At 75.0% G+C, this 226,471-nt stretch carries 196 protein-coding genes and 4 pseudogenes (2 of these 200 only partly in view); 98 read left to right on the forward strand and 102 right to left on the reverse strand.

Annotated features, from left to right (window positions below):
• Positions 1-904: the 5' portion of a dihydroxyacetone kinase subunit DhaK gene (dhaK, locus tag ACIQKA_RS04695; protein WP_402539966.1), read on the reverse strand. It extends 89 nt beyond the left edge of the window; 904 of the gene's 993 nt are visible here — the first part of the coding sequence; the start codon lies at positions 902-904; its stop codon lies off the left edge, out of view.
• Positions 905-1,329: 425 nt separating this feature from the next.
• Between dhaK and ACIQKA_RS04700 the strand changes: the two genes are divergently transcribed.
• Entirely contained in the window at positions 1,330-1,881 is a 552-nt protein-coding gene (locus ACIQKA_RS04700; RefSeq protein ID WP_383429170.1) for a LysM peptidoglycan-binding domain-containing protein, read from the forward strand.
• A gap of 256 nt (positions 1,882-2,137) precedes the next feature.
• Here ACIQKA_RS04700 and ACIQKA_RS04705 read toward each other — a convergent pair whose 3' ends face one another.
• Positions 2,138-2,356, reverse strand: coding sequence for a hypothetical protein (locus tag ACIQKA_RS04705; RefSeq protein ID WP_383154249.1), 219 nt, complete (start codon positions 2,354-2,356; stop codon positions 2,138-2,140).
• A gap of 767 nt (positions 2,357-3,123) precedes the next feature.
• Between ACIQKA_RS04705 and ACIQKA_RS04710 the strand changes: the two genes are divergently transcribed.
• The 4 genes and pseudogenes from ACIQKA_RS04710 to ACIQKA_RS04725 form a co-directional block, all read left to right on the forward strand.
• Positions 3,124-4,443 carry a hemolysin family protein gene (locus ACIQKA_RS04710; RefSeq protein ID WP_383442361.1) on the forward strand — a complete coding sequence of 440 codons (1,320 nt, stop codon included), beginning with the start codon at positions 3,124-3,126 and terminating at the stop codon, positions 4,441-4,443.
• On the forward strand, positions 4,440-5,459 hold the full coding sequence (locus ACIQKA_RS04715) for a hemolysin family protein (protein ID WP_390106620.1): 1,020 nt from the start codon (positions 4,440-4,442) through the stop codon (positions 5,457-5,459). Before ACIQKA_RS04710 ends, ACIQKA_RS04715 begins: the two co-directional genes overlap by 4 nt.
• Positions 5,460-5,721: 262 nt before the next feature.
• Positions 5,722-5,931 (forward strand): DUF2945 domain-containing protein, encoded by a 210-nt coding sequence (locus ACIQKA_RS04720; RefSeq protein WP_383152531.1) that lies wholly within the window; start codon positions 5,722-5,724, stop codon positions 5,929-5,931.
• Positions 5,932-6,217: 286 nt separating this feature from the next.
• A pseudogene (locus tag ACIQKA_RS04725) lies at positions 6,218-6,604 on the forward strand (helix-turn-helix domain-containing protein); the annotation flags it as partial.
• Between the two features lie 163 nt (positions 6,605-6,767).
• Here ACIQKA_RS04725 and ACIQKA_RS04730 read toward each other — a convergent pair.
• Positions 6,768-8,012: an NADH:flavin oxidoreductase/NADH oxidase family protein gene (locus tag ACIQKA_RS04730; protein WP_383152530.1), complete on the reverse strand. Its 1,245-nt coding sequence runs from the start codon at positions 8,010-8,012 to the stop codon at positions 6,768-6,770.
• Positions 8,013-8,315: 303 nt separating this feature from the next.
• Between ACIQKA_RS04730 and ACIQKA_RS04735 the strand changes: the two genes are divergently transcribed.
• Both ACIQKA_RS04735 and ACIQKA_RS04740 read left to right on the forward strand, forming a co-directional pair.
• The gene (locus ACIQKA_RS04735) at positions 8,316-9,383 is read left to right on the forward strand and encodes a DUF3533 domain-containing protein (protein WP_383152529.1); all 1,068 of its coding nucleotides are present in this window, start codon (positions 8,316-8,318) and stop codon (positions 9,381-9,383) included.
• An 11-nt stretch (positions 9,384-9,394) separates the two neighbouring features.
• A pseudogene (locus tag ACIQKA_RS04740) lies at positions 9,395-9,856 on the forward strand (type 1 glutamine amidotransferase domain-containing protein); the annotation flags it as partial.
• Positions 9,857-10,008: 152 nt separating this feature from the next.
• Here ACIQKA_RS04740 and ACIQKA_RS04745 read toward each other — a convergent pair.
• A complete protein-coding gene (locus tag ACIQKA_RS04745; protein WP_402539967.1) occupies positions 10,009-11,157 on the reverse strand; it encodes a PucR family transcriptional regulator in 1,149 nt (382 codons plus the stop codon).
• A gap of 160 nt (positions 11,158-11,317) precedes the next feature.
• Here ACIQKA_RS04745 and ACIQKA_RS04750 point away from each other — a divergent pair, with 160 nt between their 5' ends.
• The 4 genes from ACIQKA_RS04750 (at position 11,318) to ACIQKA_RS04765 (ending at position 17,141) form a co-directional block, all read left to right on the forward strand.
• Entirely contained in the window at positions 11,318-12,805 is a 1,488-nt protein-coding gene (locus tag ACIQKA_RS04750; RefSeq protein ID WP_402539968.1) for a long-chain fatty acid--CoA ligase, read from the forward strand.
• Positions 12,806-12,966: 161 nt separating this feature from the next.
• Positions 12,967-13,941, forward strand: coding sequence for an alpha/beta hydrolase (locus tag ACIQKA_RS04755; RefSeq protein ID WP_402539969.1), 975 nt, complete (start codon positions 12,967-12,969; stop codon positions 13,939-13,941).
• Positions 13,942-14,777: 836 nt separating this feature from the next.
• Positions 14,778-15,497, forward strand: coding sequence for a hypothetical protein (locus ACIQKA_RS04760; RefSeq protein WP_402539971.1), 720 nt, complete (start codon positions 14,778-14,780; stop codon positions 15,495-15,497).
• A gap of 339 nt (positions 15,498-15,836) precedes the next feature.
• Complete coding sequence (locus ACIQKA_RS04765) at positions 15,837-17,141, forward strand: hypothetical protein (RefSeq protein WP_402539973.1); 1,305 nt, start codon at positions 15,837-15,839, stop codon at positions 17,139-17,141.
• Between the two features lie 985 nt (positions 17,142-18,126).
• Here the strand turns inward: ACIQKA_RS04765 and ACIQKA_RS04770 are convergent.
• Positions 18,127-21,393, reverse strand: coding sequence for a LuxR C-terminal-related transcriptional regulator (locus tag ACIQKA_RS04770; RefSeq protein ID WP_402539975.1), 3,267 nt, complete (start codon positions 21,391-21,393; stop codon positions 18,127-18,129).
• Between the two features lie 563 nt (positions 21,394-21,956).
• Between ACIQKA_RS04770 and ACIQKA_RS04775 the strand changes: the two genes are divergently transcribed.
• On the forward strand, positions 21,957-23,564 hold the full coding sequence (locus tag ACIQKA_RS04775) for a S8 family serine peptidase (RefSeq protein ID WP_391093619.1): 1,608 nt from the start codon (positions 21,957-21,959) through the stop codon (positions 23,562-23,564).
• Between the two features lie 140 nt (positions 23,565-23,704).
• Positions 23,705-24,052, forward strand: a complete 348-nt coding sequence (locus ACIQKA_RS04780; RefSeq protein ID WP_383152520.1) for an STAS domain-containing protein — start codon at positions 23,705-23,707, stop codon at positions 24,050-24,052.
• A gap of 270 nt (positions 24,053-24,322) precedes the next feature.
• On the opposite strand, the gene ACIQKA_RS04785 is transcribed toward ACIQKA_RS04780, so the two are convergent.
• The 9 genes from ACIQKA_RS04785 to ACIQKA_RS04825 all read right to left on the reverse strand — a co-directional run bounded on the left by ACIQKA_RS04785 (position 24,323) and on the right by ACIQKA_RS04825 (position 33,690).
• Complete coding sequence (locus ACIQKA_RS04785; protein WP_402539977.1) at positions 24,323-24,679, reverse strand: STAS domain-containing protein; 357 nt, start codon at positions 24,677-24,679, stop codon at positions 24,323-24,325.
• The gene (locus ACIQKA_RS04790; RefSeq protein WP_390106601.1) at positions 24,676-25,761 is read right to left on the reverse strand and encodes a B12-binding domain-containing protein; all 1,086 of its coding nucleotides are present in this window, start codon (positions 25,759-25,761) and stop codon (positions 24,676-24,678) included. Before ACIQKA_RS04790 ends, ACIQKA_RS04785 begins: the two co-directional genes overlap by 4 nt.
• Entirely contained in the window at positions 25,758-27,422 is a 1,665-nt protein-coding gene (locus tag ACIQKA_RS04795; protein ID WP_402539978.1) for a PP2C family protein-serine/threonine phosphatase, read from the reverse strand. Before ACIQKA_RS04795 ends, ACIQKA_RS04790 begins: the two co-directional genes overlap by 4 nt.
• Before the next feature lie 123 nt (positions 27,423-27,545).
• Positions 27,546-29,183, reverse strand: coding sequence for a SpoIIE family protein phosphatase (locus tag ACIQKA_RS04800; protein ID WP_402540250.1), 1,638 nt, complete (start codon positions 29,181-29,183; stop codon positions 27,546-27,548).
• Positions 29,183-31,003 (reverse strand): ATP-binding protein, encoded by a 1,821-nt coding sequence (locus ACIQKA_RS04805; RefSeq protein WP_402539979.1) that lies wholly within the window; start codon positions 31,001-31,003, stop codon positions 29,183-29,185. The genes ACIQKA_RS04800 and ACIQKA_RS04805 overlap by 1 nt, the downstream gene beginning before the upstream one ends.
• Entirely contained in the window at positions 31,000-32,055 is a 1,056-nt protein-coding gene (locus ACIQKA_RS04810; RefSeq protein WP_391093957.1) for an ATP-binding protein, read from the reverse strand. The genes ACIQKA_RS04805 and ACIQKA_RS04810 overlap by 4 nt, the downstream gene beginning before the upstream one ends.
• Entirely contained in the window at positions 32,052-32,474 is a 423-nt protein-coding gene (locus ACIQKA_RS04815; protein ID WP_383152515.1) for an anti-sigma regulatory factor, read from the reverse strand. The genes ACIQKA_RS04810 and ACIQKA_RS04815 overlap by 4 nt, the downstream gene beginning before the upstream one ends.
• Entirely contained in the window at positions 32,471-32,848 is a 378-nt protein-coding gene (locus ACIQKA_RS04820; protein ID WP_383152514.1) for an STAS domain-containing protein, read from the reverse strand. The genes ACIQKA_RS04815 and ACIQKA_RS04820 overlap by 4 nt, the downstream gene beginning before the upstream one ends.
• Positions 32,845-33,690 (reverse strand): STAS domain-containing protein, encoded by an 846-nt coding sequence (locus tag ACIQKA_RS04825; RefSeq protein WP_402539981.1) that lies wholly within the window; start codon positions 33,688-33,690, stop codon positions 32,845-32,847. Before ACIQKA_RS04825 ends, ACIQKA_RS04820 begins: the two co-directional genes overlap by 4 nt.
• Positions 33,691-33,963: 273 nt before the next feature.
• On the opposite strand from ACIQKA_RS04825, the gene ACIQKA_RS04830 reads away from it, so the two are divergent.
• From ACIQKA_RS04830 to ACIQKA_RS04845, 4 genes are all read left to right on the forward strand, one after another.
• Positions 33,964-34,851, forward strand: a complete 888-nt coding sequence (locus ACIQKA_RS04830; RefSeq protein WP_383152512.1) for an SDR family oxidoreductase — start codon at positions 33,964-33,966, stop codon at positions 34,849-34,851.
• Between the two features lie 85 nt (positions 34,852-34,936).
• A complete protein-coding gene (locus tag ACIQKA_RS04835; RefSeq protein WP_383152511.1) occupies positions 34,937-35,383 on the forward strand; it encodes a hypothetical protein in 447 nt (148 codons plus the stop codon).
• Positions 35,384-35,488: 105 nt separating this feature from the next.
• Positions 35,489-35,830 (forward strand): VOC family protein, encoded by a 342-nt coding sequence (locus ACIQKA_RS04840; RefSeq protein WP_383152510.1) that lies wholly within the window; start codon positions 35,489-35,491, stop codon positions 35,828-35,830.
• A gap of 143 nt (positions 35,831-35,973) precedes the next feature.
• Positions 35,974-36,180: a hypothetical protein gene (locus ACIQKA_RS04845; protein ID WP_383152509.1), complete on the forward strand. Its 207-nt coding sequence runs from the start codon at positions 35,974-35,976 to the stop codon at positions 36,178-36,180.
• A gap of 75 nt (positions 36,181-36,255) precedes the next feature.
• On the opposite strand, the gene ACIQKA_RS04850 is transcribed toward ACIQKA_RS04845, so the two are convergent.
• From ACIQKA_RS04850 to ACIQKA_RS04870, 5 genes and pseudogenes are all read right to left on the reverse strand, one after another.
• Positions 36,256-36,690, reverse strand: a complete 435-nt coding sequence (locus ACIQKA_RS04850) for an ATP-binding protein (protein ID WP_402539982.1) — start codon at positions 36,688-36,690, stop codon at positions 36,256-36,258.
• A 147-nt stretch (positions 36,691-36,837) separates the two neighbouring features.
• Positions 36,838-39,027 carry a catalase/peroxidase HPI gene (gene katG / locus ACIQKA_RS04855; RefSeq protein ID WP_383152507.1) on the reverse strand — a complete coding sequence of 730 codons (2,190 nt, stop codon included), beginning with the start codon at positions 39,025-39,027 and terminating at the stop codon, positions 36,838-36,840.
• A 200-nt stretch (positions 39,028-39,227) separates the two neighbouring features.
• Positions 39,228-39,590, reverse strand: coding sequence for a DUF952 domain-containing protein (locus tag ACIQKA_RS04860; RefSeq protein WP_391093955.1), 363 nt, complete (start codon positions 39,588-39,590; stop codon positions 39,228-39,230).
• Between the two features lie 24 nt (positions 39,591-39,614).
• Positions 39,615-39,857 (reverse strand): annotated as a pseudogene (locus ACIQKA_RS04865) (LysR family transcriptional regulator); the annotation flags it as partial.
• A 102-nt stretch (positions 39,858-39,959) separates the two neighbouring features.
• Complete coding sequence (locus ACIQKA_RS04870) at positions 39,960-40,655, reverse strand: type 1 glutamine amidotransferase domain-containing protein (RefSeq protein WP_383152506.1); 696 nt, start codon at positions 40,653-40,655, stop codon at positions 39,960-39,962.
• A 222-nt stretch (positions 40,656-40,877) separates the two neighbouring features.
• Between ACIQKA_RS04870 and ACIQKA_RS04875 the strand changes: the two genes are divergently transcribed.
• Positions 40,878-41,177 (forward strand): DUF1876 domain-containing protein, encoded by a 300-nt coding sequence (locus ACIQKA_RS04875; RefSeq protein WP_383429216.1) that lies wholly within the window; start codon positions 40,878-40,880, stop codon positions 41,175-41,177.
• Between the two features lie 201 nt (positions 41,178-41,378).
• Here the strand turns inward: ACIQKA_RS04875 and ACIQKA_RS04880 are convergent, their stop codons facing one another.
• From ACIQKA_RS04880 to ACIQKA_RS04925, 10 genes are all read right to left on the reverse strand, one after another.
• A complete protein-coding gene (locus tag ACIQKA_RS04880; protein WP_383152504.1) occupies positions 41,379-41,978 on the reverse strand; it encodes a CBS domain-containing protein in 600 nt (199 codons plus the stop codon).
• A 133-nt stretch (positions 41,979-42,111) separates the two neighbouring features.
• Positions 42,112-44,175 carry a discoidin domain-containing protein gene (locus ACIQKA_RS04885; RefSeq protein ID WP_383152503.1) on the reverse strand — a complete coding sequence of 688 codons (2,064 nt, stop codon included), beginning with the start codon at positions 44,173-44,175 and terminating at the stop codon, positions 42,112-42,114.
• A 121-nt stretch (positions 44,176-44,296) separates the two neighbouring features.
• Positions 44,297-44,890, reverse strand: coding sequence for a TetR/AcrR family transcriptional regulator (locus ACIQKA_RS04890; protein WP_383152502.1), 594 nt, complete (start codon positions 44,888-44,890; stop codon positions 44,297-44,299).
• A gap of 103 nt (positions 44,891-44,993) precedes the next feature.
• Positions 44,994-45,785, reverse strand: coding sequence for an ATP-binding cassette domain-containing protein (locus tag ACIQKA_RS04895; RefSeq protein ID WP_391093954.1), 792 nt, complete (start codon positions 45,783-45,785; stop codon positions 44,994-44,996).
• 121 nt (positions 45,786-45,906) lie between these two features.
• On the reverse strand, positions 45,907-46,950 hold the full coding sequence (locus ACIQKA_RS04900; RefSeq protein ID WP_383152501.1) for a glycine betaine ABC transporter substrate-binding protein: 1,044 nt from the start codon (positions 46,948-46,950) through the stop codon (positions 45,907-45,909).
• Between the two features lie 50 nt (positions 46,951-47,000).
• Positions 47,001-47,903: an ABC transporter permease gene (locus ACIQKA_RS04905; protein WP_383152500.1), complete on the reverse strand. Its 903-nt coding sequence runs from the start codon at positions 47,901-47,903 to the stop codon at positions 47,001-47,003.
• A complete protein-coding gene (locus ACIQKA_RS04910) occupies positions 47,900-49,099 on the reverse strand; it encodes an LLM class flavin-dependent oxidoreductase (protein ID WP_383152499.1) in 1,200 nt (399 codons plus the stop codon). Before ACIQKA_RS04910 ends, ACIQKA_RS04905 begins: the two co-directional genes overlap by 4 nt.
• Before the next feature lie 351 nt (positions 49,100-49,450).
• Positions 49,451-50,026 (reverse strand): exonuclease domain-containing protein, encoded by a 576-nt coding sequence (locus ACIQKA_RS04915; RefSeq protein ID WP_391093606.1) that lies wholly within the window; start codon positions 50,024-50,026, stop codon positions 49,451-49,453.
• 59 nt (positions 50,027-50,085) lie between these two features.
• The gene (locus tag ACIQKA_RS04920) at positions 50,086-50,757 is read right to left on the reverse strand and encodes a GntR family transcriptional regulator (protein ID WP_402539983.1); all 672 of its coding nucleotides are present in this window, start codon (positions 50,755-50,757) and stop codon (positions 50,086-50,088) included.
• A gap of 171 nt (positions 50,758-50,928) precedes the next feature.
• Entirely contained in the window at positions 50,929-52,146 is a 1,218-nt protein-coding gene (locus ACIQKA_RS04925) for a CaiB/BaiF CoA transferase family protein (protein ID WP_402539984.1), read from the reverse strand.
• 279 nt (positions 52,147-52,425) lie between these two features.
• Between ACIQKA_RS04925 and ACIQKA_RS04930 the strand changes: the two genes are divergently transcribed.
• Positions 52,426-53,607: an acyl-CoA dehydrogenase family protein gene (locus tag ACIQKA_RS04930; protein WP_391093600.1), complete on the forward strand. Its 1,182-nt coding sequence runs from the start codon at positions 52,426-52,428 to the stop codon at positions 53,605-53,607.
• 31 nt (positions 53,608-53,638) lie between these two features.
• Here the strand turns inward: ACIQKA_RS04930 and ACIQKA_RS04935 are convergent, their stop codons facing one another.
• Positions 53,639-54,142, reverse strand: coding sequence for an FBP domain-containing protein (locus ACIQKA_RS04935; RefSeq protein WP_383152494.1), 504 nt, complete (start codon positions 54,140-54,142; stop codon positions 53,639-53,641).
• 116 nt (positions 54,143-54,258) lie between these two features.
• Entirely contained in the window at positions 54,259-55,641 is a 1,383-nt protein-coding gene (locus tag ACIQKA_RS04940; RefSeq protein WP_391093599.1) for a DUF6777 domain-containing protein, read from the reverse strand.
• Positions 55,642-56,011: 370 nt separating this feature from the next.
• On the opposite strand from ACIQKA_RS04940, the gene ACIQKA_RS04945 reads away from it, so the two are divergent.
• Positions 56,012-57,379: a streptophobe family protein gene (locus ACIQKA_RS04945; protein WP_402539985.1), complete on the forward strand. Its 1,368-nt coding sequence runs from the start codon at positions 56,012-56,014 to the stop codon at positions 57,377-57,379.
• 11 nt (positions 57,380-57,390) lie between these two features.
• On the opposite strand, the gene ACIQKA_RS04950 is transcribed toward ACIQKA_RS04945, so the two are convergent.
• Genes ACIQKA_RS04950 through ACIQKA_RS04960 form a run of 3 tightly spaced genes read right to left on the reverse strand, consistent with a single transcriptional unit; the run spans position 57,391 to position 62,109 of the window.
• Complete coding sequence (locus ACIQKA_RS04950; RefSeq protein ID WP_383152491.1) at positions 57,391-58,383, reverse strand: serine/threonine-protein kinase; 993 nt, start codon at positions 58,381-58,383, stop codon at positions 57,391-57,393.
• Positions 58,383-59,405, reverse strand: coding sequence for a hypothetical protein (locus ACIQKA_RS04955; protein WP_402539986.1), 1,023 nt, complete (start codon positions 59,403-59,405; stop codon positions 58,383-58,385). Before ACIQKA_RS04955 ends, ACIQKA_RS04950 begins: the two co-directional genes overlap by 1 nt.
• Before the next feature lie 4 nt (positions 59,406-59,409).
• Entirely contained in the window at positions 59,410-62,109 is a 2,700-nt protein-coding gene (locus ACIQKA_RS04960) for an FHA domain-containing protein (protein ID WP_402539987.1), read from the reverse strand.
• A 104-nt stretch (positions 62,110-62,213) separates the two neighbouring features.
• Between ACIQKA_RS04960 and ACIQKA_RS04965 the strand changes: the two genes are divergently transcribed.
• The gene (locus tag ACIQKA_RS04965; protein ID WP_383152488.1) at positions 62,214-62,870 is read left to right on the forward strand and encodes a TetR/AcrR family transcriptional regulator; all 657 of its coding nucleotides are present in this window, start codon (positions 62,214-62,216) and stop codon (positions 62,868-62,870) included.
• On the opposite strand, the gene ACIQKA_RS04970 is transcribed toward ACIQKA_RS04965, so the two are convergent.
• A complete protein-coding gene (locus tag ACIQKA_RS04970; protein WP_383152487.1) occupies positions 62,834-63,640 on the reverse strand; it encodes a class II aldolase/adducin family protein in 807 nt (268 codons plus the stop codon). The genes ACIQKA_RS04965 and ACIQKA_RS04970 overlap by 37 nt on opposite strands.
• A gap of 193 nt (positions 63,641-63,833) precedes the next feature.
• Between ACIQKA_RS04970 and ACIQKA_RS04975 the strand changes: the two genes are divergently transcribed.
• Both ACIQKA_RS04975 and ACIQKA_RS04980 read left to right on the forward strand, forming a co-directional pair.
• Entirely contained in the window at positions 63,834-64,487 is a 654-nt protein-coding gene (locus tag ACIQKA_RS04975; protein ID WP_391093590.1) for a ThuA domain-containing protein, read from the forward strand.
• Between the two features lie 108 nt (positions 64,488-64,595).
• Complete coding sequence (locus ACIQKA_RS04980; protein ID WP_383429241.1) at positions 64,596-65,993, forward strand: NADP-dependent succinic semialdehyde dehydrogenase; 1,398 nt, start codon at positions 64,596-64,598, stop codon at positions 65,991-65,993.
• Between the two features lie 33 nt (positions 65,994-66,026).
• Here the strand turns inward: ACIQKA_RS04980 and ACIQKA_RS04985 are convergent, their stop codons facing one another.
• A complete protein-coding gene (locus tag ACIQKA_RS04985) occupies positions 66,027-68,111 on the reverse strand; it encodes a SpoIIE family protein phosphatase (RefSeq protein WP_383448356.1) in 2,085 nt (694 codons plus the stop codon).
• A 309-nt stretch (positions 68,112-68,420) separates the two neighbouring features.
• On the opposite strand from ACIQKA_RS04985, the gene ACIQKA_RS04990 reads away from it, so the two are divergent.
• From ACIQKA_RS04990 to ACIQKA_RS05000, 3 genes are all read left to right on the forward strand, one after another.
• Positions 68,421-69,002: a hypothetical protein gene (locus tag ACIQKA_RS04990; protein ID WP_402539988.1), complete on the forward strand. Its 582-nt coding sequence runs from the start codon at positions 68,421-68,423 to the stop codon at positions 69,000-69,002.
• A gap of 8 nt (positions 69,003-69,010) precedes the next feature.
• Complete coding sequence (locus ACIQKA_RS04995; protein WP_125666842.1) at positions 69,011-69,211, forward strand: hypothetical protein; 201 nt, start codon at positions 69,011-69,013, stop codon at positions 69,209-69,211.
• An 847-nt stretch (positions 69,212-70,058) separates the two neighbouring features.
• Positions 70,059-70,652 carry a hypothetical protein gene (locus ACIQKA_RS05000; protein ID WP_383152482.1) on the forward strand — a complete coding sequence of 198 codons (594 nt, stop codon included), beginning with the start codon at positions 70,059-70,061 and terminating at the stop codon, positions 70,650-70,652.
• 46 nt (positions 70,653-70,698) lie between these two features.
• On the opposite strand, the gene ACIQKA_RS05005 is transcribed toward ACIQKA_RS05000, so the two are convergent.
• Positions 70,699-70,899: a hypothetical protein gene (locus ACIQKA_RS05005; RefSeq protein ID WP_402539991.1), complete on the reverse strand. Its 201-nt coding sequence runs from the start codon at positions 70,897-70,899 to the stop codon at positions 70,699-70,701.
• Positions 70,900-71,193: 294 nt separating this feature from the next.
• Here ACIQKA_RS05005 and ACIQKA_RS05010 point away from each other — a divergent pair, with 294 nt between their 5' ends.
• From ACIQKA_RS05010 to ACIQKA_RS05020, 3 genes are read left to right on the forward strand one after another with little or no spacing between them, the layout of a single operon-like run.
• Positions 71,194-72,276: an alcohol dehydrogenase catalytic domain-containing protein gene (locus tag ACIQKA_RS05010; RefSeq protein ID WP_402540251.1), complete on the forward strand. Its 1,083-nt coding sequence runs from the start codon at positions 71,194-71,196 to the stop codon at positions 72,274-72,276.
• The gene (locus ACIQKA_RS05015; RefSeq protein ID WP_402539992.1) at positions 72,273-73,079 is read left to right on the forward strand and encodes an HAD family hydrolase; all 807 of its coding nucleotides are present in this window, start codon (positions 72,273-72,275) and stop codon (positions 73,077-73,079) included. The genes ACIQKA_RS05010 and ACIQKA_RS05015 overlap by 4 nt, the downstream gene beginning before the upstream one ends.
• A gap of 26 nt (positions 73,080-73,105) precedes the next feature.
• Positions 73,106-75,526, forward strand: a complete 2,421-nt coding sequence (locus ACIQKA_RS05020; RefSeq protein ID WP_402540253.1) for a glycoside hydrolase family 65 protein — start codon at positions 73,106-73,108, stop codon at positions 75,524-75,526.
• Between the two features lie 250 nt (positions 75,527-75,776).
• Here the strand turns inward: ACIQKA_RS05020 and ACIQKA_RS05025 are convergent, their stop codons facing one another.
• Entirely contained in the window at positions 75,777-78,188 is a 2,412-nt protein-coding gene (locus ACIQKA_RS05025) for a phosphoketolase (RefSeq protein WP_383152478.1), read from the reverse strand.
• Between the two features lie 479 nt (positions 78,189-78,667).
• On the opposite strand from ACIQKA_RS05025, the gene ACIQKA_RS05030 reads away from it, so the two are divergent.
• From ACIQKA_RS05030 to ACIQKA_RS05055, 6 genes are all read left to right on the forward strand, one after another.
• Positions 78,668-79,582: an oxygenase MpaB family protein gene (locus tag ACIQKA_RS05030; protein ID WP_383448373.1), complete on the forward strand. Its 915-nt coding sequence runs from the start codon at positions 78,668-78,670 to the stop codon at positions 79,580-79,582.
• Positions 79,564-81,855 (forward strand): tetratricopeptide repeat protein, encoded by a 2,292-nt coding sequence (locus ACIQKA_RS05035; RefSeq protein WP_391093580.1) that lies wholly within the window; start codon positions 79,564-79,566, stop codon positions 81,853-81,855. The genes ACIQKA_RS05030 and ACIQKA_RS05035 overlap by 19 nt, the downstream gene beginning before the upstream one ends.
• A 73-nt stretch (positions 81,856-81,928) precedes the next feature.
• On the forward strand, positions 81,929-83,512 hold the full coding sequence (locus ACIQKA_RS05040; RefSeq protein ID WP_402539994.1) for a phytoene desaturase family protein: 1,584 nt from the start codon (positions 81,929-81,931) through the stop codon (positions 83,510-83,512).
• 206 nt (positions 83,513-83,718) lie between these two features.
• Positions 83,719-84,753: an L-threonine 3-dehydrogenase gene (tdh, locus tag ACIQKA_RS05045; protein ID WP_383152474.1), complete on the forward strand. Its 1,035-nt coding sequence runs from the start codon at positions 83,719-83,721 to the stop codon at positions 84,751-84,753.
• Positions 84,754-84,756: 3 nt separating this feature from the next.
• A complete protein-coding gene (locus tag ACIQKA_RS05050; RefSeq protein ID WP_391093576.1) occupies positions 84,757-85,956 on the forward strand; it encodes a glycine C-acetyltransferase in 1,200 nt (399 codons plus the stop codon).
• A gap of 46 nt (positions 85,957-86,002) precedes the next feature.
• A complete protein-coding gene (locus ACIQKA_RS05055) occupies positions 86,003-86,905 on the forward strand; it encodes a LysR family transcriptional regulator (RefSeq protein WP_383429260.1) in 903 nt (300 codons plus the stop codon).
• Positions 86,906-86,930: 25 nt separating this feature from the next.
• Here ACIQKA_RS05055 and ACIQKA_RS05060 read toward each other — a convergent pair whose 3' ends face one another.
• A complete protein-coding gene (locus tag ACIQKA_RS05060; protein WP_402539995.1) occupies positions 86,931-88,757 on the reverse strand; it encodes a serine hydrolase in 1,827 nt (608 codons plus the stop codon).
• 136 nt (positions 88,758-88,893) lie between these two features.
• Here ACIQKA_RS05060 and ACIQKA_RS05065 point away from each other — a divergent pair, with 136 nt between their 5' ends.
• From ACIQKA_RS05065 to ACIQKA_RS05075, 3 genes are all read left to right on the forward strand, one after another.
• Positions 88,894-89,373: a MarR family winged helix-turn-helix transcriptional regulator gene (locus tag ACIQKA_RS05065; RefSeq protein WP_383429263.1), complete on the forward strand. Its 480-nt coding sequence runs from the start codon at positions 88,894-88,896 to the stop codon at positions 89,371-89,373.
• 42 nt (positions 89,374-89,415) lie between these two features.
• Positions 89,416-90,513 carry a calcium:proton antiporter gene (locus ACIQKA_RS05070; RefSeq protein ID WP_383152469.1) on the forward strand — a complete coding sequence of 366 codons (1,098 nt, stop codon included), beginning with the start codon at positions 89,416-89,418 and terminating at the stop codon, positions 90,511-90,513.
• Positions 90,514-90,643: 130 nt separating this feature from the next.
• The gene (locus ACIQKA_RS05075) at positions 90,644-92,152 is read left to right on the forward strand and encodes a fatty acyl-CoA synthetase (protein WP_383160178.1); all 1,509 of its coding nucleotides are present in this window, start codon (positions 90,644-90,646) and stop codon (positions 92,150-92,152) included.
• 79 nt (positions 92,153-92,231) lie between these two features.
• Here the strand turns inward: ACIQKA_RS05075 and ACIQKA_RS05080 are convergent, their stop codons facing one another.
• Positions 92,232-92,666 carry a MarR family winged helix-turn-helix transcriptional regulator gene (locus ACIQKA_RS05080; RefSeq protein ID WP_386374368.1) on the reverse strand — a complete coding sequence of 145 codons (435 nt, stop codon included), beginning with the start codon at positions 92,664-92,666 and terminating at the stop codon, positions 92,232-92,234.
• A 90-nt stretch (positions 92,667-92,756) separates the two neighbouring features.
• On the opposite strand from ACIQKA_RS05080, the gene ACIQKA_RS05085 reads away from it, so the two are divergent.
• Positions 92,757-93,602, forward strand: a complete 846-nt coding sequence (locus ACIQKA_RS05085; RefSeq protein WP_402539998.1) for an alpha/beta fold hydrolase — start codon at positions 92,757-92,759, stop codon at positions 93,600-93,602.
• A 73-nt stretch (positions 93,603-93,675) separates the two neighbouring features.
• Here ACIQKA_RS05085 and paaK read toward each other — a convergent pair whose 3' ends face one another.
• The gene (paaK, locus tag ACIQKA_RS05090; RefSeq protein ID WP_402539999.1) at positions 93,676-94,968 is read right to left on the reverse strand and encodes a phenylacetate--CoA ligase PaaK; all 1,293 of its coding nucleotides are present in this window, start codon (positions 94,966-94,968) and stop codon (positions 93,676-93,678) included.
• Between the two features lie 443 nt (positions 94,969-95,411).
• Here paaK and ACIQKA_RS05095 point away from each other — a divergent pair, with 443 nt between their 5' ends.
• A complete protein-coding gene (locus ACIQKA_RS05095; RefSeq protein ID WP_402540000.1) occupies positions 95,412-96,233 on the forward strand; it encodes a GNAT family N-acetyltransferase in 822 nt (273 codons plus the stop codon).
• 15 nt (positions 96,234-96,248) lie between these two features.
• On the opposite strand, the gene ACIQKA_RS05100 is transcribed toward ACIQKA_RS05095, so the two are convergent.
• On the reverse strand, positions 96,249-97,064 hold the full coding sequence (locus ACIQKA_RS05100; protein ID WP_383160170.1) for a pentapeptide repeat-containing protein: 816 nt from the start codon (positions 97,062-97,064) through the stop codon (positions 96,249-96,251).
• A 1-nt stretch (position 97,065) separates the two neighbouring features.
• Here ACIQKA_RS05100 and ACIQKA_RS05105 point away from each other — a divergent pair, with 1 nt between their 5' ends.
• The gene (locus tag ACIQKA_RS05105) at positions 97,066-98,052 is read left to right on the forward strand and encodes an alpha/beta fold hydrolase (protein ID WP_402540001.1); all 987 of its coding nucleotides are present in this window, start codon (positions 97,066-97,068) and stop codon (positions 98,050-98,052) included.
• Between the two features lie 34 nt (positions 98,053-98,086).
• On the opposite strand, the gene ACIQKA_RS05110 is transcribed toward ACIQKA_RS05105, so the two are convergent.
• On the reverse strand, positions 98,087-98,437 hold the full coding sequence (locus ACIQKA_RS05110; RefSeq protein WP_383160165.1) for a winged helix-turn-helix transcriptional regulator: 351 nt from the start codon (positions 98,435-98,437) through the stop codon (positions 98,087-98,089).
• Positions 98,438-98,537: 100 nt separating this feature from the next.
• On the opposite strand from ACIQKA_RS05110, the gene ACIQKA_RS05115 reads away from it, so the two are divergent.
• From ACIQKA_RS05115 to ACIQKA_RS05130, 4 genes are all read left to right on the forward strand, one after another.
• Positions 98,538-99,203: an NADPH-dependent F420 reductase gene (locus ACIQKA_RS05115; protein WP_383429273.1), complete on the forward strand. Its 666-nt coding sequence runs from the start codon at positions 98,538-98,540 to the stop codon at positions 99,201-99,203.
• A 24-nt stretch (positions 99,204-99,227) separates the two neighbouring features.
• Positions 99,228-99,638 carry an ACT domain-containing protein gene (locus tag ACIQKA_RS05120; protein ID WP_402540002.1) on the forward strand — a complete coding sequence of 137 codons (411 nt, stop codon included), beginning with the start codon at positions 99,228-99,230 and terminating at the stop codon, positions 99,636-99,638.
• A 294-nt stretch (positions 99,639-99,932) separates the two neighbouring features.
• Positions 99,933-100,433, forward strand: a complete 501-nt coding sequence (locus tag ACIQKA_RS05125; RefSeq protein ID WP_402540004.1) for a hypothetical protein — start codon at positions 99,933-99,935, stop codon at positions 100,431-100,433.
• A 17-nt stretch (positions 100,434-100,450) separates the two neighbouring features.
• Positions 100,451-100,816, forward strand: a complete 366-nt coding sequence (locus ACIQKA_RS05130) for an RNA-binding S4 domain-containing protein (protein WP_030208147.1) — start codon at positions 100,451-100,453, stop codon at positions 100,814-100,816.
• Between the two features lie 45 nt (positions 100,817-100,861).
• On the opposite strand, the gene ACIQKA_RS05135 is transcribed toward ACIQKA_RS05130, so the two are convergent.
• From ACIQKA_RS05135 to ACIQKA_RS05145, 3 genes are all read right to left on the reverse strand, one after another.
• Positions 100,862-103,057 (reverse strand): germacradienol/geosmin synthase, encoded by a 2,196-nt coding sequence (locus tag ACIQKA_RS05135; protein WP_402540005.1) that lies wholly within the window; start codon positions 103,055-103,057, stop codon positions 100,862-100,864.
• A gap of 161 nt (positions 103,058-103,218) precedes the next feature.
• Positions 103,219-105,138, reverse strand: coding sequence for an N-acetylmuramoyl-L-alanine amidase (locus tag ACIQKA_RS05140; protein ID WP_402540006.1), 1,920 nt, complete (start codon positions 105,136-105,138; stop codon positions 103,219-103,221).
• A gap of 352 nt (positions 105,139-105,490) precedes the next feature.
• Positions 105,491-106,618 (reverse strand): aminoglycoside phosphotransferase family protein, encoded by a 1,128-nt coding sequence (locus ACIQKA_RS05145; protein ID WP_383436921.1) that lies wholly within the window; start codon positions 106,616-106,618, stop codon positions 105,491-105,493.
• 233 nt (positions 106,619-106,851) lie between these two features.
• Between ACIQKA_RS05145 and ACIQKA_RS05150 the strand changes: the two genes are divergently transcribed.
• The gene (locus ACIQKA_RS05150) at positions 106,852-108,345 is read left to right on the forward strand and encodes a hypothetical protein (protein WP_383156595.1); all 1,494 of its coding nucleotides are present in this window, start codon (positions 106,852-106,854) and stop codon (positions 108,343-108,345) included.
• A 51-nt stretch (positions 108,346-108,396) separates the two neighbouring features.
• Here ACIQKA_RS05150 and ACIQKA_RS05155 read toward each other — a convergent pair whose 3' ends face one another.
• Entirely contained in the window at positions 108,397-109,863 is a 1,467-nt protein-coding gene (locus tag ACIQKA_RS05155) for a PP2C family protein-serine/threonine phosphatase (RefSeq protein ID WP_402540009.1), read from the reverse strand.
• A gap of 357 nt (positions 109,864-110,220) precedes the next feature.
• On the opposite strand from ACIQKA_RS05155, the gene ACIQKA_RS05160 reads away from it, so the two are divergent.
• From ACIQKA_RS05160 to ACIQKA_RS05170, 3 genes are all read left to right on the forward strand, one after another.
• A complete protein-coding gene (locus tag ACIQKA_RS05160) occupies positions 110,221-111,999 on the forward strand; it encodes an NlpC/P60 family protein (RefSeq protein ID WP_402540010.1) in 1,779 nt (592 codons plus the stop codon).
• Between the two features lie 69 nt (positions 112,000-112,068).
• Entirely contained in the window at positions 112,069-112,599 is a 531-nt protein-coding gene (locus ACIQKA_RS05165; RefSeq protein WP_383156602.1) for a GNAT family N-acetyltransferase, read from the forward strand.
• A gap of 265 nt (positions 112,600-112,864) precedes the next feature.
• Positions 112,865-113,779 carry a PfkB family carbohydrate kinase gene (locus tag ACIQKA_RS05170; RefSeq protein ID WP_402540011.1) on the forward strand — a complete coding sequence of 305 codons (915 nt, stop codon included), beginning with the start codon at positions 112,865-112,867 and terminating at the stop codon, positions 113,777-113,779.
• A 74-nt stretch (positions 113,780-113,853) separates the two neighbouring features.
• On the opposite strand, the gene ACIQKA_RS05175 is transcribed toward ACIQKA_RS05170, so the two are convergent.
• Both ACIQKA_RS05175 and ACIQKA_RS05180 read right to left on the reverse strand, forming a co-directional pair.
• Positions 113,854-114,207, reverse strand: a complete 354-nt coding sequence (locus ACIQKA_RS05175) for a DUF805 domain-containing protein (RefSeq protein WP_383156606.1) — start codon at positions 114,205-114,207, stop codon at positions 113,854-113,856.
• Positions 114,208-114,417: 210 nt separating this feature from the next.
• Positions 114,418-114,783, reverse strand: coding sequence for an SPW repeat protein (locus tag ACIQKA_RS05180; protein ID WP_402540012.1), 366 nt, complete (start codon positions 114,781-114,783; stop codon positions 114,418-114,420).
• 329 nt (positions 114,784-115,112) lie between these two features.
• On the opposite strand from ACIQKA_RS05180, the gene ACIQKA_RS05185 reads away from it, so the two are divergent.
• Positions 115,113-115,478, forward strand: a complete 366-nt coding sequence (locus tag ACIQKA_RS05185) for a cupin domain-containing protein (RefSeq protein WP_383156610.1) — start codon at positions 115,113-115,115, stop codon at positions 115,476-115,478.
• 599 nt (positions 115,479-116,077) lie between these two features.
• Here the strand turns inward: ACIQKA_RS05185 and ACIQKA_RS05190 are convergent.
• On the reverse strand, positions 116,078-117,079 hold the full coding sequence (locus ACIQKA_RS05190) for a TauD/TfdA dioxygenase family protein (protein ID WP_402540013.1): 1,002 nt from the start codon (positions 117,077-117,079) through the stop codon (positions 116,078-116,080).
• A gap of 504 nt (positions 117,080-117,583) precedes the next feature.
• Here ACIQKA_RS05190 and ACIQKA_RS05195 point away from each other — a divergent pair.
• From ACIQKA_RS05195 to ACIQKA_RS05230, 8 genes are all read left to right on the forward strand, one after another.
• The gene (locus tag ACIQKA_RS05195) at positions 117,584-118,816 is read left to right on the forward strand and encodes an ROK family protein (RefSeq protein WP_383156615.1); all 1,233 of its coding nucleotides are present in this window, start codon (positions 117,584-117,586) and stop codon (positions 118,814-118,816) included.
• 76 nt (positions 118,817-118,892) lie between these two features.
• Complete coding sequence (locus ACIQKA_RS05200) at positions 118,893-118,964, forward strand: putative leader peptide (protein ID WP_313896399.1); 72 nt, start codon at positions 118,893-118,895, stop codon at positions 118,962-118,964.
• Between the two features lie 378 nt (positions 118,965-119,342).
• The gene (locus ACIQKA_RS05205; protein WP_402540014.1) at positions 119,343-120,941 is read left to right on the forward strand and encodes an ABC transporter substrate-binding protein; all 1,599 of its coding nucleotides are present in this window, start codon (positions 119,343-119,345) and stop codon (positions 120,939-120,941) included.
• 1 nt (position 120,942) lies between these two features.
• Positions 120,943-121,887, forward strand: a complete 945-nt coding sequence (locus ACIQKA_RS05210) for an ABC transporter permease (RefSeq protein ID WP_383436900.1) — start codon at positions 120,943-120,945, stop codon at positions 121,885-121,887.
• Between the two features lie 5 nt (positions 121,888-121,892).
• Positions 121,893-122,750: an ABC transporter permease gene (locus ACIQKA_RS05215; protein ID WP_402540016.1), complete on the forward strand. Its 858-nt coding sequence runs from the start codon at positions 121,893-121,895 to the stop codon at positions 122,748-122,750.
• Complete coding sequence (locus ACIQKA_RS05220; protein WP_402540017.1) at positions 122,747-124,762, forward strand: dipeptide ABC transporter ATP-binding protein; 2,016 nt, start codon at positions 122,747-122,749, stop codon at positions 124,760-124,762. The genes ACIQKA_RS05215 and ACIQKA_RS05220 overlap by 4 nt, the downstream gene beginning before the upstream one ends.
• On the forward strand, positions 124,759-125,793 hold the full coding sequence (locus ACIQKA_RS05225; protein WP_402540018.1) for a formylglycine-generating enzyme family protein: 1,035 nt from the start codon (positions 124,759-124,761) through the stop codon (positions 125,791-125,793). The genes ACIQKA_RS05220 and ACIQKA_RS05225 overlap by 4 nt, the downstream gene beginning before the upstream one ends.
• Positions 125,790-128,132: an arylsulfatase gene (locus ACIQKA_RS05230; protein ID WP_383156629.1), complete on the forward strand. Its 2,343-nt coding sequence runs from the start codon at positions 125,790-125,792 to the stop codon at positions 128,130-128,132. Before ACIQKA_RS05225 ends, ACIQKA_RS05230 begins: the two co-directional genes overlap by 4 nt.
• Positions 128,133-128,257: 125 nt before the next feature.
• On the opposite strand, the gene ACIQKA_RS05235 is transcribed toward ACIQKA_RS05230, so the two are convergent.
• On the reverse strand, positions 128,258-128,626 hold the full coding sequence (locus tag ACIQKA_RS05235) for a hypothetical protein (RefSeq protein ID WP_383156631.1): 369 nt from the start codon (positions 128,624-128,626) through the stop codon (positions 128,258-128,260).
• A 161-nt stretch (positions 128,627-128,787) separates the two neighbouring features.
• Here ACIQKA_RS05235 and ACIQKA_RS05240 point away from each other — a divergent pair, with 161 nt between their 5' ends.
• Positions 128,788-130,035, forward strand: a complete 1,248-nt coding sequence (locus ACIQKA_RS05240; RefSeq protein ID WP_383444695.1) for an MFS transporter — start codon at positions 128,788-128,790, stop codon at positions 130,033-130,035.
• A gap of 16 nt (positions 130,036-130,051) precedes the next feature.
• Here ACIQKA_RS05240 and ACIQKA_RS05245 read toward each other — a convergent pair whose 3' ends face one another.
• Together ACIQKA_RS05245 and ACIQKA_RS05250 are read right to left on the reverse strand one after the other, a co-directional pair.
• On the reverse strand, positions 130,052-130,468 hold the full coding sequence (locus ACIQKA_RS05245) for a universal stress protein (protein WP_402540019.1): 417 nt from the start codon (positions 130,466-130,468) through the stop codon (positions 130,052-130,054).
• A gap of 1 nt (position 130,469) precedes the next feature.
• A complete protein-coding gene (locus ACIQKA_RS05250) occupies positions 130,470-131,975 on the reverse strand; it encodes an amino acid permease (RefSeq protein WP_391093548.1) in 1,506 nt (501 codons plus the stop codon).
• 175 nt (positions 131,976-132,150) lie between these two features.
• Here ACIQKA_RS05250 and ACIQKA_RS05255 point away from each other — a divergent pair, with 175 nt between their 5' ends.
• Entirely contained in the window at positions 132,151-132,852 is a 702-nt protein-coding gene (locus tag ACIQKA_RS05255; RefSeq protein ID WP_383156640.1) for an RraA family protein, read from the forward strand.
• A gap of 71 nt (positions 132,853-132,923) precedes the next feature.
• Here ACIQKA_RS05255 and ACIQKA_RS05260 read toward each other — a convergent pair whose 3' ends face one another.
• On the reverse strand, positions 132,924-133,361 hold the full coding sequence (locus ACIQKA_RS05260; RefSeq protein ID WP_383156643.1) for an OsmC family protein: 438 nt from the start codon (positions 133,359-133,361) through the stop codon (positions 132,924-132,926).
• A gap of 201 nt (positions 133,362-133,562) precedes the next feature.
• Between ACIQKA_RS05260 and ACIQKA_RS05265 the strand changes: the two genes are divergently transcribed.
• A complete protein-coding gene (locus tag ACIQKA_RS05265; protein WP_402540021.1) occupies positions 133,563-133,988 on the forward strand; it encodes a hypothetical protein in 426 nt (141 codons plus the stop codon).
• Between the two features lie 428 nt (positions 133,989-134,416).
• Here ACIQKA_RS05265 and ACIQKA_RS05270 read toward each other — a convergent pair whose 3' ends face one another.
• From ACIQKA_RS05270 to ACIQKA_RS05290, 5 genes are all read right to left on the reverse strand, one after another.
• Positions 134,417-135,283: a DUF2382 domain-containing protein gene (locus ACIQKA_RS05270; protein WP_391093544.1), complete on the reverse strand. Its 867-nt coding sequence runs from the start codon at positions 135,281-135,283 to the stop codon at positions 134,417-134,419.
• A 185-nt stretch (positions 135,284-135,468) separates the two neighbouring features.
• The gene (locus ACIQKA_RS05275; protein WP_402540023.1) at positions 135,469-136,302 is read right to left on the reverse strand and encodes a hypothetical protein; all 834 of its coding nucleotides are present in this window, start codon (positions 136,300-136,302) and stop codon (positions 135,469-135,471) included.
• The gene (locus tag ACIQKA_RS05280) at positions 136,302-137,573 is read right to left on the reverse strand and encodes a VWA domain-containing protein (RefSeq protein ID WP_383444683.1); all 1,272 of its coding nucleotides are present in this window, start codon (positions 137,571-137,573) and stop codon (positions 136,302-136,304) included. Before ACIQKA_RS05280 ends, ACIQKA_RS05275 begins: the two co-directional genes overlap by 1 nt.
• Positions 137,574-137,653: 80 nt before the next feature.
• The gene (locus ACIQKA_RS05285) at positions 137,654-137,932 is read right to left on the reverse strand and encodes a DUF6296 family protein (RefSeq protein WP_383160286.1); all 279 of its coding nucleotides are present in this window, start codon (positions 137,930-137,932) and stop codon (positions 137,654-137,656) included.
• A gap of 10 nt (positions 137,933-137,942) precedes the next feature.
• Positions 137,943-138,851 carry an N-formylglutamate amidohydrolase gene (locus ACIQKA_RS05290; RefSeq protein WP_383160283.1) on the reverse strand — a complete coding sequence of 303 codons (909 nt, stop codon included), beginning with the start codon at positions 138,849-138,851 and terminating at the stop codon, positions 137,943-137,945.
• A gap of 510 nt (positions 138,852-139,361) precedes the next feature.
• Between ACIQKA_RS05290 and ACIQKA_RS05295 the strand changes: the two genes are divergently transcribed.
• The 3 genes from ACIQKA_RS05295 to ACIQKA_RS05305 all read left to right on the forward strand — a co-directional run bounded on the left by ACIQKA_RS05295 (position 139,362) and on the right by ACIQKA_RS05305 (position 142,070).
• Positions 139,362-139,844: an HPP family protein gene (locus ACIQKA_RS05295; protein WP_402540025.1), complete on the forward strand. Its 483-nt coding sequence runs from the start codon at positions 139,362-139,364 to the stop codon at positions 139,842-139,844.
• A gap of 377 nt (positions 139,845-140,221) precedes the next feature.
• Positions 140,222-141,751, forward strand: coding sequence for a SulP family inorganic anion transporter (locus ACIQKA_RS05300; protein WP_383436868.1), 1,530 nt, complete (start codon positions 140,222-140,224; stop codon positions 141,749-141,751).
• Positions 141,752-141,845: 94 nt separating this feature from the next.
• On the forward strand, positions 141,846-142,070 hold the full coding sequence (locus ACIQKA_RS05305; RefSeq protein ID WP_351973659.1) for a DUF6458 family protein: 225 nt from the start codon (positions 141,846-141,848) through the stop codon (positions 142,068-142,070).
• A 119-nt stretch (positions 142,071-142,189) separates the two neighbouring features.
• On the opposite strand, the gene ACIQKA_RS05310 is transcribed toward ACIQKA_RS05305, so the two are convergent.
• The gene (locus tag ACIQKA_RS05310) at positions 142,190-142,621 is read right to left on the reverse strand and encodes an ATP-binding protein (RefSeq protein ID WP_402540027.1); all 432 of its coding nucleotides are present in this window, start codon (positions 142,619-142,621) and stop codon (positions 142,190-142,192) included.
• 203 nt (positions 142,622-142,824) lie between these two features.
• Between ACIQKA_RS05310 and ACIQKA_RS05315 the strand changes: the two genes are divergently transcribed.
• Positions 142,825-143,670, forward strand: coding sequence for an RNA polymerase sigma factor SigF (locus ACIQKA_RS05315; RefSeq protein ID WP_383160577.1), 846 nt, complete (start codon positions 142,825-142,827; stop codon positions 143,668-143,670).
• An 81-nt stretch (positions 143,671-143,751) separates the two neighbouring features.
• On the opposite strand, the gene thpD is transcribed toward ACIQKA_RS05315, so the two are convergent.
• From thpD to ACIQKA_RS05345, 6 genes are all read right to left on the reverse strand, one after another.
• A complete protein-coding gene (gene thpD / locus ACIQKA_RS05320) occupies positions 143,752-144,636 on the reverse strand; it encodes an ectoine hydroxylase (RefSeq protein ID WP_402540028.1) in 885 nt (294 codons plus the stop codon).
• Between the two features lie 86 nt (positions 144,637-144,722).
• Entirely contained in the window at positions 144,723-145,151 is a 429-nt protein-coding gene (locus tag ACIQKA_RS05325; RefSeq protein WP_383154115.1) for an ectoine synthase, read from the reverse strand.
• A gap of 48 nt (positions 145,152-145,199) precedes the next feature.
• Positions 145,200-146,465: a diaminobutyrate--2-oxoglutarate transaminase gene (gene ectB / locus ACIQKA_RS05330; protein WP_383434045.1), complete on the reverse strand. Its 1,266-nt coding sequence runs from the start codon at positions 146,463-146,465 to the stop codon at positions 145,200-145,202.
• Positions 146,466-146,538: 73 nt separating this feature from the next.
• A complete protein-coding gene (gene ectA, locus ACIQKA_RS05335) occupies positions 146,539-147,078 on the reverse strand; it encodes a diaminobutyrate acetyltransferase (RefSeq protein ID WP_383154112.1) in 540 nt (179 codons plus the stop codon).
• A 314-nt stretch (positions 147,079-147,392) separates the two neighbouring features.
• The gene (locus tag ACIQKA_RS05340; protein ID WP_402540029.1) at positions 147,393-148,196 is read right to left on the reverse strand and encodes an endonuclease I family protein; all 804 of its coding nucleotides are present in this window, start codon (positions 148,194-148,196) and stop codon (positions 147,393-147,395) included.
• 199 nt (positions 148,197-148,395) lie between these two features.
• A complete protein-coding gene (locus ACIQKA_RS05345; RefSeq protein WP_366378657.1) occupies positions 148,396-148,860 on the reverse strand; it encodes an Lrp/AsnC family transcriptional regulator in 465 nt (154 codons plus the stop codon).
• 198 nt (positions 148,861-149,058) lie between these two features.
• On the opposite strand from ACIQKA_RS05345, the gene ACIQKA_RS05350 reads away from it, so the two are divergent.
• Positions 149,059-150,138, forward strand: coding sequence for an asparaginase (locus tag ACIQKA_RS05350; protein WP_402540031.1), 1,080 nt, complete (start codon positions 149,059-149,061; stop codon positions 150,136-150,138).
• Between the two features lie 143 nt (positions 150,139-150,281).
• On the opposite strand, the gene ACIQKA_RS05355 is transcribed toward ACIQKA_RS05350, so the two are convergent.
• Positions 150,282-150,722, reverse strand: a complete 441-nt coding sequence (locus ACIQKA_RS05355; RefSeq protein ID WP_383433942.1) for a GNAT family N-acetyltransferase — start codon at positions 150,720-150,722, stop codon at positions 150,282-150,284.
• A 197-nt stretch (positions 150,723-150,919) separates the two neighbouring features.
• Between ACIQKA_RS05355 and ACIQKA_RS05360 the strand changes: the two genes are divergently transcribed.
• Complete coding sequence (locus ACIQKA_RS05360; RefSeq protein ID WP_402540032.1) at positions 150,920-151,699, forward strand: hypothetical protein; 780 nt, start codon at positions 150,920-150,922, stop codon at positions 151,697-151,699.
• Positions 151,700-151,775: 76 nt separating this feature from the next.
• Here the strand turns inward: ACIQKA_RS05360 and ACIQKA_RS05365 are convergent, their stop codons facing one another.
• The gene (locus ACIQKA_RS05365) at positions 151,776-153,155 is read right to left on the reverse strand and encodes an NAD(P)/FAD-dependent oxidoreductase (RefSeq protein WP_383154099.1); all 1,380 of its coding nucleotides are present in this window, start codon (positions 153,153-153,155) and stop codon (positions 151,776-151,778) included.
• Positions 153,156-153,393: 238 nt separating this feature from the next.
• Positions 153,394-154,545, reverse strand: coding sequence for a YncE family protein (locus ACIQKA_RS05370; RefSeq protein ID WP_402540035.1), 1,152 nt, complete (start codon positions 154,543-154,545; stop codon positions 153,394-153,396).
• A 236-nt stretch (positions 154,546-154,781) separates the two neighbouring features.
• Here ACIQKA_RS05370 and ACIQKA_RS05375 point away from each other — a divergent pair, with 236 nt between their 5' ends.
• On the forward strand, positions 154,782-155,213 hold the full coding sequence (locus ACIQKA_RS05375; RefSeq protein WP_383154095.1) for a protein-tyrosine phosphatase family protein: 432 nt from the start codon (positions 154,782-154,784) through the stop codon (positions 155,211-155,213).
• 21 nt (positions 155,214-155,234) lie between these two features.
• Here ACIQKA_RS05375 and ACIQKA_RS05380 read toward each other — a convergent pair whose 3' ends face one another.
• Entirely contained in the window at positions 155,235-155,816 is a 582-nt protein-coding gene (locus ACIQKA_RS05380) for a dienelactone hydrolase family protein (RefSeq protein WP_383154093.1), read from the reverse strand.
• Between the two features lie 112 nt (positions 155,817-155,928).
• Positions 155,929-156,267, reverse strand: coding sequence for a hypothetical protein (locus ACIQKA_RS05385; RefSeq protein WP_383154091.1), 339 nt, complete (start codon positions 156,265-156,267; stop codon positions 155,929-155,931).
• Positions 156,268-156,460: 193 nt separating this feature from the next.
• Between ACIQKA_RS05385 and ACIQKA_RS05390 the strand changes: the two genes are divergently transcribed.
• From ACIQKA_RS05390 to ACIQKA_RS05410, 5 genes are all read left to right on the forward strand, one after another.
• The gene (locus ACIQKA_RS05390; RefSeq protein WP_402540037.1) at positions 156,461-157,693 is read left to right on the forward strand and encodes an RNA ligase; all 1,233 of its coding nucleotides are present in this window, start codon (positions 156,461-156,463) and stop codon (positions 157,691-157,693) included.
• Positions 157,672-158,589, forward strand: coding sequence for an AAA family ATPase (locus tag ACIQKA_RS05395; protein WP_383444650.1), 918 nt, complete (start codon positions 157,672-157,674; stop codon positions 158,587-158,589). The genes ACIQKA_RS05390 and ACIQKA_RS05395 overlap by 22 nt, the downstream gene beginning before the upstream one ends.
• A 54-nt stretch (positions 158,590-158,643) precedes the next feature.
• Positions 158,644-159,348 carry an RNase H family protein gene (locus ACIQKA_RS05400; RefSeq protein ID WP_383154086.1) on the forward strand — a complete coding sequence of 235 codons (705 nt, stop codon included), beginning with the start codon at positions 158,644-158,646 and terminating at the stop codon, positions 159,346-159,348.
• 287 nt (positions 159,349-159,635) lie between these two features.
• Positions 159,636-160,319 carry a GNAT family N-acetyltransferase gene (locus ACIQKA_RS05405; protein ID WP_383154084.1) on the forward strand — a complete coding sequence of 228 codons (684 nt, stop codon included), beginning with the start codon at positions 159,636-159,638 and terminating at the stop codon, positions 160,317-160,319.
• Positions 160,320-160,435: 116 nt separating this feature from the next.
• On the forward strand, positions 160,436-161,509 hold the full coding sequence (locus tag ACIQKA_RS05410) for an enoyl-CoA hydratase/isomerase family protein (RefSeq protein WP_402540039.1): 1,074 nt from the start codon (positions 160,436-160,438) through the stop codon (positions 161,507-161,509).
• Between the two features lie 168 nt (positions 161,510-161,677).
• Here the strand turns inward: ACIQKA_RS05410 and ACIQKA_RS05415 are convergent, their stop codons facing one another.
• Positions 161,678-162,328: a lysophospholipid acyltransferase family protein gene (locus ACIQKA_RS05415; protein WP_383154080.1), complete on the reverse strand. Its 651-nt coding sequence runs from the start codon at positions 162,326-162,328 to the stop codon at positions 161,678-161,680.
• 213 nt (positions 162,329-162,541) lie between these two features.
• Here ACIQKA_RS05415 and ACIQKA_RS05420 point away from each other — a divergent pair, with 213 nt between their 5' ends.
• Both ACIQKA_RS05420 and secD read left to right on the forward strand, forming a co-directional pair.
• Positions 162,542-162,985 (forward strand): hypothetical protein, encoded by a 444-nt coding sequence (locus ACIQKA_RS05420; RefSeq protein ID WP_402540041.1) that lies wholly within the window; start codon positions 162,542-162,544, stop codon positions 162,983-162,985.
• A 140-nt stretch (positions 162,986-163,125) separates the two neighbouring features.
• A complete protein-coding gene (gene secD / locus ACIQKA_RS05425) occupies positions 163,126-165,417 on the forward strand; it encodes a protein translocase subunit SecD (protein ID WP_402540043.1) in 2,292 nt (763 codons plus the stop codon).
• 80 nt (positions 165,418-165,497) lie between these two features.
• Here the strand turns inward: secD and mgt are convergent, their stop codons facing one another.
• On the reverse strand, positions 165,498-166,694 hold the full coding sequence (mgt, locus tag ACIQKA_RS05430) for a macrolide-inactivating glycosyltransferase (protein ID WP_383444641.1): 1,197 nt from the start codon (positions 166,692-166,694) through the stop codon (positions 165,498-165,500).
• 268 nt (positions 166,695-166,962) lie between these two features.
• On the opposite strand from mgt, the gene ACIQKA_RS05435 reads away from it, so the two are divergent.
• The 3 genes from ACIQKA_RS05435 (at position 166,963) to ACIQKA_RS05445 (ending at position 170,338) form a co-directional block, all read left to right on the forward strand.
• Positions 166,963-167,730, forward strand: coding sequence for an NPP1 family protein (locus tag ACIQKA_RS05435; protein ID WP_402540044.1), 768 nt, complete (start codon positions 166,963-166,965; stop codon positions 167,728-167,730).
• 84 nt (positions 167,731-167,814) lie between these two features.
• A complete protein-coding gene (locus tag ACIQKA_RS05440) occupies positions 167,815-169,794 on the forward strand; it encodes an NAD-binding lipoprotein (protein ID WP_402540045.1) in 1,980 nt (659 codons plus the stop codon).
• 103 nt (positions 169,795-169,897) lie between these two features.
• Positions 169,898-170,338 (forward strand): ATP-binding protein, encoded by a 441-nt coding sequence (locus ACIQKA_RS05445; RefSeq protein WP_383154067.1) that lies wholly within the window; start codon positions 169,898-169,900, stop codon positions 170,336-170,338.
• Between the two features lie 28 nt (positions 170,339-170,366).
• On the opposite strand, the gene ACIQKA_RS05450 is transcribed toward ACIQKA_RS05445, so the two are convergent.
• The gene (locus ACIQKA_RS05450) at positions 170,367-171,137 is read right to left on the reverse strand and encodes a response regulator (protein WP_383154064.1); all 771 of its coding nucleotides are present in this window, start codon (positions 171,135-171,137) and stop codon (positions 170,367-170,369) included.
• Between the two features lie 107 nt (positions 171,138-171,244).
• Between ACIQKA_RS05450 and ACIQKA_RS05455 the strand changes: the two genes are divergently transcribed.
• The gene (locus tag ACIQKA_RS05455; protein WP_402540048.1) at positions 171,245-172,852 is read left to right on the forward strand and encodes a CHASE3 domain-containing protein; all 1,608 of its coding nucleotides are present in this window, start codon (positions 171,245-171,247) and stop codon (positions 172,850-172,852) included.
• Positions 172,849-174,051 carry a PP2C family protein-serine/threonine phosphatase gene (locus tag ACIQKA_RS05460; RefSeq protein WP_383154060.1) on the forward strand — a complete coding sequence of 401 codons (1,203 nt, stop codon included), beginning with the start codon at positions 172,849-172,851 and terminating at the stop codon, positions 174,049-174,051. The genes ACIQKA_RS05455 and ACIQKA_RS05460 overlap by 4 nt, the downstream gene beginning before the upstream one ends.
• Positions 174,052-174,065: 14 nt before the next feature.
• On the opposite strand, the gene ACIQKA_RS05465 is transcribed toward ACIQKA_RS05460, so the two are convergent.
• On the reverse strand, positions 174,066-174,827 hold the full coding sequence (locus ACIQKA_RS05465; RefSeq protein WP_402540050.1) for a class I SAM-dependent methyltransferase: 762 nt from the start codon (positions 174,825-174,827) through the stop codon (positions 174,066-174,068).
• A gap of 177 nt (positions 174,828-175,004) precedes the next feature.
• Here ACIQKA_RS05465 and ACIQKA_RS05470 point away from each other — a divergent pair, with 177 nt between their 5' ends.
• A complete protein-coding gene (locus ACIQKA_RS05470) occupies positions 175,005-176,180 on the forward strand; it encodes an alpha-hydroxy-acid oxidizing protein (protein WP_402540051.1) in 1,176 nt (391 codons plus the stop codon).
• 20 nt (positions 176,181-176,200) lie between these two features.
• Here ACIQKA_RS05470 and ACIQKA_RS05475 read toward each other — a convergent pair whose 3' ends face one another.
• Complete coding sequence (locus tag ACIQKA_RS05475; protein ID WP_383433978.1) at positions 176,201-177,475, reverse strand: aromatic acid exporter family protein; 1,275 nt, start codon at positions 177,473-177,475, stop codon at positions 176,201-176,203.
• 255 nt (positions 177,476-177,730) lie between these two features.
• Here ACIQKA_RS05475 and ACIQKA_RS05480 point away from each other — a divergent pair, with 255 nt between their 5' ends.
• Positions 177,731-178,408: an HAD family hydrolase gene (locus ACIQKA_RS05480; RefSeq protein WP_383154050.1), complete on the forward strand. Its 678-nt coding sequence runs from the start codon at positions 177,731-177,733 to the stop codon at positions 178,406-178,408.
• Here ACIQKA_RS05480 and ACIQKA_RS05485 read toward each other — a convergent pair.
• The 5 genes from ACIQKA_RS05485 to ACIQKA_RS05505 all read right to left on the reverse strand — a co-directional run bounded on the left by ACIQKA_RS05485 (position 178,339) and on the right by ACIQKA_RS05505 (position 185,134).
• On the reverse strand, positions 178,339-180,984 hold the full coding sequence (locus ACIQKA_RS05485) for a LuxR C-terminal-related transcriptional regulator (protein ID WP_402540053.1): 2,646 nt from the start codon (positions 180,982-180,984) through the stop codon (positions 178,339-178,341). The genes ACIQKA_RS05480 and ACIQKA_RS05485 overlap by 70 nt on opposite strands.
• Before the next feature lie 109 nt (positions 180,985-181,093).
• Positions 181,094-181,969, reverse strand: a complete 876-nt coding sequence (locus ACIQKA_RS05490; RefSeq protein WP_383433987.1) for an alpha/beta hydrolase family protein — start codon at positions 181,967-181,969, stop codon at positions 181,094-181,096.
• Between the two features lie 160 nt (positions 181,970-182,129).
• Complete coding sequence (locus tag ACIQKA_RS05495) at positions 182,130-182,960, reverse strand: aldo/keto reductase (RefSeq protein WP_383154043.1); 831 nt, start codon at positions 182,958-182,960, stop codon at positions 182,130-182,132.
• 65 nt (positions 182,961-183,025) lie between these two features.
• Complete coding sequence (locus ACIQKA_RS05500) at positions 183,026-184,252, reverse strand: MFS transporter (RefSeq protein WP_402540055.1); 1,227 nt, start codon at positions 184,250-184,252, stop codon at positions 183,026-183,028.
• A gap of 543 nt (positions 184,253-184,795) precedes the next feature.
• Positions 184,796-185,134, reverse strand: coding sequence for a thioredoxin domain-containing protein (locus ACIQKA_RS05505; protein ID WP_391095080.1), 339 nt, complete (start codon positions 185,132-185,134; stop codon positions 184,796-184,798).
• Positions 185,135-185,252: 118 nt separating this feature from the next.
• Between ACIQKA_RS05505 and ACIQKA_RS05510 the strand changes: the two genes are divergently transcribed.
• Complete coding sequence (locus ACIQKA_RS05510; RefSeq protein ID WP_402540056.1) at positions 185,253-185,822, forward strand: GNAT family N-acetyltransferase; 570 nt, start codon at positions 185,253-185,255, stop codon at positions 185,820-185,822.
• Between the two features lie 146 nt (positions 185,823-185,968).
• On the opposite strand, the gene ACIQKA_RS05515 is transcribed toward ACIQKA_RS05510, so the two are convergent.
• Entirely contained in the window at positions 185,969-186,271 is a 303-nt protein-coding gene (locus tag ACIQKA_RS05515) for a hypothetical protein (protein WP_402540057.1), read from the reverse strand.
• A 324-nt stretch (positions 186,272-186,595) separates the two neighbouring features.
• On the opposite strand from ACIQKA_RS05515, the gene ACIQKA_RS05520 reads away from it, so the two are divergent.
• Positions 186,596-187,123 (forward strand): hypothetical protein, encoded by a 528-nt coding sequence (locus ACIQKA_RS05520; RefSeq protein ID WP_383154031.1) that lies wholly within the window; start codon positions 186,596-186,598, stop codon positions 187,121-187,123.
• Between the two features lie 27 nt (positions 187,124-187,150).
• Here the strand turns inward: ACIQKA_RS05520 and thpR are convergent, their stop codons facing one another.
• The 6 genes from thpR to ACIQKA_RS05550 form a co-directional block, all read right to left on the reverse strand.
• On the reverse strand, positions 187,151-187,750 hold the full coding sequence (gene thpR, locus ACIQKA_RS05525) for an RNA 2',3'-cyclic phosphodiesterase (protein ID WP_383154030.1): 600 nt from the start codon (positions 187,748-187,750) through the stop codon (positions 187,151-187,153).
• A 112-nt stretch (positions 187,751-187,862) separates the two neighbouring features.
• Positions 187,863-188,072, reverse strand: coding sequence for a ferredoxin (locus ACIQKA_RS05530; protein WP_402540058.1), 210 nt, complete (start codon positions 188,070-188,072; stop codon positions 187,863-187,865).
• A gap of 14 nt (positions 188,073-188,086) precedes the next feature.
• The gene (locus tag ACIQKA_RS05535; protein ID WP_383154025.1) at positions 188,087-189,280 is read right to left on the reverse strand and encodes a cytochrome P450; all 1,194 of its coding nucleotides are present in this window, start codon (positions 189,278-189,280) and stop codon (positions 188,087-188,089) included.
• 334 nt (positions 189,281-189,614) lie between these two features.
• On the reverse strand, positions 189,615-191,051 hold the full coding sequence (locus tag ACIQKA_RS05540; protein ID WP_402540060.1) for a choice-of-anchor A family protein: 1,437 nt from the start codon (positions 191,049-191,051) through the stop codon (positions 189,615-189,617).
• 52 nt (positions 191,052-191,103) lie between these two features.
• The gene (locus tag ACIQKA_RS05545) at positions 191,104-191,970 is read right to left on the reverse strand and encodes a peptidoglycan-binding protein (protein ID WP_402540062.1); all 867 of its coding nucleotides are present in this window, start codon (positions 191,968-191,970) and stop codon (positions 191,104-191,106) included.
• Positions 191,971-192,245: 275 nt separating this feature from the next.
• Positions 192,246-193,220, reverse strand: a complete 975-nt coding sequence (locus ACIQKA_RS05550; protein WP_402540064.1) for a helix-turn-helix transcriptional regulator — start codon at positions 193,218-193,220, stop codon at positions 192,246-192,248.
• 129 nt (positions 193,221-193,349) lie between these two features.
• Here ACIQKA_RS05550 and ACIQKA_RS05555 point away from each other — a divergent pair, with 129 nt between their 5' ends.
• Entirely contained in the window at positions 193,350-193,745 is a 396-nt protein-coding gene (locus tag ACIQKA_RS05555; RefSeq protein WP_390106445.1) for a RidA family protein, read from the forward strand.
• A 156-nt stretch (positions 193,746-193,901) separates the two neighbouring features.
• Positions 193,902-195,968 carry an NAD-dependent DNA ligase LigA gene (gene ligA, locus ACIQKA_RS05560; RefSeq protein ID WP_402540066.1) on the forward strand — a complete coding sequence of 689 codons (2,067 nt, stop codon included), beginning with the start codon at positions 193,902-193,904 and terminating at the stop codon, positions 195,966-195,968.
• Between the two features lie 140 nt (positions 195,969-196,108).
• Here the strand turns inward: ligA and ACIQKA_RS05565 are convergent, their stop codons facing one another.
• The gene (locus ACIQKA_RS05565) at positions 196,109-196,945 is read right to left on the reverse strand and encodes a YqjF family protein (RefSeq protein ID WP_402540068.1); all 837 of its coding nucleotides are present in this window, start codon (positions 196,943-196,945) and stop codon (positions 196,109-196,111) included.
• Between the two features lie 118 nt (positions 196,946-197,063).
• Here ACIQKA_RS05565 and tsaD point away from each other — a divergent pair, with 118 nt between their 5' ends.
• Both tsaD and alaS read left to right on the forward strand, forming a co-directional pair.
• Positions 197,064-198,134: a tRNA (adenosine(37)-N6)-threonylcarbamoyltransferase complex transferase subunit TsaD gene (gene tsaD / locus ACIQKA_RS05570; RefSeq protein WP_383434018.1), complete on the forward strand. Its 1,071-nt coding sequence runs from the start codon at positions 197,064-197,066 to the stop codon at positions 198,132-198,134.
• A 52-nt stretch (positions 198,135-198,186) separates the two neighbouring features.
• A complete protein-coding gene (alaS, locus tag ACIQKA_RS05575) occupies positions 198,187-200,832 on the forward strand; it encodes an alanine--tRNA ligase (protein ID WP_402540069.1) in 2,646 nt (881 codons plus the stop codon).
• Positions 200,833-200,887: 55 nt separating this feature from the next.
• On the opposite strand, the pseudogene ACIQKA_RS05580 reads toward alaS, so the two are convergent.
• The 6 genes and pseudogenes from ACIQKA_RS05580 to ACIQKA_RS05605 all read right to left on the reverse strand — a co-directional run.
• Positions 200,888-201,136: pseudogene (locus ACIQKA_RS05580) on the reverse strand (enoyl-CoA hydratase-related protein); the annotation flags it as partial.
• Positions 201,137-201,138: 2 nt separating this feature from the next.
• Positions 201,139-201,429 carry a hypothetical protein gene (locus ACIQKA_RS05585; protein ID WP_391095090.1) on the reverse strand — a complete coding sequence of 97 codons (291 nt, stop codon included), beginning with the start codon at positions 201,427-201,429 and terminating at the stop codon, positions 201,139-201,141.
• Positions 201,430-201,679: 250 nt separating this feature from the next.
• A complete protein-coding gene (locus ACIQKA_RS05590) occupies positions 201,680-202,234 on the reverse strand; it encodes a cupin domain-containing protein (RefSeq protein ID WP_402540254.1) in 555 nt (184 codons plus the stop codon).
• Positions 202,150-203,208, reverse strand: coding sequence for a mechanosensitive ion channel family protein (locus ACIQKA_RS05595; protein WP_383159489.1), 1,059 nt, complete (start codon positions 203,206-203,208; stop codon positions 202,150-202,152). Before ACIQKA_RS05595 ends, ACIQKA_RS05590 begins: the two co-directional genes overlap by 85 nt.
• A 162-nt stretch (positions 203,209-203,370) precedes the next feature.
• The gene (locus ACIQKA_RS05600) at positions 203,371-203,781 is read right to left on the reverse strand and encodes a hypothetical protein (RefSeq protein ID WP_402540070.1); all 411 of its coding nucleotides are present in this window, start codon (positions 203,779-203,781) and stop codon (positions 203,371-203,373) included.
• Positions 203,778-204,416 (reverse strand): MFS transporter, encoded by a 639-nt coding sequence (locus ACIQKA_RS05605; protein ID WP_391095093.1) that lies wholly within the window; start codon positions 204,414-204,416, stop codon positions 203,778-203,780. Before ACIQKA_RS05605 ends, ACIQKA_RS05600 begins: the two co-directional genes overlap by 4 nt.
• A 151-nt stretch (positions 204,417-204,567) precedes the next feature.
• Between ACIQKA_RS05605 and ACIQKA_RS05610 the strand changes: the two genes are divergently transcribed.
• The 5 genes from ACIQKA_RS05610 to ACIQKA_RS05630 all read left to right on the forward strand — a co-directional run bounded on the left by ACIQKA_RS05610 (position 204,568) and on the right by ACIQKA_RS05630 (position 209,907).
• The gene (locus tag ACIQKA_RS05610) at positions 204,568-204,840 is read left to right on the forward strand and encodes a hypothetical protein (protein ID WP_383159491.1); all 273 of its coding nucleotides are present in this window, start codon (positions 204,568-204,570) and stop codon (positions 204,838-204,840) included.
• Positions 204,841-204,981: 141 nt separating this feature from the next.
• Entirely contained in the window at positions 204,982-205,344 is a 363-nt protein-coding gene (locus tag ACIQKA_RS05615) for a serine protease inhibitor (protein WP_383159516.1), read from the forward strand.
• A gap of 498 nt (positions 205,345-205,842) precedes the next feature.
• Positions 205,843-207,333, forward strand: a complete 1,491-nt coding sequence (locus tag ACIQKA_RS05620; protein WP_402540071.1) for a sugar porter family MFS transporter — start codon at positions 205,843-205,845, stop codon at positions 207,331-207,333.
• Positions 207,330-208,760, forward strand: a complete 1,431-nt coding sequence (gene zwf, locus ACIQKA_RS05625; protein ID WP_383159496.1) for a glucose-6-phosphate dehydrogenase — start codon at positions 207,330-207,332, stop codon at positions 208,758-208,760. Before ACIQKA_RS05620 ends, zwf begins: the two co-directional genes overlap by 4 nt.
• Positions 208,761-208,812: 52 nt before the next feature.
• Positions 208,813-209,907, forward strand: coding sequence for an FUSC family protein (locus tag ACIQKA_RS05630; protein ID WP_383434035.1), 1,095 nt, complete (start codon positions 208,813-208,815; stop codon positions 209,905-209,907).
• Positions 209,908-210,048: 141 nt separating this feature from the next.
• On the opposite strand, the gene ACIQKA_RS05635 is transcribed toward ACIQKA_RS05630, so the two are convergent.
• Positions 210,049-212,439, reverse strand: a complete 2,391-nt coding sequence (locus ACIQKA_RS05635; RefSeq protein ID WP_402540073.1) for a SpoIIE family protein phosphatase — start codon at positions 212,437-212,439, stop codon at positions 210,049-210,051.
• Between the two features lie 525 nt (positions 212,440-212,964).
• On the opposite strand from ACIQKA_RS05635, the gene ACIQKA_RS05640 reads away from it, so the two are divergent.
• Complete coding sequence (locus ACIQKA_RS05640) at positions 212,965-213,837, forward strand: maleylpyruvate isomerase N-terminal domain-containing protein (protein ID WP_402540075.1); 873 nt, start codon at positions 212,965-212,967, stop codon at positions 213,835-213,837.
• A gap of 84 nt (positions 213,838-213,921) precedes the next feature.
• Here ACIQKA_RS05640 and ACIQKA_RS05645 read toward each other — a convergent pair whose 3' ends face one another.
• Positions 213,922-214,401, reverse strand: coding sequence for a diadenosine tetraphosphate hydrolase (locus ACIQKA_RS05645; RefSeq protein ID WP_402540077.1), 480 nt, complete (start codon positions 214,399-214,401; stop codon positions 213,922-213,924).
• Between the two features lie 10 nt (positions 214,402-214,411).
• A complete protein-coding gene (locus ACIQKA_RS05650; protein WP_402540078.1) occupies positions 214,412-215,041 on the reverse strand; it encodes a VanZ family protein in 630 nt (209 codons plus the stop codon).
• 222 nt (positions 215,042-215,263) lie between these two features.
• Between ACIQKA_RS05650 and ACIQKA_RS05655 the strand changes: the two genes are divergently transcribed.
• Together ACIQKA_RS05655 and ACIQKA_RS05660 are read left to right on the forward strand one after the other, a co-directional pair.
• Positions 215,264-215,944 carry a DUF4230 domain-containing protein gene (locus ACIQKA_RS05655; protein ID WP_383159510.1) on the forward strand — a complete coding sequence of 227 codons (681 nt, stop codon included), beginning with the start codon at positions 215,264-215,266 and terminating at the stop codon, positions 215,942-215,944.
• Between the two features lie 315 nt (positions 215,945-216,259).
• The gene (locus ACIQKA_RS05660; RefSeq protein ID WP_402540080.1) at positions 216,260-217,357 is read left to right on the forward strand and encodes a glutamate--cysteine ligase; all 1,098 of its coding nucleotides are present in this window, start codon (positions 216,260-216,262) and stop codon (positions 217,355-217,357) included.
• Between the two features lie 80 nt (positions 217,358-217,437).
• On the opposite strand, the gene ACIQKA_RS05665 is transcribed toward ACIQKA_RS05660, so the two are convergent.
• From ACIQKA_RS05665 to ACIQKA_RS05675, 3 genes are all read right to left on the reverse strand, one after another.
• Positions 217,438-217,704: a DUF4235 domain-containing protein gene (locus ACIQKA_RS05665; protein ID WP_053642726.1), complete on the reverse strand. Its 267-nt coding sequence runs from the start codon at positions 217,702-217,704 to the stop codon at positions 217,438-217,440.
• Positions 217,705-217,772: 68 nt separating this feature from the next.
• Positions 217,773-218,567: a hypothetical protein gene (locus tag ACIQKA_RS05670; protein WP_402540083.1), complete on the reverse strand. Its 795-nt coding sequence runs from the start codon at positions 218,565-218,567 to the stop codon at positions 217,773-217,775.
• Positions 218,564-222,928 carry an SNF2-related protein gene (locus tag ACIQKA_RS05675; RefSeq protein ID WP_402540084.1) on the reverse strand — a complete coding sequence of 1,455 codons (4,365 nt, stop codon included), beginning with the start codon at positions 222,926-222,928 and terminating at the stop codon, positions 218,564-218,566. The genes ACIQKA_RS05670 and ACIQKA_RS05675 overlap by 4 nt, the downstream gene beginning before the upstream one ends.
• A 491-nt stretch (positions 222,929-223,419) precedes the next feature.
• On the opposite strand from ACIQKA_RS05675, the gene ACIQKA_RS05680 reads away from it, so the two are divergent.
• Positions 223,420-224,010: a lytic polysaccharide monooxygenase gene (locus ACIQKA_RS05680; protein ID WP_383153504.1), complete on the forward strand. Its 591-nt coding sequence runs from the start codon at positions 223,420-223,422 to the stop codon at positions 224,008-224,010.
• 79 nt (positions 224,011-224,089) lie between these two features.
• On the opposite strand, the gene ACIQKA_RS05685 is transcribed toward ACIQKA_RS05680, so the two are convergent.
• Positions 224,090-225,325: an FAD-dependent oxidoreductase gene (locus ACIQKA_RS05685; RefSeq protein WP_383153506.1), complete on the reverse strand. Its 1,236-nt coding sequence runs from the start codon at positions 225,323-225,325 to the stop codon at positions 224,090-224,092.
• A 271-nt stretch (positions 225,326-225,596) separates the two neighbouring features.
• Here ACIQKA_RS05685 and ACIQKA_RS05690 point away from each other — a divergent pair, with 271 nt between their 5' ends.
• Positions 225,597-226,471: the 5' portion of a serine/threonine-protein kinase gene (locus ACIQKA_RS05690; RefSeq protein WP_383429958.1), read on the forward strand. It continues 247 nt past the right edge of the window; the window shows 875 of its 1,122 coding nt (coding positions 1-875); the start codon lies at positions 225,597-225,599; its stop codon lies beyond the right edge, outside the window.

Consider the following 226,471-nt stretch of genomic DNA (forward strand, 5'->3'; position numbering starts at 1 on the left):
AGCCCGCCATGTCGAGCGAGGTCACGTAGTTCCCCACCAGCGTCCGGGCCGCCGGCACCCCGCGCTCGGTGAGCACCCGCTGCACCTCGGCGTTGAAGCCGTACAGCTCCAGGAGCGGGGTCGCGCCCATCCCGTTGACCAGGGCGAGGACCGGACCGGACGGGCGCAGCTCCTCCAGGACGGCGTCGACGGTGAAGTCCGCGATCTCCCGCGAGGTCATCATGGCCCGCCGCTCGCGGCCCGGCTCGCCGTGGATGCCGACGCCCAACTCCAGCTCGCCGCCCGGGAGGTCGAAGGTGGGGCCGCCCTTGGCGGGGGTGGTGCAGGCGCTCAGCGCCACGCCGAAGGAGCGGGACCGCTCGTTCACCCGGCGGGCGACCGACTCCACGCGCTCCAGCGGCGCCCCCTCCTCGGCGGCGGCCCCGGCGATCTTCTCCACGAACAGCGTGGCCCCGGTGCCGCGCCGTCCCGCCGTGTAGAGGCTGTCCGTCACCGCCACGTCGTCGTTCACGAGCACCTTGGCGACCCGGATGCCCTCGTCCTCGGCCAGCTCCGCCGCCATCTCGAAGTTCAGCACGTCCCCGGTGTAGTTCTTGACGACGAACAGCACCCCGGCGCCGCTGTCGACCGCGGCGGCGGCCCGCACCATCTGATCCGGGACCGGGGACGTGAAGACCTCGCCGGGGCAGGCGGCGGCGAGCATGCCGGGCCCCACGAAGCCCCCGTGCAACGGCTCGTGCCCGGACCCGCCGCCGGACACCAGCGCCACCTTCCCCGCCACGGGCGCGTCCCGCCGCACCACGATCCGCCGCTCCACGTCCACGGTCAGCTCGGGGTGCGCGGCGGCCATCCCGCGCAACGCGTCGGCGACGACGGTCTCCGGGACGTTGATCAACATCCTCATGGATGCCTCCTGGTGAGGTGAACGGGCAGGTGTCCGGACGGGGTTCCCGCGGGTCGGGGCGGACGGGGCGGGTCGTCGGTCCCGGCGCCTCGCGACGGCGGGAGGGGGTTCCGCGCGGCGTCGCCGCCGCGTGCGCGCCGCCGTCGACGGCACGTCGGGACGGAGCCGGGAGGTGCGCCTCGCGTGTGCACGGCATGGCGAGATTATCGGCGCTCGACCGCGTGCGCGCACGGGTGCGGGCGGGGGGGCCCGCACGTGTCGACACGCGGACGGCCCGACCTCGTAACCTCTACAGTGCTGTAGAAATAGGCGGTGCGGGCATCGCGACGGAGGCGCTCTTCAAGGGGCTTCGGGCGGGAGGCCCGGAAACCGCCGTGCGGTGGCGCGTGAACGCCGGCGCACGCCTCTCTTCGAAAGGAACGTCCATGAGCGACGCCCTGTATCCGGGGGACGAACTCGGTCCCGACCACGCCCTGCGGGGCGGTGCCCACGTCCTGACGCTCCAGGGCGACGGGAACCTGGTGCTCTCCGAGCCGGGCGGCGTCGTGTGGGCGACCGGCACCCAGGACCGGGGAGTCGGGCGGGCTGTGCTCCAGCACGACGGCAACTTCGTGCTGTACGCGGGCGACGACGCCGTGTGGGCCACCGGCACCAGTGGCCGGGACGTCCACCGCCTGGTCGTGCAGCCCGACCGCAACGTGGTGCTGTACGCGACGGACGGCAGCCCCCTGTGGGCGTCGAACACCGACACCGACACCCCGATCGTCGTCGAGGAGGCGGAGCCGGCCCGGGTCGTCGAGGAGGCGGTTCCCCGCGTCCCCGAGCCGCGCACCCACACCGTCGAGCCCGGTGAGAGCCTGTGGGCCGTCGCCGAACGCTTCTACGGCGACGGCAGCCGCCACCACGAGATCGCCGCCGCCAGCGGCATCGAGGACCCGGACCGGATCGACGTCGGCCAGGTGCTCACCATTCCGTAGGCCCGGCCGCCCGGCGGTTCCGGCCGCCCGCGCGAGGGCGGGAAGCCCCGCGCCACGGGGCCGGACGGCGCGACTGCCGGCGGTACGGGGGGCCGCGGCCCCTCTCCCGGGTGTTCGCGGAGGAGCCGACGGGCCGGGCCCGACCGGATCCGGGCGCACCGGGGCCCCGCGCGGGGATGTCGCGCGGGGCCCGCCCGGCGTTCCCGCCGGCGGCACCCCCGGGCGATACGGGGGTGCCGGGCGGAGCGCGGTGGAACTACTTCGCGGCGGCGAGCGCGGCGAGCGCCCGGGCCCAGCGCGCGTACTTCAGCTCCGCGAGGTCCGAGACCGTCTCGACCCCGAAGGCCTCCCGCAGCAGTTCGCCGTCCCGGTCGGACACGCCCTTGAGCGCGGCGACCGGGGCCGCGAGGATCTCGGGCAGGCTCTTGTCGGCCCACGCCTTGTCCAGCACCTTGTCCAGGTCGATCGAAGCCATGACACCCTCCCGAAGGGAACGAACGAGCGCGGTGAAGGGCCTGCCCGCCGACAGGCGAGCACCCCGTCCCGAACTCTCTACAAGTCTGTAGAAGACTAGGGGGCGGGCGCCCCGGCGGGGGCGGTCCTCGTGGATCTTCGGCGAGAAAGTCCGAAAACGATCATGTGGTGACGGAGGGCTCGCGGGCCGCGGGGCCGGGAATCCGGCCCGACGCGCCGCTCGCCCGGCCGGGTGATCCGCCCCTGGCCCTCGATGGTTGTTTGCCTTTCCTTTACAGTGATGTAGAAGCTCTGCGTGCTTCCACGGCCATGTCCCCCTTTGGAACGAGAAGGAGTGAGCGACCCGCGATGGGCGAGCCTCCCGGTACCCGCCGTGCCGCCTCCCGCCCGGACGGACCGCGCCGGGGAGCGGGGACGGCACGGTGACCGAGGCGCCCCCGCCGCTCCCGGCGCCGGGCCCCGTGCCCGCGCGCCCGGCGGCCGTCGCGGCCGGGTCCTCCCCGGCGACCGCCGAGCGCGGTGAGCCGGAGCGGACCGCCGCCCCTCCCGCGGGCCGCTCCCGCCCTCCCGCCACCGGCCCGGCCGGAGCCGTACGCGGCCGTGCGACGGCGCGGGCCCTCCGGAGGGAACCGACCGGTCCCGCCGCCGTGTGATCCCGCACCCCCGCCACGTACCCGCAGATACTCGGGTTCCGATCACCGTCCCCAGAAGGAGCACCTCCTTGTCCGCCAGAACGACCCGCCCCCACGTGCCCGGGGGCGGTGGCCGATGAACGCCGCCCTCGGCCTGTCGGCCGTCCTCGTGCTGACCGTCGGCACCGGCTACTTCGTCGCCCAGGAGTTCGCCTACGTCGCCGCCGACCGCCTCGCGCTCGCCCGGGAGGCCGACGCCGGGGACAAGCGGGCGGCCCGCGCGCTGAAGGTCCTCGAACGCCTCTCGTTCATGCTCTCCGGCGCGCAGCTCGGCATCACCGTCACCGGCCTGGTCGTCGGCTTCCTCGCCGAGCCGTCCGTCTCCGCGCTCCTCAGGCCCCTCCTGGAGGGCACGGGCCTGTCCGGCGGGGCGGTCTCCGCGATCTCCGTCGTCCTCGCCTTCGTCCTGGCCACCGTCCTGCAGATGGTCGTGGGCGAACTCGCGCCGAAGAACCTGGCGCTTGCGGTGCCCGAACGGCTGGCCAAGTCGCTGGCCCCCTCCACCCTCCTCTACCTGAAGGTCGTCGGCCCGGTCGTCCACGTCTTCGACGGCGCCGCCAACAAGCTGCTGCGCAAGGTCGGCATCGAGCCGGTCGAGGAGCTGCACCACGGCGCGACGCTGGAGGAGCTGAGCCACCTGATCGGCGAGTCCCACGAACAGGGCGAACTGCCGCCCGCCACCGCCGAGCTGCTCGACCACGCCCTGGAGTTCTCCGAGCGGACCATGGCCGAGGTCATGGTGCCGCGCGCCGACGCCGTCTTCGTGCGCAAGGACGCCACCCTCGCCGAAGCCGTGGAGCTGATCGCCCGGCACGGCCACTCCAACTACCCGGTGCTCGGCGACCACCCCGACGACATCGCCGGCGTCCTGGGCGTGAACGAGCTGATGCGCCTGCCCAGCGCCACCTTCGACGCCACCACCGCGGGCGAGGCCGCCCGCCGCCCGCTCCTGCTGCCCGACACGCTGCCGCTGCCGAGGGCGGTGGCGCAGATGCGCGAGCGCGACGACGAGTTCGCCGTCGTCCTCGACGAGCACGGCGGCGTCGCCGGCGTCGTCACCTACGAGGACATCGCCGAGGAGCTCATCGGAGACATCGCCGACGAGAACGACAGGATCGTCGTCGTGGCCGCTCCGGACGGCGAGGGCTGGCGGGTGGACGCGGGCCGGCGCCTCGACGAGATCGAGGAGGCCACCGGCATCGCCCTGCCCGGGGAGGACGACTACGACACCGTGGCCGGCCTGGTCATCGACCGCCTCGGCCGCTTCCCGACCATCGGGGACCGGCTCACCGTGGACGGCGTGCGGATCGAGGTCCTCAGCCTCGACCGCCACGTCCCCGAGCACGTCCGCATCGAGCAGGTCCGCGCCGAGCAGGCCGAGGAGGCCCGGGCATGAGCTTCCCCACGGCACTCTTCGTCACCGTCCTGCTGCTGATCGGCAGCGGGTTCTTCGTCGCCGCCGAGTTCGCCCTCGTCGCGGCCAAGCGCCACCGCATCGAGAAGGCCGTCGCCGAGGGGCAGCGCGGCGCCAGGGCGGCGCTCGCCGGCATGCGCGAACTGTCCCTGATGCTCGCCGGCGCCCAGCTCGGCATCACCCTGTGCACCCTCGGCCTCGGCGCGATCTCCAAGCCGGCCGTCTCGCACGAACTCGACCCGCTGCTGGTCGAGCTGGGCCTGCCCGCGTCCCTCAGCTACGGGGTCTCCTTCGCCGTCGCCATGATCGTCGTGGTCTTCCTCCACATGGTCGTCGGCGAGATGGCCCCCAAGTCCTGGGCCATCGCCCACCCCGAGCGCTCGGCCATGCTCCTCACCCCGCCCTTCAGGGCCCTGGTCAAGACCGTGCGCCCGCTGATCTGGATCCTCAACAAGGTCAGCAACGCGCTCGTGCGGCTGTGCCGCGTCCAGCCCCGCGACGAACTGACCGCCGTCCACAACCGCGAACAGCTCACCCACCTCGTCGTGGAGTCCGAGCGGCTGGGACTGATCAACAAGACCGACTCCCAGCTCATCACCCGCTCGCTGGTCGAGCCCCAGACGCCGGTGGCGCGCCTCCAGACCCCGACCGCCGACATCGTCACGGTCCCGGCCGGCGCCGACCTGGACGCCCTCCTGGCCCGGGCCTCCGAAGCGGGTCGCTCGCGCCTCCTGGTCCGCGACGGCGACCGGTTCCTCGGCTCGGTCCACGCCCGCGACGCCCTGGTCGCCCGCACCCGCGGCCGGGCCCTCACCGCCCGCGACCTCGCCCGCCCCGTACCCGAACTGACCACCGGCACCACGGTCTCCGAGGCCGTCGAACACCTGCGCCGCCGCCGCTCCTCCCTCGCCGTCGTCCGCGACGAGGAGGGGACCCTCACCGGCCTGGTCAGCCTCGACGACCTCCTCGTCCGGCTGATGGGCCCGCAGACGGCCTGAGCCCCGCGCCCCGACGCGCGGCCCGGCGCCGCTCCGTGCCGGCGCCCCGGCCCGCGGACGGGCCGGGGCGCCGGCGTGCGCGACCGGGCGGGCTCACGAGGTGCCGGGCCTCTCCACGGGGCGGAGCCCGCCGGGTGCTCCGACCCGGCGGCCGCCCGGCTCCGGGCCGGACGCGGCTCCGGGGCGCCGGGTCCCGGGCACGCGCCTATCGTTCTCACAAGGGGTGATTTCGTCCTCGCCCAGGAGCGGGAGGAGGAGGGGCATGCCGGAGAAGTTCTCGGTGGGTGACCACGTCCGATGGAACTCCGAGGCCGGGTACGTCGAGGGTGTGATCGTCGAGAAGCACACGAAGGACGTGGAGTACAAGGGGCGCATGCGCCGGTGCACCGAAGACGATCCCCAGTACGAGATCAGGAGCGACAGGACGGGCCACACCGCCATGCACCGGACCGGCGCGTTGACGAAGCTGTAGGTCCCGGCCGTGCGTGGGGCGCGGTGGTCCGGACGGGCCGTGGGACGGCGAACCGGATCTGTACGCCGGGGCGCTCGACGCGCTGCCTCGGCGAGGTGCCGACGATGCTGCGGAACAGCGAGGTCACCTGTCTGATGGACGCCCGGTCGTTTCCGTGACACGGGCCTCGTCGAGGACGTGCGCGTCGAGGTCGCCGCGGTCCCGCCCGGGACCGTGGCCTCGTGCGGCGGCGCGGAGAGCAGCGACGGTGCCACGGCGAGGGCCCGCTCCCGGGCCCGGACGAGGCGCCGTCCGGCTCGTCGAGGGCGGCCTGCTGCCCCACGGCGGGCTGCACCACTGCACGGACCGAGTGGAGGAACTGCTCCTGCTGTCCTCCCAGGAGCTCGTCGACGCGGCGGCCGCACGCTGTCTGACCCCCCTGAACGACGTCGCCCCCGCCCAGGCGGGACGCCTCGCCGACACGCTGCTCGCCTGGATCGAGACCTCCGGCGGGGCCCCGGAGGTCGCCCACCGTCTGGGCGTGCACCCCCAGACGGCCCGCTACCGCCTGCGGCAGATCCGCGAACTGTGGGGCGACGTGCTCGACGACCCCGACCGCCGGTTCGAGATGCTCCTGGTGCTGCGCTCCCGGCGCCTGCGCCGCGAACCCTCCGGTGGCGACGAGCAGGGATAGGCGGCGCCCCGTCGAGCGGTGCCCGGCGGCCCGGGCCTGCTCCTCCCCCGCTTCCCGAGCAAGCGCGACCACCGCGTCGCCGTGGTCCGGGACGTCGCCCGGAAAAGAGCCGGGTGCTCCAGCGCGAACCGCACGTGGGCGACGGCCTCGCGGGCGGGACGGCTCAGGCCGCGCCCCGGGGCTCGGCCAGCCACGTGCGGTAGCTCCGCAGGGCCTTGCGCTGCTTGAGCTGTTCGGAGACCAGGGCGACCACCGGGTGGATGCCGGGCCTGGTGCCGCCGCCCCGGGCGAGGCGGCGCATCTGGTGACGGACCTGGGCCATGCTCGCGGCGGAGGCGAGGGCCTTGTCGGACCAGTTCACCGGCCGCAGGGGGCGGTCGGCCTCGCGGCTCCGGTGCCAGCGGTCGGGCAGGTCGGGGGTGACGGCGAGGGCGGTGCCCATGCCGACGACCGCCACGCCGCTGTCGAGGACCCGCTCCGCCGTCGCGCGCCTGGTGATGCCGCCGGTGAGCATCAGGGGCAGCGGGCTCGTTCCGACGAGGTCCCTCGCCAGGTCGAGGAAGTACGCCTCGCGCGCCTGCGTGCGCCTGTCGGTGGGGCGGCCGGTCATGGCCGGGCTCTCGTAGCTGCCGCCGGAGAGCTCGACCAGGTCGACGCCGAGGGGTTCGAGCATCCCGATGACCCGGCGGGCGTCGTCGGCGTCGAAGCCGCCGCGCTGGAAGTCGGCGGAGTTCAGCTTGACCGCGACCGTGAAGGAGGGGGAGACGGAGGACCGGACCGCGCGGACGACGTCGAGCAGCATCCGGGCCCGGTTCTCCAGGGACCCGCCCCACCGGTCGGTGCGCTTGTTGACCAGGGGGGAGAGGAACTGCGACAGCAGGTAACCGTGGGCGGCGTGGACCTCGACGCCGTCGAAGCCGGCCTCTTCGGCGCGCCGCGCGGTCACGGCGTACCGGGTGACGGTCTCCTCGATCTGCCGCGGGGTCATGGCGGTCGGGCGGCCGAAGCGGCCGCTGTGCCTGCCCAGGCCGACGCCGATGTCGGACGGGCCCCACACCACGCCGGGCATGCCGGAGGCCACCTGACGGCCGGGGTGGTTGATCTGCATCCACACCGCGCCGCCCCCGGACTTGGCGGCCTCCGCCCACTCGGCGAACGGCGCGAGCGGGGCGCGCTCGTCGAGCACGACGCCGGCGGGGCCGGTCAGCGCCTCCGCGTGGACCATGACGTTGCCGGTGACCAGCAGGCCGGCGCCGCCGGCGGCCCAGCCCCGGTACAGCGTGAACAGCCGCTCGTCGGGGAGCTGGCCGGCGCCGGCCATGTTCTCCTCCATCGCCGCCTTCGCGATCCGGTTCTTCAGCACCTGCCCGGAGCGCAGGGGCAGCGGTGAGAACAGCTCGCTGGTCATGTGGGTTCCCTCTTCCTCCGCGACCGTTCGATCGCCTCAAATGTTTGCAGCGCTCACATTAGGACATGGATGTAATCGATGCAAACATCAAGCGGGTGCGGGTGCGGGTGCGGGTGCGGGTGCGGGTGCGGGTGCGGGTGCGGGTGCGGGTGCGGGTGCGGGTGCGGGTGCGGATGCGGATGCGCCGCGGACGGACGGATCGCGTCCGAACAACCGTGCGCCCCCGGCGCGTCCCGGCGTGTCGACAGCCGTTCGGGTGCTTCCCGCCTGCGCGGGCGCCTCCCGTCCCGGACCGTTGACACCATGAGACAGAGCACCTTGTCCGAGGTGAAGGACGCCGTCACTCCACGGGCCACCCTGCTGGTGATCGGGGTGATCGCCCTTCAGCTGCTGTTCGTCGCCTCCTACGTGGGAGCCCTCCACGAGCCCAGGCTCAGGGACGTGTCCCTCGGCGTGGTGGCGCCGCAGGCCGTGGTCGGGCAGACGGTGGACCGCCTGGACGGGCTGCCGGGCTCGCCGCTGGACCCGCGCGCGCTGCCCGACGAGCGGACGGCCCGGGAGCAGATCGCGAACCGGGACGTCTACGGGGCGCTGGTGGTGAATCCGGCCGGCACCACCGACACGCTTCTCGTCGCCTCCGGCGGCGGCAGGGCCCTGTCCCTCGCGCTGGGCACGCTCGTCGCCACCGTGGACAAGGCCCAGGGACGCACCGTCCGCACGGTCGACGTGGCCCCGGCCTCCCCGCACGACTTCAACGGCCTGTCGTCGTTCTACCTGGTCATCGGCTGGTGCGTCGGCGCCTACCTGTGCGCGTCGATCCTCGCGATCAGCGCCGGCGCCCGCCCGGCCAACCCGACCCGCGCGGCGACCCGCCTGGGCACGATGACGCTGGTCGCACTCGCCGGCGGACTCGGCGGCGCGATCATCGTCGGGCCGATCCTGGGCGCCCTGCCGGGCAGCGTCTGGGCCCTGTGGGGGCTCGGCGCGCTGCTCATCTTCGCCGTCGGCGCCGCGACGCTCGCCCTCCAGGGCCTCTTCGGCGTCATCGGCATCGGCCTGGCGATCCTGCTCGTCGTCATCGCGGGCAACCCGAGCGCGGGCGGCGCCTTCCCCGCGCCGATGCTGCCACCGTTCTGGCAGGCGATCGGCCCGGCCCTGCCACCGGGCGCGGGCACCTGGGCGGCCCGCTCGATCTCCTACTTCCACGGCAACGGCATGACGTCCGCCCTGCTGGTGCTGTCGGCCTGGGCGGTCGTCGGCGTCCTCGTCACCATGCTCGCGGCGGTGCTGCGGCAGCGCCGCGCCGCGGACGCGGAACCTTCCGGAGCGGCAACGGACGGGGCGGCGGGGCGTACGGCGCCGGGAGCGTAGGGCCGGAGGGCGGGGGAGCACACGGTCCCCGGCCGCTGGAGGAGATCGATCCGGACGGCTTCGACATGGTGTTCTGTCCGGGCGGGCACGGTCCGACGGAGGACCTGTCGGTCGACCCGGTCTGCGGTGCGCCGCCGACCCGGTCCCTGGCCCCGGGCAGACCGCCGGCCCTGTCGTGTCATGCGCCGGCGGCGGCGTTCGCGGCGGAGGACGAGGACGGGTCGTGGCCCTTCACCGGATACCGGACGACGGGGTCGTCGAGCCTGGAGGAGAAGCTCAACGGCTTCGGCCGCAGGGCGGTCCGGCTGCTGGAGGACCGGTTGCGGGAGAGCGGGGCGCGGTGCTCCAAGGTCCGCCTGCCCCTGCGGCCGTACGTGGTGGTCGACCGCACCCTCTGCACGGGGCGGGACCCGCCCTCCTCGAAACGCCTCGCCGAACGCCTCGTCGCCGACGCGAACGCCTCGTCGCCGACGCGAACGCGGCGGCGAAGGCCCGCTGACCGCGAGGCGCCGGCCGCCGCGTCCGTGACCGGGCCCGCCTCGTCGAACGCGTCGGCTCCCGTCCGCGGGCCTCGTGCGACCCTTCGCCCCCGTCGCGGAGACGGAGCCGCCGCCCGGGCGCCGGTTCACCCCGCCCGGTCGCGGACCGCCAGCAGCGCCGCGCCGATGTCCGTCGTCGCGCGGGGATCGGAGAGGGACCGCCCCGTCAGCTCCTCGACGCGCCGGAGACGGTAGCGGACGGTGTTCGGGTGGACGAAGAGGCCCCGCGCCGTGGCGTTGGCCGAGCCGCCGGAGGCGAACCAGTGCTCCAGGGTGCTCAGGAGGCGGGACCGCTCCGCGGCCGGCAGGTCGAGGACCGGCCGGAGCGTCACCTCCACCAGGCGGGCCGCCTCGGCGGGCGCCGCGGCCACGACCATCGCCAGCGGGTCGTCGTCGAACCGGGCCACGCCGGGACCGGTGCCCGGCAGCCGGGACAGGGCCAGGCGGGCGAAGCGCAGGTTCTGCGGAGCGCCCTGGAGCGAGGAGAAGCACGGGCTGAACCCCACGCGGGCGCGGCTGCCCCGCAGGACGCGGAGGCAGGCGCCCTCCGCCGCGGCGGAGGGCAGCGCGACCAGCGCGAGCTGCTGGTCCGGCAGCAGCCGCCACGCGGAGGGGAGTTCCGCCCGGCGCAGCGCCGCCTCCACGCCCGCGAGGGGCTCCTCGCCCGGCGCGCCGGCCTCCGCGACGGCGACGGCGTACGGTCCCTGCTCGGGCAGCCCCAGCTCCCGGGCGGCCTCCCACAGGGTGTGGTCGGTGATGACACCGGTGAACAGCGCCTCCACCAGGGCATAACGCCTCGCCTGGCCCCGGGAGGTCAGCTCGGCGGCCGTCTCCCGGTAGGCGAGCGCCACCGCTTCCGCGTACAGGCCGAACAGCGCCCAGAAGTCCGCGGACTCCGACACCAGCAGGTCGTCCGACCCCTCCGGGCGCGTGCGCGCCTCCGCGACGATCTCCGTCCACAGGAGTTCCGAGCCGATGTGGTACGCGCGCAGGGTGTCGGCCAGCGGGACGCCCTGCTCCGCCCTGGCCCGCCCGGTCTCGCGGGCCGCCTCCGCGTCCGGGGAGCCCTTGCGGCGCAGGTGAGACAGCACGAAGTCCGCGTTGGCGTGGCAGGAGCGCCGCAGCGAGTCCAGGGGGATCAGGGACTCGTCCTGGTAGGCGTCGACCTCCGAGCGGATGCGGAGCGCCATCCTCCCGGCCAGTTCCGGAAGCCTCGACCGGAGTGCCGCGGCCACGCCCGAAAGGTCCATGTCCGCAGCTTAACCCCCGTGTTTTGTCGCGGAGGACAATCCGGGGGGCCGAGCGCTGTCGCACAGGCCATAGGACCCGCCGGTGGACGACGGCAAGATGTCGGCAATGTAAACATGTGGTGCTCTCGTGTGACGGAGGCGGGTCATGGCCAATCTGGCAGGGTTCCTCGTGGAGACGGCCGGGCGACAGCCCGGGCGCCCCGCGCTGCGCCTGGGGGAGCACGTCCTCACCTACGCGGAGCTGGACGAGCGCAGCGCCCGCGCCGCCGCCCTGCTCCGGGCCGAGGGCGTACGGCCGGGCGACCGGGTCGCCCTGATGCTGCCCAACGTCCCCGAGTTCGTCGTCCTCTACTACGGCGTCCTGCGCGCCGGGGCGGTCGTCGTCCCCATGAACCCGCTCCTGAAGACCAGGGAGAGCGAGTTCCACCTCGCCGACTCCGGCGCGGTGCGGCTCTTCGAATGGCACCGGGCGCCGGGCGAGGGGGCCGCGGGAGCCGCCGCCGCGGGCGTGCGGCACACCGCCGTCGAACCCGCCGCGTTCGCCGCGGCCCTGGCCGGGCACGAGCCGCTGCCCGAGGTCGCCGACACGGACGGCGAGGACATGGCCGTACTGCTGTACACCTCCGGCACCACCGGCCGCCCCAAGGGCGCCGTCCTCACCCATGCCGGACTGCGGCACAACACCGAGGTCAACGGCGTCCAGATCCAGCGGATGACGCCCGAGGACGTCGTGGTGGGCTGCCTGCCGCTGTTCCACATCTTCGGGCAGATCTGCACCATGAGCGCGGCCGTCCGCAGCGGCGCCTCGCTCGTCCTGATCCCCCGCTTCGAGCCGGGGACCGTCCTGGACGCCGTCGCCCGCGAGCGGGCCACCGTCTTCGAGGGCGTCCCGACCATGTACGCGGCGCTGCTCCAGCACCCGTCCGACGCGGACGTGTCGACGCTGCGGATGTGCATCTCCGGCGGCGCCTCGCTGCCGGTGGAGATCCTCCACGGCTTCGAGCGCCGCTTCGGCTGTCCGGTCCTGGAGGGCTTCGGCATGTCCGAGACCAGCCCGGTCGTCACCTTCAACCACCCCGACCGCCCGCGCAAGGCCGGCTCCGTCGGCACCCCCATCCGGGACGTGGAGGTGCGGCTCCTGGACGACGAGGGACAGGACGTGGCCCCCGGCGAGATCGGCGAGCTGGCCGTCCGGGGACCCAACGTGATGAAGGGCTACTGGAACCGCCCCGAGGAGACGGCCGCCGCCGTTCCCGACGGCTGGCTGCGCAGCGGCGACCTGGCCCGGGCGGACGAGGACGGCTACCTGTACATCGTCGACCGCAAGAAGGACATGATCATCCGCGGCGGCTACAACGTCTACCCGCGCGAGATCGAGGAGGTCCTGCACGAGCACCCCGCCGTCGCCCTGGCCGCCGTGCTGGGCACCCCGCACGCCGAGCTGGGCGAGGAGGTCGCGGCCGCGGTCGTGCTCCGTCCCGGCGCGCGGGCCACCCCCGAGGAACTGCGGGAGTACGTCAAGGAGCGGGTGGCGGCCTACAAGTACCCGCGCCGGGTGCGGCTCGTGGACGCGCTGCCGCTGGGGCCGAGCGGCAAGATCCTCAAGAGGGAGATCGTCCTGCCGGCGGAGTGACCCCCCGCCGGGCCCGGCGGCCCGGTTGCGGGGGGCGGGAGGGGCGCGAACGATGGAACCGGGCGCTGCCGTGTCCGGGCGGCAGCCGTTCGTACGGGCCGCGGCCGGTGAGGCCGCGCAGCAGGGCACGCGCGTGCCCGTTCTCGTTCCAGGGAGTGGCCATGACCGATCTTCCTCCTCCGATCACCCCGTATCTGGAGCCGGCGGCGAAGGAGCTGTGCGAGGCGACGGATCCGCATCCGCGGATCTACGAGGTGCCGCCGGAGGAGGGCCGGGACATCCTGCTCGGTCTCCAGAGCGACGCGAGCGTGCCGCGTCCGGAGGTCGACGAGGAGTGGGTGGAGGTCGACGCGGGGGAGTGGGGCACGGTCCGCACCCGCGTCATCCGGCCCGAGGGGGTTGCCGGGCCGCTGCCGGTGGTGTTCTACATCCACGGCGCGGGCTGGGTCTTCGGCGACGACAAGACCCACGACCGGCTCTTCCGCGAACTCGCCGTCGGCGCCGGGGCGGCGGGTGTCTTCCCGGTCTACGACCGGGCGCCGGAGGCGAAGTACCCCACCCAGGTCGAGCAGAACTACGCCGTGGGCCAGTGGGTCCTGCAACACGGCGCCGAGCACGGCCTGGACACCTCGCGCGTCGCGGTCGCCGGCGAGTCGGTCGGCGGCTGCATGTCGGCGGTCTTCGCGCTGATGAACAAGGAGCGCGGCGGCATCGACCTCAGGGCCCAGTGCCTGCTCTACCCGGTCGCGAACGCCGACTTCGACACCCCCTCCTACCACCAGTTCGCCGAGGGCTACTACCTCACCCGCGACGGCATGAAGTGGTTCTGGGACGCCTACACCACCGACCCCGCCCAGCGCGCCGAGCACCACGCCTCCCCGCTCCTCTCGACCCCGGACCAGCTCAAGGACCTGCCCAAGGCGCTGGTCATCACCGACGAGGCCGACGTCCTGCGCGACGAGGGCGAGCAGTACGCCAACAAGCTCCGCGAAGCCGGCGTCGACGTCACCTCCGTCCGGGTCGCCGGCATGGTCCACGACTTCCTCCTCCTGGACAGCCTGCGCGACACCCGGGCCGCCAACGTCGCCCGCAAACTCGCCGTCGACTTCCTCGCCACCGCACTCCACGACGACTGAGACGCACGGTCCGAACCTCGCACGGCCCGAACCTCGTACGGTCGAACCTCGCACGTCCGAACCTCGTACGGTCCGGCTCCCGGCGCCCGCGCGGCAGGGGGCCGGACCGCCGGCCGTCGACCGCCGTGGCCCCACGGTGGTCCGGCGACCCGGGGAACACCGCGTCGGTAATCTGCGGGCCATGACGGCTGGAACGGGGACGGTCCACGACTTCTGGGGACGCGGGCTGCTCGTGGACGCGGGCGTGGATCCGGACGATCCGCGGCTGGACGCGCGCGAGTACGCGGACCGGGCGGCCGCGCTCGCCGTGAGCGGGTTCGACTCCCGGGAACCCGGGCGGGCCGAGGGCGCGGTCGCCCTCGCCTCGGACGTCCTGCTGCGATGGCGCACGCCCCGGCCGGAGTTGACGGCCGGCCTGGTGCGCTGCCTGGAGTCCGGCGATTCCCATGCCCGGGGCGACGCGGCGCTGGCGCCGGCGCGGCTCGTGTCGGCGGACTCTCCGCCGGACGTCGCATCGGCCGTGCCCGCGCTGATCGCGGCCGCCGGCCACTCCTACGACCGGGTCGCCGGACCGGTGGCACTGGCCCTCGCCCGTCTCGGCCGTCCGGAGGCCCTCGCCCCGGTCCACCGGTGGCTCGCGTCGAGCCACCGGCTCCCGTTCTTCCAGGTGACGTCGCTCGGGGAGGTCCTGCGGCCGTTGGTGAGCCACGCCGACGCGTTGCTCCCCGGAAATCCGCCGCCTGCTCGTCGACTCGGCCGGCGAAGAGGGACTGCGCCCGGTCCTCGCGACCCTGGCCTCCTGGGGCCCCGCCGCGAGCGCGGCGGTCCCGGAACTCGTGTCGACGCTCGCCACCCGCAACGTCCGGTGGGCCTGCGACGCGCTCGGCGGCGTCGGCCCGGCCGCGGCGCCCGCCGCGGACACCCTCGACGGCTTCGTCCGCGGCGCCGCGCGACCACCGCGCCACGACGGCGGCATCCCGTTGCCGAACGGCGTACGGAGATGGCACGGCACGCAGAACGCGGCATGGGCGCACTGGCGGATCACCGGCGACCCGAAGGTCTTCCTGGCCTTCGCGGAGGACGCGGCGGCCCGGGGCCTGGAGGGTGCCGACCTCGCCCGCCTGGCGGAGCTGGGGCCCGGGGCGGCGCGCTGCGCGACCGCACTCCGGCCGCTCCTCGGGTCCCCCGGCCCGTGGACCCGCGTCCAGGCCGCCCACGCCTGGTGGCGGATCACCGGGGACACGGACGCCGCCGTCCCGGTGCTGCTGGCCGCGCTGGAACCCCTGAGGGCGGGCGAGGCCGACGAGCCCTGCCGCGCGGCGGTCCGGTACACCGCCCGGATCGGTGCCCCGGCCGCCGCGGCGGCGCCCCTCCTCGAAGCCGTGTCGTCCTCCGACCGGCGCTTCCCGGCGGACGTCCGCTCCGCGGCCCGCGCGGCGCTGACGGCCTTCGGCGGCGCCCCCGCCGACGGTCACCGTGCGGCGCCCGGTCCGCCCCGCGTCGGCGGGCGGGGATCGTCCGGCCCCGGCGAGCGGGCCCCGGATTCCTCCGCGTGACGCCCCTCCGGCTCCGCCGCTCCGGTGGAGCGCCGCCCCGCCCGACCCGGTGACGACGGCGCGCCGGCCCGCTCGAACTCCGGCAGGCTCCACCCGCCCCGCTCCAGCGGGACGACCTCTTTCACCGGATCGCGGAAGGAGCCGGCGTCGGGCCGACTGCCGCGCGGAATCGTCTTCTCCGCCCGGCAGACGGTGACGACCGCCCCGGCGGAGGCGTCACAGGAGTGCGGACGGGCCACGGCCGCGCCCGCCCCCCGGAAGGAGCACCCCCGCTCGCGCGCGCGGAGGAACGGAGGTCGGCTGGGACCGGGGGCGACCGTCACGAACGAGGAGGCGCCGGTGCCGGACGACGCACCGGCCGCGCGGGCCGGCGGGGACGCGGAACTCCAGGAGCTCCGCGCCCGGGTGGCGACGCTCGAGGCCGACCGGACGCACCGCCCGCCGAAGCACCGCGCGCGGTCCTTCCCAGCCGTCGTCCTGATCGTCCTCGGCTGTGTGCTCGCGCCCCTAGGGATCGTCGCCGCCTGGGCGGCGGACGTGGTGGGCGACACCGACCGCTACGTGGAGACCGTCGCCCCGCTCGCCTCGGACCCGGCCGTCCAGGACGCCGTCGCCGACCGGGCCACCGAGGCGCTCATGACGCGCATCGACCTGTCGGCCCTGCTGTCCGGCGCCGCCCCCGAGGAACGGCCGCGCCTGGAGAAGGCGCTGGGCGGCCTGGGCGACTCCCTGGAAGGAGCGGTCCGCAGCTTCGTGCGCGAGAAGGCGCGGGAGGTCACCGGCTCGGACGCCTTCGAGGCCGTCTGGACGGAGGCCAACCGCGAGGTCCACGCCTCCGTGGACAAGGCCCTCACGGGGAGCGGCGGCGGTGCGGTCCGGCTGGAGGACGACACGGTCACCCTCGACCTCGCCCCCGTCGTCGAGCGGGTGAAGCAGCGGCTCGTGGACGAGGGCATGGGGTTCGCCGCGCGGATCCCGGAGATCCACACCGACTTCACGCTCGTCCGGTCCGACGGCGTCGGCAAGGTCAAGAACGGCGTACGGCTCCTCCAGATCGTCGGCGACCGGCTGCCGGTCCTCGCGGTCCTCCTGGTGGCCGGCGGCGTCCTCCTCGCCCGGCGACGGCGCAGGGCCCTGGTCGCCGGGGCCCTGGCGGTGGCCGTCGCGACGGGACTGCTCGGCATCGGGCTGCGCGTCCTCCGCGCGTTCTACCTCGACGCCCTGCCCGCCGGGGTCTCCCCGGAGGCCGCCGGGGCGGTCTACGACGCCCTGACCCGGCCGCTCCACACCGTGGTCAGGGCGGCCGTCGCCCTGGGCGTCGTCGTGGCCCTGGCCGCCTGGCTCACCGGGCGGGGCCGGCGCGCCCGTCTCGTCAGGGGCGTGTGGACCTCGGGCGTCGGCGCGGCCCGCGCCACGGCCGACGGCTTCGGCCTGCGCACGGGACCGGTAGGACCCTTCGTCCGCCGGCACCGCACCTGGATCGTCCGGGTCCTGGTGACCGCGGCGCTCGCCGCCTGTGTCCTCTGGCCGTACCCCACCGGCTGGGTGGTGGTCGGCCTCGGGCTCGCGCTGCTCCTCGCCCTCGCGGTGGTGGAGTTCCTGGCCGCCGACGCGCCCGCCGGGTCCCCGCCGCCTTCGGCGTGAGCCCGCGGGCCCGTCCGGAACGGCCTCACCGGCGAGCGCGCTCTCCCGCGCGACGGCCGGACCCCGCTCGGACGGCACCCGGGGCAGCACGGCGGCGGCCCGGGCGCCGGGCTCGGCGACGGCCTCCCACGCCTCCTCGAAGCCGTGGCGCAGCAGGGCGTGCAACAGCTCCCGCCACGCCCTCCACTTCGCCGGCCGACCCGCGTACTCCTCCCGCCAGGCGCGCAGCAGCCGTTCCGTCTCGTCGGGCGCGAGCCCGTCCCGCCGCTCCGGCGCGACCGCGAACCGGGTCGCGGCGGAGAGGACCGGGGGGCCGCGCAGCCGCTCGTGGAGCCACGCGGCCCCGGCGGGGGACAGCGGCCGGTACGCGAAGGAGAGGGCGGAGCGGTCCACCGGCTCGTCGAGCGCGTCCGGGAACCGGCGCACGCCGCCGGGGTCCGCCGGATCGGGCAGGCCCGTCTCGTCCCGGCGGGTGGTCCGGTCCAGACCGAAGGCGCCCCCCGGCCCGTTGTCGACGATCCGGAAGCCGGCGGGACCCGCGCCGAGCCCGGCGGCGACGGTGCCGTGGTCGCCGCCCCCGTGCAGCAGCAGTTCGCCCGTCAGGGCGTCGGAGCGGTCGAAGGCCCGCCGGTGGGACTGCCAGTGCCGGTACGCGAAGGAGACCGGGGCCGGCAGGCCGCGCACCGCGGCGAGTTCGGCGGCGTCCTCGTGGCCGTCGGACTGGGTGAAGCGGCTCCGGGGCGGCGGCGGGAGCGCGAGGAACCCGTCGCCGCCGAGTCCGCGCCACCGGGCCGTGAGCGCGGCGAGGTCCGAGCGCCGCCGCGCGGTGCGACGGCCGTCCGTGCCGCTGCCGGGGTCGTCCACGTGCCGCTCCCCGTGCTTCCGGGCCCGTCCGTCGGAGGCGGTCCCTCCGTCCGCGCTCCACCCCGCCACGGGGGTCCGACGCTCCTTCCGGGCGGATCTCCGGGAGGCTCCGGCGGAGCGGCTACCGCCGACGCGGCTCCGCCCCGCCGTCCCCCCACCCCGCCAGGGCGATGTCGGTCCTGGAGGAGGCGTTCAGCTTCCGCATGATGCGGGCCACGTGGTGCTCCACGGTCCGGGTGGAGAGGACCAGGCTCTCGGCGATGTCCTTGTTGGCGCGCCCCTGGACGACCAGCCGGGCCACCTCCTGCTCGCGCGGGGACAGCTGGTCGCCGTAGCCGAGCCGGCCGCGGCGGTGGGTGGTGACGATGTCGTGGCGGCGCAGCAGCCGCCGGCAGCGGGCCACGTCCCAGCGGGCGTCGAGGCGCCGATAGGCCTCGGCCACGTCCCGGACCTCGTCGGCCGCGGCCTCTCCGCGCAGGCCGAGCAGGCAGCGGCCCCGGGCCTCCGCCGCGCGGGCCGCGTCGAAGGGGCGGCCGAGCAGCCGCCACCGCGCCTCCGCGTCGGCCAGCAGTCCGACGGCCTCGTCCGGACGGTCCCCGGCCTCGGCGAGCAGCGCCCGGCACACGGTCAGGGCGGCCCGCGCGGCGGGCGCGTCGCTGTCGGCGGTCCCGGCCGCGAAGTCGGCGACGAGCCGGTGGGCCCGCGCGGTCTGCCCGCTGCCGTGCAGGGCCTCCACGGCGACGGGCAGCACCTCCCCGGCCCACACCCAGCCACCGGTCCGTTCGAGGCGGTGCAGCACCTCCTCCACGGCCTCGCACGCCTGCCCGGGCCGTCCGGCCTCCAGGTGGACGCGGGCCGTGGCGGCGGCGGAGGCGGTGAGGATGAGACCGGTGTCGTAGCGGGTGGTGCGGGCGGCCTCCGCCAGGTCGTGGCGGGCCCGGGGGACGTCGCCGAGCACGTGCAGCGCGGTCAGCCCCCGGACCAGCGTGGCCTCGGAGGTCAGGTCGGGTATCTCCCGGTAGAGCCGGGCGGTGCGGTCGGCCGCCGCGTGCAGGCCCTGCCAGCGGCCCTCGTGCCAGGCGAGCACCAGACGGGCGGTCTGGACGAGCCCCTCCAGGTAGGGGCTGCTGGTGTCGGCGAGCCCGTCGGAGGCCCGGTCGAGGAACTCCCGGGCCCGCGCGCCGTATCCGAGGGCGCTGGACGCGTGCGCCAGGTTGGTCCAGCCCCGGGCGTGGTGCGCGGCCTCCATCGCGGACCCGGCCGGGCCGCGCAGCGCCTCGGCGGCGGTCCAGGCCCGGGGGTCGCCGAGCAGCATCAGGGCGGTGGCGCGGTTGGCGGCCACGGCGGCCCGGGCGACCGGATCGGTGACCCGGTCGGCGAGCGCCTCGCCGCGCTCCAGCCACTCCCGGTGGCGGTCGACGGGCCAGCCCTTGATGGAAGGGATGGCGGCGACCGCCATGGCGCGGGCGGCGGTCTGCGGGTCGGACGCCTCCAGGTCGGGGACGGCGCGGGCGACCTCGTTGAGGCTGTCGAGCGCCCCTCCGCTCTGGTTGCGCAGGACGACGCTCAGGTGCAGCCGGATCTCGCCGCGCAGCCGGGGCGGCGGATCGTCCTCGTCGAGGACCCGCCGCACCGCGGCCACCACCGGCTCGCCCGCGCGGGCCAGTTGCGCGGTGCGGGCCAGCTTCGCGGCGGTGCGGATCCGGCCCTCCGCGCGGGGGTCCTCGGCGACGGCCCGGGTGTAGAGGCTGGTGGCGGTGGCGTAGTCGCCGCCGGCGGCGGCCCGGTCGGCCGCCGCGACGAGGCAGCGCAGGGCCTCGCGCACCCGTCCGGCCGCCGCGTACAGCCGGGCGAGGTCGGCCAGCGGCGGCGGCCCTCCGCCGTTCCGGCGCAGGGCCCGGGCGGCGCGCAGGCCCAGCCGGGCGAGCCGGGGCCCGGAGAGGAGCGCCAGCGCGGCCCGGCGGTCCAGCGGGTGCCGGAAGGCGGGGCGGGGCCCGTCGGCCCGCAGCACGGACCGGCGCACGCAGGCGTCCACGGCCTCCTCGGCCCGCTCGGGCGCGAGGTCCGCCACCTCGGCGAGCACGCCGACGGGCACCGCGAGTCCGAGGACGGCCGCCGCCTCGACGATCCGCCGGGCGTCCGCGCCGAGCGGGGCGCACCGCCGGGCCAGCTCCCGCCGCACCCGGACGGGCACCCCGACCGCGCGCACGGCGGCGCACACAGGCCCCACCGCCCGAGGCCCCGTCACCCAGTCGTCCCCGCCGTCCGGGTGGCCCGCCGCCGGGGAACTCGCCGCCCCGCCGGCCCACGACACCGCGGCCAGGCCGTCCTCACCGGCCCGGAGGCCCCCCGCCCGGTCGTCCCCGCCCGCCCACGGACCGGCTGCCTGTCCGCCCCCGTCCGACCCGGCCCCCGCCTCCCGTCCGGCCCGGCCCGCCGTCCACGCCCCCACCGGGCCGTCGGTCCCGTCCCTCCGGCCGGAGCCGTCCTCCCGCAGCCGTTCCCCGGCGCTCCGCAGCAACTCCCCGGCGGCTCCGGGGAATCCGCCGGCCAGTTCGTGCACGAGCGCGGTCAGCTCCTCCCGTTCGTCCGTCTGCCCCGGCCGGTGCGCGTCGAGCCAGCGGCGGACGAACTCGCCCGTCTCCCCGGGCGTCCAGGGCCGTACGCCGATCTCCTCGACCCGTACGTCCGCCGGGGCGCGGACGCCGAGGACCGGCGGCCCGGCCGTGGTGTCCTCGGTGGCGACGAGGCGCAGTCCGGCCGGCATCGCGTCCGTCAGGCGGTGGAGCAGGGCGAGGGTCGCGGGGTCCGCCCGGTGGACGTCCTCCACGACCAGGACGACGTCCCCGAGCGACGCGAGGAGCGCCCCGATCGCGCGCGGCAGCAGCCCGCGTCGCACCTCCGGATCGGCCGCCGCGGCGGGCGGGTCCGGCAGCCGATCGGCCAGTTCCGGCACGAGCAGGCCGACGGCCCCGGTCACCGCGGGCAGCGGCCGGTCGGGGAGCCGGGGCCGGTACGGGAGCCCGGCCAGCGCGTCGGCGACGGGCCCGAGCGGCACCGCGTCCGCCGTGTCGGGGCACGTCCCGCGCAGCTGCGTCCACCGCGCGAACTCCGCCCGGCCGAGCACCTCGTCCACCAGCCGGGACGCCCCCGTCCCCGCCTCTCCCCGTACGACGGTGAGGCCCGGTCCCGCCCGCAGCGCCTCCCGCAGCCGCCGCCGCTCCGCGGTCCGCCCGACGAACCCGCCCCCGCCGGCCGTCTCTTCGCCGGGCCCCGGGGGACGGGGATCCGCGGGGAAGGGCCCCGTAGGGAAGGGATCCGTGCCGGAGGAATCCGTACCACGGGGCCCCGCACCGCAGGACTCCGTACCGGAGGAACGTCTCTCCACGGCTCCGCCTCTCGCCGACCACTCGCCCGGAAGACCTCGCGCACCGCCGGGGCCGCCCGTTGGGCAGGTGGTCTACCCTCCGGACGGCCGATGTCGCAATAGGGGTCCACCACCTACGGAATGCGGGCGCCCGCCCCGACCGTCCGCCCCCACTCTTTGGGTAGCGCTACGGATTGCTGCGTTCCTCCCGCCTGACCGAAGCTCTGGGCGGTCCGGCGACGCCGTCCCGCACACCGCGGTCCCCAGCCGGCGGAGGTGCGGGGACGGCCGCACCCCACGCGGTCGTCCGGCGTGACCGGACCCGTGCCGTACGGAGCCGACTCCGTGCGGCGCGCCACCCCACCCCCCACCGTCGTGGGCGCCGACACCCGAAGGCGCCCGCACGACCGCCACGACCGGGCGATTGTCATGATCCCGACAGGGAGCGCGTCCCGGTGCGCCGGCGGTCCCCCTCCGGACACGCGCCTCCCACCACCGACGGAGCGTGTCCGGAGCCCAACCGGGGCGACGGGTGCCGCCCTCCGGGCCCGAGCCGGGCCCGGACACCTCTCAAGGGAGAAACCATGGAGTTCGACGCTCGCGTCCTTCGGCGCCTGCTCGCCGTCGGCGCCAGTGCCGCCCTGCTCGCCGGGGCCGCCTCGACCGCCGGGGCCACGGCCGCCCCCGTACCGCCGAGCGGCGGCGAGGGCCGCATCGTCGGCGCGGACCGCCCCGGCGCGGTCGACGGCTCCTACATCGTCACCTTCAAGGACTCGGTCGCCCGCGCCGACGTGCCCGCCTCCGCGAAGGCACTGGCCAAGCGCCACGCGGGCAGCCTGCGCTACACCTACACCGCCGCCCTGCGCGGCTTCGCGGTGAAGATGACCGAGAGCGAGGCTAAGGAGCTGGCCGCCGACCCGTCGGTGGCCCGGGTGGAGGCCGACGCGGTGGCGTACGCCGTCGACACCCAGCCCAACCCGCCCTCCTGGGGCCTGGACCGCGTCGACCAGCGCGACCTGCCGATCGACAACAGCTACACCTACGGCACCACCGCCTCCCAGGTGAACGCGTACATCGTGGACACCGGCATCCGCATGAGCCACCGCGACTTCGGCGGACGCGCCGTCAGCGGCTACGACTTCATCGACAACGACTCCAACGCCTCCGACTGCCAGGGCCACGGCACCCACGTCGCCGGCACCGTCGGCGGCGGCTCGTACGGCGTCGCCAAGGGCGTCAAGCTGATCGGCGTCCGGGTCCTGAACTGCCAGGGCACCTCCGGCGACACCTGGGCGCCGGTCCTCGCGGGCATCGACTGGGTCACCAAGAACGCCAAGAAGCCGGCCGTGGCCAACATGAGCATCGGCGGCGGCAAGACCCAGTCCGTGAACGACGCCGTGGCGTCCTCCATCGCCTCCGGCGTCACCTGGGTCGTGGCGGCCGGAAACAACAACGCCGACTCGTGTTCCTACTCCCCGTCCTCCACCCCGTCCGCCATCACGGTCGGCGCCACCAACAGCCGGGACGCCCGCGCCACCGGCTGGAACAACGGCCAGGGCTCCAACTACGGCTCCTGCCTGGACATCTTCGCCCCCGGTGACAGCATCGTCTCCACGTCCAACTCCGGCGACACCGCCTCCCAGTCGATGAGCGGCACCTCCATGGCCGCCCCGCACGTCGCCGGCGCCGCCGCCCTGCTGCTCGCCGCCAACCCGACCTGGACCCCGGCCCAGGTCCGCGACAAGCTGGTCGCCGACGCCACCTCCGGCAAGGTCACCGACCCCCGCACCGGCTCCCCGAACAAGCTCCTCTACACGGGCACCGGCAGCACCACCCCGCCGCCCACCGGCAGCAAGTTCGAGAACACCGACGACGTGCAGATCCGCGACAACGCCACCGTGGAGTCGCCGATCACCGTCACCGGCGTCGCCGGCAACGCCCCCGCGAACCTGGCCGTCACCGTCGACGTCCGCCACACCTTCCGCGGCGACCTGAAGGTCGAGCTGGTCGCCCCCGACGGCGGCGCGTTCGTCCTGAAGAACTACAACTCCTCCGACAGCGCCGACCACGTCCAGGGCACGTTCACGGTCGACGCCTCCGCCAAGGCCGCCGACGGCACCTGGAAGCTCCGCGTCACCGACAACTGGGTCAACGACACCGGCTACGTCAACGCCTGGTCGCTCCAGTTCTGATCCCGCACCGCACCACCCGCACCACCCGCACCACCCCGCACCGCCCGCGCCCCCGGAGCAGCACGGCTCCGGGGGCGCGGCCGTCGGACGATCCGAGGGGCAGGTGGCGCGGCGGCGTTCGCCGATGTGAGGATGACCGCATGCATGCGGTCCCCGAGAGAAAAGTGCGTTTCACCAGCCACGAGCAGGTGTTCGTCATCACGATGCACGGCGAGATGGATCACGACGACGCGGAGGACGTCGAGGCGGCCTGGGCGGCCTCCGTCGAGGCGGCCTCCCCGATGACGGCGGTGGACCTCTCCCGGGTCACCTTCGCCGACAGCATGCTCCTCAACGCGCTGCTCGAAGCCCGGCGCCGCCACGAGGCGGACGGGCGCGAGCTGGTGCTGATCGGCCCCCTGCACTCCGCGGTGCGGCGGCTCCTGGACGTCAGCGGGACCCTCGGCCACTTCCGGGTCGTCAGCACGGGCCCCTCTCCGGCCAGCTGAGGCCCGTGACCCGACGGAGGAGAGCCATGGCCGCCCCGTTCGACGACCCGACCCCACCGGCCCCGGCGGGCTCCTCCTCGAACTGCCGCCCGAGGGCTCCCTGCTGAGCATCACCGTCCGCGACGGCTCACCCCGCCCGCCGGTCCTCCGGGAAGAGGACGCCCGCCGTGCCGGGGGCCACGGCCTCCGGCTGGTCGGCCTGCTGCGCGAACAACTCGCCCACCAGGGCGTGGAGACGGGCAAGGAGGTCGTCGCCCGTCTCCGCCTCCGTCAGTCCGCGGGCTGACCGGCCGCCGGGCCGGTGAGGTGCTCCAGGACGTTGGTGATCCGGAGCATGCGCTCCAGGAAGTCAGGGCGGTTGTCCAGGTACAGGGTGGCGCCGACGGCACCGGCCCGGCGGTGGACGAGCAGCAGGGCGGACAGGCCCGAGGAGTCGATGTGCGTCAGCTCCGCGAAGTCGAGGCGCACGCCCCGTGGCGGCGGCCCGTCCTCCGCCAGCTCCCCGGTGACCGCGTCGACCAGTTCGTCACAGGTGTCGTAGTCGAGGTCGCCGCTCACGCGCACGTGCAGCGAGCCGGGCTCGCGGACGACGCCGAGGGCGAACTCGGTGGAGGCGAAGTCGTTCATGGGCGGGTGCCGGGGCCGGGGACGGTACGGACGGAGTGCTCGCCCAGGGCCGCCGCGCCCCGCTCGATCGCGCGCACCGCGCGGGGGAAGTCGCGCAACTGGCCGGCCAGGACGTCCAGGCCGGCCACGAGGGAGCGGGTGGGCACGCGGCGGGCCCGGAGGATGTCGGCGGTCCAGACGAGGAACGTGGCGAACAGCTCGGGGTCGTCGACGTAGAGGGCGGTGGTCAGGAAGTCGACGATGTGCGCGATGTCCTCCGCCGTGCGCTCGCGCTGGAGGTCGCCGTAGGCGCGCATCGGCGGGAAACGGTCCTCCAGGTCGACCAGGGTCTGCTTGACCAGCCGGTGCCGGGAGCGGACGACCATCGTGTACTCCTGGTCGGCCAGGTGCGGCAGGTCGTCCACCGCGTGCCGGCCGGCCGACACGTCGGGCCGGGGCATGCCCTCGTCCAGGACCGCGAGCGCGCCGCGCGCGTCGGGGGCCCACCGGTCGGCGCGCAGCGTGCGCGCGTACCGCCCGTCGGGGCCGAAGGCGCGCCCGCCCGCCAGGACCGGGACGCCCACGGCCTGGCAGGCGGTGATCGCGGCGTGGGCGGCCGGCAGGTGGGTCGGGATCGACCCGGACAGGAGGACGGCGTCGGGGTCGCTCCGGTGCAGATGGGCCACCAGGTGCGGGGTCGGGGTCTGCGCCCCGAGGTAGTCGACCCGCCAGCCGTGCAGGGAGAGCACCTCGGCGACGAGGCGGGCGGGGAAGGCGTGCCACTCGCCGTCGACGCAGCCGACCGTGACGCGGCCCCGCGGGGGCACGGCGCGACCGGCGTCGCGGCGGTGCGCCAGGGAGGCGACGATCCGCTCGTTGATGGCGGTGACGGCGTGCTCCTGCGCCACGGTGATGCGGTCGGCGGCCCATTCGACGCCGACCTTCGCCTGGACCGGCGCGAGCACGTCGAGGAGCAGGGCCTCCTCCGGCACGCCCGCGGCGAGCGCCTCGTGCACGACGGAGGCGGCGGCGGGCTCGTCACCCTCCACCGCTGCCGTCCACAGCCGTTCCACCACCGTGTCCGTCGCGGTGGCCTGTCTCACGTGTTCCTCCCGCCGTACCGGCCGTATCCGCCGCCCGTGGTGAGCGTCGAGGCCCTGGGGGCCGTGATCGCCACGACGGCCATGTCGTCGTGCCGGCCTTCGCGGAGCCATTGCGCGGCCAGCATCTGTATCCGCTCCACGACCGCTTCCGCCTGCATGCCCGCGCACTCGGCCAGCGCCCTCTTCAGGCGCTCGGTGCCCAGGAACCCGTCCCCGAGGGGGCCGCCCCGCGCCTCGACGATGCCGTCGGTGTAGAGCAGGCACGTCTCGCCGGGGGCGAGCACGGTCTCCACGGTGCGGGCCTCGACGGTCGGCAGGGCGCCGACCAGGGTGCCGCGGGTGGCGATCTCCTCCACCGTCCCGTCGGCGCGGGCGATGAGCGGGGGCAGGTGCCCGGCACCGGTCACCCGCAGGCGCGTCCGGCCGTCCCGGTGCTGCACGGAGACGAGCACGAGCGTGGCGAATCGGGTGTGGTGCGAGGAGAGCAGCGCGCCGTTGAGCAGGTTCAGGACCCGCTGGTGGTCCTCGGCCAGCGGGAGCAGGGCGTGCAGGGTGTTGCGGATCTTTCCGGTCAGGACCGCCGCGTCCAGGCCCTTGCCCGCGACGTCGCCCAGGACGACGAGGGTCTCCCCGGAGGGGTCGGCGCCGGGGTGGACGTCGTAGAAGTCCCCGCCGACCCGTTCGTGGTCCTTCGAGGCGCGGTAGCCGCCGGCGTACTCGACCCCGTGGACGTGGCGCAGCACCGGCGGCAGCAGCTCGTTCATCAGCGTGGCGGTGATGGCGGCCTGCTCGGTGTAGAGCCGGGCGGCGGACAGGGCGGCTCCGGCGCGCGCCGCGAACAGGCGTGCGAAGACCTCCTCGTTCTCGCTGAAGGCCCGTTCGGTGCCGGAACGCAGCAGGATCAGCGCCCCGGCGGGCACCCCGTGGCCGGGGAGCGGGGTGACGATGACGGAACCGACCGGCGCGGTGAAGCCCTCGGGGATCACCCAGTCGGGGAGGTCGGCGGGGTCGATCCAGCGCGCCGGCACGGGCGGGAAGCCCTGAAGGGCCTCGGTCAGCCCGGGCACGGCGGAGACGTCGACCTGCCGGACGGACTGGGTGACGGGGCCGCCCCGGCGGGCGAAGGTCAGCGAGTGGCGCCGGCCCTGGGGCGGCGCCACGAGGACGGCGGCCTCGGCCAGGTGCTCCGCGGCCATCGAGGAGGCCACCTCCATACAGCGCCGCACGTTCAGTGTGGACAGCAGGGAACCGGAGACCTCGGCGAGGACCTCGGAGCGCGTCTGCACGTCGGCCAGGGCCGTTTCGGCGAAACGCCGATCGGTCTCGTCGACCAGCCACCACACCACGTCGCCGTCGTCGCCCGTGGTCGGGTGCGCCTCGACGAGGCGGTCGCGGATGCGCCCGGTCAGCGGGCCCGTCCGGGTGTCCGACAGGCCGTCGCAGATGCGCCGGTGGGCGTCCGCCAGCCAGGACGGCACCCGTTCGTGCAGCCAGTCGCCGCTCGCGGCACCGGGCAGCAGGAGCTGTGCGGCCCCGTTGATCCGCACGAGACCGCCGTGCCGGTCCACGACCAGTACGGGATAGGGGGCCTCGATCCACGTGGCGCCGAGCTGGACGCCGGTACCGGGCGGACGGGCGGGGGAACTGCGGGAAGCAGACACAAACGGAGGCACGCGTGACGCGCGCCCCACCACCTTCCTGCTATGGACGACAGTTGTCCTGGGGCAACCGTCTCGCACTCGTCCCCGGGATCGCAACCCGCCGGGCACATGCGCATACAAGCCTCACAATATGTGAGATCGCCCACCGCCGGTCAAACGCACCGCCATCAGCGCGATGTCGTCCTCTCCGTTGGGCGGGAACGCCTCCAGGAGGCCGTCGCAGATCCTCTCCACGTCCGCCGGAAGGGCCCCGAGCGCGCGTTCGAGACGTTCGAGGGAGAGCCCCAGGTTCTCGTTGCGGCGTTCGACCAGGCCGTCGGTGGTCATGACGATGATGGAGCCGGGCGGCGCGGCCACCTCGGTGCTCACCGGATGGGGGAGGCCTATGCCCAGGAGCGGTCCGTGCTCCTCGACGGACCGGACGCTCCCGTCCGGAGCGCGCAGCAGCGGCGGCAGGTGGCCGGCGTTGGCGATGTGCAGCAGACCGGTGGCCTCGTCGATGAAGACGATGCACAGGGTGAGAGTGAGCCGCGCCCCGACGGCCGCCAGGAGGTGGTCGAGGCGCCCGAGGATGTCGTGGGGCGGATGCCCCTCGATGGCGTAGGCGCGCAGGGCATGGCGCATCTGCCCCATGAGCATGGCGGCGTCCAGGGAGTGCCCGGCGACGTCCCCGACGGCGAGCAGCAGGCCTCCCCGCGTCGGAAGGGCCTCGTAGAAGTCGCCGCCGATCTCCGCGTGGTCGCTGGCCGGCAGATAGCGCACCGCCAGGTCGGCGAGGTGCGAATCCGGCAGCGTCTCGGGCAGGAAGCTCCGCTGGAGGGTCAGCGCCAGGTCGTGCTCCTCGGTGTAGCTCCGCAGCGCCTCCAGGGCGAGGGCGCACGCCTGGGCGAGCTGGGCGAGGAGCTGCTCGTCGTCGGGCGTCGCGACCGCCTCCGCCGGGACCGCGAGGCACACCGGCTGCCGACCGGGCTTGGCGCGCGCCACCGCCGCGGCGAGCCTGCCGGGAGACACGGGGCCGGGCGGGAGACCGGGCCACTCGTGGGAGTGGACCGTGGCGAGCCGCGTCCCGGTGCGGTCCCCCAGCTCGTGGTACGCGGGCAGTTCGCGGGCGTCGAGCTGCACGTCGGCGACCGCGTCCGGTGGGGCCTTCCCGCTCGTTTCGGCGCACATCGCCGAGGCCGGCTCCCCGTGCGGGGAGATGATCGCCGCCACGGCGGGGGCTCCCAGGACGATGGCGGCGCCCCTGGCGGCCGCCCGGGCGACCCCGGCGGCGCTGTCCGCGCTGTAGAGGAGCAGGGTCGCCTCGTTCAGGTGCAGCAGGCGGTCCGCGAGACGCTCGGCCCGGCGGCGCGCCCGCGCGTAGCGCAGGGTCGCCGTGACGGTGGCGAGGAGCTCGTCCGGGGCGATGGGCTCCGTCAGGTAGGCGTCCGCACCCCGGTTGAGACCCTGGGTGCGGTCGTCGACGGTGATGGCGGACGCCGAGACGTGCAGGACCGGAAGGGCCGCCGTCGCGGGATCCGCCTTGATGCGCTCGCAGACCTCGAAACCGGTCATGTCGGGCAGCCGCACGTCGATGACGGCCACCTCCGGCAGGGCCTCGGCGCCCTTGAGCAGCGCGAGCGCCCCGGTGCCGTCCTCCGCCTCCACGACGGTGTGGCCCGCGCGGGACAGCGTGGTCCTCAGGACGTAGCGGTTGGTCGGGTTGTCGTCGACGATCAGGACGCGCGCGGGCGAGTGGTCGGACGGTGTCTGGCCTGCGATCACGGTGTGGCTTCTCCGGGCGTGTGCTGCTCGCCGGCCCTCGCCGGAGGAGTGCGGTCGGGCCCGGCCGGGTCGAGGGCCAGGGCCAGGGCGATGCGTTCGGGCGTCAGGTGCGTCTTGCCCAGGACGGCCCGCGCGTGGGTGAGCCGGGAGCGGTCCACGTCACCGGGGTCGGTCGAGGTCAGGACCACGACCGGGATGTGCGCGGTCTCCGGGTCGCGGGCCAGGACCTGGAGGAGCACGTACCCGTCGGGGGCCGGCATCGCCAGGTCGATCAGGACCGCGTCGGGCCGCTCCGCGCGGATGACGTCGAGGGCCCGCGAACTGACCGACACCTCCGTCACCTTCCGCGCGACCCGGCCCAGTACGGGCCGCAGCAGCTCGACGAAGGTCGGGTCGTCGTCCACGACGACCAGCGAATCCGCACGGACGCCGTCGGCGCCGGGCGACGGCGCGTCCGGGTCCGGACGGGCCGGGATCTCGACCCGGACCCTGGTCCCCGTGCCCGGTTCGCTGGTCAGCGTGAGGACGCCGCCGAGCAGGCCGGTCAGCCTCCGGGCGTAGGGCAGGCCCAGGCCGGTGCCCGGCTGCCCCCGCTGGTGGGTGCCCAGGACCTGGTAGAACTCCTCGAAGACGCGGTCCTGCTGGTCCGCGGCGATCCCGATGCCGGTGTCGGTGGTGGTGAAGACGAACCAGGGGCGGCCCGCCCGCTCCTCGGTCCCGACCGTGAGGCGGACCTCGCCGGCCGTGGTGAACTTCAGGCCGTTGGACAGCAGGTTGCGCAGGACGCGGGTGAGCATGACCTCGTCGGTGACGAGCTCCGGCACGTCCTCGACGTCGGGGATGTCGAGGCGTACCCCGTCGCGGGCCATGCCGCGCAGCGTCCCGCGCAGCTGGTGCAGCAGGGTCCGCAGGTCGGTGCGGACCAGATGGGGTTCGAGCCGCCCCGACTCGGCCTTGGCCACGTCCAGGAGCTCCTCGACCAGGGCGAGGAGCGTGCTGCCGGAGCCGGCGATGAGGGACATCTGCTGGCGCTGCTCCTCGGTCAGCGGGTCGGCGTCGGGCGCGAGCAGGAGGCGGGCGAGCGCGATGACCGAGTTGACCGGGGCCCGCAGCTCGTGGCTCACGTTGGCCCAGAAACGCGTCTTGGCCTCGCTCGCCAGACGCAGCTGCCGGGTCTTGTCCTCCAGCTCGGCGTAGAGGGCCACCACGCCCGTGTTGGTCTCCTCCAGCTCGGCGGACAGCTCGCTGTAGAGGGCGACCACCCCCTGGTTGGTCTCCTCCAGCTCGGCGTTCAGCCGCTGCAGCTCCTCCTGCTGGGCCCTCGACTCCTCCAGCGCCTGGAGCAGCTGGCGGTTCTGGATCCGCAGCTCCTCGCCCATGCTGAGGTCGCCCGAGTCGCGGAGCGCCGCACGGGCGCGCTCCGCCCGCTGCCCGGGATACCCCTGGGAGGCGGGCAGCCGCTGGCCCACCGTCAACGCGTGGTCCCCGGCCGACGCCTCGTACCGGCAGTGGTCCAGGAGTCGCTCGGCGGCGTCGAGCGCGTCGCGGCCGGGCGTGCGGGGCCCGCTCCAGGTGAAGCGGGCCCGGAAGAGCTCGGCTTCCCGGAGGGGGCTCTCCACCCACAGGTCCGCACGCAGCCCCGGAGCTCCCAGGAGATCACGTCCCACCTCGCTCAGTACCGTCACCACTCGCACTAGTTCGTGGCCCTCCAGACCCAGGGCACGGCACACCAACTGTCCCCGCCTGCGCAGTTCAAACCCGTCGCGCTCGACGGCCAGCGGAAGGACGCAGAGACTGTCGGTGTGCCCCTGTCTCATCGACGGGCCGCCCGGGCGACGACGATGCCGGCGTCGTCGCGGCGCACTCCCGCCTGGCCGAGGAGCTGGGCCGCGACGACGGCCGGCTGCCGGGCGAACAGACCGGGGAGGCCGGCCGGCGACCACCGGTCGCTCAGGCCGTCGGAGTGCATCACGAGGACCGCGCCGGGTTCCAGGGCGGTCCGGAAGGTCCGGAGCGCGGGCAGCTGGTGGCCCACGATCCCGGGAAGGGACAGCAGGGTGACGCGCTTCTCGCCGCCGACGACGAAGGCGCTGATGTTGCCCACCCCGCAGTGCTCGACGATCCCCCGGGAGAAGTCGGCCCGGGCGACCGTGACCGCCGCGCCCCGGCTGCCCCGCAGCTCCGCGTGGAGGGTCCGCACGACGTCCTGGGGGCTCCCCTGGCCGCCCGTCCGGAAGGCGGCCCGCGCGCGCTCGCCGGCGAGCGCCGCCATCGGGCCGTGCCCCAGCCCGTCGCACATCATCACCGTGACCGCCCGCGCGCCGTCGGGGCCGTGCTCGGTGCGCGCGGCCCAGGTGTCCCCGCAGACCTCCTCACCGCTGATCGGGCGGGTCAGACCGGCGACCTCGGGCTCGTCCGCGCAGGGGAGCGGGCCGGGGTCGTCGCCCTCCCAGAACCGCGCGAGCAGGGCCGTACCGCGACCGGGCAGGGAGTGGACGTCGAAGACGCCGGCGAACCGCGCGATCGCCCCCATCCCCACGCCCAGGGTGCCGCTCCCGGACACGCCGTCCACGAGCGCGCTGCCCACGTCGGCCATGCCCGGACCGCTGTCCACGGAGAGGAGTTCGAGGGCGGCCCGGCCCCGCAGGGTGGTCACCCGCAGGGCCAGCGCGCCGTCCCGGGCGTGCTTCTGCAGATTGGTGGCCGCCTCGGTCACGGCGAGCTCGATCTCGGCCACGCGGACCGGATCCATGCCGATGCGCCGGGCCAGCCGCGCGGCTTCCCGCCGGGCGGCCGCGGCGACGGCGACGTCGAGGCGCAGCCACACGACGTCCTCGGCCTCGATCTCGTAACCGGTCACCGGGTTCACCGTGCCCACTTCAGCACCGTCACCGTGGTTCCGGCGCCCGGCGCCGAGTCCAGCTCGAACTCGTCGACCAGGCGCCGGGCACCGCTGAGCCCCAGGCCCATGCCGCTGCCCGACGTCCAGCCGTCGGTCAGCGCCTGCTCGATGTCCGGGATGCCGGGACCGGTGTCCGAGAAGCTCACCCACACGCCGACGCGCGCCACGTCGCGGACGATGACCGCGTGCGCCGTGCCGCCCCCGCCGTAGATGAGCGTGTTGCGACCCAGCTCACTGGCGGCCGTGACCAGTTTGGTCTGGTTGACCAGGGAAAGACCGGCCTGCTGGGCGAGGACGCGCACCGCCTGGCGGGCCTTGACGACGTCGCCGCTGGACCGGATCTCCACTTCCTCGCGGGAGGCCTCGTCGGCCGGATACTCCTTCACCGGCGTGCCGGAGGAGCGTCCTGCGCCCGGCGCAGGTAGCCAAGGCCGAGTTCGAGGTTGAGCGCCGTGCGGACGCCGCCCAGCGAGAGCCCCAGCTCCACCAGGGTCATGGCGACGGCCGGGCGCATGCCGACGACGACGGTCTCCGCGCCGAGGACGCGGGAGATGGCGGCCGTGGTGGCCAGCATGCGTCCCACGAACGAGTCGACGATCTCCAGGGCCGAGATGTCGATGACCACGCCGCGGGCGCCGGTCGCGACGATCTGCTGGGAGAGGTCGTCCTGGAGGTCGAGGACCATCTGGTCCTCCAGGTCCACCTGGATCGAGACCAGGAGGATGTCGCCGATCTTCAGGACCGGTACGCGGTCGCTCACAGCAGACCCGCCGGACGGGCCGCGGCGGCCTTGTCGATCTCCGCAAGGGCGTGGCGCAGGGCGTCGGCCAGGGTCGCCTTCGTCGGGATGTCGCCGAACTCGATCCCCAGGGCCACGATGGTCTGCGCGATCTGGGGCCGGATGCCGGAGATGGTGCACTCCGCGCCCATCATCCGCGCCGCGACGACGGTCTTGAGGAGGTGCTGCGCGACCTGGGTGTCGACGGCCGGCACACCGGTGATGTCGATGATCGCGTGCGCCGAGTTGGAGTCCACGAGGGCCTGGAGCAGCTTCTCCATGACCACCTGCGTGCGCGCGGAGTCGAGCGTGCCGACGAGCGGCACTCCCACCACGCCGTCCCACAGCTTCACCACGGGGGTCGACAGCTCCAGGAGCTGCTGGGACTGCGTGGAGATGATCTCCTCGCGGGTCCGGGCGTACTCCTCGACCGTGAACAGACCGAGGTCGTCGAGGAGCCGGGAGAACTGGAGGTAGGCGCGCACGTCCTCGACGGACCCGCCGAGGAAGGGCTCCAGGACCTCCTTGAGCGCGAAGACGCTCACGGCGGTCTCGGTCGGGGTGAACCCCTGCCGGGCCCGGGTGCGCGACAGCTCGACCAGAAGGCTGCGCACGACGCCGAACCCGTCGCCGCGGCCGACCAGCCCGCCCTGCGAGACGGCCTCGGTGATCGCGTCGTACAGCTCGCCGAGCTCCCGGCCGAGCTCCGCGCCGCTCACGCGCCCGCGCAACGAGACTCCGACGGTCTGCTCCCACTGCGCCACCAGCTCGGCCCGCCGCGTGGTCAGCAGCTCCAGCAACCGCTTCGAGTCCTCGTTGTCCATGAGTCTTCCCCTCACCAGGTCCTGCCGTCCGAAAATCCGTCCCGACGATACGTCACCGGCCGGAGGCGTCGCTTCACACCCCTCCCGGCCTCCGCACCCCTGGCAACGCGTGCCCCCGATCCCCGTTCTCACACCTGCGCGGAGAAAATCCGAACGGTGCGGCAATCGGCGCAGTCGGAGGGCGGCCCGCGGGGCCCGGTGGTGCCATGGGGGACGAGCCCGCGACCGGCGGGGAGGAGAACCGGGAAGGCCCGACCCAGCGCTTGGAGGAACATGTCGCACGACAACCCCCTGCGGGGGCGGACGGCGGTCGTGACGGGCGCGGCACGCGGCCTGGGGGCCGGCCTCGCCAGGGACCTGGCGGGCCGGGGCATGCGGATCGCCCTGCTCGGCCGGGAGCGCGAGACCCTGGAACGGGTGGCGCGGGAACTGCCCGCGGGCAGCCGGTGCTACGAGGTCGACGTGACGGACGACGACCTCATGGAGCGGACGGCCCGCCGGGTGACCCGCGACCTGGGCGAGCCCTCCGTCGTGATCGCCAACGCGGGCGTCGCCGAGGGCGGCCCGTTCACCGCGTCCGACCCGAGGACGTGGAACCGCGTCGTCGAGGTCAACCTCATGGGCAGCGCCACCACGGCCAGGGTGTTCCTGCCCGGCCTGCTCGCCTCGCGCGGGTACTTCCTCCAGGTGGCCTCGACCGCCGCCTTCGGATCGGCCCCCATGATGAGCGCCTACTGCGCCTCGAAGGCGGGGGTCGAGTCCTTCGCCCAGTCGCTGCGCGCGGAGTGCGCCCACCGGGGCGTCGCGGTCGGCATCGCGTACCTGCACTGGACGGACACCGACATGGTGCGGGACGTGGACGCCCACGACGTCCTGCGGGAGCTCCGCGCCCACATGCCGCGCCCCGCGCGCAAGGTGTACCCCGTGGAGAAGGTGGCGTCGTGGCTGGCCGAGGCGGTCCGCCGCCGCTCCGCCACCGTCTACGCGCCGCCCTGGCTGCGCCTCGTGCAGCCCGTCCGCCCCCTCCTGCCCGCGCTCGTGGCGTGGTCCTCGGCCAGGACCCTGCCCCGCCTGGAGGAGAAGGGCGCCCTGCGCCCCACGGGTCTGCTCGGGCCCGGCGGCCTCGCGGCGGGGGAGGGCCCGGACCGCGGCGGCCGTTGATCCGCCGCCCCGCGGGTTGACCCGGCCGGGCCACGTGCGGTCCGGCCGGGTGTGCCCCTCCCGGACCGGGGGCAGAGGGTGGGGCATGGACAACGATGATGATCACCGGGGCCGCCGCGTGCGGCCCGAGAACGTCGACGACCTCACCGTGGAGGCGCTGGGCTCGCTCTCCAAGGCCCTGGAGACCACCGAGCGGGCCCGCGGCCACCTGTACTCCTTCCACCAGCTGACCGGCACCGCCGACCTGGAGCTCGACAGGGCGGTGGCGCTGCTGAGGAGGGCCGGCCACGGGAAGTGGGCCGACCTCGTCGAACGGGAGGTCCTCGGCCGCAACGTCATCCCGGGCCGCTGGACGTACCAGGTCGTCGAGGACTACGACCGGACGTACTACGAGCCGTTCAAGGCGCTCGAACGCGACGCCGTCTCCGACCTCGCCGACGGCCGCGGCCACCTCCACGAGGCCGAGATGAAGGAGCGCCGCCGCACGCACGGCCACCGCGACCACACCGCCACCCCCGAGGAGACCGGCTAGGAACCCGCCCGGCCCCGCTCCCGGAGAGACGGACCGGGGCCCCTCCCCGTCCCCGGACGCACCGGTCCACCGGCCGGAGCGCGTCACCGGACCTATCCTGGCCCCATGGCCGTCGATCTTTTCGCAGGCGTCCCCGTGGAGGACTACGCGGCGGCGCTGAGCTGGTACGAGCGCCTGTTCGGCGCCCCTCCGGCGTTCCTCCCGAACGACGTGGAGGCCGTCTGGGCGCTCGCGGAACACCTCTACGTCTACATCGAGCACCGGCCCGGGCGGGCCGGCGGCGCCTTCCACACGGTCTTCGTCGACGACCTCGACGCCCGCGTGGCCGGGATCACCGCGCGCGGACTGGCCCCCGCCGACCGCGAGACCTACGCGAACGGCGTGCGCAAGGTCACGTACGAGGACGCGGACGGGAACCGGATCGGGTTCGGGGGCGCTCCGCTCTGACCGCGGCCCCGCGCGCCTTCCGACGGCCGCGGGCGCCCGCGCCGTCCGCCGGTTCCCCGTACGGACGGCCCCCTGTCCGTACGGGGAGTTTCGGGGCACACGTACGGGAACGGCCGATGGGCGGCCGGACAGGAGGAGCAGCCATGGCAGAGGCATCCCGACCCGTTCCGGCGGCAGACGAGGCCCGGGCGGCCCTGGAGGACGTGTCCGATCCCGCCGCGAGGGCGGTGGTCCTGGCCCTGCTGGCGGTCCGCGACGAGCTGAGGACCGTGTCCGAGCGGGAGAGCCGTGTGGACGCGCGGCTGAAGCAGATGAACCAGTACCTCGGGGCCCTCGCCAACAAGCCCTGACACGAGGGGGCCGGGCGGACCGCCCCGTGGGGGACGGCCCGCCCGGCCACCGGCCGGCTACCGGCCACCGCCCGCCTACCGCCCGGCGTCGGCGACCGGGTCCTCGTCGGCCGGGGGCACGGTGGGGCGGAAGCACGCCGTGACCGTCTTGCCGTGCCGCTGGCAGCGCATGCTCCACTCGTCGGCGAGGGCCCGCACGATGCTCACGCCCCGCCCCGAGACCGCGCCCTCGGCCGCATCGCGGGGGCGGGGCAGCGCCGGGTCCTCGTCGTGGACGCTGATGTGGAGGCAGTCGCCGTCCCAGGTGAGCACGAGCTGCGCGTCGCTGTGCGCGTGGATGTGGGCGTTGGTGAGCAGTTCGGAGACGGCGAGGACCACGGAGTCCACCGTCTCGGGCTCCGCCGCGGTCCACGACAGGGAGGCGAGCTGGTCCCGCGTCCACTGCCGACCGGCCCGCACACCCCCGGACACGGGAAACGAGTGCGCCCACCCCATCGCCTTGACCGTCACGCTCTTCACTCCTTCGAGGGCCGCCCGCATCGTCCGTACGGGACCCGGATACCCGGCAATCGCCCCGGCAGACACGGCGGACCCCGCGGCCCGTCCCGGCCGGCCGGAGAGCGGCCGGCCGGGACGGGCCGGTACGGGGCGAGGGGCTCAGGCGAGGTCGAACCGGTCGAGGTTCATCACCTTGTCCCACGCCGCCACGAAGTCCCGCACGAACTTCTCGCCCGCGTCCGCGGAGGCGTAGACCTCCGCGAGGGCGCGCAGCTGGGAGTGCGCGCCGAAGACGAGGTCGACGGGGGTGGCGGTCCACTTGAGCTCGCCCGACGCACGGTCGCGGCCCTCGAAGACGTTCTCCTCGGTGGCCGACGTCTTCCACTCCGTGCCCATGTCGAGCAGGTTGACGAAGAAGTCGGTGGTCAGCGCCTCGGGCCGGTGGGTGAACCGGCCGTGGCGGGACCCCGCGAAGCCGGTGTCCAGAACCCGCATGCCGCCGACGAGCACCGTCATCTCGGGGGCCGTCAGCGTCAGCAGGTTGGCACGGTCGAGGAGGTGGGTCTCCGGCGACAGCTTCTCGCCGCCCCGGAGGTAGTTGCGGAACCCGTCCGCCCTGGGTTCGAGCACGGCGAACGCCTCCACGTCCGTCTGCTCCTGCGAGGCGTCCGTGCGGCCCGGCGCGAACGGGACCGTGACGTCGTGCCCGGCGTTCCGCGCGGCCTGCTCGACGGCCGCGCAGCCGCCCAGGACGATCAGGTCGGCGAGCGAGATCCGCTTCCCGTCGCCCTGCGAGCCGTCGAATTCCTCCCGGATCCGCTCCAGGGCCTCCACGGTCCCGGCGACCTCGGGCAGGGCGTTGACCTCCCAGTCCTTCTGCGGCGCGAGCCGGATCCGGGCCCCGTTGGCCCCGCCGCGTTTGTCGGTGCCGCGGAAGCTCGCCGCCGCCGCCCACGCGGTGGTGACCAGCTGGGGCAGGGACAGGCCCGAGTCGAGGATCCGGCGCTTGAGGGCGGCGACGTCCTCGTCCGAGACCGGCTCGTGGTCGACGGCGGGGACGGGGTCCTGCCACAGCTGCGGCTCGGGGATCCAGGGGCCCAGGTAGCGGGAGAGGGGACCCATGTCACGGTGCAGCAGCTTGTACCAGGCCTTGGCGAACGCCTCCGCGAGCTGGTCCGGGTTCTCGTGGAAGCGCTTCGTGATCGGCCCGTAGACCGGGTCCAGCCGCAGCGCGAGGTCCGTCGTCAGCATGATCGGGGCGTGCTTCCGCGACGGGTCGTGGGCGTCGGGCACGGTGTCCTTCGCCGACGCGTCCGTGGGCGTCCACTGCTTCGCGCCGGCCGGGCTCGTCGTCAGCTCCCACTCGTACCCGTACAGGTTGTCCAGGAAGCCGTTGTCCCACTTCGTCGGCCGGGAGGTCCACGCCCCCTCCAGACCGCTGGTGAGCGCGTCGGCGCCCTTGCCGGTGCCGTACGTGTTCCGCCAGCCGAGGGCCTGCTGCTCGAAGGGGGCGGCCTCGGGCTCCGGGCCGATGTACGAGGGGTCGACCGCGCCGTGGCACTTGCCGAACGTGTGGCCGCCGACGATCAGCGCCGCCGTCTCCTCGTCGTTCATCGCCATGCGGCCGAACGTCTCCCGGATGTCCCGGGCGGCGGCCAGCGGGTCGGGATCTCCGTTGGGGCCTTCGGGATTGACGTAGATCAGGCCCATCTGCACGGCGCCGAAGGGTCCGGTGAGCTCCCTGTCGCCGCTGTAGCGCTCGTCCCCGAGCCAGGTGTCCTCGGGTCCCCAGAAGATCTCCTCCGGCTCCCAGATGTCCTCCCGCCCGAAGGCGAAGCCGAAGGTCTCGAACCCCATGGACTCCATGGCGCAGTTGCCGGCGAAGACGAGGAGGTCGGCCCAGGAGATCTTCCGGCCGTACTTCTGCTTGACCGGCCACAGCAGCCGGCGCGCCTTGTCGAGGCTCGCGTTGTCCGGCCAGCTGTTGAGGGGCGCGAAGCGCTGGGCGCCGGAACCGCCGCCGCCCCGGCCGTCGGCGATGCGGTACGTCCCGGCGGCGTGCCAGCTCATCCGGATGAAGAGCGGCCCGTAGTGGCCGTAGTCGGCGGGCCACCAGTCCTGCGAGGCCGTCATCACCTCGAAGACGTCCCGCTTCAGCGCGTCGAGGTCCAGGGTGGCGAACTCCGCCGCGTAGTCGAAGTCCCCGCCCATCGGATCGGACAGGGGCGAGTGCTGGTGGAGCACCTGGAGGTCCAGCTGGTTGGGCCACCAGTCCCGGTTCGTCCGGGGCCGGGTGGGGGTCGGGGTGGGGGCGGGGATCGCCGGGTTCTCGCTTTCGCTGCCGGACACGTCCGTCCTTCTTCCTGTCTCGGTGTTCTTGCGTCGAGCACTGCGACCCGCGCCCGTCACGCGCCGTGGCGCCCGCCGGCCGGAATCGCCCGACCGGACCCACGGGGTGGGGAGCTCGTGTCGGCGTCCGTATGCTCGCGCACCGCGGGCCGCGCGGCGGAGAGAACACGCAGGGCGTCCGCAGCGTCATTCCCACGGCTTCATTCCCGCGGCGCCGTTCCCGTGGCCCGGCCGCTCCCGTCCCAGGTGATCTCCAGGATCCGTTCGACGGCCCCGCGGTCGAGCGGTCCGAACACGTGCGGGAAGAGGGTCCCCCCGGGGACCCCCGGGGGCGGCGCGGGATCGGCCGCCTCCCACTCCGTCCTGGCGGACAGCCGGTCCTCGTCGAGGACGAGCGCCAGGAGCGGCCCGGGGGAGGAGCGGTAGAAGGCGTTGACGACGGCGAGCGCGGTCGCCTCGTCGGGCGCGCAGTGGACGAACCCCTCCTCGGCCAGGGACGCGGGCGCGTACGGCCGCTCCGGACAAGCGGACCACTCGGCGAGGGGAACGACGTGGTAGATCATGCTCCGGTTATACCGTTCGTGGGGCGCGGCCCCGTCCCCGGTCGCGGCGACGAGCGGGTCGAGCGGGGCCGCGACGCGGGCCGCGAGGTCGTCCGCGACGGCGGTCGGGGCGACGCCGCGCGGCAGCCGCTCGAAGCGCTCCCGGCCCGTCTGCCGCTCCGGAGAACGGATCCGGCCGGTCACCGTGGGCCGCGAAGGGCCCAGGAGCCCGGCGGCGGTGAACGAGCCGGAGCGGTACACCGCCAGGAACGTGCGCACCGGGTTCAGGTCCGTCGGGGGCGGTGCGCCGGACCGCGCAGCACCGCCGCCGCCCGGGGGTCTCCGTGCCTCGGGGAGAAAGGACGGCGGCGTTTCCGCACCGGCTCGCGGTCAGGCGAGGCGCGCGACGACCTCGGCCGCGAGCGGGGCGGACGAGGCGGGGTTCTGGCCGGTGACCAGGTTCCGGTCCACGACGACCTTCGGCGCCCACGGCTCGCCCGTCCGCACCTTCACGCCGGCGTCGGTCAGACGGGTTTCGAGGAGCCACTCGGCCTTGTCGGCGAGCCCGCCCTGGGCCTCCTCGGCGTTGCTGAAGGCGGCGGCCTCGTACCCGGCGAAGGCGTTCGTGCCGTCGGGCCGGGTGGCGGCGAGGAGCGCGGCGGGCCCGTGGCAGACGACGGCGACGAGCCTGCCGGAGTCGAGGGCGTCGACGAGGAGCCGGCCGGAGACGGGGTCGACGGCGAGGTCCTCCATGGGGCCGTGGCCGCCGGGGTAGAAGACGGCGTCGTACGCGTCGGGGTCCACGTCGTCCAGGGCGATCGGGTGCTTGATCTCCTCGATCGAGGCGAGCGCGGCCGCGACCCGGTCGGCGCCCTCCCGTCCGCCGTTGTACTCGGGGGCCAGACTGCCCCGGTCGAGCGTGGGGACGACGCCGCCGGGGGTGGCGACGACGACCTCGTGACCGGCCTCCCGGAACGCCTCGTAGGGGGCGACGACCTCCTCAGCCCAGAAGCCGGTGGGGTGCCGGGTGCCGTCGGCGAGGGTCCAGTGGTCGGCGCCGGTCATCACGAAGAGGATCTTGGACACGGGAGTCTCCGGGGGAGTGCGGGGAAGCGGGGGACGCCTCCGACCGTAGACCGGAGCCCGGAGGGCCACCAATGGAGAAAGCCACGGGTGCCACGGGAACTCCGGTGGCGTCCCGGGAACGGGGCCGCCCCCGCGCGCCGGGGCCTCCACCGGTGGGATCCTGGAGGCATCGGAAGGGCCGTGCGCCGTTTCCGCGCGGCCGACGGCGCGAGGAGGCAGACCATGAGCCGCACCCTGGAGTGGACGGTCGGTCTGGAACTGGTCGAGGACGGCGGTACGACCCGGGCCGAGGCCCGGCTGAGCACCGGGACCTCGACGCTCACGGGCCACGGCGCGGCCCACCGCAACCCGACGGACACGGACGTGCCGGCGATCGGCGACGAGCTCGCCGCGGGCCGGGCGATGAAGGACCTGGCGGGCAAGCTGATGCGGGAGGCCGACCGCGAGATGGAGGCGGTGGGAGCCGGGACAGTGCCGCAGCGCACCGGGCCCGGGTACGGCTGGCCGGAGGCGGTGACCTGACGGGAGACACCCGGGCGGACCTGCGACCTGAACGGGAGGGCGACCTGACGGGACGGTCACCCGACCGGGGTGAGGCGCCCGACCGGGGTGAGGCACCAGATCGGAGCGAGGCGCCCGACCGGAGCGAGGCACCAGATCGGAGCGAGGCGCCCGGCGGAGACCGGGGCCGCGAGGCGCCGGCCCCGAACGGCCGGGAGCGCCTCAGGCCCCGCCGCCCTCCTCGTACGTCAGCCTGTCCACGACCTCCACGACCCCGTCCACCGTCTCGCACAGCCGGACCAGGATCGGGCCGATGCCCGGCCGCTCCGGCGCGCCGCTCAGCGTCACCCGGCCCTCGTCGACGTCGATGTGGACGGCGGACGGGGAGAGGCGCAGGATCCGGACGACCACGTCCTCGCGGATCTCCTCCTGGATGGAGCGGTCCCTGCGCAGGAAGAGCTGGAGCAGGTCGCTCCGGCTCAGCACCCCGATCAGCCGCCCCTCCGCGTCCACGACCGGCAGCCGCTTCACCCGGTGCCGCTCCATCCGCCGGGCCGCCTCGACCGCCGTCCACGACGGCCGGGCCGTGACGACCGGGCTGGTCATCATGGCCTCGGCCGTGCTCGGCCCGTCCTTCGCCGTGTGCCGCCGCAGCAGGTCCGCCTCGGAGACGACGCCCACCGGCCGGTTCTCGTCGTCGACCACCGGGACCGCGGTGATGCCGTACTCGTCGAGGAGCCGCGCGATCTCCTTGAACGGCGTCCCGCGCTGCACCGCGACCGCGGTGGGCGTCATCAGGTCCGCGACACTGCGGTGCCTCATCGTCCGTTCCGTCCCTTCTGCGTTCCGGATCCCATGATCCCGCACCGGGGACCTTCTCGGAACGAGGGGGTGGGAGGGCGGAGGGCCGGCCGGACCGTCCTCCGGTCCGGCCGGCCCCGCCCGCGCGGCGCCCTCAGGCCCGGTGGACCGACACCTCGTGGAGCGAGTACCCCCACTTCGTCGCCCGCCGTTCGCCGTGGATCCGCACGTAACGGGCCGACTGCGACGGGAACTCCGCCGTGTCGTAGCCGCCGTCCCCGGTGGTCGTGGACCACACCGTCCGCCAGTCCGCGCCGTTGTCCGACAGCTCGATCCGGTACCGGCTCGCGTACGCGCTCTCCCAGTCGAGGACGACCCTCCCGACCGGGCGGGCCGACCCGAGGTCCACCCGCAGCCACTGGCCGTCCGACCAGTCGCTGGCCCAACGGGTGCCCGTGTCGCCGTCGAAGGCCCGGCCCGGCGCGTAGCTCGTGAACGGGTTCCACTCCGAGGAACTGGCCGACGCGGGCGCGCCCGCCGCCAGGTTCACCCCCGGCTCGTGGTCCTCGGTCGCCTTCCACGTGGTCAGGTACGACTCCGCGCCCGAGGCCAGCTCGCCCACGACGCCCGGCCCGCCGGCGGTGAGCCGGATCTGCTCGATCCAGTCCGGGACCATGCCGTGGTGCGCGGCGCCGTCGGTGTTGAGGTCCCAGACGCGCTGCCCGGTGACCTGGCGGTCGAGCACCGACCCGCCGTCGAAGCTGCGGAAGGGGTACGTCACGGCGTTCGGCGCGCCGGTGCCGACCGGGCCCGGCCAGCCGCCGACGCCGTTCATGTCGGTGCCGTAGCCGAGGCCGACCCCGTACTTCGCGCGGAGCGCCGCCTTCTGCCCCGCCTCACCGACGAACCCCTCCGCGCCGTGCATGTACTGGGCGACGAAACCGCCCAGGCGGTAGAGCCGTTCGGTCCAGTCGAGGTCCATCCAGCTGTGGCTGGACAGGACGCCCGGGTACTCCTCGGACTCCAGGACGTCCAGCGCCCGGCCCGCGGCCTTGACGCTCATGTGGTCGAGCTCCAGCATCATCCCGCGGTCGATCATGCCCCGCAGGGCGTGCTCGCCGAGCCGGGTCAGGCCGCGGGTGTTGCACCTGGCGTCGGAGGCGTACGAGGGGACGCTCACGCCCGGCGGCAGCTTCGACGCCATCACCGGGGCCGCCGCGAGGCCGATCGGGTTGTCGTGCTGCGGACCCGCGCACTTCTCCGTGGCCCAGAAGGTGCCGGTCGACAGGAACTGGCCGATGTTGACCGCCGTGCCGATGGCCCCCTCGTCGAAGCGGACCCCGCACAGCGCGTTGTCGAACTTGTGGCACAGGAACATGCTGCGCACCCCGAGCCCGTACAGCTCGTCCAGGCCGCGGTCGATGTCGGCCTTGTCGCACTGGGCGACGTCGAGGATCTGCTTGCAGCCGAACGGCTCCGAGGTCTCCACGCCCAGGACGACCGCGAGCTTGCCCTGCTCGACCACCGAGCGGGCCTGCGCCGCGTCGGTGACGATCCGGAACCAGCCCTTGCCCGGGCCGCCGTACATCCGGTCGACGTAGCTCTGGAGCTCGTACGTCTTGCGGGCCTGGAGGCGGATCGAGTCCATCTCGTCGCAGCCCCGGTCGCGGGGCAGGATCGAGCAGATCAGGCCGTTGGTCACCAGGTCGTTGACCAGGACGCGCTGCCCGCCGCGCCAGGCGCGCTCGACCCAGGCGTAGTAGTTCTGCTGGTGGGTGAGGGAGTCGTGCGCGGGCCAGTCCTTGAACGTGGGCCAGCCGACCGGGTCGTGGTGGCCGTCGGCGCCGCCCGTGATGTTCTCGAACAGCGCGCCGGAGCCGTCGGGGTAGTGCTCGGGGCAGTCCTTGAGGGCGTCGGCCGCGCCCGCCTCGGAGAAGGTCCGGCCGCAGATGAGCCGGCCGCCGAAGCCCTCGTCGGACATCAGGTGGTTGTGCGCGTCGACGAACCCGCGCACCTTCCCCCGGGCGTCCGTTCCGGTGAACGGCGCGCCCGTGACGTTGATCTGCGAGTCGGCGGCGGGACGGGACGCCGGCTCCCACCACGAGCCGCCCGCGGCGGCGGGGACCGGGGCGGAGCCGAAGAGGACGGCGGCCAGGGCGAGGACGAGCGCCAGGAGGGCGGATCCGCCGCCCCTCCCGCGCGAAAGGGGTCGAGTCATGGGCAGCGAGCCTCCGGTCGGTGGGGAAGTACCGGGCGTGCCGAGGATCGCGGTGCCGGAGGGCCGAGTCAAGGGTCCGGGACAGATGACCTACTCGCGGGTGAGGAGTCCCGTACTCCCCTCAACCCTCCATCAGGGCAACGACTTGATCCGCCATCAGGTCGAGATGGCCGTCCGCCGCCTCCTCGTCGCCGAGGACGAGGAACTGGAGCGTGAGGCCGTCGATCGCCGCCGCCAGGTACCGCGCGACCACCTCCACCGGCACCTTCGGCCCCACCCCCCGCACCGCTCCCACCCGCTCGACCAGATCGGCCGCCGACGCCACGTACTGCTCGTACTGGGCCCGCGCCAGGTGCTCGAACCCGGGCTCGCGCAGCGCGTACTGGGTCAGGTCGTACGTCAGCATGTGCTCGCCGGGATGGGCGGTGACGTGGTCCCAGTACGTCCGGAGCGCGCCCCGGACGGTCTCGCGCAGGGTGGCCCCCGGCTCCACCGCCGACATCACGCGCGCCACGTAGTTGTCGGTGATCGTCTCGATCGCGGCTTCGAGGAGCGCCTGCTTGGACTCGAAGCAGTAGTGGAAGACGCTCAGCGACACCCCCGCCTCGGCGCAGATCGACCGGGTGGTGGTCCGGGCGACCCCGTCCCTGGTCATCGCCCTGATCGCCGCCTCGACGAGCTGCCCGCGTCGTGCGGCCGAAGACATCCGCGCCATGGTTCCTCCTCGCGTCCGGCGCCAGGGTAACCGCAGCCCCCGGCGCCGTGATCGCCCCGGCCCGCCCCGCCGGCCCGCCCCCGGGGCCCCGGACCCCCGTTCCTCAGGCCGCCGGACTCCGCGTCGCCGCCGCGAGCTCCGACCGCAGGGCGGCGAAGCCGGGGTCGCCGCGCAGGGCGGCCACGTCCGTGTCCGGATCGCGCGGGAGGGGCACGGGGACCTCGGCGACCACCCGGCCGGGGCCCGCCGCCATCACCAGGACCCGGGAGCCGAGCAGTACCGCCTCCTCCGCCGAGTGCGTGACGAACAGGACGGTCGCGCCGGTGGCCGACGCCAGGGCGCGCACCTCCTCCTGGAGGCGTTCGCGGGTGAGCGCGTCCAGGGCCGCGAACGGCTCGTCCATCAGCAGGACCTGCGGCTCCGCCGCGAGCGCCCGCGCGATCGCGACGCGCTGCTGCTGGCCGCCCGACAGCTCCCAGGTGCGCCGCCCGGCCATGCCCGAGAGGCCCACCAGGGACAGCAGTTCCTCGGCCCGCCCGGCCCGGGCGGACCGCTCCACGCCGTGCCGGGCCAGGGCGAAGGCGAGGTTGCCCCCGACCGTGCGCCAGGGGAAGAGCCGGGGCCGCTGGAAGACCACGCCGACCTTCCGGCGCACCTCCACGCTTCCGGCGGCGGGCCGCTCGAAGCCCGCCACGAGCCGCAGCAGCGTCGTCTTGCCGCAGCCCGACGGGCCGACCAGGACCACGAACTCGCCGGGCGCCACGGTCAGGGACACGCCGGAGACCGCGACGACGGGGGCCTTGGGCGTGCCGTAGCGGACCTCGACGCCGGACAGTTCGATGTCGGACGGCCCGGCGTCGGACGGCCCGGTGTCGGGCGTCTTGGTGTCGGGCAGACCCGCCCCGGACGGCCCGGTGTCGGACGGTCCGGTGTCGGACGGCCCGATGCCGGCGGCGCCCGACACCGCTTCCGTACCCGCTCCGGCGGACGACACGGCCCCGGCCGGTGTCACGCGCTCAGCCGGCGACACGGGCCAGCTCCTTCAGCGCGAGGCCCTTCTCGAAGACCGACCGGTCCGGCACGGCGTCGATGGCCTTCTGGCCCTTGAGGAAGACGGCGGCGTCGTGCAGGTTCCCCGCGAGCGCGCCCGGAGCGCCGGGCCTGCCGAGGTACTGCGCGCCCTGCTGCTCCCGGGCGGTGAGCAGGACCAGCTCGGCGAGCTGCCTCCGGGCCTCCTCGGGGTCGAGGTTGAGCTCGGCGCCGATCGCGGCGGCCGCCTTCGCGGGGTCGCTCTTGGCCAGCTTCACCGCCTGGTCCTCGGCCTTCAGCCAGGCGTCCACGATCTCGGGATGCTTCGCCGCGAACGCGTCGGTGACCACGCCCAGGTCGGCGGTCGGCCTGCCCTTCGCCGCGATCTCCCGGCTGGAGACGAGCACCTTCCCGTCCTTCTTCAGCTCGGTCAGGCTCGGCGTCCACACATAGGCGGCGTCGACGTCGCCCCGCTGCCAGGCCGCGAGCGCGTCCTGCGGCTGGAGGTCGACGAGCGACACGTCGGAGGCCTTGAGCCCGGCCGACTCCAGCGCCACGAGCAGCGAGTAGTGCGCGGTCGAACCGAACGGGGTCGCTGTCTTGCGCCCCTTGAGCGCGGCGACGGACGCGACGTCCTTCTTGGCGACGAGCGCCTCGTTGTCCCCGATCAGATCGTGGATCCACAGCACCTTGTACGGGATGTCCAGCGGCGCCGAGAGCCCCTTGGTGACCGGGCTCGAACCGAGGAGCCCGAAGTCCACCGACCCGGCGATCACGGCGGTGTTGACGTCGCCGCCCGAATCGAACCTCACCCACGACACCTCGGCGTCCGGCAGCGCCTTCTCCAGCAGCTTCTGGTTCTTCACCACCAGGTCGGCGTTGGGGATCGCCTGGTACGCGATGCGCACCCGGACCTTTCCGCCCCTGCCCTCGCCGCCGGAGCCGGCACCGCCGCAGGCGGTCGTGGAGAGGGCGAGCAGCAGGGCGGTGGCGGAGGCGGTGAGCACGGCGCCGCGACGGGAGGAGGGCATGACGGTTCCTTCGGGGAAGAGGGAGGAGAGGGGAAGAAGAGGAGGGTGGGTCAGGCGCGGCCGCGCCACGGGACCGCCGCCCGCTCCAGGCCCCGGAACAGCGCGTCGAGGAGGATCCCGGAGAGGCCGATGGCGATGATGCCGGCGACGACGACGTCGGTCTGGTTGTAGCGCTGGGCGTCGCGGATCATGCCGCCGATGCCGGGCACGCCGTTGATCGTCTCGGCGGCGACGACCGAGGTGTACGCGATGCCGACGGCGATCCGCACCCCGGTCAGGATCTCCGGCAGCGCCGACGGCAGCCGGACGGAGAACAGCAGCGCCACCGGCCCCGCTCCCAGGGCCCGCCCCGCCTCCACCAGGTCGGCGGGGACGCCCCGGACGGCCGCGGCGGTGGCCGCCGCGATCGGCGGGAGGGCGGCGACGAGCAGCAGCCAGATCTTCGGGGACTCGTCGATGCCGAACCAGATGACGAGCAGCGAGAGGTACGCCAGCGGGGGCAGCGTGCGCAGGAAGGTGACGGCCGGCTCCAGGACCACGGCGAGCGGCTTCACCACCCCGATGAGGAGCCCCAGGGGGATCCCGGCGAGGGCCGCGTAGCCGGTGCCGATCGCGATCCGGCGCAGCGAGACCGCCAGGTGCTCGACCAGCAGGTGGCCGCTGATGCCGCGCACCCCGTCCCGGACGGTGGACGCCTTCACGAAGGCCTGCCACACGTCGCCCGGGGACGGCACGAGCACGCGCGGCCAGACGCCCGCCGCGACCACGGCCTGCCAGGCCGCGAGGAGGACCGCGAGCGCGAGGAGCCGCAGCGCGGTCCAGCGCAGGGCCGCCACCCCGGCCGGTATCCGCCGGCCCGGCCGCCCGGCGGCGGGGACGGGGCCGGCCTTCTTCTCCGCGGTGCCGGTCCCTTGCGCGGTGCCGGTCCCCTTCGCGGTGTCGAGGAGGGTCACGCCGCCGCCCCCGTGCCGGTGGTCTCGGCGCCGGCCGTCCGCGCGCGGGACGCCTCCGCGCCGTCCGTCCGCGCGTCGTTCGCCTCCGCGTCGGCCGCCTCCGTGAGCGCCCGCAGCCGGGGCGCGACCTCCTCGCCGACCCGGTAGGCCTCTTCGAGGTGGGGATAGCCGGACAGGACGAACTCGTCGATGCCGGCCCGCCCGTACTCGAAGAGCCGTCGTGCGACCTCGTCGTGCGAGCCGACCAGGGCCGTGCCCGCGCCCTCGCGGACCAGCCCGATGCCCGCCCACAGGTTGGGGGAGACGGTCAGGTCCTCGGCGGAGCCGCCGTGCAGCGCGGTCATCCGGGCCTGCCCGGTGGAGTCCATCCGGGCGAACCGCTCCTGCGAGACGCGGACCGCCTCCGGGTCGAGCCCGGCCAGGATGCGGTCCGCCTCCCGCCAGGCCTCGGCGGCGGTGTCGCGGGTGATGACGTGGAGGCGGATCCCGAAGCGCAGGGTGCGCCCGGCCCGCGCGGCCTTCTCCCGCAGCCGGGCGACGCGTTCGGCGACGGCGGCCGGGGGCTCGCCCCACAGCAGCTGCACCTCGGCGTGGTGGGCGGCGACCTCCTCGGCCTCCGGCGACGCGCCGCCGAAGTAGAGGGGCACGGGCGACTCCACGGAGGGCTCGTGCAAGCGGGCGTCCTCCACCCGGACGTGACGGCCCGCCAGGTCGACGGCGCCGCCGTCGAGCAGCGCCCGCACCACCCGCATGAGTTCGCCGGTCCTGACGTACCGCTCGTCCTTCGGCAGGTGGTCGCCGTACGCCCGCTGCTCGGCCGGGTCGCCGCCGGTGACCACGTTCAGCGCGATCCGGTCGCCGAACAGGCGCCGGAACGTGTCGGCCTGCTGAGCGACCAGCGTCGGCCGGGCGAGACCGGCCCGGAACGCCACCAGGAAGCCGATCCGCTCGGTCACCGCCGCGACGGCCGGGGTCAGTACCCACGGATCCGCGCAGCCGAGCCCCACGGGCGTCAACAGCTTCTCGAAACCGGCCTGTTCGGCCGCGCGGGCCACTTGGGCCAGATAGCCGAGACCGGCGCCGCGGCGGGTCGCGGCGGCGGTGCGGCCCTGGACGGCGGTGACACCGCCGGGGTCGCGGCCGTCACCACCGGTGGGCAGGAACCAGTGCAGTACGGGGGAGGCGGAAGGGGGCATGCGGGCGTACCTCGGAGGAAGTGCGGGGCGGAGACGGGCGTGCCGCGGAACGCCCGCCGGGCGCGGGAAGGATGGCCGGAGGCCCGGGAGCGTCAGGGCCCGGGGCGTCGAACGCGGCGGAGGCGGCCGGCGGAGGGGGTCCGCCGACGGCGCGGGAGGAGAGCGGGGAGGCGAGCCGGGAAGGGGCTCAGCAACAGGCCGCGCGACGACAGGAGTCGACCCGACACAGCATCCCCGCGACACGCAGAAGATCCACGTGGCGGCGGGAGACGAGGGCGGGAGTCATGGGCGCATCCTTGCCGCGCGGACGCTCCGCCGACAAGTCTCGTCCGTCATGCGGACCGAAGGGTCTCAGCCGGTGGGACCCGGCTCCTCCGGCCAGGCGCCCCGGTCGGCGATCCGCAGCACCAGCGCGGCGATGTTCCACGCGTCGTCCTCGCCCCGGTGGTGACGCCCCTCCAGGGGCAGCCCGGCCACCTCCAGGGCCTGCGCCATGCCGGGCCGCCGGGCGAGCCCGTACGCCTCGGTGAAGACCGCCTTCGCGTTGGTGTGCCGCCGCCCGAAGGGGTACGGGGCGCCGGTGGCCCGGCACTGGTGGGTGAACTGCTTGCGGTCGTACTCGCCCCAGCTCGCCCAGGGGCGCCGCCCCGCCCCGTACGTCGTGGCGAGCAGCCGGCAGGCGGCGGCGAAGTCCAGGCCGGTGTCGGCCTCCGCCTGCGTGAGGCCGGTCAGTTCGGTGCAGAACGCGCTGACCCGCGAGCGGACCGGGCGGACCGGGATCCGGTGCCGGGAGAGCCGCTCGCGCGCCTCCAGGTCGACCACGGTCAGCCCGATCTCGATGATCTCGCTCACCTGGCCGGGCGGGCGCTCGCCCTCCCAGCAGGTCGCCTCGACGTCGACGATGTTGACCAGACCCCCGTGCTCCATGCGGGGGAGCGTAGAGGGCGTCCCGGGGGGACGGCACCCGGTTTTCCGCCGGGAAGGGATCAGCCGGCGTCCCGCTCCAGGACCTCGCGCAGGGCCGCCACCGCGTGGGCCCGGTGCTCGTCGAGCCAGCGGACGGCGGCGGCCCCGTCGCCGTGGCGGAGCGCGGAGATCACGGCCCGGTGCTCCCGCACGGCCAGCTTCCGGTGCGGGGCGTCGGCGTAGTACAGCGAGCGGTACGCGTCGGTGGAGTCCCACAGGGTCGCGACCAGACGCACCAGGCGCGGCATCCCGGAGGCCTCGATCAGGGTGAAGTGGAAGAGCCGGTTCGCCGCCGCCATCGCGGGCACGTCCCCGTCGGCGGCGGCCCGCTCCACCTCGCGCTGGATCCGTTCGAGCGCGCCGACCGTGCCCTCGGGCATCCGCGCCACGGCCAGGCGGACCGCCTCCGTCTCCAGGAGCTCCCGGATCCGGTAGATCTCCTCCAGGTCGTCGAGCGAGAGCTCCGCGACGAAGTAGCCCCTGTGTATGTGATGGACCACCAGGCCCTCGGCCTCCAGGGCCTTGAGGGCCTCGCGCAGCGGCACCCGGCTCACCTCGAATCGCGCCGCGAGGGCGTCCTGGCGGATCTGGTCGCCCGGCCTGAGCTCCCCGGTGGTGATGGCGCGCCGCAGTTCCTCCAGGACGAACTGCTGGGCGGTCTGCGGCCGCCGCTTCTGCACCGCGCTGCTCATCGCCTGTCGCCTTCCGTTCCTCGTGCCGCCGCCGACGGATCGCCGCCCGGCAGGTCGCTCCTCCGCCGGATCGCCCGTCCGGCGGACCGCTCTTCCCGCGGACCGCTCCTGCGACGGACCGCTCCTGCGGAGTGACCATCTTCCTACGGATCTTCCGCGCCTCCCCCCGGCTCAGGGCGTGCGCGCGGCCCGTCCCTCCGCGCCGAGCACGGCGTCCGTGTGCTCCCCGAGGCGCGGGGGCGCGGCCCGGTAGGAGGGCGGGGTGGCGCCGAGCCGGATCGGGTTCGCCACCTGTCCGGGCCCCGCCGCGGACTCGGGGACGCGCGGGGCGAGCCCCAGCCGGTCGGCCAGGCCGAAGGCGTCCGCCAGGTCGTTGATGGGCCCGCAGGGCACCCCGGCCGCCGTCAGCTCCTCGAACCAGTCGTCGGCGGTACGGCCGCCGAGCGGCCCGGCGAGCACCGCCGCCAGCTCCTCCCGGTGGGCGACCCGGGCCGAGTTCGTCGCGAAGCGGACGTCCTCCGCCAGCCCCGGCAGACCGAGCCGCCCGCACAGCGCCCGGAACTGCCGGTCGTTGCCCACCGCCAGGACCAGCGGCCGGTCCTTCGCCTCGAACACCTCGTACGGGGTGATGCTCGGGTGCCGGTTGCCCATCGCGTGCGGCACGACCCCCGCGCCCAGGTGGGCCGCGGCCTGGTTGGTGAGCGCGGAGAGCAGGGAGCCGAGCAGCGAGACCTCGACGCGCTGGCCCTCGCCGGTGCGCTCCCGGTGCCGGAGCGCGGCGAGCACGCCCATGCCCGCGTGCAGGCCGGTGACGACGTCGACCAGCGCCACGCCCGTCTTCGTCCCCGGCCCGTCCGGCTCGCCCGTCACGCTCATCAGTCCGCCCACGGCCTGGACGAGCAGGTCGTACCCCGGAAGCCGGGCGCCCCCCTCGGTGCCGAACCCGGTCACCGAGCAGTAGACGAGACCCGGGTTCGTCGCCCGCACGTCCTCGTAACCGAGCCCCAGCCCCTCCATCGTCCCGGGGCGGAAGTTCTCCACCAGGACGTCCGCCCGGTCCACGATCGCGCGCGCCGCCGCCAGGTCCCCGGGATCCGTCAGATCGAGCGACACGGAGCGCTTGTTCCGGTTCACCCCGAGGAAGTACGTGGCCTGCCCGTCCGCGAACGGCGGCCCCCACGCGCGCGTGTCGTCCCCCGACCCCGGCCGCTCGATCTTGATCACGTCCGCGCCCAGGTCGGCGAGGAGCATCGTCATGTACGGCCCGGCGAGCACCCGGCCGAAGTCCGCGACGACGATCCCGGACAGGGCGCCAGGCGCGCTGCCGGGGGTGGTGCCGGGCGCAGCGCCGGGCGAGGCGCCGGACGGGGTCGGCCGGTCTGCGCGCATTCCGCTCTCCTCGGGTCTCCTCGGGACCGGCGACCGGATGTCGGCTCCGACGCGCCGGGTCGAGCACATCGGATCCGATACGTCGCATCCGATACGTCGGATCCAATACATCGGATTCGGATATTGGATCCGGTCCACCGGACCGTAGGGCCGGGCCGAAGGATTTTCAATACTGGATCCAATATCCGATGTACGGCTACGCTTCGGCACGCCGAGTCGTCGCAGGCGCCCGTCACCACTCGTCACAGGCGCCAGTCGCCCACCGCCAGGAGGCCGTCCGTGAAGTCGTCGTCCACTCCCGTCCACCCCTTCGACCTGCTCGCCGTCGACGGGCTGCTGACCGACGAGGAGCGCGAGATCCGGCGCACCGTCCGCGCCGTCGCCGACCGCGAGCTGCGGCCGCACGTCGCCGGCTGGTTCGAGAAGGGCGAGATCCCCGCCCGCGAACTCGCCCGCACCCTCGGCGGCACCGGCGTGCTCGGCATGCACCTGGAGGGGTACGGCTGCGCGGGCACCAACTCCGTCGCGTACGGCCTGGCCTGTCTGGAGCTGGAGGCCGTCGACTCCGGGCTGCGCTCCCTGGTCTCCGTGCAGGGCTCCCTCGCCATGTACGCGATCTGGAAGCACGGATCCGAGGAGCAGAAGCAGCGGTGGCTGCCGAAGATGGCGGCGGGCGAGTACATCGGCTGCTTCGGCCTCACCGAGCCGGACGCGGGCTCCGACCCCGGCGCCATGCGGACCAACGCCAAGCGGGACGGCTCCGACTGGGTGCTCAACGGCACCAAGATGTGGATCACCAACGGCTCCGTCGCCGACGTGGCCGTGGTCTGGGCCCGCACCGAGGACGGCGTCCGCGGCTTCCTCGTCCCGGCCGGCACCCCCGGCTTCAGCGCCCCCGAGATCAGGATGAAGCTGTCGCTGCGCGCGAGCGTCACCAGCGAGCTGGTCCTGGAGGACGTGCGGCTGCCGGCCGACGCGATGCTGCCGGAGGCCCGCGGCCTCTCCGGCCCGCTCGGCTGCCTCAACGAGGCCCGCTTCGGCATCGTCTTCGGCGCGCTCGGCGCCGCCCGCGACTGTCTGGAGACAGCGATCTCCTACGCCCGGGACCGCACCGTCTTCGCCCGCTCCCTCGCCTCCTACCAGCTCACCCAGCAGAAGCTCGCAGACATGTCCGTCGAGCTGGGCAAGGGCATGCTCCTCGCCCTCCACCTGGGCCGCCTGAAGGACGCGGGCGTGCTCACCCCCGAGCAGGTCAGCGTGGGAAAGCTGAACAACGTGCGCGAGGCGATCGCGATCGCCCGCGAGTGCCGCACGATCCTGGGCGCCAACGGCATCACCCTGGAGTACCCCGTCCTGCGCCACGCCAACAACCTGGAGTCGGTGCTCACCTACGAGGGCACGAGCGAGGTCCACTCCCTGGTCATCGGCAAGGCGCTCACCGGCGAGCAGGCGTTCCGCTGAGCCTTCCGCCCGCCCGGGTCGCGGCGGACGGTCAGCCCGTCGTGACCCGCCGGACGAAGGCGTCGAGGTTGCCCGTCATGCGGGCGATCTGCTCGTCGAGGGTGAGCGACTCCTCCTGGCGCCGGCCGCGCAGCTTCGGCTGCCGCTTGCCCCGGAGGTAGAGGGAGCAGGCGAGGTCGGCGCAGAGGTAGATCCCGACCGTGTTCCCCTCGCGGCCGCGGCTCCCGGCGAGCGGCGCCACGAGGAGCGTCACGCCCGAGGCGGCGTGCCCGGTCAGACAGACCTGGCACAGGCTCGACTTCATGGCACTGGTCCGGCCGGTCGCCGGGACCCGCAGGGACACGCCGAGCGGTCCGTCCTCGCGCGGGACGACCAGGTGCGCGCGCAGCGGCGCGCCCGGGTCGACCCAGCCGAGGAAGTCCAGGTCGTCCCAGGGGAGCTCGGCGAAGTCGAGCGGCAGCTTGAGCCGGGCCGCCTCGCCCTTGGTGCAGTTCACGAAGGACGAACGGATCTGTTTGTCGGTCAGTGGTTCCACCCGGTGGACCGTACACGGACCGCCCCGGACGGGCATCCGAATATGGCGGCGCCCCACGGGTCCGGTCGGCCTCGCGGAACCGGCCGGCTGGGCGAGGCCGACCGGACCCCGCCGTCTCAGGGCGAGGTGTCCGGGGCCGGGACGGTCCCGCCCGCGGCCCCGCCCGTGTTCGGGTCCGCCGGGGTGTTCCCGCCGGGCGTGTCGCCCGGACCGTCCGGCGCCGGTCCCGAGTTCGGGGCCGAGGTGTCGGGCGGGGCCGGCGGCTCGGGAGAGGAGTCCGGCCGGGGCGAGTCGGGCTGCGGCGAGTCCGGGCGGGGCGAGTCGGGCCGGGGCGAGTCCGGCGGCGGGGGCGAGTCGTTGGGCGGGGACGCGTCGGGCGGCGTGTCCGGAGAGGACGTCGACGGGCCGGGGGAGGTGCCGTCGGAGGGGCAGGACGACGAACCCTCCGGGCACGGCGCCGGCGACGTCGGCGGCGAGGTCGGCTCGTCCCGGCCACCGGTGTCGCCGTGCTTGCGCGCGAACCAGCCGCCGTCCTCAGGGTCGTACACCACGAAGACGTTCACGACCTTCGGGGAGGGAGCGACGGCGACCACCCGGTCGGAGGAGTAGCCGGGCCAGGCGGTGCCCCTCGTCCGCGGGTTCTTCTGGGGCACCGGCTCGGTCAGCGGGTTGCCGCAGGCGCAGCGGACCCGGGGCACCCCGCGATCGTCGACCAGGACCGCCGTGCCGGACTGGAGGACCGCCTGGTAGGTGGTGGCGGAGCCGTTCTTGAAGCCGTGGTTCGTCACCCGGGTGTCGGCCCGGAGCTGGAGCGGGGTGAGGGAGCGCAGATAGCCGGGCACCTCGTTCGCGGAGATCCGCAGGACCGAGGCGAAGGCCGCGTTCTTCGCGGGCTCGCCCGAGAGGTAGCGCACCTGCTGCTCCACGTCGCAGCTCGCCACCGACTGCGTCCCGCCGTAGAGGCCGGGCGCCGAGCCCGAGACCTGGGGCGTGCCGGTTTCCGCGGAGCCGCTGCGGGGCGGCGGCGTGACCGGCGGGGCGGAGCCGGTGGAGCGGGCCGTCGACCGGGTGAACGGGTCCGGGCCGGTCGTGGAGGCGCTCTGCAGGAAGACCTCCCCGCCGCCGGCGTCCGTGGTGCCGCCGTCGTCGCCCGAGCGGCTGGTGAGCACGACGATCAGGGCGACGGCCGCCACCAGGACGGCGGTGATCGAGGCGACCTTCGGGACGGAGCGCCACCACGGGCCGCCGCCCCCGTCGCCGGGGTAGCGGGACGAGCCGCCGCCGTCCTGGCCGCCCCCGCCTCCGGAACCGCCCGGACCGCCGCCCGGGTCGCCCGGACCGCCGGAGCCTCCGGAACCGCCGGTGGGCGGTCCGGAGGACGGCGGGGGGCCGGCGGCGTTCGGGCGTGTGCTCGGACCCGAGAGGGGGCCCGAGGGAGGACCCGAGGGAGGGACCGACGGCGGACCGGACGGGGGGCCGGACGGGGGGTGGGAAGTCACGTTTTTCCCTTTCTTCCGTTCCGGGCCCATTGTGTGCGCCGACCGGTGCCCGCCCGCAAGCGGAGGCACGCCGGTGGCCCCTCCCCGCCCCGCGGGCGGAGGCACGCCGTCCAGCCCGGCCCCGCCCCGCCCGGAAGCACGCCGTTCACCCCGTCCCCGCCCCGCCCGGAGGCACGCTGTCCACTCCGAACCCACCCCGCCCCGCCCGGAAGCGCGCCGTTCACCCCATCCCCGTCACCCGCCCCGCCCCGCTCGGAGGTACGCCGTTCACCCTGCCTCCGCCTCCGCCCGGAAGCGCGCCGTCCGCCCCGTCCCCGCCCGGTGCCGCGGGCGCTCCGTCCGCAAGCGCGCGGCCGTCCCCGGTACTAGCGTGGTCACCGTGAGCAGCAGGCCCCCCACCCCCACGCGGCCCGCCGCGACCCCGACCGGACTCCTCGCCCGGATCGCCCTCCAGGCCCTGGTGGCCGTGGTCGCCGGATACCTGGCGATGGCCGCCGTCGCCGGGCTCGGCCTCTGGGCCGCGGGCGCCGCCGGCCTTCCCGGCGGCTTCGCCGCCGTCCTCGCCGCCGTCGTCGTCATGGCCACGGGCGGCAAGGTCGAACTCTCCGGCGACGCCGGCGCCCTCGCCGGGACCCAGGCCCAGCTCACCGCCATGCCCCTCACCGTCACCCTGGTGGGCGCACTGGTCACCGGCTACTGCTTCCTGCGCCCCCTGCGCCACCACGCGGTGACCGGCGCCCGCCAACTCCTGCTCCGCGCCGGGTCCGTCGTCGTCCTCTGGCTGATCGGCCTCGCGGGGCTCTCCGCCCTCGCGCGCCACGACTTCCGGATCACCGTCGGCGGCGGGGAGGCCGAGGACCCGCTCATGGACCTCTTCGGCGAGCTCCTCGACTCGGTGAACCCGACGGTCGGCTTCCGCACCGACCTCGGACCCACGCTCTTCTACGGCCTCCTGTGGATCCTCGGCGTGCTCCTCGTCGCCCTCCTCGTCTCGCGCGCGACCCCCCTGCCGTCCCGGCTCGTCCGGTACCAGGAACCCGTCCGGCCCGTCGCCCGCGCGATGCTCCTGCTGCTGCTCGCGTACGTGCTCGTGGGCCTGGTCGTCGGGCTCGTCGTCGCGGCGACGAAGGGGCGGCCCGCCGACACCTTCGCGGTCCTCCTCCTCGGCCTGCCCAACATCACCTGGCTCGCCCTCGGCGTCGGCATCGGCGGTTCCTGGGAGGGCAGGGCCGAGGGCCCCTTCGGCCTGCCCGTGCCGCAGGTCCTCGACGCCGTCCTGCGCGGCGAGGGCGGGGGCGAGAGGCCCGACCTCTCGACCGTCGACCTGTCCTCGCTCGCCGCGCAGGACGGACGCGCCTGGTGGCTGCTGCCCGTCGCCACCGTCCTGCTGCTCGCCGCCGCCTTCGCCGCCGCCGTCCGCTCCCCGGCCCGGACCCGGCTCCGGCAGCACGCCCTGCGCACGGGCGTCGCCTTCGCGCTCACCATGCTGGTCGCCGCCCCCGTCACCCTCGTCGAGGCCCGCTTCGGCCTCTCGGTCCTCGGCATCGGCACGCTCGACTCGCTCGGCGGAGAGGTGCTGCTGCGCCCGCACGTCTGGACCGTCGTCGGCCTCGCGCTCCTGTGGGGCCTGGTCTTCGGCCTCCTCGGCGGCCTCCTCGCCTCCCGGGTCCGCCGGAAGGGCGAGGTCGAGCAGCCGGTCGGCCGGGAGGACGGCGCCGGCCCGCCAGGCACCGCGTGACCCCCGGCGGCCTACAGCTCCCGGAACACCGGCCTCGCCCACGCGGGCGGGGCGGGCGGCGGGCCGAGCGGCCTCGGCGCCCCGGCCGCCACCGGGTCCGACGCCCCCGGGGCGCCCGACGCCAGGGCGGCGCGCAACTGGGTGACGAACTCCAGACACGTCCCGTACCGCTCCTCCGGCGTCTTCGCCAGCGCCTTCGCGAAGACCGCGTCCGCCGCGCCCGGGAGCTCCGGACGCGCCTCGGAGACCGGCGGCGGCGGGTCGTACTGCTGCGCCCACAGCACCGCCCAGTCGGTGTCCCGGCGGAACGGCGGCGCGCCCACCAGGGTCTCGAACACCACGCACGCCAGGCCGTACACGTCGCACCGGCCGTCGACCGGCTTCCCCGAGATCTGCTCGGGCGCCACGTAGTCGAGCGTCCCCACGAACTCGCCCACCGTAGTGAAGCCCGTCAGGGACAGCGACTTCTTCGTCAGGCCGAAGTCGGTCAGGTAGACGTGCTCCGGATGGTCGCGGTCCGTGCCCTCGGCCACCAGGATGTTGCCGGGCTTCACGTCCCGGTGCACCAGGTCGTGCGCGTGCGCCGCGTCCAGGGCCGAGGCCACCTGCACGGCGATCCTGCCCGCCTTCGCCGGCGGCAGCGGCCCCTCGCGGTGCAGCAGGGCCACCAGGTCCTGCCCGGCGACGTACCGCATGGCGATGTAGAGCACGCCCTCCGTCTCGCCCGCCTCGAAGACCGGCACGATGTGCGGGTGGTCGATCGAGGCGGCGACCCGCGACTCGTGCGCGAAGCGCTTGCGGAAGGTGTCGTTGCGGGCCAGCTCGGGGGCCAGCAGCTTCAGCGCCACGGTGCGGTCGAGCCGCAGGTCCCGCGCGCGGTACACCACCGCCATGCCGCCGCGCCCGATCTCGCCCTCCAGGCGGTATCCGGCGACCTCCTTGCCGACGAGCCCCGAGGGCCGCCCGGCCGGAAGGTCCGGGTCGGCGTGCGCCCCGCCGGCCATCAGCCCTCACCCGTCGGAGGCCGCTCCACGACCCGGGTCGGCGGCGGATCCCCGGCCCCTGACGACGGCCGCACGGCCCGGGTCGGCGGTGCGTCCGGTGTCTCGGGCGGCTGTTGTACGACCTGGGTCGGGGGCGCGCCCGGCGTCTCGGACGGCTGCTCCACGACCTGGGTCGGAGGAGCCTCCACCGTCTCGGGCGGCCGCTCCACCACCCGGGTCGGAGGCCGCTCCACCACCTCGGCGGGCGGCTGCTCCACGCCCCGGGCCGGTGGGGCTTCCGGTGTCCCGGGCGGCCGTTCCACCACTCGCGCCGGCGGAGGCGGGCCGGTCGGCTCCGGCTCCCCGGCCGGTCCCGTCTCCGCCGCGTCCACCCGGGGCACCACCCGCATCGGATCGTGTCCGGCGGGCACCGCCCCGACGGGCTCGCGACCGCCGTCCGCAGACCCGTCCGACGACCCGTCCCCGGCCTCCTCCTCCGGAGGCGCACTCGCGGGAGCGGCGGGCGGCGCGGCGGTGGCCGAGGGGGCGGCCCCGGCCGCGTACGTGCTGAGGCCCGCGCCGTCGCAGTACACCCAGCGCTCGTGCTCCGCGTCGTACAGCCAGACCGACTCGCCGTCGACGACCATGCCGACCCGCAGGCCCCGGGTCCGCAGCCGGAAGGCCTCGCCGTCGAGGCGGCCCGCGCCCAGCTCCTCGGCGGCCCGCCGGTAGCGGCCGAGGGCGTCCTCGGCGCGGGCGATCAGCGGGCGGGGGTCGGCGGTCCTGGTGAGGGGACGGCCCGCCGCCGGCGGGTCGTCGGGGACGCCGACGAGCAGCCGCGCGTCGACCCACGCCGTCCAGCCGTTGGAGCACCGGATCCGCCCCCAGTCCCCGCTCCGCTCCTCCAGGCGCACCGGCAGGAAGGCGTCCAGGGGTGCCGTGGGCAGCCCCGGATCGGGTGCCTCCCAGGCGGGCAGGCCGTCGCGCGGCACGACGTGGGTGGGCCGGAAGTCCGGCACGTACGCGGACACGGGGACGCTCACGGGCCTACCTCCGCATGACGACCGGCTCGTGGCGGCGCAGCAGCCGGGCCACGACCAGGCCGAGGACCAGACAGAGCACCACCATCATGCCCATGTCGAACAACCAGGCCTCCGCCGTGTGCCGCATCAGCGGATCGGTGGTCTTGTCGCTCGGCGCCACCTTCCCGATGTCGATGGTCGCGCCCATCGCCGCGAACGCCCACCGCGAGGGCACCAGCCAGGCCAGCTGCTCCAGGACGGGCGTGCCCCGCACGGTCAGGAGGGCCCCGCAGAACACCACCTGCACGATGGCGAGCAGGACGAGCAGCGGCATCGTCACCTCCTCCTTGCGGACGAGGGCGGAGACGAACAGGCCGAGCATCATCGCGGTGAAGGAGAGCAGGGCGACGGCGAGGGTGATCTCCACCAGCGGGGGCATCAGGACCCCCTTGCCGCCGGGCACGTTCAGCGGCACGCCGATCAGTGCCACCAGGGTCAGGACCACCGACTGCACGACCGTGATCAGGCCGAGGACCACCACCTTGGAGGCGAGGTACGCCGAGCGGGACAGACCGACGGCTCTCTCGCGCCGATAGATGGTGCGTTCCTTGACGAGTTCGCGCACGGCGTTCGCCGCGCCCGTGAGGACCCCGCCCACGCAGAGGATGAGCAGGACGTTCAGCGACGACTCGGGATTGAGACTGCCCTCGGACAGGGCGCGGGCCATCGCCCCCATCACGAACGGCAGCGCCACCATGATGACGATGAAGGTGCGGTCGGCGGAGAGCGCCGCCGCGTAGCGGCGCACCAGGGTCCGCAGCTGGGAGCCCCAGCTCTGCGCCTTCGGCGGCGGGGCCCGCACCTCGTCCGCGGGGGCGCCGCCGCCCAGGGGGAGGTCCGGGCCCGCCGTGGCGTCGGTGATGTACCGGCGTTGGAAGCGGGAGGAGCGGTAGCCGCCCGCCCAGTCGCGGTCCCGTTCCCTCTCGAAGGCCTCGAAGGCCTCCGGCCACTCCTCGAAGCCGAAGAACCCGAGAGCCTCGGAGGGCGGTCCGTAGTAGGCGACCCGGCCGCCGGGCGCGAGGACGAGCAGCCGGTCGCAGACGTCCAGGCTGAGCACGCTGTGCGTCACCACGACGACCGTGCGCCCGTCGTCGGCGAGCCCGCGCAGCATGTGCATCACGGACCGGTCCATGCCGGGGTCGAGGCCGGAGGTGGGCTCGTCGAGGAAGAGGAGGGACGGTTTGGTGAGCAGCTCCAGGGCGACGCTCACGCGCTTGCGCTGGCCGCCGGAGAGGCTGTGGATCGGCTGGTCCGCGCGCTCCACGAGCCCGAGTTCCCGGATCACCTCGTCGACCCGGGCCTGCCGCTCCGCGCGTTCGGTGTCCTCGGGGAACCGCAGCTCGGCGGCGTACCCGAGGGCCCGGCGGACGGTGAGCTGGAGGTGCAGGATGTCGTCCTGGGGGACCAGCCCGATGCGCTGGCGCAGCTCGGCGTAGTCCCGGTACAGGTCGCGGCCGTCGTAGAGCACCGTGCCCCGGTCGGCGGGCCGCTGGCCGGTGAGGGCGTTCAGGAGGGTGGACTTGCCGGCGCCGGACGGTCCGACGACCGCGAGCAGGCACTTCTCGCCCACCGGGAACGACACCTCGTCCAGGAGGGTCTTGTGCCCGTGGTCGACGGTGACGGCGAGCGACCGCACGTCGAGGGAGACCTCGCCGGTGTCGGTGAACTCGACGAGCTGCCCGCCGATCAGGCAGAACGCGCACCGGCCGATGCCGACGATGTCCTCCGGCGTCACCCGGGCGTCGGTGACGGGCCGGCCGTTGAGGAAGGTGCCGTTGTGGCTGCCCAGGTCGTGGATCCAGTAGGTGCCGTCGGGGTGGGCGCGCAGCTCGGCGTGGCGCCGGGAGACGACGAGCTCGGGGATGACGACGTCGTTGTCGGGGGCGCGGCCGATGCGGATGCTGTGGGCGGGCAGCGGCCGGACGGACGTCGGCTGCCGGAAGGTGCCGGTGGCGGCGGGGTGCGAGACGGAGGGGGGCCGGGGAGGAGCGGATTCCCGTCCGGCGCCGGCCGCGAAGTCCCGTACGGGCCCGGGCTCCGGTGCCGGTTCGGGCATCGGCTCCGGAGCCGGTTCCGGTACGGGCGCAGGCTCCGGTACGGAGCCGGGCAGCGGTTCGGGCGCCGGCTCCGGCTCCCGTACGGGTTCCTCCCGCACGCGTCCTTCCGGTGCGCGCCCCCGGTCCGGCTCCGGGGCGGTCTCCCGCTTCCGCGCGGCCTCCGGCCCCGGCTTCCGTACGCGCGCGTGCTCGGGTTCGGGCTCCGGCACGCCCCGGGCGGACGGTGGGGCCGGCGCGTCCGGTGCGGGTGGGGGCGGCGGTTCCGGCGCCGCCGGGCGGGCCGGGGCGGCGGCCGAGAGGACGGCGCGCGGGCCGTCCTCCGGGTGTCCGAACCGTACGACGGTCCCGGCGCCGACCTCCCGCGAACGGGCCACCCTCCGGCCGTCCGCGAAGGTGCCGTTCGTACTGTCCTCGTCGGTCAGGGTCCATCGGCCGGCGGGGGCCCCGAGCACCGCGTGGTGCCACGACGCCCGGTCGTCCGAGAGGACGATGTCGCTGGTGGGGTCCCGTCCGATGCGGTAGACGCGGCGCGCGTCCATGAGCGTCGCGTCCCCGTCGATCTCGAGGACCAGGTCGGGCGCCGCAGGCGCGGCTGGCCGCTCTCCCATGTCTGAATTTTATCCGCCGGAGCCGATCCCCGCCCGGGCGGGAGCCGCCGGTATGGTGGGCGTCCGCCGCGACGAGCGGCCCGGAGGAACCGGAGGACCCACCCGTGCCGAAAGGCGTCACCAAGCGGCGGCCCCGCACCCGCGCGGCGCTCCTGAGGGCCGCTCTGGAGACCTTCGCCGAGCACGGCTTCCACGCGACGACGATCGAGCAGATCTGCGAGCGCGCCGGCTACACGCGGGGCGCGTACTACTCGAACTTCGCGAGCAAGGAGGAGCTCTTCCTCGCCCTCTTCGACGAGCACAGCGACCGGACGGTGCGGCGGCTCGCCGAGTCGATCGACGCGCTGACGGCCGAGGAGTACACCCTGACCCGGCTCGCGGAGCTGGCCTCCCGGGTGGAGCCGGACGAGCGGGACTGGTACCTGGTGACCACCGAGTTCACCCTGCACGCCATCCGGGACCCGCAGGCCGCCTGGGTGCTCGCGCGCCACGACGAGCGGCTGCGGGCCGAGATGGCCCGCGGCCTCACGCTCGTCCTGCGCCGGGCCGGACGCGAACTGACCGTGGACGCCGACCGGTTCGCCCGTCTGCTCATCGCCCTGCGCGAGGGCGGTCTCGCGCAGAGCTACGTGGAGCCGGACGCGCTGCCGCCGGGCAGTCTGGAGCGCCAGTTCCTCCCCGCGTTCCTGGAGGCCCTGACGCGCGGACTGCCGGAGTCCGGGGGTCAGTCGAAGAGGTCCGGGTCGGACGCGGTGATCTGATCCCACAGCGGGCGCGCCTGGAACCAGCCGGCCAGGTGCCCGCCGATCTGCCCGCGCGTGAGCAGCGCGGTCTCCCGGTCGACGGACTGCGGGGCGCCCGCGGCCATCGCGAGGAGCTGGGCCTGGCAGGAGCGCTCCATGGTGACGAACCACCAGACGGCCTCGGCGACGGAGTGGCCGACCGTCAGGAGCCCGTGGTTCTTGAGGATCACGGCCTTGTGCGCGCCGAGGGCCTTGGCGACCCGCTCGCCCTCCTCGGTCTCGTTCACCACGCCCCGGTAGTCGTCGTAGATCCCGTGGTCCTCGAAGAACGCGCAGGCGTCCTGGGTGATCGGGTCGAGCGGGATCCCGAGGCTGGAGAAGGCCTTGCCGTACAGGGAGTGCGCGTGCGCGGCGGCGACCGCGTCGGGCCGGGCGGCGTGGACCCGGGAGTGGATGACGAAGGCGGCCCGGTTCACGGGCCGGCGCCCTTCCAGGACGACGCCCTCGTGGTCGACCAGGATCAGGTCGGAGGCCTTGATCCGGGTGAAGCCCATTCCGAACGGGTTGACCCAGAAGGCGTTCGGGTCGCCGGGGTCGCGGACGGTGATGTGCCCGGCGACCCCCTCGGAGAAGCCGAACCGGCCGAAGATCCGGAATCCGGCGGCCAGTTGCTCCTTGCGGTACCGCCGCTCCTCCTCGACGCTCTCGAAGACGGGCGGCAGCGGCAGGACGGCCCCTTCGGGCAGCGGCCCGACGGCGGCGGCGAGCGCGGGCGGCACGGTGCTCATGACGGCTCCTCGGGGAGACGGGGGGCTGGGGGCGGGCGGAAACGGCCCGGAACGGCGCGCCAAAAGATACAGAGGTGTATCCGATACGACAATGGATCAGGACGTGCCTTGCGGGCGGGGCCTCCCGGTGGCTACGGTCGAGCCGCAGGGGGAAAGCGCTTTCCCCAGCCCTTCCGCCCCTGGAGCGCGCCGCGTGACCACCGCAGACGTCCTGATCCACACCCGCACCGCCGGATACCGCCACGACTCGATCCCCGACGGCGCCGCCGCGCTCACGGAACTGGCGCGGCAGCTGGGGCGGACGGCCGAGGTCACCGAGGACCCGGGCGCCTTCACGCCCGAACGGCTCGCCCGGTGCGCCGTCGTCGTCCTCCTCTCCACGACCGGGAACGTCCTGACCCCCGAGGGCAGGACCGCGTTCGAGGCCTACCTGCGGGGCGGCGGCGCCCTCCTCGCCGTGCACGCCGCCGCCAACGCCGAACCCGACTGGCCCTTCTACGGGGACCTGCTCGGCACCCGCTTCGACGGCCATCCCGAGATCCAGCCCGGCACCGTCCTCGTCACCCCCGGCGACCACCCGGCGACCGCCCCGCTCCCGGCCCGCTGGGCGTGGACGGACGAGTGGTACAACTTCACCTCCGTCCCCCGGGGGGTGCGGGTCCTGGCCCGGGCCGACGAGACCTCGTACCGCGGCGGCGCCCACGGCGACGACCACCCGCTCGTCTGGTGCCGGGAGGCGGACCGGGGGCGCGTCCTCTTCACCGCCCTCGGGCACGCCCCGGAGGCGTACCGCGACCCGCTCTTCCGCGCCCACCTCGCCGGCGCCCTGACCTGGCTGACCGCCTGACCGCCCGGCGGCCGCCCGGGTCACCCCGCCGTCCCGCCCCTGTTGCGCCGCGCCGCTCTTCACGGAAGGTTGGTGTCGGACGGGGGCCGACGCAGGAGGAGACAGGCCATGGGCATCGCCACCGTGAACCCCGCGACCGGCGAGACGCTGCGCACCTACGAGGCCCACGGGCCCGAGGAGGTCGAGCGCCGCGTCGCGGCGGCGCACGAGACGTACCGCCGGTACCGCACCACCTCCTTCGCCGAACGCGCCCGCCTCCTGCGCGCCGCCGCGACGCTCCTCGACGAGGACACCGAGGACATCGCGCGCACCATGACGACCGAGATGGGCAAGCCGATCGCCGCCGCCCGCGCCGAGGCCGGCAAGTGCGCCAAGGCCATGCGCTGGTACGCCCGCCACGCCGAGGAACTGCTCGCCGACGAGCACCCGGCGGAGAGCGACGTCCAGGACTCCGGCGCGGACACCGCCCGCGTCCACTACCGGCCCCTCGGCCCCGTCCTCGCCGTCATGCCGTGGAACTTCCCGCTCTGGCAGGTGATCCGCTTTGCCGCACCCGCCCTCATGGCGGGGAACACGGGCCTCCTCAAGCACGCCTCCAACGTGCCGCAGACCGCGCTCTACCTCGGCGACCTCTTCCGCCGCGCCGGATTCCCCGAGGGCTGCTTCCAGACCCTCCTCATCGGCTCCCGCGAGGTCGAGGGCGTCCTGCGCGACCCCCGCGTGGTGGCCGCCACCCTCACCGGCAGCGAACCGGCCGGCCGGGCCGTCGCCGCCGTCGCGGGCGACGAGATCAAGAAGACCGTCCTGGAACTCGGCGGCAGCGACCCGTACATCGTGATGCCCTCCGCCGACGTCGTCGCGGCCGTGAAGACCGCCGTCACCGCCCGCGTGCAGAACAACGGCCAGTCCTGCATCGCCGCCAAGCGGTTCATCGTCCACCGGAACGTCTACGACGACTTCTCCGAGCGCTTCACCGCCGCCATGAACGCCCTCACCGTCGGCGACCCCCTCGACGAGTCCACCGACGTCGGCCCCCTCGCCACCGAGCAGGGCCGCGCCGACCTGGAGGAACTCGTCGACGACGCCGTGGAGCGGGGCGCCACCGCCCTCTGCGGCGGCCACCGGCCCGAGGCCGAGGAACTGCGGAACGGCTGGTACTACCGGCCCACCGTCCTCACCGGCATCACCCCCGAGATGCGGATCCACCGCGAGGAGGCCTTCGGCCCGGTCGCCACCGTCTACCCGGTCGGCGACATCGAGGAGGCCGTGGCCGTCGCCAACGACTCCCCGTTCGGCCTCAGTTCCAACGTCTGGACCCGCTCGCAGGAGGAGGTCGCCCTCTTCGTCCGCGACCTGGAGGCCGGCGGCGTCTTCGTCAACGGCATGACCGCCTCCCACCCCGCGCTCCCCTTCGGCGGGATCAAGCGCTCCGGGTACGGCCGCGAACTCGCCGGCCACGGCATCCGCGAGTTCTGCAACGCCACCACGGTGTGGCAGCGGGCCTGACCCCACCGCCGGACGCCGCTCCCCGCGGAGGACTCACCCGCCGCCGGGAGCGGCGTCGGCCGGCACCCGCACCGGGCCGATCTCGCACCACACCGCCTTGCCCTCGCCGCGCGGCTCCACCCCCCACCGGGAGGCCAGCGCGTCCAGCAGGAGCAGCCCGCGCCCCGACGTGGCCGCCTCGCCCGGAGTGCGGCGCCGGGGCCAGGCGCTCGACCGGTCCTGCACCGACAGGCGCACCCGCCGCACCGGCTCCGGCAGCACCTCCAGGGTCAGCACCGCGCCCCCCTCCGTGTGCAGCAGCACGTTGACGAGCAGCTCGCCCGTCAGCAGCTCCGCGTCGTCCGCGAGTTCCCGCATGCCCCAGTCGCGCAGCGCCTGCCCCACGGCCGCCCGCGCGTCCGAGAGGCCCTGCGGGTCGGCCTGGTGGATGTACTGGTGGATGCGCGGCGCCTTCGGCGTGCCCGGGTCCGGGCTGCGCCGCAGCACCAGGAGGGCCACGTCGTCGCCCGAACCCCACCGCTCCCACAGCCGGTCGGAGAGGTGGTCGGCGAGCGCCTCGGCCTGCGGCGGACCACTGGCGATCGCCCCGGCGAGCGCGGCGAGACCGGACGAGATGTCCGAGTCCGGCTGCTCCACGAGCCCGTCCGTGCAGAGCACCAGCGTCTCCCCGGGCACCAGGTCGAGCCGCGTCTCCGGGAACTCCTCGTCCCCGAACACGGTCGCCAGGCCCAGCGGGAGCCCGCCCCGCAGCTTGGGCTGCCCCACCCGGCCGTCGTTGTGCCGGATCAGCGGGTCGAGGTGCCCGGCACGCACCGCGCGCAGGGTGCCGCTCGCCAGGTCCACCTGTGCGTACGTGCAGGTCGCGAAGCGGTTCGTGTCCAGCTCGGCGAGGAAGCGGGAGGCCCGGGCCAGCACCGTCGAAGGGGCGTGCCCCTCGCCCGCGTACGCCCGCAGCGCGATCCGCAACTGGCCCATGATGGCCGCCGCGTGCGTGTCGTGGCCCTGCACGTCGCCCACGACGATCCCGACCCGGCTGCGCGGCAGCGGGATCACGTCGTACCAGTCGCCGCCGACCTGACGCCCGCTCCACGCCGCGTGGTAGCGGACGGCGATCTCTCCGCCGGTGATCTCCGGGATCCGGCGCGGCAGCATCGCCGCCTGGAGCCCGGTCGCGAGCTCCCGCTCCTCGTCGAAGAGCATCGCCCGCTGGAGCGACTGGGCGACGATCGCCGCGAGCCCCAGGGCCAGGTTCCGCTCGTCGGGGTTGAACGAGGTGCGGCCCCGGTAGAACAGGGCCATCCCGCCCAGCGAGCGCGCCTGCGCCACCAGCGGGAGGTAGCAGGCGGCCCGGAAGTCGAGCCGGGGCAGATAGGGGGCCAGTTCGGGGAACTCCCGCCCGAGCGACGGGAAGGACGACGCGAACCGGGGCCGGCCGCTCAGCACCGCCTCGGCCAGCGGCAGCCGCCGGTCGAGCCGCCGGTTGCGGAAGCCGTCGAGCACGTCGAGGGACTCCCCGCTGAGCGCGATGATGTTCAGCGAGCCGTTCTCCACGAGCCCCAGCGCCAGACCGTCCGCGCCGAGCCGCGCGAGCCCGCCCGGACCGGTCAGGGCCGCCGTCACGTCGTCCACGGTCACCGCGCGCGACAGCGCGTTCGTCGTCCGCTCCACGATGTTCGTCTGGACCTCGCGCCGCTTCTCCAGGTCCCGGACGAACGCGAAGTGCATCACCTCGGCGGTCGTGTCCCGCACGACGCCGACGATCCGCCGCGCCCGCCCGTCCGGGGACCGCAGGATCCGCGCCTGCACGTGCGTCCAGTGGGGTGGTCCGTCGTCCTGCGGGATGGGGAAGTGCGCGGTGTACGAGGCCGCGCCGCTCTTGACGGCCTCGCGCACGACGCCCCGCAGCTTGACCCGCTCCTCGGGGTCGAGGCGCGCGACGAGCGTCTCCGGGCGCCCGTCGAAGCAGCCGGGGGACACGCCGAAGACCAGCAGCCCGGACTCGTCGGCATCGATGGTGCCCGTGTCGAGATCCCAGTCGAAGCTGCCGGTCCGGTTCATGGCGAGCCACTCGGCGGGCCCGATCTCGCCACTGCGCGCACGCGGGTCGTCATCGGTCATCCCCCCCATTGTCGAACCCGCACCCCGGCGACGCCATGGCGCTGACACGGCGTGGCGCGAGTTCGCCGCGAAGGACGACCCGGCCGGGGCCGGCCGGACCCCGTCCTGGACGGGTGCCGCCGGTGCGCCCGGCATCGGGCGGGGCCCGGGACACCGCCGGGGCAGAATGGGCCGGTGCGGCCGTCCCGCCGCGTCCTCGGTCCGGCGTCCCGCCCTCCGGGCCGGCGACGGGGCGAAGGCCGTCCCGGGGAGCGGGCCCGTCCCCCCGGGCCGCCGCCGGCCCCGTACGACAGACCTGGGAGATCCCGAGTGACCGACCACCACCCGTACCGGATCGGAACCCGGAGCGGAGACCTGTACGTGCTCTGGCGCCGGGGCGAGGGCGACGACCGCGACGCCGTGGCCGCCGACGACCGGGGGCGGCTCCTCGCCTTCCACGCCGTCCGCTCGGCCGAGGAGCACTGCGCCCGGCACCACCGGGACTTCGTGACGGACGCGGAGTCGTCCCTGGACCTGGAACCCGTGGCGGAGTGGGTCCGTGCTCCCGGGCCCGTCCCCGCGGCAGAGCTCCTGGAGGCGTGGAACTTCTTCGAGGACCTGGCGCAGGGCGTGGACACCTCCCTCGCCCTCCCCGTCCAGGGCGCGGCCCACGACGCCGCCTACGACCGCTTCTTCGAGGCCGGCGACGGCGCGCTCTGGACGGACGGCGAGGCCGCCGCCGCTCACGACCTGCTCCGCATCGGCCTCGCCCTCTGGGAGGAGGCGGTGCGCGGAGCCGTCGTACCGGACGCGCACCTCCTCGCCCGACGGGCCGGCACCGGGTCCCCTCCGGTCCCGGATGCGTTCTCGCCGACCGGACACGAGAATGGCCAGTGCCGGACGAACACGTAGGAGGCGGCATGAACGCTGAGCCCGACAAGACGTCCCCCGGGGACTCCCCGACGCCCGACCGGCTGCTGCACGCCGGATCGGAGGGGGAGTTCACGGCGGAGGACCTGGTCCTCGCCTCCGGCCGTGACGTGACCCCGAAGAACCTCGCCTGGGCGGAACGCCGGATGGCGGAGAAGGGGCGCGCCTCCATGGACGAGCTCCTGCCCTAGAACGTGCCGTGTCGGCCCCGGTCCGGAGGTACGCCCTCCGGACCGGGGCCGACGTGTATCCGGCGCCCTTCCGCGCCGTGGGCGTCAGCCGTGGGGGACGAGGGCCACCGGGGCGCGGCCGTGGCGCAGGACGGCGTACGCCACGCCGCCGAGCGCCGGGCGCGCCGTCCGACCACCACCAGGGACGCGCCCGCGGCGGCCCGCACCAGCTCCTGGCCGGCCGAACCGGCCACGACCCGGCCCTCGGTCCGCACCTCCGGACACTCCGCGCGCCAGGGCCCGAGGCCGAGGGCGGGGGAGGGGCACCCGGTCGAACAGCTCGCCCTGGCCGCCCGGTCCGCCCTCGCCCCGGCCGTCGGCCGCCGGGGGCGCGCCGGCGGCCCGGGCATGCGGACCGGTCCGGCGGCCCACGGGCTCCGCACCGCGCCGCGTGTCCGGCCGCCACGGTTCCCGGGGCGCCCTCGGACCGTTCCGGACCCGTCGGGAGAGCCGGGGGACGGGGACGGCACGGCGCCTCCGGGCCGGTCGGCCCCTTCCGGACGCGGACCGTTCGGCCCACGCGGGCGACCCCCTCGGGCGCTGCGCCGTGCGGCGTCCGGACGGAAGAATGGGGGTCGGAGCCCGGTCCGGCGACCCGCGACCCGCGACCCGCGACCCGCGACCGGAGACCGGCGATCCGGACGGCGGGACCGGGGCCCGACGGCAGCACACCCGGAGGAGGGCCGCCATGAACGCGAAGCGAGTCCCGGCCGTCCCCGGCGACGACTGAGCGGCGCCGGGACGACACCGGCGACCACCGAGCGGCGCCGGGACGACACCGGCGAACCACCCCCACGGGAGGTGCGGCATGACCCGCCACGAGACGTCGGACGGCGACGGAACCCCGTCCGCGCGAGGGCCCCTCGGGCGCGCCGCCCTGGTCCTCCTCCTGACGATCGCCCTGGTCTGCGGCGCCGCGGCCGCCGGAGCGCTCTGGAAGGCCGGAGCCGACGCCGACCGCGAGCGCGCCGCCCACCGGCACCGGGTGACGGCGACCACGACCGGCCCGGCCGAGGACCCGCCCGCCTCCACCCGGTACGGCACGGAGCCGTACGCCCTCGCTCCGGCGACCTGGGAGCACCCCGGGAACGCGCGCCGGTCCGGGACCGTCCAGGTGCCGCCCCGGACGCCCCGGGGGGACGCCGTGGTCATCTGGGTGGACGACCGGGGGACCCCCGTCCGGGCGCCCGTCGCCGCCGCGAGCCGTTCGCTCACCGCGGTGTCCGGCGGCATCGCGGTGGCGGGTGCCGTCGGGGTCACGGGGGCCGGCGCGCTCGTCCTCGTGCGGCGGAGGGCCGAAGGGCACCGGTACGACGCCTGGGAACGCGAGTGGGAGCGGGTGGAGCCCGTGTGGTCCGGCAGGCTCCGCCGGGACAGGGGCGCGGGAACGGACGACGACTGACCGGCCCCGGGCCCCTCGGGAAGGCCCTTCGCGCGGGCGCCGCCCGTCAGGTGCCCGTCCGCGTCCCGATCCTGTGCCGGACCAGGGTCGCCAGGGCCGTCAGCCGGGTCGAGGACGCGGGGACGGGAGGCACCGGGCGCTCGATGCGCCGGGCCTCCTCCGGCAGGGCGGCGAGGTCCCGCCCGAAGCGCTCCCGTGCGGCTGCCGGGGTGTCCGGCGGGTCCGTCCGGAGCCCGCCGCGCGTCACGGTCCGCAGGAGCGGCTCGGCGCCCCCGGGCGGCTCCTCGCCCGCCGGTCCGGCGACGTCCCCGCACCGCCTCCGGTTGCGGCGCCGCCGCTTCGCGGAACCCTGGAAGGGACCGCGGTCGAGGAGGAGCCGCGCGTGGTCGCTCCCGTCCGAAGACTCCCTCCCCGGCCCCCACCACCGCCCTCGCACCGGCACCGGACGGGCCGCAGGGCCCGAGCGGTCCCCGCCGGGGGACGGCAGCCGGGCCCGGGGGAGAAGGACACCCGAACGCCGTACAGGAAGTGGGTGGGCAGCATGAAGGCCGCCGTCTTTCAGGGGCCGGGCAGCATGGCCCGGCAGGGTGTCCCCGACCCGGGCCCCGTGGATCCCGGGGACGCGATCGTGCGGGTCGACGTGGTCACCGTCTGCGGCACGGACCCGCACATCCTCAAGGGCGACGTGCCGGAGGTGACGCCGGGCCGGGTCCTCGGCCACGAGGCGGTCGGCACGGTGGTCGAGACCGGCCGGGACGTCCGCACGGCACGGCCCGGCGACCGGATCCTGATCTCGTGCATCACGGCCTGCGGCCGCTGCCGCTTCTGCCGCGCGGGCCGCTACGGCCAGTGCCGCGGCGGAGGGGGCTGGATCCTCGGGCACGCCGTCGACGGCACGCAGGCGGAGTACGTCCGGGTGCCGTTCGCCGACCTGTCCACGCACCCGCTCCCGAGCGCGGTCGACGGCTTCGACGCCGTCCTGCTTGCCGACATCCTCCCCACCTCCTACGAGGTGGGCGTCCTCAACGGGCGCGTCCGGTCGGCTGACACCGTCGTGGTGGTCGGCGCCGGGCCCGTCGGCCTCGCCGCGATCGTCACCGCGCGCCTCTTCAGCCCCGGCCGGATCATCGCCGTCGACCCCGACGCGACCCGGCTGGAGGCCGCGCGCAAGCTCGGCGCCGACGCCACCGCGGCCGCCGGCGAAGGACCGGAGAAGCTCGTCGCCGACCTGACGGACGGCCTGGGCGCCGACGTCGCCATGGAGGCCGTGGGCCTCCCGGAGACCTTCGAGGCGTGCACCCGGATGGTCCGGCCCGGCGGGCGGGTCGCCGACACCGGCGTCCACGGCAGGCCCGCGACCCTCAGCCTCGAAGACCTGCGGATCAAGGACGTCACGATCACCACCGGACTCGTGGACACCTCGTCCATCCCCATGCTGCTCCACATGCTGGCCGCCGGCCGGCTGCACACGTCGGAGCTGGTCACCCACCGCTTCGAACTCGGACAGATGGAGGAGGCGTACGACGTGTTCGGCCGCGCGTCCGACACCGGCGCCCTCAAGGTCGCGCTCGGCGGCCCGCAGCACACCGCCGTCCAGGCCCCCGACCCGCCGGCCGCCGCGTGAACGGGCGCGACGAAGGCGTTCCGCCGCACGCCGTCGTCCTCGACACCGACGGCGTCCTCCTCGACTCCGCCACCGCGCACGCGGCGGCGTGGAAGACCGCGTTCGACGCCTGCCTCGCCGCGCGGGCACCCGACGACCCCGGCGCCCGGGCGCCGTTCGACGCGGACGCCGAGTACCGCCGCTTCGTCGACGGCCGGTCACGGTACGACGGCGCCGCGGCGTTCCTGGCCTCCCGGGGCGTCGTCCTCCCGCCCGGGAGCCCCGACGACCCACCCAGCCCCGGCACCGTGTGGGCGGTCGCGGCCCGCAAGGAGGCGGCGTTCCGGGAGGCCCTGGCCGCCGGGGCGGTCACCGCCTTCCCCGACGCGGAGGAGGCGCTCGCCGCCCTGCGCGCGCTCCACGTCCCGTGCGCCGCCGTCTCGGCGTCCCGCCACGCCCGGACGCTCCTCGCGGACACCGGTCTCGACCGGCTCCTCGCGGTCGTCGTGGACGGCGGGGACGCCGCCCGGCTCGAACTCCCCGGAAAGCCGGACCCGGCGCTCTTCCTCCACGCGGCCGCCCGCCTGGACGTCCGCCCCGGCGACACCGCCGTGGTCGAGGACGCGCTCGCCGGGGTGAAGGCGGCCCGCCGGGGCGGATTCGGCCTCGTGGTCGGCCTGGACCGGAGCCCCGACGGGCACGGCGCGGCACCGCTGCGCGCGGAGGGCGCCGACCTGGTGGCCCCCGACCTCACGACGCTGGTGCGGACGGCCTGGGGCGGGCGGAACCGAACGCGGCGGCACGGAAGGGACGGGCGGACGTGACCATCGACTGGACCTGGAACACGGACATGGCCACGGACCGGACGTGGAACGCGGACGCGACCACGGACTGGACGTGGGGCTACGACCGGTACGACCCGGCGCGCGAGCGCCTCGTCGAATCGCTCTGCACGCTCGGCAACGGCCGGTTCGCCACCCGGGGCTCCGCGCCCGAGTGCCCGGCCGGGCCCGTCCACTACCCGGGCACCTACCTGGCCGGCTGCTACGACCGGCGCGCCTCGGACGTCGCCGGCCGGCGCATCGAGAACGAGGACATGGTCAACCTCCCCGACTGGACGCGCCTGCGCTACCGCTGCCTCCCCGACGGCGGGCCGCCCGGCGTCTGGCTGACGCCCGACTCCCCGGACCTGCGCCACTACGGCGTGCGCCTCGACCTGCGGGCCGGGACGCTCACCCGGCACCTGTTCTTCCGGGACGCGGACGGACGCGGACTGCGCGTCGGACACACCCGGATCGTGCACATGGGCGACCCGCGCCTCGCGGCCCAGCGCAGCACGTTCCGCGCCTACGGCTGGACCGGCGCCGTCGAGGTGGAGTCCGTCCTCGACGGCGCGGTCGTCAACGCCGGGGTGGAGCGCTACCGGAACCTGGAGGGCCGCCACCTCACGGACCACCGGAGCGGCTGCGGGCCCGACGGGACCGACTGGCTCTCCTGCCGCACCACCGACCCGGGTCTCCGCCTCGCCCTGGCCGTCCGCACGGACGTCCGTCCCGCGGCGCCCGCCGAGGCGACCGCCGTGCCGACCGGCACCGTCCGGACGTACCGCCTGCCGGTCGGCCCCCGCCGCCCGGCGACGCTGGTGAAGACCCTGGTCCTGCGCACCTCGGCGGACCGGCCGGACGGCGACCCGCGCACGGCGGCCTGTGAGGACCTCGCCCTCGCGCCCGCCTTCCCCCGGCTCCTGGCCACCCATGAGGCGTCCTGGCGGCGCCTCTGGGAGCAGGGCGAGCTGTACGTCCCCGGCGAGGTGGGCCGCATCCTGCGCCTCCACCTGTTCCACCTGCTCCAGACGCTCTCCCCGCACACGGCCGAACTCGACGTGGGCGTCCCCGCCCGGGGCCTGCACGGCGAGGCCTACCGGGGGCACGTCTTCTGGGACGAGCTGTTCGTCCTGCCCTATCTGAACCTCCACTTCCCCGAGGTGGCCCGGGCCCTGCTCATGTACCGCCACCGTCGGCTCCCGGCCGCGCGCGCCGAGGCGCGCCGGGTCGGCGCCGCGGGAGCCGTCTACCCGTGGCAGAGCGCGAGCTCGGGCCGGGAGGAGACCCAGGAGCTGCACCTCAACCCCCGCTCGGGCCGCTGGCTCCCCGACCACTCGCACCTCCAGCGCCACGTGGGCTCGGCCGTCGCGTACAACGTGTGGCAGTACGCGCAGGCCACCGGCGACCGCGGGTTCCTGCACGCCGAGGGGGCCGAGACGCTGGTGGAGATCGCCCGCCACTGGGCCGGCGCCGCCGACCTCGACCCCGCCCTGGGGCGCTACCGGATCCGAGGGGTCGTGGGCCCCGACGAGTACCACGACGCCTATCCCGGCGCCACGGCCCCGGGCGTCGACGACAACGCCTACACCAACGCCACCGCCGCCTGGGTCCTCGCCCGGGGCCTCGACCTCCTGGCCGAGCTGCCCGACGCCCGGCGGGCGGAGCTGACGGAGGAACTGTCGCTCGACGACGAGGAGCTCGCCCGCTGGGACGACGTCTCCCGCCGCCTCCACATCCCGTTCCACCGGGGTGTGATCAGCCAGTTCGAGGGCTACGGCGACCTGGCCGAACTCGACTGGGAGGCGTACCGGGCGCGGTACGGCGACATCCGCAGGCTCGACCGGATCCTGGAGGCGGAGGGCGACACGGTCAACCGCTACCAGGCCTCCAAACAGGCCGACACGCTCATGCTCGGATACCTCTTCCGGCCCGCCGAGCTGTACGGCCTCTTCGCCCGGCTCGGCCACCGCCTCGACGACGACGTGTGGCGCGCCACCGTCGCGTACCACCTGCGGCGCACCAGCCACGGCTCGACGCTCAGCAGCCTCGTCCACGGCCGGGTGATCGCCCGGCAGAAGGGCGCCGACGCCTGGCGGTACTGCGAGGAGGCCCTGCTCGGCGACGTGGCCGACGTCCAGGGCGGGACGACCGGGGAGGGCATCCACCTCGGGGCGATGGCGGGCACGGTCGACCTCGTGGAGCGCGGCATCACCGGCCTGGAGGCCGGTCCGGAAGGACTCCGCGTGGAACCGGTGGCCCTCGCGCAGATCCCCCGGTTCGCCTTCACGATCTGCTTCCACGGGCACCGGGGAGTGCACGTGCGCGTGCTCCCCGGGCGGCTGGCCGTCCGCGTGCCGTCCTCGTCCCGCAGCTCGCTCGCCGTCGTCCTTCCCGGCGGCCGCCGGTACCGGATCGCGGCGGGGGAGGAGCGCTGGCTCCGGCTGTGACCCCCGGGCGGGCGCTCAGACGGACCGGAGCACCTCGGAGACCGGCCGGCGGGGGCCCGCCCCCGGGGGCCGTACCCCATGCGGATCACCATCCGCACGAAGCCCGTCGTCGATCAGGTCGCGCAGGCCCCTGCGGACCACCTCGTGCTCGTCCACGAGGAAGACCCGCGCCGGCGCCCCGGCCCCCGGAGGACCGGGGGCGGCTCCCCCGGCCCGGCGGACCCGTACCCGCCCCCACCGGGACCGTCCGTCACGGGGTGCTCCCGTGCCGGTCGTCGTCCCCGGCCCAACTCCAGTCGGCGACCTCGGGCATGTCGGTGCCGTGCTCCCGGATCCAGGAGTGGTGGCGGGTACGGGCGTCCGCCATGGCCTGCCGCACCCCCACGGCCCGTACGCCCAGACCGGGCACGCGGTCGATCACGTCCATCACCAGGCGGTAGCGGTCGAGGTCGTTGCGCACGACCATGTCGAAGGGCGTCGTGGTGGTGCCCATCTCCTTGTAGCCCCGCACGTGCAGGTTCGCGTGCCCGGCGCGGCGGTACGCCAGCCGGTGCACCAGCCAGGGGTAGCCGTGGTAGCCGAAGATCACCGGCCGGTCGGTGGTGAACAGCGCGTCGTACTCCCCGTCGGTCATGCCGTGCGGGTGCTCCTCGTGGGGCATGAGCCGCGTCATGTCGACCACGTTCACCACCCGGACCGCCAGGTCGGGCAGGTGGCGCCGCAGCAGGCCCGCCGCCGCCAGCACCTCCTGGGTCGGCACGTCGCCCGCGCAGGCGAGGACCACGTCCGGCTCGCGCGTGCCGTCCTCGGTGCCCGCCCACTCCCACACCCCGGCGCCCCGGGCGCAGTGGGCGCGGGCCTCGTCCAGGGACAGCCAGTCGAAGCAGGGCTGCTTGCCGGCGACGATCACGTTGACGTAGTCGCGGCTGCGCAGCGCGTGGTCCGCGACCGACAGCAGGGTGTTGGCGTCCGGCGGCAGGTAGACGCGGACGACCTCGGGGCTCTTGTTGAGCACGTGGTCCACGAAGCCCGGGTCCTGGTGCGAGAAGCCGTTGTGGTCCTGCCGCCACACGTGCGACGTCAGCAGGTAGTTGAGCGAGGCGATCGGCGCCCGCCACGGCAGGGCGCGCGAGGTCCGCAGCCACTTGATGTGCTGGTTGACCATGGAGTCGACGATGTGGACGAACGCCTCGTAGCAGGAGAACAGCCCGTGCCGACCGGTGAGCAGGTACCCCTCCAGCCAGCCCTGGCAGGTGTGCTCGGAGAGGATCTCCATCACGCGCCCGTGCCGGTCGAGGTGCTCGTCGGTCTTCAGGAGCGGTTCCTGCCAGGCCTTGCCGCTGGCCCCGTACACCGCCTGGAGGCGGTTCGACGCGGTCTCGTCGGGGCCGACGAGGCGGAAGTCCCGCCGGTCCGCCGTGGCGGCCATGACGGCCTCCAGGAGGTCCCCGAGGACGCCGGTCGGCTCGTGCCGGGTGGCGCCCGGCTCCTCCACCGCCACGGCGAAGCGCTCCAGGGGCGGTACGGGCAGGTCCCGCCGCAGCAGGCCGCCGTTGGCGTGCGGGGTGGCGCCGAGGCGGCGCTCGCCGTCCGGCACGCAGGCGAGCACCCGCGCGGACGGCGTGCCGTCGTCGCCGAAGAGCTCCTCCGGACGGTACGAGCGCAGCCAGGCCTCCAGCTGCGCGCGGTGCTCCGCGTTCTCCCGCACGCCCGGCAGGGGCACCTGGTGGGAGCGCCAGGTGCCCTCGACGGGCAGCCCGTCCACCTCCTCCGGGCCGGTCCAGCCCTTCGGCGTGCGCAGGACGATCACCGGCCACCTCGGCCGCTCGGCGGACCCGCCGTCGCGCGCCGCGCGCTGGATGTCCCGGACGCGGTCGAGCGCCGTGTCCATCGCGGCCGCCATCGCCCGGTGCACCCGGCGCGGGTCGTCGCCGGTCACGTGCAGGGGCTCGTGGCCGTAGCCCCGCAGCAGCTCGTCGAGCTCCGCCTCGGGGAGCCGGGCGAGCACGGTGGGGTTCGCGATCTTGTAGCCGTTGAGGTGGAGGATCGGCAGCACGGCCCCGTCGTGGACGGGGTCGAGGAACTTGTTCGCGTGCCAGGACGCGGCGAGCGGGCCCGTCTCCGCCTCGCCGTCGCCGATGACGCAGGCCACCAGGAGGTCCGGGTTGTCGAGGGCGGCGCCGTACGCGTGCGACAGCGAGTAGCCCAGCTCGCCGCCCTCGTGGATCGAGCCGGGGGTCTCGGGCGCCACGTGGCTCGGCACCCCGCCGGGGAAGGAGAACTGCCGGAACAGCCGGGCCATGCCCTCCTCGTCCCGGCTCACGTCGGGGTAGACCTCGCTGTAGCTGCCCTCCAGCCAGGAGTTCGCGAGGACGGCCGGGCCGCCATGTCCCGGGCCCCAGACGCACAGGGCGTCGATGCCGCGGTTCCGGATCACCCGGTTGAGGTGGGTGTGCACGAGGTTGAGCCCCGGGGAGGTGCCCCAGTGCCCGAGCAACCGGGGCTTGATGTGCTCCGGTTCCAGGGGCTTGCGCAGCAGCGGGTTGTCCATCAGGTAGATCTGGCCGACGGCGAGGTAGTTGGCCGCCCTCCAGTGGGCGTCGAGCGCGTCGAGCTCCTCGTCGGTCGGGGACGCGCCGTCCGAGCGCTTGTTCCTGCGCATGTCTCCTCCGTCGTGTGAGTCGTGTGAGTCGTGCGGGTCGTACGAGTTGTGCGGGTTGCGCGGGGTGCGCGCGCGGACGAGATCGCCCGGCCGGTCGGCCCCGACGCATTCCGGGGCGTCTGCCCCGCGCCGCCGCACCGGACACACCCCGCACCGGACGTACACCGGCCCGGACGCACCCCGCACCGGACACGCCAGGCCCTGACGTGCCCCGGCCCGGAGCCATCCGGACCCGAAGTCGCCCAGATCCGGAGCCACCCCTCGGTCCGCACCCCATCGTGGTGCCCGATCCGCCCGAAGGCGGCGTGACACAGGAGGGCGTGCCCGCAAGAGGGGCCGGATGGGCCAGGGGCGGGGTCGGTCGCGGCCCGGACGCGGACGGCCGGCGCGGGGGCGGGGGACCGCAGGAAAGGGGGCGTCCGCGAGAAGGGCCGTACCGGCGGGCGCTCCCGGGCCCGTCCCGGCGTAGCCTGAACGCCATGAGGCAGGACGCCGACCCCGGGCTCTTCGGGCCCCGCTCCGTGACCTGGCAGCTGCACAGCGACCCCGTGATGTGGATCGCCGGCATCCGGGCCCTCTGGCTCCAGGCGCTGCACCCCGTCGCCGTCCGCGGCGTCATGATCAACAGCAGTTTCCGGCAGGACCCCTGGGGCCGCCTGATGCGGACCGCGAACTTCGTCGGGACCCTCAGCTACGGGACCACCGGGGCCGCGGAGGAGGCCGGCGCCCGCGTCCGCCGCATCCACCGGAGGCTCGGCGTGGACGACCCCGAGCTGCTGCTCTGGGTCCACTGCGCCGAGACCGACTCGTACCTCTCCGTCGCCCGCCGCTCCGGGATCCCGCTCACCGACGCCGAGGCCGACCGCTACGTCGGCGAACACCGCGCCTCGGCCCGGCTCGTCGGCCTCGACCCGGACGCCGTCCCCGCCTCCACCGCCGGACTCGCCGCCTACTTCGAGGAGACGCGCCCCCGGCTCGCCGCCGGGCCCGACGCCCGGACCGTCGAGGACTTCCTGCGCCGCCCGCCCGTCGAACCCGTCCTGGTCCCGGCGCGCGAGGTGGTCTGGCGGCGCGTCACGGCACTCGCGTACGACACCCTGCCCCCGTACGCCCACGCCCTCTACGGACGCCCCGCCCCGCCGCCGGAGACCGTCACCCGCCGGCTCGTCACCACGGCCAACCTCCTGCGCTGCGTCCCCTCCGGCCTGCGCTGGAGGCTGCCGCCCCGGCACGTCCTGCGGGCCGTGGAGCGGCTCGGCCCGGAGACGCGGCCCGACCCCTGCGCGTACCCCACCCCGTACCCGTTGTCCGAACCGGCGGCCATACTGGACACACCGGAAAGGGCGCACGGAATCGACGGGGGCGGCGGCACGCGATGGGGGACTCCAGACTGATCCAGGGCCGGTACCGGCTGCACGAGGTCATCGGCCGCGGGGGCATGGGCGAGGTGTGGCACGCCACCGACGAGGCGCTCGGCCGCCGCGTCGCCGTGAAGTGCCTCAAACCCCTCGGTCCGCAACAGGACCCCCACTCCCGCGACATCGTGCGCGAGCGCTTCCGGCGCGAGGCCCGGGTGGCCGCCGCGCTCCAGCACCGGGGCATCACCGTCGTGCACGACTTCGGCGAGTACGAGGGCGTGCTCTTCCTCGTCATGGAGCTCCTGGAGGGCCGCAACCTCAGCCAGCTCCTCGCGGCCAACGCCCAGAACCCGCTGCCCGTCCAGGACCTCGTCGAGATCACCGACCAGGTCGCCGACGCCCTCGCCTACACGCACCGCCAGGGCATCGTGCACCGCGACCTGAAGCCGGCCAACATCATGCGGCTGCGGGACGGCACGGTGAAGATCTGCGACTTCGGGATAGCGCGCCTGGGCGCCGACATGGGCTTCACCTCCAAGCTCACCGGGACCGGCATCGCCATGGGGACGCCGCACTACATGTCCCCGGAGCAGATCGGCGGCGGCGAGATCGACCACCGCAGCGACCTCTACTCGCTGGGGTGCGTCCTGTACGAACTCGCCACCGGCGTCCCGCCCTTCGACCTCGGCGACTCCTGGGCCATCCTCATCGGCCACCGGGACACGGTGCCGCGCCCGCCGCGCTCCCACCGGGCCGAGCTGCCCGACTACTTCGACCGCCTCGTCGTCGACCTGCTCGCCAAGGTCCCCGAGGAGCGCCCGGCCGACGCGGGCGACCTGCGCCGCCGGATCGTCTCGGGCCGCGCGGGCCCGTCCCCGTTCGCGCCGCCCGGCGTGCCCGCGCAGCCGCCCCTGCCGCCGACCCGGCCCGCACCGGTCGGCCCCGGCCCCGTCGTCCCCGGTCCCGCCTCGCCCGGTCCCGTCGCGTCCGCGCCCGCGTGGGCCCGCGGCATGGCCGGCGGGCCCCGCCCGGCCGCCGTCACCGCCGCCGACGGCCCGCGCCCGGCCGCCCACGACCCCGCCGCGGCCGTCCTCACCACCGAGTGGACCACCGCCGCGCCCGCCGACACCGCCGGCGCCGCGCACTCCGCCGCCGTCCCCGCGCCCCCCGCCGAGCTGGTCGCGGTGCTCGCCGGCCGGTACCGGGCCGGGATGGGCCTCGGCCGGCTCGGCCGCTGGGACGAGGCCGAGGCGGTGCACCGCTCCGTCGCCGAGGACCGCTCGCGCGTCCTGGGCCCCGACCACCCCGACACCCTCGCCAGCCACTACGAGGTCGGCTTCGCCCTCGCCCGGCTCGACCGCCCCGCCGACGCCCTGCACGCCTTCGACCGGGTCGCCCGGGCCCGCGCCCGCGTCCTCGGCCCCGACCACCCCGACACCCTCGCGGCGCGGCAGGAGCGGGCGTACGCGCTCGGGCGCCTCGGACGGCACCCCGAGGCGTACGAGCTCTACGTCGAGGTGCTCGCCGCCCGCGAGCGCACCGTCGGCCCCGACCACCCCGACACCCTGCGCTGCCGCCACAACCTGGCGTTCACCCTCGGCCGCCTCGGGCGCCTGGAGGAGTCGTACCGCACGGCGCACGAGGTCGCGGAGGCACGGGCCCGGCTGCTCGGCCCCGACCACCCCGACACCCTGGCGACCCGCCACGAGGTCGCCCACGTCCTGGGGCGCCTGGGACGCGGCGAGGAGGCCCTCGCCCAGTACCGCGCGGTCGCCGAGACGCGCGCCGCGGCCCTCGGCGCCGACCACCCCGAAACCCTCGCCGCCCGCTACGAGACCGGTGTCTTCCTCGGCCGGCTCGGCCAGGCCGCGGACGCCCTGGACGTCTGCCGCGACCTCGTCGCCGCCCGCACCCGCGCCCAGGGCGCCGACGGACCCGAGACCCTGCGCGCCCGCCACGCCCTCGCCGTCAACCTCGGCCGGCTCGGCCGCTGGGACGACGCGCTCGCGGAGTCCCGGGACGTCCACGCCGCCCGGGAGCGCGTCCTGGGCGCCGACCACCCGGACACCCTCCTCAGCCGCCGCGAGTCCGCCGTCGCCCTCGGCCGGCTCGGCCGCTGGGAGGAGGCCCGGAAGACCCACCGGGCCGTCGCCGCCGCCCGCACCCGGCTCCTGGGCCCCGCGCACCCCGACACCGTCGCCGCCCTGGAGGACGAGGCCCACTGCCTGGAGCGCCTCGGCCGCCCCGCCGAGGCCGCCGCCCTCCTCCTCGGAGCGGCCACGCCGCCCCGGGGAGCGGCCCCCGCCTGACCGCCCCCACGGAGGGCGACGGCCCCCGGCCCCGCCCCCTTCCCCGGCCCCCGCCCGCGTGTGAGCATGAGCCATGACCGCCTCCGACCGGCTCCCGGGCCGTCCCGCGTCCGCCGCCCCGTACGACGCCGTCGTCGTCGGGGGCGGGCACAACGGGCTCGTCGCCGCCGCCTACCTGGCCCGTGCCGGGCGCGCCGTCCTCGTCCTGGAACGGCTCGGCTCCACGGGCGGGGCGGCCGTCTCCACCCGCCCGTTCGCCGGGGTGGACGCCCGCCTCTCCCGGTACTCGTACCTCGTCTCGCTCCTCCCGGAGAAGATCGTCCGGGAGCTGGGGCTGACGTTCGCGGTGCGGAAGCGGTCCGTCTCCTCGTACACCCCGAAGGGCGACGGCGGCCTCCTCGTCGGCGGCGGCCCCGAGCGCACCCGCGCCTCCTTCGCCGCGCTGACCGGCTCCGACCGGGAGTACGAGGCCTGGCAGGCGTTCTACGCCCGCACCGGCCGGGCCGCCCGCCGGATCTTCCCCACCCTCACCGAACCGCTCCCGACCCGCGCCGACCTGCGCGCCCGCGTCGACGACGCCGACACCTGGCGGATGCTCTTCGAGGAACCCCTCGGCGTCGCCGTGGAGGAGAACTTCGCCGACGACCTGGTCAGGGGCGTGGTCCTCACCGACGCCCTCATCGGCACCTTCGCCGACGCCCACGACCCGACGCTCCTCCAGAACCGCTGCTTCCTCTACCACGTCATCGGCGGCGGCACCGGCGACTGGGACGTGCCCGTGGGCGGCATGGGCGCCCTCACCGACGCCCTGGCGGACGCGGCCCGCGCCGCCGGGGCCCGCCTCCGCACCGGCCACGAGGTCACCCGGATCGAGACCGACGGACACCGCGCCGAGGTCACGTACCGCACCGCCGACGGCGAAGGGACCGTCGAGGCGCGCCACGTCCTCGTCAACGCCTCCCCGCGCGACCTCGCCGCCCTGCTCGGCGACCCGCCCCCGCCCGCCCCCGAGGGCGCCCAGCTCAAGGTCAACATGCTGCTCACCCGGCTGCCGAGGCTCCGGGACCGCTCCGTCGACCCCCGCGAGGCCTTCGCCGGCACCTTCCACATCGCCGAGGGGTACGGGCAGCTCGCCGCCGCCCACGCCGAGGCCGCCGCCGGCCGCCTCCCCACCGCCCCGCCCTCCGAGATCTACTGCCACTCGCTCACCGATCCGACGATCCTCGGCCCGGAGCTCGCCGCCCGGGGGCACCAGACCCTCACCCTCTTCGGGCTGCACGCCCCCGCCCGGCTGTTCGCCGCCGACAACGACGGCGCCCGCGCCGCTCTCCTCGCCGCCACCCTCGCCCAGCTCGACGCCCACTTGGACGAGCCGATCGCCGACTGCCTCGCCCTCGACGCGGACGGCCGCCCCTGCGTCGAGGCGAAGACCCCGCTCGACCTCGAACGCGACCTGCGGCTGCCCGGCGGCCACATCTTCCACCGCGACCTCTCCTTCCCGTACGCGGACGAACCGGCCCACGGGGAGGACGGCGGACGCTGGGGCGTCGGGACCCGCCACGCCAACGTGCTCCTGTGCGGCGCGGGCGCGGTCCGGGGCGGGGGAGTGAGCGGCATCCCCGGCCACAACGCGGCGATGAGCGTCCTGGGCCGGTGACCCCACTCCGCGGGGGTGGCCGTCCCCTCCGCGTGTTGACGCCGGGCCGTCCCCGCCCGGGGTGTGAAGCTGATCTGCGAGCGCGCTTAAGAAATCCTCGATGGACCCGGAGCCGCGCGTACGGGAGATTCTCCTCCAGGGATCTTGGGCGCACAGCCCTGCCCTCACCCCCACATCACAGGACACGCACGTCGGGAGCCGTTGCATTGAAGGCACTGGTCAAGCTGAAGGCGGAGCCGGGACTCTGGCTCACGGACGTGCCCGAGCCGGAGACCGGCCCCGGAGACGTCCTCATCAAGGTCAAGCGGACCGGCATCTGCGGCACCGACCTGCACATCCGCTCCTGGGACGGCTGGGCGCAGAAGACGATCGACACCCCGCTGACGCTCGGCCACGAGTTCGTCGGCGAGGTCGTCCACACCGGCCGTGACGTCGCCGACATCGCCGTCGGCGACCTGGTCAGCGGCGAGGGCCACCTCGTCTGCGGCAAGTGCCGCAACTGCCTGGCCGGCCGCCGCCACCTCTGCCGCGCCACCGTCGGCCTCGGCGTCGGCCGCGACGGCGCCTTCGCCGAGTACGTGGTGCTGCCCGCCTCCAACGTGTGGGTGCACCGCGTCCCCGTCGACCTCGACGTCGCCGCGATCTTCGACCCCTTCGGCAACGCCGTGCACACCGCGCTCTCCTTCCCGCTCGTCGGCGAGGACGTCCTGGTCACCGGCGCCGGCCCGATCGGCATCATGGCCGCCGCCGTCGCCAGGCACGCCGGCGCCCGCAACGTCGTCATCACCGACGTCAGCGAGGAGCGCCTCGAACTCGCCCGCAAGACGGGCGTCACCCTCGCCCTCAACGTCGCCGAGCGGACCATCGCGGACGGCCAGCGCACCCTCGGGCTCAAGGAGGGCTTCGACGTCGGCCTGGAGATGTCCGGCAACCCGCACGCGATGCGCGACATGGTCGCCAACATGACCCACGGCGGCAAGATCGCCATGCTGGGCCTGCCCAGCGAGGACTTCGCCGTCGACTGGGCCAAGATCGTCACCTCCATGATCACGGTCAAGGGCATCTACGGCCGCGAGATGTTCGAGACCTGGTACGCGATGTCGGTGCTCCTGGAGGGCGGCCTCGACCTCGCCCCCGTGATCACCGGGCGCTACGCGCACACCGACTTCGAGGCCGCCTTCGACGACGCGGCCTCCGGCAAGAGCGGCAAGATCATCCTCGACTGGACTGCGGGAGCCTGACCCATGTTCGATTCCGTACGCGACGACATCCGAGCCACCCTCGCAGAGATCGAGCGGGCCGGACTCCACAAGCCCGAGCGCGTCATCGGCACCCCCCAGTCGGCCACTGTCGAGGTGACCTCCGGCGGGCGCCCCGGCGAGGTGCTCAACTTCTGCGCCAACAACTACCTGGGCCTCGCCGACCACCCCGAGGTGGTCGCCGCCGCCCACGGGGCGCTCGACCGCTGGGGCTACGGCATGGCGTCCGTCCGCTTCATCTGCGGCACGCAGGAGGTCCACAAGGAGCTGGAGGCGCGCCTCTCCTCCTTCCTCGGCCAGGAGGACACGATCCTCTACTCCTCCTGCTTCGACGCCAACGGCGGCGTCTTCGAGACGCTCCTCGGCGCCGAGGACGCCGTCATCTCCGACGCCCTCAACCACGCCTCGATCATCGACGGCATCCGCCTCTCCAAGGCCCGCCGCTTCCGCTACGCCAACCGCGACATGGCCGACCTGGAGCAGCAGCTCAAGGAGGCCGTCGAGGGCGGCGCCCGGCGCAGGCTGATCGTCACCGACGGCGTCTTCTCGATGGACGGCTACGTCGCCCCGCTGGACGAGATCTGCGACCTGGCCGAGCGCTACGACGCCATGGTCATGGTCGACGACTCGCACGCCGTCGGCTTCGTCGGCCCCGGCGGACGCGGCACCCCCGAGCTGCACGGCGTCATGGACCGCGTCGACATCGTCACCGGCACCCTCGGCAAGGCCCTCGGCGGCGCCTCCGGCGGCTACGTCGCCGCCCGCGCCGAGATCGTCGCCCTGCTGCGCCAGCGCTCCCGCCCGTACCTCTTCTCCAACACGCTCGCCCCGGTCATCGCCGCCGCCTCCCTCAAGGTCCTCGACCTCCTGGAGGCCGCCGGCGACCTGCGCGAGCGCCTCAGGGCCAACACGGCGCTCTTCCGCTCCCGCATGACCGAGGAGGGCTTCGACGTCCTCCCCGGCGACCACGCCATCGCCCCGGTCATGATCGGCGACGCCTCCGAGGCCGGACGCATGGCCGAGCTGCTCCTGGAGCGCGGCGTGTACGTGATCGGCTTCTCGTACCCGGTCGTGCCGCAGGGACAGGCCCGCATCCGCGTCCAGCTCTCGGCCGCCCACTCCACGGAGGACGTGAACCGGGCCGTGGACGCCTTCGTGGCGGCCCGCGCCGCCCTGGCCGGCTGACACCGGGACGGCCGGAGCAGGCCCTCCGGCCTGCGAGACTGGGGGCATGATCGAAGCGCGGCGGTTGCACATCCTCCGTGCGGTGGCCGACCACCGCACGGTCACGGCGGCGGCCGCCGCGCTCTACCTCACCCCCTCCGCCGTCTCCCAGCAGCTCGCCGCCCTGGAGCAGGAGACCGGCCACCGCCTGGTCGAGCGCAGCGCCCGGGGCGCGCGCCTCACCCCGGCCGGCGAGATCCTGCTGAGCCACGCCAACGCCGTCCTGGCCCAGCTGGAGCGCGCCGAGGCCGAACTCGCCGCCTACGGCTCCGGCGAGGCCGGCACCGTCACGGTCGCCGCCTTCGCCACCGGCATCGGCCTCGTCGTGGCCCCCGCCCTCACGGCGCTCGCCCGCACCGCGCCCGGCATCCGGGTCCGGGTGCGGGACGCCGAGGGCGACGAGAGCCTGCTCATGGTCCTGGACCGGCAGGTGGACGTGGCCGTCGCCGTCGAGTACCGGGGCGCCCCCGCCGAGGACGACGACCGCCTCACCCGCGTCCCGCTCTACGCGGAGGCCTTCGACGCGGTCCTGCCGCCCGGCCACCCCCTGGCGGCCGGCGGGCGGGTCGCGCTCTCCGCCCTCGCCAAGGACGACTGGATCGGGCAGTCCACCGGCAACCCCTGCCACGACGTCACCGTCCTGGCCTGCGAGTACGCCGGCTTCGCCCCCCGCTTCGCCCACGTCTCCGACGACTTCCGTGCCGTCGTCGCCCTCGCCTCCGCCGCCGCCGGCGTCGCCCTCGTGCCGCGCTCGGCGCTGCGCGGGATGGACCTGACGGGCGTCGAGGTCCGCCCGGTGGACGGGGTCGCCCCCACCCGCCGGGTCTTCGCGGCGGTACGGCGCGGAGCCGAGGAACACCCCCTGATCAGCCCGCTCCTGACGGAGCTGCGCACGGCGGCGGCCGGCTGAGGATCCCTCCGGCCGGGCCGGCCGGTCAGTCCCGGGACGCCGTCCAGCCCACCGCCTCGATCCGCGCGCCGTCCGCCGGCCGGGCCTCGTCGAAGAGCGGGCGCCCCGCGCGGTCGAGGACCCGCATCCCGTCCACGTACACCCCGCGTCCGACGTACCGCGCGTCCGTCGCGTACCGCCACCGCAGCCGTACGGGGGCGGACCCCCGAGCCGCCTCCGGCACCTCGGCCGCGAGCCGGTGCCAGACGCGCCCGGACCAGCCGCCCGCCGTCCCCGCCGGGTGCGGCGACGGCTCCCCGGCCGGGCGCGCGGTGACGAACGGCAACGGCTCCCAGGTCGTCCCGCCGTCGCGGGAGGCCTCCAGGAAGGCCGCGTCCGCGTCCGGTTCGGTGTCCCACCACAGCGCGCACTCCAGGCGCGCGGCGCCGGGGACCGGGGGCAGGGCGAGGGTGGCGGTGGTGCCGCTCTCCATGCCGGAGAACCAGGCCGTGCGCCCCCGGGCCGGCCGCACGGGCACGGCCCTGGCCAGCCGGTTCGCGGTGGCGACGCGCGGCGCGGAGCCGGAGCGCCAGGAGCGCACCGGGTGCACGGAGTTGCCGAGGACGATCAGGAAGGCGTCGGTCGTCGGGTCCAGGACGAGGCTGGTGCCGGTGAAACCGGTGTGTCCGGCGGTGCGGGGCGTGGCCATCGCACCCATGTACCAGTGCTGGTGGAGCTCGAAGCCGAGCCCGTGGGCGTCGCCGGGGAAGGCGGTGTTGAAGTCGGTGAACATCAGCTCCACCGACGCGGGGGAGAGGACGCGGGCCCGGCCGTACGCCCCGCCGTTGAGCAGGGCGCGGGCGAGGATCGCCAGGTCCCAGGCGCGCGAGAAGACCCCGGCGTGCCCGGCGACCCCGCCGAGCGCGTACGCGTTCTCGTCGTGGACCTCGCCCCGCACCATGCCCCGGTCCAGACCCGACCAGGGCGGCCGGGCGTCCTCGGTGGCGGCGATGTCCGGCCGCCAGGAGGGCGGCGGGTTGAAGCGCGTGCGGCGCATCCCGAGCGGAGCGGTGATCTCGTCGTGGAGCAGGACGTCCAGGGCGCGACCGGTGACCTCCTCCAGGACCAGCTGGAGCGAGATCAGGTTGAGATCGGAGTAGAGGTACGCGGACCCCGGCGGGTTCGCGAGCCGCTCCTCCCACAGCAGGCGCAGCTTCCCCTCCCGCGTCGGCTCCCGGTAGAGGGGGATCCAGGACCGGAAGCCGGAGGTGTGGGTGAGGAGCTGGCGCACCGTCACGTCCCGCTTCCCGCCGCCGCCGAACTCGGGCAGGTACGCCGTGACCCTCGCCTCCAGGTCGAGCGTCCCGCGCTCGATCTGCTGCACCGCCAGGATCGAGGTGAACAGCTTGGAGACCGAGGCCAGGTCGAAGACGGTGTCCTCGGTCATCGGCCGCTGCTGCTCCGGCGGCAGTTCGACGCCGGTGTCGGTCTTCTCGTCGTAGGCGGCGTACCGCACGGCCGAGCCGATCGCCCGGTGCAGGGCCACGGTTCCGCCGCGCCCGGCGAGCAGGACCGCGCCCGCGTACCAGGGGTGCGCGGGGGAGGGGGCGAGGAACGCCTCGGCCTCCGTCACCAGCCGGTCCAGGTGCGGCGCGAGGAGCCCGGCCCGCGCGGCCGAACCGCGCCGCAGCGTGGTCCGCCGCGCGACGGCCCCGGCCCCGGCCCCGGACCCGCTCCCGAGCCCGCTCCCGGCCCCCGCCGCGAGGCCGGCCCCCGGCACCGCACCGATCGCCACGGCTCCTCCGAGGGCCAGCAGCCCGCCGCCGAACGCGCGCCGGGTCGAACGTCCTTGTCTCGCCGCATCCTCCGTCATGCCCACTGTCTCCCACCGGGGGCAGCCGCCAAACGGCCCTGCTCGAACATCCCTTCCGGTAGGATCACCCGTAAAGATCCCTTTGCTTTGAAAGCAAAATGAAGAGTTTGAAACCGAAATGAAGGGGGAGAGCGCGATGGCGAACGCCCACGAGGAGGACGAGGACCCCGGACCGGAACTGGACGAGGCCGTACGCACGCTGCTGCTGCTGATGCCTCGGACGGTCGCACGGGTCAAGCGCGTCAGGATCCCCGAGGACCTGCGGTCGCTCACCCTCGCGCCCCGCCATCTCTCCCTCCTCGCCCACCTCCTCTTCGACGGACCGCTGAGCGTCAACGAGCTCGCCGCCCATCTGGAGGTGGCCCCCACCACCGTCAGCCTGATGGCGGGGGACCTGGCGAAGCAGGGCGTGCTCGAACGGGTCGAGGACCCCGCCGACCGCAGGCGCAAGATCGTCTCCATCTCCGAGCGGTACCGGGCCGCCATCGACGGCTGGCTCGGACGCAGCGCCGACGCCTGGCGTGCGGCCCTGGCCCCGCTCGACGCGCGGGAGCGGCGGATGTTCATCGAGACCCTCGCGGCGTACGAACGCGGCCTCACCGAACCCCTGGAATGACCGAAACCGGGCGAAAGCCCCCTTTGTGGCAGGATGCGGATCATGAGTTCGAGCACGGCGGCAATGACACGGCAGTGGACCACCTGGGGGCCAGTGGTGGCGGCGCTGGCCCTGGGCGCGGCCTGGGGGCGTGACCTCCCCGGCTTCGTCGTGGGGCTCATCACGCTCTGCCTCATCGCGGCCGTCCTCGCGGCGGTCCACCACGCCGAGGTGATCGCCCACCGCGTCGGCGAACCCTTCGGCTCGCTCGTCCTCGCCGTGGCCGTCACCATCATCGAAGTCGGACTCATCGTCACCCTGATGGTCGGAGGCGGCGAGGGCACTTCGACCTACGCCCGCGACACCGTCTTCGCCGCCGTCATGATCACCTGCAACGGCATCGTCGGCCTCTCCCTCCTCGTCGGCGCGCTCCGCAACCGCGTCGCGGTCTTCAACGCCGAGGGATCCGGCGGCGCGCTCGCCATCGTCTGCACCCTCGCCACGATGACGCTGGTCCTGCCGACCTTCACCACGAGCCACCCCGGCCCCGAGTTCTCCGGCATCCAGCTCGTCTTCGCCGCCGTCGCCTCCCTCTTCCTGTACGGCGTGTTCGTCGGCGTCCAGACGATCCGGCACCGCGACTACTTCCTCCCCGTGCCACGCCCCGGCCACGAGTCGGAGGACGAGCACGCCGCCCCGCCGAGCGACCGCGAGACCTGGACCAGCCTCGGCCTGCTCCTCCTCGCCCTCGTCGCCGTCGTCGGCAACGCCAAGCTGATCTCGCCCACCATCGAGGACGGCGTCGAGTCCGCCGGACTGCCCAAGGCGGTCGTCGGCGTCGTCATCGCCCTGATGGTGCTGCTCCCCGAGACCCTCGCCGCCGTCCGCGCGGCCCGCCGGGACCGGATGCAGACCAGCCTCAACCTCGCCTACGGCTCCGCGATCGCCAGCATCGGCCTGACCGTCCCGGCGATCGCGCTCGCCTCGATCTGGCTGTCCGGGCCCCTGGTCCTCGGCCTGGGCCCCCTCCACCTGGTCCTGCTCGCCCTCACCGGTGTGGTGAGCGCCCTGACCGTGGTGCCCGGACGGGCCACGCTCCTCCAGGGCGGCGTCCACCTCTCCATCTTCGCCGCCTTCGTGTTCATGTCGTTCAGCCCCTGACGGCCACCACCCGTGCGCCGGCGGGCGCGGGGCGCCCTCCCGCGGAACCAGGAGGCCCCCGCGCCCGTCGGCGCACGGCCGCGTCGCACCGCACTTGACCTCCCGTGCGGTGCGCGCCGAGGATCGCGCCATGAGCCGACTCCTCAGCCGCACCGTCGACGGCGTCCTGCGCGCGAGCGCCCGGCGCGTCCCCGAACGGACCGCCCTCCGGTACGCCGACCGGAGCTGGACCTACGCGGAGCTGGACGCGGCCGTCTCCACCGCCGCCGCCGTCCTGCGGGAGGCCCACCACGGCATCGGACTGCCGGAGTACGCCCGGGTCGCCGCCTACGGCCACAACTCCGACGCCTACCTGATCGCGTTCCTGGCGTGCGCCAGGGCCGGCCTGATCCACGTGCCGGTCAACCACCACCTGACCGGCGACGACCTCGCGTACGTCCTGGAGCAGTCGGACAGCTCGCTCGTCCTCGCCGACCCCGCCCTCGCGGACCGGATCCCGGACGGCTTCCCCGTCAAGCCGCTGCGGGACGCGCCCGGTTCCCTGCTCGACGCGCTCGCCGAACCGGAGGCGTACGAGACCGACCGCGACGCCCGCGACCTCGCCCAGCTGCTCTACACCTCGGGCACCACCGCCCAGCCCAAGGGCGCGATGATGACCCACCTCGCCCTGGCCCACGAGTACGCGAGCGCCGTCGAGGCCCTCGACCTGCGCGAGGACGACCGGCCGGTGCACGCGCTGCCGCTCTACCACTCGGCGCAGATGCACGTCTTCCTGCTGCCCTACCTCGCCGTCGGCGCCGAGAACACCCTCGTCGACGGACCCGACCCGGCCGTCCTGTTCGACCTGGTCGAGGCGGGCCGCGCCGACAGCCTGTTCGCCCCGCCGACGGTCTGGATCGGCCTCGCCGACCACCCGGAGTTCGCCGCCCGCGACCTCTCCGCGCTCCGCAAGGCCTACTACGGGGCCTCGATCATGCCCGTGCCCGTCCTGGAGCGCCTGCGCGCCCGGCTGCCGGAGCTGCGCTTCTACAACTGCTTCGGCCAGTCCGAGATCGGCCCGCTGGCCACGGTCCTCGGACCCGACGAGCACGAGGGCCGGATGGACTCCTGCGGCCGCCCGGTCCGCCACGTCGAGGCCCGGGTCGTCGACGAGAAGGGCGACGACGTCCCCGACGGCACCCCGGGCGAGATCGTCTACCGCTCGCCGCAGCTGTGCAAGGGGTACTGGAACAAGCCCGAGGAGACCCGGGCGGCCTTCAGGAACGGCTGGTTCCACTCGGGCGACCTCGCGGTCCGCGACGCCGACGGCTACTACACGATCGTCGACCGGGTGAAGGACGTCATCAACTCCGGCGGCGTCCTGGTCGCCTCACGCCAGGTCGAGGACGCCCTCTACACCCACCCCGGGGTCGCCGAGGCGGCCGTGATCGGCCTCCCCGACGAGCGCTGGATCGAGGCGGTCACGGCGGTGGTCGTCCCGCGCGGCGAGGTCACCGAGACCGAACTCCTCGCCCACGCCCGCGAGGAGCTCCCCCACTTCAAGGCCCCGAAGCGCGTCCACTTCCTGCCCGAACTGCCCCGCAACGCGAGCGGCAAGATCCTCAAGCGCGAACTCAGGGACCGGTTCGCGGAGGGCTAGGACGTGCCCGGCGGGCCAGGGCCGGCCCCGGCGACGATCCGCCCGACGCGTCCCAGGACCCGCCGGGCCCCGGGGCTCCTCAGCCGGGGCCGGTCCGCCCGGTGGAATCGAGGACCGATGCCAGGAACCGGCGCACGGTCTCCAGCTCGTCCGGCCCGAACCCCTCCGCGACCGTCACCACCCCGTCGACGACCGGCCCGAAGAAGGCCCACCCCAGCTCCACCGCCTTCTCCTCCACCCGGAGGAGGACGCGCCGCCGGTCCTCCGCGTCCCGCTCCCGCCGGACGAGCCCGAGCCGTTCCAGCCGGTCCACCAGCGCGGTGGTCCCGGCGGAGTTCAGCCGCAGCCGCTCACCGAGCCACCCGGGCGTGGCCCTGGTCCCGTCCCGTGCCGCGTCCAGCAGATGGATCAGCGCCCGCACATCGGTGGGGTGCAGCCCCTCGCGCGCGGCGAACTCGGCGCCGAGCAGGTCGAATTCGACGGTGACCGCCCGCAGCAGGTGCACCAGCCGCATCGCCGGACCTCGGTCGTCCACCCGTACTCCTCCGTACCTCGAACCCTTGCGTACCATCTCGTTGAACGAGATTATCGCTCAGCGAGAGGAATGGGCATGCCTCCGTCCGCCCACGAACGCGCCTTCGGTCTCGCCTACGACGAACTCCGCGCCCGCTGGCCCGCCTCCACCGAGGAGCGGGACGTCGACACCCCGTACGGACGCACCCGCGTGCACGTCCACGGTCCGGTGGACGGCCCTCCGCTGGTGCTGCTGCCCGGCGGCTCCGCCACCGGTCTCGTCTGGTTCGCCAACGCGCCGGCCCTCGGGGCGCGGTACCGGATCCACGCGGTCGACCTCCTCGGCGACGCCGGCCGGACCGAACGCCGGGGCGGGCCCCTGAGGAGCGCCGACGACCTGACGGCCTGGCTGGACGCGCTCCTGGACGGGCTCGCCCTCACCCGCACGCACCTGTGCGGCCACTCGTACGGCGCCTGGCTGGCCGTCCGGTACGCGCTGCACGCGCCGGAGCGGATCGACCGCCTCGCCCTCGTCGACCCCACCCGGGTCTTCGCCGGGTTCCGCCCCGGCTACCTGCTGCGCGCGCTGCCCCTCCTGATCCGCCCGACCGAGGCCCGCGCCCGCGCCTTCCTGGCCTGGGAGACGGCGGGCACCCACCCGGACGAGACCTGGCGGCGCCTCCACGCCCTCGCCGCCACCGCCCCCGGCCGCAAGCTCGTCGCCGGCGGCCGGCCCCGGGCCGCCGACCTGCGCGTGCCGCTGCTCGTCCTGCTCGCTGAGCGCAGCCGCACCCACCGCGCCGCCGAGGTCGCCGACCGGGTCCGGCGCGTGCTCCCGGAGGCCGAGGCGGTCCTGCTGCCCGGAGCCACCCACCATTCCCTGCCGCTCGTCGAACCGCACCGGCTCGACGAGCGGCTGCTCGGCTTCCTGGGCTGACCGGACCGGCCGGAGCGCGTTTCTCCGGCCCGCCGGGCAGGTCCCGTCCGGCCAGGTCCCCTCAGGACAGGACCTACGCGGAGTCCCGCAGGTCCACGATCCGCTGGATCTTGCCCACCGAGCGCTCCAGCGTCTCGGGGTCGACCACCTCGACCCCGACCGAGACGCCGATGCCGTCCTTGACCGCCGCCGCGATCGTCCGGGCCGCCTCCGCCCGCTCCCCGGCCGTCGCGTCCGGCCGGGCCTCGGCCCGTACGGTCAGGGCGTCGAGCCGCCCCTCCCGGGTCAGGCGCAGCTGGAAGTGCGGGGCCACGGCCGGGGTGCGCAGGACGATCTCCTCGATCTGGGTGGGGAAGAGGTTCACCCCGCGCAGGACGATCATGTCGTCGCTGCGCCCGGTGACCTTCTCCATCCGCCGGAAGACCCGCGCCGTCCCCGGCAGCAGCCGGGTCAGGTCCCTGGTCCGGTAGCGGACCACCGGCATGGCCTCCTTGGTGAGCGAGGTGAAGACCAGTTCCCCCTCCTCCCCGTCCGGCAGCACCTCGCCCGTGAACGGGTCCACGACCTCCGGATAGAAATGATCTTCCCAGACGTGCAGGCCGTCCTTGGTCTCCACGCACTCCTGCGCCACGCCCGGCCCCATGACCTCCGACAGGCCGTATATGTCGACCGCGTCGATCGCGAACCGCTCCTCGATCTCCTTGCGCATCTCCTCCGTCCACGGCTCGGCCCCGAAGACGCCCACCTCCAGGGAGGTCGACCGGGGATCCACGCCCTGGCGTTCGAACTCGTCGAGGAGGGTGAGCATGTACGAGGGGGTGACCATGATGACCTCGGGCCGGAAGTCCTGGATCAGCCGCACCTGCCGGGCCGTCATGCCGCCCGAGGCGGGGATCACCGTGCAGCCCAGGCGCTCCGCCCCGTAGTGGGCGCCGAGCCCGCCGGTGAACAGGCCGTAGCCGTACGCCACGTGGACCTTGTGCCCGGGGCGCACGCCGGCGGCGCGCAGGGAGCGGGCCACCACGTCCGCCCAGACGTCCAGGTCGCCCTCGGTGTAGCCGACGACGGTGGGCCGGCCGGTGGTGCCGCTGGAGGCGTGGATCCGCCGGATCCGCGACGGGTCGACGGCGAACATCCCGAAGGGGTAGTGGTCGCGCAGGTCCGACTTGGTGGTGAAGGGGAACCGGGCCAGGTCCGCGAGCGTGCGGCAGTCGTCCGGGGAGACCCCGGCCGCGTCGAAGGAGCGCCGGTGGAAGTCCACGTTCTCGTACGCGTGCCGCAGGGTCGCGCGCAGCCGCTCCAGCTGGAGCGCCGCCAGCTCCTCCCGCCCGAGCCGCTCGCCGCCGTCCAGCAGTTCTTCCGTCATGCGCCGCTCCTCCACACTCTTCACCGCGCTCCTCGCCGTGCCCTCGAAGCAACCTACCGATCATTCGGTAGAGCCTCTCGGGTCAGTAAAACCGGAGGTACGGGGGGCTTGGCAAGGGGTCGGACGCGGGGGGAGCGGAGACGGGGCGCCCGATCGCCCGCACGGACCACGCCCCCGCCGCGCGGTCGAGAGCCCTTCGTGCGCTCTCGGGGCGGTCCGGTGCCCGTGGCCGGGCGGGGCGGGGCGGGAGGAGGGGAGCGCCCCCGACCGCAGAAAGACAGGCCCCGTGCTCGACGCCCCCGCCGAGCGGCTCCGCCGACAGCGCGGCACCTTCGTCCGGGACCCCGAAACCCTCCCGGTGGGATGGTGGCCCGCCGGCCGCGCCCGCGTCCGCCCGCCGAAATCCGTTGCCGGGCCCGCGCCCGGCTGCTGGAGTGGCCGCCATGGAACCCCAGCGCCCCGGCACTCCGCCCACCCCGTGCGACCCCCGCGAACTGCTCGACCTGTACGACCGTCAACTGCGCCGCGACGCCCGCCCCGACGGCCCCGGCAGCCGGGTCGAACGCGTCGGACCGGTGGTCCGCCGGACCGGCCCCGCCCACGCGTGGAACGGCGTCCTCTGGTCCGGGCTCGACACCGACGACACGGCGCGCGCCGACGCCGCCGTCGCCGCGCAGATCGCCCACTACCGGACCGCCGGCCTGCCCTTCGAGTGGAAGCTGTACGGGCACGACGCCCCCGCCGACCTCGGCGACCGGCTCCGCGCGGCGGGCCTCACCGCCGGGGAGCCCGAGACCCTGATGGCCGCCGAGGCCGCCGCCCTGCCCCGGGACGTCCCGCTGCCCGAGGGCGTCGAACTCCGCGCCGTCACCGACGGGGCGGGCGTGCGCCAGGTCGTCGAGGTCCACGCGCGCGCCTTCGGCACCGACAGCGACCACCTCGGGCGCCTGCTCCTGGACCACCTCGCGACCGGCCCCGGTACCGTCGTCGCCGTCGTGGCCCTCGCCGACGGCGAACCCGTCGGCGCGGCCCGCCTCGAACTCCACCCCGGCACCGACTTCGCCGGCCTCTGGGGCGGCGGCACCGTCGAGGGCTGGCGGGGGCGCGGCCTCTACCGCGCCCTCGTCTCCCACCGCGCCCGGATCGCCGCCGACCGGGGCCACCGCTACGTGCAGGTCGACGCGGCCCCCACGAGCCGCCCGATCCTCCGCCGCCTCGGCTTCCTGGAACTGACGACCACGACCCCGTACACGTACGGGGTCTGATCGGGCCGCCGCTCCTCAGGCCGTCCAGTGCGCGGGGCGCTCGAAGCCCTCCGGGAGGCGGGTGGCGGCGTCCCCGCGCGCCGAGTTCAGCTGGGGCTGCGTGAGGAAGAGGGCGTCCGTCAGGTCCGCGCCCGACAGGTCGGCGTCCCGCAGGTCGGCGCCGATCAGATCGGCGAGCGACAGGTCCGCCCCCGACAGGTCGGCGGCGACGAGCAGCGCCCCGCGCAGGTCCGCGCCCCGCAGCCGCGCCCCGCGCAGCCGCCTGCCGATCAGGTCCGCCCCGCGCCGGCTCTTCGGCCGGCCGCCGGCCGTGGCGCGGACCAGCTCGCTCGTCCGGAGCAGCAGCGGGTTCACCTCGCCCCGCACGGCGTTCACGTCCAGCCTCCCCAGCGCGTCCGGCGTTCCCGCCGCGAGCGCCTCGACCCGGACGAGCGCCGCCCGCACCTCGGCGTGCACGGGCCGGGCGGCGCGCAGCGCCAGCGCCTCGGTGAGGTACCGCAGCAGCTCGTGGAGGCCGCGCACCACCGGGAACACCTCGTACATCGACCGGGCCGTCTCCGGCGCCTCGCGCCACGACACCCCGCCGAAGGTCACCTGCGACACCCGCTGGCCCGCGCCGAAGCAGTCGTACACCGTGCAGCCCTGGAAACCGCTCGGCCGCAGCCGCGTGTGGATGCCGCAGCGGAAGTCCTCCCGCAGGTTCCGGCAGGGCTCGCCGGAGGACTTGTCCACGGCGAAGTCCGCCGATCTGGCGAAGGGCAGCGCCACGCAGCACAGGCCGAAGCAGTTCGCGCAGTCGCCGCGCAGCGCGGATTCCCGGGTGTCGGGCACGGTGAAACGGTTCCTTAGGGAGGAGGGAGGACGCCGGGGACGGCCCGTCCACCGTATCGCGCCCGGCCCCGCGACCTCGGCGGAATCCTTCGCCGAGATCATCGGGGCCGGTGAGGATCGGCACACGCCGACCTTCACGACGTACGACGGAACCGAACTCGCCCACCGCCTCCGGGGGAAGGGCGAGCCGCTGGTGTGCCTGGCGGGCGGCCCGATGCGGGACGCCGCCTACCTCGGGGACCTCGGCGGGCTCGCCGTCCACCGGACGCTCGTGCTCCTCGACGCCCGCGGCACCGGAGCGAGCGCCGAGCCCGCCGACCCCGGCACCTACCGCTGCGACCGGCAGCTCGGCGACGTCGAGGCGCTCCGCGCCCACCTCGGCCCGGACCGGATCGACCTCCTCGGCCACTCGGCGGGCGGCGACCTCGCGACCCTCTACGCCGCCGCCCGCCCCGAGCGGATCCGCTCCCTCGTCCCGGTCGCCTCCGCCGCCCGCGCGCTCGGCGTCACCACCACCGGCGAGGAGTGGGACGCGGCCGCCGAGGTCTTCGCCGACCGGCCCCGGTACCCGGAGGCCAGGGCCGCGCTCGACGCGACCGGCCCCGACACCCCGCTGTCCCGGATGTACGGGATCACCGCGCCCTTCTCCTACGGCCGCTGGGACGACGCCGCCCGGGAACGCGCGGCCGCCACCGACCGGCAGACCCGCTGGGAGGCCGCCGGCGCCTACCACGGCGAGGGCGCCTACCACCCGGTGGCGACCCGCCGCGCCCTCGCCGCCCTCACCGCGCCGGTCCTGGTCCTGGCGGGCGAGCACGACCCCGGGCCGACCCCCGCCCGCGCCGCCGAGGCGGCCGCCCTCTTCCCGTCCGCCGAACTCGCCGTCCAGCCGGGCGCCGGCCACTACCCCTGGGCGGACGACCCGGGCGCCTTCGTCCGCACGGCCGCCGCCTTCCTCGCCCGGTCCGGCGGCCGGCCGAACCCCTGACGGGGACGAAGGGGCCGGACGGCAGGACCGCCCCTCACCCGCCGTGCCGCTCCTGCGCGGCCATCACCTCGTCGCCGTGCTCGAAGGCCCACTCCCCGAACGCGCCGATCGGACCGAGCAGGCTCCGCCCCAGCGGGGTGAGCGCGTACACGGCCCGGGTCTCCGTCCCGGTGCGGACGCGCCGCTCCACCAGGCCGTTGAACTCCAGCCGCCGCAGCGTCTCGGTGAGGACCTTGGAGCTGATGCCGCCGATGCGCCCGCGCAGCTCGACGTGGCGGCTCGGGCCGTCGCGCAGGGCCCAGAGGACCACCGAGTTCCAGGTGTTGGCGAGCAGGTCGAAGGCCAGACGGGCACGGCAGTCGGCGAGGTATCCGTCGGAAGTCACGTACCGGATGGTGCCCGAACCGCTCCCTAGTGTCATTCCCGAGGTGCCGGACGCCGGCGCCCGAGGCCCGGGAGACCGGCAGACCCCGAGGACGGGAACGATGAGGATCGGCGTACTGGGAACGGGCGGCATGGCGGACGCCCTCGCCACCCACTGGGTGCGGGCCGGCCACGAGGTGTTCGTCGGCGGCCGGGACGGGCGGCGGGCGGAGCGGCTCGCCGCCCGGCTGGGCGGCGGGACGCGGCACGGCGGCCCGGAGGAGGCGGCCGGGTTCGGGGCCGTCGTCCTCGCCGCGCTGCCGTACGGCGCCGGGGCGGAGGTCGTCGCGGGCCTGCGGGTCCCCCTGGCCGGGCGGGTCCTGCTGGACTGCTCCAACCCGGTGGGCCCCGGCTTCCGGCTCCTCACGGACGGCGGCCCCTCCGCCGCCCGCCGGCTGGCCGACGCGGCGCCCGGGGCGCGGGTCGTCAAGGCCTTCAACCTCTGCCACGAGGACGTGTGGCGGATGACGCCGCCCGTCTTCGACGGACGTCCCCTCGCCGTCCCGGTCTGCGGGGACGACGGGGAAGCGCTCGCGCTGGCCGGGGAGCTGGTGCGGGACACGGGCTGCACCCCGCTGGCCGGGGGCGGCCTCGACCGCGCGGGACTGCTGGAAGCGACCGCCGCGCTCCTCATCGGCCTGTGGGTCGGGGAGGGCGCGGACGCCCAGGCGATCGCCCCGCCCCTGGCGTTCGCGGCGGGCCCGGCGGGCGTCCCGCCGCGCCCGTGACCGCGTCCGCCTACCCTGGCGCGCATGAACGCGGAACGTGATCTGTCCCGGCTCCTCGCCGGCCTGCGACCGGAACTCGACCCCGGCCGGTACGTCTTCACCACGGTGGACGGCCCCGCCCCGGCCGGGCTCGCCCCGGTGGTCACCGTCGCCGAGCCCGAGGGGCTCACCCTCGTCGTACGGCAGGAGGAGGCGGACGCCGCCTCCCTCGCGTACGCCTACGTGGCGGGCCGGATCACGCTGCGGGTGCACTCCGCGCTCGACGCCGTCGGGCTCACGGCCGCCGTCGCGCGCGAACTCGCCGACGCCGGCCTGAGCTGCAACGTGGTGGCCGGGTTCCACCACGACCACCTCTTCGTCGAACACGCCCGCGCCGAGGAGGCCTTGGACGTCCTGAACCGGCTCGCGGAGCGCTCCGGCGGCCGGACGGGGTGACGCGTGCGGGCGGCCGGGGCCGACGTGCGCGGGGCGGCCGGCGGCCTCGCGCGCACCGGCCCCGGCCGCCCGCACGGCGTACCCGCGGCGATCGCCCGGGCGCCCCGGGCGACCGCCGCGGGCCGGGCGCTCCCCGGCGCGGGGCTCCGGCGAGCCCGCCGGACGCCGGTCCGGGACCCGCCGGGGGCCCTCCGCGGCACGGAACGCGAGCCGCGGCGCCCCCGCGCGGGCGGACCGCCGGTACGGAGCCGCCCGGCGCGTCGCGTCCCGCCCCGGGGCACGTACCATGGCCGTATGTCCTTCCTCCGCCGCCGCAGCGCCGCCACACCCGCGGGTCCGGACTTCGACGTCCTGGCCATGGACCCGGGGGACTGGCCCGGCAATCTCGGCGCCGGCCTGCTGCCCGCGCCCGACGGCTCCTGCCAGGGCGTGTTCCTCCGGTACGACCTGTTCGGCGGCCGCGGCCCCGCGATGATCATCGGCAACCTGCCGGCGGGCTCCCCGGCCCGCGAGCTCGGGGACGGCCAGATCCCCTTCGAGGTGGCGCAGCTCCTCGCCGCCCTGGAGAACGACGAGCCGGTCGAGGTGCTCGACATCGAGGACGTCCCCGTGATGCAGGGCGACAACCTCCTCATCGTCCGCCGCCTCAAGCTCTCCGAGAGCCGCATCTCCTGCGTCCAGTTCGACCGCAGCGACAACGTCCTCGTGACGATCGCCAGTTGGGACCGGCCGATCAGCGACGACCTGTACGCGCTGCTCAAGCCGCTGCCCGCCGAGCTGTTCCAGCAGGGCTGACGGGAGAGCGGGGCGGCGTGAGCGCGCGTGTCGACAGCTGGATCTGGGCGGTCCGCCTGACCAAGACCCGCTCCCAGGCGGCGGCGGCCTGCCGGGCCGGGCACGTCAAGGTCAACGGCGAGCGGGTCAAGCCCGCCCAGCCGGTGAAGCCCGGCGACGAGGTCCGGGTCTTCCACGGCGGCCGGGAGCGGATCGTCGAGGTCAAGGTGCTGCACACCAAGCGGATCGGCCCGCCGGTGGCCGCCGAGGCGTACGTGGACAACAGCCCGCCCCCGCCGCCCCGCGAGCACGTCGCGGTCGCCGCCGTCCGCGACCGGGGCGCCGGCCGCCCCACCAAGCGCGAGCGCCGGGAGATCGACGAACTGCGCGGCCGTCGCCCCTGAGCGGACACGAGGCCCCCGGGAACCTCCCGGGGGCCTTCGCGCGCCTCAGCGGGGCGCGGCCCCGAGCAGCTCCGTCACCCGTGCCGCCGAGGTGCCGAGCCCCTTCGGACCGTGCCGCAGCAGCGGGGTCCCGGCGCCCGAGCGCACGTCCTCGGCCCGGTAACGCCGGACGTTCCGGTGCCAGTTGAGGATTCCGGCGAGCCAGTCCTCCAGCTCCCGCAGATACGCCCCGAAGGCCGCCCTGCCCTCCTCGTCGAGCCCGAAGTCCTCGTAGAGCAGCGGGACTTCGTGCCTCTTCAGGTGCTCGTACTGGCGCAGCCTGCCCCGCATCAGGTCGTCGACCATGGCGACCGCCGTCGGGTAGTCGCAGTCGAAGAACTTCTGGAGCACGAGGACGCCGTTGTGCACCTCGCCCTCGACCTCGACCTCCTTCTGGTACGAGAAGAGGTCGTTGAGGAGCGTCGCGTAGTCCATGACCGACCGCTCCAGGGCGCGCACCGTGCCCGTGCGGTGGAGCGCGGCCGGCAGCGCGTCGGCGTGCCGCAGCCGGCACAGCAGGGTGGTCAGCTCCGAGCCGAAGGTGGAGCGGCGCATCTCGACGTAGTCGACCGGGTCGGGCACCCGGTGCTGCGCCTGGTTGTGCAGCTCCCACAGCCAGCCGTCCAGCATGGCGTCGAGCGCGTGCCGCAGCTGCCCGCGCGCCTCCGGCGACATCGGGCCCGCCGTCCGCGCCCACAGGTCGGCGAGCGACCGTTCCATCGGGTTCACGGCGGACGCCGCCCCCAGGGCCGGCTCCTCCAGCGGCATGCAGGCCTTGAACCGCTCGGTCTGCTCCTTCGCGCCGGCGAGGTCGCGCGGCCGGCCGAAGACCAGCGGGTAGTGGTCGTCCCCGTACGTCCCCCAGACGAGCCACTCGGAGCTCAGCTCCAGTTCCTCCGGGGTGGCGTCCGGGTCGAGCCCCGCCGCGCACAGCGCCAGGTCGAAGCCGTCCAGCATCGGACGGTCCCAGATGCCCTCCAGGAGCCCCATCCGGTCGGCCCAGTCCCCGGAGCGCCGCTTCGCCTCCGCGTGGTGCGGGCTGAGCGCCAGCGGGTACGGCAGGTCGAACTCCGGAAGGAGCGACGGCCCCACGTACTGGTGGGGCACGTGGGTGAGGGCCCGCAGCCGCGAGGCCGCGGGCCGACCGAAGAGGTTCCGGACGTCCAGGGCCGAGGTGCCGACGATCCCGTCCAGGTGCGAGGGGCCGCCGACCATGCCCTCGTTCATGTACCGGCTGGAGCGCATGTGCCACTCGTGTCCGCCGGACTGCCAGTCCTGGAGCCCCTTCGCGTACGCCGCGACGGCCGCGCACTCCTCCGGCGTGAGCCCCTTCTCGACGGCGAGCGGCGGCACCTCGGTGAGGGCCGTGTTCTCGAACTGGTGGAGCCGCGAGGTCAGCAGGTCGTTGACGGCGTTCGCCGCCTCCTGCGTCGTGCAGCCGAGGAACCGCTCCAGGACGAGCACGCCGTTGCTGTTCTCGCCCTCCTCCTCCACCTCGCGCTGGTACGAGAAGAGGTCGTTGCGCAGGTGCACCGCGTCCGAGAAGGTGTCCCGCAGCACGCACAGCGGCCGCGAGCGCGCCACCCGGTCGGGGACCTCCGCCCCCGCCGCGTACTCGACGAGCCCCGCCGACCAGGGCGCCCCGCCCACCTTGCGGCGCATCTCGATGTACTCGACGGGGTTGGCGACGCGCCCCTCGTTGATGTTGTCGAGCTCCCAGAGCGACTCGTACAGCAGGTGCTCCGTGGCCTCCGAGAAACGCTTCCGCCAGCCCTCGGACATCGCGGGCACGGTCCGCCGCCAGAGGTCCGCGAGGCCCGCCTCGACCGGGTTGGTCGGTTCGGGCAGGTCCGCCGGGTCCGCGGGCATGAACATCGGCAGCCGGTCCAGATAGGCCTTGCTCCCGGCCCGGTCCTGGGTGCGCTTGAAGACCTCCAGGAAGTGGTCGTCGAAGAAGAAGACCCAGGTGTACCAGTCGGTGACGAGGTTCAGGGCGTCCTCGCCGCAGTCCGGGTGGGTGTAGGCGCAGAGCAGCGCGTAGTCGTGGGAGTCGAGGTCGTGCTCCTCCCACACCCCCGAGCCCTCCAGCATCCCCCTCTCGCGCGCCCAGGCACGCGTGTGCGTGCGGGCGGCCTCCACGTGGGGGTTGAGGCGCGCCGGATACGGGACGTAGAAATCCGGCATGACGAAGGGCTGCGGCATGTGCTGGGGGGCCTTCCGGTGTGCGAGGGCGGTCCGACCGGCCCAGCCTTACCCCTCGCCCGTACGGCGCACACGATCTCCCGAATAGTCGTATGAACGCCGACGGGGTGGTGCCGGACCGCGCGTCCGGCACCACCCCGGGCCTTCCGGCCACCCCTCCGTCAGATCCGGGAAACCCGCACGTCAGCGGCCTTCACGAAGGCCACCCGGTGGCCGAACTGGATCTCGTAGTACTCCTCCCGGCCCCGGACGACCGTGTGCCCGGCCGTGTCGAACGTCGGTGCGAAGAGGTACTCGCCCGGGGTGCGGCCGCCCACCACGTACCGCTGGCCGGCGAGCAGTCCGTACGGCAGCGGCGAGACCGCCTGCACCGGCACGCCCGCCGGGTAGGCCGAGGCCTCCGGATAGGCCCGCCCGTACACCGGCACCTCCGCGAGCCCCGGCCTCGGGGTGAGGACGAGCCCCCGCCCGTCCACCGCCGTGGGCTGCCGGCGCGGGTTGTGGAACCAGGCCTTCTGGCCGAGGTACCAGACCGCCGTCCAGTCGCCCCGGCGCTCCGCCACCGCGAAGCTCTGCCCCGTCGAGGCGCGCGCCCCCGTGTCGTTGACGTCGGTGGTGGAGTCCTCCCCGCCCGGCCGCAGACCGACGTCCTTCACCAGGGGCGCGTCCTCGTCCGGCGCGGTGTGCAGGCGCACCGCCCCGCTGCCGTGCGGCGCGCACGCCGTCCCCGCCGCCGCGCAGTCGGTGTAGACCGGCCGGTGGGCGTCGTAGTCGGGCCGGATCGTCACCACGCCCGCGTGCGGACCGGCGCTCGGGACGATCGGACGGCCGAGCAGCCGGAAGTAGTGCGCCCAGTCCCAGTACGGGCCCGGGTCCGTGTGCATGCCCCGGATCGAGGCCGTCACCGTGCCCGGCACGTTGTCGTGCCCCAGGACGTGCTGCCGGTCCAGCGGGACGTCGTACCGGTCGGCGAGGTACCGCACCAGGCGCGCCGACGACCGGTACATCGCCTCCGTGTACCAGGAGTCCGGCGCGGTCAGGAAGCCCTCGTGCTCCAGGCCCACCGACTTGGCGTTCACGAACCAGTTGCCCGCGTGCCAGCCGACGTCCTTCAGCGGCAGGTGCTGCGCGACGTGCCCGTCGGAGGAGCGCAGCGAGTACTGCCACGACACGTACGCCGGGTCCTGCACCAGGCCCAGGGTGACGTCCCAGGTGGCCTCGGTGTCGTGGATCACGATGTAGTCGATCGACTGGGAGGCCGGCCGGTCCGCCTTGTCGTGGTTGCCGTAGTCGCCGTCGCCGAACTCCTCGTACGGCGCGGGGACCCACTCGCAGGCCACCGTCCGCGGGCACTCCACGGGACCGGCGGCCGGAGCGCGCAGACCGAGCGCCGCCACCTGCTCCGCGGCGGGCGCCACCGACGCGTCGGCCGGGAGCGTCACCACCTGCCCGCCGTCCGTCGTCCGCGTCTCCCCGGTCCGGATCACGTCGAACACGTCGTTCGCGTACGCGGCCGCCGTGGCCGAGTCGTCGGCGCCGGAGTACCGCGCCACCGCTCCGTACCAGTCGGCCGGGTCCGCGCTCGCGGGCAGCCCCGCCTCCCGCTGCGCCGCGGCGAGCAGGGCCGCGCCGCCCTCGATGTTGGCCGCCGTCCGGGTCCGCAGCTCCTCGGCCGGGATCCCGGACAGCGCGGACGCCCGCTCCAGGGTCCGCAGCCGCTCCGGCAGCCGGTCGGCGGACGGCACCGGTGCGGGTGCCTTCGTGCGCGCCGGACGCGAGGAGTCGCCGCGCGGGTCCTCCCCGCCGTCCGAGTGGTGCGGGACGGCCCGCGTCAGGGCCGTCACCGCGTCCGTCAGGTGCATCGGCCCGTATCCGCCGGTCACGCTCGGCGCGCCGCCGTGGCCGTCCCACCGCGACTGGAGGTACGAGACGGCGAGCAGCACGCTCTCGGGGACGCCGTGGCGCGCCGCCGCCCGGGCGAACTGCCCCTGGAGGGCACCCGCCTCGGGCGCGTCGGCACCGGCCGGCGGGGCGGCGGACAGCAGGGGGAGCAGCAGGGCGGCGGACGCCAGGGCGCCCACCGCCCTCGGCGTGCGTCGGGGGGACCCGGAACGGAGCAAGGCGGCCTCCAGGGGCGTGGGGGTGGCACGGAGGGGGGCGTGCGGGGCCGGACCCGTACAGGGGTATCGGCTCCCGAACGATCCGTCAATCACACCCGCGACGGAGGAAGTTCCCACGTCAGAGCCGAAATGGAGGCCGGACGGCGGAGTTTCGCGGCGACGGGCCCCGGGCCTGGGACGCGTCACTGGAGTGGACCACTGGAGAGGCGGGCGCGGGGGAGGGCGCGGCCGCCGGAAGAGCCGGTGCGCCGCGTCCCGGTGTGTCGGCACCGGGACGCGGCGCACCACCCCCGTGGTCGGCAGGACCCGCCTCTCAGCGCGTCCCGACCGCCGCGCGCACGGCCCGCCGTGCCATGGCGCAGTCGTCGTGCAGCCGCCTCAGGAGCAGCCGCTGTTCCTCGCCGGGCGCGAGCGCCCCCGAGGGCACCGGCACGGTGCCGGCCGGCGGGGCCTCCTTCATGGTGCGCTGCACCGCCGTCTCGTAGGTGCGGATCTCCCGCGTCAGCACGATCATCAGGTTCACCAGGAAGGCGTCCCGGGAGGCCGGGCCCGCCTGCTGGGCGAGCTGACTGATCTGGCGCCGGGCCGGCGGCGCGTCACCGAGCACCGCCCACAGGGTCGCCAGGTCGTAGCCGGGCAGGTACCAGCCCGCGTGCTCCCAGTCGACGAGGACCGGACCGGCCGGGGAGAGCAGGACGTTGGAGAGCAGCGCGTCGCCGTGGCAGAACTGGCCCGTGCCCTGACGGCCGCCCGCGTGCGCCAGACCGTGCAGCAGCTTCTGCAGGTCGTCCCGGTCACGGTCGGTGAAGAGGCCGAGCTCGTGGTAACGGGCGATCCGGGCGCCGTAGTCCAGCGGTGCGTCGAAGGTGCCGGCCGGCGGCCGCCAGGCGTTGAGCCGGGCGATCGCGCCGAGCGCGGCCCGCACGTCGGCGCGGGGCGGGGCCTCGACGGGGTGGCGGGAGAGCGCCGCCGCCCGTCCGGGCATCCGCTCGATCACCAGCGTGCAGTTCTCCGGGTCCGCCGCGATCAGCCGGGGCGCCCGCACCGGGGGGCGGTGCCGGACGAAGGCGCGGTAGGAAGCTATTTCGTGCCGGAACCGCTCGACCCAGGCCGACGAGTGGTCCAGTAAACACTTCGCGACCGCCGTGGCCCGTCCGGTCGTTCCGACGATCAGTACGGAACGACCGCTGCGCCGCAGGACCTGCACCGGCTTGAACTCCGGACAGATGCGGTGGACCGAGGCGATCGCCATCTTCAGCTGCGCGCCCTGGGGGCCGGACAGATCGATTCTTCCGCTGACCGGCTGGGTACCGGTGCCGCCCGCCCAGCGCCTCGGCCGGACGGCCTGGGGAGCGGGGGCCAGGTACGGTCCGGCGCCGGCCGGGACGATGCGGTGCTGCGGCCGGGGCGGGGCGGACACGGAGGACGATGCTGTGTACATGGAGGTGACAGATCCCTTCGTGCGCCGACGAGTTGCGTGCGTCGCCCCGCCCGCCCCCGGTCCGCACCCTGGGGAATGAGGGCCGGTCGACGGGACGGGGTGGCGCGTTCCTACCTGACACCCGGGCGCGGGTGGCGGAACACCGGGCGGCCCCTGGCGAAAGCCTGGCGAATAGTCCCCGGCCCCATGACAGGGGTTACTGTCAACTCAGCCGAGAACCTGGGGGCTTAGACGTGACCGGAGAAACCAACACCCGCCTGGCAGACCTGTTCGGCCTGGCCGGCTGGTCCAAGGGCGAACTCGCGAGGCTCGTCAACCGGCAGGCGGCGGCCATGGGCCACCCCCAGCTGGCGACCGACACCTCACGGGTGCGGCGGTGGATCGACCGGGGCGAGACCCCGCGCGATCCCGTCCCCCGGGTGCTGGCAGCACTGTTCACCGAGCGACTCGGCCGTGTCGTGACCATCGAGGACCTCGGGTTCGTACGACACGGGCGTGCGGGGAAACGGCAGGACGTCGGCAAGACGGAGAACCCTGACCAACTGCCCTGGCCACCCGATCGTACGGCGGCGGTCCTCACCGAATTCACGGGAATGGACCTCATGCTCAACCGACGCGGCCTGGTGGGCGCGGGTGCCGCGCTCGCCGCCGGCTCCGTACTCAGCAACGCCATGCACGACTGGCTGCAGACCGATCCCGCCCGCCCGGGCGCCGTTCCGCGTGCCGCCGATCCCCTCCACGCCGACCCCGCCGGGTTCGACCGCTACGAGGCCGCCCCCATCGGGTCGGAGGAGATCGACGCGCTGGAGCGTTCCGTGGAGGTGTTCCGCGCCTGGGACGCCTCCCGGGGTGGCGGTCTCCAGCGCAAGGCCGTGGTGGGCCAGCTCAACGAGGTGGGCGGCATGCTCGCCTATCGCCACCCCGACCACCTCCAGCGGCGCCTGTGGGGCGTCGCCGCCAACCTGGCCGTCCTCGCGGGCTGGATGTCCCACGACGTCGGCCTCGAACCCACGGCGCAGAGGTACTTCGTCATCGCCGCCCACGCGGCCCGCGAGAGCGGCGACCGGCCCCGGGCCGGCGAGGCGCTCTCCCGCGCCGCCCGTCAGATGGTGCACCTGGGCCGGCCGGACGACGCCCTCGACCTGATGAAGCTCGCCAAGACGGGCTCGGGCGAGCGGCTGCTGCCCAGGACCCGGGCCATGTTCCACACCATCGAGGCCTGGGCGCAGGCGTCGATGGGCCGGGGGCAGGCCATGCGCCGCACCCTCGGCGAGGCCGAGGACCTGTTCGTGTCGGACCGGGGCGACGAGAGGACGCCGAGCTGGATGCAGAACTTCGACGAGGCCGACATGCACGGCATGGAGGCCCTCGCCTACCGCACCCTCGCCGAGCACGACCCGGCCGCCGCGATCCCCGCGCAGCGCCACGCCAAGCTCGCCCTCGACCTGCGGAGCAAGGGGCACGAGCGGTCCAAGCTCTTCGACCACATCTCCCTCGCCTCGGCCTGCTTCATCGCCGACGACCCGGAGCAGGCCGACCGGTACGCCCGGCTCGCCCTCATCTCCATGGGGGACACCTCCTCCCACCGGACCTGGGACCGGCTGAGGGAGATGTACCGGCTCACCGGCCAGTACGCCGACCACGCCAGGACCGACAGCCTGCGCGAGGAGATCGAGCTGGCCCTGACCCGGTCGCCGGTGGTCCGCCCGAGGCCCGGACAGGCCTGATCCCCGGCCCCTTCGGGGACCGGGGCCGCCGGCCGCGCGCCGCCGGGCGGCTCAGTGGCCGACCCGGACCACCATCACGCACGCGTCGTCCTCGCGCGACTCCTCGCCGAACTCCTCGACCACCACCCGCACGCCCTCCCGCGCGTCCCGCACGCCGGCGAGCCGGGGGCCGAGGGCGAGCAGTCGCCGTGCGCCCGTGTCGTCGTCCGCGGCACCGCCGCCCCGGCTCAGCCCGTCCGTGTGCAGGACGAGCACGTCGCCCGGGAGGAGCCGGGTCTCGGCCTCCTCGTACGCGGCGCCCGTCGTCGCGCCGAGGAGGACGCCCTCGGGCCGCCGCAGGGCGCGCCCCGTCCCGTCGCGGAAGAGCAGCGGGGCGGGGTGGCCGGCCTGCGCCCAGGTCAGGGTCCGGTCGACGGGGTCGTACCGGCAGCACATCGCGCTGCCGAGCGCGGGCTGTACGGAGGTCTCCAGGAGCTGGTTGAGGTGGCCCATCAGGGCGGCGGGGCGGATGCCGGCGACGGCCATGCCGCGCAGCGCCCCGAGGAGCATCGCCATCGAGGAGGTCGCGGCGACCCCGTGGCCGGTCAGGTCGCCGACGGTCAGCAGGGCGTCCCCGTCCGGCAGCGCGAGCGCGTCGTACCAGTCGCCGCCGATCAGTCTGGTGCTGGCGGCCGGGAGGTAGTGCGCGGCCACGTCGAGCGGGGCCGGTCCGTCGTGCGCGAAGTGCAGCGAGCCGTGCCACGGCGGCAGCACCGCCTCCTGGAGTTCCACGGCGACCCGGCGCTCGGTGCGCTCGATGTCCCGGCTGCGCTCCAGACCCGCCCGGCTCTCCCTGACCGCCCGCTGGCTGCGCCGCAGTTCGCTGACGTCGCGGACGACGGCCCACATGGAGGCGGTGCAGCCGTCGGAGTCGAGGACGGGCTCGCCCGTCATGTGGACGGTGCGCACCCGGCCGTCGGCCCGTACGATCCGGAACTCGCCGTCGATCGGCTTCCCGTCGATCAGACAGTCCGTCACCATCCCCTGGAGGAGGGGCTGGTCCTCGGCGAAGACCATCGTGGGCATCTCGTCGAGCGACATCGGGCCGCTCTCCCGGGTGCGGCCGAAGATCCGGTACAGCTCCTCGGTCCAGCTCACCTCGTCGGTGAGCAGGTTCCACTCGGCGCTGCCGACCCGGGAGAGCAGCGCGCCGGTGCGCCCGGGGGCGGCCGGGCCGTAGGCGGTGCCCGGGTCGGTCGCGAACCCGGTGTCGTGGACGGCCTCCGCCTCCGGCGCGACCTCCACCGGGACGCCCGCCCGGAGCTGTCCCAACTGGGCGCCGAGGTCGTCGAGTTGGTGCACGGCGAGGTCGCACAGGGCGCGCTGCCACCGGTGCTGGGGATCGTCCTCGTTCGCCACGGCGTCCCGGCGGACGGCGTCGACGTCGCCGCGCAGGCGGCGGGTCTGCGAGATCAGCGCGTCCACCGCGCCCGGCACCGGCGGCCGGGCGGGGCGGTCCGCGAACAGAGGGGACGGCATGTCGTACTCCGATGCAGGCGCGGCCACGTGTGAGGGGAAGGCCCGCCTAAGACTGTCGCACAGCCCGGGACGGCTCGTAAGAGGTTTGGCAACACTCGATCCGGTGGTGCTCCTGGCATATGTCAAAGGCCCGGCGGCTATCGGCCACGAAGGGGCGCTCCGTGGCGGAAGACCGTGGGTGGGCGTGGAAACGCGCTGGTGGGGCGAGGGCGGGGGAGGAGTGGGACGGATGGGCGCAAAGGTTCGAGGAGGGCGGAAGCGTGTGCGAGGACGGTCGAGGAGGGAACAGTCGGCTCCACCCCGGCTTTTCGGCACCCGGCCGGACACCGCCTCCCGGCCGTCCGGATGATGGCTCCCATGACTCGCACCTCCCACAGCGGCGGCACCTCCCGACGCACCCTGCTGACCGCGCTGACCGCCACCGCGGCCTCCGTCCCCCTCGTCTCGCCGACCACGGCCCCGGCCCGCGCCGCGCAGGCCGCTCCCCTTGCCGCCGCCCCGGCGGGCGCCGCGCTCCCGACCGGCCTCGGCGGTCCCCGTTCCGCCGTGACCGTCGGCCCCCTCGGCGCCGACTGGTTCACCTCCGTGACCCTCGGCGCGCTCGACACCGCCGTACTGCCCGGCACCCCGGCCCGCACCGAGGTCACCTCCGGCGGCAGACGCGTCGCGCTCCTGACGCTCGGCGCCCGCACGATGGTCCTCCCCGGCCCCGAGCGCACCTTCACCGAGGACAAGAGACCCTTCGCCGACGACTTCCGGCGCACCCTGCCGGACCCGGCGCTCCCCGAGACCGACCGCGTGTACTGGGGCACCGCGCCCGGCGGTGGCGGCTGGACCACCCTCGGCGGCCCGGCCGGCGACTACGCGGTCACCCCCGGCGCCGGCGTCATCAGTCTCACCACGGACTACGCGAGCCGCCACGCCAGCGTCCGCGACGGCGAGATCACGGACGTCGACGTGCGCACGACGGCCTCGTTCGACAAGGTGCCCACCGGCCAGGCGTGTTCGTACGCCCTGTCCTTCGGCTACCAGGACACCCACAACAACTACCGGGCCAGGCTGTCGTTCACGACCTCGGGCGCGGTCGAGCTCCGCGTCGAGAAGGAGGTCGCCGACACCGTCACGCAGCTGGCGCCGGCCGTCCCCCTGGCCACCGGAGTCGCCGCCGGAACCGCGTGGACCGTACGGGTCCGCCGCGAGGGCACCGGGATCAGGGCCAAGGCCTGGCGCACGTCCACCGCCGAGCCCGCCGCCTGGACCGTCGAGGCCACCGACGCCACCTTCGGCAAGGGGCGGGTGGGACTGCGCGCCCTCGCCAACGACGGCTGCACCAACCTGCCGGTCAAGCTGACCGTGAGCCGCTTCGAGGTCACCGCCGCGACCTGGGACGCTCCGCCGACCGTCACCCACAACGACTGGGTGCGCGTCCTGGACCGGCCGTTCGACGGCACGTGGACCCCGGAGCTGGAGGCCCGTGTCCGGGCCTGGGCCGGCTCGACCGCGCCCGACGTGCTCGCCTGCGCGGCGATGTTCCTGCCGGGCGGCCCGGCCGTGACCGCGGGGGCCGGTCCCGCGGCGGGCCACCAGGTCCTCGGCCGGGCCGGCTACGGCCACCTCGACCCGCGGGGCAACCGCTACGAGGGCGCCGACTTCCACGAGTACATGAACCTCGGCTGGACCTTCCCGGACGGCACGCACACCGGTCCGTCGAGCGCGCAGGTCGGCAACCTGGACTGCTCCGGGTACACCCGGATGGTCTTCGGCCACCACCACGGCGTCCCCCTGGCGGCCGGGGCGGACACCTCCGGGACCCGGCTGCCCCGCAAGTCCCGCGACATGGCGGAGTACGCGCCGGGCGTCCGCGTCGACCGGACGGCCGGCGGCGCCCCGCCGGCCGCGGCCCAGCTCCAGCCGGGCGACCTGGTCCTCTTCAACGCCGACTCGGGCGACGACGGCCAGACCGCCACGGTCGACCACGTCGGCATCTACCTGGGCAGGGACACGGACGGGAAGCGCCGTTTCCTCTCCAGCCGCAAGACCTGCAACGGACCGACCATGGCCGACCTGGGAGGATCCTCCACCCTGGACGGCACGGGCACGTACGCCGTCAAGCTCCACACCGTGCACCGCCTCTGACGCGGCGGCCCGGGGCCCGGGCCCCGGGGCCCGCTCCGCGACGGGCGGAAGGGCTGAGAGGATGGACCGGTGCCCCCCTCAGAGAGCCCGGCCCGGGCCCCGGTCCCGGCGGCGCGGCCGCTCCGCACCGAGCGGCTGCTGCTGCGGCCCGTCCGCCGCGGCGACCTGCCGGCCGTGACGCGGCTGTGGACCGATCCCGAGGTACGGCGCCACCTCGGCGGCCCCGTCACCGAACCGGTCATCCGCATCCGGCAGCGGCGGATCGTCGGGGCGCCCGGCTTCCACGCCGTGATCCGCGCCGAGGACGGCGTCCTGCTCGGGCTCGTCACGGTGCAGGACGGCGGACGGGGCGGCGAGACGGAGGTCTCCTACCAGTTCCTGCCCGAGCACTGGGGGCACGGATACGCGCGCGAGGCGGTCGGCGCGGCCGTCGCGCGGGCCCTGGAGAGCACGCCGAGCGTGGTCGCGGTCACCCAGGAGGCCAACCACCGCTCCCGCAGGCTCCTGGAGGCCGTCGGCCTGGAGCACGCGGAGTCCTTCGTGGAGTGGGACGCCCACCAGGTGCTCCACCGGCGGCGCCGGGACGGCCGGGCCGCCTGAACCCCGCCGTGCCGCCCGCCGCCACCGCCCGTTCCAGCCGCGCCGCCCGCACCTCGGCGAGGCCGGGCCCGCGCCCGTGCGGGGACCCCGGGGCGCCGCCGTGGTGGCCTCCAGCCGGTCCTCCGGCTCCTTCCCGCCGCCGAACGACACGACCGCGAGCCCCTCGACCGTCTCCACCCGAACCTCCCCCGCACCAGGACCCGGACGGTGGCACGATACGGTCGGCGGCCGGGACGCCCGCTCCCGCTCCGAGGAGGCCCGACCCATGTCCTTCCTGGTGATCGGCGAGTGCGTCGCCGACGTCGTCCGCGCGCCCGGCGCCGCCGACCGCGTCCATCCCGGCGGCAGCCCCGCCAACGTCGCGTACGGGCTCGCCCGCCTCGGCCGGGACGTCACCCTGCTCACCCAGCTCGCCGACGACCCCGCCGGGCGTCTGATCGGCGCCCGTCTGGAGGGCGCGGGCGTACGGGTGGAGACCGGCGGACATCCCCGGCGCACCCCGTCGGCGGTCGTGAGCCTCGACGCGGAGGGCCGGGCCGCGTACGCCTTCGACATCGCCTGGACGCTGGAGGCCGGAGCGCTCCCCGCGCGGACGCCCGCCCATCTGCACATCGGCTCGATCGCGGCCGTCACCGCCCCCGGCGCGGCGGCCGTCCTGGCCGGGGCCGAGCGGTTCCGCGACCGGGCCACGGTCAGCTACGACCCCAACGTGCGGCCCTCGCTGATGGGGGAACACGCCCCGGCGGTCGCCCGGGTCGAACACTGCGTCGCCCTCGCCGACCTGGTCAAGGTGAGCGACGAGGACCTGGCCTGGCTGTACCCGGGGGAGGAGCCGGAGGCGGTCGCCGCCCGCTGGCTGGCCCTCGGCCCGGCCGTCGTCCTGGTCACCCGGGGCGCGGCCGGCTCCTGCGCCGTCACGCGGCACCACGCGGTCGCCGCCGCGGCGCCCCCGGCCGACGTCGTCGACACCGTCGGCGCGGGCGACTCGTTCATGTCCGCCGTCCTGGACGCGCTGGCCGGGCGGGACCGGGCGGCCCTCGGCGCCCTCTCCGCCGGGGAGCTGGCCGAACTGCTCGCACGGGCCGGGGCGGCGGCGGCCGTGACCGTCTCCCGGGCCGGGGCCCACCCGCCCGACCGGGCCGAACTGGACGCGGCCCGCCGGGATCCGGCCGGGGCGTGACACGGCCGTGGCCCCCGGAGGAATCCTCCGGGGGCCACGGGCATGTGTGGTGCGGTGCTTCGGCGCGGGGACCGTCAGTAGGCCGGGGCCAGCTTCGGGTTCGGGCCGTACGCGTTCTGCTGCTGCTCGCCCTCGAGGCAGTTGAAGACCAGCAGGACGATGAAGCCGACGAACGGGACCAGGGCGATGAGGATCCACCAGCCGGAACGGCCGGTGTCGTGCAGACGCCGGACGGACACGCCGAGGGCCGGCAGGAAGACGGCCAGGGTGTAGATGAGGCTCAGGATCTGTATGCCCAGGACGTTGTCCAGGATGGAGAGGATGACCGCTGCGATGAAGTTGAACAGCGTGAACATCCAGAATTCCTTGCGGCGCGCCCGGCCGCTGAACACCGCGTACTTCTTGAGAACGTCGAGGTACCAGTTCACTTTGTCCCCCCAAGGACTGGGTATGCGAGCGGGAGCCTGTCCCTGTGGAGCAAGCTTTACGCAGAACTTAGGTGGCCGAAACCGCGTGGGTCAATTCGTTACCGTGTGGATGCGGTTCGTCCGCGGGGGACGGTGAACGGCGGCACCTCGCGGGAGTTGAGGTGCCGCCGTTCCGGACGGGGTCGGTGAGGGATCGAGGAGGGCCGGAGGTCACGTCCTCCTCTTGCTCTTGCTCATGAGCAGTCCGCCGGCCGTGAGGGCGAACAGGCAGACGCACGCGCCGGTGATGACGTTGTTGAGGATCATTCCCGTGTCGGGGCCGCGCGTGACCACCCACGGCGAGACGATCAGCCACGCGCCGAGCAGCAGGACCACGAAGTTCAGGTCCTGCGACCGCTCCGGCACCATCGACATGCACAGGCCGAGCAGCGCGATGCCGATGCCGACGACCAGGTTGCTGAGGGCGAGTTCCGGTCGGGCCGCGGCGAAGTGGACCGTCCACGCGGAGATCGCGGCGTAGACGCCGGCGAGGATCACGAGTTCCTCGACCGCCGCCACACCTCGGGTCTGGAGCATACGGGCATATCGGTCCCGCATTTCCGGTGCGTCGGGGTGTCCCGAGATATCACCGTGGCGATGAGAGACGTCGGCCATGTGACTCGCCTCCTTCTGGTGTCTTGCAAGTCGGGCCGCGCTTGCGACGCAATGCGCCGCTGTTTCATTGTGCTCTTATCTGGCCTTTATGTGTAGTTCTGTCCCCTGGGGGATGTGTACAGAATTCGGCGCCCGGACGTGCCGGGTTCCACCAAAGGTGATCGGCCGTTCGGCAAAGGTCCGACCTGCGGGAACCGGCGTAGCCTGGAAGGGAACTCGGGGAACCGACCTTTCAGCGCCGGGAGTGGATCATGGCCGGCATCGTGCGGAGAAGCTTCGACGCGGCGGACGAGAGCCGCCCCTTCGAGGACGGCAAGGGAAGGCTCGACCTGCTGACCGACGAGCGCGGCCCGGTCGGCCGCGCCGTGTTCGAACCGGGCTGGCGGTGGACCGAGCACGTCAAGCCGATCGCGGGCACCGACAGCTGCCGGGCCGCCCACGTCGGATACGTCGTCAGCGGCCGGATGAAGGTCGTCATGGACGACGGCGAGACCGAGGAGTTCGGACCGGGCGACTTCATGCGGGTGGAGCCCGGTCACGACGCGTGGGTCCTCGACGACGAGGCGTGCGTGGTCCTCGACTGGGCGGGCTTCGGCGACTACGCCAAACCTGCCTGACCTGCCCGGCCTGCCCGGCCTGCCCGGCCTGCCCGGCCTGCCCGGCCTGCCCGGCCTGCCCGGCCTGCCCGGCCTGCCCGGCCTGCCCGGCCTGCCCGGCCCGTGGTCGCGTGCCTCAGTGGTGCCCGAACCTCGTCCCCTCCCACGGCACCCGCCCGTGCGGGAAGGAGTCCGGGCTCCGCCGGGGGAGCGAGCGCGGCTCGGCGCGGCGAGGTCGGGCGGCAGCCGGTGGGCGTGGCCGCCCCGGCGCCCGGGTGGCACGGGGCCGTCCGGGTTCTCCTCGCCTGCCGGGTGCCGCTTGCCGGCGGACCCGGTCCCGTACCCCGCCGCGCCGAGGACCGAGGCGAGAGTGGGGATGCCCTCCGGCAGTGGGAGGCCGTTGCGGAGGGCGCCGGTGGAGGTGGGCCGGCGGCCGGTCCGCAGCGTCGAACGGGTCGGCGCGCAGACCGGGTTGGGGGGATCGCCCGCCCGATCGGCGCGCCCTCGCGGGCCGGCCGGTCGAACCCGGGGGTCACCCCCCGCCGGATCGCCGTGGACGCCCGCGGTGTCCCGCCGCCGCTGGTCGGTGGGGGCCACGATCACCCGGGGCGGGACTTCCGTCACGCGGCGGAGGCCTCCGCCGCGTCCGCCGTCGAGGCGCCGGAGGCGATGCCGAACGCCGGGTCCGGCACGGACTCGGGCGCGAGCAGCACCGAGGAGCGGCCGTCCACGCCGACCGGCACGTCGCCGTCGATGGTCACCCGGCGCAGCTTGCGGTCGTGCTCGTCGGAGTCGTCCACGCCGTAGTGCTGGGTGGCGCGGTTGTCCCAGATGGCGACGTCGCCGACCCGCCACTGCCAGCGGACGGTGTTCTCCGGGCGCTCGACGTGCCGCTGGAGGAGGGTGAAGAGGTCCCGCGAGTCGGCGCCGGTGAGACCGCTGATCCGCTGGACGAAGTTGCCGAGCAGCAGGGTCCGCTCGCCGGTCTCCGGGTGGACCCGCACGACCGGGTGCTCGGTCAGGAACTTCGTGGAGGAGAAGATCTCGCGGAAGCGCGCGAGCTGCTCGGGCAGGATGCCGGGGCGCAGGGCCGCGTAGTCGTAGTCGTTGGAGTGCACCGCGCGCAGGCTGTCGGCCAGCGCCCGCAGCGGCTCGGGGAGGTTCTCGTACGCGGTGGCCGTGTTCGCCCACAGGGTGTTGCCGCCGTACGGCGGGACGACGGCCGCGCGCAGGATCGAGAAGGCCGGGTAGGCCGGGACGAAGGTGACGTCGGTGTGCCACTGGTTGGCCCGGCCGCCGAAGTCCGAGTCGATCGGCAGCGAGTAGCGGCCGTCGGCGGAGGGGACGGTGGGGTGGGCGACGGGCGTGCCGAGGAGGCGTCCGAAGGCCTCGTGGGCCTCCTCGTCCAGGTGGTCCTGGCCGCGGAAGAAGACGACCTTGTGCGCCAGGAGCGCGGCGCGGATCCCGGCGACGGTCTCGGCGGGCAGGTCGCCGCCGAGGCGGACGCCGGAGACGACGGCGCCGAGGCGCCCGCCGACCTTCCGGACGGTGATCTCCTGGGCGGCGGTGTCCTGCTGGGCGGCGTCCTGCCGGACGTCGGGAGAGGTGGTGGCGGTCGCCATGGCGAGTCCTTTCGGAGGTCCGGGGGAGTGGTCCCGGAGGAATTAATCTCGGAGCGGAAGTAATGAGCCGACGAAGGAGCCGGACCGGAGGCGTACGTCCACCGGACCCGGGAGCGGGGTGAAGGGGCCGGTGCGGTACGGGGCGGGTCCGGCGGCGGCCGGGTCACGGGAGCGGGGCCGGCGAACCGGCCGCGCGGAGGGTCGCGAGGGTCAGACGCCGGAGGCGGCGGGACAGGAGGAGGTCGCGAACATGTCCCGGAGCCTCGCAGCGGCCGACGCAGCCCGTCAAGCGCCCGTCCGCTCCCCGAACCGCCGCCCCCGGTGGTTGAATCGGCGCCTGCCCGGTGCCGTCGACCCGCCCTCCCGTACACCGCCGGACACGCTTTGACCAGCGATGTTCCCCTTCCCTCCGGAGAACGCGGCCGGTTCCGCGCGGCGGGCGGCGGACCTGCCGGCGGTCGTACGGGATTTCACACCGCCGCAACAGTGACCAGAAAGGCCCTCATGACCACGACCAGCCCGCACGGCCCCCGGATGGCGGGCGACGGCAGGCGCGAGGCGAACGCCGCCACCGTGCTGCGGACCGTCCTCGACCACGGGCCGGTCGCCCGCAGCGCCGTCGCCCGGCTCTCCGGCCTCAGCCCCGCCGCCGTCTCCCGCCAGGCCACCGACCTCACCCGGCTCGGCCTCCTGCGCGAGCTGCCCGAACTCGCCGGGGGCGGGGGAGTGGGGCGGCCCCGGATCCCCGTCGACCTGCACGTCGGTGCCACCGGAGGGCCTGTCGTCGGCGGTGTCCACCTCGGCGTCCCCGGCTCGACCTTCGCCCTGGTGGACCTGCGCGGCCGGGTCCTGGCCCGTCACACCCACGCGCACGGGGGCGGCGCGCCGGACGAACTGCCCGCGGAACTCGCCCGGGAACTGGGCGGCTTCCTCGACGAGCACGTCCGGGGCCGGCCCCTGCTCGGGGTCGGCGCCGCGATCGGCGGCTGGGTGGACCCCGCCGAAGGGACGGTGGTCCGCCACGACGCCTTCGGCTGGCGCCGCCGGCCGCTCGCCGCCGAACTCGCCCGCGGCCTCGGCGGGCGCACCGTGCGCCTGGACAACCACGCCCGTTCCATCGCCCAGTCGGAGATCCTCTTCGGCCGGCCCGCCGCCCGTCGCAGCCTCGTGCACCTCTTCGTCGGCAACGTCGTCGACGCGGCTGTCGGACTCGCCGGGGTCGTGCACCAGGGGCCCGGGGCGGCGGCCGGCGACGTGGCGCACCTGCCCGTCCCCGACTCCACGGCCCCCTGCCCCTGCGGGCGTTCGGGCTGCCTGGAGGCGACCGCGTCGAACACCGCCCTCGGACGGACCGCCGTGCGGCGCGGCATCGTGCCCGAGCCGGACACCTCCCTCGTGGTGGACGCGGCGGCGGCCGGGGACCGGCGCGCCGACCGGCTGCTGCGCGAACGGGCCCGCGCGGTCGGCCGCGCGGTGGCGCTCCTGCTCGACGTCCTCAACCCCGACCTGGTCGTGGTGACCGAGCAGGCCAGCGTCGTCGCACCGGAGTACCTGGAGGAGATCCGGGGCGCTGCGATCGACCTCTCGCACGTCTGCGGAGACCCCGAACGCATCGTCAGTCCACATGCCGGACCGGCCACACTGCCCGTCGCGGCGGGCACGGTTCTCCTGAATCCCCTGTTCAGGAGGCCTCTTGAGACCCTCGAAGAGGTCCTGCCCGCAGGAGCGGAAGGCTGATGCCGTCTCGGAATGCGGTCAACACCGGTTGACCGCTCCGCGAAGCCGCTGTCATATTGCTCCCGTGAATCCGGACATGCGCCTCATCTCCCGCAGGCACGTCGACCTCTGTCGGCAGGCCAGCGCGGTCTGTGCCGTCCGCGCCTGACCCCGGCGCCGGTCGCCGCACCGGCCACACCTCTCCCGCACCGGCCCCGCCGGACCCGGGCCGCCCGCCGCGCCCCCGTCGCCGACGGCCGGCGAGCGCCCCGACGTCCCGGCCGCCGACCGGTCGCACCGCCACGGCTCCTTGACGCGAAGGCCCCACCGCCTCCTCCGCGGCTCCGTGGCGCGAAGGTCCCGGCGTCCTCGGCTCCGTGACCCCCGGCTTCCCGCCACCGCACCCCTCCACCGCCCGTAGCCGCTCCCGCGCCTCCCCGCGTCCGGCTCCCCGCACCTCCGTAGCCCTTCCGCGGCTCTTTCCTTCCGCAGCGGAAACAACTCCGCGCGCCCTGCGGACCTCCACCCCTTTCACAGGCAGGCACCGATGACCGAGCTGTACCCCACCACGCCCACCGCTCCCTCCCGGCGCACCACCCTGCGCGCCGCGGGCGGCGGCACCCTGCTGCTCGGGCTCGGCCTGGCGGGCTGCCGCTCGGCGGTCTCCGAGGCCGGATCCGAGGCGCCCGGCGCCGGGGCGGCCGCGAAGCCCCGGCGCGGCGGCACCCTCGCCGTCGCCGTCAACTCGGACTTCACGCCCAGCCTGCTCTTCGCCCAGAGCAGCCAGTCGCTCCAGCAGCGCCTGGTCTACAACACCCTCGTCCGCTACGACGACCGGCTGAAGCCGCAGCCGGAGCTCGCCACCTCCTGGGAGTACGCCGAGGACGGCCGCAGCATCACCCTCCGGCTGCGCACCGGCGTCACCTACCACGACGGCCGGCCCTTCACCGCCGACGACGTGATCTTCGCCGTGAAGAACCTCCAGAACCCGCTGCGCGCCGCCCAGTTGAGGTCCACCGCCGCCGCGATCACCGGTTTCGAGAAGCGCGGCGACCACGAGCTCGTCCTCAAGCTCGCCCACCCGGTCAACAACCTGTTCGACCTCTTCGAGTTCATGATCATCGCCGACCGGAACAGCGTCGAGGAGGCCGTCGCCGGCAAGAAGCTCAACGGCACCGGCCCCTTCAAGCTCACCAAGTGGAGCCCCGGCACCGGCCTCAGCCTCATCCGCAACGAGAAGTACTGGCAGCCCGACCGCCCCTACCTGGACGCCGTCGAGTTCCGCGTCGTCGCCCAGGCCGACGCCCTCCTCTCCTCCCTGCGCACCGGACAGACCCAGCTCTCCTACGGCGTCCCCGGCCGGAACCTCGCCACCCTCGCCGCCGACCCCGAGCTCGTCATCAGCGAGTACGCCACCGGCGGCGGCGCCCACTACCTCGGCGTCAACACCACCGTCGCCCCGCTGAACGACAAGACCGTCCGACAGGCCCTCGCATGGGGCATCGACCGCGAACGGATCCTCAAGCAGGTCCTCGGCGGCTACGGACTCGCCTCCGCCACCCCCTGGCCCAAGTCCTCGCCCGCCTTCACCGAGGCCGGCCGCACCCACTACACCTACGACCCGGGCAAGGCCCGCGAACTCCTCAGGTCCGCCGGACACACCACGCTCGACCTGCCGCTCCTCCACATCAACCTGCCCGGCGACACCGCGGTGGCCGAGGCCGTCCAGTACGACCTCAAGCAGATCGGCGTCCGGGTCACCCTCGAACCCACCGACCCGGCCACCGCCCAGAAGAACCTCATCTCCCAGTCCATGCCCGGCCTCTGGACCATGAGCCACGGCTTCGCCCAGGTCCAGCCGTCCACCCTCGCCGTCAGCGCCTATCCCTTCAACGAGGCCAAGAACACCTCCCGGTTCCGCTCCGCCCACTACACCAAGGTCGTCCGCGACGCCTGGACCACTCCCGAGACCGGTGCCCGCGCCAACGCCCTGCGGCAGCAGATCACCGACACCCTCCTCGACGAGGCGTTCATCATCGACCTCGTCATCCGGGGCTCCGTCCAGGTCGCCGCCAAGAAGCTGCGCGGCGTCACCCTCAACAAGTTCGCCTACCTCAACCTCGACGACGCCTACCTGGCGGGCTGAGATGCGCGGCCATCTGCTGCGGAGGCTCCCCTCCGCGCTCCTCGTCCTCCTCGTCGCCTCCTTCGTCGTCTTCGCCGTCCTCCGGCTCGTCCCCGGCGACCCGGCGGCCGTCCTCGCCGGACCCGACGCGAGCGCCGAGACCGAGGCCGCCATCCGGGCGCGCCTCGGCCTCGACGAACCCCTGCCCGCCCAGTACCTCCACTGGCTCGGCGACCTCCTCACCGGAGACCTCGGTCCGTCCTACGCGATCGGCGGGCAGACCGCCGACCTCATCGCCGACGGACTCGGCGCCACCGTCGAACTCACCCTCGGCGCCCTGCTGTTCGTCGTCGTCCTCGGCGCCGCCTTCGGCATCCTCGGCGCCACCTCCCGCAACGCCTGGGTGCGCACCGCCGTACGGGTCCTCACCACCGGAGCCCTCGCCGTACCGCCCTTCGTCACCGGCGTCCTCCTCGTCCTGCTCTTCTCCGTCCTCCTCGGCGTCCTGCCCCCGGGCGGCCGCGTCCCCCTCCTCACCGCACCCGACCTGGGCGTCCAGTACCTGCTGCTGCCCGCCCTCTGCCTCGCCCTGCCCAGCGCCGCCGTCCTCGGCCGCTACCTCAAGGACGGCATCGAACGCGCCCTCGGCGAGGACTACGTCCGCACCGCCACCGCCGCAGGCGTCGCCCCCCGCCGGCTGCTGTGGCGCCACGCCCTGCCGAACGCCCTCCCGCCCGTCGTCACCCTCCTCGGCATGCAGACCGGCAACCTCCTCGGCGGCGCCGTCCTCGTCGAGGCGATCTTCGCCTGGCCCGGCCTCGGCCAGCTCGCCGAACAGGCCCTGGTCCGCCGGGACTACCCCGTCGTCCAGGACCTCCTGCTCCTCCTCGTCACCGTCTTCGTCCTCGTCCAGCTCCTCACCGACCTCGTCCACGCCCGGCTCGACCCCCGGATCAGGTGGGAGTGACCGCCATGACCACCCTCACGAAGGCCGCGCCGCCCCTCGCGCGCCGGCCGCGCCACCCCTACCGGGCCGCCCTCGCCACCGCGCGCGGCCGCACCGGACTCGCCCTCGTCGGCCTGGTCGTCCTCGCCGGCCTCCTGGCCCCGCTCCTCTCCGGCCACGGCCCCACCGACCAGAGCGCCCTGACGCTCGCCGGACCCGGCACCCCCGGACATCCGCTCGGCACCGACGATCTCGGCCGCGACCTGCTGTCCCGGCTGCTCCACGGCATCCGCGCGGACCTCGGCGTCATCGCGGTCTCCGTGCCGCTCGGCGCGCTCCTCGGCTGCCTCTTCGCCCTGGCCGCCGCCGCCCACCCGGTCGCCGACACCGTCGTCCAGCGCGTCTTCGACCTGGTCCTCGCCTTCCCCGGACTGATCCTGGCGCTCGCCGTCACGGCCGTCCTCGGCCCCGGCCGGCTGCCCGTGATCCTGGTGATCGCCCTGGCCGAGATCCCCGTCTTCGGGCGGCTGCTGCGCACGGGCATCCTCGTCCAGCGCGGCCGGGAGTACGTGACGGCCGCCCGCGTCGGCGGCACCCCCGGCGGCCGGATCCTCACCCGGCACGTCCTGCCCAACGCCGCCGACCCGCTCGTCGTCCAGATCGCCGTCTCCCTCACCGTCGCCGTCTTCATCGAGGGCGCCATGAGCTTCCTCGGCGTCGGCGTCCGGCCGCCCGAACCCACCCTCGGCGCCGTCCTCAGCCAGTCCATGCCCTATCTGGCGCAGGCACCGCACTTCGCCGCCGGGCCGCTCGTGACCGTGACCGCGCTCGTCCTCGGCCTCTCCCTGATCGCCGAGGCGCTGAACCGGGAGATACGCCGATGACCACCCCTCCGCTCCTCGAAGTCCGGGGCCTGGACGTGGGGTTCACCACCCCCGACGGCCGGCCCCTGCACGCCGTGCGGGACGTCTCCTTCACGCTCCGCAGGGGCGAGACGCTCGCCGTCGTCGGCGAGTCCGGCTCCGGGAAGTCCACCACCGCCCTGGCCCTGCTCCGGATGCTCCCCGGCACCGGCCGGATCACCGGCGGGTCCGTCCTCCTCGACGGGGAGGACCTCGCCACGGCCACGGAGGACCGGCTGCGGGAGGTGCGCGGCGCGCGGATCGGCATGATCTTCCAGGACCCGATGACGGCCCTGAACCCCGTCCTCAGCATCGGCCGCCACCTCGACGAGGTGCTCAGGGCGCACGGCGACCGGGACCGGAGAACCGCGAACGGCGCGACCGCGAGCGGCCCCGGCGCCGACGGGGCAGGAACCGACGGCCCCGGCGCCGACGGGGCAGGAACCGACGGCAGGACCCCCCGCCCCCGCAGGAGCACCCTCCTCGGCAGGGCCGCCCGTTCCGACGGGCCCGCCCGCCCCGGCAGGGCAGCCCGTCGTGCCCGCGCCCTCGAACTCCTGCGCCTCGTCGGCATCCCCGACCCCGAGCGCCGCCTCGACGACCACCCGCACCAGTTCTCCGGCGGCCAGCGCCAGCGCATCCTCATCGCCATGGCCCTCGCCGGCGAACCCGACGTCCTCCTCGCCGACGAGCCCACCACCGCCCTCGACGCCACCGTCCAGGACCAGATCCTCACCCTCCTCGGCGACCTCACCCGCACCACCGGCACCGCGCTCGTCCTCATCACCCACAACATGGGCGTGGTCGCCCGCGCCTGCGCACGGGTCCTCGTCATGTACGGCGGCACCGTCGTCGAGGACGGCCCCACCGCCGAGGTCCTCGCCCGCCCCCGGCACCCCTACACCGCCGGCCTGCTCGCCGCCGTGCCCCGGCTCTCCGCGCCCTCCGGCACCCGCCTCACCGGCATCCCCGGCACCCCGCCCGACCTCTCCCTCCCCCTCGCCGGCTGCGCGTTCGCCGCCCGCTGCGCCCTCGCCGAGGACCACTGCCACACGACCGCGCCCCCGCTCGTCGCCCTCACCGGCACCGTCCGCGCGGCCTGCCTGCCCGCCGCCGAACGCGCCGAGCCGCTGCCGCCGCCCCCGCCGCCCGCCCGGATCGAACGGCCCGCGCCCGGCGCCGTCGTCCTGGCCGCCGAGGGGCTCCGCAAGACGTACCGGGGCCGGGGCCGCCGCACCTTCACCGCCCTCGACGGCGTCTCCCTCACCCTCGCGGCGGGCGAGACCCTCGGCATCGTCGGCGAGTCCGGCTCCGGCAAGTCCACCCTCGCCCGGGTCCTCGCCCACGCCCACCCCTCCGACGGCGGCCGGATCCTCCTCGGCGGAGAGGACGTCACCCGCCCCGGCCGCGCCGAGCTGCGCGCCGTGCGCCGCCGCGTCCAGATGGTCTTCCAGGACCCGTACGCCTCCCTCAACCCGCGCATGACCGTGGGGGAGATCGTCGCCGAGCCGCTGCGGGCCTTCGGGACCGTCGCCCCGGCCGGGCGGGCCGGGCGCGTCGCGGAGCTGCTGCGCCTCGTCGGCCTCGACCCGGCCGCCGCCGACCGGCACCCGCGCTCCTTCTCCGGCGGCCAGCGCCAGCGCGTCGGCATCGCCCGCGCGCTCGCCCCGGAGCCGTCCGTCCTCATCTGCGACGAACCCGTCTCGGCGCTCGACGTCTCCGTCCAGGCGCAGATCGTCGGCCTCCTCACCGACCTCCAGCGCGACCTGGGCCTCGCCCTCGTCTTCATCGCCCACGACCTGGCCGTGGTCCGCCAGGTCAGCCACCGCATCGCCGTGATGCACGAGGGCCGGATCGTGGAGACCGGCGCCGCCGACGAACTGTGCGAGCGGCCCCGCGACCCCTACACCCGCGCGCTGCTCGCCGCCGCGCCCGAACCCGTACCGGTCACGGCCGCGCCCGTGCCCGCCGTGGCGGAGGCGGTGTCCGCGTGAGCGCCTGCTGCGTCCCCGGACGCGGTCGCACGGGCGGCGGCCACCCGGCCGCCGCCCCGCCGCTCCCGCCGCCGACCGTACGGACCGCCCCGCCGCCCCCACCCCTGCTCGACCTGGCGGGCGCCGCCTTCCGCATGGGCGACTCCTTCGGCGAGGGCTACCCCGCCGACCACGAGGGGCCCGTCCGGGAGGTGACCGTCGCCCCCTTCGCGATCGGCGCCACCGCCGTCACCAACGAGCAGTACGCGCGGTTCGTCGGGGCCACCGGGCACCGCACCGACGCCGAACGCTTCGGCTCCTCCTTCGTCTTCCACCTCCTGCTCCACCCCGCAGCCGAGCGCCACGTCCTCGGCCGGGTCCCGCGGGCCCCCTGGTGGCTCGGCGTCGAGGGCGCCTCCTGGCACGCCCCGGAGGGTCCCGGCTCCGACCTCGAAGGCCGCGCCGACCACCCCGTCGTCCACGTCTCGCACGACGACGCCCTCGCCTACTGCGCCTGGGCGGGCGTCCGGCTGCCCACCGAGGCCGAGTGGGAGTACGCGGCGCGCGGCGGCCTCGACGGGGCCCGCTACCCGTGGGGCGACGACTTCACCCCGGACGGCCGCGAGCGGTGCAACACCTGGCTCGGGGACTTCCCGCACCGCTCCGACCGGCCCGGCGGACGCGTCGGCACCGTCCCCGTCACCGCGTACGAGCCCAACGGCCACGGCCTGTACAACACCTCCGGCAACGTCTGGGAGTGGTGCGCCGACGCCTTCGGGACCGCCGGCGCGTTCGGAACCGCCGGCGCGTTCGGAACCGCCGGCGCGTTCGGAACGGCCGGCCCGGCCGGTTCCGCGGACCCCACCGGCCGGACGGACCCGGCCGGCCGGGCCGAGCGCGTCATCCGCGGCGGCTCCTACCTCTGCCACTCCTCCCACTGCAACCGCTACCGGGTCGCCGCCCGCTCCCACAACACGCCCGACTCCTCGACCGGCCACGGCGGCTTCCGCGTCGCCCGCTCGCTCCTCCCGGAAGGACCCGCCCCCGCATGACCACCGGCACCCCCGGCGAAACCGCCCCGACCGCCCCCCGCCGCGACCCCTACGAGGGCTTCGCCGGACGCGTCGGCCGCACCTTCGCCGAGTCCGAACCCGCCTGGCCCGCCCGTACCGCACCGCCCGCCAAGGCCCCCAACATCGTCGTCGTCCTCGTCGACGACATGGGGTTCAGCGACATCGGCCCCTTCGGCTCCGAGATCCCCACCCCGGTCCTCGACGCCCTCGCCGACGACGGCGTGCGGCTCACCAACTACCACACCATGCCGCTCTGCTCGCCGGCCCGCGCCGCCCTGCTCACCGGCCTCAACCCGCACCGCGTCGGCTACGCCATGGTCGCCAACTCCGACCCCGGTTTCCCCGGCTACGGCATGGAGATCGCCGACGACATCCCCACCCTCGCCGAACTCCTCCACGACGCCGGCTACGCCACCTACGCCGTCGGCAAGTGGCACCTGGTCCGGGACTCCGCCTCCAACGCCGCCGACCACCGGGGCAACTGGCCGCTCCAGAAGGGCTTCGACCAGTACTACGGCGTCCTGGAGGGCCTCACCAGCCTCTTCCACCCGCACCAGCTCGTCCGGGACAACAGCCCGCTCGACATCGACGAGTTCCCCGACGACTACTACTACACCGACGACATCACCGACCAGGCGATCTCCATGGTGAAGTCGCTGCGCGCCCACGACCCCGACAAGCCCTTCTTCCTCTACCTCGCCCACAACGCCGTCCACGGCCCCCTCCAGGCCAGGGCCGAGGACATCGCCCGCCACCGGGGCCGCTACGACGAGGGCTGGGACGTCCTGCGCGAGCGCCGCTTCGCCGCCCAGATCGCCGCCGGCCTCTTCCCGCCCGGCACCGGACTCCCCGCCCGCAACGGCGAGGCCGGACTCGACGTGCCCGCCTGGGACTCCCTCACCGAGGAGCAGCGGAAGCTCTACGCCCGCTACATGGAGGTGTACGCGGCCCTCGTCGACAACATCGACCAGAACCTCGGCCGGCTCACCGCCGCCCTCGACGCGCTCGGCGAACTCGACAACACCATCGTGGTCTTCACCTCCGACAACGGCGGCACCGGCGAGGGCGGCGCGGAGGGCACCCGCTCCTACTTCAGCCGCTTCGTCCACCACCCCCGCCTCCCCGGCGACTGGGACCCCGACGTCGACCGCGACCCCGAGCTGATCGGCGGCCCCCGCAGCCTGGTCCACTACCCGCGCGGCTGGGGCATGGCCTCCAACACCCCCTTCCGCCTCTACAAGGGCCACACCTACGCCGGCGGCGTCCGCGTCCCCTTCGTCCTGTCCTGGCCGGACGGCGTCCGCGACGGCCGCCTCGCCGCCGGGCTCCGCCCCCAGTACCAGTACGTCACCGACATCGCCCCCACCCTCCTCGAACTCGCCGGCCTCGCCCGGCCGGAGAGCCGCCGGGGCGTCCCCCTCCAGGAGCCGGACGGCGTCAGCCTCGCCCCCGTCCTCGCCGACCCCGCCCACGACTCCACCCACCCCGAGCAGTACTGCGAGACGGCCGGCAACCGCAGCCACTACCGCGACGGCCACAAGCTCGTCACCCTGCACCGCCCGGGCGCCCCCTACGACGACTCCGAGTGGGCCCTGTACGACATCCGGACCGATCCCACCGAGATCCACGACCTCGCCGCCGACCACCCCGACCTGGTCAAGGAGCTGTCGGCCGCCTGGGAGGACGCCGCCCGGCGCAACGGGGTCTTCCCGCTGCCCGACCACAGCGGCGCCCTCGCCCGCCGCAACCCCGCCGAGCAGCGCCTCTCCCGCCCCCTCACCCTGCTGCCCGGCACCCCCGAACTGGAGCGCTACCGCTCCTCCCGGCTCGTCGCCCTGCGCTCCTTCGAGATCGCCGTCGACGTCGAGGAGACCGGCGACGGGGTCCTCGTCTCCCACGGCGACCAGGGCGGCGGCTACAGCCTGTACGTCGAGGACGGGCGCCTGGCCCTCGCGTACAACGAGTACGGAACCCTCCACGAGACCGACGCCGGACCCCTCGGCCCCGGTCCGCACGAGATCCTCGTCTCCGCCACCGCCGAGGAGGGCCTGCGCTGGCGGTTCGCCGTCACCGTCGACGGCGAGCACCGGGCCGCGCCCGACAGCGTGCACCAGCTCATCGGCATGGCCCCCTTCCAGGGCATCAGCGTCGGCGTCGACCGCAAGTCCCCGGTCTCCTGGCCGCTCTACGAACGCCACCGCTCCTTCCGCTTCACCGGCCGCCTCCGCTCCGTCACCTACCGGCCCGGCGCCCCCGGCCCCGACGCGCCGGAGGCCGTCGCCGCCGCCCTGAAGGAGGCCGCCGCGGCCTTCGAGTAGGAACCCGCCCCGTACCGGCCGGCCCGGGGAACCCCGGCCGGCCGGTACGGGGGTGACCCCGGGGCCGACGGCGGACGCGTGCGCGCGCACCACCGCCGCGCGACGCCCGTGGCCGGGGAGGACGCTCAGCCGTAGGCGTCCGTCACGCAGTCGGCGGCGCACCGCCCGTGCTCGTACCGGCGCCGCAGCGCCGCCGCCGCGTGCCGCCGCTCCACCCCGTCGTACCCGTAGCGCTCCTCCGCGGTCCGCACCACCGCCGCCACGGTGACGATCGCCGGTTCGCCCTCCCCGGCGGCCCGGCGGGCCGAGGCGATCACGTGGTCGGCCGCCCGCTGGAGGTTCCGGGCGTACTCCCGCTGGGCGAAGGCACGCGCGCGCGAGGCGGCGAACGGCCGCGCGGCCCGCCCCTTGTGCAGCAGGCCGAGCGCGATGAGCCCCACGGCGGGCAGGACGAGGAGCAGCGCCCCCGCCACGGCCCCGGCGTCCCACCCCATCCCCGGCCCCCTCCCGGTCGGTCCCGCCACCCCGTACGAACCTCCCGAGTCTAGGACGCGGCCCGCCCTCCGCGGGCTCCCGGATTTGCCCGGCGCGCCCGCGCCCGCTTCGATACCGGTGGCCGGCGGACCGGCCGACCGGCGAGAGAAGGAGTACGGGCATGGCGGGCGGAGCGCCCCTCGGGAGGGACTTCGGACGCCTGTGGGCGGCCTACGCGGCCAGCGCCGTGGGGACCCGGCTCGCGTTCGACGCCTTCCCGCTGATCGCGATCACGGTGCTGCACCGGGGCGCCGCCGAGGTGTCCGCCCTGGCCGCGCTCGGGGCCGCCGTGGGCGCGGCGGCGGCGATCCCGCTCGGCCCCTGGACGGAGGCCCGCCGCAAACGGCCCGTGATGGTCGCGGCGGACCTCGTCCGCTGCGCGGCCCTGCTGAGCGTCGCCGCCGCGTACGCGCTCGGCCGGCTCGGCTTCGCCCACCTCCTGGCCGCCGCCGTCGTCGTGGCGGCCTCCGACATCGTCTTCGGCGCGGCCTCCGGCGCCTTCCTGAAGTGGCTCGTGCGCCCCGATGACCTGGTCACCGCCCAGGGACGCCTGGAATCCACGAACTGGACCGCCACCGTCCTGGGACCGCCGCTCGGCGGCGGCCTGATCGCCCTCCTCGGCCCGGTGGCCACGGTGGTGGCCGACGCGGTGAGCTACGTCCTCTCGGCGGCGGGCCTCCGGTCGATCGGGGCGGAGGAACCACCGCCGCCGCGGAAGCGTCCCGCCGGGCGGTGGTCCCGGCCGGACGCCGGGGACCTGCTCACCGGCTGGCGCCACATCCTCGCCCACCCCGTCCTGCGCCCCCTCTTCCTGCACACCGTCCTCGTCAACGGCCTGATCATGGCCGTCGCGCCGCTGCTCGCCGTCCTCATGCTGGGACCGCTCGGCTTCCCGCCCTGGCAGTACGGCCTGGCCTTCGCCGTCCCCTGCCTCGGCGGCCTCCTGGGCGCGCGCCTGGCCGGACGGCTCGTCGCGCGGTTCGGCCGGCACCGGGTGCTGCGCACCGCGGGCACGCTGCGCGCCCTCTGGTCGGTCGGCCTCGCCTTCGTCCACCCCGGCGTCACCGGCCTCCTGCTCGTCATGGCGGTCGAGTTCGCGCTGATCACCTGCACGGGCGTGTTCAACCCGGTGTTCGCCGCCCGACGCCTCACCCTGACGCCCCCCGACCGGGTCGCCCGCGTCCTGACCGCCTGGTCGGTCACCGGCAAGATCTCCATCGCGGCCCTGACCGCCCTGTGGGGCCTCCTCGCCGTGGTCACCGGGCCCCGGGCCGCCCTCGCCCTGGCGGGTGCCCTGCTGCTCGCGACCCCGCTGCTCCTCCCGCGCCGGGAGGCCCGCGAGGAGACGGAGCCCGCGCCCGCGCCGTGACCGGCCGGGCCGGCCGTCACTCCTCCGGCGGCACGCAGAGCACCGGCACCGTCGACATGTGGAGGAGCTTGTGTGGGGTGGAGCCGAGGAGGGCGCCTCGGATCGGGCTCTCGCTCCAGCTGCCGACCACGACGGCCCGGGCCGCGTGGCGGGTCGCCGCGTCGACGAGGGCCTGGGCCGGCTTCTCGTCGATCACCTCGACGACGGTCGGCACGCCCGCCCGGTCGGCCTCCGCGACCGCGTGTTCGAGGCCGGTGCGGCCGGCCTGCCGGATCGCGTCGTGGTGGGAGCGGTACTCCTCCCCGGTGGGGCCGGGCGCCGCCGCCCCGTAGACCAGGACGAGGGTGTCGTCGAAGGCGGCCGCCACCTCGATCGCGATGCGCAGCGCGCGGGCGGCCCCCGGCGACTCGTCGTACCCGAGCACGATCGACATCTCAGTCCTTCCCTTCGCGGACGCCCCGGACCACGTCCGGATCGGCCACGCCCGGGCGCTCGTCCCAGAACGCGGGCGCCCGCAGCCGCCGCACGACCATGACGACCACCCCGACGCCGGCGATGCCGAGGCCGATGACCAGCGGCGGGCCGAGACCGAGCCACGAGCTGCCGCTGTACGAGTTCGCCGGGTCGGCCATGTCGGAGACCGACCGCACGAGCAGCCACGTCAGCAGCCCCGCGCCCACCAGCGGGCCGAGCCCGATCAGCAGGAAGTTGCGCGGGCTCTCGAAGAGGTGGCGGCGGTAGTAGACCGCGCAGGCCACCCCGGTGAGCGCGTAGTAGAAGGCGATGAGCAGCGACAGGGCGGTGAGCGAGTCGAGGAGCGCGTTCTCGCTGACCTGGTTCACCGTCAGGTACCAGACGATCGCGATCCCGGCCACCCACCACGTGCTGACGTCGGGGGTGCGGAAGCGCGCGCTGATGTGCCCGTAGTACGCGGGCAGCGCCCGGCGGCGGGCCATCGACAGGGCGGTCCGGGAGGCCGGGATGATCGTGGTCTGGGTGGAGGCGACCGCCGACGTGCACACGGCGAGCAGCAGCACCCAGTCCCAGCCGCCCAGGACGTCCCCGGCGAGCTGGGCGAAGACGAACTCCTCCTCGCCGGCGTTCTCGGCGAGGAACGCGGGACCGGCGTAGGCCACCACCGCGAACCCCACGGACACGTAGGTCACGAGCAGGATCACGGTCGACCACAGGCCCGCCTTGCCGGGGGCGGTCGCGGAGTCCTCGACCTCCTCGGTGAGGTTGACCGCCGACTCCCAGCCCCAGTAGATGAAGACGCCGAGCAGCAGCCCGCCGGTGAGGGCCGCGCCGCCCGCGCCGAACGGGTTCAGCCAGTCGAGCGACGGATCCACCGAGTCGTACGCGCCGGTCCCGGCGTACACCTTGGACAGCGCCACGCACACGAAGACCAGCAGGAAGACGACCTGGGCCAGGATCAGCACGTTCTGCACCCGGGCGGACAGCTCGGTGCCGACGACGCAGACGGCCGTCATCACGAGGATGAGCAGCACGGTGAGCAGCTGGCGCACGAACGCGTTCTCCACCCAGCCGTCGAGGCCGACGGCGAGCAGCCCGAAGCTCACGGCCACGTCGGCGAGCGAGCCGACGACCAGGACGCCGGTCATGGCGATGGCCCAGCCGCCCAGCCAGCCCGCCCAGGGACCCATCGCCCGCGTGACCCACGAGAAGGTCGTGCCGCAGTCCTGGTCGGCCTTGTTCAGGTAGTAGAACGCCGACGCGATCAGCAGCATCGGGACGAAGGACGCGACCATCACCCCGGGCGCGTAGATCCCCGCGAGCGCGACGATCGGGCCGATGACGGCGGCGATGGAGTATGCCGGCGAGGTGGAGTTGAGCCCGATGACGAGGGCGTCCACGAAGCCGATCGCGTCGTGCTTCAGATCCGCCGGCCGGCCCTCGGGGGCGGGGTCCTCGACTGCCATGTTCCCTCGCTCCCGTTCCGCTCGGACGGAGCGGACAGACGTGTCCCTCCACCGATCGTAGGAAGGGGCGGTTCCGCCCGCATGCCGGGCGGCCGGAACCGTCGTCCGTCCGGGGCGCCGGCCGCTAGCATCGCGGAAGCCCACCGCCCCTCCCGCTCACGGAACGGAACGCCCGATGCCGAAGGACCTCGCCGGCTTCGCCGAGCTCTCCACGCCCCTGGTGGCCGACGCCTGCCTGCGGCTGGGGGTGCCGCTGCGCGCCGCGCCCGCCGGGGTGCTGCCCGTCGTCGACGGACAGCGGGTCGCCGGGCGGGCGCTCCCCGTCCGGCACTACGGAAGCGTCGACGTCTTCCTGGAGGCCCTCGCGCGGGCGGAACCCGGGGACGTCCTCGTCGTCGACAACGCCGGCCGCCGCGACGAGGCCTGCCTCGGGGACCTCGTCGTCCTGGAGGCCGGGGCGGCGGGCGTCACCGGGATCGCCGTCTGGGGACTGCACCGCGACACCCCCGACCTCGTCCGGATCGGCCTGCCCGTCTTCTCGTACGGGCGCCACGCCCCCGGCCCCGTGCGCCTCGACCCGCAGGAGCCGGACGCGCTGCGCTCCGCGCGGTTCGGGGAGCACGAGGTCACCCCGGACGACGTGGTGTTCGGCGACGACGACGGGGTGCTGTTCGTGGCCGCCGACCGGGCCGGGGCGGTCCTGGAGACCGCGCTGTCCCTCTTCCGCACCGAGCGGGACCAGGCCCGGCGCATCACGGCGGGGGAGACCCTGCGCGACCAGACCCGCTTCGACGCCTATCTGGCGGGCCGGGCCGAGGACCCCTCGTACACCTTCCGGCGGCACCTGCGCCGGATCGGCGGCGCGATCGAGGAGTGACGGTCCCGGGGCCCGTCCGGCGGATCGGGGCCGGGGCCGCGGTGCCCGGCCCGCCGGAGGGCCGCCGCGGTTCAGCCCTCGAAGCCGACCGTGCCGTCCGGCAGGACCGCCTCGACCCGCGCGCCGTGCTCCACGGTCCGGCTCACCGTGCAGAACTTCTCGTGCGTCAGCCGCACCCCGCGCGCGAACACCTCCGCCGCCTTCGGGTTGCCGTCCGGCAGGTCGAACTCGTAGCTGACCCGGATCCGGCCCACCCGGCCGTCGTCCTCCGGGCCGGAGACCGACTCCACCACGATCCGCAGGTCGTCGTGGTCCACCGCCCGCGCGGTCCGGTCGATCACCAGGCCGCCGCAGCCGCCCATCGCGGCGAGCAGCAGCTCGACCGGAGTGAACGAGGGCTGCGCGCCGTCGTCGTCCGCGGCGGCCATCCGCACCTCCGCGCCCCGGTCGTTGCGTGCGGTCCAGTTCCGGTACCCGGTGCGGACGGTCTCGATCCGGTAGTCGGCCATGGCGGCGGGGCTCCTTCGTGCTCGTACGGTCGGCCCGCCCACGGTACGCCGGGGAGGTTCGGCGGGCTCGCGCGGACGGACGCCGGCCCCGGCGGCGAGCTCCCCGGGCTCCCGTGCGCGTCCCCGTCTGAGTAGCGCGGTGCGCGCGTCTGAGTACGCCGACCGATACGGCGGACGCCCGCCCGCCGCTTGACTGGGGACATGACCTCCGAAGCCCGGCGCGCCCGCCCCCTCCAGCACGTCACCGCCACCGGTGCGGCCCTCGCGGTGGCCCTCGGGCCGGTGCTCGTCGGCGCCCTGATCGCCCGGTCGGTCGGCGCGGACCCGATGGCCTCCGTCAACGCCCTGATCGCGGGCGGCGGCCAGCGCGCCCGGATCTCCCGCGCCCAGCTCAGGAGCGGGACGGTGCTCCGGGGCCGGGCCGGGCTCCGGAAGGGTGCCGGTCTCCCGGACGGAGGCGGGGCGGAGGCCCGGTGCGGCGCGCGCCCCCGGCCCGGTTCGGCCGCGCGGCTCGCGCGCCGGGAGGAAGCCCTGCGGCGTCTTCTCCTCGGGATCCGGCTCCCGCACCGGGCGGGCCGACTCGACGGGGACGGCCACGGTCAGGAGTTCCGCGACGCGGTCGGATGACCGGCGGTGCGCGTCGAGGGCGACCTCGCGCCCGTACGCCCGTTCCGGCCGCACCCGCTCGTCTCCCCCTCGCAGGGGACCGGCAGCCGTCCGCCCGGGGCGATGACGCGGTGGAACTCCCCCAAGGAAGCCGTGGGTTCGGCCTCCGGCACGTGTGCCGTCGCGTACCGGGACAGGATCCGCGCAGCGAGGCGTCCGGCAGGTCGGGCGCCGTCGTCGACCCCACCCCGAAGCGCACCCCGGCCAGGTCTCGCGGGCGACCGCGACCGTGCCCGGCGACAGGTCCACCCCGAAAAGGCCGGTGGCCCGCCCCCGGAGGGGCGGGCCACCGGCACGGCGCGACTTCGCCTTCGCGCCGGGGAGCGAGAGCTCCCGCACGGGGGGTGCCGCCCCGGCTCGCGGGGCGGCACCGGTCGTTCGCCGGCCGGTCAGTACCTGCGGCCGCGGGCGTCGGGGTCGTCCGGGTCCTCGAGGCCCTCGACCTCGATCTCCTCCTTGCGGACCTCGCCCGAGACGGTCTGCTCCTCCGTCACCTCGTCCGCCTTGAGGCTCACCCGCTCGACCGGAACGGTCCGGGTCTCCACGACGGGGCGCTCCTCGTGGAGGATGACCTCGTGCTCGGCCTCGGTGATCTCCGCGCCGGACAGGGCCTCGTCGCGGTTGGCGTCCGTGATCGGCTCCCGTTCGATCCGCACCTCCTCGTGCGACACGGGCACGGTCTGCTGGACCTCTTCCGTCACCACGTACTTGCGCAGCCTGACCCGGCCGGCCTCGGTGCGCTCGACGCCGACGTGCATCTGCTCCTCGGAGCGGGTCATCGCGTCGTCGCCGGTGTCCGCGGCGCGTCCGGCGGCGGTGCCGGCCGTGAACCCCTCGGCGGTGCCCGTGGTGCCGGTCGCGGTGCCGGTCTCCGTGCCGGTGCGACCGTGGGCCCAGCCGCCCTCGCCGGGCTGGTTGGCCCGCTGCCAGGCGTCGTCCCACGCGATGCCGTAGTGGTCGAAGAGGCGGTGCTCCTCGCTCTCGGAGAGGTGTCCGCCGGCGTCGACGTCCACGTTGGGCGCGTCCTTGATGGTGGACTTGGGGTACGGGACCTCCAGGTGGTCGTCGACCAGAGCCGCGTCCTTGATCGGGACGAAGGATTCACTGGTGCCGAACATGCCGGTCTTCACCGTCACCCACTCCGGCAGGCCGGTCGCGTCGTCGACGAAGATGTGCTTCGCGTCTCCGACCTTCTTGCCCTCGGCGTCGTAGACGGGGTGGTCCAGCACGGCGTGGATCTGCTCTCGGGCGATCATGTCGACCCTCCTGCTCTCTCTCGGCTCGTCATCCAGGCCTCTTACCAGACGGACAGGTCGGAAACGGTGCAAATCCATCTAATTATGTTGAATGGTCAACAGTCTGGAGCGCGGTGGCGGCCCGGGACGGCCGAAGGCCCCCGTCGCTCCGGCGCGACGGGGGCCTTCGACGGCTTCCGGGAGGGTCAGGCGGCCGGCGGGACCCGGGACGGGCGGCCCGCGCCGCGTGTCAGGACGTATCCGCCGATGCCGGCGAGCGCCGCGAGGACGCCGCCCGCCAGGGTCCAGAGCCAGCGGTCGGACCACCAGCCGGAGGACCAGCCGTCCTCCGGCGCCGCCGCCTCGACGGCGGAGGGCCGGCCCGCGTCGGCGTCCGCCTCCGCCTGATCGGCGGTCACCGCGCCCGGCACGAGCGGCGCGGCGAGCGCCCCGTCCGTGGCGTGGGCGCCGCCCTCGTCCTTGACGTCCACCCCGAGCCGGGCGTCGAACGGCTGGCCGAGGTCCTCGTCCGGCAGGCCCGTGACGGTCAGCCGGACGTAGTAGCTGCCCGGCAGCGGGTCGTTCGCCCAGGCGTCGGCCGAGGCGCGGACCGGGCGCAGCACGCAGGCGAGTTCCACCTTCGCGGCGTCCTTCGCCGCCGTGCGGGACTGCGCCCCGTACATGCACGGCTGACGGCGCCGCAGCCCGTCGTACACGTCGATCCGCCAGGTGGAGGGCCCGTGCCGCAGGGCCGCGTCCGGCAGGGTGACCGCGGCCCTCACCGTCGGCCGCTGCCCGGTGTCCGCCGGGAACACCCAGTACAGGTAGTCGCCCGTGGCGGCCTGCGCGGTCGCCTGCTGCCCCGGCAGGAACCTCGCGGCGGTGCGGAAGGCGGTGCCCGCCTCCGTCGGCCCGCCGGTGGAGCGCGTGTCCGGAGTCGCCGTGGCGGACGGGGAGTCGGCGACGGCGGCCGGAGCCGCGAGCCCGAGCAGGGCCGCGCCCGTGAGCGCGGCCGCGGCGAGCGTGCGTACGATACGCATCAGTGGGTCCTCCAGACGGCGACGCGCCAGCGGGAAAGCCAGCCCCAGACCAGACCGGCCAGGAAGCCGGCCAGCACCAGGCCGCCGAGCAGCCACCAGCCCCGGCCGAGGCCGAACGAGGCCACGTCCGAGGCGCTCGCGGGGCCGTCGACGACGTCCACGGTCAGCTCGATCGGCATGCCGGGCGCCGTCTTGACCGACGGGGGAGCGGAGAAGGAGTTGCTGACCTGGAGGCAGACCGTCTCGGCGGCCGGCTTGAGGTCGTCGGCGCCGTCCAGCTCCGGCTTCGGATAGCGCAGCCCGGTCGACATGACGTCCGTGCGGCCGTCGCCGGCCTCGGAGCCGCGCGTGATCTCCCGGCCGTGGCGGGTGACGGCGCGCAGCAGCACCCCGTAGTCGTTGTTGACGGCGCGGTCGGCCGACACGCTGACGGAGGCGCGCAGTTCCTGGCCGGGCAGCAGGTCCACCCGGTACCAGCGGTGCTCGCCGAAGGTCTCGCGGTCCGTGTAGAGACCGGGCTTCAGCTCCGGGGCGTCGGCGCACCGCGCCGCGCCCCGGGTGGCGACGGGCGTGACGACCGGGTCGGCCGCGCGGTCGACCAGCTGCTTGACCCGGCGCGAGAGTTCCTCGGTGCGGTGCACCGAGGTGTACGTGCCTCCGGTGGCCTCCGCGATGCAGGTGAGCTGCTGCCGGGTCTTGGCGTCCGGCACCAGGCCCAGGGTGTCGATGACGAGGTGGATGCCCTTCGCCGCGATCTCCCGCGCCACCTGGCAGGGATCGAGCGGGGCGCAGGTGTCCTCGCCGTCCGTGATGAGCACGATCCGGCGGGTGGCGTCACCGCCCTCCAGGTCCTTCGCCGCGCCGAGCAGCGCCGGACCGATCGGGGTCCAGCCCGTGGGGGCCAGGGTGGCCACCGCGGTCTTGGCCTCGGCCCGGTCGAGCGGCCCCACCGGATAGAGCTGGCGGGTGTCCTTGCAGCCCTGCTTGCGGTCCTGCCCCGGATAGTCGGCGCCCAGGGTCCGGATGCCCAGCCGCACCTCCTCGGGCACCGCGTCGAGGACCTCGTTGAAGGCCTGCTTCGCCGCCGCCATGCGGGACTTGCCGTCGATGTCCCGGGCGCGCATGGAGCCGCTGACGTCGAGCACCAGCTCGACCTTGGGGGGTTCCTTCGCCGTCGGCGCGTCGGCGGCCGCGTGCGTCGGCAGGAGCGCGGCGCCCAGAGCGGCGAGCAGCGCGCAGGCCCCGGTCGCCAGCCGTTTTCTCGTGATCATCGCCGGATCGTATTGACGATCGTCCGACAAACCAAAACGGGGACGGCGGCCGGGGCCCGGGGGGAGGGGCGCGCGCGGTGTCAGGCGGAGGACGCGGCGGGGCCGGGGTCGGCCGGGTCCTCCGTGTCGTCCTCGGGGAGGGCGCGGGCCCGTACGGCGTGGGCGGGGTCCTGGTGCCCTCCCGAGGGCATGACGCGGACCTCGCCCCGGTCGCTGATCTCGGCGCGGATGATGCCGGTCGGGTCGGTGTAGACGGGATGCCCTCCGGAGCCCTTGTAGAGGGTGCGCTCCACGACCACGACGTCCCGGGTGGCGCCCGTGACGTCGGTGAACACCAGCTCGTACCTGGATATGCTCATTTGCCCTATTTTACGCCAGGGGGAATCCTCCCGTCGGGGCCGGCGGGGACTCCGCTCGGGCCGTACGGGACACGGCGTCCACCAGCTCCGCCAGCGCCGCCCCGAGGGCCGCCGCCCCCGGGCCCGCCGCGCCGCCCGGCTCCCGCATGTAGAGGTCCCGGCGTATCTCGACCATCAGCGCCGCGACCCGCGCGTCCCGGCCGTAGTACGGCAGCGGCACGTAGGTCCCGGCGAAGGGGCTGTCCGTCCCCACCCCGCCGAACCCGCCGAACGCCTTCCGCGCCGCGCCGAGCAGCGCGGGAGGCGTGTGGAAGGCGTCCGTGCCGAGGCAGACCGGCGGCCGGGGGCCGTCGCCGTGCAGCTCGTACGGCAACGGTTCGCTCGGGTACGAGTGGACGTCGATCACCACCGCCCGGCCCGTCGCCGCCAGCCGCTCGGCCACGGCCTCGGCCATGCCCCGCGCGTACGGCGTGAAGTAGCGGTCCAGCAGCGGCGCAGGGTCGAATCCGGCCGGCCGCAGCTCGGCCCGGTGCGTGGTGCGGGTGTACACCGCGCCCATCCCGACGGCCGCCATCTCCTCCCGCTCGTCCGGGAAGCGCTCGGGGTCGACGACGAGGCGGGAGAGCCGGTTGACGAACCGCCAGGGGGTCGTGCCGGCCGCCGCGGCGGCCGAGGCGGCGATCCCGGCCGTGTGGGCGTCGGTGATGTGGTCCAGTTCCCGCCCCAGTTCGTCGTCGCCGAGCAGGATCCCGGCCCGCACGTCCGCGGGCACCGCGCGGGAGGAGTGCGGCACGTGGAGGAGGACGGGGGAGTCCGGGGCGCCGGGGAGGAGGCGGAAGGAGGAGGGGGCGCCGGCCGTGACGGGCGTGCCGTACGGGCCGGTCGCGCCGTCCGCGTCGGCGGATGGGGTCTCGTTCATGCCGGGATCCTCCCCCGACCCCGCCCGCAGCGCCACGAAACCGCTGGTTAGAGTGGGGGAGGTCGCGCCGCCGCACCAGGACCGGGCGCGAGACCGGGCCGACTGTCGACCACAGGGACCCGTACGACCACCCGTCCCGCTTCGCCCGGCCCACGGCCGCCTGCCCCGGAAACGCCGCATCGCATGAGTACCGACACCGCCCTGTGCCCCGACGCCGCCCCCGCCGCCTCCGGTTCCGCCGGCCCCGGCCCGGAGGCCCCCGCCGCGCTCGGCTCCACCGCCTCCGGCCCGGCGGCCCCCGCCCCCGGCCCGGCGACCCCTGGGGCGTGTGTCGAAAGTCCTGCCTGCCCGGCGGTGTCCGGCACGCACGCTCGCCGCGTTGTCGGGATCGCCCCGATACCACCAGTATCGGGGCGACCCTCCGCCTTGCGATCGCACGCACCGGACACCGCCGGGCCTGCCCTCCGGGCAGACGGCGCTACTTTCGACACACGCCCCAGGCGGCCGAGGATGGCCGGGCGGGCCCCCGCCCGCCCCGCGCCCGGGGCCGCCGTCCACAGCGTCGGCGCCGCCACGGCCGCCCTCCTCGGGCTCGTCGGCCTCGGCGCCCTCCTCCACGAACCCGTCCTGATACCCCCGCTGGCCGCCAGTGCCGCCCTGGTGCACTGCGCCCCCGCCCTCCCCCTCGCCCAGCCCCGGAGCGTGGTCGTCGGCCATCTGCTCGGGGCCGCCGCCGGATACGCGGTGGCAGCGGTCGCGAGCGGCAGCGCCTGGGCCGCCGCGGTCGCCGCCGGCGTCACCCTCGCCCTCACCACCCTGGCCCGCACCCCGCACTCGCCGGCCTGTGCGACCGCCGTCGTCGTGCTCCAGGCGCCCGCGCCCGGCCGGTTCGTCCCGCTCCTCCTCGGCTCCACGGTCCTGCTCGTCCTGACCGCGTTCACCGCCTCCCGCGTCCGGCGCGCGGCGCCGGAGTACCCCGCCTACTGGTGGTGAGGCCGGGCCCGGCGCCCGCGTGAGCCCCGGCCGGGCGACCGTACGCCCTCCCGCCGTGCGCGTGTGCGGGCGCCTGTGACCCGATGCGCCCCGGCGTCCCGCGCCCCCGCGCGCCCTCCGCGGGGGTGATCGCGTCAACTTCCACCCGGTTCCAGTCGGAAGACCCCACTGGGGGCCGGGTTGTTCACGATCGGGCCCACCTGTGCGTATTACCCTTCGTTGGTCTTCGCTTGACCTCGTCTTGGTGAAGCGTGATGCCGGTGGGACTCCGGGGAGGGATGCGCCGTGCCCGGCCGCGGGCCGTCCCGGCCCGTCCCGTTCGCCCGCGCGACCACCGGTCCGCCCCCGCACCTCGGATCCCATGAGGGGAGATCCGCATGCCGCCCTCCTTGCCCCGACTCCGGGAATTTCCCCATCTACGGCAGGACTTCGCAGCCTCCCTCGTCGTCTTCCTCGTCGCGCTGCCGCTCTGCATCGGCGTGGCCGTCGCCTCCGGCGTGCCCGCCGAACTCGGCCTGATCACCGGCATCGTCGGCGGCATCGTCACCGGCCTCATGAGAGGCAGCAGCCTCCAGGTCTCCGGCCCCGCGGCCGGCCTCACCGTCCTCGTCCTCGAGGCGGTCCGCACCTTCGGCCTCGCCGCGCTCGGCGTCGTCGTGCTCCTCGCCGGACTGCTCCAGATCCTCATGGGCCTGCTGAGATGGGGCCGCTGGTTCCGGGCCATCTCCCTCTCGGTCGTCGAGGGCATGCTCGCCGGCATCGGCCTCGTCATCGTGGCCGGCCAGCTCTACGCCGCCGCCGGGCTCGACGCCCCCGCCTCCGGCCCCGCCCGGCTCGCCGGACTGCCGGCCGCCCTGGCGGGCGCGCTGACCGCCACCGCCCACCTGATCCCGCTCGCCGTCGCCGCCGGCACGGTCCTCGTGATCGTGGGCTGGCGCCACCTGCCCCCGAAGGCACGGGCCGTGCCCGGCGCGCTCGTCGCGGTCCTCCTCGCGGGCCTCGCCACCGCCCTGCTCGACCTGCCGGTCGCCACCGTGCGGGTGGACGGCGTCCTGGACGCCGTGCGCGTGCCCGGCGCGGACGCCTTCGCCGGCCTGGCCGACCTCGCCCTGCTCGGCACCGTCCTCGCCTTCGCCCTGATCGCCTCGGCCGAGTCGCTGTTCAGCGCGGCGGCCGTGGACCGGCTGCACGACGGCCCCCGCACCGACTACGACCGGGAACTGCTCGCCCAGGGGGTCGGCAACGCGGTCTGCGGCGTGCTCGGCGCGCTGCCCATGACCGCGGTGATCGTGCGCAGTTCGGCCAACGTCCGGGCGGGGGCCAGGACCAAGGCCTCCCGGGTGCTCCACGGCCTGTGGCTGCTGCTCTTCGCGGCCCTGCTGCCCGCCACCCTGGAGTACGTGCCGCTCGCCGCGCTCGCCGGGATCCTGGTCCACGCAGGCTGGAAGCTGATCCCCTTCAGGGGGCTGGCCGCGCTGTGGCGCGGCCACCGGGGCGAGGCCCTCGTCCTCGTCGTGACGGCCCTGGCGATCGTCACGGTCAACATGTTCGAGGGGGTCCTGATCGGACTGGTCCTCTCCGTCGCCAAGGCGGCCTGGGACGCCTCCCACCTCCGCGTCGAGCGGAGCGACGACGGCCACGGGCCGGTGCGCGTCAGCCTGTCGGGGAACGTCACCTTCCTGCGGCTGCCGAAGATACTCGACACGCTCGACGGCCTGCCGAGGGACCGCCCGGTCGAACTCGACCTCTCCGGGCTCCAGCACCTCGACCACGCCTGCCGCGCCGCCCTGGAGGCCTGGGCGGAACGCCACTCCGCCGCCGGTCCCGACTCCGTACGGCTGCACGGGCCGCCGGAGCTCGCGCCCGGACCGTCGGAGGAGGGCGAACCCGCGCGGACGGGCTCCTGACTCCCGGTCACCCGACGTTCCGTGCGAGGACATCGGGGATGAGGGCGCCGGTCCGGGGTACCCGATGACCGTCCAACCCACTAAGGGAGGAATCATGGGTCTGGGAGCTTTCATCATTCTGATCGCGGTGGGGGCCATTCTCACGTTCGCGTCGGACTGGCAGATGGAGGGGGTCAATCTCGACCTGGTCGGCCTGATCCTCATGGCCGTCGGCATCATCGGAACGGCGGCCTACGTCAGCGTGCTGCGCCGCCGCCGGATGATCGTCCCTCCGGTCGCCCCCACGGTCACCGAGGACGACCGTCGGGACCTCCTCTGAACAGACGTTCCGTCATCACACCCCGGAAGGGGTGTGCGAGAGGGGCGACCACGCCGGAAGCGTGGTCGCCCCTCTCGTCGTTCCGTCCGCCGTCCCGGGCGTCCGGGGCGTCCGCCGGCTCACCGGTCCACCGTCACCGCCGCGTGGATGGTCTTGCCGTCCGGCCGGGCGTCCACCGTGACCTCGCGGCACAGGCGCAGCACGATCGGCCAGCCGAAGCCGCCGGGGCGCAGCTTGTCGTGGAGGTCCTGGCGCGGCGTCCTCCCGCTGGCGTCCGCCACGGACACGGTCACGCGATCGGGGCCGACGGCTATGCCGAAGTCGGTGACCCCGCCCCCGTGCCGGTGCGCGTTCGTGACCAGCTCCGACGTGACGAGCAGCAGGTCGTCGATCTGGTCCGGCGGCAGGGGGCCGAGGGCCGCGAGCGCGTGGCAGACCAGCCGCCGCGCCTGCGCGGGCGTACCGACCGTCGACGGCCCGTACGCTCCGGCGCCGGGGCGGGCCGTCGGGGCCTCCGGCGTACGGGGCCGGGTGTCGCTCCGGGTGTTCATCGCGGGTCCCTTTCTTCCTGATTCATCAACACGTGATGTAATTCGTCTGCCCGTTCGCCCAGAAGTGATGCCCGCCACTCCGGGCGGAGCCGACGCCCCTTTTCGGGGAGTGCGTTCGAAAAGCGGGGGTACGAGAACCGGAACTGCTGAACGGACCGTGAGGAAGAGGAGGTTGTCGCGTGCGGACCGAGACGGCCGAGGCGATGGCGACGTACGTGACCAGCGGTACGTGTGAGGACCTGCCCGTCCTGGAGGCCCCCCACGAGGTCGCGCCCCAGGACGCCCGCAACCTGACCAAGGTGTTCCTCCGCGAGCTGGCGGAGCGGGAGGAGGGCACCGAGGCGTACCAGTACGTCCGGAACACCCTGATCGAGATCAACATGTCGCTCGTGCGGTACGCGGCGGGACGCTTCCGCGCGCGGGCCGACGAGATGGAGGACATCGTCCAGGTCGGCATGATCGGCCTGATCAAGGCGATCGACCGCTTCGACCTCTCGCGCGAGGTGGAGTTCGCCACCTTCGCGGTGCCGTACATCGTGGGCGAGATCAAGCGCTTCTTCCGGGACACCACCTGGGCCGTGCACGTCCCCCGCCGGCTCCAGGAGGCGCGGGTGGAACTGGCGAAGGCGACCGACGAGCTGAGTTCGCGGCTCGGCCGGGCCCCCAGGGTCGCCGAGCTGGCGATGCTGATGGGGCTCCCCGAGGAGGAGGTGGTCGAGGCCCAGATCGCCTCGAACGGCTACAACTCCACCTCGCTGGACGCCGCGATCAACGGCGGCGACGAGGAGGACGAGGCGGCCCTGGCCGACTTCATCGGCGGGGAGGACCCGGCGCTCGAACTCTTCGAGGACTTCCACACCCTCGCCCCGCTCGTGGTGGCCCTCGGCGAGCGCGACCGGCTGCTGCTCCACCTCCGCTTCGTCGAGGAGCTGACGCAGGCGCAGATCGGCGAGCGGCTCGGCGTCTCCCAGATGCACGTCTCGCGGCTCCTGGCCCGCAGCCTCAACCGGCTGCGCGAGGGCATGTTCGGGCGGCCGGACGCCGCGTGAGCGTCCGGCGCGCGCCGACGGACGGGGCCCGCACTCCGATTCCCCCGGAGTGCGGGCCCCGTCGTCTCCGCCGGCCCGGGACTACGGGCGCGCGGCGATGAAGGAGGGACGCCGGACCGGGGCGGCGAAGGGCGCCTCCGGCAGGTTCTCCACGCTGTTGAAGACCAGGAACACGTTGCTGCGGGGGTACGGGGTGATGTTGTCGCCCGACCCGTGCAGGGCGTTGCAGTCGAACCAGGTGGCCGAGCCGGCGGGCCCCGTGAAGTGCCGGATGCCGCAGGCCTCGGCGAAGGTGGTGAGCGCCTCGTCCGAGGGCGTCCCCGCGTCCTGCATCTGGAGCGACCTCTTGTAGTTGTCCCGGGGGGTCTCCCCGGCACAGCCCAGGAAGGTGCGGTGCGAACCCGGCATGATCATCAGGCTGCCGTTGGTGGTGTGGTTCGGCGTGAGCGCGATCGACACCGACACCGTCCGCATCTGCGGCAGGCCGTCCTCGGCGTGCCAGGTCTCGAAGTCGGAGTGCCAGTAGAAGCCGCTGGCACCGAAGCCCGGCTTCACGTTGACCCGCGACTGGTGCACGTACACGTCGGAGCCGAGGATCTGGCGGGCGCGGCCGACGACCCGCGGGTCCTCGGCGAGCCGGCCGAAGACCTCGCTGATCCGGTGCACCTCGAAGACGGAGCGGATCTCCTGGGAGCTGGGCTCGACGATCGCCCGCTCGTCCGCCCGGACGGCGGGGTCGGTGACGAGTCGGTCCAGCTCCGTCCGGAGCTCGTCGACCTCCTCCGGGGTGACGAGTTCGTCCACCGTGACGAACCCGTCGCGGTCGTAGTCCTCCAGCTCGCGCGCCCAGAAGGGGCCGGGCGTACCGGGCTCGGACCACACGACGGGGTCCTTGCGGCCGATCAGCTCCTCCCGGGGGCCGCGGGTGGGGTAGAGGTCGACGGGGCGGGTGGGTGCGGAGGCCATGGGGCGGTGTGCCTTCCTTTCGTGCGTCTCGTACGGGTGCGTGCGGGGCGTGCCGCGGAGCGCGGGACGCGACCGGGGGCGCCGGATCAGGCGTCGTCCGCGGCGCCCGCGTCGGTCGGCTCGGGCTCGGTGAGCAGGGGGTAGACGCCGTTCTCGTCGTGGTCCTCGCGCCCGGTGACGGGCGGGTTGAAGACGCACAGGCAGCGGAAGTCCCGCTTGACCTTCAGGGTGTGGCGTTCGTGCCCGTCGAGCAGGTACATCGTCCCGGGCACGATGGTGTGGGTGAGGCCGGTCTCGTGGTCGGTGAGTTCGGCCTCGCCGGCCGTGCAGACGACGGCCTCGACGTGGTGCGCGTACCACATGGAGGTCTCGGTCCCGGCGTACAGCACCGTCTCGTGGAGGGAGAAGCCGACCCGCTCGCGGGCCAGGACGATGCGCTTGCTCTCCCAGGTGCCCGAGGCGGCCCTCACGTGCCGCTCGGTGTTCTCCAGCTCGTCGAAGGAACGGACGATCATGTTTTCCTCTCGCGGTGTCGCGGACGGGGTCGGTCGCTGCCGGACGGGTCAGGCGGCGTGGCGGACGGAGCGGGCCAGGATGCCGAGGCCCTCGTCGAGCTCGTCGTCCGTCGCGGTCAGCGGCGGTAGCAGCTTGACCACCTCGCCGTGCGGTCCGGACGTCTCCAGGAGCAGGCCGATCTCGAACGCCCGCCGGCACACGGCGTCGGCGCGCTCCCCGTCGGCGAACTCCAGGCCCCATACGAGGCCGCGTCCGCGCACCGCGATGCCCGACCGCTCGTCGTCCCCGCACAGGTCGAGCAGGGCGCGCTCCACCCGGCCGGCCCGCTCCAGGGTCCGCTCGCGCAGGGCGCCGTCGCGCCAGTACGCGTCGAGGGCGGCGGTGGCGGTGACGAAGGCGGGGTTGTTGCCGCGGAAGGTGCCGTTGTGCTCGCCGGGCTCCCACAGGTCCAGCTCCGGGCGGAACAGGCAGAGGGCCATGGGCAGGCCGTAGCCGCTGATGGACTTGGACAGGGTGACGATGTCGGGCGTGATGCCCGCCTCCTCGAAGGAGAAGAAGTCACCGGTGCGCCCGCAGCCCATCTGGACGTCGTCCACGATCAGGAGCATGTCGTGCCGGCGGCAGAGGTCCGCGAGGGCGCGCAGCCACTCGGCGCGGGCGACGTTGATCCCGCCCTCGCCCTGGACGGTCTCGACGATGACGGCGGCCGGGTGGTCGAGGCCGGAGCCCGGGTCCTCCAGGAGCCGCTCGAACCACAGGAAGTCGGGGACCTGCCCGTCGAAGTAGTGGTCGAAGGGCATCCGGGTGGCGTGGGGCAGCGTCACGCCCGCCCCGGCGCGCTTGGCGGAGTTGCCGGTGACGGCGAGCGAACCGAGCGACATCCCGTGGAAGGCGTTGGTGAAGGAGACGACGGTCTCCCGCCCGGTGACCTTGCGGGCGAGCTTCAGGGCCGCCTCCACCGCGTTGGTGCCGGTGGGGCCGGGGAACATCACCTTGTAGGGCAGGGCGCGGGGCTCCAGGACCGCCGAGCGGAAGGTCTCCAGGAAGTCGCGTTTGGCGGTCGTCGACATGTCGAGGCCGTGGGTGATGCCGTCGTCGGCGAGGTAGTCGAGGAGGGCGCGCTTGAGGACGGGGTTGTTGTGCCCGTAGTTCAGCGAGCCGGCTCCGGCGAAGAAGTCGAGGTACGGCCGCCCCTGCTCGTCGTACAGCCTGCTGCCGGAGGCGCGCTCGAAGACGACGGGCCAGGCGCGGCAGTAGCTGCGGACCTCCGATTCGACGGTCTCGAAGACGGAGGAGGGGGCGAGGTCGGTCAGGGTCACGGAGTCTCTTCTCCCAGGTGTGGTTCGGGGTGCGGGTGGATGCGTGCGGGAACGGCCGGCGGACGGCTCAGGAGGCCGGGAGGTCCAGGGGGCCGATGCGGTACAGCACTTCGGCCTCGTGCCCCGAGGTGGGGAACGAGGCGGCCGGGAAGAGGACCTCTCGCGTCAGCTCCGCGCCGTGGCGGCGCGCGTAGGACCGGAACATCCGGTCGGACGCCAGGTTTCCCGGCGTGACGGTCGCCTCCACGCGGTCGAGTCCCCGCTCGGCCGCCACTCGGGCGGACAGGGCGTCGAGCAGGGTCCCGGCTACCCCGCTTCCGCGGTGCGAATCCTCCACGGCGACCTGCCAGACGAAGAGCGTGCCCGGCGCTTCGGGCCGCAGGTATCCGGTGACGAAGCCCACCGGGCGTCCGGAGGCGTCACGGGCGACGGCGGTCGTGTCGGCGAAGTCGCGGCACCACAGCAGGTAGCTGTACGGCGAGTTGAGGTCCAGCTCTCCCGAGCCGCGGGCGATCCGCCAGAGGTCGGCGCCGTCCTCGATCTCGGCCGGGCCGACGGAGACGTCGGTCCGGGCTGTCGCAGGGGCAGTGCTCTGGGCAGTGGTCATGGGCGCCGAAGGTACCCAGAGGATCTCGGAACTTCCTGGTGCTGAGGGGTTGTTCGCGCTGGTGGAACGTGATAGGTGCAGTTGGCACCTTCATGAGGGGAATCCCTCTTTCCCGCTACGGCGAATCACCTCATAGAGGGACAGAATGACCGTTTATAACGGATCGATAACGGCTCGGGAGAGAAGGATTCGCTCCTTCAGAAAGCGTGAGATGATCCGCGATTTCGCGTTTGAAGCCGTCGGGAGCGGTCATGTGTATGGGTCACCCCGTGCCGCGCCTTCGTCGGCCCGCGGCACGGGGTGACCCGGTCGGACTACCAGATCGCCTCGACCCACTCCGGGTGGTCGACGAACGGGTTCCGGTTGCCCTGGTAGGTGCCGAAGATGATGTCGTTGCGGCGCTTCTCGAAGGCGCTCGGCGGGTCCAGCTCGTTCCACTGCTTCAGGACCGAGAGGCGGCCGTGGTGCGGGACGCTGCCGTTGGAGGTCGACTCGTTGGGCTCCAGGTCCGCCCAGGAGTCGCCGCCCTCGTAGCGGACGGCCATGTAGAGGAGCATCCGCGCCACGTCGCCCTTGTCCGCGTCGCGCGGCTCGAAGGAGTTGCTGTCCGTGTAGCTGCCGGGCGCGCCGCTGACCGGGCTGCCGCCGTTGTCGAAGTCCTTGTTGCCGCGGGTGCTGTTGACCTGGACGTCCGCCGCGCGCAGGTGGTGCAGGTCGGTGCCGGGGCCGGCCGAGGTGCCGAAGTTGCCGTGGGACTGGGCCCAGGTGTGCTCGCGGTTCCAGTTGCCCACCGCACCGCCGTTGAGGGACTTGCCGCGCGAGACCCCGCTGTAGAGCAGGATCACGTTGTTGGAGTTGTTCGGGTCCTGGTCGACGGTCTTCAGGGCGTTCCAGACCGCGTCGTACGAGATCTTGCTCTGGCTGCTGATGATGGTGTGCAGCGAGGACTTGAGGGCCGGACCGGTCTTGCCGACCGCGTCCTTGTAGTACGTGCTGTCGTACGGGGAGGTCGTGGCGTTCGCGGGGGCCGCGGTGACCGCGGGGAGGGTGAGGGTGACGAGGACGGCGGCTATGGAAGCCGCCCAGGCCTTCCGACGGCGGGGCTGTGCGACGGACATGGGGGGTGCCCTTTCCCGGTGGGGGCACGCGCCGGAACGCGGCACCGGCTCGAGGGCGCCGCGCTCTACGCGTGTTGACTTCTTGTCAGCCGGGAGCGTGGCACGGGGGAGCGGCCCGCCGTGTAACCGGGAGGAGGCGTTTCCGTGACGTTCTCGCATACACGGGCACCGGGGGTCCGCGCGCCCGTCCGGGACCTCCTCAGACGCCCCGGACGTCCACCGGCAACCCCTTCGGCTCCTTGATCCGCTTCATGATGATCTGCGAGTTGACCTCGGTGACCCCGGCCAGCGTCGTCAGCCGCTCGATCCACAGCCGCTCGTACGCCGCCAGGTCCGCCACCGCGATCCGCAGCAGGCAGCCGGGACTCCCGAACAGCCGGTACGCCTCGATCACGTCCGGCACGTCCCGCAGTGCCTCCTCGAAGGCCTCCACCGTCTCCCGGTCCCGCCGCACCTCCACCGAGACGAGCACCTCGAAGCCCCGCCCCACCGCCTCCGGATCGATGATCGCCCGGTAGCCCCGGATCACCCCGTCCTGCTCCAGCTGGCGCACCCGCCGCAGGCAGGGGGAGGGGCTGAGCCCCACCCGCTGGGCCAGCTCCTGGTTGCTCAGCCGGCCGTCGTTCTGGAGCTCGCGCAAGATATGGAGGTCGATTCGGTCCATGGCGCAATCTTCTCCCAAGAAGAAACATTTCGGCGGCTCATTCGGCAATCGCCTTGCGCGCCGTTTGTCCTATCCTTGCGGGCTCAGGAACCTCTGGAGAGGCCTTCGGGGCCCTTCCGGCAGAGGCCCTCCCGCCCCGGGCCCTCCCGCCACGGGGCGGAACCCCTTTTCGTCGGTACGGAGTCGAGGACAGCAGCCATGAAGCGGACGCACGACGGGGAAGCGCGCCGGATCGTCGTCATCAGCACCGGCGGAACGATCGCCAGCCGCTGGCAGGGCACCGGCTACGCGGCCGACGCCTCGGGCAGCGACGTCCTGGCCACCGCCCCCCTCCCCGAGGACGTCACCGTCGAGGTCGTCGACCTCTTCAACGTCAACAGCTCCCGCATGACCGCGGCCCACCAGCTCGCCCTCCTGCGCACCGTCCACGAGACGTTCGCCGACCCCGGCGTCGACGGCGTCGTGATCACCCACGGCACCGACACCCTGGAGGAGACCGCCTTCCTCCTGGACCTGCACCACACCGACGCCCGCCCGGTCGTCCTCACCGGCGCCCAGCGCCCCTTCGGCACCGGCGACGGCGACGGCCCCGGCAACCTCTACGACGCGCTCCAGGTCGCGTCCACCGTCCGCGACCTCGGCGTCCTCGTCGTCTTCGACGGGCGCGTCCACGCGGCGCGCGGCACGGTCAAGTACCGGACCCTGGACGCCGACGCCTTCTCCGACCCGTCGGCCGAGCGCCTCGGCCGCGTCGGGTTCTCCCGCGTCGACGTCGAGCGGCAGCCCGAGCGCCCGGCCCCGCTCCCCTTGCCCGCCGCCGCGCGCACGGCCGCGCCCGGCACCACCGGCGCCGCCCCGCTGCCCCGGGTCGACATCGTGACGCACCACTCCGACGGCGACCCGCTGCTCCTGAACGCGGCCGTCGCCGCCGGAGCCCGGGGCGTCGTCCTCGTCGCCACCGGCGCGGGCAACGCCACCCCGGAGATCGCCGCCGCCGTCGAGGACGCGGTCGCCCGAGGGGTCCTCGTCGCCGTCACCACCCGCGTCCCGGCCGGACCGCTCGCCGAGATCTACACCGGCGGCGGCGCCGTCGACCTCGTCGCGGCGGGGGCCCTCCTCACCGGCACCCTCCGGGCCGGGCAGGCCAGGATCGCCGTCCTCGCCGCGCTCCTCTCCGAGGAGGGCGGCGCGGGCGACCCGGCCCGCGCCACCGCGCTGCTGCGCCGGCTCCTCGACGGCCCGGTCCGCGCCGAACCCGCCCTCGCCGCCCGCGCCTGACCGGCGGCCCCGAGGGGGCGCCTTGCCGATCATGCCGGCCTCGCGGCGTCCGGCCCGATCGGCAAGACGCCCCCGAGGACCCCGGCTCGCGGGCGGAGCCCCCGGCCCGTCGTCCGCGAGCCGGAATCGACCCGCCGCGTCCGTCAGGCCAGCCGCAGGGTCACGAACGGGACGGTGTCCCCGGGCAGGACGTACCGCTCCACCTCCACGAAGCCCCGCGCCAGGGCGAACCGCAGCCCCTCCCCGTTGGAGGCCAGGACCACCGTCTCCACGCCCTCGCCGCCCAGCGTCCGCGCGTGCGCGAGCCCCCGCTCGTACAGCGCGGTCCCGAAGCCCCGCCCCCGGAACCCGGGCAGCGTCCGGGCGATGACGGTCGCCGCCGCCGTCTCCCCGTCCGGCGGGCGCACCGTCGAGCAGCCCACCGCCACGTCCCCGAGATAGGCCACGTCCAGCCGGTTCCGGCCCGCGCGCTCGCGCACCTCGTCGGGCGAGAGGACGGCCGTGGGGACGATCGCGTTGTGGACGGCGCGCCAGTCCGCGAGCGGCGCCCCGCTCAGGGCCCGCTCGATGTGGAGTTCGTTCATCCGGGCAGCCAACCGCCCCCCGCCCGGCCGGTCAACCGCTTTCCGGGCCCGCCCGGAGACACCCGGGAGGGCGCGTCCGTACGGGTGGGGGCGGAGGGACCGCGGCAGCACCGCCCGCCGAACGGGTACGGATCCCCGCACTGTCCCCCCGGTCAGATCCCCGCACCGCCCCCCCCGGTCAGGAGGAACGCCGTCCCATGCCCGTCCGCAAGGGCACCCCCGCGCTGCTGAGCGCCGGCACGCTGTGTGCCGCCCTGCTGCTCACCGGCTGCGGCAGCCCCGCCGCCCCGCCCGCCCCCGCCCCCGCTCCCACGACCGCCGGCGAGGCCCGCTCCCGTCCGGGCCCACCGGGCAAGGCCGCCACCGCCTCCGCCCCGATTCCCGAGACCCGGCTCCCCGGCGTCGGCCCCGTCACCCACGCCTCCGTCCCCGACGGCACCTCCCAGGCCCTCGTCGTCACCGGCGCCTCCGCCGACTCCACCCGGTCCACCGCGACGCTCTACGCCCGCGACCCGGCCGGCGGCTGGAAGACCCAGGCCGGACCCTGGCCCACCCACAACGCCCTCCGGGGCTGGACCGCCGACCACACCGCGGGCGACCTGCGCACTCCCATCGGGGTCTTCCGCCTCGGCGACGCGGGCGGCCGGCTGCCCGACCCCGGCACCCTCCTGCCGTACGACCAGGACGCGCGGTTCGCGATCAGCGGCACCGGGTTCGCCGGCGAACCCCTCGAAGGCTCCTTCGACCACGTCGTCGCCATCGACTACAACCGGGTCCCCGGCCGCAGCCCGCTCGACAGGGAACGCCCCCTCGGCGCCGAGAAGGGCGGCGGCGTCTGGATCCACGTCGACCACGCCGGCCCCACGCAGGCCTGCGTCACCCTGGAGATCGAGGACCTGCGCGAGCTGCTCCGGGCGCTCGACCCGGCCCGGGAACCGGTCGTCGTCATGGGCCCGGCCACCGAACTGGCCCGCTGACGAAGCCCGTCCACGCACACGCGCCACGGGGCGCCCGGCTCTCCGCCGGGCGCCCCGTGGCGTCTTCTCCCGCCGCTCAGCTCCCGCCGGACGCGACCGCCCCGCGGAACGACGCCGTGTGGCTGCGGACCTGATCCTGCGACAGGTACGCGTCGGTGTACTCGAAGTCCTTCAGCGTCCCCGCCTTCGAGGCCAGGAACCCGGTCCGCACGTAGTCGTCCCCGGCCAGGGCGTTGAGCACCCAGTTCGTCATCACCCGGGTCTTCGCCACGTTGGTCCGCAGCGCGCCCCAGTGGTAGGCGCGGGCCACGGCCTGCGCCGGCATCCCGTGCAGCTCCACGCCGAGCGGCTTGGAGACCCCGTCCATCCCGCCGAGATCCACCACGAGTCCCAGGTCCTTGTGCCGGTACGGGTGGAGCGGCTCGCCGCGCAGGGTCGAGACCAGGTTGTCGGCGACCGCCTTGCCCTGCCGCATCGCGTGCTGGGCCGTCGGCGGGCAGACCGCCCCCTCCTCGCCCTTGGCGAGGTCGGGCACCGCCGCCGCGTCCCCGAGCGCCCACACCCCGTCCAGCCCCGGCACCGCCATCTCGGGCGTGACGACGGCCCGGCCCTTGAGGGTCTCCGTGCCGAGCGTGCCGATCAGGGGGCTCGCGGCCACGCCGGCCGTCCAGATGAGGGTCCGGCTCGGCAGCACGCGCCCGTCCGTGAGCGTCACCGTCTTCTCGTCCACCGAGGCCACCGAGACGCCGAGCGACACCTCGATGCCGCGCCGGGTCAGGATGTCCGTCGCGGCCTTCCCCAGCTTCTCGCCCAGCTCGGGCATGAGCCTCGGCGCGATGTCCACCAGGTGCCACTTGATGAGGTCCGGGTCGAGCCGCGGATAGCGCTTGACCGCGTTGTGGGTGAGGAGTTGGAGGCAGGCCGCCGTCTCCGTCCCGGCGTAGCCGCCGCCGACGACCACGAACTGCAGCCGGGCCGCCCGCTCCGCTTCGTCGTTGCTCGCGTCCGCCAGGTCCAGCTGGGCGATGACGTGGTCGCGGACGTACACGGCCTCCGCGAGCGTCTTCATCCCGCGCGCGTGCTCGGTGAGGCCCGGGATGTCGAAGGTCCGGGTCACGCTGCCGGGCGCGAGCACGAGATGGTCGTACGGCTCGTTCACGTACTCCCCGGAGATCGTCCGCACCACGCAGACCTTCGCCGCCGTGTCGATGCCGACCACCCCGCCGGGGACGATCCGGGTCCGGTGCCGTTCGCTGCGCCGCAACGACAGGGCGACCGACTGGGGGGTCAGCACCCCCGCCGCCACCTGGGGGAGCAGTGGCAGATAGAGCTGGTACGAGAACGGCGAAAGGAGCGTGATGACCGCCTCCCGCTCCGCCAGCCGCCGTTCGAGCCTCCGTACGCAGGCCACTCCGGCGAAGCCGGCGCCCACCACGAGAATCCTCGGTCGCGTCACGCTGTCCGCCCTTCCGTATGAGCGTGCAAGGAGCCATTGGCTGCGGCCGGTACGGCCGCATGGCAACTTTTTGCCGACTACCCCTTGTTTACCCTTTTTATCGTCATTGCCGATGGATCGCTCTTCGGCGGTGTCCGTACCGGCCCCGAGGGCCCGGCACCGCCGGTTGCGCCCTCTGCTACCCCCTCACGGCCGTTCCCACCGCCCCGCCGCACGTCCGGAAGACCGAACCGCCCCCTCAGAGGACCGCGATCCCCAGGGGGCGCGACCCCGCCGCCAGCCGGCGGGCGTCGCCCGAGGCGAGGTCCACGACCGTCAGGCCGTCCCAGTACCCGTCCCGGGTGAACCCGCCGGACACGTAGGCCGTGCGCCCGTCCCGGGACACGGCCACGTTCTCGTGCGCCCCCTCCAGCGGGTACACCCGCTCCCTCCCGTCCGGCGCGCGCACCGTCAGGGACGGCCCCCGGTCCGCGTCCGGGTCGATCGGCCCCGTGCCCACCACCAGGAGCGTCCCGCCGGCCGTCACGGCGACCCCGTGCTGATGCGTCCGCGCGGTCATCGGCTCGATCTCCGTCCGGCCGGTCCGGGGGTCGACCACGGCGAGCCGCTCGCCCTCGAACGGCAGGAGCAGCTTCCCGTCCGAGGGCCGCACCGCCGCGTAGTGCGGCTTGAGCCAGGAACCGAGCCCGCCCTCCGTGCCGTACGGGGCGACCTCCACCCTCCGGGACTCCAGGGTCCCCGCCGCGACGACCGTGACGTCGAAGGAGTCGTGGCCGGTCGCGTACACCTCGGTTCCGTCCCGCGAGACGTCCACGTCGAACGGGCGCCGGCCGACCGGCACCGCGTCCGTCACCCGCAGCGCCGCCGTGTCGACCACCTCCAGGGCGCCGTTCCCGCCGGGCGCGTTGACCCCCACGTACGCCCGGCGCCCGTCCGGCGCGAGCGCGATGCCCATGCCGCCGCCCCGGTACTCGCCCGTGGTCACGGGCCCGGTGTCCGTCCGGTACGGGATCAGGGCGAGCCGCTTCCGGGCCGCGGTGTCCACGACCGCCACCCCCTCGGCGGTCGCCACCCACGCGCGCCCGTCGGCGCCGAGCGCCACGCTGTACGGCGCGGTCCCCACCTCCACGGACCCGGTGGCCCCCCGCACGGGGTCGACGAAGGTGACCGTGTCGGAGCCGAAGTCGGTCACGAGCAGGGTGCCGGGGGCGGGCGGCGCGGTGGCCGCCGGACCGGGGGCCGGGGAGCCGGCGGCGGGGGAGGACGGCCCGGCGGGCCCCGCCGGGGCCGCGCTCCCGGAGCCCTGGGCGCACCCCGTGAGGAGCACGGCGGCCACCGCGCCGGGCAGGAGCGCCCGGGCGGCACGGGACGGACGGCGGGACTTCCTCATGACGGACTCCTCGGTGCGGCGACCGCGCGGACGCCTCCCGGAGGCCCGTCCGGCGGATCGCGGCCGGGGGAGGGGAGACGGATCCGCGCCCTGCACCGATCCTCCGCCCGGACCCGCCCCCGCACGGTCCACCGGGCATCCCGGCCCCGGTGCCGGAACGGACGACACCGGGGTCGGCCGAACGGATGACCCCGTTCCCGCCCCGGGAGGGCCCTTCCGGCGGTTACGGTGGCGCGATGACCGAGCTCTGGCAGGAGTCCTCCCCGGGCGTCCTGCGCCTGCCCTCCGGACGTCTGGTCCGCGGCCGGGGCCTGCGCCACCCGCTGCCCGACGGCCCCGCCCCCACGTACGCCGTGCACCTCCTCGGCCGGACGCCTCCCGAGGTGCCCTGGGAGTCCACCTGGCTGCGCTGGCCGGACTTCCGGCTCCCCGCCGACCGGGACGCGGCCCGTGCCGTCCTCGCGGAGGCCCGGGAACGCGCCGCCGGGGAACGCGTCGAGGTCGCCTGCGGCGGCGGCCGGGGGCGCACCGGCACGGCCCTCGCCGTCCTCGCCGTCCTCGACGGGGTCCCGGCCGGGGAGGCGGTCGCGTACGTGCGCCGCCACTACGACCGGCACGCGGTCGAGACCCCCTGGCAGCGCCGGTACGTCCGCAGGTTCACGGTGTGAGGCGGAGCTTCCGCCCCGGGCTCAGGACCTGACGCCGTCCAGGAGGCACAGCGCCCGCTCGGCGCACAGCGCCGCCGCCTCCGGGACGTGGGACGGCGCGCCGGACTCCGCGAACAGGTGCGCGGTCCCGGGGTACAGGAAGAGCCGGCGGTCCGCCGCGCCCGCCACCAGCTCGCGCGCCGCCGCCAGGTCGCCCTCGCCGGCGAAGTACGGATCGGCGTCCATCCCGTGCACCTGCACGGGCACGCCCTCCGGCCAGGCCGCGCCGAACGTGTCCGCCGGGACGCAGGCGCTGAACAGCAGGGCGCCGCGCGCCCCGGGCCGGGTCTGGGCCAGCTTCTGCGCGGGCAGCACGCCGAGCGAGAACCCGGCGTACACGAGGCCGTCCGGAAGGCCCTCGGCCGCTCGCGCGCCGCGCTCCACGAGCGCGCCGAAACCGATCTCCCGGGCGTATCCGCCCCCGGCCTCCAGATCCCCGAAGACGCGCCCCTCGTACAGGTCGGGCACGTGGACCGTGTGCCCGGCGCGCCGCAGCCCGTCCGCGAAGGCGCGGACGCCCTCCGTCAGCCCGAGCGCGTGGTGGAAGAGCAGAACCTCGGCCATGTCGTCGTCCCCTGGTCGCCGTGCGCGGTCCGCTCCCTCGCGGCACGGACCGTCCCGGGAGGCAGCATGGCGCACGGCACCGACAACGCCCCGGTGCGGGGCGAGGGGACGGTTACCGCTGCGGCCGGTGCGCGACGACGGCGCCCGCCGCCTGGCCCACGACGCCCATGGGGCCGGTGACGCCCATCGGACCGCCCGGACCGCCCTGGCCCATCGGCCCCCCGGCACCCATCGGACCGCCAGGACCCATCGGGGCACCGGCCCCGGCGCGCGGCGCGCCCGCGTGGACGACGCCGCCCTGAGGGGCGGGAGCGCCCTGCGGCGGAACCTGGATGACCCGGCTCAGGTCCCGCAGGACCTCCTCCGCGGTCTGGCGGACGTCACCGGGAACATCCCCCCGTTCCCGTATGAGCTCGGCATAGATCGGTGCCGTGCCGTCCGAGTGGTTCATGGGGCTCGCTTCCTTCGTCTGCGCCGGCGTGCGTCACCGACAGGGCGACGGCGAGTCTACGGGGCACCACCGACACGGCCGGGTCCGGGAGCCCGGTCGTCACCCCGACGGACGCCTCCCGGTCCGATAATCACTGTTCTCCGCGTCCCTTCCGTCCGAGAATGGATCATCGAACACCACGGGAGGGGACCCGATGGGCCAGGACGCCCTGACTCTGCACGACCTGATGACGCCCGACGAGCTCGCCGCCGCCCTCGCCGAGGGGCACGTGACCCGGAAACCGCATCCCGGGCTGCCGCTGTCGATCTACACGTACACGCGCGCGTGCCAGTACGCCCAGCACTGGAACCGGGCCACCCTCCACTGCCGCGGCCTCGTCGCCGACGACGCCACCGGGCGGATCGTCGGACTGCCCCTCCCCAAGTTCTTCAACCTCGCCGAGCACGCCACCGGCAGCCCCTACGCGCCCCCGCTGCCCGACGAGCCCTTCGAGGTGTACGACAAGGTCGACGGCAGCCTCGCCGTGGTCTTCCACTACGCGGACCGCTGGCACGCCGCCTCCAAGAGCTCCTTCACCAGCTCCCAGGCCGTCTGGGCGCAGCGCCGCCTCGACGCCGCCGACACCACGGGCCTGACGCCCGGCACCACCTACCTCGCCGAGATGCTCTACCCGGGCAACCGCATCGTCGTGAACTACGGCGAGCGCCGCGACCTCGTCCTGCTCGCCGCCCTCGGCCCGGACGGCACCGAGGTGCCGCTCGCCGAGGCCGCCGCCTCCTGGGCGCCCCTCGGCAGCGTCGTCCGCACCTGGTCCGTCGCCACCCTCGACGAACTCGTCGCCCTCACCGAGTCCAACACCCTGCCGGACGGCCGCCCGGCCACCGGCACCGACGCCGAGGGCTTCGTGCTGCGCTTCGCCTCCGGCCTGCGCGCCAAGGCCAAGCTGAGAGAGTACGTCCGCCTCCACAAGGTGCTCACCGGCGTCACCGAGCAGGACATCTGGCGCGGCCACGGCGTCCAGCGCTTCGCCGGCCTGCCCGCCACGCAGGTCGCCAAGGGCCTCGGCTGCGCCGTCGCCGACGTCGAGGCCTCCGGCGGCAAGCCCCTCGACGCCCTCCTGGAACAGGTCCCCGACGAGTTCGACCAGTGGGTGCGCGGGGTGATCGCCCGCCTGGAGGAGACCGCCGCCGCGCGCGAGCGGGCCGTCGACGAGGCGTACGCCCGCCTGGCCCACCTCGCCGGCGACCGGGCCGCCTTCGCCCGCGCCGCCGCGGGCCTGCCCGACAAGGGCCTGCGCGCCGCCCTCTTCCTGCGCCTCGACGGGCGCCCGACCGACCTCCTCCTCTGGCGGCAGGTCCGCCCCGAGGCCACCGATCCCTTCGCCCACGACCAGGAGAACCGACCGTGCCCGTCGTCCACGTCATGACCGGCCTGCCCGCCTCGGGCAAGACAACGGCCGCCCGCGCCCTGCAGGCCGACGCCGAGGGCCGCGTGCGCCGCGTCAACCTCGACGACCTGCGCACCATGCTCGACCTGCCCGACCCCGAGCGGGGCCGCTCGCACACCCGGGAGCAGACCGTCCTCGCCGTCCAGGACGCCGCCGTCCGCGCGGCTGTCGACGGCGGCTTCGACGTCGTCGTCGACAACACCCACCTCACCCCGCACATCCCCAAGCGGCTCAAGGCCGCCGTCGCGGGCCTGGACGTCACCTTCGCCGTCCACGACTTCACCGGCGTGCCTGCCGACGAGTGCGTCCGCCGCGACGCCGCCCGCGAGCGGCCCGTCGGCGAGGAGATCATCAGGATCCTCGCCGACAAGCACGCCAAGGCCACCCGGGGCGGCTGGCGGCTCACCGCCGACTGGCTCAACGACCGCCCGGCCGTCGAGCCGTACGTCGCGGACCCGGCGCTCCCCACCGCCGTCATGTGCGACATCGACGGCACCCTCGCCCTGCGCGTCGACCGGGGGCCGTACGACTTCACCCGCTGCGACCGCGACGCCCTCAACCTCTCCGTCCGCGACGCCCTGCGGGCCTTCCGGAACGCCGAACGCGACCGGATCGTCCTGCTCTCCGGCCGCAGCGAGGACCACCGCGCCCTCACCGAGGAGTGGCTCGCCCGCCACGAGGTGCCCTACGACGAACTGTGGATGCGGGCCTCCGGCGACGGCCGGGGCGACGACCTCGTCAAGGCGGAGCTCTTCGACGCCCACGTCCGCCACCGCTACGCCGTCCGCGTCTCCCTCGACGACCGCGACCGCGTCGTGGCCCTCTGGCGCCGCATGGGCCTCCCCACCTGGCAGGTCAACTACGGCGCCTTCTGACCGGCGGCCCGGGGGCGGCGCCGACCGCCCCCGGCGCCGTGCCAGGATCGTGGGATGGTGGAAAAGATCATCGCGGCGTGCGACGGCGCGTCGAAGGGAAATCCCGGCCCCGCGGCCTGGGCGTGGGTCATCGGCCGGTCCGACGGATCGGTCGACCGCTGGGAGGCGGGCCCGCTCGGCCGGGCGACCAACAACGTGGCCGAACTCACGGCCCTGGAAAGGCTCCTGGAGGTCCTCGACCCCGACGTCCCCGTCGAGGTCCGCATGGACTCGCAGTACGCCATGAAGGCGGTCACGACCTGGCTGCCCGGCTGGCGCCGCAAGGGCTGGAGGACCGCCTCCGGCAGCCCCGTCGCCAACAAGGACCTGGTGGTCCGCATCGACGCGCTCCTCACCGGCCGCGACGTCGACTTCGTGTACACCCCGGCCCACCAGGTCGACGGCGACCCCCTCAACGACGCCGCCGACCGCGCGGCCGGCCACACCGCCCGCACCCAGGAGGCCGCGGGCTCCGACTCCGGATCCCCGCTGCCCCCGCCGGAGGCGCCCGCCAGGGCCTCCGCGCCCCGCTCGCGCTCCTCCGCGCCGTCCGGCTCCCGCACCGGGACCGCGAGCGCCTCCGCCACCCGCCGGACACGCCCGTCCGGCGGCACGCTCAAGGCGAGATTCGCGGGCCGCTGCCGCTGCGGCAAGGCCTACGACAAGGGCGAGACCATCAGCAAGAACCCCGACGGCTGGGGCCATCCCACCTGCGTCTGAACGGCCGGGCCGTCCGACTGGCGGGCGGCCCCGTCCGTTGCGTGAGACCGGCGCGTCCGGGGCGCGCGAGAGGCTTCACCCACCCGTGTACGCGGGTTCGCCCGGGGTTCTGTTCTCCGAGCGGCCGGGGCTGCATACTGTCCTCCTCGCACCGGTGACGAACCGCTCTCACCTGCTCATTCGTCGTTCTCACGACATGGTCGGCACCGGCGAGAACCTCCCTCCAGCTACCGCCGCGGACTCTCCGTGACGGGAGCCTCCCCTGCCCGTGAAAGACCCGAGGTTCCGTGCCAGTACCTGTTCTCCTGACCGGGCGCTCCGTGCGCCTGGAGCCGCTGGCGATGCGGCACGCCGAAGCCCTCGCCCGGGCCGGCGGGGCGGACCGATCGGCCTACGCCTTCACCCCCGTTCCCGACGGCCTCGAATCGGCCCTCGACTACATCGCCCGCGCCCTCGCGGACCAGGCGGCGGGCCGGTGCCTGCCCTTCGCCGTGGTCAGTACGGCCGACGAACGGGTCGTCGGCTCCACCCGCTTCCTCGAACTCGACTACTGGCGGGGCCCGCTGGTCTGGCCGCCCGTCCCCGGCATGCCCCACGGCGATCCCCTGACCGCCGTCCCGGACGCCGCCGAGATCGGCAACACCTGGATCGCGGGCGCCGCCCGGGGCACCGGCATCAACACCGAGGCCAAGTACCTCATGTTCCGGCACGCCTTCGAGGTCTGGAGGGTCCGGCGCCTCACCCTGCGCGCCGACGCCCGCAACACCCGCTCCAGGATCGCGATCGAACGCCTCGGCGCGACCTGCGAGGGCGTCCGTCGCGCCCACTCCCGCGGCCTCGACGGCGCCGTCCGCGACACGGCCTTCTACTCGGTCCTCGACGACGAATGGCCCGCCGTCCGCGACATCGTCGAACTCCGCATGTCCGCCCCGCGCCAGGTCCGCGTCCCCCAGGACCTGCTCCCGGCCTGAGGCCCGCGACCGCTGCCCCGGTGCCCCCGGGGCGGCGGTCGCACGCGCTCCCGGCCCCTTCCGGCGGGCCCGGTACGGTGGCCGGGACAGCGAGCCGTACCGCCCGAAGGGACCGAGTGACCGTGCCGACCGCAACCTCCGACGTACTCCTCCGGACGGAGGGCCGCGCCGGGTTCGTCACCCTGAACCGGCCCCGCGCCATCAACGCGCTCACCCACGCGATGGTGCTCCGCATCGACGAGGCCCTCACCGCCTGGGAGCACGACCCGGCCGTCGGGACGGTCGTGATCGAGGGGGCGGGCGAACGCGGTCTGTGCGCCGGCGGCGACATCCGCGCCATCCATGACGACGCCCGCGCCGGAGGCACCGCGTCCGCCGCCTTCTGGCGGGACGAGTACCGGCTCAACGCGCGGATCGCCCGCTACCCCAAGCCGTACGCGGCCCTCATGGACGGCATCGTCATGGGCGGCGGCGTCGGCGTCTCCGCCCACGGCTCCCACCGCGTCGTCACCGAGCGCTCCAGGGTCGCCATGCCCGAGACCGGCATCGGTTTCGTGCCCGACGTCGGCGGCACCCACCTCCTCGGGCGCGCCCCCGGCGAACTCGGCACCCACCTCGCCCTCACCGGGAACCCCGTCGGGGCCGCCGACGCGATCCTCGCCGGCCTCGCCGACCGGTACGTCCCCGCCGCCGAACTCCCCGCCCTGGCCGAGGACCTGGCGCTCCTGCCGGCCGACGAGGCCCTCGCCCGCCGCGCCGCCGCGCCCCCGCCCGGCGTCCTGGCCGGGCAGCGGGAGTGGATCGACGCCTGCTACGCCGCCCCGACCGTCGCGGAGATCGTCGAGCGCCTCTTCGACACCGGCGTGCCCGCCGCCAAGGAGGCCGCCGAAACCCTCCTCGCGAAGTCCCCGACCGCCCTCGTGACGACCCTGGCCGTCCTGCGCCGCTCCCGCGCCCTCGCCACCCTGGAAGAGGTCCTGGACCTGGAGTACCGCGCCTCCTGCGCAGCCCTGACCACCCACGACCTGGTCGAGGGCATCCGCGCCCAGGTCGTCGACAAGGACCGCGACCCGCACTGGGACCCCGCCACCCTCGACGCGGTCACGGACGCGGACGTCGCCCGCTCCTTCGCCCGGCCGCCCGGCGGCGACCTCGGCCTGGCCGCCGGGAAGCCGGCCGGGGAGCGGTAGGCCGGGCGTCCGCGGTTCGGTCCCGAGAGGCCCCGGCGCTGGCGCGCCCGCGGCGCCTCGACGGGCCTCCCGCAGGCGCCGGGGGAGCGGCCGGTTCGCCCCCGGGGTGTCCGACCCATGGGCGCGGACGAGGGCGCGTGCCGGCCGCCGCGACGCCGCGGGCAGGTGTCAGCGACCCCGCAGGGCCCCGGCCGCCGTCCGCCAGGCCTCGGTGACCGCCCCGTGCGCGAGCGCCGTCGCCTCCGCCACGTCGGCGGGCAGCGTCAGCGGCGCCCCGATGTGGACGTGCAGGCCGGGCCTGCGGACGGGCGCCGTGAGCACCCCGGCGAGCTGCTTCGCCCGCCCGCCGGAGGTGATCCGCCGCGCCCCCGCCTGACCGATCGGCACGACCTGCGCCCCGGTGGCCAGGGCGAGCCGGGCGAGCCCGGTGCGGAACGCCTCGGGCGGGTTCTCGGCGGAGTCCCGGCGCGGCGGTATGCGTCCCTCCGCGTACAGCATCACGTGCCGCCCCGACGCGAGCGCGACCGCCGCCCCGTCGAGGGCGGCCGCCGCGCGGGCCGTGCCGCGGTGCACGGGCACGTACCCCTCGCGGGTGAGGGCCCGGCCGAGGACCGGAATCCGCCAGAGCCCCGAGGCGGCCATCAGGACGGGCTCGACCGCGAGGTGCCCGCGGAGCGCGGCGAGCACGAGCGCCGGGTCCGCGAGCGAGGTGTGGTTCGCGACCAGGATGCTGCCGGGCGCGAGGCGCGCCCCCGGGTCGGCGGTGACGGTCAGTCGCCCGAAGAACGGGACGACGCGGGCGGCGATGCGGCTGAGCACGGACGGGCCCCCTGGAGCCGAGGACGATGCGCTGACCCCGTCATCGTCGCGGCACCGGGCGGGCCCGGCATGAGCGGACGTACTCAGCCGTCGTACTCAGGACGGGAGTCGGGGAGCCGGGGAGCCGGTGGCCGGGCGCCCTCCCCGCCGGTCTACGCTGAGCCCCGGAGACCCGGGACGACGGGGCGGCCCGGACGGGGGAGGTGCACGGCGGTGGAGCGTTCCGCACGACGGCTCGCGACCCTGGTGCCCGCCCTGCTCTGCGTGCTCTGGTCCGTGGTCCTGGCCCCGGCGGCCTCCGCCGCGGACCCGGCCGCGGCGCCCCGCACGATCCAGGGCCCCGCCCCCACGACATCCGGGCACCCGAACCCGGCGGCCCGTGCCGCTCCGGCCGCCGTGCCGGCACCCGCCCCCGCCCACCGTCTCGCGCCGCCGGAGCCGCACCTGGCGCCCGCCGCCGTCGCGGGGCTCCCGGCCGTCGTCGAGCACTCCGTGCGGTTCCCGGCGGTGCCCGCCACCCCCGCGGCCGCCCCCGTCGACCTCTCCCTCCCCCCGCGCGGCCTCCTCGCCGGCGATCCCCGCCGCGAGCGGGCGCCGCCCGGCGGCCCCCACGTCCCGAGGGACCCCAGGGGCCCTCCCTCCACCCGGCACAGCTGACGTTCCTCCGCGTCGCCGTCCGGGCCGCCGGCATGTCCACGGACCGGTCGCCGACGCGCACCCGACCGTACGTCCGGCACGGGAACGGCCCGCGCCCCCTCCGGGGCGGCGCCCGCCCGTGCGCTGCCTGTGGAGTACCCATGTCCTCTCGTGCCGTGCTGTGGCGCGCGCTCCTCGCGCTCGCCGTCGTCGCGCTCTCCCTCTGGATCACCCTGACCACCCCGCCCCGCCTCGGACTCGACCTGCGCGGCGGCACCCGCATCGTCCTCCAGACCGAGGACGGCCCCACCACCCGCGCCGACGCCGCGGCCACCGACCGCGCCCTGGAGGTGCTCCGCAAGCGCGTCGACGGCCTCGGCGTCGCGGAGCCCTCCCTCGCCCGCTCCGGCGAGCGCCGCATCGTCGTCGAACTCCCCGGCCTGCGCGATCCGCGCAAGGCCGCCGAGACCATCGGCCGCACGGCCCAGCTCACCTTCCACGCCGTCACCGGCGCGGCGGAGGGACCGGCCGGGCCGGTCGCCGCCGACGGCACGCGCGTCCTCGCCGACCCCGACGCGCCCGGCCGCTTCCTCGCCCTGGCCGCCCCCGCCCTCACCGGCGACGGGGTCGAGAACGCGGAGGCCGCCCTCGACACCACGAGCGTCCGCGGCTGGACCGTCGACCTCTCCTTCCGCGACCGGGCCGCGGGCGACTGGGCGCGGATCACCGGCGCCGCCGCCTGCACGTCCCCCGGGGACCCGGCCCGCAGGGTCGCCATCGTCCTCGACGACCGGATCGTCTCCGCGCCCGGCATGCAGGCCGGCGTCCCCTGCGGGGCGGGCATCGGCGGCGGCTCCGCGCAGATCACCGGCGGCTTCTCCGCCCAGGAGGCCCGCGACCTCGCCGCCCTCGTCCGGGGCGGCGCGCTGCCCGTCCCCGTGACGACGGTCGAGCAGAGCACCGTGGGCCCCACGCTCGGCGCGGAGGCGATCCGGGCCAGCGCCCTGGCGGCGCTGATCGGCCTCGCCTGCACCGGCCTCTTCGTCATCGCCGTCTACCGGCTCCTCGGTCTCCTCGCCACCGCCGCCCTCCTGCTGTACGGCCTGATCTCGTACGCCGCCGTGGTCGCCCTGGGCGCCACCCTCACCCTGCCCGGCCTCGCCGGCTTCGTCCTGGCCGTCGGCATCGCCGTCGACGCCAACGTCCTGGTCTTCGAACGGGCCAGGGAGGAGTACGCGGCCCTGGGCCGGTCCGCCGGGCGCGATCTGCGACGGCCGGTGACCACGGCGTTCGGCAAGGTGTGGAGCGCGGTCGCGGACTCCCACGTCACCACGCTGCTCGCCGCCGGACTGCTGTTCGCCTTCGCCACCGGCCCGGTCAAGGGCTTCGGCGTGACGCTCGCCGTCGGCGTCGTGACCTCGCTCCTCACCGCCATGGTGGTGACCCGGCTCCTCGCCGACCTGGTGCTCCGGCTGCCGGCCGTGCGCAGGCGGCCGGCGGTGACCGGCATCGCCGAGCTCGGCAGGCTGCGGACCCGGCTCACCCGCCGCGTCCCGCGCCTGACGGCCCATCGCCGCCGCTGGCTGACCGGCTGCGCCGTGCTCCTCCTCGTCGCCCTCGCGGGGATCGGCGTCCGGGGCGTGGAGTTCGGCGTCGAGTTCACCGGCGGCCGGGTCGTCCAGTACACGGCCGACCGCCCCGTGGACGCCGACGCGGCCCGCGCCGCCGTCACGGCCGCCGGCTTCCCCGACGCCGTCGTGCAGACCACCGGCGAGGGCGACGTGTCGGTACGGGTGAAGGAGACCGGCGACGACGAGCGGCGGGAGATCGAGGAGGCGCTCACCGGGGTCGCCGGACCGGTGACGGTGGAGCGCGACGACCTGATCGGCCCGAGCCTGGGCGGTGAACTGCGCACCCACGCCCTGCTCGCGCTCGGCCTGGCGGTCGCGGCGCAGCTCCTCTACCTGACGGTGCGGTTCCGCTGGACGTACGCGACGGCCGCCGTCGCCGCCATGGCCCAGGACGTCCTCCTGGTGATCGGCCTGTTCGCCTGGCTGGGCAAGCCGATGGACAGCGTGTTCCTGGCCGCGCTCCTGACCGTCGTCGGCTACTCGGTGAACGACTCCGTGGTGGTGCTCGACCGGCTGCGGGAGCTGCGGCGGCGCGGCGGCCGCGTACCGCTGCCCGACCTGGCGGACCGGGCGGTCGCCCAGACCCTTCCGCGCACGGTCAACACGGGCATGGGCGCGCTCTTCGTCCTGGTGGCGCTCGCCGTCCTGGGCGGCGACTCGCTGGAGGACTTCTCGGTCGCGCTGCTCGCCGGAGTTGTCCTCGGCATGGCGTCCACCGTCTTCACCGCGATCCCGCTGGCCGTGACCCTGGAGTCCCGCCACCCGGCCCCCGCCCCGGCCTCCGCGCCGGTGAAGCGCCGCCGCACGGGCGCCGTCGTCTGACCCGCCCCCGTCCTCCCGTCACCCCGCCGTCCACGGCGGGGTGACGGGAGGCGAGAGCGGGAGGCGGGCCCGGCCGCCCGTCACCCCGGCAGTTCGGCCTCGATCAGGTCGGCGGCCCGCCGCGTGCCCCCCTCGCGGGCCATCGACTCCTGGATCTCGCGGGAGCGGCGGGCCACCTCGGGGTCGTCGACGAGCGCGAGGACGGACTCCCGCAGCAGCGCGGGGGTCACCTCGCCCATCGGCAGGTGCCGCGCCACGCCCAGGGACTGGAGCATCTCGGCGTTCCCGAACTGGTCGGCGGCCAGGGGCACGGCCACCATCGGGGTGGCGGTGGCCAGGCCCTCCTGGCTGCCGCCCGCGCCCGCGTGGGTGACGAAGGCGTCGGCCTGCCGCAGGATCGCCAGCTGGGGCACCCAGGTGTGCACCTCCACGTTGTCCGGCAGGGCGCCGAGTTCGGCCGGGTCGACGAACTTCCCGATCTGCAGGACGACGTGCCAGCCCGGCAGGCCGCCGAACGCCTCGACGCAGGCGCGGTAGAAGTCGGGCTGCTTGGTGAAGGCGGAGCCCAGGGAGACCAGGAGCACCTTCTCGGCGCCGTCCGGCCGTCGCCACTCGCCCTGGTCGGCGCGCTCGCCCTGGCAGGCGCCGACGAAGCTGTACACGGACTCGTCGACCCGGTCGGCCTGCGGCTGGAGGGCGCGCGGGATGAGGACGATCGCGCGGCGCGGACGGGCGACGAACCGGTCGGGCGGGGTGTCGATCCCGTGCTCGGCGAGCCACTCCTCGAACCGGGCGAAGTACGCCTTGCCGCGCGGCGAGGCCTTGAGCTCGGCGTACATCGGCTCGGCGACCTCCTCCTCGTACCCCTCCCACGGCACGAGGTTCGGCCAGAGGGAGACGGCGGGGACGCCCCACGTGTGGGCGAGGACGCGGGCCGGGTACGAGGTGATGTCGTGGAGCACGAGGTCCGGCCGGTCCCCGTCGAAGGCCTCGGCGAGCCGGGGGAGCGCCTGCACGGCGTCGTTCAGGAACGGCTCGATGTTGTCGATCAGTTCGGTGCCCCAGGCGTCCGGGTCCTCGTCGGTCGGCAGCGTCGAGGTGTAGACGACCGGGGTGGCGCCGGTCTCCGCGACCTTCGCGGCGAAGGACTCGGGGACGGCGTAGCTGACGCGGTGGCCCCGGGCGACGAGTTCGCGGATGACCTCCAGGCTCGGGTTCACGTGGCCGTGGGCGGCGATCGAGAACATGGCGATGTGTGCGGGGGATGGGGTGATCATGGGTCCACCTTGAACGAGACGATACGTATCGTCTAGCAATTTTGTCCTGAGCCCCCAGTCTGCCGGACCGCCCGCCCGCCGGATCGCCCGTCGGGCGGAGTTCACCCGCGGGTGCGGCCGACGACTCCCCATATTGACGTGGCCATGCCACGATGACGCGTACCGCGCGGCGCCGCACGCCCCCGCACCACGTGCCCTCGCGCGCCGTACGGCCCCGCGCACCGCGCACCCCCGCACACCGCCGTCGTCCGACCCGAAGGGGACGCAGTTGAAGACACCCGCGTACGCCGCCCGGGGCGCCCTCGCCCTCGCCGGAGCCCTCGCCCTGGTCGTCGCCCTCCCGGGCACCGCGCTCGCCGCGCCGCCCGCCGCCCTGCCCGGCAACGCCGACGCCCTCGAACGGGCCTTCCAGCCGGCCTTCGACTACGACACGGACGGCTGCTACTCCACCGCCGCGATCGGCCCCGACGGCACGCTCAACGGCGGCCTCAAGCCCTCCGGCGCCCTCAACGGCCAGTGCCGCGACGCCTCCGACCTCGACGCCACCAACGGGTACTCCCGCGCGAAGTGCAACAACGGCTGGTGCGCGATCCTCTACGGCCTCTACTTCGAGAAGGACCAGGCGGTGGCCGGCAGCGGCCTCGGCGGGCACCGCCACGACTGGGAGCACGTCGTGGTGTGGGTGCGGAACGACCGGGCGGAGTACGTCTCCACCTCCGCCCACGGGAACTTCGACACCCACGCCCGCGACCGGATCCGCTGGGACGGCGACCACCCCAAGGTCGTCTACCACAAGGACGGCATCGGCACCCACTGCTTCCGCCCCGCCAACACCAACGACGAACCGCCCGAGAACCACCGGCACACCTGGCAGTTCCCGACCCTGGTCGGCTGGAACGGCTACCCCGCGGGCGTCCGCGAGAAGCTCGTCGCGGCCGACTTCGGCAGCGCGCACTTCGGCCTCAAGGACGGAAGCTTCGCCGCCCACCTCGCCAAGGCCAAACCCGCCGGGATCGCCTTCGACCCGAACGGCTGACCAAGCCTCCCCCGGACGATCACGAAGGGATGAATCCACGGCGATGGCGCCCCGCCGGACACGGCGGGGCGCCACGCTGCCGACGTGCGCAGAGAAGGCAACAAGGTCGTTCCCGGACAGCGGAACGCCGCACGGCGGCCCGGCGCGGACCGGGCCGCGGACACCACGGCCGCCCGGCCGGCCCGCCCCGTCCCCTCCGCGGAGGCCCGCCTCCGCTACTGGTTCGACACCACCCTCACCCGCGGCATACCGGCCCTCTGCGGCTGGCTCGCCCTCGGCTGCCTGGCCCTCGTCGTCCCCGTCAGCGCCCTTCTCGCGTGGACCGACCAGCGCGCCCCCGCCACCCTCGGATCGAGGATCGCGGCGGTCTGGCGCAGCACCGGACAGACCATGCGCCTGGGCGGCGAGGTCGGACCGCCCCTGCGCGTCGTCCTGTCCGTGCTCCTCGCCCTCATCGCCCTGCTGTACGTCTCCACCCTGGTCAGCCTCATCACCACCGGCCTCACCGACCGGCTGATGGCCCTCGACCGGGGCCGGGCCGCGATCCTGGAGCGCGGCCACACCGTCGTCCTCGGCTGGTCCGAGCAGATCCCGACCGTCGTCTCCGAACTGGTCGCCGCCCGCACCGACCGGCGCCGCCGCGTGATCGCGGTCCTCGCCGACCGGGACAAGGCCGCCATGGAGGAGGACCTCGCCACCACCGCCCGCGCCACGGGCCGCACCCGCGTCCTGTGCCGCACCGGCCGCCCCACCGACCCCGCCGTCCTCGCCCGGGTGAGCCCGGCCACCGCGGACTGCGTCCTCGTCCTGCCCCGCGACGACCCCCGGGACGACGCCGAGACGGTCAAGACCCTGCTCTCCCTCTCGGCCGCCCTGGGGGAGGACCGGCGGGTCCGCGTCGTCGCCGCCGTGCGCGACGGCCGCCACCTCACCGCCGCCCGGCTCGCCGGCGGCCCCCGGGCCACCGTCCTGGACGTGGACGACATCTCGGCCCGGCTCGTCGTCGACTGCGCCCGGCAGCCCGGACTCTCCCTCGTCCACCAGGAACTCCTCGACTTCGCCGGACACGAGTTCCACACCCTGCGCGACCCCGCCCTGCCCGGCCTGACCTTCGAGGAGGCCGCCGGGGCCTGCCCGGAGTCCGTCGCCGTCGGCATCGCCCACGCCGACGGCACCGTGACCCTCAACCCGCCCCTGCCCGCCCGGTTCCTGGAGGGCGACAGCCTCCTCGTGATCGCCCGGGACGAGCACTCCACCCGGCTGTCCGACCTCCCCGTGCCCCACGACCCGAGGGCCCTCGCCCACCCACGGGTCCCGGCCCCCGCCCCGGCCGAACGCGTCCTCCTCCTCGGCTGGAACCGCAGGGCGCCCCGGATCGTCGACCAGCTCTCACGGCGCACCCCGCCCGGCTCGACCCTCGACGTCGTGGCCGGACCGCACGCCGCGACGGCCGCCGCCGTCCGGTCCGCCGCCGAAGCCCTCGCCCCCCGCATGCCGGTGCGCCACCACCCCGGGGACCCCGCGCTGCGGTCGACGACGGACGCCCTCGACCCCACCGGCTACGACGTCGTGATCGTGCTCGGCGCCGACCCCCGGCCCGGCCGGGGAGAACCGGACGACCGGACCCTCGTCACCCTCCTGAACCTGCGGGCCCGGGAGGAGGAGAGCGGCCGCCGCGTGCCCGTCGTCACCGAGATGACCGACGACCGCAACCGGCTGATCGCACCCCGGTCCGCCGGGGCCGACTTCGTCGTCAGCGGCAGGCTCATCGGGCTCCTCATGACCCAGATCTCCCAGAACCCCCACCTGACCGCCGTGTTCGAGGAACTCCTCTCCCCGGCCGGCAACACCCTCCACCTCCGCCCGGCCGCCCACTACGTCACCACCGGGCGGACCACGTCCTTCGCCGCCGTCGCCGCGTCGGCCGCCCGCCGCGGCGAGTGCGCCATCGGCTACCGCTCCGCGACCGCCCCCGGCCACGGGATGCGCATCAACCCGCCCAAGGCCCACGTACGGTACTGGCACGCGCGGGACCAGGTCGTCCTCATCGCGCCGGGCGACTGACACCGCCCCGGCCGGGCCGCCCCGCTCCACCGTGCCGGGGAGCACCTATGGTGGACATGACTTCATGGCGGGCGGACGCGCGCGTGAACACGGGGGGAAGACGATGACGACGACGGCCGACGGCGACGACTGTGCCGTGCCCGAGGACGACCTCATGCAGGTCGGATACGCGTGGGACGAGGACGAGGGGCTCGCGGCCGAGGCCCGCGACCGCGCCACCGCCTTCCTGGAGAAGGCCCGCGCCGTCTGGGGCGTGACCGTCTCCGAGCGCGCGGAGGAGCTCACGCGGCTCGTCGTCAGCGAGCTGTTCACCAACGCCCGCAGACACGCCCCGGGCCCGGTCCTGCTGCAGCTGCGGATCGGAACCGGGACCGTGGACGTCGTGGTGTGGGACAGCGAGCCCACGGTTCCGGCGGCCCACGCCGCCGATCCGGACCGGATCGGTCAGCACGGGCTGGAGATCGTCAAGGCCGTGACCCGGGACCTCCACATCCGGCGGGAACCGGTCGGCAAGCGCATCACCGCCCGCGTCGACCTGGTCTGAACCCGCCCCCGAAGTCCCCTCCCGGACGTCAGGGCCGCGGCCGGGCCGCGGTGTCGAGGTAGAAGGCGTCGATGCTCTGGACGGCCTGCTCGAACTCCTCCAGGTTGACCGGCTTGGTCACGTAGGCGTTGGCGTGGCTGCTGTACGCGCCGGTCACGTCGTCGGGCGCCGTGGACGTGGTCAGGACCACCACGGGAATGGTCTGGAGGTCCTCGTCGGACTTGAGGACCTTCAGCAGCTCCCGGCCGTTCATCCGGGGCATGTTCAGGTCGAGGACGATGAGGTCGGGCCGTGCGGTGTCCGGGGCGCGCAGGTGCTCCAGGGCGGCGACCCCGTCGGTGACCTGCACCAGGTTGCGGGCCCCGCGCTCGGAGAGTGCCTCCTCGATGAGCATGGCGTCGGCGACGTCGTCCTCGACGAGCAGGACGTCGAAGGGGCGGGCGGGGGTGGTCATGATCGGTTGCTCCGTGGGTTTGTCGTGTGAGTGGTCGAAGAGCCCCGGCCAGCGCCGCCGGGCGCCCTGGCGGGTCATGCCGCAGGCCGCGCCGAGCTGCGGATAGCCGGCGCCCGCGCGGGCGCCGGCCACGACCGCCTCCTGCTGGAGCCGTTCGGCGGCCTTCTGGACGTGGTCCAGGACGTGGAGCAGGGCCAGGGCCCGCGCACGGTCGTCCGGTGCCGGACGCGAGGGATCGTTCAGGAGCCGCCCGACGAGGCGCCGCGCGAGCTCGTCGACCGCCGCGTCCACGGCGGCGGCCGTTTCCTGCGGAGTGGTCCGCAACACGAAGTTCTTGCCTGGCACATCCGGCACTCTAGGTCCCCGGGAGGCCTGGCGACAACAACCGTTGTCGCCCATTACAGTGATCGCGTCGCACTTTCGGCGGCTGTCGCAACAGAGGAGTCCGCACCATGACAGGCGAGGGGAAGCGACCGCGCGAGCGGGGACTGTCCACATGGACGACCCGGCGGTGGCTTCGCGTGGGCGCGGCCGTGTCCCTGGTCGTCCTGACCCTGCTCGGGGCGACGGGCGGCTGGATCCTCCTGCGCACCGAGGCGCTCAGCAAGGAGCTCGTGGACGTGCGGTCCCCCGCGCTGACCACGGCGACCCGCCTGGAGTCGGCGGTCCTCAACCAGGAGACCGGGATCCGCGGCTACGGCCTGACCGGCACCCCGGACTTCCTCACCCCCTACCGGGAGGGACTCGCCGAGCAGGAGTCGCGCACCGCGCAGCTCTCCGGTCTCCTCGCCGGCGACCGGGCCGCCCTGGCCGACCTCGGGACCGTGCGGGACACCGTGGCCAGGTGGCAGGAGAGGGTCGCGCGCCCGATCGCCGCCGCCCCGCCCGGCGCGCCCTCGCCGCTGGCCGCCGAGCGGGCGGCGGAGGGCAAGGAGACCTTCGACGCGGTCCGCGCCGCCCTGGGCGAGCAGCAGGAGCGGCTGCGCGCGGAGCGCGTCCGCACCAGGGACGACCTGATGACCACGATGGCCGTCCGCAACTGGGTGTTCGGCGCCATCGCGGGACTCATCGTCATGCTGACGGCCCTGATCTTCGAAGGGCTGCGCCGGGGTATCAACGAACCCCTCGACCGGCTCGGCTCGGACGCCCGTACCATCGCCGGCGGCGACTTCGAGCACCCCATCACCCCGTCCGGCCCCGCCGACCTGCGGCGCCTCGGCGAGGAGATCGACTCCATGCGCCGGCGCCTGGTGCGGGAACTGGCCTTCACCGAGGAGGCCCGCATGCGCCTCGACGCGCAGGCCGCCGACCTCCAGCGCTCCAACGCCGAACTGGAGCAGTTCGCGTACGTGGCCTCCCACGACCTCCAGGAGCCGCTGCGCAAGGTCTCCAGCTTCACCCAGCTCCTCCAGCGGCGCTACGGCGGACAGCTCGACAGCCGGGCCGACCAGTACATCGACTTCGCCGTCGACGGGGCGAACCGCATGCAGGTCCTCATCAACGACCTGCTCGACTTCTCCCGCGTCGGACGCCTGCACAACGCCCACCAGAGCGTCGACCTGGACGACGTCCTGGAGCGGACCCTGTCCGCGCTGAGCGTCGGCATCGAGGAGGCCGGAGCGGTGATCACGCACGACCCGCTGCCGTCCCTGGTCGCCGACCCCACCCAGATGGGGATGCTCTGGCAGAACCTGATCGGCAACGCCGTGAAGTTCCGCCGCCCCGACGAGGCGCCGCGGATCCGCGTCACGGCGGCCCGGGAGGGCGAGCTGTGGCGGTTCACCGTCACCGACAACGGCATCGGCATCGCCCCGGAGTACGCCGACAAGGTCTTCGTGATCTTCCAGCGGCTGCACACCAAGGACGTCTACTCCGGCAGCGGCATCGGCCTCGCGATGTGCAAGAAGATCGTCGAGTTCCACGGCGGCACCATCGCCGTCGACACCGAGTACCGCGACGGGGCCCGCATCACCTTCACCCTGGCGACCGAACCGCCGGAGACGCCCGGCCATTCCGCCGCGCCGCAGGCCGTCGCCCCGGGAGCGGAGCGGACGAGATGAGCGCGACCGCGAGCGGCCGGGGCGCGGCGCCCCACGAGCCGACGTACCGCATCCTCCTGATCGAGGACGACCTCGGCGACGCCCTGCTCGTCGAGGAACTCCTGTACGACACCGGGCTGCGGTTCGAGCTGACCACCCGGACCACCCTGGCCGAGGCCCGCGCCGAACTGGCCGGCGCCCCGATCGACTGCATCCTCCTCGACCTGCACCTGCCGGACGTGTCGGGCACCGACGCGGTCACCGCGGTGCGGGCCGTGGCCCCGCACACCGCGGTCATCGTCCTGACCGGACTCGCCGAGGCGCAGGCGGGCCCCGACGCCATGGCCGCCGGGGCCCAGGACTACCTCGTCAAGGGCAAGGTCGAGGCGGACCTGCTGCACCGGACGGTCCGCTACGCCGTCTACCGCAGCAAGACCGAACGGGCCAACTCCGAGGCCCAGGCCGCCCGGCTGCGGGCCGAGGAGAACGCGCGCCTGGAGCGCGGCCTGCTGCCCCAGCCGATCCTCGACACCTCCGCGGTGCGGGTGACCTCCCGCTACCTGCCGGGCGCCACCCTGGCCCTGCTCGGCGGCGACTTCCTCGACGTGGTGGAGGGGGACGACGGGCTGCTGCACGCCGTCGTCGGCGACGTCAGCGGACACGGGCCCGACGCCGCCGCCCTCGGCGTCTGCCTGCGGATCGCCTGGCGCTCCCTGGTGCTCGGCGGACACCGCGGCGACGACCTGCTGCACCTGATGGAGCGGATCCTGCTCGCCGAGCGCGGCGGCCAGCAGATGTTCGCCACCTGCACCCTCCTCACGCTCGACCAGAACACCGCGACCGCCACCCTCCACCTCGCCGGCCACCACGAGCCCCTCCTCACCACGTCCGGGGGGACCCGGGAGCTGGAGGCCGAGCACGGCATCGCCCTGGGCATCTTCCCCGGGCCGCACCGCTGGCCCGCCACGGTCGTCCCGCTCCCCGCCACCGGCGCCCTGACCCTCTACACCGACGGCCTCACCGAGGGCCACAGCGGCACGGCGAACGAGCGGCTCGGCGTGGAGGGACTGCTCGACCTGATCGCGACCCTGCCGTCGGACGACCCGGCCGTCCACGTCGACCTCCTCATCAAGGAGACCCACGAACGGAACGCCGGCCGGCACTCCGACGACCTCGCCGTCCTGCGCCTCGACTGGGGGATCCCGCCGGCGCGCTCCTGAACGGGGCGCGCCCGTCACACGGCGGGCCTGCGCGCCTCGACCAGGGTCCGGGCGGAGTGGGCGACGAACGGGCCCTCCGCCCGGATCCGCGCGTCGAGGTCGCGCAGCCGGGGCAGATGGGCGTCGACCGTGAACCCGGGCACGATCCAGATCACCTTGCGCAGGAACCAGACGACCGCGCCGACGTCGTGGAACTCCATCCGCAGCCGCTCGGTGCGCAGGTCCATGACGTCGAGCCCGGCCGCCCGCGCCGCCGCGGCCTCGTCGTCGGGGTGGCGCGCCCGGGCCGCCTCCGGCTGCGGGCCGAGGAAGTGCTCCACCACCTCCCAGACGCTGGCGGGCCCGACGTGCTGGGCGAGGTAGGTGCCGCCCGGACGCAGGACGCGGGCGATCTCCGACCACCACACGGTCGCCGGGTGCCGGCTCGTGACCAGGTCGAAGGCGGCGTCGCCGAAGGGCAGCGGCGGCTCGTCGGGGTCGGCGACGAGCACCACCCCGCGCGGGTGGAGGAGCCCGGTGGCCCGGGCGACGTTCGGGGGCCACGACTCGGTGGCCGCCATCGTCGGCGGCAGCACCGGCACCCCGGCCAGGACCTCGCCGCCGCCCGTCTGCACGTCGAGCCCGGCCGAGGCGGTGGCGAGCCGTTCGGCGAGGAGCCGGTGGTAGCCCCAGGAGGGGCGCTGCTCGGTCGCCCGCCCGTCGAGCCAGGAGAAGTCCCAGCCGTCGACCGGGGCGGCGGAGGCCTCCGCCACGAGCTCTTCGAAAGTGCGTGTCATCCCCCCATCATCGCGTCCGCTTCGGGGGCGCGGTCCGCGACCGGGGCACCCGGGCGGACCCACAGAGCCGCGCCCGCCCTTCCGCCCCGTGGTCACGGAGGCCCGCAGCGGGCACCCTGGACGGCACCACGGCGGGCGGCCCGGGCGCCCGCCCCCCGACGGGAAAGGGCGGAGTCCATGCCCCCGCACTTCGGCGACTACCAGAACGAGATCTACTTCGAGGGCCTCTTCGGCACCGTCCCCCCACTGCCGATGACCTTCGCCGCACTGGAGTCGAAGGCGCGGGCGGCCCTGCCGCCCTCGCTGTGGTCGTACGTGGCCGGCGGCGCGGGCGACGAGCACACCCAGGAGGCCAACGCCGCGGCCTTCCGCGCCTGGGGACTCGTCCCGCGCATGATGGTGGGCGCCGCGCGGCGCGACCTCTCGGTCGACCTCTTCGGCACGACCCTGCCCTCGCCGCTGTTCATGGCACCCGTCGGCGTCATAGGCCTCTGCGCCCAGGACGGACACGGCGACCTGGCGACCGCCCGCGCCGCCGCCCGCACCGGCGTGCCCATGATCGCCTCCACGCTCACCGTCGACCCCCTGGAGGAGGTCGCCGCCGCGCTCGGCGACACCCCCGGCCTCTTCCAGCTCTACACGCCCACCGACCGGGACCTCGCGGAGAGCCTGGTGCACCGCGCCGAGGCGGCCGGCTTCCGGGGCGTCGTCGTCACCCTCGACACCTGGATCACCGGCTGGCGCCCCCGCGACCTCGCCACCAGCAACTTCCCCCAGCTGCGCGGACACTGCCTGGCCAACTACACCTCCGACCCCGTCTTCCGGGCCCGGCTCGCCAAGCCCCCCGAGGAGGACCCGCGCGCCGCCGTCGTGGAGTGGGCCGGGATCTTCGGCAAGCCGCTGGTGTGGGACGACCTCGCCTGGCTGCGCTCCCTGACCGACCTGCCGATCCTCCTCAAGGGCATCTGCCACCCCGAGGACGTCCGCCGCGCCCGGGACGGCGGAGTCGACGGCGTCTACTGCTCCAACCACGGGGGACGCCAGGCCAACGGCGGCCTGCCCGCCCTCGACGCCCTGCCCGGGGTGGTCGCCGCCGCCGACGGCCTGCCCGTCCTCTTCGACTCCGGCGTCCGCACCGGGGCCGACGTCGTCAAGGCCCTGGCCCTCGGCGCCACGGTGGTCGGCGTCGGCCGCCCGTACGCGTACGGACTCGCCCTCGGCGGCACGGACGGCGTCGTCCACGTCCTGCGCTCGCTCCTCGCCGAGGCCGACCTGATCATGGCCGTCGACGGCTACCCCACCGTCGGCGACCTGCGCGCCGACGGAGCGCTGCGGCCCGTCCGGCCCGTCTGAACCGTCCTCCGGGGGGATCTTCAGGAGGAGCGGCGCGCGCGGCCCGCCAGGGAGGCGACCTTGCGCCGCCGCTCCTCGCGCAGGCGCGTGTGCCGGTCCAGCTCCTCCATGAGCCGGCGGCCCCGGTGGCCCGGGTCCAGCTCGTTCAGGACGCGGTCGATCTCGGCCAGGAGGGCGCCGTACAGCTGCCAGCGGCCCGAGTCCTCCACCGCCTCCGCCCTCAGCATCCCGGCGGCCCGGTCGCGGGCCTCGCGGGCCGCCTCCAACTGCTCGGCGAGCCGGTTCTCCGCCGTCTCCGCGCCGGAGCTGGAGTGCGAGGTGACGAGGACCGCGAAGCTCACCAGGGTGTCCCCGAGGTGCCGCACCACCTCCTGGAGGGCGCGGGACGTCTCCGGCCGGAAGAGCACCGCCCCGTCCCGCTCCCGCGCCAGGTCGGTCAGGGTGCGGGTGAGGACCCGCAGCACCACGGCGGAGATCTCCAGGGTGTCGAGCCCCGTCCGCAGCACGATCCGGTGCAGCAGCCCCTCCTTCACGCGCGGGTTCAGCCGCAGGCTGTCCTCCGCCTGCCGCAGGGCCGCGTCCACGTCGGCGACGTCGTTGTCGAGGCGCCGCGCCTCGTAGAGCCGCGCAGCCGCCAGGTCCACGGACGACGGCCCGTCGAAGTCGCCGAACGGATCGGGTTCGGCGGGGACGTCCGGGTCCGTGAGCTCCTCGCCCAGCCCGAGGAGCAGCTGCCGCATCCGCCGGGCCAGGTCCACGATCGAGTCCCCGGCAGTGTCCACCCAGACCGGCGGCACGAGCACCATGTTGAACACCATGCCCACGACCGCGCCGATCAGGGTCTCCAGGACGCGGTCCCAGGCCGTGTCGGCGACCTGGGTGACGCCGAGGACCAGCATCGCGCTGATCGCCACCTCGGCGACGAACTCCTCCACCCGCACGAACCGGCCCACCACGAGCGCCGCCAGGATGACCAGCGCGAGGCTCCACCACGTCAGACCGACGAGCACGCTGAACGCGATGGCGATCAGCACGCCGACCACGACGGAGTTCACCCGCCGCAGACTCGTCACCAGCGTCGAGTACAGCGTCACCTGCACCACGAGCAGCGCCGTCAGCGGCGCGGTCAGCGGCGCCGGCTCGGAACTGAGCTGGAGGGCGACGACGTACGAGATCGTCGCCGCCGCGGTGGAACGCAGGGTCTGGACCACGAAGGGGTCCCGCCGCTGGCGCTCCCACCACTGCCACAGGCGCCCTCGGCGCAGCGAGGCGAGCGATACGGAGCGGTGGGGCATGAAAGTACTCCTCCTCCGGTCGGCGAGGGACGCGTCCCGGGCCGGACGCGATCTTGTGCGCGCCTACCCGCCCGTCGCCTTCGCACCGCGATGCTCCGTGGTGCCGCCCCGCGAAGGCGCGCCGACGCGCCGACGGGCCCCGAGGAATCCCGCGGGCGGGGAGCTGTCCGGGGCGGCGACTGAAAGGAGGCGTTCCGGGTAGCCGCCGGGTGCCCGTCCCGCACCGCACCCGTGTCCCGTGAGGAGATCCCGACCATGGACCGCGACCGCGCAGCGCTCTTCGACGTCGACGGAACCCTGGCCGACACCAACCACCTGCACGCCGTCGCCTGGTGGGAGGCGCTCCGCCAGGGCGGCCACCGCGTGACCATGCACGCCGTGCACCGGGCCATCGGCCTCCCGGGCGGACGGCTCCTCGACCACCTGCTCGGACAGGACCGCGACCGGTCGGACGACGAACGCCTCAGCACCGCGCACGACACCCTCTACGGGACGTACTTCGAGCGGCTCCAGGCCTTCGACGGAGCCGCCGACCTGCTGCGGAAGCTCGCGGGCGACGGCTGGAAGGTGGTCCTGGTGACCTCGGCCAAGAGCCGCGAGCTGACGGCCCTGCGCCGGGCGATCGACGCGGACGACGCCCTCACGGACACCGCCACCTCCGACGACGTCGACGAGGGGAAGCCCGCCCCCGACCCCGTCGAGCACGCGCTCTCCCTCGTGGACGTGCCCGCCGACCGCGCCGTGTTCGTCGGCGACAGCGTCTGGGACATGAAGGCCGCCCGCCGCGCCGGGGTCACCGTCGCCGGGCTGCTGTGCGGCGGCATCCCCGGGGCCGACCTGACCGGAGCGGGCGCCGTCGCCGTCTACGACGACCCGGCCGACCTCCTCGCCCGGCTCGACACCAGCCCCTTCGCCTCCGTGCCGCCGTCCTGAGCCGGGGCCGCGGGATCGGGGCGGACCACTCCCGGGAGCTCGACCCGGGAGCGGATGCCCAGCCGGGCGAAGACCCCCCGCAGGTGGTGGTCGACCGTGCGCGGGCTCAGAGCGAGCCGGTCGGCGATCTCCCGGTTGGTGGCCCCCTGCGCGGCGAGCCGGGCGATCCGCTGCTGCTGCGGCGTGAGCAGGCCCCACGCCGTCCGGTCGGCGGTCCCGCCGCCCGCGCCGCCCGTGGCGCGCAGCTCGGACCGGGCCCGGTCCGCCCAGCCGTCCGCCGCCGCCCGCTCGAAGGTGACGAGCGCGTCCCCCAGCGGCCCCCGCGCCGCGCCCGGCCGCCGCCGGCGCCGCAGCCACGTCCCGTACGCCAGGAGGGTCCGGGCCCGCTCGAAGTCGTTGCCGCAGCCGTCGTGGCGGCGGACGGCCTCGCCGAACCAGTACGCCGCCTCGTCCTCCCCGCCTGCCGCGCCCCGCGCGAGCAGCGCCCGGCAGCGGGCCAGCAGGGCCGGTGCCGGGCCGTCGACGCCCTGCGCCGCCCAGACCGCGTACTCCCCGGCCGCCGCCCGGGCCCCGTCCGCCCGCCCCGACGCCACGGCCGCCTCCACGAAACAGGGCACCACCAGCATCCGCAGTGCGAAGTGACCGCCCCGGGGCCCGGCCCGCACGAGCGGGGCGAGCCGCGCGGCCGCCTGCGCGGCCAGACCGCGCCCCAGCTCGTCCCGCGCCAGCGCCCACTCCGCGAGCGTCGCCGCCTGGGCCAGGCCGTGCGGGCGCGCCGTGCCGAGGGCGAGCCCCGCGTGCTCCGCCACCGCCACCCCGTCGCCCGCCACCGAGGCCGCCAGGGCCAGTACGGCGTGCTGGTGGGCGGCCACGTTCCGCTGCCCCGTCGGCTCCGCCGCCGCCAGCCCCTCCCGGGCGGTGCGCGCGGCCCTGCTGTACCGCCCGTCCCGCAGCTCGGCGTACGCGAGGTGTTCGAGGGCGCGCGGCAGCAGGGCCGTGCGGTGCTCCGCCCGGGCCCGGGCGAGCGCGCGGGCGTGGATCCGGGCCGCCGCCGCGGTGTCGCCGAGCACCAGCGCGGCCGACCCCGCCCGCAGCAGCAATCGGGGATCGTCCTCGGCGCCGTCCCGCGCGACCACCCGCGCCAGGGCCGGGCGGGCCTCGCCGAACCGTACGGACAGGGCGGCGCCGAGCCCGTCGAGGAAGTCGCGCTCGGTGCCCCCGGCGTCCCCGCCGCAGCCGAGGGCGGCCAGGCACGCGTCGACGTCGCCCCCGGCCCAGGCGGCCTCCATCGCGAGGAACCGCGCGTCGGACGCCTCGGCCGGCGCCCGGTCCCGCAGCAGCTCCGCCGCCCGCAGGAGGGCCTCGTGCGCGTCCGTGACCGGCCCGTCCGCCAGCGCCGCCAGACCGCGCACGAGGTGCGAGCGGCCCCGGACCACGGGGGTGAGGGCGCGTACGGCGGCGGGCGGCCCGAGCCGGTCGGCGCGGTGGCGCTCGCTCCGCGCGAGCGCCGACGCCGTACGCGCCGGCCGGGGCGCGCCCGCCGGCCGGGCCCCGCGGTGCGGGGAGGCCGGGGCCGAGGCGAGGACGGCCCGCCCGAGGAACGGGTCCTCGAAGCGCAGCAGTCCGTCGGCGCGGCGCAGCAGCCCGTCCGCGACCAGGCCGTCGAGCGGCTCGACGGGCACGCGCGCCGCCCGCGCGCCGTCCAGGACGGCGTCGACGGCGACGCCGGGGAGGCGCCGCGCCGCCGTGACGGCGCCCTCCTCCCCGGCACGGCCGGCGCGCGCCACCACCGCGAGCAGCCGCCGGGAGTCCGCGGGCAGGTGCTCCAGGAAGCCGCCGTACACCTCGGTGAGGACGGCCCCGTCGACCGGCGGCTCGGGGAGGGGCACGACGCCCGCGAGCTGGGCGGGAGCGAGGCGCCGTACCGCCGCGACGAGGACGCCGGGGTGGCCCGACGCCTCCTCGGCGAGGCGCCGCGCGACCGGCGGCGCCGGGGGAGGGCCGCACAGGTCGCCGAGGAGGGCCCGCGCGCCCTCGGGGCCCAGGCGCCCGAGCCGTACGGTCTCCGCCTCCGGCACCTCGGGAAGCCGGTGGTGGCGGGCGGCCGACACGAGCCAGCGGGGCCCGCGGCGGCCCGGCGCGCGGTCCCGCCGCCACGTCGCGGCGAGCGCGGCCCGGGAATGGGCGTCCCAGAGGTGCAGGTCGTCCAGGCAGACCAGGACCGGAAGGTCCCCGAGGAGCCCGGACACGGCCGCGGCGACGCCGTCCTCGCCCCGCGCGGCCCGCAGCGCCCGGCGCGCGTCCGGAGCGCCGGGAGCGAGGGCGGCGAACAGGGCCCGCGCACCGCTCCACGGCACCCGGTGGCCCGGCGCGGCGATCCGGTGCGCCGCGCCGGGAAAGTCGTCGGCCGCCCGGGCGAGCAGGGCCGAACGGCCCTCGCCGGGACCTCCGGTGACGAACAGGATCCCGCCGGTCCCGGCACCGGCGGGGGCCGACAGGCGGGCCACCGCGGCGAGTTCGGCCGCGCGGTCGCGCAGCCGGACACCGGGGGCGGTGACGTGCGTCGCTCCGCTCACGACGGTCAGGTTACCGACCCGTACGGAACGGCGGAAGGCTCCCGGGTCTGGGCGGGGGCCCAGACCCGGGAGCCCCGTCCTGTGACGACGCACAGCCCGCCCGGGGGCGTCAGGAACCGAGCGGGCAGCTGCCCCGGTACTCCTCGATCGTGAGGCTCGGCCGGGGCAGCGGGCAGAGGAACTGCTCGTAGCGGGTGTCGTCGTCGACGAAGCGCTTGAGCCACGCGATGCCGTACTTCGCGATCGTCGTGTTCGCGGTGTTCGGCGTGAAGTGCGTGGCCCCGTTCAGCTCCAGGTACGCCTTGTCGAGCGAGTCCGGCAGGCTTTCGTAGAAGGGCTCCGAGTGGGTGGCGACGGGCGCGACCGTGTCGCCGTCCGCGCCGACGACCAGGGTGGGCGTGGTGATCTCGGGCCAGCTCTTGTCCGTGTTCCAGCCGGTGAGGGGGACGGCCGCCTTGAGGGAGGGACGGCTCTTGGCGGCTTCGAGGGCTCCGCCGCCGCCCATGGAGTGCCCCATCACCGCGAGGCGGTTCGCGTCGATCCGGTTCCGCACGGCGCTGCGCTGCGTCAGGTGGTCGAGCGCGGCGAGGAGCTGCCGGCCCCGGCTGTCGGGCTGGTCGAGCGTGGTGAGGGTGTCGATGGTGAACACCACGAACCCCTGCGAGGCGAGGCGGGGGCCGAGCCAGGCGACGGAGGACTGGTAGGCGGTGAATCCCGGTGAGATCACCACCGCGCCGAAGGTGCCGTCGGCCGTGGACGTCGGGTAGTAGACGGTGCCGCCGCCGAAGCCCGTGGCGGCGAGGGCGGAGACGCTCGTCTCGGAGACGGCGTAGGGGCCCCGGAGGGCCTCCACGCTCGTCCGGGTCGGCGCGGGGCCGCGCTCGTACGGATTGGCCGCGGCGGCGTCGGCGGCCCGGACGCCGGGGGCGAGGAGCAGGGTGAGGGAGGCGGCGGCGGTGGCGGCCGCGGCAAGGTGTCGTCTCACGACGGAGTCGTCCTCTCGTGTCGTGCGGCGGCCGCCCTCCGACGGGGCCGGAAACGGGGGCGGAGAGCGGCCGGACCTGTACTGGCCCGGCCACTCTCCGCGTCCGGCGCCCGGCCGGCATCGGCAGAACCACCGGCCTCCGCCGCCGGTCCCGCCGGGCTCAGTCGAGGGCGTCGGGGTCCGGGCCGGTGCGCAGACCGCGGTCGAGGCCCGCCATCGCCGTCATCTCCTCGGAGGAGAGGGCGAAGCCGAAGACGTCGAGGTTCTCGCGGATGCGGGCGGGGGTGACGGACTTCGGGATGACGACGTTCCCGAGCTGGAGGTGCCAGCGCAGCACCACCTGGGCGGGGGACCTCCCGTGCCGGGCCGCGATGCCGGTGACGACCGGGTCGGCGAGGACGGCGCCCTGGGCGAGCGGGCTCCACGCCTCGGTGGCGATCCCGTGGACGGCGTGCAGTTCGCGGAGCTCGCGCTGCTGGAGCCCGGGGTGCAGCTCGATCTGGTTGACGGCGGGCACGAGGTCGCTGCCGTCGAGCAGCCGCTCCAGGTGCGCGGGCTTGAAGTTGGAGACGCCGGCGGTACGGACCCGGCCGTCCGCGACCAGCGTCCCGATGGCGCGCCAGGTGTCGACGTACAGGTCGCGGGCCGGGGCGGGCCAGTGGATCAGGTACAGGTCGACGTGGTCGAGGCCGAGCCGGGCGAGGCTGTCGTCGAAGGCCCGCAGGGTGGCGTCGTACCCCTGGTCGGCGTTCCACAGCTTGGTGGTGACGTACAGCTCGTCGCGGGCGATGCCGGAGGCGGCGAGCGCCCGGCCGACCCCGGCCTCGTTGCCGTAGACGGCGGCGGTGTCCACGGAGCGGTATCCGGCCTCCAGGGCGTGGGCGACGGCGGTCGTGGTCTCGTCGTCGGGGACCTGGAAGACGCCGAAGCCGAGCTGGGGGATCTCGGTGCCGTCGTTGAGGACGACGGAGGGCACGCGGGGGAAGGACATGGCGGTGCGGCTTTCTCTCTGGTTTCTCGCGGGAACGGTGTGCGGTGGGGGTGGGGCGGAGGGGGTCAGTGGGGTACGGGGACGCGGGCGCCGGTGCCGACCGCTTCGGCGGTCCCGGTCCCGGCCTCGGTCCCGGCACCGGACGCGGGGGTCCGGCGCTCCAGTGCGGCGGACCAGAGGGCGAGGCCGAGAGCGGCGGCGGCGAGGACGGCGCCGACCCAGTTCGGGGCGGTGTAGCCGAAGCCGGCGGCGATGACGATCCCGCCGAGCCAGGCGGCGAGCGCGTTGCCGAGGTTGAAGGCGCCGATGTTGACGGCGGAGGCCAGGGTCGGCGCGCCGTGGGCCTGGTCGAGGACGCGCTTCTGGAGCGGCGGCACCGTGGCGAAGCCGAGCGCTCCGACGAGCAGGACGGCGATCGCGGCGAGGACCTTGTGGTGGGCGGCCACGGTGAACAGCGCGAGGACGATCGCGAGCCCGCCGAGGGTGGCGTACAGCAGGGGCATCAGCGCGCGGTCGGCGTACCGGCCGCCGAGCAGGTTGCCGAGGAACATGCCGGTCCCGAAGAGGACGAGGAGCCAGGTGACCGCGCCCTCGGAGTAGCCGGCGACCTCGGTCATCATCGGCGCGATGTAGGTGATCGCGGCGAAGACGCCGCCGAAGCCGAGCACGGTCATCGCCATCGCGAGCAGCACCTGGGGGTTGCGGAAGGCCTTCAGCTCCCGGCGCAGCAGGGTGCCCTCGGGGCGGGGCACGGCGGGCACGAGCCGGGCGATGCCGAGCAGCCCGACCACGCCGAGCGCGGCGACGACCGCGAAGGTGGTGCGCCAGCCGATCGCCTGTCCGATGAAGGTGCCGAGCGGCACGCCGACGATGTTGGCGACCGTCAGGCCGGTGAACATGGTGGCGATCGCGCCGGCCTTCCGGTCCGGGGCGACCAGGCCGGCGGCGACGACGGACCCGATGCCGAAGAACGAGCCGTGGGCGAGCGAGGCGACCACGCGACCGGTCAGCATCAGTCCGAAGCTCGGTGCGAGCGCGGAGAGCACGTTGCCGAGCACGAACAGGCCCATGAGCAGCATGAGCATCCGCTTGTGGCTCACCCTGCGGCCGAGGACGGTCAGCAGCGGCGCGCCCACGACGACGCCGAGCGCGTAGCCGGTGACCAGCAGGCCCGCGGTGGGGATGGTGACGCCGTAGTCGGCGGCGATCGGGGGCAGCAGTCCCATGACGACGAATTCGGTCGTGCCGATCCCGAAGGCCCCGACTGCCAGGGCGAGGAGTGCGAGCGGCATGGCTCAGCCCTTCCGTGATTGCTTGAGTGGGCTCTTTACGTGCTCCGACAATAGTTGCATGCGCGCTATAAGTGCAAGCGCAGGTATCCGGTGGGGTGGGAATGGGGGTGGTCGCAAGGGGTGTGGCGGGCCGAGCGCGGGATGCGCCCGGGGCCGGGGCCGGGGCCGGGACCGGTGTTCGGACCTGATGTCCGGGCCCGTCGTCCTGTTCCCTGTTCCGTTCCCGGTGCGCGGGCAGGGGGCTGCGGCCCGGTGGTCGGCGACCCGGCGGAGGGGGCGGGGTCGAGGCCGGGGAGATGCGGCGCGGAGGGGCGGCGGACCGGACGTGCCGTGCGGCCTCGGCGGCCCGTCCATCCGGGGGGCGTCGAGCCGTCCGGGGGAGCGTCGGGCTGCCCCGAGAGGTGTCGGGCCGTCCGGGAGGGCGTCAGGCTGTCCCGGGGGAGCGTCGGACTGTACCGAGAGGTGTCGGGCCGTCCCGGGAAGCCGTCGAACCGCCCGGAGGAGGCGTCGAGCCGTCGAACTGTCGGGTGGAGGCCCCGGGCCTCAGAGGTGACCGTCCAGGAGGGCCCTGACCTCGGCGGTGGTCACGCGTCCCGTGCCGTGCGCCACCGCCTCCCCGTCCTTCAGGAGGACGAGGGACGGGGCTCCGGTGACCCCGTACCGCCGGGTCGCGGCCGGGCAGCGCGTCATGTCGGCGCGGACGACCGTCAGACGGTCCGCGTACTCCTCGGCGACGACGCCCACGACGAGGTCCGTCGCCCGGCAGGCCTCGACCGCCTTGGGCCAGGTCCCGACGAAGTACGCGAGGACAGGGGTTCCGCTCATCCGGAGGACGAACTCGAACTCCGCGTCCTCGCGGGGCTGGTGAACCCGCTTCGCCATGGAAGCTCCCGACCTCGTGTTCCGGCTTTCCGGTCCCATCATCCCCCGTGCCGCGCGGCGGGCCGGACGGGGGTCCCGGCCGGATGCCGCCCGGCGTGCGTGCGGTAGGTTGCCCGCCATGACCGGACCGGACCCCGCCGCCTGGCCGCCCGCCACGTGGCCGCCCGCCCCGATCACGACCGCGCGGCTCGTGCTCCGCGCGTCCGGGGCCCGGGACCGCGCGGCGTTCGTCGAGCTGTTCTCCTCGCCCGAGGTGGGCGCCCACACCGGCGGGTCCCGGCCGCGCGAAGTGCTCGAACGCATGATGCCCGAGGTGCCCGGACGGCATCCCGGCCTGTTCGTGGTCGACCTCGGCGGAGCGATGATCGGCGTGGTCACGTTCGACCGGCGCGACGCGGAACGGCCGGGGCCGGGGGGCGGAGGAGCCGAACTCGGCTTTCTGCTCCTGCCGGAGGCGTGGGGACGCGGGTACGCCTCCGAGGCGTGCGCGGCGGCGCTCGACTGGTTCGCCGGCGCGTTCCCCGGGGAGCCGTTGGCGCTCCGCACCCGGACCGCCAACGTCCGCGCGATGCGCCTCGCGGCGAAGCTCGGGTTCACCGAGGTGGAACGGTTCGAGGAGTACGGCGCCGAGCAGTGGTCCGGCGTGCGGCCCCCGGCTGAGCCCTCCCGGTCGAGCCCGCCGGGCTGAGCCCGTCCGGCGGCGCGGATCCGGGAGGCCGCCGCCCGGACTCCGTCCGACCTCCCGCCGCCCGGACACCGTCCGACCTCCCGCCGCCCGGGCTCCGTCCGACGCCTCCCGGGCCGGAGCGGGGGCGCTCCTCTCCCGATGCCGCGTCAGGCCGAGAACGACCCCGCGCCGCCCGGCACATGGGTCCCGTATCCGGGCTGGACGGTCACCGAGGGACCGAGGCAGAACGGGTTCCCGTAGATCCTCACCGGCCTGTCGGTCCGGTTCGTCAGCACGTGCGCGACCGTGGGCAGCCGGTGGCAGCCGGCCGGGTCGCCGTAGACGTCCAGCGCCTGCGCCTCGGTGGAGAAGACGACGACGTCGCCGACGGCGTCGGCCCGGGCGGGCGCGGCCTGGCCCAGCATCGAACCCGCCGCGATCAGGGAGATCAGCACTGCTCGTGCGCGCATGGTCGTCCTCACTGTGGATCGTCCCGCCTCGACGCGGGGCCGCCCCCACAGTTACCGCGCGGGCCCGTTCGAGATCCGGCCCACCCGCCGGGTTTCACTCTCCAGGCGTAGAAGCGGCCCGGACCCCGGGCCCCGGCCGGCGCGGCTTCCCGCCCGCCGGCCCTGACGGACCGCCACCCGGCCACCGCCCACGCGGTGGCGGCCCTCCTCGCGGACCGGTGACGTGCGGCCCGGCCCCGTCCACCCACGGGGCCGGTTCACTCGTCACGGTGACACGGGCCGCGCCGCCTCCCCGTCCCGTACGGGCTCGGGCAGCGTGGCCCCATGCACGCCCGCCGCACCGCGTACCTCCTGACCGCCGCGCTCCTCACGGCCGGTTGCGTGGCCGTCCCGCACGGCCCCGACCCGGGCCCGCCGGACCGCCCCGCCGCCCTCGCCCCGGCCGCCGAACGCGCCCCCTCGCCGCTGCCGGCCTGGCCGGAGCCCACGGAGGGGACGCCGCGCGAGACGCTCGCCACCACGGAGCCCGGGGCCGCTCCCGCCCGCCCGCAGACCTCCCGCCGGCCGGCGACGGGAGGCGGCGGAACGGGGACCCGGGCCCCCGAGAAGACGAGGACGACGCAGAAGACGGGGACCCGGAAGGAGGGGACGCGGCGGAAGGAGGGAACGGAGCAGGGCCGGACGCGGACCGTCCCCCGACCCCCGAGGAAGCCCCTGCCCCTCCGGCCCCACCACCGCCCGACCGCCCCCGTCGCCGGGCAGCCCGAACTCCGCGCGCTCTGCCGCCAGGCCCGGCGGATCGACGCCCCGATGGGCGCGGCCGACCTCTGCCGCCAGGTGTACGGCCGTTGAGCACGCGCCTCCGGAAGGGGGGCGGGCTCAGGCCCCGCCGAAGGGCCAGGAATCGATGTCGCGGTAGCGGATCGGCCCCGGGCCGCGCCCGAAGTCGCTGGCGACCAGGTGCAGCCGCCCGGCCCGCCACCGGCGCCCGCTGAACCCGGCGAGTCCGGCGGCGGCCTCCAGCACGGAGGACGGATCGTCGCGGCGGGCGCGGGCCAGCGTCAGGTGCGGGCGCAGCGGGCGGCCCTCGAAGGGGATCCCGCACTCCGCGACCACCGCGCGCACCTCGGTCGCGAGCCCGTGCAGCCCCTCCAGGTCGCCGTCGATCCCGCTCCACAGCACCCGGTCGTCGAAGTGCCCGCCGCCGCGCAGCGCCAGTTCGACCGGCCGACGCGCGGCCGCGAGGTCCGCGAGCGGCGGCCGGAGGAGCGGAACGGTCGCGACCGGCAGCTCACCGAGGAACGCCAGCGTGATGTGCCAGTCCTCGATGCGGTTCCACCGCATGCGCGGGTACGCCGCGTAGGCCGGGCCCAGCGCGTCGGCCAGCTCGTCCTTCGCGTCGTCGGGCGGCGCGAGCGCGATGAACACGCGCACGGTCGCGGACCGCGCCCGCTCGTCCCCGCCGGACCCCTCGCCCATCTTCCGCCCCCGCTCGCCCCGGCCGCGCCGTGTACCGGGGCGAGCGTACGCGGTCGGCGCGCCGCGACCGGCCCCGGGGCGCCCCGGGCGGGGCCGGTCGCGGCCCACGGGCTCACGCCCCCGGCACACCGCCGGGGCCGTCGAGGGTGATCGCCTGCACGGGGCAGGCGCGGGCGGCCTCGCGGACCAGCGTCCCGCGCCCGTCCTCCTTGCCCGGCAGGACCGTCCCGAACCCGTCGTCGTCCTGGGTGAAGACGTCCGGCGAGGTCAGGGCGCACTGCCCGGCGCCGATGCAGACGCCCCCGTCGATCGAGACATGCATGCGTGTCGCCCCTCTCACCAGGTCACGGGGAGTTCGAGCATCCCCTGGATCGTGTCGCCGGGCTTGAACGGGATCTCCTCGGCGGGGACGGCGAGCCGCAGCCCCGGCAGTCGGCGCAGGAGCGTCCCGAGTGCGATCTCCAGTTCCGCGCGGGCCAGGTTCTGCCCCAGGCACTGGTGGATGCCGAAGCCGAACGCCACGTGGTGGCGGGCCGAACGCCCCCAGTCGAGGGTGTCCGGATCGCTGTAGGCCGCGGCGTCCCGGTTGATGACGGACGTCGGGAACACCACGCCCTCGCCCGCCCGGATCACCGTCCCGGCGACGTCGACGTCCTCGCGCGCGACCCGCAGCAGCCCGTCCGCGATGGACAGGAACCGCAGCAGCTCCTCCACGGCGGCGGGCACGAGCCCGGGGTCGGCCCGCAGCTCGGCCAGCCGCTCGGGGTGGCGCAGCAGCGTGTACGTACCGAGGGAGATCATGTTCGCCGTGGTCTCGTGTCCCGCGACGAGGAGGATCGTGGCGAGCTGCACCAGCTCCTGCCGGTCGGGCCCGCCGCTCTCGGCCGCCCCGCGCGCCACCAGGTCGTCGAGGACGCCCTCGCCGGGATCCCGCCGCTTCCGGTCGATCAGGTCGCCGAGGTAGCCCTCCAGCCGGGCGAGCGCCTCCTCGGTGTCCGCGCCCGTCGGCCCGCGCAGCAGCCGCCGCGACTGCTCCTCGAAGAAGTCGTGGTCCGCGTACGGCACGCCCAGCAGGTCGCAGATGACGACGGACGGCACCGGCAGCGCGAACGCGCTCACCAGCTCGGCCGGCGGGCCCTGGGCCTCCATCGCGTCGAGCAGCCGGTCCACGGTCTCCTGGATGCGGGGCCGGAGGCGTTCGGCGCGCTTGAGGGTGAAGCTCGGGATCAGCATCCGGCGCTGGACGTTGTGCTCGGGGTCGTCCCAGCCGAGCAGCGCCGCGCGCCGCCGCCTGCGCAGGCTCGCGACCCGCTCGGTCGGCAGCGGGAAGTCGTCCCGGGTGGAGTCGGTCGACAGGCGCTGGTCGGCGAGCAGCGCCCGGGCGGTGCCGTGGCCGGAGACGAGCCACACCACCCGCCCGTCCCAGAGGGTCACCCGCGACAGCGGGCCCTCCTCCTCGGCACGGGGATAGGCGGTGGGCGGGTGGTAGGGGCAGGTGCGGCTCTGGGGGAACGCCACGGGGGGTGTCATGGCGCGCGTCACGGGATGCGTCACGGGGACCTCGCTGAGGAGAGGAGGATCGGCGGCTCCGACGTCGTTTCCTCCTCCACTACATGCCTCAGGCACCTATCCGGTCTACGCGTAGTTCGGCCAATCCACCGGAATGGCCCCGTCCCTTCCGTCTTCCCCGTGTTCCTGCGGGTTCGCCTCGCCCGAAAGGGGGAGCGGACGCCCGATCGGGTCGTGGAAACACCGCCCGATCCGGCGCCGGGAGTGGCCGATAATCCGTCCCGCCGTCCGTTCGCACCCCGGTCCGTCCGCTCCGGAGGGGGAAACGCCTTCTCCGGAGCGGACGGGGACGGGATCAGTGCCGGCCCGTGGCCCGGCGGCGACGGGTGAGCACCAGGATCCCGGCGCCGGCGGCGCCGAGGACGCCGGCGGCCACCGCGTACGGGGTGAACTGCGCCCCCGTGGTCGCGAGCGAGCCGTCGCCGTCGTCGGTCGAGGACGGCGAGGGCGCCGTCGTGCCCGGCACGGGGGGCGCGGAGGCGTCCTCGCTGGGCGGGGCGGAGGGCTCGGAGGTTCCCGGCGCCGTCGTCTCCGGGGTGCCGGGGGTGGTGACGTCGCCGGTCGGAGGCGTGGTGGAGGGCACCGGGGCGGAGGGCTCGGTCCCGGGCGCCGTGGTCGTCGGGGTCGGCGCGGGCGTGGTGCCCGGGCCGCCCGGGGTCGGCTTGCAGGAGAAGGTGGAGGAGCCGTTCCACGGGTAGTTGTGGGTCTCGTTGCCCGAGCCGTGGGTCCGCAGGTCGCCGCCGACGTAGACACGGCCGTTCGTGCTGGCCGTCAGGTCGGCGGACGCCTCGGGCGCGAGGACGGAGCCCATGAAGTTCCCGCCGCCGCCGAGGGTGAGCGACGGGGCCGCGTCGAAGTTGTAGAGGATCCGGGACGCGGCCTCGCCGAAGCGCGCGGAGTCGTACACGTCCACGCGCTCGCCGTTGAACGCGGCGGACAGCGGGGAGATGCCGACCGCCCGGCCGCCCGTCACGTTCACCACGACCGACGCCCCCTCGGGGATCGACCGGAAGTCGAAGGACGAGGCGCCGTCCAGCTTCTCGGCGGAGATCTCGAACACCTGCGGAGCGCCGGAACCGCCGCCCGTGAAGGTGACCGTGCCGCCCGAGCGCACGCTCGTGCCCGTGGGCTTCAGCGCGGCCAGGGACGCCGACTCGCCCCGTACGGCGTCGCCGAAGGCGTCGTACGGAGTGAGGGCGCCCCGCTTGCCCAGCCCCGAGGCGCGGCTGCCGCCGTTCGTCTCCAGCTCGCCCTGCTCGTCGATCTTCCCGCCGACGCGGACCGCGCCGCCGTAGCGGGGGCCGGCCGTGAGGCCGTGGCCGACGTCGACCCGGGTGCCCGCGGCGACCGTCAGGTTCCCGCCCACGGAGAGCATGACCGCTCCGGAGTCGGGCAGGATGCCGGAACCCGCGCCGACGCGGCCCACGTTGAAGGTGCCGCCGGAGCCCTTGGCGAAGGTGGCGTTCCCGCCGATGACGAGCAGGCCCTCGGCCTCGGCGGTCGCGCCGTCGGCGGTGTAGTCGCCACCGGCGTAGAGCGCCACGTTGGCGTCGAGGAACCGCGGCTCGTGACCGATCCGGGGCTCCTCGCCGGGAGTCGGGCACGTCCGGGCGGTCCCCGTGGCGGGGGCGGAGGGCACGGCCGAGGCGTTGCCCGCGGTGGTCAGGCCGAGGACGAGCGCGACGGCCACGGCGCTGCTCAGCCGCGTGCGTGCTCTTCCGATGTCGCTCATGTGCGTGAACCTTTCTGGGTTTTCCGGTGAGGGGGTGGGGACGGAGGCTGTTTCAGTCGGTCTCGGCCCGCAGCACGGCCCGGGTGAGCGGGCCGTAGGTCCCGTCCTCCTGCGGGATGTGGCGCGCCACCTGGTAGCGGCGCAGGGCCGCCTCCACGGACTCTCCGAAGACCCCGTCGGCCGGGCCGGCGTACAGCCGGAGCCGCCGGAGCCGCCGTTGGAGGTCGGCGACGTCGGGACCGCTGCTTCCCCGCCCGACCTCGTCCCGCCCGCCCCCGTCCCGGCCGGGACGCGAGGGGCGGTGCGACGAGGAGGGCGTGGGCGCCGGGACGGTCACGGCGGAGGCGGTGACCGCGAGGGTGGGGGAGGACGCGGGGGCGGTGGCGCTGGCGGTGGCACCGGGGGTGGGGGCCTTGGAAGCGGAAGGACGGGCCGGGGCGGGCGGAGTCGTCCGCGCGGTGCTCGCGGCGGGGGACGGGGGCGCGTCGGAGGAGGTGTCGGGGGCGGGGGCCGGGACGCGCGTCGCGAGGACGGGGAGCGAGAGGGACGGGCTCGACACCGGTACGGAGCCGGGCTCGGCCGAGACCCACACCGCCACCGCGGCGCCGATCCCCGCGGAGAGCGCGCCGGCGAGCATCAGGGGAAGCGGCATGGACCGCCAGGCCGGAGCCGACGCGCGGGCGCGCCGGGACCGCCGGGACCGCCGTGACGCGCGGGCGGGTGCGGCCGCGTCCCGGGCGGGGACCGTCGGCAACCGCACGGTCGAGTCGAAGAGTTCGATGTCCTGCCCCCGGGCCCCCGTGCCGTCCCGGTCCGGCTGCGCGACCTTCCCGAAGACCCGGTCGCCCCGGTGTTCCGCACCCGCAGGCTCGCGGGTGCCGGACGTGACGGCCGTGTTCGGGGCAGCCCTGTTGCGCATCGAAGTGCTCCAGATGAGGTGAAGCCGAGGGAGGGTGTGGTGAAGTCGTGGAGATATTGATCGCTGTTCAAAGCAAGCGTCAACTGATCTCAAAACGGCTCAGAATGGGCTTTCTGAGACCTTGTTTCTTAAAGGACTTTTAACGCGTGACGCAGGTCACAGGGGAAAGTGGTGCCGACGGCCTTCCGGGCGCCGTCGGCCGCCCTTCCGGAGGGCGCCACGGGCCCTTTCGCACGGCGTTCCGAACGGCGGTGCGGGCCGTCCCGGCGCTCGCCTCAGGACGGGTCCCCGTAGCGGGCGACCAGTGCGGCGGCGCGGTCGCGCAGGGAGGCGCGCAGCGACGCCGGAGTCAGGGCCTCCGCGTCCGTGCCGAGCCGCCACAGCGCCCACGCGGCGTGCCGGAAGTCCTGGAAGGCGACCTCCAGCCGCAACCACCCGCCCTCGTCCGGCCCTTCCGCGCGGACGGCGAGCACGGTGTCGAGCAGTTCCTCCCGCCGTGCCGGGTCCACCCGCACCAGAGAGGTGAGGTGGTCGCCGCCGGAGAGGAACCGCGCGGAGCGCTCCCGCCAGATCCGGTCCAGGTCGACCCGGGCGGGCCGCCGCGCCGCCTCGGGCAGCTCCTCGGCCGTCAGCACCCTCGACAGGCGGTAGGTGCGGTCCTCACCCGCTCGCGTGGCCAGCAGGTAGGCCCGGTCGCGCACGGTGACCAGGCCGATCGGGTCCACCGTGCGCCACCGCGGCTCCTGGTCCGCGGCCGCGTAGTGGATGCGCAGCCTGTGCCCGGCGAGCACGGCGCGCCGGACCGCGCCCATCGTGGTGCCGGGCACCTCCTCGGTGACCGGCCGGCGGGAGAGCAGGTCGGTCTCCGGGTCGACGAGGAAGCGCCGGGCCGCGTCGTCCGCCGTGGCCCGGTGGCCCTCGGGCAGCGCGTCGACCACCTTCCGCAGGGCCGAGGCGAGCGCCTGCCCGAGCCCGAACACCTGCTCGCCGCGGCCCGATCCGGCCGCGAGCAGGGCGAGGGTCTCCTCGTGGTTCAGGCCGGTCAGCTCGGTCCGGAAGCCGGGCAGCAGCGCGAAACCGCCGTGCCGGCCGCGCTCGGCGTAGACCGGGACGCCGGCCGCGGACAACGCCTCGATGTCGCGGAGCACGGTGCGGGTGGACACCTCCAGCTCCCGGGCCAGCGCGTCCGCGGTCAGCCGACCGTGCCGGCGCAGCAGGAGCACCAGGGAGACCAGCCGATCCGCGCGCATCCGGGAACCGTACCGAATACGTGACGGAAGGTGTCACGTATTGCCGGAAGGCTCGTCACCACGACGCGAAGGCCGGCGCCCACCGGGCCGCCGGCGCGTGCCCTCCTACGGGAAAGAGCTGATGTGGCGATGGAACGAACGGCGGTCAACCCGGTGACCTGGTCGCAGGCGATCGGCTTCAACCAGGGCGAGGTCGTCTCCGGACACTCACGGACCCTGTACGTCTCGGGGCAGACCGCGACGAACGCCGAAGGGAGGCCCGAGCACGAGGGCGACATGGCTGCGCAGTTGGCGCTGAGCGCCGACAATCTGGAGGCCGTCCTCGCCGGGGCCGGCATGACCCTCGCGAACCTCGTCCGCCTCAACGTCTACACCACCGACGTCGACCTGCTCCTCCCGCACTACGGCGTGCTCGCGGCCCGGTTGGGCGCCGCCGGGGTGGCGCCGACCACCACGATGCTCGGGGTGACGCGGCTGGCGATCCCCGGCCAGCTGGTCGAGTTGGAGGGGACCGCCGTGGCGTGAGGCGCCCCCGTCGCGCTTCCCGACGGGTCCCGCCCCGCGAGGGGAGACCCGCGCGGCGGCACCGAACGGATGCGGCGGACAGGCGACAACGCCCCGCGACAACGCCCCGGAACGACGTCCCGGGGCGTTGTCAGACCCATGGGCAAGGATGTTCCCATGACGAACATCTCCGCCGTCGAGGCGTCTTTCGGCATGTCCGGCCGCGCCGCGTACGAAGCCGCCGTCCAGCGCCTGCGCGAGGCGTCCCGCACCTATTACGGGGCGGGCTACAGCCTCATGGACGACGCCGCGTACGACCGGCTGCGCCTGGCGGTGCTGGACTGGGAGGCGGAGCACCCCGACGAGACCGCCCCGGACTCGCCCACGGACCAGGTCGCCGACGGCGCCGCCCCCGCGGGCGACGTCGCCCACACCTCGCGCCTCCTCAGCCTCGACAACGTCTTCGCCCCCGAACAGCTCGTCGCCTGGGGCGCGTCGCTCCGGCGTCGCCTGGGGCACGAGCCGGCGGGCGGGTTCACCGTCGAGCCGAAGATGGACGGCGCGGCCGTCGCCGCCCGCTACCGCGACGGCCGGCTCGTGCAGATCATCACGCGCGGCGACGGCACCCACGGCGAGGACGTCAGCCACGTCATCGGCACCGTCGTGGGCCTCCCCGAGCAGCTTCCCGTCCCCGCCACCTTCGAGGCCCGGGGCGAAGTCCTCTTCACCCAGGAGCAGTTCGAGGCGGCGAACGAGACGCGGGCCGCGCACGGCGGCGGCGTCTTCGCCAACCCGCGCAACGGCGCGGCCGGCACGCTGCGGGCGAAGGACCGCCCGTACCGGCTCGCCATGACCTTCTGGGCGTACGGCGCCGTCGAACTGGACGGCGTGCCCTTCCTGCCCGCGGGCGCCGGCCACGCCGAGACCCTCGCCGCCGTCGCGCGGGCGGGCGTGCGGACCACGGCGGACACCCCGGCCGGGCTGCACACGGTCGCCACGCTCGCCGAGGCGCAGGAGAAGGTCGACGCGATCGCCGCGCTGCGCGCGAGCCTGCCGTTCGGCATCGACGGCGTCGTCGTCAAGGCCGACAGCGCCACCGAGCGGGCCACGGCCGGCTTCGGCACCCGCTTCCCCTACTGGGCCGTCGCCTACAAGCTGCCCGCCGTCGAACGGCAGACCGTCCTCCAGGACGTGTTCTGGGAGGTCGGCCGCACGGGTGTGCTCGCCCCCACCGCGGTGCTCGCCCCGGTGGAGCTCGACGGCTCCACCGTCACCCGCGCCACCCTCCACAACCCGGCCGACATCCTCCGGCGCGACCTCCACATCGGCGACACCGTGACGGTCCACAAGGCGGGCGACATCATTCCGCGCGTCCAGGCGGCCGTCGTCGAGCTCCGCCCGCAGGACGCCGTCCCCGTCCCGCTGCCCCCCGCATGCCCCCACTGCGGCGGCGGGATCGACAAGAGCCAGGAGCGGTGGCGCTGTGCGAAGGGCACCGCCTGCGCGCTCGCCCCGCTCATCGAGTACGCCGCCGGCCGCGACATCCTCGACATCGACGGCCTCGGCAGGAAGTACGTCGACGCGCTGATCGCCTCCGGCGACGTCGGCGACGTCGCCGACCTGTTCACGCTCACGGAGGAGCAGCTCACCACCGCCTCAGGCAGCGCCAAGCGCGGCGCCAGGCTGGCCGAGCAGATCCGCCTCGCCAAGGCCCGCCCGCTGAGCCGTGTCTTCTGCGCCCTCGGCATCCCCGGCACCGGCCGCAGCATGTCCCGGCGCATCGCCGCCCACTTCGGCACGATGGAGGCCATCCGCGCGGCCGACGCGGACACCCTCCAGGACGTCGAGGGCATCGGCCCGGAGAAGGCCCCGGTCGTCGTCGAGCAGGTCGCCGCGCTCGCCCCCGTCATCGACAAGCTGATCGCGGCCGGCGTCGGCATGACCGAGCCGCGGCCGGAGCGCGCGGAGGACGTTGCCGAGGGGCCGCTGAGCGGGAGGACCGTCGTCGTGACCGGGAGGATGACCGGCCCCCTCGACGGCTGGGGACGCTCCGAGATGGGCGCCCTCATCGAGAAGGCCGGCGGCCGGATGGGCAGCGGCGTCAACTCCCGCACCGCCTTCCTGGTCGCCGCCCCGACGGCCGGCGGCAAGCCGAGCTCCAAGGCGGTCAAGGCGCGGGAGGCGGGCGTCGAGGTCCTCACCCCGGAGGACTTCGCGACCCTGGTGGCCGACTACCTGGACTGAGCCCCGGACGGGCCCTTCCCCGTGCGGCCGGCCCGGGGCCCGCATCTTCGGCGTGCTGGGGGGACACGGGATCGGCAAGCTCCCCGTCGGGCTCGCGCCCGCCGCCGTCCGCAAGGCCGCCGACGCCTTCGGCGCCCGGATCAGGGCAGCGGCCGGGGCGGAGTTCCCTCCGCGCCGACGGCCCGGCCCCCGCCCGTCCGGGGACGCGGCACGGAGGCCCCGGCCGGGAGCCGGGGCGGAGCGCCGAACCGTACGGGGACGCCCGGCGAGTAGAGCACGCTGACGGGTTCCCCGAGCGGCCGGCGGAGACCGGCGGCCGCGAGCAGCGTCTCGTCGCAGCGGAGCAGCCGGGCCCGGTGCAGCGGCCAGCGGGGATGGGTGTTGGGCAGATAGAGCGGGCGCCCGCGGAACGAGCTGTGCATGCCCCAGCGGGCGGTCAGGAAGTGTTCGAGCGCGGTGGGCTCCCCGACCGGCTCCCCGACCTCCACGGCGATCGAACTGCGCGCCCCGCGCGGCCCGGGCCACCGCCGGCTGCTCTCGTACGCGACGGTCGAACCGTCGTACCGGACGGACATCCGCGACCACGCGTACGGGATCCGGAAGGCCCACCGTCCCATGGCCACGGGGACCAGCCGGGACGCGTCGAGGGACCGGAAGACGACGCCCCGGCGCCCGTGGGCGTCCACCGAGTACAGCCGCACGTTGGTCTCCGGGAAGGTCCCGAGATAGGGCAGCCCCGGCAGCCGGAACCACCCGACGCGGTGCATCCGGAAGGCGACGAGCCCCATGTACGTGACCCCGTCGAGGGTGTCGGGCACGGTCCCGGCCGGCAGCAGCGGCGCCACCTCCGCGGGCTCCACCGGCCAGTGCAGGAACGCCAGGTCCAGCCACGACTGGGTGAGCAGGGTCCGGTGCGCGCGAGCCGGAGGCTCGGCCGACACGGGCTCGGGCTCCGGGGCGGGCGGCGTCTGCGACATAGCAGCAGTATCCCGGACGCCGCCGGGTTCCGGGCCTTCGGAAACCCCGGCCCGCGCGCCCCGGCCTCCTTGTTGCACATATATTGCAATTGCGGGGAGAGTGCAGAAGGAGTGAGCGGTGGGCGGACCAGTAGTCCTCGGGATCGAGTCCTCGTGCGACGAGACCGGAGCGGGGATCGTGCGGGACGGGAAGCTGCTCGCGCACGTCGTCGCGACCAGCATGGACGAGCACGCGCGGTTCGGCGGGGTCGTGCCCGAGATCGCCGCCCGGGCGCACCTGCACTCCTTCAACCCCGTCGTGCGGGAGGCCCTCGACCGGGCCGGGCTGCGGCTGAGCCGGATCGACGCGGTCGCCGTCACCACCGGACCCGGCCTCTCCGGCGCCCTCCAGGTCGGCCTGGCCGGCGCGAAGGCGCTGGCCTACGGCGCCGGGGTGCCGCTGTACGGCGTGCACCACCTCGCCGGGCACGTCGCCGCCGACACCCTGGAGCACGGCCCGCTGCCCAGCCCCTGCGTCGTCCTGGTCGTCTCCGGCGGCCACACCTCCCTCCTCCTGGTCCGGGACCTGGTCCGCGAGCCGATCCTGCACCTGGGCGACACCCTGGACGACGCGGCGGGGGAGTGCTTCGACAAGGTGGCCCGCATCCTCGGGCTGCCCTACCCGGGCGGGCCCGCCATCGACCGGGCCGCCCGGGACGGCGACCCGCGCGCGGTGGAATTCCCCCGGCCGCTGACCCGCGGCGGGGACGACCCGTACGCCTTCTCCTTCTCCGGCCTCAAGACCGCCGCCGCCCGCTGGGTCGAGAAGCACCGCCTCCAGGGCCTCGACGTCCCCGTCGCCGACGGTGCCGCCGCGCTCCAGGAGGCCGTCGCCGACGTCCTCAGCCGCAAGGCCCTCGCCGCCTGCGCGGCCTACGACGTCAGGACGCTGATCGTGGTCGGCGGCGTCGCCGCGAACTCCCGCGTCCGCGCCCTCACCGAGCGGCGCTGCGCCGCCGCCGGGGTAGAGCTGCGCGTCCCGCCGATGACCCTGTGCACCGACAACGGCGCCATGATCGCCGCCGTCGGCGACCTCCTCGTGCGCTCGGGAGCGGAGCCCGCGCCGCTGGACGTGTCCATCGACCCCTCCGCACCCCTGGAGTACGCCTCCCTGACCCCGCTCCCCACCCCCTCCGCCCGGGCCGCCTGACCACCGCCCCCCGCCGGAACCCGACCGTCCCCCACCGGAAGCAGTGAGAACCTTGCGTACCGCCGACATCCGCCAGCGCTTCCTCGACTACTTCGCCGCCCGGGGACACGCCGTCGTGCCCAGCGCGCCGCTGCCCACCCCCGATCCCACCCTGCTGTTCGTCAACGCCGGGATGGTCCCCTTCAAGCCGTACTTCACCGGCGAGGCGGCCCCCCTGTGGCAGCGGGCCACGAGCGTGCAGAAGTGCGTGCGGACCCTGGACATCGAGGAGGTCGGGAAGACCACCCGGCACGGCTCCTTCTTCCAGATGAACGGCAACTTCTCCTTCGGGGACTACTTCAAGGAGGAGGCCATCGCCTTCGCCTGGGACCTGTCCACCAAGCCGTGGGCCGAGGGCGGCTACGGGCTCGACCCGGAGAGGATCTGGGTGACCGTCCACCACTCCGACACCGACGCCCGCGGCATCTGGCGCGAGGCCGCCGGCCTGCCCGACGAGCGGATCGTGGCGCGCGGCGACGAGGACAACTTCTGGTCCATGGGCGTCCCCGGCCCCTGCGGCCCCTGCTCCGAGCTGTACTACGACCGGGGCCCGGCCCTCGGCCGCGAGGGCGGCCCCGCCGTCGACGAGGACCGGTACACGGAGTTCTGGAACCTCGTCTTCATGCAGTACGAGCGCGGCGAGGGGCCCGGCAAGAGCGGCTACCCGATCCTCGGCGAACTGCCCCGCCGCAACATCGACACCGGCATGGGCCTGGAGCGGATGGCCACCCTGCTCCAGGGCGTCGGCAACCTCTACGAGATCGACGAGACCCGCCCGGTCCTCGACCGGGCCGCCGCACTCGCCGGCGTCCGCTACGGCGACGACGAGCGGGCCGACGTACGGCTCCGCGTGGTCGCCGACCACGTCCGCACCGCGCTCATGCTCCTCGCCGACGGCACCGCCCCCGGCAACGAGGGCCGCGGCTACGTCCTGCGCCGCATCCTGCGCCGCTCGGTCCGCTCCATGCGCCAGCTCGGCTTCCAGGACCCCGCCCTGCCCGAACTGCTGCCCGTCGCCCGCGACTGCATGGCCCCCGGCTATCCCGAGGTCGTCGAGTCCTTCGCCCGGATCTCCGACTGGGCGTACGGCGAGGAGGACGCCTTCCGCGCCACCCTCAAGCAGGGCACCACCGTCCTGGACGCCGCCGTCGCCGAGGTGCGGAAGGCGGGCGGCCGCTCCCTGCCCGGCGCGCGGGCCTTCCTCCTCCACGACACCTACGGCTTCCCCGTCGACCTCACCCTGGAGATGGCCGCCGAACAGGGCGTCGAGGTCGACCGCGAGGGCTTCACCGCCCTCATGAACGAGCAGCGCGAGCGGGCCCGCGCCGACGCCCGCGCCCGCAAGTCCGGCGGCACGGCGGACACCGCCGCCCTCCGCACCGTCCTGGACGCGCACGGCCCCACCGACTGGCGGGCGTGGGACGTCCTCACCACTGAGTCCCGCGTCCTCGCCCTCCTCGGCGCCGGGGGCCCCGTCCCCGTGGCCCGCACCGGCGACGTCGTCACCGCCGTCCTCGACCGCACCCCCTTCTACGCCGAGTCCGGCGGCCAGGACAGCGACGCGGGCCTGCTCTCCGGGGCCTCCGCCGAGGCCGAGGTCGTCGACGTCCAGCGGCCCCTGCCCGGTCTCGTCGTCCACCGGATCAGGATCACGGCGGGCGAACTGGCCGTCGACGACACCGTGCACGCCGCCGTCGACCCCGAGTGGCGCCTCGGCGCCCGCCAGGCCCACTCCGGCACCCACGTCCTGCACGCCGCCCTGCGCGAGGTCCTCGGCCCCACCGCCCTCCAGTCCGGCTCCTCCAACCGGCCCGGCCACCTCCGCCTCGACTTCCCCTGGCGCGCCGCCCTCTCCCCGGCCGTCCGGAGCGAGATCGAGGAGGTCGCCAACCGGGCCCTGCGGCGGGACCTCCCGGTCGGCGTCCGCTGGATGACGCTGCCGGAGGCCAAGGAGCAGGGTGCCCTCGCCCTCTTCGACGAGACGTACGGCGAGAAGGTCCGGGTCGTCGAGATCGGCGGCCCCTGGTCGCGCGAACTGTGCGGCGGCACCCACGTCGACCACGCCTCCCAGATCGGCACGATCGCCCTCACCGCCGAGTCCTCCGTCGGCGCCGGCATGCGCCGTCTGGAGGCGGCCGTCGGCATCGAGGGCTTCGGGTACCTGGCCCGCGAGCGCGACCTCGTGGGCCGGATAGCCGAACAGCTGAACGCGCCCCGCGCCGAACTGCCCGAGAGGATCGCCGGTCTCCTCGACCGGCTGAAGGCCGCCGACCGCGAGAACGCCCGCCTCAAGGCCGGGGCCACGGCGTCCCGCGCCGCCGAACTCGCCGCAGGAGCCGTCGAGGCGGGAGGCACCCTGGTCGTCACCGCGACCGTCGACGGCGCCCCCGGCGAGGCCCGGGCGCTCGCCCTCGCGGTCCGCGACCGCCTCCCGCAGGGCCGTCCCGGCGTGGTGGCCGTCGCCACCTCCTCGGGCGGACTCGTCCTGACCGTCAACGCCCCGGCTCGCGAAGCCGGCCGGAACGCCTCCGCGACCGTCAAGGGACTCCTCGGCGGCCGGGGAGGCGGCTCGCCGGAGATCGCCCAGGGCGGAGGCGTCCCCGCCGGGGACCTGGCCGCGGTCCTGGCGGACCTCCCCCGGGTCGTGGCCGGCGGCTGAAACGGCAGGAGGGGGCGGGCGACGGGACGTCGCCCGCCCCCTCGGGCCCACCGCATCAGCCGTGGACGAACCCCGGAGGGCGCTTCTCCACGAACGCGGACATGCCCTCCTTCTGGTCCTCCGTCGCGAACACCGCGTGGAACAGGCGCCGTTCGAAGCGCACGCCCTCGGCGAGCGTGGTCTCGAAGGCGCGGTTCACGGACTCCTTCGCCATCATCGCGACCGGCTCGGACATCGCCGCCACCGTGCCGGCGACCCTCCACGCCTCGGCGAGGAGCTCGTCCGCCGGTACGATCCGTCCGGCCTTCACCGGCCGGGCAGCTCCCGGGAGGCCTCGGCCGCGTTCCGGCGCCGCCGGGCCCGGATCTCGCGCACGGACAGGAGGACGGCCGCCGCGTTGAGCGGGAAGGCGACCGCGTCGGCGATCTCGCGGACGTCGACGGCGCGCAGGAGGCTCGCGGTCAGCGCGACCAGGAAGAGGCACAGGGGGAGGAACCGCCGCCACGGCGGAAGCTCCCGCATCCGCGCGACGGTCACGGTGCACAGGACGAGGGAGCCGAACACGGCGACAGCCGAGAGGGCGAGGAGGACGGGCATCGTGGCTTCTCCGGAAGGAACGGACGGGAAGGGGAGGGCGGGAGGGGACGACCGCCGCGGTGCGAGGCCCGGTCCCCGCGGACCGAACGCGTGTCGCCCCCGCCCTGCCCCCTCGAACGGCCTGAACTGCGACGACGCTCTCGACCGAGGACAGCTTGACCCGGCGGGCCGTGCGCGTCATGGGTGCCGGCACCCATCTTCGGGATCCGCGCGGCTCCGGGACGTCCGACGGGGTGCCCCCGCCGGTCCGTCAGGGCGTGGAAGCCGGGCCCGGAGGCAGGTGGACCGTCATGATCAGGTGGCAGGTGCCGGCGCCGCGGTGGGCGTGGGGGGTGTCGCCGTCGAAGGCGGCGGTCTGGCCGGTGCCGACGGGGTGCTCGACGCCGTCGACGACCAGGGTCGTCCGGCCCGAGGTGACGCTGACGGTCTCGACCACCCCGGCCTGGTGGGGGTGGCTGGGGTACTGCTCGCCCGGTTCCAGCCTCCAGCGCCAGACCTCGACCGGCGCCGGGCCCGAGGCCGTCAGCACGAGGCGGGCCTCGCCGCCCTCCTCGCCGCTCCACAGCGGCGCGACGCCGTCGGCGTCCACCACGCGGACGCGGCCCTCCGCCGGGCCCTCCAGCAGGGCGGACACCGAGACCCCGAGGGGACCGCCGTCCACCACCCCGCTCCGGACCACCCGCGCGTCGCCGTCTGAACCGCCGCCGGACGCACCGGGACTCAGGCCGCCTTCCCGCCCGGTTCGCCGGGCGCGGAAGCGGTGACGACCTTCGGCAGGGAGCCCGGGTGCTCCCGCGCGAGCCAGCGCACGAGCTCCTCCCGTACGGCGCAGCGGGTCGTCCACAGGTCGTCGGCGTCCTTGGCGGTCACGATCGCGCGGACCGTGATGGAGGTCGGCGAGGTGTCGGTGACGGCGAGGTCCCAGCCCCGCCCGTCCCAGGTCGGGCAGGCGGCGAGGAACTCGCGCAGGTGCGCCCGCATCAGCGCGACGGGCGTGGAGTGGTCGCAGTGGACGAAGACCGACCCCGTCATCTGCGCCCCGCCCCGCGACCAGTTCTCGAACGGCCGCGAGGTGAAGTACGAGACGGGCAGCGTCACCCGGCGCTCGTCCCAGGTCCTGACCGTGAGGAAGGTCAGCGTCACCTCCTCCACCGTGCCCCACTCGCCGTCGACGACGACCGTGTCCCCGATGCGGACCATGTCGCCGAAGGCGATCTGGAAGCCGGCGAAGAGGTTGCCGAGCGTCGACTGCGCCGCCACGCCCGCCACGATGCCGATGATGCCGGCCGAGGCGAGCAGGGACGTGCCGAGCGTGCGGAAGGAGGGGAAGGTGACGAGCGCGGCGGCGGCTGCGAGCACCCCGACGGCGACCGACACCACCCGCATGATCAGCGTGACCTGGGTGCGGACCCGGCGCAGCCGCGCGGCGTCCCGCGCACGCACGGCGTAGCGCGCGTACGAGGACTCGACGACGGCCGAGGCCGCCCGGACCGTCAGCCAGGCGCCGCCGCTTATCAGGCACAGCAGCAGCACGTGGCCCACCAGTTGCCCGTGTTCCTCCAGCACGGCGAAGGTCGACGCCGGGTAGGTCCAGCGGAGCAGGGCGGTCAGCAGGACGACGAACAGGGGCGTACGGCAGCGGCGCAGCAGCCCCCACAGGGGTGTCTCGTGATGACGCGCGTCCGCGTGACGCGCCAGCATGTCCGCCGCGCGGACCACGACGAACGCCACGAGGGCCGAGCCGCCGACGGACGCCGCCAGCCGAAGAACGCTCTCCATGTGCTCCCCAGTCGATGAGTCGGGCAGGTTCGTCGACTACGCCTGACCGTCGACCGGGACCCCAAACATCCCGCCGGACCGTGCCGGACGTGCCGGGACCGACCCGCCGGACCGCGTCCGACGTGCCCGGATCACCCCGCCGGGGCCGTTTCCGGCGCCCCGTCACCACACGAGGGTGACGAGGGACACGGCCGGCACGATCCCGGCGACGACCCGGAAGCCGTAGGACATCGCGGCGGAGAAGACCTCCGGGCCGTGCGAGGAGAGGGACGTCCCCATGACGGCGACGCCCAGCGCGCCGCCGGTCTCGCGGGTCGCGCCGTTCAGGCCCGGCCCCAGCCCCGCCCGGTCCTGCGGCAGGGAGGTCGTGACGGCGACCGGGAGGACGGGCACGCACGGGCCCATGCCCAGGGAGAGGACCAGGAGGAAGAGGACGTAGAGGGGGTACGGGGTGGAGGCGGTGGCGAAGGACATCAGGACGAGCCCGCCGACGATGCCGGCCGGCCCGGCGGCGACGACGCCGTCGCCGAAGCGGGCGGCCAGGCGGACGCCGTACCGCGAGGCGACCATCATGCCGACCGCGAGGGGACGATCGCGCGGCCCGCGACCAGCGGCGAGTACCCCTTGGCGTACCGGAGGTACTGGGCGTTGACGTAGAAGAGGGAAAACAGGCCGAAGAACGCGGCCCCGACGCCGAGGGAACCGGCCCGCGGCCTGCGGACGCGGAAGACGCGCGGATCGAGCAGCGGACGGTCCGAGCGCAGCGAGCGCACCGCGAACAGCGCGAGCAGGGCGGCCGACACGAGCAGCCCGCCGGCCACCGGCACGGAGACCCAGCCGGACGAGGGCCCCTCCACGATCCCGTACGGCAGGGCCCCCGCGCCCGCGACGAGCAGGACCGAGCCGACCGGGTCCGGGGTCGCGGGACGCCGCTCGCCGCGCGGTGCGAGACGGGCCGCGAGGAGGCCGAGCACGGCGGCGAGCGGTGCGACCGACAGGAACAGGCCCTGCCACGGCAGGTGCTGGAGGGCCGGGCCCCCGCCGACGTTCCCGACGACACCGGCGATGCCGGTCGCGGCCGTCCAGAGCGCGACCGCCCGCGGCCGCCCGGCCGGTTCGGTCACCTCCAGCATCGGCGACAGGGCGGCCGGCATGACGAGCGCCGCCCCGGCGCCGGTGACCACCCGGCCCGCGATCGGGACGGCCACGCCCACGCCTGGCTGCGCGGCCTGGTGGGCGAGGTGGTCAGGAGCGAGTCGGGCGACGGACCGACTGAACGGGCTTCGTGAAAACGGCAGTTGGCCCCGAGTTGACCCGCCGTCCACTCAAGACGTTCGATCGGGGCGTACCTTTCGGCGTGTGGACGTACCCGACGTGTTCCGCTGGGTCTTCGCAGGCCTCGCGACCCTGCAACTCATCACCCTGATCCCCGTCCTCCGCCGGCTGCGGAATCCCGAGCCGGGAGTGCGCACCGAGGCGCGGCTGAGCCTCCTCGACGCGCTCAGCAGCACGGTGGCCTTCGCGGGCATCGCCTTCGGCAACGGCACCCTCCTGCTGTGCGGCGTGGCCTGCCTGGGCGCGGTCTACGCGGCCAGGGGAATCCGCTGGTACCGGACCCGGGAACAGGTCTGACCCCGGCGCACGCCTTCCTCCCTCCCCGGGGGCCCGCGCGAGCGCGCCGGCGCCTTCCCGCCGGATGGGCCGTACAGGCGACCGGAAGCCCGTCCGCGGTGACCGCCGGAGCGGAGAATCGTTCTGTCGGACGTGAAGAAGATGCTCCTGGCGGCCCTCGCCGCCGCCTCCGCCACCGCCCTGATCGCTCCGGCCGCCGCCACCGCGGCCCCGGAGACCGCCGACGCCACCGCCACCACCACCGCCGCGGCCCCCGCCGTCCTCGACGCGGCCGCCCTGCCCGGCGCCCGCGCCACGGACCACGCCGGGGAGCGGACCAGCTGGCCCGAGACCCTCGGGCTGCCGAAGGCCTGGGCCGAACGGGTGATCCTGCGCGACCGGCCCGACCTGGAGATCGTGCACGTCCCCGAGGGCGCGATGGTCACCATGGACTACAACGAGAGGCGCGTACGGATCGTCCACAACGCCTTCGGCCTCGTCACCCAGGTACCCGCCGTCGGATAGGACCCGCCCGGCGGATCGCGGCCGGGCCCGGTACCGCGGGCCCGTGCCGGCCGGTCCGGTTCGGGCACTCCTCGTGGAACTCTCCGGCGAAGACGCTCCCCGTCGAGCGCGAACACCGGGTGCTCGCCGAACGCGTCCGGCTCGCCCGTGGCGAGGACCCGGCGGGAGTCGGAGCCGCCGGCCAGGACCCCGCCCCCGCGTCGTGGTCCGGCACCGGCCGCCCCGGATCGGTACGGACGCGATGACCCGGTCGGTCGGCGGAACGCCGTGCTCGGCGGAGGGGATTCCCATGAGGCCGACCGTCCTGTTCGCGCGTGCCGCCGGTCGGTGCCGGGTCGGCACCGGCCCACGGCCTCCCACCGCCACCCGACGCGCCTTCCCCGTCACCCGGTTGCCCGCACAGATGTCGTCACCGCCGCGGTGCGGTGACGATGATCGCAAAGGCCACCGAGGAGACGTGCGTCGCGAAGGCACGCGTACGGGAGACGAGGGCGTCGCATGGTCCAGGGATTTTCCAGAGAACCGGGGACCCACGGTCCGCTCACCGAGGTCGCGCCGGAGGGCATACGGAGGATCACCCTCTGGGCCGCCGCGATCGCGCTGGGCGGCTTCCTGTTCGGCTTCGACACCGGCGTCGTCTCCGGCGCGCTGCTCTACATCAAGGAGGACTTCGACCTCGACTCCTTCGAACAGGGCAGCGTGGTCAGCGTCCTGCTCATCGGCGCCGTGGCCGGCGCCACCTCGGCGGGCCGCCTCGCCGACCGGCTCGGCAGGCGCAAGGCCCTGAGCCTCATCGGCGTCGTGTTCGTCGTCGGCACCGCGATCGCCGCCCTGGCGAACGGCTACCTCACCCTCATGGCGGGCCGGATCGTCCTCGGCCTCTCCGTCGGCGCCGCCTCCGCCACGGTGCCGGTCTACCTCTCGGAGATCTCGCCGACGAGGATCCGCGGCCGGCTGCTCACCATGAACCAGCTCATGATCACGATCGGCATCCTCGTCGCGTACCTCGTCAACCTCGCCTTCGCGAGCAGCGAGGCCTGGCGGGCGATGTTCGCCGTCGGCGCGATCCCCGCCCTCCTCATGATCGCCGCCACGCTGTGGCTGCTGCCCGAGTCGCCGCAGTGGCTGATCGCCCACGGGCAGGCGGACGTGGCGCGCCGGGGGATCGCCGGGCTGACCGACGGGCCGACGGCGGACGAGCTGATCCGGCGGGCCCGGCAGCGCATGGACGAGGACCGCGAGAAGCAGAAGCGGAACGAGGCGGCGGGCGGCCGGGGGACCCGGCGACTGCTGGCCCCCGACGTGCGCCCGGCCCTGATCGTCGGACTCACCCTCGCCGCCGTCCAGCAGTTCGGCGGCATCAACACGATCATCTACTACGCGCCGACCATCATCCAGCAGACCGGACTCGACGCCTCGAACGCCATCCTCTACTCGGTCTTCATCGGCCTGATCAACCTCGTCATGACACTGGTGGCGATCAAGCTGGTGGACCGGGTGGGACGACGGCCCATGGTCCTCGTCTCGCTCGGCCTGATGGCGGTCTCGATCTTCATGCTGGGACTCGCGTTCGTCGTGGGCATGAACTCGGAACTGACCCTGATGTTCATGGTGATCTACATCGCCGCCTTCGCGGGCGGTCTCGGGCCCGTCTTCTGGACGCTGATCGGGGAGATCTTCCCGCCGTCCGTCCGGGCCGAGGGGTCGAGCCTCTCCACCGCCGTCAACTGGGTGTCCAACTTCGTCGTCAGCCTCGCCTTCCTGCCCCTGGCCAACCTCATCGGCCAGGGCGAGACCTTCTGGATCTTCGCGGGGATCTGCCTGTTCGCGTTCCTCTTCGTCAGCCGCTACCTGCCCGAGACCCGCGGCCGCGACGCCGGGCAGATCGAAGAGGCCCTCGACGCCCGCTTCAAGCACGAGCCGGACCGCCGGGACCGCCCCGGCGGCCCCGACGAGGCGGCATCCCCGCAGAAAGGACGCCCGCGATGAGCGACACCCTCCTCGGCCCCGACGACCTGGAGACGGCCGACGCCCTCGTCCTCTTCGGCATCACCGGCGACCTCGCCAAGAAGATGCTGCTGCCCGCCCTCTACCGGCTCACCGAGGACGACCGGCTCACCGTCCCCGTCATCGGCGTGGCCGCCGGCGACTGGGACGACGAGGCGCTCCGCCGGCACGCCCGGGAGGCGGTCGCCGCCGCCGTCCCGGACCTCGACGAGGAGGTCTTCGCCCGGCTCGCGGCGAACCTGTCCATCGTCACCGGGGACTTCACCGACAAGGCCACCTTCGAACGGCTCCGCGAGGCCGTCGCCGGGCACGGCTTCGTCGCCCACTACCTGGCGATCCCGCCGTCCCTGTTCACCACCGTCGCCCGCGCCCTCGCCGACGCCGGCCTCAACCGCGACGCCCGCCTGGTGGTCGAGAAGCCGTTCGGGCACGACCTGGAGTCCGCGCGCACGCTCCAGGAGGAGCTGAACGCCTGCTTCGACGACCACCACCTGCTGCGGGTCGACCACTTCCTCGGCAACAGCGCCGTGGAGAGCCTGATGGTCGCCCGCTTCGCCAACACCCTCCTCGCCCCGATCTGGCACCGCTCCTACGTCGACAACGTCCAGATCACCCTCGCCGAGGACTTCGACGTCGCCGACCGCGGCTCCTTCTACGACGCCGTCGGCTGCCTGCGCGACGTCGTCCAGAACCACCTGCTCCAGGTCCTCGCCTTCCTCGCGATGGACCCGCCCAGCGTCTCCAACGCCCGCGCCCAGGGCCTGGAGAAGTGGCGGGTCCTGCACGCCGCCCGCACGATGGAGCCCGCCGCCACCGTACGCGGCCAGTACGAGGGCTACCTCGACGTCGAGGGCGTCGAGCCGGACTCCACCACCGAGACGTACTTCGCCACCCGTCTGTTCATCGACAACTGGCGCTGGGCCGGCGTCCCCTTCTACCTGCGCAGCGGCAAGGCGCTGGCCGTCACCGCCACCGAGGTGATCGTCCAGCTCCGCACCCCGCCCCTCGAACTCTTCGGCGGCGACGCGTCGGAGACCCCGCCCAACCTCATCCGCTTCCGCATCGACGGCGACACCGGCATCCGGGCCGACCTGATGCTCCGCAAGCCCGAGGAGGACGTGGAACGCCCGGTGACCGTGCCCATCGGCGTCGACTTCGCCAAGGTCCTCGGGCGGCAGGAACTGCCGTACGAGAACATCCTCAGGGGCGCCGTCGTCGGCGACCCCGAGGCCTTCGCCTTCTTCCCCACGATCCTGGAGTGCTGGCGGATCGTCGGGCCCGTCCTCGACCCCGCCGAGCCGCCCCTGCCGTACGCCCCCGGCACCTGGGGCCCGGAGGCGGCCGACCGGCTCCCCGACCTGAAGCACTGGCACCAGCCGGGACGGCGCCTCTTCGAGGACGTCGACTGACGGACCGGAGTCCCGCCGGGGCGTCCGGCGGGAGACGGGCGGAAAGGGGACGATGGCCAAGCTCCGCAGGCGCGTGGAGGACAACCTGTGGCCGGTGGTCCAGCAGGCCGTGGCCGCGGCCCTGTCCTGGTGGATCGCGGACGACCTCATCGACCACCACGTCCCCCTGTTCGCCCCGATCGCCACGCTCGTCGCCCTCAACACCCCCCTGGGCGGGCGCGGCACCAACACCGTGCGGGTCCTCGTCGGCGTCATCAGCGGCGTCGTCGTCGGACAGCTCGCCTTCACCCTCCTCGGCCACGGCGCCGTCACCGTCGGCGTGGCCGTGCTGTGCGCGCTCCTCGTCGCACTCGTCCTCGACGGCCGGCGCATCACCATGGCCCAGGCGGCCGTCGGCGCCGTCATCTGTGTCGCCGCCGGACAGCAGGCCGGCGTCGACCGCGTTCTGGACGCCCTCATCGGCGGCGCCGTCGCCCTGGTCTTCAGCCAGCTCCTCTTCCCCGTGCACCCCCTCGCCCTGCTGCGGAAGGCCGAGTCCACCACCCTGTCCGGCCTGGCCGACGCCCTCGGCCTCACGGCGCGCGAGATGGACGCCGGCGACGAGGAACGGACCTCCCGCACCTGGGACGAAGTGCGCACGGTCTACACGCTGCTCGACGAGCTGGGCCAGGCGCGCACCGACAGCGCCGCCGTCGCCGGCCGCACCCTCCACCGGCGCGGAGGCAGGGAGCACCTCACCCGGGAGACGGTCACCGCGCTGCACCTGGACCTGCTCGGCAACAGCTGCTTCACCCTCGTCCGCCGCGCCCTCGCCCTGGACACCCGGCACCGCCAGGAGTTCGCCCCCACGCTGCGGGCCCTGTCGGGCGCCCTGGACGCGCTCGCGGCGGCGCCCGGCAGCCGCGCGGTGCGCCGGCACGCGACCCGCCGGGTCCTCGACGCCGTCCGGGACGCCCCGGACGCCGGACTCACCCCCACGGTCACCGTGTGGGAGAGCGTGCGACTGGTCGCCCGGGACGTGCTGGTCTTCGCGGGCGTCGACGACGACACGGCCGAACGGGCCGTCCACGAGGGCGCCGTCGAGGTCCCCGTACCGGACCCGCCGCAGCAGCGCCGGCTCCTGCCAGCGCGCCGGCGCCGCCCGTGACCGCGGGGCGGCCGTCCGCGTCCGCCGCGAGGCCGACGGGCCGGTGCGGAGCGCCGCCGGCCTCCCGCGACGTGCGGGTCCGGGAGGGAACGGCCCCCGACGGAAGGCCGGTCGGCGCGGCGCCGCCACCACGTGGTTCCGCTACCGCGCCGCGTCGGCCCCGTCCGGGATCTCCTGCTCCGCCCAGATCGTCTTGCCGTGCCGCGTGTAGCGGCAGCCCCACCGGGTGGTGAGCTGGGCGACCAGGTACAGGCCGCGGCCGCCCTCGTCGGTGAGCAGGGCCCGGCGCATGCGGGGCTGGGTGGCACTCGGGTCGGACACCTCGCAGACCAGCCGCCCCGCCCGGATCAGCCGCACCTCCACCGGGCCGCCGGCGTAGCGGATCGCGTTGGTGACCAGCTCGCTCAGGACGAGTTCGGTGGTGAAGGCCAGCTCCGCGAGCCCCCAGTCGTCCAGCTGCCGGGTCGCGGCCCCGCGCACCTCGGCCACGGCGGCCGGATCGGCGTCCACCGGCCAGACGACGTGGTCGTACGACGGCACCGCGCGGGTACGGGCGAGCAGCAGGGTGATGTCGTCGGTGAGGTGGTGCGCGGGGCGGCCGGCGACGATCTCGCGCCCGAGCCTCCGCAGCGGGGTGTCGAACACGCCCGGCTCCGCGAGACGGCGGGCGAGGTCGGCCATGCCCTCGTCGACGTCGCGCTCGCGGCTCTCGATCAGGCCGTCGGTGTAGAGGGCGAGGATGCTCCCCGGCTCCACGTCGACCTCGGCGATCTCGAAGGGCAGCCCGCTCACGCCCAGCGGAGGCCCCGGGTTCACGGGGACGAACGCGACGCTCCCGTCCGGAGCCGCCACGGCCGGCGGCGGGTGCCCGGCGGAGGCCATCGCGAGCCGTCGGGACACCGGGTCGTAGATCGCGTACAGACAGGTGGCGCCGATCGGGTCGGTCCGGGGCCGGGCGGGCCCCGTCGCGTCGTCGGACTCGTCGCTCCCGTCGGTCTCCACGCCGAGCTGGGAGACCAGGTCGTCGAGGTGCACGAGCAGTTCGTCCGGCTCCAGGTCGAGGTCGGCGAGGGTCCGCACGGCGGTCCGCAGCCGCCCCATCATCGCCGTGGCCGAGAGCCCGTGGCCGACGACGTCGCCGGCGACCAGGGCGACCCGGGCGGACGAGAGCGGGATGACGTCGAACCAGTCCCCGCCGACGCCGGTCCCGGTGTCGGCGGGCAGATAGACCCCGGCGGTGGTCACGGCGACGTTCTCCGTCTCCGAGGGCGGCAGCAGACTCCGCTGGAGCCCCACCGACGCGCGGTGCTCGCGGGTGTAGCGGCGGGCGTTGTCCAGGGCGAGCGCGGCGTGGCCGGCGATCTCGTGCAGCAGGTGCAGGTCGGCCGCCTCGTACGGCGGTTTCCCGGCGTCCCGGTGGACGGTCATGCGCCCGAGGACGCTGCCCCGGGCGCGCAGCGCGACGGTCATCGAGGTGAGCGGGTCGGCCGGCGCCGCGGGGGCGTCGGGCCTGGCCAGGACGACGTGGTCGAGGGGGGACTCCGCCGTCCTGCGCCCGGCCACGGCGGTCCGGCGCAGCGGCATGCTGCCGTCCGGGCCCGGGGTGGGCTCCTCGCCGGTGAACACCTCCTCCGCGATCTCCACCACGGCGAGGTCGCCCACCGCGGGCACCAGCGCCGCCGCCAGGTCCTCGGCGGTGCCGACGACCGACAGCGAGCCGCCGACGGCCGCGGTCACGCGGTGCAGCACGGACAGGCGCTCGCTGGTGCGGCGCAGCTCGGTGACGTCGGTGAACAGCGCGGTCACCCCGAACACCTGCCCGTCGGGCGCCTGCAGCCGGAACGCCGAGATGGCCATCACCGCCCCGCCCCCGGGCTCCTGGAGGGTGCGGACCGTCTGCTCCGCCCGCACGAGCGGCAGCCCCGTCCGCAGCACCTCGTGCAGCTGCCGCTCGACGGCCGCCGCGTCCTCCGCGTACAGGAAGTCCATGAGCCGCCGCCCCCGCAGGTCCGGCGCGAGACCGGTGTACGGCAGGAGGTGGGTGTTGGTCCTGACCAGCCGCAGGTCCAGGTCGAAGACGGCCAGGCCGAGCCGGTCCTGGAGGAACAGCTCCGTGGTGAACGCCTGGTCCTGCCGCCACCGGGCCGCCGTCCCCTCCGGGGCCGCGAGGACGAAGTACCGGGACGCGCCGGCGGACGCGCCGGCGTCCGCCAGCGGCAGGACCTGGAAGTCGACCCTCAGCTCCTCGCCGGCGCCCGTGAGCGTCACGGCCACACCGGACCAGGCCTCCGGCCACTGGTCGGGCGACGGCACGCGCCGGGTGTCCGGGTCCTTGAGCAGGTCGCCGATGTGCAGCCCGCAGGCCCGGTCGGCGGACAGGGAGAGCAGTTCCTCCGCCGCGCGCGTCCACCCGATGATCCGGCCCCCGGGGTCGAGCAGCGCCCCTGCGGCCTCACCGGCGAAGGGCAGCCCCCGGTACTCCGGTGCGAAGGGCGGGATCTCGTCGTCCACCTCGTGCTCTGCCTCCCTCACACGACACGGCACCCCCGCGCGGGCTCACCTTGAGCGTTTCCTCCATGTCACACCGGGCCCCTCGCTGCACGGGGCCGGACCTCCATCATCCCCCCGCGTGCCCCGCCCGCCAGTCGGCCGGGACCGCCCCGGCCGCGGCCCGCGCCGGTGCGGCGCCGCGCGGACCCGGCCCCCCGGCCCGGGGGGCACCGCACCACCGGCGGGGCCACCACTGGGCCGAAAGGGCGGCTCCGGGGCGTGCCCGGCGGGCGGCGGGGACCGTGATCCGCCGATCCGCCGATCCGCCGATCCGCCGATCCGCCCGTCTGCCGATCCACCGGTTCGCCGATCCACCGGTCCGCCGGACACGCCCCAGTCGTCGCCTCCGCCTCCGTCGTCGCTCCCGCCGGAGTCGCCGCCATCGCCGCCGTCCGAGGGGCGCGTGGCCGGTGGTCGGGCCGGAGGCGGGATCGGTGGTGCGCGAGGGCTGTCGCAACCGTGCTACTCGCCGGTAATGTGCGGCTCCGTCCGACTTGGGGGAGTGGTATGGACACCGTCACGACGTTCGATCCCGTCACCGAGCACGAGAGGACCCGCACCGCGCTCGCCGCCGCGGTCCCGCGCCTGGTCGCGCTGCTGCGCGCCGTGCCCGACCCGGACGCGGGCTCGGGCGTCCCCGAGTGGACGGTCGGCGACGTCGGCACGCACCTGGCGGCCGTGTACCTCGCGTACACCTCCCTCGTCTCGCCCGACGAGGCGGTGGAGTGGGGCGACGTCCTGCGGTCCGGCGGGGGGACGCCCGGCGGGGGCACGTTCGTCGAGCGGATCACGGCCATGAACGCGCGGTCCGTGACCCTGTTCGGTGGCGAGGACCGCGCGAAGCTGCCCGACTTCGTCGCCGAGCGGGGCGAGACGTTCCTGCGCGTCACCGAGGGGCTCGCCCCGGACACCCCCGTCTCCGCGCCCTGGTACGGGGAGGTGCCCTTCACCCTGGCGACGGTGACCGGCCTGCTGCTCGGCGAGACCCTCGTCCACGGCCTGGACGTCGCGCGCGGCGCCCGCCTCCCGTGGCCGATCGGCGACGACGAGGCCCGCCTCGTCCTGGGCCAGTCGATGCCGACGATGATGGCGGCCGCCCTGGATCCGGTCAGGGCGCGGGGCGTGCGCATCGCGTTCGACCTCGCCGTCAGGGGCGGCCCACGCCTCGCGGTGGTCGTCGACGACGGGACCGTGACGGTGACCCGCGACGCCCCGCCGCGCGCCTACGACTGCCGGATCGTCGCGTCGTCGGCCGCCTTCCTCCTGGTCTCCTTCCGGCGCACGCCGGTCTGGAAGGCGGTCGCGACCGGCCGGATGCGGGCCGGCGGCCGCAGGCCGTGGCTGGCGGTGCGGCTCGGACAGCTCGTCGCCGCCCCCTGAACCCGCCGGTCGGGCCGCCGCCCGTAGCCGGTTCCCGGCCCCGGCCGTCGGGCCGTCGCTCCGACCGGTCCCCGACTCCGCCCGTCAGGCCGCCGCCCGCAGCCGGTCCAGCTCGTCGCCGATCGTCTTCCGCAGCAGGTCGTGCCGCGGGCCGAGCCGGAATCGCTCGTCGCTCCACCGGTCGGGCGGGTACAGCCACACCGGCCCGCCCACGAGGTCGGCCGGTTCCCACGCGAACCGCGGCCACACATGGGCGTGCAGGAACGGATCGGTGTTCCCCAGGATCTCCAGGTTCACCCGGCGGAAGGCCGGATCCAGACGCCGGCAGGCCCGCTCGACGGCCTCGCCGAGCAGGTCCGTCCCGTCGAGGAACGCCCGCCGCTTCGCCCTCGGCAGCTCGGACAGCCGCTCCACGCCCGGCTCGTCCACGAGGAGCACGGAGTAGCCCGGCAGGAACTGCACGTCGCCGATCGCCGCGAAGGCCGCGTCGAGGCGCCGCAGCACCGTGGGGTTCTCGCCGCGCAGCGCGGCCCCGATCCGGTCCTTCCGCCAGTCGTCCGTCATGCCCGCGAACCTACCGGTCGGCGGCCAGGGCCTGTTCGGTGCCCTTCCGTCCGACGGTGCGCCGCTGCCACCAGCGGCGCCGGACGCGGGGGTGCACCGCGCGGCCCAGGCGCCGGCCGATGAGCAGGTAGCCGAGCAGCGCGCCGGTGGTGTTGAGCATGACGTCGTCGATGTCGAAGGCGCGCCCCGTGATGAGGGCGCCCTGCACCAGCTCGACGAGCAGCATCGTCGCCACCGTGAGCAGGGCCACGCGCACCAGACCGCGGGTCCGGCGCGACAGCAGCGGCAGCAGGACGCCGAACGGCACGCCCAGCAGGACGTTGCCGCCGAGCTGCTTCACCGTCTCCAGGAACGCCGGCTGCTCCAGGTACGCGCGGATGGAACTGCCCGGCGTCAGATTGCTGTGGGTCAGGGGCACGGACGCCGGCGACGCGTTCAGGGTGAGTTTCGCCAGGACGATCGCGAACGCCACCATCCCCACGAGACCGACCAGCGCCACCAGCACCCGGACCGCCCGGCCCGGCCCCCGCCGCTCCTCCGCCCCACGGGGCGGCTCGGGAGGCGCGGGAGGTGCGGCGGGCACCGGGCCGCCCTTCTCCACCGTTCCGTCCGCGCTCCGTTCCCGTCTCCACGTCCTCATGTTCCGCCCCCATCGTCAGGCCTCTCCGAGGGGTTGCGGCTACCCGGGAAGCGGCGCCGCAACCCCTGCGCGCCGGGTCGGCGCGACAACGGCCGGAGCCGCTCCCCACGCCTCCGCGCATCGGGCGTGACGACACCGGCCACAGCCGCCCCGTACACCCCAACGCCCCCTGAACCGGGCCGGGTTCCGCATGGGCGGAGACGCAGCGGGCACGAGACGCGCATGGAACACGACACGGAGAGCAGACCCTCGCGCGAGCCCCGGCGGTCCGGACGGGCCGCCCGCGGGTGGCCCCTCGCGGCCGCCCTCCTCGCCCTGATCCTGGTGCTGGTCCTGCTGGGCCGGTTCTTCCAGCCGCCGGGCCTGGGCGACCTGTTCGGGAGCGAGACCAAGGACCGCTCCGGCCCCGCCGTCCTGAAGTCGATCCAGGACATGAACCGCCACGAGGGGGCCGTCGGCACCTATCAGGTCGTGGTCGACCTGGAGAAGGACGCCCGGTTCCTGCCCGACGCGATCCGCGGCACCCGCACGCTGTACGTCGCCAGCGGCAGCGTCGGCGCCCACGTCGACTTCTCGGGCCTCGCCAAGGACGCCGTCGCCGTCGACGAGGAGCGCACCACCGCCACCCTCCGCCTGCCGCACGCCCGGCTCGACCGGCCGTACCTCGACCCCGAGCGGTCCTACACGGTCTCCAAGCAGCGGGGACTCCTCGACCGGCTCGGCGACCTCTTCTCCGACAACCCGGCGGGCGAGCAGGCCGTCAACGTCCTGGCCGCCCAGCGCATCGGCGAAGCGGCGAAGGAGAGCGACCTCACCACCCGGTCGGAACGCAACACCACCGCCATGCTCCAGGGCCTCCTGCGCGCCCTCGGCTTCGAGAAGGTCACCGTCACCTACGGCTGAGCCGGTGCTCCCGGCCCGCGCCGGGGCCCCGGGCGTCGGTCCGGCGTCCGGCCGGTCCACCCGCCGGGCGCGTCCGGCGTGGACGCGCGCCTCGGGGCCGGCGCGGCGGTCGTCCCCCCCGGCCCGGAGGCGGGCGCCCCCGACTCGGTTCCGTACCGGCGGAGTTGAAAACTCCTGCTGAGAGGGGTGGCGCGAAGTGCGTCACGGACGCGGAAGCGGGCATACGCGGGAGAAAGTTCTTCGTCCCGTCCCGTTCGCCGCCCCTTACGGCGGCGGCCGGCGGCGCGGGGCGTCCACAGACGTAGGGGAGAGTCGATGCGCACGGTAGGAGTCGAGGAAGAGCTGATGCTCGTCAACGCCAGGACGGGCGAGCCGTTCGCCGTGTCGTCGGCGGTCCTGGCGTCGGCGGCCATGGGCGGCGACGAGGCGGGGGAGGTCTTCGAGAAGGAGCTGCACCAGGAGCAGCTGGAGTTCTCCACCCAGCCGCTGACGGACATGGCGGAGATGCGGAAGGAGATCGTGCGCTGGCGGGGCGAGGCGCTGCGGTACGCCCGGGAGTCCGACGCGGTCGTCGCGGCCCTCGCCACCTCGCCCGTCCCCGTCGAGCCGTCCCGCCACCGGGGCGAGAGGTACCGGTGGATGGCCGAGCAGTTCGCCCTCACCACCAAGGAGCAGCTCACCTGTGGCTGCCACGTCCACGTGGCCGTGGAGTCCGACGAGGAGGGCGTCGCCGTCCTCGACCGGATCCGGCCCTGGCTCTACCTCCTGAACGCGCTCAGCGCGAACTCCCCGTTCTGGCAGGGGGAGGACAGCGGGTACAGCAGCTACCGCAGCCGGGTCTGGAACCGCTGGCCGTCGGCCGGCCCGTACGAGCTCTTCGGCACCCCGGCCGTGTACCACCAGCAGGTCGAGGCCATGGTGGAGACCGGCGTCCTGAAGGACCCCGGCATGATCTACTTCGACGCCCGCCTCTCGGCGAACTACCCGACCGTGGAGATCCGGGTCGCCGACGTCTGCCTGGAGCCGGACACCACCGTGCTCGTCGCGACCCTCGCCCGGGGCCTGGTGGAGACCGCCGCCCGCGCCTGGCGGAACGGCGAGCCCCCGGCCCCCCTCTCCGCCGGCCTCCTGCGCCTCGCCTCCTGGCGCGCCGCCCGGTCCGGGCTCGGGGGGCCGCTCCTCCACCCCCTCACCCTGCGGGAGACCCCCTCCGAGGAGGTGTTCGAAGCCCTCCTCTCCCACGTGGAGGAGGCCCTGGCCGACACCGGCGACCTCGACGAGGCCCGGAAGGGAATCGTCGCGCACCTGGCCCGGGGCGGCGGGGCGGACCGCCAGCGCGCCCTGCGCGACGAGGGCATGGACCTCCACGAGGTCGTGAAGGCCTGCGCCCGGATCACGACCGCCGGCGACTGAAGGCGACCCGCAACGGCCGGAGCGCCGCCCCCCGTGGAGGAGGGGCGGCGCTCCGGCCGTTGCGGGCGGGCGGTACGGGCTCAGGCGGGCCAGGTGCCCGTCACCCGGCGCACCGCCGTGGCCCCGCCCCGGTCGACGGCGGCCTTCACCAGGGCGAAGATCGCGCCGTGCAGCGCCGCGGCGATCAGGACCTCGCCCCAGCCCCGGTGCTCGTCGGTGGCGTCGGGAGTGTCGTCGTCGTGTCCCAGGATCTGCCACGTCTTCTTGAACGCGGCTCCCGCGAGCACGCCGGTTCCGGCGCTCACCGCGAGGGAGAGCGGCTTGAACACGAGACGTGACGGCTTCATGGTGTTTGTTCCTTTCCTCCGGTCACTGGCCCGGCTACCCCGGCGGCCGACCCGCATGCGCCCCGTGATCAGCGGTGCCGCCGCAGGGCGAGGCGGGCGGCCTTGTACGCGCGGGCCGGGTCCCGGTGCGGCCCCGCGACCGGCTGCCGGGCGCCGTGCCGGTCGGCGTACGGGTACCAGCGCCCGTCCGGACCGTGGCGCAGCTCCACCCCGGCGGACGGGTCGACGAGCCGGTCGGGGCCCAGCTCGACGGGGGTGCCGGGGAAGGGGCGCAGCGGCCGGACCGCGGCTTCCGCCCCGGAGAGCACGGCCGGGTCGGCGGGCCGGGGAGAGAGGAAGGCGGCGGCGCCGTGCGGACCGCCGTGGTGGTAGGCGGCGGTCAGCCGCCGCATCCCGAGGGGCGTGAGGCCGAGGTGGGCGGCCGCGGTCTCCAGATGGGCGCCTCCGCTGCCGACGGTGAAGCGGACGACGTCGGCGACGGTGTCGTGGGTCTCGGGGACGTGGCCCTGGAGGAGCGCGGCGGCGCGCCGGGCGGCGTCCCGGACGAGCGCGCGCAGGACGGCGAGGTCCGGCAGCGGGGCGGGCGGTTCGGCGGTGACCGCGTCGAGGACCGGCGCGGTGCCGTGCAGGTCGAGCGGCGGGAGCGGGGGCAGGGGCCCGGTCCGCACGCCCCGGGCGGGGAGGAGGGGCGGGCCCGCGGTCGTGTCTTCCGTGCCCGTGGGCGGAGGGGGGACGGCTCCGGCCGCTCGCGGCGCGGGGAGCGTCCGGTCGTCCGTCGCGGCGCCGCTCCCCGGCTTCCCGGCGGAGAGGGGCGTACGGGAGGAGGGCTCGGCGGCGCGCCGAGCGGGCGGGATCGTGGTCATGCGGGCGCCCCCAGGCGGACGAGCTCGGCGAGTTCACGGTCGGTGAGGCGGGCGAACCCGGTGCCGCCGGAGGCCAGGACCGTGTTCTGCAGGGTGCGTTTGTGGGCGAGGAGCCGGTCGATCCGGTCCTCGATCGTGCCCCGGGTGACGAGCCGGTGGACGGTGACGGTCCGCCGCTGGCCGATCCGGTGGGCGCGGTCGGACGCCTGGTCCTCGACCGCCGCGTTCCAGCTGCGGTCGAAGTGGACGACGTGGCTGGCCCGGGTCAGGTTGAGTCCGGTGCCGCCGGCCTTGAGGGAGAGGACGAGCAGGGGCGCCCCGCCGCTCTGGAAGGCGTCGACGAGCTCCTGCCGCCGCCCGGCGTCCAGACCGCCGTGCAGGAACAGCGGGCGGTGGCCCAGATGCGCGAGGTGCTCCTCCAGGAGCCGGCCCATGGCGACGTAACTGGTGAAGACGAGGGCGGCCTCGCCGCGCCGGGCGATCGTCCCGGTGAGTTCGGCGAGCGCCTCCAGCTTGGCCGACCGCCGGCCGAACGTCCGTACGTGCGCGGCACCGGGATGTGCCTCGCGGAGGTAGTGGGCGGGGTGGTTGGTGATCTGCTTGAGCGCGGTGATCAGCTTCAGGACCAGGCCGGAGCGGGTGGCGGCGGACGAGCCGGCGATCCGGTCCATCGTCTCCCGGACGACGGCCTCGTACAGGGCGACCTGCTCGGGGGTGAGCTCGACGATCCTCCGCGTCTCGACCTTGGCGGGCAGCTCCGGCGCGATGCCGGGGTCGCTCTTGGTGCGGCGCAGGACGAACGGTGCGACGAGGCGGGCGAGGGCGCGGGCGGCGGGGCCGTCGGGTTCGCGTTCGGCGGCGGTCGCGTAGCGGGACCGGAACGCCTTCAGGGTGCCGAACAGGCCCGGGTTGGTCCAGTCGATCAGCGACCACAGCTCGGAGAGGTTGTTCTCCACGGGGGTGCCGGTCAGGGCGAGCCGGGTCGTGGAGGTGAGCGAGCGCAGGGCCCCGGCGGTCGCCGAGGCGTGGTTCTTGGTGTGCTGCGCCTCGTCCGCGACCACCAGGTCCCAGGCGACGGCCGCGAGTTCCGGGTCCCGGCGCAGGACGCCGTAGGTGGTGAGGACGACCGTGCGCCCGCCGACGGGGACGAGGCTCCGGCCGGCGCCGTGGTAGCGGACCACGTCGAGGTGGGGGGCGAACCGGCCGATCTCCCGCTGCCAGTTGGTGACCAGGGAGGACGGGCACACCACCAGGACGGGGCCGGTGTGCCCGGTCTCGTGGCGGTGCAGGACGTAGGAGATCGCGGTGAGGGTCTTCCCGAGGCCCATGTCGTCGGCGAGGACGGCCCCGAACCCGGCGCGGCCGGTGTGGGCGAGCCACGCCAGGGCGCGTTCCTGGTAGCCGCGCGGCACGGCCCTCAGCCGGGCCGGAACGGGGACGGGGGAGACGTGCTCGCCCCGGCGCAGCGTGGCGACGACACCGGCCAGGTCGCCGGCCGCCCGGCAGGCGACCTGGCGGCCGTCGACGCCGACGGTGCCGGTGAGCGCGGCGGTGAGCGCGTCGATCCCGGTCAGCCGGCCGATCTCCCGGCGCCGGGCGCGGGCGCGCACGGCGGGGTCGAGCAGGACCCACCGGCCGCGCACCCTCACCAGGGGCCGGGCGGCCTCGGCGAGCGCGTCCATCTCGGCCTCGTCGAGGCTGTCGTCACCGAGCGCGACCTGCCACCGGAAGTCCAGCAGGGCCTGGAGGCCGAACCGCGGGGCCCCGGAGCCCCCGGCGTCCGTCGCGGTGCCGACGACCGCGTACGAGGAGAGTCCCCGGCGCAGGCCGTCCGGCCAGCGCAGCCGCATTCCGGCGGCGGCCAGTTCCTCCTCCGCCCGGAGGAGCCGCGTGATCCCCGCCGCGTCCACCGTGAACGCCCCGGGCCGCGCGGCCAGGCCCGACAGGCCGGGGCACAGCCGCTCCAGCCGCTCCAGCCGGCGCCCGACCCGCTCGCGCGACCGGTTCCGGTCGACACCGCGCAGGAAGGCGCGTCCCGACCACAGCAGATGGGCCGCGACCTCGTCCTCCGCCCCTTGGCCGGACGGCCCGGAGCGGAGCAGGAGACGGCCCGTCAGGCGTCCCTCCCGGGCCTCCTGTTCGGAAGGGTCCAGCATCTCCAGGACCAGGCCGGGCGGCGGACCGTCGTCCGCCCGGTCCTCGACCGCGTCCAGCCACGGCCGCACCGCCCCGGCCTCCACGGGCGGAACACGGCCTCCGGCGGGACCCGTGAACGGACCGGAGCCGAACATGACCGCCGCGGGCGTGCGCACCAGGCCGTCGGCCACGGCGTCCAGGAAGACGAGGACCGCTTCCCGCGCCGACCGGGCCGGCCCGTCGGCGGTGACGGCGTGGGCGTGGGGCGACATGTGGCGCGCCAGCTCGTCCACGGCCTGTAAGGCGGCGTCCGGAAGGGGGCCGACCCGCCACCGGCCGATCCCGTCCGGGCCGAGCGCCGGACGGACGAGTCCGGCGGCCACGAGGCGCACGCCCAGGCGGGCCGCCTGCTCCCACTCCACGGCGGTGGGGTGCCACGCGGCGAACCGGGACCGCCCGAGCAGGAACGGCACGGCTTCGGCGAGGGGCAGCCGCCAACCGGCCACCGGCACGGGCCCGTCGGCCGTCGGCACGACGAGCCGGCGGACGGTCGCGGCGAGCGGGGCGGGCAGCGGCACCCCGGGCATCGGCGCGCCGTCGGCCCGGTACACCAGCATCCCGGCCACCGGCTCGTCGCCGGACGGCGGCACGAGCGAGAGCGCGCATCCGGCCGCGAGCGCCTCACCGATCACGGCCGCGGCCGACAGCACTTCCCCCGGGGCCCCCGGAATCCCCGGCGGCTCCGCAGTTCCCGGCGGTCCCGGCGTCCTCGGTGCTTCCGGAGTTCCCGGCGGTCCCGGCGTCCCCGGTGCTTCCGAATTCCCCGGTACCGCGGGCGTTTCCGCTGCTCCCGGGGGCGCGGGGGCCGCTTCCGCGCGGGGCGCGGGCAGGACGACCGCCGGACGTGCGGGCCGGGGCCTCGGGATCACGACGGGGACGGAGGGAGGCGGCACCGGGGACGGCGCCGGAGGGGCGGACCGTCCCGGCCGCGAGGCGGTCCGGGCGTCCAGACGGGCCAGCTCGTCGAGGAGCGCCGCGGCCGCCTCCCGGCGCGCGTCCCCCTTCGCACGCGCCGTGCCCGTGGCCCGTACCGTCGTGCCCGTCGCCACGTGCTCGCACGTGTAGGTGAAGGCGATGCTCCTGGGCCGGGAGACGACCGTCGGCTCGGGCCTCGTGATCACCTCCAACTGGGTGTACTTGTTCAGGTACTTCACCGGATCCCCGCCTTCCGGCACCGGCTGGATCCGGGGCGGGGCCTTCCGCGGCTTCTCCACGACGAGGTCCCGCGGCTCGGGCAGCCCGCACAGCAGGGCGAGGAGGGCGACCGCGGCGGCGTGCAGGGACGTGCGCCGGTCGCCGGAGACCCGCTCGGGGCCCGTGCGGATCCGGCCGTCGGCCTCCTTCCAGCTCCACGCCGAGGCGAAGCCGCCGGAGCGCTCCACCGACGCGTGGCGGAGTTCGGCACGGCACGCCTCGGCCCGCCACTGCAACAGGGTCGCCGCCGAGGGCGGCATCCGCGCGGTCTGTTCGAGGGCGAGCAGCCGGACCTCGCGCCACCCGGGGGCCGCCGTGCCGAAGAGCAGCCGCAGGGCGTCGCGGTGCCGCAGGCGCGAGGCGCCCGCCCGCCGCACGAGCTCGGCGCGGAGCTCCCCGCCCGGTTCCTCCGCGCTTTCGAGGCGCATGCCCAGGAGGGGTTCGAACCGCTCCGCCGCCATGCCCGGCGGCCGAAGCCGCTCCGTTCCGACGCCGGCCAGGACCCGGAGCACGGCGTCGGCCGCCGCCCGGCGGGCCCGCTCCGGCGAAGGGGCCGTCCGGGCCGGGCCGTTCACGACCGCGTCGGCCGGACCGATCCGCACCTCCGCCCGGTGGAGGGTCCCGCCGTCCGGCAGCGGCTCGGCGGACTCCGTGTAGGTCGGCGGCGCCCAGGCCTCCCGCTGCGCGTGCAGGACCAGCACGTGCTGCGCGGCCTCCGGACGGGAGCCCAGGGCCGCGAGCGCGCGCCTGCGGGCGGGGAGCCAGCCGGGGTGGTCGTCCGTCACGAGCAGCAGGAACCGGAGGTCCCGGGGGGACAGCCCGTCCGCGAGCGCCAGCTCCTCCGCCTCGGCCGCGAGGCGCGGGTCGAAGCCGCCGGACGCGACGACGTCCCGCGCCCGTTCGTGCCACGACGCCCCGACCTCGATCCCGGCCCCTACCTCGACCTCGGCCGTCTGAGACTGCGTACCCAACAAGAGGCTCCCTGTACGAAGAGTGACGCGATGAACACGTACAGGATAGGAAGCCCCGCCCCTCCGCCCGCCCCGATGCGCCGTCAGAAAAGCGCCAACCTCGCGCCCGGGCGCCGTACCGTTCGGCTCGTTCGGCTCGTCCGGCGAGGTGTCGTCGGAGGAACGGCGCCGTCCCCTGGGCGAGTGCGTCGAACAGGGCGAGCGACGACCGGGACGGGTGGAGCCGGTCCGGTGCCCGGTCGTACGGGTGCGGACCGTGCCCGGCGCCCGCTCGCCCACTCGGCGGCGGGGGAGTGGCCCCGGCGTCCGCGCTCCTCATTGGTATGGACATGTTCAAGTGACGGGTCTAGCCTTTCACTTGGTCTAGACCGCATCGGACGCGGATCTTCCGTTTGCTGCCGTTCCCCGACCCGTCCCGGCTTCTCGAACCGGTGGCACACCTGAGGAACGCGTCCGCCCCCACTCGTTTTCCAGGACCACGGGAGTACGTCATGCGCAGGAAGATCTCCTCCTTATTCCTCGGCCTCGGCCTCGTCGGCGGAACCCTGCTCGCCGCCACCGGCAGCGCCCAGGGCCACGGCTACACCGACTCGCCCATCAGCCGCCAGCAGCTCTGCGGCAACGGCACCGTCCGCGGATGCGGGCAGATCCAGTGGGAGCCGCCGAGCGTGGAGGGCCTCAAGGGCTTCCCCGCCCGCGGACCGGTCGACGGCACCATCTGCGCCGGCGGCAACGGCCGCTTCTCCGAGCTGGACGATCCGCGCGGCGGGAACTGGCCCACCACCGCCCTCACCGCCGGCCAGAACCACACCTTCGTCTGGCGGATCACCGCACGCCACGCCACCACCGACTTCCGCTACTACGTCACCAAGGACGGCTGGGACCCGACCAAGCCGCTGACCAGGGCCGACCTGGACCCGCAGCCGTTCCTCACGGTGCCCTTCGGCGGGCAGCGACCCGGTGCCACGGTCACCCACGCGGGCGTCCTGCCCCAGAAGAGCGGCCGTCACCTCATCCTCGGCGTCTGGACCGTCGCCGACACCGGCAACGCCTTCTACGCCTGCTCCGACGTGCGGTTCTGACGCGGGGCCCCGACGGACGCGGGCCGGGGGAGCGCGGTGCCGTGGCGCTCCCCCGCCCGACGGCAGCGGAGGAACGCGGTCACAGGTCGGCCAGGACCTCCCGGGCCGTACGGGAGCCCGATGCCAGGGCGCCCTGGACCGACCCCGTCGCCCGGTGGTCGCCGCACACGTACCGGCCGGGCGCGAAACGGCCGGTGCGCGACAGCGGAAGGGGTGGCGGCATGGCCGGGAGGGCGTCGCGCACCACGACGCGGTGCACCGGCTCCCAGGACCCGGCGTCCGTGCCGTACACCTCGGAGAGGGCGGCGAGGACCTCCGCCTCCCGCTCCGGGCCCGGGTCCCCGAGGACGGAGGTCGACACCAGCGCCCGGCCGTCCGGGGAGAACCCCCGGTGCACCTCGGTCAGGACGCAGGTGTTGAGGAAGCGGCGCCGCGCGTCGACCACGAGGGTCGGTTCGGACAGCGGCGAGCGTTCCGCCGCGTGGTAGAAGGTCGTGACGACGCGCCCGTCCGGCACCTCCAGGCCGGGGAGCAGCCCGGCGGCGGCGCGCTGCCCGGTGGCGACCACCACCGCGCGGGCGGCCACCTCGCCGCCGTCGGCCAGGGCCGCGCCCCGGTCGGTCAGCGACGCGACCGGCACCCCGGTCCGCAGCACGCCGGCGGGCAGCCCGGACGCCAACTGCGCGGGTACGGCCCCGATGCCGTCGGCCGGCAGGCACAGGGTGCCGCGCAGCATGGTGCGCCAGACGAGGTGGAAGAAGCGGGCGGAGGTCTCCAGCTCGTCCTCCAGGAACACCCCCGACAGGAACGGCCGGAAGAAGGTCTCCACCAGGTCCGCCGAGACGCCCGCGCCGGCCAGGGCGGTCAGGGTGGTGGCGTCGGGCCGGTTCCGCAGGTGGCGGACCGGCGCCAGGACGTCCCGGGCCGACAGCACGCCCAGGGCGGCCAGGTCCCGGGCCGAGGCGAGCCGGCCGGGCAGCAGGTCCCGGACCTCGCGGGGACGGCGGCTGGGGTCGACGAAGCGGCGGAACCCGTCGTCGGTGTGCACGAGCACGCCCGGCGTGAACGGCCCCAGCCGCAGGGCCCGCAGGTCCAACCGCCTTTTCACCTGCGGATACGAGGTGTTGAACACCTGGAAGCCGCGGTCGACGGTGAAGCCCGCGACCCGGTCGGTGCGCATCCGGCCGCCCACCGCGTCGGAGGCCTCCAGCAGCTCCACCCGGAGCCCGCCCGCGACCAGGTCGGCCGCGCAGGCCAGACCGGCGGCCCCCGCTCCGACGACCACCACGTCGACGCCGTCGTCCCTCTGTCCCATGAACGCCCTCACTCCTCATTCCTCGCCGGACCCCGGACCGCCGTACTCCGGACCACCTGACTTCGGGCCGTCACGCTACGGCGGACGCACGGTCGACCGGGGGAGGGCGCGCCGCTCCTCCGGGTGCCCGGCCCGGCTCCCCTCCCGCCGGATTCCCCGGTCCCGCACGGGGATGCACCGGCGCTCCCAGGGCACGCGTACCCCTGTACCCGCGCACGAGCGGCGTCCACGACCCTAGACAGAAGACGGCAACACAACGCAGGGAGCGTCGATGATGTCCCGTCCATGGTCGGTCCGACCGGACCTCCGGCTCACGGCCCACGCGGTCGCCGGACGGTACCGGCTCGACGGTCTGCTGGGACGCGGAGGCGCGGCCGACGTGTACGAGGCGCTGGACCTGCGGCTGCGGCGACCGGTCGCGGTCAAGGTCTTCCGGCCGGGCGACGACGAACTCCCGACGGGTCATCACCACCTCGACGACGAGGGACGCCTGCTGGCCCAGATGAGGCACCCCGGCCTCGTGACCCTGTACGACTCCGGACAGGAGGAGGGGCGGCCCTACCTCGTGATGCAGCTCGTCAGGGGAACGACGCTGCGCCGCCGCATCGCCGCGTCCCCCCTCACGCCCCACGAGACCGCCCGGACCGGAGCCGCGCTCGCCTCCGCGCTCGCCCACGTGCACGCGGCCGGCGTCGTGCACCGCGACGTCAAGCCGTCGAACGTCCTCCTGGACGGCACGGGCCTCCCCTACCTGACCGACTTCGGGATATCCCGGCTGCTCGACACCGCCACCCGCACCGAGACCGGCCCCCTCGTGGGAACCGCCGCCTACATGGCGCCGGAGCAGGTCCTGGGCAGGGGGGCCGGTCCGGCGGCGGACGTCTACAGCCTCGGTCTGGTGATCCTCGAATCCCTCAAGGGCGAACTGGAGTACGGAGGAGCCCCGTTGGAGTCCGCGGTCGCCAGGCTGCACCGGCCCCCCGTCGTTCCCGCGGGCCTCCCCGCGGACCTCGCCGGGCTGGTGGAGGCCATGACGGACCCGGACGAGAGCGGCCGGCCCGACGCCGACACCTGCTTCCGCGTCCTGGCTGCCATGCCGGGCGGAGACGGCGCCCCGCCCCTCGGCGGACTCGGCGGCCCCGGTGT

The sequence above is a fragment of the Streptomyces sp. NPDC092045 genome (genome assembly GCF_044756005.1).
Lineage (GTDB): Bacteria > Actinomycetota > Actinomycetes > Streptomycetales > Streptomycetaceae > Streptomyces.

Coding starts and splice junctions, on each gene's coding strand:
- ACIQKA_RS04780 (WP_383152520.1), top strand. CDS start 23,705: ATGCATGCGGTCCCCGAGAGAAAAGTGCGTTTCACCAGCCACGAGCAG.
- ACIQKA_RS05305 (WP_351973659.1), top strand. CDS start 141,846: ATGGGTCTGGGAGCTTTCATCATTCTGATCGCGGTGGGGGCCATTCTC.
- ACIQKA_RS05180 (WP_402540012.1), bottom strand. CDS start 114,783: ATGCTCCAGACCCGAGGTGTGGCGGCGGTCGAGGAACTCGTGATCCTC.
- ACIQKA_RS04775 (WP_391093619.1), top strand. CDS start 21,957: ATGGAGTTCGACGCTCGCGTCCTTCGGCGCCTGCTCGCCGTCGGCGCC.
- ACIQKA_RS05255 (WP_383156640.1), top strand. CDS start 132,151: ATGCCGAAGGACCTCGCCGGCTTCGCCGAGCTCTCCACGCCCCTGGTG.
- ACIQKA_RS05385 (WP_383154091.1), bottom strand. CDS start 156,267: ATGAACCACTCGGACGGCACGGCACCGATCTATGCCGAGCTCATACGG.
- ACIQKA_RS04835 (WP_383152511.1), top strand. CDS start 34,937: ATGGACAACGATGATGATCACCGGGGCCGCCGCGTGCGGCCCGAGAAC.
- ACIQKA_RS05375 (WP_383154095.1), top strand. CDS start 154,782: ATGACCGAGCTCTGGCAGGAGTCCTCCCCGGGCGTCCTGCGCCTGCCC.
- ACIQKA_RS05270 (WP_391093544.1), bottom strand. CDS start 135,283: ATGATCGCCCGAGAGCAGATCCACGCCGTGCTGGACCACCCCGTCTAC.
- secD (WP_402540043.1), top strand. CDS start 163,126: ATGTCCTCTCGTGCCGTGCTGTGGCGCGCGCTCCTCGCGCTCGCCGTC.
- ACIQKA_RS05010 (WP_402540251.1), top strand. CDS start 71,194: ATGAAGGCCGCCGTCTTTCAGGGGCCGGGCAGCATGGCCCGGCAGGGT.
- ACIQKA_RS05215 (WP_402540016.1), top strand. CDS start 121,893: ATGACCACCCTCACGAAGGCCGCGCCGCCCCTCGCGCGCCGGCCGCGC.
- ACIQKA_RS04845 (WP_383152509.1), top strand. CDS start 35,974: ATGGCAGAGGCATCCCGACCCGTTCCGGCGGCAGACGAGGCCCGGGCG.
- ACIQKA_RS05135 (WP_402540005.1), bottom strand. CDS start 103,057: ATGCCGCAGCCCTTCGTCATGCCGGATTTCTACGTCCCGTATCCGGCG.
- ACIQKA_RS05475 (WP_383433978.1), bottom strand. CDS start 177,475: ATGCCCCACCGCTCCGTATCGCTCGCCTCGCTGCGCCGAGGGCGCCTG.
- ACIQKA_RS05360 (WP_402540032.1), top strand. CDS start 150,920: ATGCCCGTCCGCAAGGGCACCCCCGCGCTGCTGAGCGCCGGCACGCTG.
- ACIQKA_RS04910 (WP_383152499.1), bottom strand. CDS start 49,099: ATGCCCCCTTCCGCCTCCCCCGTACTGCACTGGTTCCTGCCCACCGGT.
- ACIQKA_RS05315 (WP_383160577.1), top strand. CDS start 142,825: ATGGCGACGTACGTGACCAGCGGTACGTGTGAGGACCTGCCCGTCCTG.
- ACIQKA_RS05540 (WP_402540060.1), bottom strand. CDS start 191,051: ATGAGCGACATCGGAAGAGCACGCACGCGGCTGAGCAGCGCCGTGGCC.
- ACIQKA_RS05355 (WP_383433942.1), bottom strand. CDS start 150,722: ATGAACGAACTCCACATCGAGCGGGCCCTGAGCGGGGCGCCGCTCGCG.
- ACIQKA_RS05035 (WP_391093580.1), top strand. CDS start 79,564: ATGGGGGACTCCAGACTGATCCAGGGCCGGTACCGGCTGCACGAGGTC.
- ACIQKA_RS05380 (WP_383154093.1), bottom strand. CDS start 155,816: ATGGCCGAGGTTCTGCTCTTCCACCACGCGCTCGGGCTGACGGAGGGC.
- ACIQKA_RS05340 (WP_402540029.1), bottom strand. CDS start 148,196: ATGTCCGTCGCACAGCCCCGCCGTCGGAAGGCCTGGGCGGCTTCCATA.
- ACIQKA_RS05555 (WP_390106445.1), top strand. CDS start 193,350: ATGGAACGAACGGCGGTCAACCCGGTGACCTGGTCGCAGGCGATCGGC.
- thpR (WP_383154030.1), bottom strand. CDS start 187,750: ATGGGCGAGGGGTCCGGCGGGGACGAGCGGGCGCGGTCCGCGACCGTG.
- ACIQKA_RS05115 (WP_383429273.1), top strand. CDS start 98,538: ATGAGGATCGGCGTACTGGGAACGGGCGGCATGGCGGACGCCCTCGCC.
- ACIQKA_RS05280 (WP_383444683.1), bottom strand. CDS start 137,573: ATGATCACGAGAAAACGGCTGGCGACCGGGGCCTGCGCGCTGCTCGCC.
- ACIQKA_RS05205 (WP_402540014.1), top strand. CDS start 119,343: ATGACCGAGCTGTACCCCACCACGCCCACCGCTCCCTCCCGGCGCACC.
- ACIQKA_RS04875 (WP_383429216.1), top strand. CDS start 40,878: ATGAGCCGCACCCTGGAGTGGACGGTCGGTCTGGAACTGGTCGAGGAC.
- ACIQKA_RS05545 (WP_402540062.1), bottom strand. CDS start 191,970: ATGCGCAACAGGGCTGCCCCGAACACGGCCGTCACGTCCGGCACCCGC.
- ACIQKA_RS04860 (WP_391093955.1), bottom strand. CDS start 39,590: ATGATCTACCACGTCGTTCCCCTCGCCGAGTGGTCCGCTTGTCCGGAG.
- ACIQKA_RS05040 (WP_402539994.1), top strand. CDS start 81,929: ATGACCGCCTCCGACCGGCTCCCGGGCCGTCCCGCGTCCGCCGCCCCG.
- paaK (WP_402539999.1), bottom strand. CDS start 94,968: ATGACGGAAGAACTGCTGGACGGCGGCGAGCGGCTCGGGCGGGAGGAG.
- zwf (WP_383159496.1), top strand. CDS start 207,330: ATGAGCGACACCCTCCTCGGCCCCGACGACCTGGAGACGGCCGACGCC.
- ACIQKA_RS05170 (WP_402540011.1), top strand. CDS start 112,865: ATGTCCTTCCTGGTGATCGGCGAGTGCGTCGCCGACGTCGTCCGCGCG.
- ACIQKA_RS05310 (WP_402540027.1), bottom strand. CDS start 142,621: ATGAACACCCGGAGCGACACCCGGCCCCGTACGCCGGAGGCCCCGACG.
- ACIQKA_RS05285 (WP_383160286.1), bottom strand. CDS start 137,932: ATGAGCATATCCAGGTACGAGCTGGTGTTCACCGACGTCACGGGCGCC.
- ACIQKA_RS05300 (WP_383436868.1), top strand. CDS start 140,222: ATGCCGCCCTCCTTGCCCCGACTCCGGGAATTTCCCCATCTACGGCAG.
- ACIQKA_RS05160 (WP_402540010.1), top strand. CDS start 110,221: ATGACTCGCACCTCCCACAGCGGCGGCACCTCCCGACGCACCCTGCTG.
- ACIQKA_RS05000 (WP_383152482.1), top strand. CDS start 70,059: ATGACCCGCCACGAGACGTCGGACGGCGACGGAACCCCGTCCGCGCGA.
- ACIQKA_RS04925 (WP_402539984.1), bottom strand. CDS start 52,146: ATGCGCGCAGACCGGCCGACCCCGTCCGGCGCCTCGCCCGGCGCTGCG.
- thpD (WP_402540028.1), bottom strand. CDS start 144,636: ATGGCCTCCGCACCCACCCGCCCCGTCGACCTCTACCCCACCCGCGGC.
- ACIQKA_RS05125 (WP_402540004.1), top strand. CDS start 99,933: ATGTCCTTCCTCCGCCGCCGCAGCGCCGCCACACCCGCGGGTCCGGAC.
- ACIQKA_RS05065 (WP_383429263.1), top strand. CDS start 88,894: ATGGCGAACGCCCACGAGGAGGACGAGGACCCCGGACCGGAACTGGAC.
- ACIQKA_RS05070 (WP_383152469.1), top strand. CDS start 89,416: ATGAGTTCGAGCACGGCGGCAATGACACGGCAGTGGACCACCTGGGGG.
- ACIQKA_RS05460 (WP_383154060.1), top strand. CDS start 172,849: ATGAGCGCGACCGCGAGCGGCCGGGGCGCGGCGCCCCACGAGCCGACG.
- ACIQKA_RS05470 (WP_402540051.1), top strand. CDS start 175,005: ATGCCCCCGCACTTCGGCGACTACCAGAACGAGATCTACTTCGAGGGC.
- ACIQKA_RS05265 (WP_402540021.1), top strand. CDS start 133,563: ATGACCTCCGAAGCCCGGCGCGCCCGCCCCCTCCAGCACGTCACCGCC.
- ACIQKA_RS05325 (WP_383154115.1), bottom strand. CDS start 145,151: ATGATCGTCCGTTCCTTCGACGAGCTGGAGAACACCGAGCGGCACGTG.
- ACIQKA_RS05030 (WP_383448373.1), top strand. CDS start 78,668: ATGAGGCAGGACGCCGACCCCGGGCTCTTCGGGCCCCGCTCCGTGACC.
- ACIQKA_RS05620 (WP_402540071.1), top strand. CDS start 205,843: ATGGTCCAGGGATTTTCCAGAGAACCGGGGACCCACGGTCCGCTCACC.
- ACIQKA_RS04720 (WP_383152531.1), top strand. CDS start 5,722: ATGCCGGAGAAGTTCTCGGTGGGTGACCACGTCCGATGGAACTCCGAG.
- ACIQKA_RS05660 (WP_402540080.1), top strand. CDS start 216,260: ATGCGCACGGTAGGAGTCGAGGAAGAGCTGATGCTCGTCAACGCCAGG.
- ACIQKA_RS05060 (WP_402539995.1), bottom strand. CDS start 88,757: ATGACGGAGGATGCGGCGAGACAAGGACGTTCGACCCGGCGCGCGTTC.
- ACIQKA_RS05055 (WP_383429260.1), top strand. CDS start 86,003: ATGATCGAAGCGCGGCGGTTGCACATCCTCCGTGCGGTGGCCGACCAC.
- ACIQKA_RS05050 (WP_391093576.1), top strand. CDS start 84,757: ATGTTCGATTCCGTACGCGACGACATCCGAGCCACCCTCGCAGAGATC.
- ACIQKA_RS05240 (WP_383444695.1), top strand. CDS start 128,788: ATGGCGGGCGGAGCGCCCCTCGGGAGGGACTTCGGACGCCTGTGGGCG.
- ACIQKA_RS04960 (WP_402539987.1), bottom strand. CDS start 62,109: ATGGGAGAGCGGCCAGCCGCGCCTGCGGCGCCCGACCTGGTCCTCGAG.
- ACIQKA_RS04700 (WP_383429170.1), top strand. CDS start 1,330: ATGAGCGACGCCCTGTATCCGGGGGACGAACTCGGTCCCGACCACGCC.
- ACIQKA_RS05550 (WP_402540064.1), bottom strand. CDS start 193,220: ATGCGCGCGGATCGGCTGGTCTCCCTGGTGCTCCTGCTGCGCCGGCAC.
- ACIQKA_RS05250 (WP_391093548.1), bottom strand. CDS start 131,975: ATGGCAGTCGAGGACCCCGCCCCCGAGGGCCGGCCGGCGGATCTGAAG.
- ACIQKA_RS04825 (WP_402539981.1), bottom strand. CDS start 33,690: ATGGACAACGAGGACTCGAAGCGGTTGCTGGAGCTGCTGACCACGCGG.
- ACIQKA_RS04830 (WP_383152512.1), top strand. CDS start 33,964: ATGTCGCACGACAACCCCCTGCGGGGGCGGACGGCGGTCGTGACGGGC.
- ACIQKA_RS05195 (WP_383156615.1), top strand. CDS start 117,584: ATGACCACGACCAGCCCGCACGGCCCCCGGATGGCGGGCGACGGCAGG.
- ACIQKA_RS05235 (WP_383156631.1), bottom strand. CDS start 128,626: ATGGGGTGGGACGCCGGGGCCGTGGCGGGGGCGCTGCTCCTCGTCCTG.
- ACIQKA_RS05445 (WP_383154067.1), top strand. CDS start 169,898: ATGACGACGACGGCCGACGGCGACGACTGTGCCGTGCCCGAGGACGAC.
- ACIQKA_RS05630 (WP_383434035.1), top strand. CDS start 208,813: ATGGCCAAGCTCCGCAGGCGCGTGGAGGACAACCTGTGGCCGGTGGTC.
- ACIQKA_RS05500 (WP_402540055.1), bottom strand. CDS start 184,252: ATGCCGCTCGCACTCCTCGCCCTGGCAGTCGGGGCCTTCGGGATCGGC.
- ACIQKA_RS04755 (WP_402539969.1), top strand. CDS start 12,967: ATGACCGATCTTCCTCCTCCGATCACCCCGTATCTGGAGCCGGCGGCG.
- ACIQKA_RS04950 (WP_383152491.1), bottom strand. CDS start 58,383: ATGGCCGGCGGGGCGCACGCCGACCCGGACCTTCCGGCCGGGCGGCCC.
- ACIQKA_RS05295 (WP_402540025.1), top strand. CDS start 139,362: ATGGCCGGGCGGGCCCCCGCCCGCCCCGCGCCCGGGGCCGCCGTCCAC.
- ACIQKA_RS05080 (WP_386374368.1), bottom strand. CDS start 92,666: ATGCGGCTGGTGCACCTGCTGCGGGCGGTCACCGTCGAATTCGACCTG.
- ACIQKA_RS05120 (WP_402540002.1), top strand. CDS start 99,228: ATGAACGCGGAACGTGATCTGTCCCGGCTCCTCGCCGGCCTGCGACCG.
- ACIQKA_RS04805 (WP_402539979.1), bottom strand. CDS start 31,003: ATGAGACAGGGGCACACCGACAGTCTCTGCGTCCTTCCGCTGGCCGTC.
- ACIQKA_RS05085 (WP_402539998.1), top strand. CDS start 92,757: ATGGGCATGCCTCCGTCCGCCCACGAACGCGCCTTCGGTCTCGCCTAC.
- ACIQKA_RS05275 (WP_402540023.1), bottom strand. CDS start 136,302: ATGCGTATCGTACGCACGCTCGCCGCGGCCGCGCTCACGGGCGCGGCC.
- ACIQKA_RS05515 (WP_402540057.1), bottom strand. CDS start 186,271: ATGCGCGCACGAGCAGTGCTGATCTCCCTGATCGCGGCGGGTTCGATG.
- ACIQKA_RS05670 (WP_402540083.1), bottom strand. CDS start 218,567: ATGACCACGATCCCGCCCGCTCGGCGCGCCGCCGAGCCCTCCTCCCGT.
- ACIQKA_RS05650 (WP_402540078.1), bottom strand. CDS start 215,041: ATGAGGACGTGGAGACGGGAACGGAGCGCGGACGGAACGGTGGAGAAG.
- ACIQKA_RS05655 (WP_383159510.1), top strand. CDS start 215,264: ATGGAACACGACACGGAGAGCAGACCCTCGCGCGAGCCCCGGCGGTCC.
- ACIQKA_RS05585 (WP_391095090.1), bottom strand. CDS start 201,429: ATGCCCGTCCTCCTCGCCCTCTCGGCTGTCGCCGTGTTCGGCTCCCTC.
- ACIQKA_RS05155 (WP_402540009.1), bottom strand. CDS start 109,863: ATGCCGTCCCCTCTGTTCGCGGACCGCCCCGCCCGGCCGCCGGTGCCG.
- ACIQKA_RS05505 (WP_391095080.1), bottom strand. CDS start 185,134: ATGGCGAAGCGGGTTCACCAGCCCCGCGAGGACGCGGAGTTCGAGTTC.
- ACIQKA_RS04785 (WP_402539977.1), bottom strand. CDS start 24,679: ATGAACGACTTCGCCTCCACCGAGTTCGCCCTCGGCGTCGTCCGCGAG.
- ACIQKA_RS05685 (WP_383153506.1), bottom strand. CDS start 225,325: ATGGGACAGAGGGACGACGGCGTCGACGTGGTGGTCGTCGGAGCGGGG.
- ACIQKA_RS05530 (WP_402540058.1), bottom strand. CDS start 188,072: ATGCATGTCTCGATCGACGGGGGCGTCTGCATCGGCGCCGGGCAGTGC.
- ACIQKA_RS04900 (WP_383152501.1), bottom strand. CDS start 46,950: ATGCCCTCCTCCCGTCGCGGCGCCGTGCTCACCGCCTCCGCCACCGCC.
- ACIQKA_RS05290 (WP_383160283.1), bottom strand. CDS start 138,851: ATGAACGAGACCCCATCCGCCGACGCGGACGGCGCGACCGGCCCGTAC.
- ACIQKA_RS04880 (WP_383152504.1), bottom strand. CDS start 41,978: ATGAGGCACCGCAGTGTCGCGGACCTGATGACGCCCACCGCGGTCGCG.
- ACIQKA_RS04705 (WP_383154249.1), bottom strand. CDS start 2,356: ATGGCTTCGATCGACCTGGACAAGGTGCTGGACAAGGCGTGGGCCGAC.
- ACIQKA_RS04915 (WP_391093606.1), bottom strand. CDS start 50,026: ATGGAGCACGGGGGTCTGGTCAACATCGTCGACGTCGAGGCGACCTGC.
- ACIQKA_RS04710 (WP_383442361.1), top strand. CDS start 3,124: ATGAACGCCGCCCTCGGCCTGTCGGCCGTCCTCGTGCTGACCGTCGGC.
- ACIQKA_RS05220 (WP_402540017.1), top strand. CDS start 122,747: ATGACCACCCCTCCGCTCCTCGAAGTCCGGGGCCTGGACGTGGGGTTC.
- ACIQKA_RS04885 (WP_383152503.1), bottom strand. CDS start 44,175: ATGACTCGACCCCTTTCGCGCGGGAGGGGCGGCGGATCCGCCCTCCTG.
- ACIQKA_RS04840 (WP_383152510.1), top strand. CDS start 35,489: ATGGCCGTCGATCTTTTCGCAGGCGTCCCCGTGGAGGACTACGCGGCG.
- ACIQKA_RS04750 (WP_402539968.1), top strand. CDS start 11,318: ATGGCCAATCTGGCAGGGTTCCTCGTGGAGACGGCCGGGCGACAGCCC.
- ACIQKA_RS05480 (WP_383154050.1), top strand. CDS start 177,731: ATGGACCGCGACCGCGCAGCGCTCTTCGACGTCGACGGAACCCTGGCC.
- ACIQKA_RS05495 (WP_383154043.1), bottom strand. CDS start 182,960: ATGTCCTTCCCCCGCGTGCCCTCCGTCGTCCTCAACGACGGCACCGAG.
- ACIQKA_RS05565 (WP_402540068.1), bottom strand. CDS start 196,945: ATGTCGCAGACGCCGCCCGCCCCGGAGCCCGAGCCCGTGTCGGCCGAG.
- ACIQKA_RS04985 (WP_383448356.1), bottom strand. CDS start 68,111: ATGACCGATGACGACCCGCGTGCGCGCAGTGGCGAGATCGGGCCCGCC.
- ACIQKA_RS05455 (WP_402540048.1), top strand. CDS start 171,245: ATGACAGGCGAGGGGAAGCGACCGCGCGAGCGGGGACTGTCCACATGG.
- ligA (WP_402540066.1), top strand. CDS start 193,902: ATGACGAACATCTCCGCCGTCGAGGCGTCTTTCGGCATGTCCGGCCGC.
- ACIQKA_RS04890 (WP_383152502.1), bottom strand. CDS start 44,890: ATGGCGCGGATGTCTTCGGCCGCACGACGCGGGCAGCTCGTCGAGGCG.
- ACIQKA_RS05185 (WP_383156610.1), top strand. CDS start 115,113: ATGGCCGGCATCGTGCGGAGAAGCTTCGACGCGGCGGACGAGAGCCGC.
- ACIQKA_RS05230 (WP_383156629.1), top strand. CDS start 125,790: ATGACCACCGGCACCCCCGGCGAAACCGCCCCGACCGCCCCCCGCCGC.
- ACIQKA_RS05145 (WP_383436921.1), bottom strand. CDS start 106,618: ATGTACACAGCATCGTCCTCCGTGTCCGCCCCGCCCCGGCCGCAGCAC.
- ACIQKA_RS04920 (WP_402539983.1), bottom strand. CDS start 50,757: ATGAGCAGCGCGGTGCAGAAGCGGCGGCCGCAGACCGCCCAGCAGTTC.
- ACIQKA_RS04995 (WP_125666842.1), top strand. CDS start 69,011: ATGAACGCTGAGCCCGACAAGACGTCCCCCGGGGACTCCCCGACGCCC.
- ACIQKA_RS05245 (WP_402540019.1), bottom strand. CDS start 130,468: ATGTCGATCGTGCTCGGGTACGACGAGTCGCCGGGGGCCGCCCGCGCG.
- ACIQKA_RS05615 (WP_383159516.1), top strand. CDS start 204,982: ATGCTCCTGGCGGCCCTCGCCGCCGCCTCCGCCACCGCCCTGATCGCT.
- ACIQKA_RS05350 (WP_402540031.1), top strand. CDS start 149,059: ATGAAGCGGACGCACGACGGGGAAGCGCGCCGGATCGTCGTCATCAGC.
- ACIQKA_RS05210 (WP_383436900.1), top strand. CDS start 120,943: ATGCGCGGCCATCTGCTGCGGAGGCTCCCCTCCGCGCTCCTCGTCCTC.
- ACIQKA_RS04730 (WP_383152530.1), bottom strand. CDS start 8,012: ATGACCAGCGAGCTGTTCTCACCGCTGCCCCTGCGCTCCGGGCAGGTG.
- ACIQKA_RS05665 (WP_053642726.1), bottom strand. CDS start 217,704: ATGAAGCCGTCACGTCTCGTGTTCAAGCCGCTCTCCCTCGCGGTGAGC.
- ACIQKA_RS04715 (WP_390106620.1), top strand. CDS start 4,440: ATGAGCTTCCCCACGGCACTCTTCGTCACCGTCCTGCTGCTGATCGGC.
- ACIQKA_RS05520 (WP_383154031.1), top strand. CDS start 186,596: ATGCACGCCCGCCGCACCGCGTACCTCCTGACCGCCGCGCTCCTCACG.
- ACIQKA_RS05345 (WP_366378657.1), bottom strand. CDS start 148,860: ATGGACCGAATCGACCTCCATATCTTGCGCGAGCTCCAGAACGACGGC.
- ACIQKA_RS05370 (WP_402540035.1), bottom strand. CDS start 154,545: ATGAGGAAGTCCCGCCGTCCGTCCCGTGCCGCCCGGGCGCTCCTGCCC.
- ACIQKA_RS05390 (WP_402540037.1), top strand. CDS start 156,461: ATGGGCCAGGACGCCCTGACTCTGCACGACCTGATGACGCCCGACGAG.
- ACIQKA_RS05190 (WP_402540013.1), bottom strand. CDS start 117,079: ATGGCGACCGCCACCACCTCTCCCGACGTCCGGCAGGACGCCGCCCAG.
- ACIQKA_RS05680 (WP_383153504.1), top strand. CDS start 223,420: ATGCGCAGGAAGATCTCCTCCTTATTCCTCGGCCTCGGCCTCGTCGGC.
- ACIQKA_RS05645 (WP_402540077.1), bottom strand. CDS start 214,401: ATGACGGACGACTGGCGGAAGGACCGGATCGGGGCCGCGCTGCGCGGC.
- ACIQKA_RS04970 (WP_383152487.1), bottom strand. CDS start 63,640: ATGAGCACCGTGCCGCCCGCGCTCGCCGCCGCCGTCGGGCCGCTGCCC.
- ACIQKA_RS05095 (WP_402540000.1), top strand. CDS start 95,412: ATGGAACCCCAGCGCCCCGGCACTCCGCCCACCCCGTGCGACCCCCGC.
- ACIQKA_RS05510 (WP_402540056.1), top strand. CDS start 185,253: ATGACCGGACCGGACCCCGCCGCCTGGCCGCCCGCCACGTGGCCGCCC.
- ACIQKA_RS05020 (WP_402540253.1), top strand. CDS start 73,106: ATGGCCACGGACCGGACGTGGAACGCGGACGCGACCACGGACTGGACG.
- ectA (WP_383154112.1), bottom strand. CDS start 147,078: ATGACCACTGCCCAGAGCACTGCCCCTGCGACAGCCCGGACCGACGTC.
- ACIQKA_RS05640 (WP_402540075.1), top strand. CDS start 212,965: ATGGACACCGTCACGACGTTCGATCCCGTCACCGAGCACGAGAGGACC.
- ACIQKA_RS05595 (WP_383159489.1), bottom strand. CDS start 203,208: ATGGAGAGCGTTCTTCGGCTGGCGGCGTCCGTCGGCGGCTCGGCCCTC.
- ACIQKA_RS05600 (WP_402540070.1), bottom strand. CDS start 203,781: ATGATGGTCGCCTCGCGGTACGGCGTCCGCCTGGCCGCCCGCTTCGGC.
- ACIQKA_RS05075 (WP_383160178.1), top strand. CDS start 90,644: ATGAGCCGACTCCTCAGCCGCACCGTCGACGGCGTCCTGCGCGCGAGC.
- ACIQKA_RS04980 (WP_383429241.1), top strand. CDS start 64,596: ATGGGCATCGCCACCGTGAACCCCGCGACCGGCGAGACGCTGCGCACC.
- ACIQKA_RS05465 (WP_402540050.1), bottom strand. CDS start 174,827: ATGACACGCACTTTCGAAGAGCTCGTGGCGGAGGCCTCCGCCGCCCCG.
- mgt (WP_383444641.1), bottom strand. CDS start 166,694: ATGATCACCCCATCCCCCGCACACATCGCCATGTTCTCGATCGCCGCC.
- ACIQKA_RS04735 (WP_383152529.1), top strand. CDS start 8,316: ATGAGACAGAGCACCTTGTCCGAGGTGAAGGACGCCGTCACTCCACGG.
- ACIQKA_RS05025 (WP_383152478.1), bottom strand. CDS start 78,188: ATGCGCAGGAACAAGCGCTCGGACGGCGCGTCCCCGACCGACGAGGAG.
- ACIQKA_RS05260 (WP_383156643.1), bottom strand. CDS start 133,361: ATGGCCGACTACCGGATCGAGACCGTCCGCACCGGGTACCGGAACTGG.
- ACIQKA_RS05400 (WP_383154086.1), top strand. CDS start 158,644: ATGGTGGAAAAGATCATCGCGGCGTGCGACGGCGCGTCGAAGGGAAAT.
- ACIQKA_RS05535 (WP_383154025.1), bottom strand. CDS start 189,280: ATGACACCCCCCGTGGCGTTCCCCCAGAGCCGCACCTGCCCCTACCAC.